General features: G+C 70.2%; 225 protein-coding genes, 2 tRNA genes and 2 pseudogenes (2 of these 229 running past the window's edge). 124 read left to right on the plus strand and 105 right to left on the minus strand.

The features are described 5' to 3' along the window. Both IE263_RS10995 and IE263_RS11000 read right to left on the minus strand, forming a co-directional pair. On the minus strand, positions 1–359 hold the 5' portion of the coding sequence (locus tag IE263_RS10995; RefSeq protein WP_189934867.1) for an alpha/beta fold hydrolase. The gene continues 331 nt to the left of window position 1, outside the view; 359 of the gene's 690 nt are visible here — the first part of the coding sequence; its start codon is at positions 357–359; the stop codon falls past the left edge of the window. A 333-nt stretch (positions 360–692) separates the two neighbouring features. After that, positions 693–1,595, minus strand: coding sequence for a helix-turn-helix transcriptional regulator (locus IE263_RS11000; protein ID WP_189935366.1), 903 nt, complete (start codon positions 1,593–1,595; stop codon positions 693–695). Between the two features lie 179 nt (positions 1,596–1,774). Here IE263_RS11000 and IE263_RS11005 point away from each other — a divergent pair, with 179 nt between their 5' ends. Continuing rightward, entirely contained in the window at positions 1,775–2,701 is a 927-nt protein-coding gene (locus tag IE263_RS11005; RefSeq protein WP_189934869.1) for an alpha/beta hydrolase, read from the plus strand. Positions 2,702–3,083: 382 nt separating this feature from the next. Here the strand turns inward: IE263_RS11005 and IE263_RS11010 are convergent, their stop codons facing one another. The 3 genes and pseudogenes from IE263_RS11010 to IE263_RS11020 form a co-directional block, all read right to left on the minus strand. Then, complete coding sequence (locus tag IE263_RS11010) at positions 3,084–4,145, minus strand: ABC-2 membrane transporter-related protein (protein WP_189934871.1); 1,062 nt, start codon at positions 4,143–4,145, stop codon at positions 3,084–3,086. A 425-nt stretch (positions 4,146–4,570) separates the two neighbouring features. Next, positions 4,571–5,119 (minus strand): annotated as a pseudogene (locus IE263_RS50320) (ATP-binding cassette domain-containing protein); the annotation flags it as partial. Then, positions 5,116–5,604 (minus strand): GntR family transcriptional regulator, encoded by a 489-nt coding sequence (locus tag IE263_RS11020; protein WP_189934875.1) that lies wholly within the window; start codon positions 5,602–5,604, stop codon positions 5,116–5,118. The gene IE263_RS11020 and the pseudogene IE263_RS50320, both read right to left, overlap by 4 nt. Positions 5,605–6,998: 1,394 nt before the next feature. Between IE263_RS11020 and IE263_RS11025 the strand changes: the two genes are divergently transcribed. After that, a tRNA-Arg gene (locus IE263_RS11025) sits at positions 6,999–7,071 on the plus strand. A 146-nt stretch (positions 7,072–7,217) separates the two neighbouring features. Here the strand turns inward: IE263_RS11025 and IE263_RS11030 are convergent. Further along, on the minus strand, positions 7,218–8,897 hold the full coding sequence (locus IE263_RS11030; RefSeq protein WP_189934877.1) for a site-specific integrase: 1,680 nt from the start codon (positions 8,895–8,897) through the stop codon (positions 7,218–7,220). A gap of 347 nt (positions 8,898–9,244) precedes the next feature. Between IE263_RS11030 and IE263_RS11035 the strand changes: the two genes are divergently transcribed. Together IE263_RS11035 and IE263_RS11040 are read left to right on the plus strand one after the other, a co-directional pair. Further along, entirely contained in the window at positions 9,245–9,442 is a 198-nt protein-coding gene (locus IE263_RS11035) for a helix-turn-helix transcriptional regulator (RefSeq protein WP_189934879.1), read from the plus strand. A gap of 248 nt (positions 9,443–9,690) precedes the next feature. After that, positions 9,691–10,611, plus strand: a complete 921-nt coding sequence (locus IE263_RS11040) for a recombinase family protein (protein WP_189934882.1) — start codon at positions 9,691–9,693, stop codon at positions 10,609–10,611. Between the two features lie 45 nt (positions 10,612–10,656). Here the strand turns inward: IE263_RS11040 and IE263_RS11045 are convergent, their stop codons facing one another. The 4 genes from IE263_RS11045 to IE263_RS11060 form a co-directional block, all read right to left on the minus strand. Then, on the minus strand, positions 10,657–11,265 hold the full coding sequence (locus IE263_RS11045) for a phosphatase PAP2 family protein (RefSeq protein ID WP_229910901.1): 609 nt from the start codon (positions 11,263–11,265) through the stop codon (positions 10,657–10,659). After that, entirely contained in the window at positions 11,262–12,515 is a 1,254-nt protein-coding gene (locus IE263_RS11050) for a DUF6545 domain-containing protein (protein WP_189934883.1), read from the minus strand. The genes IE263_RS11045 and IE263_RS11050 overlap by 4 nt, the downstream gene beginning before the upstream one ends. A 21-nt stretch (positions 12,516–12,536) precedes the next feature. Beyond that, on the minus strand, positions 12,537–13,091 hold the full coding sequence (locus tag IE263_RS11055; RefSeq protein ID WP_189934885.1) for a hypothetical protein: 555 nt from the start codon (positions 13,089–13,091) through the stop codon (positions 12,537–12,539). Positions 13,092–13,161: 70 nt separating this feature from the next. After that, positions 13,162–13,644, minus strand: a complete 483-nt coding sequence (locus IE263_RS11060) for a hypothetical protein (RefSeq protein WP_189934887.1) — start codon at positions 13,642–13,644, stop codon at positions 13,162–13,164. Between the two features lie 391 nt (positions 13,645–14,035). Between IE263_RS11060 and IE263_RS11065 the strand changes: the two genes are divergently transcribed. The 19 genes from IE263_RS11065 to IE263_RS11155 all read left to right on the plus strand — a co-directional run bounded on the left by IE263_RS11065 (position 14,036) and on the right by IE263_RS11155 (position 29,328). Next, positions 14,036–14,221, plus strand: coding sequence for a hypothetical protein (locus IE263_RS11065; RefSeq protein ID WP_189934889.1), 186 nt, complete (start codon positions 14,036–14,038; stop codon positions 14,219–14,221). 128 nt (positions 14,222–14,349) lie between these two features. Then, the gene (locus IE263_RS11070) at positions 14,350–15,393 is read left to right on the plus strand and encodes a ParB/RepB/Spo0J family partition protein (protein ID WP_189934891.1); all 1,044 of its coding nucleotides are present in this window, start codon (positions 14,350–14,352) and stop codon (positions 15,391–15,393) included. A 510-nt stretch (positions 15,394–15,903) separates the two neighbouring features. Further along, positions 15,904–16,509 carry a hypothetical protein gene (locus tag IE263_RS11075; RefSeq protein ID WP_189934894.1) on the plus strand — a complete coding sequence of 202 codons (606 nt, stop codon included), beginning with the start codon at positions 15,904–15,906 and terminating at the stop codon, positions 16,507–16,509. A 325-nt stretch (positions 16,510–16,834) separates the two neighbouring features. Then, positions 16,835–16,906 (plus strand) — tRNA-Gly (locus tag IE263_RS11080). A gap of 205 nt (positions 16,907–17,111) precedes the next feature. Then, a complete protein-coding gene (locus IE263_RS11085; RefSeq protein ID WP_189934896.1) occupies positions 17,112–18,464 on the plus strand; it encodes a putative antirestriction adenine methyltransferase in 1,353 nt (450 codons plus the stop codon). After that, positions 18,461–19,366 (plus strand): ParB/Srx family N-terminal domain-containing protein, encoded by a 906-nt coding sequence (locus IE263_RS11090; RefSeq protein ID WP_189934898.1) that lies wholly within the window; start codon positions 18,461–18,463, stop codon positions 19,364–19,366. The genes IE263_RS11085 and IE263_RS11090 overlap by 4 nt, the downstream gene beginning before the upstream one ends. After that, complete coding sequence (locus IE263_RS11095) at positions 19,363–19,596, plus strand: hypothetical protein (protein ID WP_189934900.1); 234 nt, start codon at positions 19,363–19,365, stop codon at positions 19,594–19,596. The genes IE263_RS11090 and IE263_RS11095 overlap by 4 nt, the downstream gene beginning before the upstream one ends. Then, positions 19,593–20,048 carry a VRR-NUC domain-containing protein gene (locus tag IE263_RS11100; protein ID WP_229910902.1) on the plus strand — a complete coding sequence of 152 codons (456 nt, stop codon included), beginning with the start codon at positions 19,593–19,595 and terminating at the stop codon, positions 20,046–20,048. The genes IE263_RS11095 and IE263_RS11100 overlap by 4 nt, the downstream gene beginning before the upstream one ends. Continuing rightward, positions 20,045–20,245, plus strand: coding sequence for a hypothetical protein (locus tag IE263_RS11105; protein WP_189934902.1), 201 nt, complete (start codon positions 20,045–20,047; stop codon positions 20,243–20,245). The genes IE263_RS11100 and IE263_RS11105 overlap by 4 nt, the downstream gene beginning before the upstream one ends. After that, a complete protein-coding gene (locus IE263_RS11110) occupies positions 20,245–20,445 on the plus strand; it encodes a hypothetical protein (protein WP_189934904.1) in 201 nt (66 codons plus the stop codon). Before IE263_RS11105 ends, IE263_RS11110 begins: the two co-directional genes overlap by 1 nt. A 74-nt stretch (positions 20,446–20,519) precedes the next feature. Continuing rightward, positions 20,520–21,065, plus strand: coding sequence for a hypothetical protein (locus tag IE263_RS11115; RefSeq protein WP_189934906.1), 546 nt, complete (start codon positions 20,520–20,522; stop codon positions 21,063–21,065). Beyond that, positions 21,062–22,519 carry a phage terminase large subunit family protein gene (locus IE263_RS11120; protein ID WP_189934908.1) on the plus strand — a complete coding sequence of 486 codons (1,458 nt, stop codon included), beginning with the start codon at positions 21,062–21,064 and terminating at the stop codon, positions 22,517–22,519. Before IE263_RS11115 ends, IE263_RS11120 begins: the two co-directional genes overlap by 4 nt. A gap of 144 nt (positions 22,520–22,663) precedes the next feature. Then, a complete protein-coding gene (locus tag IE263_RS11125) occupies positions 22,664–24,277 on the plus strand; it encodes a phage portal protein (RefSeq protein WP_189934910.1) in 1,614 nt (537 codons plus the stop codon). 82 nt (positions 24,278–24,359) lie between these two features. Continuing rightward, entirely contained in the window at positions 24,360–25,007 is a 648-nt protein-coding gene (locus IE263_RS11130; protein ID WP_189934912.1) for a hypothetical protein, read from the plus strand. Positions 25,008–25,113: 106 nt separating this feature from the next. Continuing rightward, entirely contained in the window at positions 25,114–25,524 is a 411-nt protein-coding gene (locus IE263_RS11135) for a head decoration protein (RefSeq protein WP_229910903.1), read from the plus strand. 29 nt (positions 25,525–25,553) lie between these two features. Then, a complete protein-coding gene (locus tag IE263_RS11140; RefSeq protein WP_189934914.1) occupies positions 25,554–26,600 on the plus strand; it encodes a major capsid protein in 1,047 nt (348 codons plus the stop codon). Next, positions 26,600–26,785: a hypothetical protein gene (locus tag IE263_RS11145; protein ID WP_189934916.1), complete on the plus strand. Its 186-nt coding sequence runs from the start codon at positions 26,600–26,602 to the stop codon at positions 26,783–26,785. The genes IE263_RS11140 and IE263_RS11145 overlap by 1 nt, the downstream gene beginning before the upstream one ends. Further along, entirely contained in the window at positions 26,782–27,084 is a 303-nt protein-coding gene (locus IE263_RS11150; protein ID WP_189934919.1) for a hypothetical protein, read from the plus strand. The genes IE263_RS11145 and IE263_RS11150 overlap by 4 nt, the downstream gene beginning before the upstream one ends. Positions 27,085–27,405: 321 nt before the next feature. Further along, the gene (locus IE263_RS11155; protein WP_268256011.1) at positions 27,406–29,328 is read left to right on the plus strand and encodes a DNA cytosine methyltransferase; all 1,923 of its coding nucleotides are present in this window, start codon (positions 27,406–27,408) and stop codon (positions 29,326–29,328) included. Here IE263_RS11155 and IE263_RS11160 read toward each other — a convergent pair. Beyond that, a complete protein-coding gene (locus IE263_RS11160; RefSeq protein WP_308430604.1) occupies positions 29,274–29,846 on the minus strand; it encodes a very short patch repair endonuclease in 573 nt (190 codons plus the stop codon). The two genes, IE263_RS11155 and IE263_RS11160, sit on opposite strands and share 55 nt — an antisense overlap. A 3-nt stretch (positions 29,847–29,849) precedes the next feature. Here IE263_RS11160 and IE263_RS11165 point away from each other — a divergent pair, with 3 nt between their 5' ends. Continuing rightward, complete coding sequence (locus IE263_RS11165; RefSeq protein ID WP_189934923.1) at positions 29,850–30,038, plus strand: hypothetical protein; 189 nt, start codon at positions 29,850–29,852, stop codon at positions 30,036–30,038. Positions 30,039–30,072: 34 nt separating this feature from the next. Here the strand turns inward: IE263_RS11165 and IE263_RS11170 are convergent, their stop codons facing one another. The 4 genes from IE263_RS11170 to IE263_RS11185 all read right to left on the minus strand — a co-directional run bounded on the left by IE263_RS11170 (position 30,073) and on the right by IE263_RS11185 (position 37,409). Next, positions 30,073–32,079, minus strand: a complete 2,007-nt coding sequence (locus IE263_RS11170; RefSeq protein ID WP_189934925.1) for an AIPR family protein — start codon at positions 32,077–32,079, stop codon at positions 30,073–30,075. After that, positions 32,072–33,082, minus strand: a complete 1,011-nt coding sequence (locus tag IE263_RS11175; protein ID WP_189934927.1) for a PD-(D/E)XK motif protein — start codon at positions 33,080–33,082, stop codon at positions 32,072–32,074. Before IE263_RS11175 ends, IE263_RS11170 begins: the two co-directional genes overlap by 8 nt. Continuing rightward, positions 33,079–35,865: a Z1 domain-containing protein gene (locus IE263_RS11180; protein WP_229910904.1), complete on the minus strand. Its 2,787-nt coding sequence runs from the start codon at positions 35,863–35,865 to the stop codon at positions 33,079–33,081. Before IE263_RS11180 ends, IE263_RS11175 begins: the two co-directional genes overlap by 4 nt. 68 nt (positions 35,866–35,933) lie before the next feature. Beyond that, positions 35,934–37,409: an ATP-binding protein gene (locus IE263_RS11185; RefSeq protein WP_189934929.1), complete on the minus strand. Its 1,476-nt coding sequence runs from the start codon at positions 37,407–37,409 to the stop codon at positions 35,934–35,936. Positions 37,410–37,878: 469 nt separating this feature from the next. Between IE263_RS11185 and haaT the strand changes: the two genes are divergently transcribed. The 4 genes from haaT to haaN all read left to right on the plus strand — a co-directional run bounded on the left by haaT (position 37,879) and on the right by haaN (position 42,733). Beyond that, positions 37,879–40,647: a cyclophane-containing RiPP biosynthesis TPR protein HaaT gene (gene haaT / locus IE263_RS11190; RefSeq protein ID WP_189934931.1), complete on the plus strand. Its 2,769-nt coding sequence runs from the start codon at positions 37,879–37,881 to the stop codon at positions 40,645–40,647. Between the two features lie 127 nt (positions 40,648–40,774). Next, a complete protein-coding gene (gene haaA, locus IE263_RS11195) occupies positions 40,775–40,978 on the plus strand; it encodes a HaaA family cyclophane-containing RiPP peptide (RefSeq protein ID WP_189934933.1) in 204 nt (67 codons plus the stop codon). A gap of 13 nt (positions 40,979–40,991) precedes the next feature. Then, positions 40,992–42,161: an FxsB family cyclophane-forming radical SAM/SPASM peptide maturase gene (locus IE263_RS11200; RefSeq protein ID WP_189934935.1), complete on the plus strand. Its 1,170-nt coding sequence runs from the start codon at positions 40,992–40,994 to the stop codon at positions 42,159–42,161. 92 nt (positions 42,162–42,253) lie between these two features. Further along, positions 42,254–42,733 (plus strand): cyclophane-containing RiPP N-acetyltransferase HaaN, encoded by a 480-nt coding sequence (haaN, locus tag IE263_RS11205; protein ID WP_189934936.1) that lies wholly within the window; start codon positions 42,254–42,256, stop codon positions 42,731–42,733. Between the two features lie 473 nt (positions 42,734–43,206). On the opposite strand, the gene fxlM is transcribed toward haaN, so the two are convergent. The 6 genes from fxlM to IE263_RS11235 all read right to left on the minus strand — a co-directional run bounded on the left by fxlM (position 43,207) and on the right by IE263_RS11235 (position 49,807). After that, on the minus strand, positions 43,207–44,430 hold the full coding sequence (fxlM, locus tag IE263_RS11210) for a methyltransferase, FxLD system (RefSeq protein ID WP_189934938.1): 1,224 nt from the start codon (positions 44,428–44,430) through the stop codon (positions 43,207–43,209). A gap of 83 nt (positions 44,431–44,513) precedes the next feature. After that, entirely contained in the window at positions 44,514–45,689 is a 1,176-nt protein-coding gene (locus IE263_RS11215) for a lanthionine synthetase C family protein (protein ID WP_229910905.1), read from the minus strand. After that, a complete protein-coding gene (locus tag IE263_RS11220; RefSeq protein WP_189934942.1) occupies positions 45,689–48,739 on the minus strand; it encodes a lantibiotic dehydratase in 3,051 nt (1,016 codons plus the stop codon). The genes IE263_RS11215 and IE263_RS11220 overlap by 1 nt, the downstream gene beginning before the upstream one ends. Before the next feature lie 79 nt (positions 48,740–48,818). Further along, positions 48,819–49,022: an FxLD family lanthipeptide gene (locus tag IE263_RS11225; RefSeq protein WP_189934944.1), complete on the minus strand. Its 204-nt coding sequence runs from the start codon at positions 49,020–49,022 to the stop codon at positions 48,819–48,821. Between the two features lie 201 nt (positions 49,023–49,223). After that, a complete protein-coding gene (locus IE263_RS11230; RefSeq protein ID WP_189934946.1) occupies positions 49,224–49,403 on the minus strand; it encodes a hypothetical protein in 180 nt (59 codons plus the stop codon). Beyond that, on the minus strand, positions 49,400–49,807 hold the full coding sequence (locus IE263_RS11235) for a hypothetical protein (RefSeq protein ID WP_229910906.1): 408 nt from the start codon (positions 49,805–49,807) through the stop codon (positions 49,400–49,402). The genes IE263_RS11230 and IE263_RS11235 overlap by 4 nt, the downstream gene beginning before the upstream one ends. 212 nt (positions 49,808–50,019) lie before the next feature. Between IE263_RS11235 and IE263_RS49935 the strand changes: the two genes are divergently transcribed. Then, positions 50,020–50,580, plus strand: a complete 561-nt coding sequence (locus tag IE263_RS49935; protein WP_373311941.1) for an ATP-binding protein — start codon at positions 50,020–50,022, stop codon at positions 50,578–50,580. Here the strand turns inward: IE263_RS49935 and IE263_RS11240 are convergent. Next, positions 50,461–51,165, minus strand: coding sequence for a 2'-5' RNA ligase family protein (locus IE263_RS11240; RefSeq protein ID WP_189934948.1), 705 nt, complete (start codon positions 51,163–51,165; stop codon positions 50,461–50,463). The genes IE263_RS49935 and IE263_RS11240 overlap by 120 nt on opposite strands. A 55-nt stretch (positions 51,166–51,220) precedes the next feature. Beyond that, a complete protein-coding gene (locus IE263_RS11245) occupies positions 51,221–52,564 on the minus strand; it encodes a tetratricopeptide repeat protein (protein WP_189934950.1) in 1,344 nt (447 codons plus the stop codon). Between the two features lie 223 nt (positions 52,565–52,787). Between IE263_RS11245 and IE263_RS11250 the strand changes: the two genes are divergently transcribed. Beyond that, positions 52,788–53,669, plus strand: coding sequence for a Scr1 family TA system antitoxin-like transcriptional regulator (locus IE263_RS11250; protein ID WP_189934952.1), 882 nt, complete (start codon positions 52,788–52,790; stop codon positions 53,667–53,669). Further along, positions 53,666–53,911: a DUF397 domain-containing protein gene (locus tag IE263_RS11255; RefSeq protein ID WP_308430607.1), complete on the plus strand. Its 246-nt coding sequence runs from the start codon at positions 53,666–53,668 to the stop codon at positions 53,909–53,911. The genes IE263_RS11250 and IE263_RS11255 overlap by 4 nt, the downstream gene beginning before the upstream one ends. Positions 53,912–53,992: 81 nt before the next feature. On the opposite strand, the gene IE263_RS49940 is transcribed toward IE263_RS11255, so the two are convergent. Together IE263_RS49940 and IE263_RS11265 are read right to left on the minus strand one after the other, a co-directional pair. After that, on the minus strand, positions 53,993–54,583 hold the full coding sequence (locus IE263_RS49940; RefSeq protein WP_373311942.1) for an HNH endonuclease: 591 nt from the start codon (positions 54,581–54,583) through the stop codon (positions 53,993–53,995). Positions 54,584–54,787: 204 nt separating this feature from the next. Next, positions 54,788–56,575 (minus strand): PspA/IM30 family protein, encoded by a 1,788-nt coding sequence (locus IE263_RS11265; RefSeq protein ID WP_189934956.1) that lies wholly within the window; start codon positions 56,573–56,575, stop codon positions 54,788–54,790. A gap of 224 nt (positions 56,576–56,799) precedes the next feature. On the opposite strand from IE263_RS11265, the gene IE263_RS11270 reads away from it, so the two are divergent. The 12 genes from IE263_RS11270 (at position 56,800) to IE263_RS11325 (ending at position 70,911) form a co-directional block, all read left to right on the plus strand. Next, a complete protein-coding gene (locus IE263_RS11270; protein ID WP_189934958.1) occupies positions 56,800–57,138 on the plus strand; it encodes a hypothetical protein in 339 nt (112 codons plus the stop codon). Further along, the gene (locus IE263_RS11275) at positions 57,128–57,544 is read left to right on the plus strand and encodes a DUF6093 family protein (protein ID WP_189934961.1); all 417 of its coding nucleotides are present in this window, start codon (positions 57,128–57,130) and stop codon (positions 57,542–57,544) included. The genes IE263_RS11270 and IE263_RS11275 overlap by 11 nt, the downstream gene beginning before the upstream one ends. Continuing rightward, the gene (locus IE263_RS11280; protein WP_189934963.1) at positions 57,541–57,972 is read left to right on the plus strand and encodes an HK97 gp10 family phage protein; all 432 of its coding nucleotides are present in this window, start codon (positions 57,541–57,543) and stop codon (positions 57,970–57,972) included. Before IE263_RS11275 ends, IE263_RS11280 begins: the two co-directional genes overlap by 4 nt. Further along, complete coding sequence (locus IE263_RS11285; protein WP_189934965.1) at positions 57,969–58,409, plus strand: hypothetical protein; 441 nt, start codon at positions 57,969–57,971, stop codon at positions 58,407–58,409. The genes IE263_RS11280 and IE263_RS11285 overlap by 4 nt, the downstream gene beginning before the upstream one ends. 85 nt (positions 58,410–58,494) lie before the next feature. Next, a complete protein-coding gene (locus IE263_RS11290) occupies positions 58,495–59,031 on the plus strand; it encodes a phage tail tube protein (RefSeq protein WP_189934967.1) in 537 nt (178 codons plus the stop codon). After that, on the plus strand, positions 59,031–59,567 hold the full coding sequence (locus tag IE263_RS11295; protein WP_189934969.1) for a hypothetical protein: 537 nt from the start codon (positions 59,031–59,033) through the stop codon (positions 59,565–59,567). The genes IE263_RS11290 and IE263_RS11295 overlap by 1 nt, the downstream gene beginning before the upstream one ends. Beyond that, the gene (locus IE263_RS11300) at positions 59,501–59,947 is read left to right on the plus strand and encodes a hypothetical protein (RefSeq protein ID WP_189934971.1); all 447 of its coding nucleotides are present in this window, start codon (positions 59,501–59,503) and stop codon (positions 59,945–59,947) included. Before IE263_RS11295 ends, IE263_RS11300 begins: the two co-directional genes overlap by 67 nt. A gap of 9 nt (positions 59,948–59,956) precedes the next feature. Continuing rightward, positions 59,957–65,011 carry a phage tail tape measure protein gene (locus IE263_RS11305; protein ID WP_189934974.1) on the plus strand — a complete coding sequence of 1,685 codons (5,055 nt, stop codon included), beginning with the start codon at positions 59,957–59,959 and terminating at the stop codon, positions 65,009–65,011. Then, positions 65,008–65,904, plus strand: coding sequence for a phage tail family protein (locus IE263_RS11310; protein ID WP_189934976.1), 897 nt, complete (start codon positions 65,008–65,010; stop codon positions 65,902–65,904). Before IE263_RS11305 ends, IE263_RS11310 begins: the two co-directional genes overlap by 4 nt. A gap of 20 nt (positions 65,905–65,924) precedes the next feature. Further along, positions 65,925–66,854 carry a hypothetical protein gene (locus tag IE263_RS11315; RefSeq protein ID WP_189934978.1) on the plus strand — a complete coding sequence of 310 codons (930 nt, stop codon included), beginning with the start codon at positions 65,925–65,927 and terminating at the stop codon, positions 66,852–66,854. Between the two features lie 10 nt (positions 66,855–66,864). Then, positions 66,865–67,959 (plus strand): hypothetical protein, encoded by a 1,095-nt coding sequence (locus IE263_RS11320; protein ID WP_189934980.1) that lies wholly within the window; start codon positions 66,865–66,867, stop codon positions 67,957–67,959. A gap of 9 nt (positions 67,960–67,968) precedes the next feature. Continuing rightward, positions 67,969–70,911, plus strand: a complete 2,943-nt coding sequence (locus tag IE263_RS11325) for a hypothetical protein (RefSeq protein WP_189934982.1) — start codon at positions 67,969–67,971, stop codon at positions 70,909–70,911. 72 nt (positions 70,912–70,983) lie between these two features. Here the strand turns inward: IE263_RS11325 and IE263_RS11330 are convergent, their stop codons facing one another. Next, on the minus strand, positions 70,984–72,537 hold the full coding sequence (locus IE263_RS11330; RefSeq protein ID WP_189934984.1) for a hypothetical protein: 1,554 nt from the start codon (positions 72,535–72,537) through the stop codon (positions 70,984–70,986). A 279-nt stretch (positions 72,538–72,816) separates the two neighbouring features. Between IE263_RS11330 and IE263_RS11335 the strand changes: the two genes are divergently transcribed. The 3 genes from IE263_RS11335 to IE263_RS11345 are packed head-to-tail and all read left to right on the plus strand — an operon-like array spanning position 72,817 to position 74,252. After that, positions 72,817–73,695 carry a peptidoglycan-binding protein gene (locus IE263_RS11335; RefSeq protein WP_189934986.1) on the plus strand — a complete coding sequence of 293 codons (879 nt, stop codon included), beginning with the start codon at positions 72,817–72,819 and terminating at the stop codon, positions 73,693–73,695. Between the two features lie 26 nt (positions 73,696–73,721). Then, on the plus strand, positions 73,722–73,988 hold the full coding sequence (locus tag IE263_RS11340; protein ID WP_189934988.1) for a hypothetical protein: 267 nt from the start codon (positions 73,722–73,724) through the stop codon (positions 73,986–73,988). 18 nt (positions 73,989–74,006) lie between these two features. Next, a complete protein-coding gene (locus IE263_RS11345) occupies positions 74,007–74,252 on the plus strand; it encodes a hypothetical protein (RefSeq protein WP_189934990.1) in 246 nt (81 codons plus the stop codon). Positions 74,253–74,348: 96 nt separating this feature from the next. Here the strand turns inward: IE263_RS11345 and IE263_RS11350 are convergent, their stop codons facing one another. Then, positions 74,349–75,623, minus strand: coding sequence for a hypothetical protein (locus IE263_RS11350; protein ID WP_189934992.1), 1,275 nt, complete (start codon positions 75,621–75,623; stop codon positions 74,349–74,351). Between the two features lie 219 nt (positions 75,624–75,842). On the opposite strand from IE263_RS11350, the gene IE263_RS11355 reads away from it, so the two are divergent. Together IE263_RS11355 and IE263_RS11360 are read left to right on the plus strand one after the other, a co-directional pair. Continuing rightward, positions 75,843–76,394 (plus strand): hypothetical protein, encoded by a 552-nt coding sequence (locus tag IE263_RS11355; protein ID WP_189934994.1) that lies wholly within the window; start codon positions 75,843–75,845, stop codon positions 76,392–76,394. Positions 76,395–76,470: 76 nt separating this feature from the next. Continuing rightward, entirely contained in the window at positions 76,471–77,121 is a 651-nt protein-coding gene (locus IE263_RS11360) for a hypothetical protein (protein ID WP_189934996.1), read from the plus strand. A gap of 81 nt (positions 77,122–77,202) precedes the next feature. Here IE263_RS11360 and IE263_RS11365 read toward each other — a convergent pair whose 3' ends face one another. Together IE263_RS11365 and IE263_RS48365 are read right to left on the minus strand one after the other, a co-directional pair. Further along, complete coding sequence (locus IE263_RS11365) at positions 77,203–77,649, minus strand: hypothetical protein (RefSeq protein WP_189934998.1); 447 nt, start codon at positions 77,647–77,649, stop codon at positions 77,203–77,205. A 36-nt stretch (positions 77,650–77,685) separates the two neighbouring features. Beyond that, positions 77,686–79,224 carry a restriction endonuclease fold toxin-2 domain-containing protein gene (locus IE263_RS48365; RefSeq protein ID WP_229910907.1) on the minus strand — a complete coding sequence of 513 codons (1,539 nt, stop codon included), beginning with the start codon at positions 79,222–79,224 and terminating at the stop codon, positions 77,686–77,688. A 237-nt stretch (positions 79,225–79,461) separates the two neighbouring features. Between IE263_RS48365 and IE263_RS11375 the strand changes: the two genes are divergently transcribed. From IE263_RS11375 to IE263_RS11465, 19 genes are all read left to right on the plus strand, one after another. Then, entirely contained in the window at positions 79,462–79,818 is a 357-nt protein-coding gene (locus IE263_RS11375; protein WP_229910908.1) for a hypothetical protein, read from the plus strand. A gap of 121 nt (positions 79,819–79,939) precedes the next feature. Then, entirely contained in the window at positions 79,940–81,109 is a 1,170-nt protein-coding gene (gene bet, locus IE263_RS11380; RefSeq protein ID WP_189935000.1) for a phage recombination protein Bet, read from the plus strand. Positions 81,110–81,169: 60 nt separating this feature from the next. After that, a complete protein-coding gene (locus IE263_RS11385) occupies positions 81,170–82,267 on the plus strand; it encodes a hypothetical protein (protein ID WP_189935002.1) in 1,098 nt (365 codons plus the stop codon). Positions 82,268–82,401: 134 nt separating this feature from the next. Continuing rightward, positions 82,402–83,007, plus strand: a complete 606-nt coding sequence (locus tag IE263_RS11390; RefSeq protein WP_189935004.1) for a hypothetical protein — start codon at positions 82,402–82,404, stop codon at positions 83,005–83,007. 43 nt (positions 83,008–83,050) lie between these two features. Further along, on the plus strand, positions 83,051–83,344 hold the full coding sequence (locus tag IE263_RS11395; RefSeq protein ID WP_189935006.1) for a helix-turn-helix domain-containing protein: 294 nt from the start codon (positions 83,051–83,053) through the stop codon (positions 83,342–83,344). Then, complete coding sequence (locus IE263_RS11400) at positions 83,341–84,126, plus strand: helix-turn-helix domain-containing protein (protein ID WP_189935008.1); 786 nt, start codon at positions 83,341–83,343, stop codon at positions 84,124–84,126. The genes IE263_RS11395 and IE263_RS11400 overlap by 4 nt, the downstream gene beginning before the upstream one ends. A 77-nt stretch (positions 84,127–84,203) precedes the next feature. After that, positions 84,204–84,473 carry a hypothetical protein gene (locus tag IE263_RS11405; RefSeq protein ID WP_189935010.1) on the plus strand — a complete coding sequence of 90 codons (270 nt, stop codon included), beginning with the start codon at positions 84,204–84,206 and terminating at the stop codon, positions 84,471–84,473. A gap of 94 nt (positions 84,474–84,567) precedes the next feature. Continuing rightward, a complete protein-coding gene (locus tag IE263_RS11410) occupies positions 84,568–84,876 on the plus strand; it encodes a hypothetical protein (protein ID WP_189935012.1) in 309 nt (102 codons plus the stop codon). A gap of 62 nt (positions 84,877–84,938) precedes the next feature. Further along, a complete protein-coding gene (locus IE263_RS11415) occupies positions 84,939–85,622 on the plus strand; it encodes a hypothetical protein (protein ID WP_189935014.1) in 684 nt (227 codons plus the stop codon). 95 nt (positions 85,623–85,717) lie between these two features. After that, on the plus strand, positions 85,718–86,401 hold the full coding sequence (locus tag IE263_RS11420) for a PP2C family protein-serine/threonine phosphatase (protein ID WP_189935016.1): 684 nt from the start codon (positions 85,718–85,720) through the stop codon (positions 86,399–86,401). Positions 86,402–86,433: 32 nt separating this feature from the next. Next, entirely contained in the window at positions 86,434–87,207 is a 774-nt protein-coding gene (locus tag IE263_RS11425) for a hypothetical protein (RefSeq protein ID WP_189935018.1), read from the plus strand. Positions 87,208–87,236: 29 nt separating this feature from the next. Further along, positions 87,237–87,962 carry a hypothetical protein gene (locus IE263_RS11430; protein ID WP_189935020.1) on the plus strand — a complete coding sequence of 242 codons (726 nt, stop codon included), beginning with the start codon at positions 87,237–87,239 and terminating at the stop codon, positions 87,960–87,962. Between the two features lie 6 nt (positions 87,963–87,968). Next, the gene (locus tag IE263_RS11435; RefSeq protein ID WP_189935022.1) at positions 87,969–88,511 is read left to right on the plus strand and encodes a hypothetical protein; all 543 of its coding nucleotides are present in this window, start codon (positions 87,969–87,971) and stop codon (positions 88,509–88,511) included. Positions 88,512–88,593: 82 nt separating this feature from the next. Continuing rightward, positions 88,594–88,968, plus strand: a complete 375-nt coding sequence (locus IE263_RS11440) for a hypothetical protein (RefSeq protein WP_189935024.1) — start codon at positions 88,594–88,596, stop codon at positions 88,966–88,968. Then, on the plus strand, positions 88,968–89,366 hold the full coding sequence (locus IE263_RS11445) for a hypothetical protein (RefSeq protein WP_189935026.1): 399 nt from the start codon (positions 88,968–88,970) through the stop codon (positions 89,364–89,366). Before IE263_RS11440 ends, IE263_RS11445 begins: the two co-directional genes overlap by 1 nt. Positions 89,367–89,460: 94 nt before the next feature. Beyond that, complete coding sequence (locus IE263_RS11450) at positions 89,461–90,102, plus strand: hypothetical protein (RefSeq protein WP_189935028.1); 642 nt, start codon at positions 89,461–89,463, stop codon at positions 90,100–90,102. 5 nt (positions 90,103–90,107) lie between these two features. Beyond that, on the plus strand, positions 90,108–91,094 hold the full coding sequence (locus tag IE263_RS11455; RefSeq protein WP_189935030.1) for an N-6 DNA methylase: 987 nt from the start codon (positions 90,108–90,110) through the stop codon (positions 91,092–91,094). A 44-nt stretch (positions 91,095–91,138) separates the two neighbouring features. Continuing rightward, complete coding sequence (locus IE263_RS11460; protein ID WP_189935032.1) at positions 91,139–91,891, plus strand: hypothetical protein; 753 nt, start codon at positions 91,139–91,141, stop codon at positions 91,889–91,891. A gap of 73 nt (positions 91,892–91,964) precedes the next feature. Then, entirely contained in the window at positions 91,965–92,492 is a 528-nt protein-coding gene (locus tag IE263_RS11465; RefSeq protein WP_189935034.1) for a hypothetical protein, read from the plus strand. Between the two features lie 3 nt (positions 92,493–92,495). Here the strand turns inward: IE263_RS11465 and IE263_RS11470 are convergent, their stop codons facing one another. Then, positions 92,496–93,194: an 8-oxoguanine DNA glycosylase OGG fold protein gene (locus IE263_RS11470; RefSeq protein WP_189935036.1), complete on the minus strand. Its 699-nt coding sequence runs from the start codon at positions 93,192–93,194 to the stop codon at positions 92,496–92,498. A 164-nt stretch (positions 93,195–93,358) separates the two neighbouring features. Then, on the minus strand, positions 93,359–93,907 hold the full coding sequence (locus IE263_RS11475; RefSeq protein ID WP_189935039.1) for a GIY-YIG nuclease family protein: 549 nt from the start codon (positions 93,905–93,907) through the stop codon (positions 93,359–93,361). A 449-nt stretch (positions 93,908–94,356) separates the two neighbouring features. On the opposite strand from IE263_RS11475, the gene IE263_RS11480 reads away from it, so the two are divergent. Next, on the plus strand, positions 94,357–94,713 hold the full coding sequence (locus tag IE263_RS11480; protein WP_189935041.1) for a hypothetical protein: 357 nt from the start codon (positions 94,357–94,359) through the stop codon (positions 94,711–94,713). Here the strand turns inward: IE263_RS11480 and IE263_RS11485 are convergent. Then, positions 94,703–95,523, minus strand: a protein-coding gene (locus IE263_RS11485; protein ID WP_189935043.1) for an IS5 family transposase whose coding sequence is annotated in 2 segments (ribosomal slippage) — positions 94,703–95,173 and positions 95,176–95,523 — 819 coding nt in all. Because the reading frame shifts where the segments join, the coding sequence is not laid out codon by codon here. The genes IE263_RS11480 and IE263_RS11485 overlap by 11 nt on opposite strands. A gap of 253 nt (positions 95,524–95,776) precedes the next feature. Then, complete coding sequence (locus IE263_RS11490) at positions 95,777–97,195, minus strand: ATP-binding protein (RefSeq protein WP_189935045.1); 1,419 nt, start codon at positions 97,193–97,195, stop codon at positions 95,777–95,779. Positions 97,196–97,985: 790 nt separating this feature from the next. Here IE263_RS11490 and IE263_RS11495 point away from each other — a divergent pair. Both IE263_RS11495 and IE263_RS49945 read left to right on the plus strand, forming a co-directional pair. After that, positions 97,986–98,252 (plus strand): alpha/beta hydrolase, encoded by a 267-nt coding sequence (locus IE263_RS11495; RefSeq protein WP_229910909.1) that lies wholly within the window; start codon positions 97,986–97,988, stop codon positions 98,250–98,252. Positions 98,253–98,265: 13 nt separating this feature from the next. After that, positions 98,266–98,859, plus strand: a complete 594-nt coding sequence (locus IE263_RS49945) for an acetyl-coenzyme A synthetase N-terminal domain-containing protein (RefSeq protein WP_229910910.1) — start codon at positions 98,266–98,268, stop codon at positions 98,857–98,859. A 71-nt stretch (positions 98,860–98,930) separates the two neighbouring features. Here the strand turns inward: IE263_RS49945 and IE263_RS11505 are convergent, their stop codons facing one another. Next, entirely contained in the window at positions 98,931–99,398 is a 468-nt protein-coding gene (locus tag IE263_RS11505) for a winged helix-turn-helix transcriptional regulator (RefSeq protein ID WP_189935047.1), read from the minus strand. Positions 99,399–99,491: 93 nt separating this feature from the next. Between IE263_RS11505 and IE263_RS11510 the strand changes: the two genes are divergently transcribed. Then, on the plus strand, positions 99,492–99,992 hold the full coding sequence (locus tag IE263_RS11510; RefSeq protein ID WP_189935049.1) for a PaaI family thioesterase: 501 nt from the start codon (positions 99,492–99,494) through the stop codon (positions 99,990–99,992). A gap of 525 nt (positions 99,993–100,517) precedes the next feature. On the opposite strand, the gene IE263_RS11515 is transcribed toward IE263_RS11510, so the two are convergent. The 6 genes from IE263_RS11515 to IE263_RS11540 form a co-directional block, all read right to left on the minus strand. After that, positions 100,518–101,204 carry a response regulator gene (locus IE263_RS11515; protein ID WP_189935051.1) on the minus strand — a complete coding sequence of 229 codons (687 nt, stop codon included), beginning with the start codon at positions 101,202–101,204 and terminating at the stop codon, positions 100,518–100,520. Continuing rightward, the gene (locus IE263_RS11520) at positions 101,201–102,361 is read right to left on the minus strand and encodes a sensor histidine kinase (RefSeq protein WP_189935053.1); all 1,161 of its coding nucleotides are present in this window, start codon (positions 102,359–102,361) and stop codon (positions 101,201–101,203) included. Before IE263_RS11520 ends, IE263_RS11515 begins: the two co-directional genes overlap by 4 nt. Before the next feature lie 27 nt (positions 102,362–102,388). Continuing rightward, a complete protein-coding gene (locus IE263_RS11525; RefSeq protein ID WP_229910911.1) occupies positions 102,389–103,177 on the minus strand; it encodes a hypothetical protein in 789 nt (262 codons plus the stop codon). Positions 103,178–103,332: 155 nt separating this feature from the next. After that, a complete protein-coding gene (locus tag IE263_RS11530) occupies positions 103,333–103,623 on the minus strand; it encodes a hypothetical protein (protein WP_189935055.1) in 291 nt (96 codons plus the stop codon). After that, positions 103,620–103,973 carry a YdhR family protein gene (locus IE263_RS11535; RefSeq protein WP_189935056.1) on the minus strand — a complete coding sequence of 118 codons (354 nt, stop codon included), beginning with the start codon at positions 103,971–103,973 and terminating at the stop codon, positions 103,620–103,622. The genes IE263_RS11530 and IE263_RS11535 overlap by 4 nt, the downstream gene beginning before the upstream one ends. Positions 103,974–104,111: 138 nt before the next feature. Then, positions 104,112–104,819 carry a maleylpyruvate isomerase family mycothiol-dependent enzyme gene (locus IE263_RS11540; protein ID WP_189935058.1) on the minus strand — a complete coding sequence of 236 codons (708 nt, stop codon included), beginning with the start codon at positions 104,817–104,819 and terminating at the stop codon, positions 104,112–104,114. A 76-nt stretch (positions 104,820–104,895) separates the two neighbouring features. Between IE263_RS11540 and IE263_RS11545 the strand changes: the two genes are divergently transcribed. Then, positions 104,896–105,672 (plus strand): LysR family transcriptional regulator, encoded by a 777-nt coding sequence (locus IE263_RS11545; protein ID WP_189935060.1) that lies wholly within the window; start codon positions 104,896–104,898, stop codon positions 105,670–105,672. 160 nt (positions 105,673–105,832) lie between these two features. Here the strand turns inward: IE263_RS11545 and IE263_RS11550 are convergent, their stop codons facing one another. Then, the gene (locus IE263_RS11550) at positions 105,833–106,492 is read right to left on the minus strand and encodes a LysE family translocator (protein WP_189935062.1); all 660 of its coding nucleotides are present in this window, start codon (positions 106,490–106,492) and stop codon (positions 105,833–105,835) included. A gap of 263 nt (positions 106,493–106,755) precedes the next feature. Then, positions 106,756–107,406: a TetR/AcrR family transcriptional regulator gene (locus IE263_RS11555; RefSeq protein ID WP_189935064.1), complete on the minus strand. Its 651-nt coding sequence runs from the start codon at positions 107,404–107,406 to the stop codon at positions 106,756–106,758. 79 nt (positions 107,407–107,485) lie between these two features. On the opposite strand from IE263_RS11555, the gene IE263_RS11560 reads away from it, so the two are divergent. From IE263_RS11560 to IE263_RS11570, 3 genes are all read left to right on the plus strand, one after another. Next, a complete protein-coding gene (locus IE263_RS11560) occupies positions 107,486–107,893 on the plus strand; it encodes a RidA family protein (RefSeq protein ID WP_189935066.1) in 408 nt (135 codons plus the stop codon). A gap of 36 nt (positions 107,894–107,929) precedes the next feature. After that, positions 107,930–108,481 carry a transposase gene (locus tag IE263_RS49950; RefSeq protein ID WP_189935068.1) on the plus strand — a complete coding sequence of 184 codons (552 nt, stop codon included), beginning with the start codon at positions 107,930–107,932 and terminating at the stop codon, positions 108,479–108,481. A gap of 490 nt (positions 108,482–108,971) precedes the next feature. Then, on the plus strand, positions 108,972–109,730 hold the full coding sequence (locus tag IE263_RS11570) for a DUF899 family protein (protein ID WP_189935070.1): 759 nt from the start codon (positions 108,972–108,974) through the stop codon (positions 109,728–109,730). A 192-nt stretch (positions 109,731–109,922) separates the two neighbouring features. Here the strand turns inward: IE263_RS11570 and IE263_RS11575 are convergent, their stop codons facing one another. Then, positions 109,923–110,486, minus strand: a complete 564-nt coding sequence (locus tag IE263_RS11575) for a dihydrofolate reductase family protein (protein ID WP_189935072.1) — start codon at positions 110,484–110,486, stop codon at positions 109,923–109,925. Positions 110,487–110,812: 326 nt separating this feature from the next. Between IE263_RS11575 and IE263_RS11580 the strand changes: the two genes are divergently transcribed. Continuing rightward, the gene (locus IE263_RS11580) at positions 110,813–111,226 is read left to right on the plus strand and encodes a hypothetical protein (protein ID WP_189935074.1); all 414 of its coding nucleotides are present in this window, start codon (positions 110,813–110,815) and stop codon (positions 111,224–111,226) included. Between the two features lie 92 nt (positions 111,227–111,318). Here the strand turns inward: IE263_RS11580 and IE263_RS11585 are convergent, their stop codons facing one another. Further along, positions 111,319–112,050, minus strand: coding sequence for a ferritin-like domain-containing protein (locus IE263_RS11585; RefSeq protein WP_189935076.1), 732 nt, complete (start codon positions 112,048–112,050; stop codon positions 111,319–111,321). Positions 112,051–112,315: 265 nt separating this feature from the next. Here IE263_RS11585 and IE263_RS48375 point away from each other — a divergent pair, with 265 nt between their 5' ends. Continuing rightward, positions 112,316–114,052 (plus strand): endo alpha-1,4 polygalactosaminidase, encoded by a 1,737-nt coding sequence (locus tag IE263_RS48375; RefSeq protein WP_229910912.1) that lies wholly within the window; start codon positions 112,316–112,318, stop codon positions 114,050–114,052. Here IE263_RS48375 and IE263_RS11600 read toward each other — a convergent pair. Continuing rightward, positions 114,031–114,381 (minus strand): VOC family protein, encoded by a 351-nt coding sequence (locus IE263_RS11600; RefSeq protein WP_229910913.1) that lies wholly within the window; start codon positions 114,379–114,381, stop codon positions 114,031–114,033. The two genes, IE263_RS48375 and IE263_RS11600, sit on opposite strands and share 22 nt — an antisense overlap. A 242-nt stretch (positions 114,382–114,623) precedes the next feature. Next, positions 114,624–115,220, minus strand: a complete 597-nt coding sequence (locus tag IE263_RS11605) for an NADPH-dependent FMN reductase (protein WP_189935378.1) — start codon at positions 115,218–115,220, stop codon at positions 114,624–114,626. Positions 115,221–115,332: 112 nt separating this feature from the next. Between IE263_RS11605 and IE263_RS11610 the strand changes: the two genes are divergently transcribed. Beyond that, positions 115,333–116,169: a helix-turn-helix domain-containing protein gene (locus tag IE263_RS11610; protein WP_189935078.1), complete on the plus strand. Its 837-nt coding sequence runs from the start codon at positions 115,333–115,335 to the stop codon at positions 116,167–116,169. 87 nt (positions 116,170–116,256) lie between these two features. On the opposite strand, the gene IE263_RS11615 is transcribed toward IE263_RS11610, so the two are convergent. Further along, complete coding sequence (locus IE263_RS11615) at positions 116,257–116,877, minus strand: hypothetical protein (protein WP_189935080.1); 621 nt, start codon at positions 116,875–116,877, stop codon at positions 116,257–116,259. A gap of 88 nt (positions 116,878–116,965) precedes the next feature. Continuing rightward, a complete protein-coding gene (locus IE263_RS11620; protein ID WP_189935082.1) occupies positions 116,966–117,667 on the minus strand; it encodes a hypothetical protein in 702 nt (233 codons plus the stop codon). Positions 117,668–118,070: 403 nt separating this feature from the next. On the opposite strand from IE263_RS11620, the gene IE263_RS11625 reads away from it, so the two are divergent. After that, on the plus strand, positions 118,071–118,511 hold the full coding sequence (locus tag IE263_RS11625) for a MarR family winged helix-turn-helix transcriptional regulator (protein ID WP_189935379.1): 441 nt from the start codon (positions 118,071–118,073) through the stop codon (positions 118,509–118,511). Between the two features lie 24 nt (positions 118,512–118,535). Here IE263_RS11625 and IE263_RS11630 read toward each other — a convergent pair whose 3' ends face one another. Genes IE263_RS11630 through IE263_RS11645 form a run of 4 tightly spaced genes read right to left on the minus strand, consistent with a single transcriptional unit; the run spans position 118,536 to position 124,401 of the window. Continuing rightward, a complete protein-coding gene (locus IE263_RS11630; protein WP_189935084.1) occupies positions 118,536–119,882 on the minus strand; it encodes a DUF4407 domain-containing protein in 1,347 nt (448 codons plus the stop codon). After that, complete coding sequence (locus IE263_RS11635) at positions 119,872–121,473, minus strand: coiled-coil domain-containing protein (RefSeq protein WP_229910914.1); 1,602 nt, start codon at positions 121,471–121,473, stop codon at positions 119,872–119,874. The genes IE263_RS11630 and IE263_RS11635 overlap by 11 nt, the downstream gene beginning before the upstream one ends. Positions 121,474–121,478: 5 nt before the next feature. Beyond that, the gene (locus IE263_RS11640; protein WP_189935086.1) at positions 121,479–123,632 is read right to left on the minus strand and encodes a hypothetical protein; all 2,154 of its coding nucleotides are present in this window, start codon (positions 123,630–123,632) and stop codon (positions 121,479–121,481) included. 19 nt (positions 123,633–123,651) lie between these two features. Next, positions 123,652–124,401, minus strand: a complete 750-nt coding sequence (locus tag IE263_RS11645) for a hypothetical protein (RefSeq protein ID WP_189935088.1) — start codon at positions 124,399–124,401, stop codon at positions 123,652–123,654. A 331-nt stretch (positions 124,402–124,732) separates the two neighbouring features. Here IE263_RS11645 and IE263_RS11650 point away from each other — a divergent pair, with 331 nt between their 5' ends. Further along, a complete protein-coding gene (locus tag IE263_RS11650; RefSeq protein WP_189935090.1) occupies positions 124,733–125,269 on the plus strand; it encodes a Pycsar system effector family protein in 537 nt (178 codons plus the stop codon). Between the two features lie 71 nt (positions 125,270–125,340). Here the strand turns inward: IE263_RS11650 and IE263_RS11655 are convergent, their stop codons facing one another. Together IE263_RS11655 and IE263_RS11660 are read right to left on the minus strand one after the other, a co-directional pair. Then, complete coding sequence (locus IE263_RS11655) at positions 125,341–126,039, minus strand: Crp/Fnr family transcriptional regulator (protein WP_189935092.1); 699 nt, start codon at positions 126,037–126,039, stop codon at positions 125,341–125,343. Between the two features lie 51 nt (positions 126,040–126,090). Beyond that, positions 126,091–127,311, minus strand: coding sequence for an MFS transporter (locus IE263_RS11660; RefSeq protein ID WP_189935094.1), 1,221 nt, complete (start codon positions 127,309–127,311; stop codon positions 126,091–126,093). A 96-nt stretch (positions 127,312–127,407) separates the two neighbouring features. Here IE263_RS11660 and IE263_RS11665 point away from each other — a divergent pair, with 96 nt between their 5' ends. The 3 genes from IE263_RS11665 to IE263_RS11675 all read left to right on the plus strand — a co-directional run bounded on the left by IE263_RS11665 (position 127,408) and on the right by IE263_RS11675 (position 129,947). Then, positions 127,408–128,385, plus strand: coding sequence for an ArsR/SmtB family transcription factor (locus IE263_RS11665; protein WP_189935096.1), 978 nt, complete (start codon positions 127,408–127,410; stop codon positions 128,383–128,385). A gap of 103 nt (positions 128,386–128,488) precedes the next feature. Beyond that, entirely contained in the window at positions 128,489–128,992 is a 504-nt protein-coding gene (locus IE263_RS11670; protein WP_229910915.1) for a glutathione peroxidase, read from the plus strand. Between the two features lie 85 nt (positions 128,993–129,077). Next, positions 129,078–129,947, plus strand: coding sequence for a MerR family transcriptional regulator (locus tag IE263_RS11675; RefSeq protein ID WP_189935098.1), 870 nt, complete (start codon positions 129,078–129,080; stop codon positions 129,945–129,947). 173 nt (positions 129,948–130,120) lie between these two features. On the opposite strand, the gene IE263_RS11680 is transcribed toward IE263_RS11675, so the two are convergent. The 3 genes from IE263_RS11680 to IE263_RS11690 all read right to left on the minus strand — a co-directional run bounded on the left by IE263_RS11680 (position 130,121) and on the right by IE263_RS11690 (position 132,562). Then, complete coding sequence (locus IE263_RS11680; protein WP_189935100.1) at positions 130,121–130,312, minus strand: DUF397 domain-containing protein; 192 nt, start codon at positions 130,310–130,312, stop codon at positions 130,121–130,123. A gap of 241 nt (positions 130,313–130,553) precedes the next feature. Beyond that, positions 130,554–131,411, minus strand: coding sequence for a helix-turn-helix domain-containing protein (locus IE263_RS11685; RefSeq protein WP_189935102.1), 858 nt, complete (start codon positions 131,409–131,411; stop codon positions 130,554–130,556). A gap of 395 nt (positions 131,412–131,806) precedes the next feature. Further along, entirely contained in the window at positions 131,807–132,562 is a 756-nt protein-coding gene (locus IE263_RS11690; RefSeq protein WP_189935104.1) for a GOLPH3/VPS74 family protein, read from the minus strand. A gap of 376 nt (positions 132,563–132,938) precedes the next feature. Here IE263_RS11690 and IE263_RS11695 point away from each other — a divergent pair, with 376 nt between their 5' ends. Both IE263_RS11695 and IE263_RS11700 read left to right on the plus strand, forming a co-directional pair. Beyond that, positions 132,939–135,617 (plus strand): D-alanyl-D-alanine carboxypeptidase, encoded by a 2,679-nt coding sequence (locus IE263_RS11695; protein WP_444545095.1) that lies wholly within the window; start codon positions 132,939–132,941, stop codon positions 135,615–135,617. Between the two features lie 172 nt (positions 135,618–135,789). Further along, positions 135,790–137,670, plus strand: a complete 1,881-nt coding sequence (locus IE263_RS11700) for a DUF8823 domain-containing protein (protein WP_189935106.1) — start codon at positions 135,790–135,792, stop codon at positions 137,668–137,670. Positions 137,671–137,739: 69 nt separating this feature from the next. On the opposite strand, the gene IE263_RS11705 is transcribed toward IE263_RS11700, so the two are convergent. Further along, positions 137,740–138,654 (minus strand): hypothetical protein, encoded by a 915-nt coding sequence (locus IE263_RS11705; RefSeq protein WP_189935108.1) that lies wholly within the window; start codon positions 138,652–138,654, stop codon positions 137,740–137,742. A gap of 95 nt (positions 138,655–138,749) precedes the next feature. On the opposite strand from IE263_RS11705, the gene IE263_RS11710 reads away from it, so the two are divergent. Then, entirely contained in the window at positions 138,750–139,535 is a 786-nt protein-coding gene (locus tag IE263_RS11710; RefSeq protein WP_189935110.1) for an SDR family oxidoreductase, read from the plus strand. A 172-nt stretch (positions 139,536–139,707) separates the two neighbouring features. Then, positions 139,708–141,279, plus strand: coding sequence for a sodium:solute symporter family protein (locus tag IE263_RS11715; RefSeq protein ID WP_189935112.1), 1,572 nt, complete (start codon positions 139,708–139,710; stop codon positions 141,277–141,279). A 3-nt stretch (positions 141,280–141,282) separates the two neighbouring features. Here the strand turns inward: IE263_RS11715 and IE263_RS11720 are convergent, their stop codons facing one another. Then, positions 141,283–142,401 carry an ADP-ribosylglycohydrolase family protein gene (locus tag IE263_RS11720; RefSeq protein ID WP_189935383.1) on the minus strand — a complete coding sequence of 373 codons (1,119 nt, stop codon included), beginning with the start codon at positions 142,399–142,401 and terminating at the stop codon, positions 141,283–141,285. Positions 142,402–142,787: 386 nt separating this feature from the next. On the opposite strand from IE263_RS11720, the gene IE263_RS11725 reads away from it, so the two are divergent. Then, positions 142,788–143,411 carry a DUF4352 domain-containing protein gene (locus IE263_RS11725; RefSeq protein ID WP_189935114.1) on the plus strand — a complete coding sequence of 208 codons (624 nt, stop codon included), beginning with the start codon at positions 142,788–142,790 and terminating at the stop codon, positions 143,409–143,411. 132 nt (positions 143,412–143,543) lie between these two features. Further along, entirely contained in the window at positions 143,544–144,065 is a 522-nt protein-coding gene (locus IE263_RS11730; protein ID WP_189935116.1) for a DUF2165 domain-containing protein, read from the plus strand. Here the strand turns inward: IE263_RS11730 and IE263_RS11735 are convergent, their stop codons facing one another. The 3 genes from IE263_RS11735 to IE263_RS11745 all read right to left on the minus strand — a co-directional run bounded on the left by IE263_RS11735 (position 144,066) and on the right by IE263_RS11745 (position 148,264). Then, a complete protein-coding gene (locus IE263_RS11735) occupies positions 144,066–144,644 on the minus strand; it encodes a hypothetical protein (protein ID WP_189935118.1) in 579 nt (192 codons plus the stop codon). Positions 144,645–144,716: 72 nt separating this feature from the next. Further along, positions 144,717–147,329: a bifunctional FO biosynthesis protein CofGH gene (locus IE263_RS11740; protein WP_189935120.1), complete on the minus strand. Its 2,613-nt coding sequence runs from the start codon at positions 147,327–147,329 to the stop codon at positions 144,717–144,719. A gap of 68 nt (positions 147,330–147,397) precedes the next feature. Next, positions 147,398–148,264: an LLM class F420-dependent oxidoreductase gene (locus IE263_RS11745; protein ID WP_189935122.1), complete on the minus strand. Its 867-nt coding sequence runs from the start codon at positions 148,262–148,264 to the stop codon at positions 147,398–147,400. A 411-nt stretch (positions 148,265–148,675) separates the two neighbouring features. Here IE263_RS11745 and IE263_RS11750 point away from each other — a divergent pair, with 411 nt between their 5' ends. Continuing rightward, positions 148,676–150,181 (plus strand): CehA/McbA family metallohydrolase, encoded by a 1,506-nt coding sequence (locus tag IE263_RS11750; protein WP_189935124.1) that lies wholly within the window; start codon positions 148,676–148,678, stop codon positions 150,179–150,181. Positions 150,182–150,196: 15 nt separating this feature from the next. Here the strand turns inward: IE263_RS11750 and IE263_RS11755 are convergent, their stop codons facing one another. The 5 genes from IE263_RS11755 to IE263_RS11770 form a co-directional block, all read right to left on the minus strand. Then, entirely contained in the window at positions 150,197–150,601 is a 405-nt protein-coding gene (locus IE263_RS11755) for a hypothetical protein (RefSeq protein WP_189935126.1), read from the minus strand. Positions 150,602–150,660: 59 nt separating this feature from the next. Then, a complete protein-coding gene (locus IE263_RS11760) occupies positions 150,661–151,557 on the minus strand; it encodes an RNA polymerase sigma-70 factor (RefSeq protein WP_189935128.1) in 897 nt (298 codons plus the stop codon). A 135-nt stretch (positions 151,558–151,692) separates the two neighbouring features. After that, positions 151,693–152,922 (minus strand): NAD(P)/FAD-dependent oxidoreductase, encoded by a 1,230-nt coding sequence (locus IE263_RS11765; protein ID WP_189935130.1) that lies wholly within the window; start codon positions 152,920–152,922, stop codon positions 151,693–151,695. Further along, positions 152,919–153,047 carry a hypothetical protein gene (locus IE263_RS49475; protein ID WP_268256013.1) on the minus strand — a complete coding sequence of 43 codons (129 nt, stop codon included), beginning with the start codon at positions 153,045–153,047 and terminating at the stop codon, positions 152,919–152,921. The genes IE263_RS11765 and IE263_RS49475 overlap by 4 nt, the downstream gene beginning before the upstream one ends. A 306-nt stretch (positions 153,048–153,353) precedes the next feature. Next, entirely contained in the window at positions 153,354–154,130 is a 777-nt protein-coding gene (locus IE263_RS11770) for a hypothetical protein (protein WP_229910917.1), read from the minus strand. A 1,004-nt stretch (positions 154,131–155,134) separates the two neighbouring features. On the opposite strand from IE263_RS11770, the gene IE263_RS11775 reads away from it, so the two are divergent. Continuing rightward, entirely contained in the window at positions 155,135–155,383 is a 249-nt protein-coding gene (locus tag IE263_RS11775; RefSeq protein ID WP_189935134.1) for a hypothetical protein, read from the plus strand. 79 nt (positions 155,384–155,462) lie between these two features. Here IE263_RS11775 and IE263_RS11780 read toward each other — a convergent pair whose 3' ends face one another. The 3 genes from IE263_RS11780 to IE263_RS11790 all read right to left on the minus strand — a co-directional run bounded on the left by IE263_RS11780 (position 155,463) and on the right by IE263_RS11790 (position 156,528). Further along, a complete protein-coding gene (locus tag IE263_RS11780; protein WP_189935136.1) occupies positions 155,463–155,744 on the minus strand; it encodes a hypothetical protein in 282 nt (93 codons plus the stop codon). Then, the gene (locus IE263_RS11785) at positions 155,741–156,016 is read right to left on the minus strand and encodes a hypothetical protein (protein ID WP_189935138.1); all 276 of its coding nucleotides are present in this window, start codon (positions 156,014–156,016) and stop codon (positions 155,741–155,743) included. Before IE263_RS11785 ends, IE263_RS11780 begins: the two co-directional genes overlap by 4 nt. Before the next feature lie 74 nt (positions 156,017–156,090). After that, on the minus strand, positions 156,091–156,528 hold the full coding sequence (locus IE263_RS11790; RefSeq protein ID WP_189935140.1) for an ATP-binding protein: 438 nt from the start codon (positions 156,526–156,528) through the stop codon (positions 156,091–156,093). Between the two features lie 200 nt (positions 156,529–156,728). Here IE263_RS11790 and IE263_RS11795 point away from each other — a divergent pair, with 200 nt between their 5' ends. Both IE263_RS11795 and IE263_RS11800 read left to right on the plus strand, forming a co-directional pair. After that, positions 156,729–157,580 (plus strand): helix-turn-helix domain-containing protein, encoded by an 852-nt coding sequence (locus IE263_RS11795; RefSeq protein WP_189935143.1) that lies wholly within the window; start codon positions 156,729–156,731, stop codon positions 157,578–157,580. A gap of 10 nt (positions 157,581–157,590) precedes the next feature. Continuing rightward, positions 157,591–157,830 carry a DUF397 domain-containing protein gene (locus IE263_RS11800; RefSeq protein WP_189935145.1) on the plus strand — a complete coding sequence of 80 codons (240 nt, stop codon included), beginning with the start codon at positions 157,591–157,593 and terminating at the stop codon, positions 157,828–157,830. Here IE263_RS11800 and IE263_RS11805 read toward each other — a convergent pair. Next, positions 157,817–158,647 carry an endonuclease/exonuclease/phosphatase family protein gene (locus IE263_RS11805; RefSeq protein WP_189935147.1) on the minus strand — a complete coding sequence of 277 codons (831 nt, stop codon included), beginning with the start codon at positions 158,645–158,647 and terminating at the stop codon, positions 157,817–157,819. The two genes, IE263_RS11800 and IE263_RS11805, sit on opposite strands and share 14 nt — an antisense overlap. Before the next feature lie 83 nt (positions 158,648–158,730). On the opposite strand from IE263_RS11805, the gene IE263_RS11810 reads away from it, so the two are divergent. Continuing rightward, on the plus strand, positions 158,731–159,123 hold the full coding sequence (locus IE263_RS11810; RefSeq protein ID WP_189935150.1) for a nitroreductase/quinone reductase family protein: 393 nt from the start codon (positions 158,731–158,733) through the stop codon (positions 159,121–159,123). Positions 159,124–159,153: 30 nt separating this feature from the next. Here IE263_RS11810 and IE263_RS11815 read toward each other — a convergent pair whose 3' ends face one another. The 4 genes from IE263_RS11815 to IE263_RS11830 all read right to left on the minus strand — a co-directional run bounded on the left by IE263_RS11815 (position 159,154) and on the right by IE263_RS11830 (position 164,482). Beyond that, positions 159,154–160,605, minus strand: coding sequence for an aldehyde dehydrogenase family protein (locus IE263_RS11815; protein ID WP_189935152.1), 1,452 nt, complete (start codon positions 160,603–160,605; stop codon positions 159,154–159,156). Further along, positions 160,602–162,332 (minus strand): N-acyl-D-amino-acid deacylase family protein, encoded by a 1,731-nt coding sequence (locus tag IE263_RS11820; RefSeq protein ID WP_189935154.1) that lies wholly within the window; start codon positions 162,330–162,332, stop codon positions 160,602–160,604. The genes IE263_RS11815 and IE263_RS11820 overlap by 4 nt, the downstream gene beginning before the upstream one ends. 135 nt (positions 162,333–162,467) lie before the next feature. Next, positions 162,468–163,586, minus strand: a complete 1,119-nt coding sequence (locus tag IE263_RS11825) for an LLM class flavin-dependent oxidoreductase (protein ID WP_189935156.1) — start codon at positions 163,584–163,586, stop codon at positions 162,468–162,470. Positions 163,587–163,711: 125 nt separating this feature from the next. After that, positions 163,712–164,482, minus strand: a complete 771-nt coding sequence (locus tag IE263_RS11830) for an SDR family NAD(P)-dependent oxidoreductase (protein WP_189935158.1) — start codon at positions 164,480–164,482, stop codon at positions 163,712–163,714. 197 nt (positions 164,483–164,679) lie between these two features. On the opposite strand from IE263_RS11830, the gene IE263_RS11835 reads away from it, so the two are divergent. Next, positions 164,680–165,417, plus strand: a complete 738-nt coding sequence (locus tag IE263_RS11835; protein ID WP_189935160.1) for a hypothetical protein — start codon at positions 164,680–164,682, stop codon at positions 165,415–165,417. Positions 165,418–165,467: 50 nt separating this feature from the next. Next, positions 165,468–166,259 carry a hypothetical protein gene (locus IE263_RS11840; protein WP_189935162.1) on the plus strand — a complete coding sequence of 264 codons (792 nt, stop codon included), beginning with the start codon at positions 165,468–165,470 and terminating at the stop codon, positions 166,257–166,259. Positions 166,260–166,291: 32 nt separating this feature from the next. On the opposite strand, the gene IE263_RS11845 is transcribed toward IE263_RS11840, so the two are convergent. The 3 genes from IE263_RS11845 to IE263_RS11855 all read right to left on the minus strand — a co-directional run bounded on the left by IE263_RS11845 (position 166,292) and on the right by IE263_RS11855 (position 169,300). Beyond that, the gene (locus IE263_RS11845; protein ID WP_373311950.1) at positions 166,292–167,023 is read right to left on the minus strand and encodes a helix-turn-helix transcriptional regulator; all 732 of its coding nucleotides are present in this window, start codon (positions 167,021–167,023) and stop codon (positions 166,292–166,294) included. Positions 167,024–167,132: 109 nt separating this feature from the next. Beyond that, positions 167,133–168,083, minus strand: coding sequence for a TIGR03619 family F420-dependent LLM class oxidoreductase (locus IE263_RS11850; RefSeq protein WP_229910919.1), 951 nt, complete (start codon positions 168,081–168,083; stop codon positions 167,133–167,135). Beyond that, complete coding sequence (locus tag IE263_RS11855) at positions 168,062–169,300, minus strand: amidohydrolase family protein (RefSeq protein ID WP_189935166.1); 1,239 nt, start codon at positions 169,298–169,300, stop codon at positions 168,062–168,064. The genes IE263_RS11850 and IE263_RS11855 overlap by 22 nt, the downstream gene beginning before the upstream one ends. Before the next feature lie 239 nt (positions 169,301–169,539). Between IE263_RS11855 and afsR the strand changes: the two genes are divergently transcribed. The 6 genes and pseudogenes from afsR to IE263_RS11885 all read left to right on the plus strand — a co-directional run bounded on the left by afsR (position 169,540) and on the right by IE263_RS11885 (position 175,546). Continuing rightward, entirely contained in the window at positions 169,540–172,524 is a 2,985-nt protein-coding gene (afsR, locus tag IE263_RS11860; protein WP_189935167.1) for an SARP-family global regulator AfsR, read from the plus strand. A gap of 212 nt (positions 172,525–172,736) precedes the next feature. After that, positions 172,737–172,916 carry a hypothetical protein gene (locus tag IE263_RS11865; protein ID WP_189935169.1) on the plus strand — a complete coding sequence of 60 codons (180 nt, stop codon included), beginning with the start codon at positions 172,737–172,739 and terminating at the stop codon, positions 172,914–172,916. A gap of 188 nt (positions 172,917–173,104) precedes the next feature. Further along, the gene (locus tag IE263_RS11870) at positions 173,105–173,251 is read left to right on the plus strand and encodes a hypothetical protein (RefSeq protein ID WP_189935171.1); all 147 of its coding nucleotides are present in this window, start codon (positions 173,105–173,107) and stop codon (positions 173,249–173,251) included. Positions 173,252–173,475: 224 nt separating this feature from the next. Beyond that, a pseudogene (locus tag IE263_RS11875) lies at positions 173,476–174,326 on the plus strand (helix-turn-helix domain-containing protein). After that, the gene (locus IE263_RS11880; RefSeq protein WP_189935173.1) at positions 174,307–174,516 is read left to right on the plus strand and encodes a DUF397 domain-containing protein; all 210 of its coding nucleotides are present in this window, start codon (positions 174,307–174,309) and stop codon (positions 174,514–174,516) included. Before IE263_RS11875 ends, IE263_RS11880 begins: the two are co-directional and overlap by 20 nt. Positions 174,517–174,808: 292 nt before the next feature. Next, positions 174,809–175,546, plus strand: a complete 738-nt coding sequence (locus IE263_RS11885; protein WP_308430608.1) for a putative endonuclease domain-containing protein — start codon at positions 174,809–174,811, stop codon at positions 175,544–175,546. A gap of 567 nt (positions 175,547–176,113) precedes the next feature. Here the strand turns inward: IE263_RS11885 and IE263_RS11890 are convergent. Together IE263_RS11890 and IE263_RS11895 are read right to left on the minus strand one after the other, a co-directional pair. Beyond that, the gene (locus IE263_RS11890) at positions 176,114–176,452 is read right to left on the minus strand and encodes a helix-turn-helix domain-containing protein (RefSeq protein ID WP_189935177.1); all 339 of its coding nucleotides are present in this window, start codon (positions 176,450–176,452) and stop codon (positions 176,114–176,116) included. Between the two features lie 88 nt (positions 176,453–176,540). Then, on the minus strand, positions 176,541–178,160 hold the full coding sequence (locus IE263_RS11895; RefSeq protein WP_189935178.1) for a FadD3 family acyl-CoA ligase: 1,620 nt from the start codon (positions 178,158–178,160) through the stop codon (positions 176,541–176,543). Positions 178,161–178,258: 98 nt separating this feature from the next. Between IE263_RS11895 and IE263_RS11900 the strand changes: the two genes are divergently transcribed. Genes IE263_RS11900 through IE263_RS11910 form a run of 3 tightly spaced genes read left to right on the plus strand, consistent with a single transcriptional unit; the run spans position 178,259 to position 180,604 of the window. Beyond that, entirely contained in the window at positions 178,259–179,416 is a 1,158-nt protein-coding gene (locus tag IE263_RS11900) for a lipid-transfer protein (protein WP_189935180.1), read from the plus strand. 1 nt (position 179,417) lies between these two features. Then, on the plus strand, positions 179,418–179,834 hold the full coding sequence (locus IE263_RS11905) for a Zn-ribbon domain-containing OB-fold protein (protein ID WP_189935182.1): 417 nt from the start codon (positions 179,418–179,420) through the stop codon (positions 179,832–179,834). Continuing rightward, positions 179,831–180,604, plus strand: coding sequence for an enoyl-CoA hydratase/isomerase family protein (locus IE263_RS11910; protein ID WP_189935184.1), 774 nt, complete (start codon positions 179,831–179,833; stop codon positions 180,602–180,604). Before IE263_RS11905 ends, IE263_RS11910 begins: the two co-directional genes overlap by 4 nt. A gap of 214 nt (positions 180,605–180,818) precedes the next feature. Here the strand turns inward: IE263_RS11910 and afsK are convergent, their stop codons facing one another. Both afsK and kbpA read right to left on the minus strand, forming a co-directional pair. Continuing rightward, positions 180,819–183,209: a protein serine/threonine kinase AfsK gene (gene afsK, locus IE263_RS11915; RefSeq protein WP_189935186.1), complete on the minus strand. Its 2,391-nt coding sequence runs from the start codon at positions 183,207–183,209 to the stop codon at positions 180,819–180,821. A 177-nt stretch (positions 183,210–183,386) separates the two neighbouring features. Next, positions 183,387–184,109, minus strand: a complete 723-nt coding sequence (gene kbpA / locus IE263_RS11920; RefSeq protein WP_189935188.1) for an AfsK-binding protein KbpA — start codon at positions 184,107–184,109, stop codon at positions 183,387–183,389. A gap of 134 nt (positions 184,110–184,243) precedes the next feature. On the opposite strand from kbpA, the gene IE263_RS11925 reads away from it, so the two are divergent. Then, positions 184,244–184,879, plus strand: coding sequence for a TetR family transcriptional regulator (locus tag IE263_RS11925; protein WP_189935387.1), 636 nt, complete (start codon positions 184,244–184,246; stop codon positions 184,877–184,879). A 139-nt stretch (positions 184,880–185,018) separates the two neighbouring features. Here the strand turns inward: IE263_RS11925 and IE263_RS11930 are convergent, their stop codons facing one another. The 3 genes from IE263_RS11930 to IE263_RS11940 are packed head-to-tail and all read right to left on the minus strand — an operon-like array spanning position 185,019 to position 187,179. Next, positions 185,019–185,471, minus strand: coding sequence for an Lrp/AsnC family transcriptional regulator (locus IE263_RS11930; protein WP_189935190.1), 453 nt, complete (start codon positions 185,469–185,471; stop codon positions 185,019–185,021). 38 nt (positions 185,472–185,509) lie between these two features. Continuing rightward, positions 185,510–185,983: a nitroreductase/quinone reductase family protein gene (locus IE263_RS11935; RefSeq protein WP_189935192.1), complete on the minus strand. Its 474-nt coding sequence runs from the start codon at positions 185,981–185,983 to the stop codon at positions 185,510–185,512. After that, complete coding sequence (locus IE263_RS11940; protein WP_189935194.1) at positions 185,980–187,179, minus strand: acyl-CoA dehydrogenase family protein; 1,200 nt, start codon at positions 187,177–187,179, stop codon at positions 185,980–185,982. Before IE263_RS11940 ends, IE263_RS11935 begins: the two co-directional genes overlap by 4 nt. A gap of 125 nt (positions 187,180–187,304) precedes the next feature. Between IE263_RS11940 and IE263_RS11945 the strand changes: the two genes are divergently transcribed. From IE263_RS11945 to IE263_RS11955, 3 genes are read left to right on the plus strand one after another with little or no spacing between them, the layout of a single operon-like run. Continuing rightward, positions 187,305–188,486 carry a thiolase C-terminal domain-containing protein gene (locus IE263_RS11945; protein WP_189935195.1) on the plus strand — a complete coding sequence of 394 codons (1,182 nt, stop codon included), beginning with the start codon at positions 187,305–187,307 and terminating at the stop codon, positions 188,484–188,486. A gap of 9 nt (positions 188,487–188,495) precedes the next feature. Beyond that, complete coding sequence (locus IE263_RS11950) at positions 188,496–188,771, plus strand: hypothetical protein (RefSeq protein ID WP_189935197.1); 276 nt, start codon at positions 188,496–188,498, stop codon at positions 188,769–188,771. 23 nt (positions 188,772–188,794) lie between these two features. Then, positions 188,795–189,460, plus strand: coding sequence for a pyridoxine/pyridoxamine 5'-phosphate oxidase (locus IE263_RS11955; RefSeq protein ID WP_189935199.1), 666 nt, complete (start codon positions 188,795–188,797; stop codon positions 189,458–189,460). 176 nt (positions 189,461–189,636) lie between these two features. Here IE263_RS11955 and IE263_RS11960 read toward each other — a convergent pair whose 3' ends face one another. The 5 genes from IE263_RS11960 to IE263_RS11980 all read right to left on the minus strand — a co-directional run bounded on the left by IE263_RS11960 (position 189,637) and on the right by IE263_RS11980 (position 192,412). Next, positions 189,637–189,954: a hypothetical protein gene (locus IE263_RS11960; protein ID WP_189935201.1), complete on the minus strand. Its 318-nt coding sequence runs from the start codon at positions 189,952–189,954 to the stop codon at positions 189,637–189,639. 8 nt (positions 189,955–189,962) lie between these two features. Continuing rightward, a complete protein-coding gene (locus IE263_RS11965) occupies positions 189,963–190,814 on the minus strand; it encodes a GNAT family N-acetyltransferase (protein ID WP_189935203.1) in 852 nt (283 codons plus the stop codon). Next, positions 190,811–191,425 carry a GNAT family N-acetyltransferase gene (locus IE263_RS11970; protein WP_189935206.1) on the minus strand — a complete coding sequence of 205 codons (615 nt, stop codon included), beginning with the start codon at positions 191,423–191,425 and terminating at the stop codon, positions 190,811–190,813. Before IE263_RS11970 ends, IE263_RS11965 begins: the two co-directional genes overlap by 4 nt. Positions 191,426–191,513: 88 nt before the next feature. Further along, positions 191,514–191,966: a Zn-ribbon domain-containing OB-fold protein gene (locus tag IE263_RS11975; RefSeq protein WP_189935208.1), complete on the minus strand. Its 453-nt coding sequence runs from the start codon at positions 191,964–191,966 to the stop codon at positions 191,514–191,516. Continuing rightward, positions 191,966–192,412 carry a DoxX family membrane protein gene (locus IE263_RS11980; RefSeq protein ID WP_189935210.1) on the minus strand — a complete coding sequence of 149 codons (447 nt, stop codon included), beginning with the start codon at positions 192,410–192,412 and terminating at the stop codon, positions 191,966–191,968. The genes IE263_RS11975 and IE263_RS11980 overlap by 1 nt, the downstream gene beginning before the upstream one ends. Positions 192,413–192,787: 375 nt before the next feature. Here IE263_RS11980 and IE263_RS11985 point away from each other — a divergent pair, with 375 nt between their 5' ends. The 5 genes from IE263_RS11985 (at position 192,788) to IE263_RS12005 (ending at position 199,285) form a co-directional block, all read left to right on the plus strand. Next, the gene (locus IE263_RS11985) at positions 192,788–193,975 is read left to right on the plus strand and encodes a flavin-containing monooxygenase (RefSeq protein WP_189935212.1); all 1,188 of its coding nucleotides are present in this window, start codon (positions 192,788–192,790) and stop codon (positions 193,973–193,975) included. 123 nt (positions 193,976–194,098) lie between these two features. After that, positions 194,099–195,613 (plus strand): flavin monoamine oxidase family protein, encoded by a 1,515-nt coding sequence (locus IE263_RS11990; protein WP_189935214.1) that lies wholly within the window; start codon positions 194,099–194,101, stop codon positions 195,611–195,613. Positions 195,614–195,738: 125 nt separating this feature from the next. Beyond that, positions 195,739–197,964, plus strand: a complete 2,226-nt coding sequence (locus IE263_RS11995) for an acetate--CoA ligase family protein (RefSeq protein WP_189935216.1) — start codon at positions 195,739–195,741, stop codon at positions 197,962–197,964. Between the two features lie 129 nt (positions 197,965–198,093). Next, positions 198,094–198,525 carry an ankyrin repeat domain-containing protein gene (locus IE263_RS12000; RefSeq protein ID WP_189935218.1) on the plus strand — a complete coding sequence of 144 codons (432 nt, stop codon included), beginning with the start codon at positions 198,094–198,096 and terminating at the stop codon, positions 198,523–198,525. Continuing rightward, positions 198,488–199,285 carry an enoyl-CoA hydratase/isomerase family protein gene (locus IE263_RS12005; RefSeq protein WP_189935220.1) on the plus strand — a complete coding sequence of 266 codons (798 nt, stop codon included), beginning with the start codon at positions 198,488–198,490 and terminating at the stop codon, positions 199,283–199,285. Before IE263_RS12000 ends, IE263_RS12005 begins: the two co-directional genes overlap by 38 nt. Before the next feature lie 3 nt (positions 199,286–199,288). On the opposite strand, the gene IE263_RS12010 is transcribed toward IE263_RS12005, so the two are convergent. Next, positions 199,289–199,972, minus strand: coding sequence for a hypothetical protein (locus IE263_RS12010; RefSeq protein ID WP_229910920.1), 684 nt, complete (start codon positions 199,970–199,972; stop codon positions 199,289–199,291). Positions 199,973–200,304: 332 nt separating this feature from the next. On the opposite strand from IE263_RS12010, the gene IE263_RS12015 reads away from it, so the two are divergent. After that, the gene (locus IE263_RS12015; RefSeq protein WP_189935389.1) at positions 200,305–200,889 is read left to right on the plus strand and encodes a flavin reductase family protein; all 585 of its coding nucleotides are present in this window, start codon (positions 200,305–200,307) and stop codon (positions 200,887–200,889) included. A gap of 3 nt (positions 200,890–200,892) precedes the next feature. Here IE263_RS12015 and IE263_RS12020 read toward each other — a convergent pair whose 3' ends face one another. Beyond that, on the minus strand, positions 200,893–202,209 hold the full coding sequence (locus IE263_RS12020) for an MFS transporter (protein ID WP_189935222.1): 1,317 nt from the start codon (positions 202,207–202,209) through the stop codon (positions 200,893–200,895). Between the two features lie 71 nt (positions 202,210–202,280). On the opposite strand from IE263_RS12020, the gene IE263_RS12025 reads away from it, so the two are divergent. Beyond that, on the plus strand, positions 202,281–203,309 hold the full coding sequence (locus tag IE263_RS12025; RefSeq protein ID WP_189935224.1) for a GlxA family transcriptional regulator: 1,029 nt from the start codon (positions 202,281–202,283) through the stop codon (positions 203,307–203,309). Positions 203,310–203,343: 34 nt separating this feature from the next. Here IE263_RS12025 and IE263_RS12030 read toward each other — a convergent pair whose 3' ends face one another. From IE263_RS12030 to IE263_RS12040, 3 genes are all read right to left on the minus strand, one after another. Next, positions 203,344–204,393 carry a Zn-dependent alcohol dehydrogenase gene (locus tag IE263_RS12030; protein ID WP_189935226.1) on the minus strand — a complete coding sequence of 350 codons (1,050 nt, stop codon included), beginning with the start codon at positions 204,391–204,393 and terminating at the stop codon, positions 203,344–203,346. 8 nt (positions 204,394–204,401) lie between these two features. Further along, a complete protein-coding gene (locus tag IE263_RS12035) occupies positions 204,402–205,550 on the minus strand; it encodes an acyl-CoA dehydrogenase family protein (RefSeq protein WP_189935228.1) in 1,149 nt (382 codons plus the stop codon). Between the two features lie 162 nt (positions 205,551–205,712). Then, positions 205,713–206,624 carry an SDR family oxidoreductase gene (locus IE263_RS12040; RefSeq protein WP_189935229.1) on the minus strand — a complete coding sequence of 304 codons (912 nt, stop codon included), beginning with the start codon at positions 206,622–206,624 and terminating at the stop codon, positions 205,713–205,715. Positions 206,625–206,709: 85 nt separating this feature from the next. Between IE263_RS12040 and IE263_RS12045 the strand changes: the two genes are divergently transcribed. Continuing rightward, positions 206,710–207,645: a cyclase family protein gene (locus tag IE263_RS12045; protein ID WP_189935232.1), complete on the plus strand. Its 936-nt coding sequence runs from the start codon at positions 206,710–206,712 to the stop codon at positions 207,643–207,645. Between the two features lie 17 nt (positions 207,646–207,662). On the opposite strand, the gene IE263_RS12050 is transcribed toward IE263_RS12045, so the two are convergent. Continuing rightward, on the minus strand, positions 207,663–208,751 hold the full coding sequence (locus IE263_RS12050; protein ID WP_229910921.1) for a right-handed parallel beta-helix repeat-containing protein: 1,089 nt from the start codon (positions 208,749–208,751) through the stop codon (positions 207,663–207,665). 1,182 nt (positions 208,752–209,933) lie between these two features. Between IE263_RS12050 and IE263_RS12055 the strand changes: the two genes are divergently transcribed. Next, positions 209,934–210,680, plus strand: a complete 747-nt coding sequence (locus IE263_RS12055) for an IPT/TIG domain-containing protein (RefSeq protein ID WP_189935234.1) — start codon at positions 209,934–209,936, stop codon at positions 210,678–210,680. 123 nt (positions 210,681–210,803) lie between these two features. Further along, entirely contained in the window at positions 210,804–212,075 is a 1,272-nt protein-coding gene (locus IE263_RS12060; protein WP_189935236.1) for an IPT/TIG domain-containing protein, read from the plus strand. A 414-nt stretch (positions 212,076–212,489) separates the two neighbouring features. Here IE263_RS12060 and IE263_RS12065 read toward each other — a convergent pair whose 3' ends face one another. The 4 genes from IE263_RS12065 to IE263_RS12080 form a co-directional block, all read right to left on the minus strand. Then, the gene (locus IE263_RS12065; RefSeq protein WP_229910922.1) at positions 212,490–212,975 is read right to left on the minus strand and encodes an ATP-binding protein; all 486 of its coding nucleotides are present in this window, start codon (positions 212,973–212,975) and stop codon (positions 212,490–212,492) included. A 501-nt stretch (positions 212,976–213,476) separates the two neighbouring features. Then, a complete protein-coding gene (locus IE263_RS12070) occupies positions 213,477–214,382 on the minus strand; it encodes an acyl-CoA dehydrogenase family protein (protein WP_189935238.1) in 906 nt (301 codons plus the stop codon). Positions 214,383–214,392: 10 nt separating this feature from the next. Further along, positions 214,393–215,526, minus strand: a complete 1,134-nt coding sequence (locus IE263_RS12075; RefSeq protein WP_189935395.1) for an acyl-CoA dehydrogenase family protein — start codon at positions 215,524–215,526, stop codon at positions 214,393–214,395. Next, positions 215,526–216,713 (minus strand): amidohydrolase family protein, encoded by a 1,188-nt coding sequence (locus IE263_RS12080; protein ID WP_189935240.1) that lies wholly within the window; start codon positions 216,711–216,713, stop codon positions 215,526–215,528. Before IE263_RS12080 ends, IE263_RS12075 begins: the two co-directional genes overlap by 1 nt. A 161-nt stretch (positions 216,714–216,874) precedes the next feature. Here IE263_RS12080 and IE263_RS12085 point away from each other — a divergent pair, with 161 nt between their 5' ends. Further along, complete coding sequence (locus tag IE263_RS12085; protein ID WP_189935242.1) at positions 216,875–218,431, plus strand: class I adenylate-forming enzyme family protein; 1,557 nt, start codon at positions 216,875–216,877, stop codon at positions 218,429–218,431. A gap of 18 nt (positions 218,432–218,449) precedes the next feature. Here IE263_RS12085 and IE263_RS12090 read toward each other — a convergent pair whose 3' ends face one another. After that, the gene (locus tag IE263_RS12090; RefSeq protein ID WP_189935244.1) at positions 218,450–218,962 is read right to left on the minus strand and encodes an EF-hand domain-containing protein; all 513 of its coding nucleotides are present in this window, start codon (positions 218,960–218,962) and stop codon (positions 218,450–218,452) included. A gap of 190 nt (positions 218,963–219,152) precedes the next feature. On the opposite strand from IE263_RS12090, the gene kilB reads away from it, so the two are divergent. Further along, a complete protein-coding gene (kilB, locus tag IE263_RS12095; RefSeq protein ID WP_229910923.1) occupies positions 219,153–219,620 on the plus strand; it encodes a plasmid transfer protein KilB in 468 nt (155 codons plus the stop codon). Here kilB and IE263_RS12100 read toward each other — a convergent pair. After that, positions 219,617–219,997 carry an STAS domain-containing protein gene (locus IE263_RS12100; protein WP_189935399.1) on the minus strand — a complete coding sequence of 127 codons (381 nt, stop codon included), beginning with the start codon at positions 219,995–219,997 and terminating at the stop codon, positions 219,617–219,619. The two genes, kilB and IE263_RS12100, sit on opposite strands and share 4 nt — an antisense overlap. A 348-nt stretch (positions 219,998–220,345) precedes the next feature. Between IE263_RS12100 and IE263_RS12105 the strand changes: the two genes are divergently transcribed. Both IE263_RS12105 and IE263_RS12110 read left to right on the plus strand, forming a co-directional pair. Beyond that, entirely contained in the window at positions 220,346–220,927 is a 582-nt protein-coding gene (locus tag IE263_RS12105) for a sigma-70 family RNA polymerase sigma factor (RefSeq protein WP_189935246.1), read from the plus strand. After that, positions 220,924–222,270 (plus strand): zf-HC2 domain-containing protein, encoded by a 1,347-nt coding sequence (locus tag IE263_RS12110; protein ID WP_189935249.1) that lies wholly within the window; start codon positions 220,924–220,926, stop codon positions 222,268–222,270. The genes IE263_RS12105 and IE263_RS12110 overlap by 4 nt, the downstream gene beginning before the upstream one ends. Positions 222,271–222,392: 122 nt before the next feature. Here IE263_RS12110 and purU read toward each other — a convergent pair whose 3' ends face one another. Then, positions 222,393–223,277, minus strand: a complete 885-nt coding sequence (gene purU, locus IE263_RS12115; RefSeq protein WP_189935251.1) for a formyltetrahydrofolate deformylase — start codon at positions 223,275–223,277, stop codon at positions 222,393–222,395. Positions 223,278–223,395: 118 nt separating this feature from the next. Continuing rightward, positions 223,396–223,899, minus strand: a complete 504-nt coding sequence (locus tag IE263_RS12120) for an SCO4402 family protein (RefSeq protein ID WP_189935253.1) — start codon at positions 223,897–223,899, stop codon at positions 223,396–223,398. Between the two features lie 117 nt (positions 223,900–224,016). Here IE263_RS12120 and IE263_RS12125 point away from each other — a divergent pair, with 117 nt between their 5' ends. Beyond that, complete coding sequence (locus IE263_RS12125) at positions 224,017–225,333, plus strand: ABC transporter substrate-binding protein (protein ID WP_189935255.1); 1,317 nt, start codon at positions 224,017–224,019, stop codon at positions 225,331–225,333. 21 nt (positions 225,334–225,354) lie between these two features. On the opposite strand, the gene IE263_RS12130 is transcribed toward IE263_RS12125, so the two are convergent. Next, positions 225,355–225,412 carry the final stretch of a hypothetical protein gene (locus tag IE263_RS12130; protein WP_189935257.1) on the minus strand. Its footprint extends 1,823 nt past the window's final position, so 58 of the gene's 1,881 nt are visible here — the last part of the coding sequence; the start codon falls outside the window, past its right edge; the stop codon is at positions 225,355–225,357.

Genomic DNA, 225,412 nt, shown 5'->3' on the forward strand with positions numbered 1-225,412 from the left:
TCCGGTGGAACGGGAGCGCCGTGGTACCCCAGGAGGCTCTCACCGACGTCGAGTTGATATGCCGTCAGGTAGACGAGATGTGACACGTTGTCGGCCTCGGCGACGGCCTCGCTGACCGGTATGCCGCCGTAGGAGTGGGCGACCACCACCGCCGGGCCGTCGATGCGCGCCAGCTCGTCGAGCACCGCTCGCGCGTCGTCCCGCACTCCGGCCTCCTGCCCGGCGCTCGGCAGGTCGACCGATCGAGTCGTCCAGCCGTCGGCGTCGAGCACCGCTCTCAGCCTGTCCCAGCACCAGGAACCGTGCCACGCCCCGTGCACCAGGAGCAGGGTCGGACGGGAAACGCCACCAGCAGCCACCGAAAATCCACTCTCACGATCAGTCAACTTAGGCGCTCACTAGCGCCGTTACAGAACCCTAAGGCAGATTGGACACACTGTCCAACGATCCGTCCAAAATCGCTTTCGCCGAGGGCCGGGGGTGAGAAACATCCGCGTCGATCGTGCGCCGAGCCCGCCTCGGCCATCCCCTGATGCGATCGCCGAGACCACCGGAATGCCGATTCCGGCTCGGTGGTGAGCTGCGACGGCTCGCCGTCGAACCCCCGGCCAGGCGTCACCGTGGCGTGCCGGTGACGGCGATCCCGTAGCGCGAGGTGCGGGTTGCCGGTGCGGCGCTGTCACGGGAGCGGTCTAGCGGTGGCCGCCCTGTTCCGTGGCGTGGTCGTCCTGCTGGTCGGTGGGGTGGGCGGCCCACTGGAGGAGGAAACGCAGTGCTTCCTGAGAGGGGGAGTCGGCTGGGGCGGTGTACGCAACCAGATGCTGGTCAGGCTGTGTATCGACGGAGAACTGCTGGACGTCGAGGGTGAGCGCGCCTACGACCGGGTGGAGGTAGGTCTTGGTGAGCTGCCTGGGTCCGCGGACCTGATGGCTTCCCCACCAGGCGCGGAAGTCCGGGTCGCGGACGCTGAGTTCGCCGACCAGGTTGGTCAGGGCGGAGTCGTTGGGGTGGCGGCCTGCCTCCATCCGTAGGACCGCGACGCATTCGCGTGCGGCGCGTGGCCAGTCCGCGTACAAGGACCGGAAGGCATCGTCGAGGAAGGTCAGCCGGATCAGGTTGCGCTCGTGTGCGGACAGCCCGGCGAAGTCGGTCAGCAGGGCGGATGCCCCACGGTTCCAGGCCAGCACATCCATGCGGCGGTTGAGGATCATGGCGGGTATGTCGTGCATGCCGTCGAGCAACTGCCGCAGCTGCCGGTGGACCTGCTGCTTGCCCGGCTGCCGCACGGGGGCGGCCTGCGTGAGGTCGGCCACGGTGAACAGGTACGCACGTTCGTCCGGGGCGAGTTGCAGCGCGTCCGCGAGCGCGTCGAGGACCGGGCGCGACACCCGGCGGGTCCGGCCCTGTTCCAGCCGTACGACGTAGTCGACGCTCACGTGCGCGAGCTGGGCCAGCTCCTCCCGGCGCAGGCCCGGCACCCGGCGCAGGCGGCCGTCGTCCGGCAGACCCGCCCGGCGCGGGTCGAGGCCGGCGCGGCGGGCGCGTAGGAAGTCGCCCAGTTCATTGGCGTCGGAAGTGTCATCAGGGTGTTCCATGGCCTCCAGTGTCCGCCCGGCCACCGCCGTGTGCCTGGTACTGGTCTGCATAGGCAGCACCCTCCCTGGCACCTCGTACCGGGTGGCACGACGGTGGGGACGTGGCCGGCGAACTGAGCCGACCGCCGGAACTCGCCCTCTCGCGAGGCCGCCCCTTTCTGCGTGACTGGAGCACCGCTATGAGGACAGACGTCACTTTTGTCAGCGCCGGCCTGAAGCTCGCCGGACACCTCTACACCCCCGACGATCAGGCCCGCGACCCGCACCCCGCCATCGTTGTCGGTCATCCCGGCAGCGGTGTGAAGGAGCAGGCCGCCGGCCTCTACGCGCAGCGCCTGGCCGCGCAGGGCTTCGTCACCCTCGCGTTCGACGCCGCCTACCAGGGCGAGAGCGAGGGCACGCCGCGCGGCCTCGAGGACCCGGCCCACCGGGTGGAGGACATCAAGGCCGCGGTGTCGTTCCTCGCCACCCGCGACGAGGTCGACCCCGATCGCATCGGGGCGCTGGGCATCTGCGCCTCCGGCGGATACGTGCTCCCCGCCGCCGCTACCGACCACCGCGTCAAGGCCATTGGCACCGTCAGCGCCGTTGACATCGCCCGCCAGTTCCGCCTGGGCGCCGACGGCACCCAGGACCCCGCCGTCATCCAGGGCATGCTCGCCGCGGCCGCGGCCGCGCGTACCGCCGAGGCCCGCGGAGAGGGCGTCCAGAGCTTCCAGCTCTTCCCCGACACCGCCGAACAGGCCCGCGCCCTGGGCGGCCAGCACGGTTTCGAGGGCTTCGAGTACTACCGCACCGACCGCGCCCAGCACCCGCGTTCGGCGAAGTTCCTCACCTGGTCCAGCGTCGACCACCTCGCCTTCTTCGACGCCTTCCGCTGCGTCGACCTGATCGCGCCGCGCCCGCTGCTCATGATCGCCGGACGTGAAGCGGTGACCTCCTGGATGAGCGTCGAGGCGTTCCAGAACGCTCACAGTCCCAACAAGGAACTGCACTGGATCGACGGCGCCAGCCACGTCGACCTCTACGACAAAGACGAGTACGTCACGCCCGCCATCGCCAAGCTGACCGACTTCTTCGGAACCCACCTGACCGCAACCAAGTAGACGACCAGCTCCCGCTCGGGGCGCCACGGGCCAAGTGCCGAGCAGGCCGGCCCGGGAGGATCCTGTCGGATCCGTCGGAGGGCATGCGGTACTCGTACCTGGAGCAGCTGCGCCCGGCCGTCGACGCGGACCGCGGGTCCCGCGATGAGGAACGCGTCCTCGCACCGCTGGTCCGATCCGCGACTCGCCTGCTTCAGGGCAAGGAGTGGGAGGCGGTCCGCGAGGACGTGCCCCATGGGCCGGAATCTGTGTCACCAGCCCTGCACGGATCCGCTGAACACCGCACGCGTTCACCCATGCGGGTAAACGCGTGCGGAAGGGCGCCGGTTTGCCCGCTCGGGCTGCGGGTTCTCGATACGTCGCCCGAGCGGAGCGCGTCGGTTCACGCGCGACGGCGTGCCCACCAGATGCTGAATGCGGTCACCGCCGTCGTCGCGGCGAGGAGCACCGCGGTCGTGGCCCACTGCATGGGCCAGAAATGGGAGGCGGGGTGGTACTGGGCCCACACGCCCACGACGTCGTGCGCCTTGAGGCAGTCGGCGGAGGCTTCGGTGAAGTCGCCGCAGGCACCGGAGGTGAAGTGGTCTCCCGAGGAGGTGAGGTAGCCGGAGTCGACGTTCCAGGAGCTGTAGGACTTGTTGGGCAGGTCCATGGGCCATGCGTGCGGGGTGTAGAGGCCCAGCGGAGTGGGCGAGCCGTAGAAGTCGGCGGTGAACTGGTGGGCGGTGGCCTCGCGGGCGGGCCACAGGTGAGGCCGCAGGAGGTTGAGGCCGACCCAGCCGACGACGCTGACCGTGCAGGTGATGGCCATGGCCGCCACGGTGCGGCGCAAGACCATCCCGATCGCCGCACCGGTGACCAGAGCGAGCACGGAGAGCGCAGCGGGAACCACGCCGACGTTGGTGAACGGCGGCGACTGGTACCAGTACATCCCTGTCAGCAGGGTGTCCGCCGGCCGCCACCACCAGGTGTAGAGCGCAGAGAGGAGACCGGTCCCGATGAGCGTGACCAGAGCGGGGACGCCGAGCTTGAACGCGATCCAGCGTGTGCGGCTGACCGACTGCGAGCGCGACAGGGCGTACGTGCCGTTCTCCAGTTCGCGGGAGAGCAGCGGGCCGCCGAGGAAGACGCCGATGACGAGGGGGACGAAGGAGATCAGCAGGCCGGTGTAGTGCATCAGGTTGTAGAAGTGGCCCCGGAAGGCGTTCACCCCCTCGCACCGGGACTCGGGGGACTGGTAGACGCAGCCGGCCAGGTGGTGGGCTTCGATGTAGGCGACCATGTCGGACCGCTGCGTGATGACGAAGGCAGCGAACGCGGCGAGCAGGAGGAGGCCGGTCCAGAAGGCGGACCGGTGCTGGCGCCAGGTCAGCCAGGCGAGCCCGGACAGGTGCGGGCCACCACGGCGTATGCCTGCTGCGGGGACGGCCTGGGTGGCGGTCATGCGGCGTCCTCACTCGCGCCGGTCCGCGCGCTGGGGGTGAGCAGGGGTTCGATGTCAGGGGCGCGCAGATAGGCGATCAGCAGCTCTTCCAGGCTCGGTTCGTGGTGGGCCCACTGGCCCGCCACCGGACCTCGTGGGCGGATCAGGGCGGTGAGCTGGTGTCCCGTCGTGTCCGTCGATACGACGGTGTGCGGTGCAAGTTCGGAGGGAAGGCCCTCACCCTGGTGACGGCCCATGAGCAGTGTGTGGGCGCCGAGGATGACGTCGACCTCACCGGCGAGCCGCACCCGGCCGCCGGTGACCGTGACGAGGTAGTCGCACACGTGGTCCATCTCGGAGACCAAGTGCGTTGACATCAGCACCGTGGTGCCGTGCTCGGCCACCTCGCTCATCAGTGCAGCGGTGATCTCGTGGCGGACGAGGGGATCCAGGTCCGACATCGGCTCGTCCAGCAACAGGAGCCGGGGTCTCTTGCCGAAGGCGAGGGCCAGTGCGACGCGCGTGCGCTGTCCGCCGGAGAGGGTGCCGACCTTGGCGTGGAGCGATATGTCGCCCTGGCGTACCAGCCGCTCCGCTTTCGCCTGGTCCCACCCGGGGTTCAGTTCCCGGCCCGCCCTCAGCATCTCCTCCACGGTGAAACCGGGGTAGAGCGGCTTCCTCTGCCCCACGAACGCCACGCGGCTGCGGCTGGCCGGCGTCTTCGGGGAGTCCCCGAAGACGCGGAGCCGTCCGCAGGTGGGTTCCAGCAGGTCGGCGGCCAAGGACAGCAGAGTCGTCTTGCCCGCGCCGTTCGGGCCCACCAGAGCGCAGATCCGTCCGGCGGGCAGCCGGAAGTCGCAGTCGCGCAGCGCCCAGTTCCGGCGGAACCGGCGTCCCAGCCCCCGAGCTTCGAGCGCCGGCGTCTCCTCGTTCTCCGCGGCGGTCCGGTGCGGTGCGGGATCTGTGCGGGAGCCTTGGTGTAGGGGGTTGTTCACCCTGCGTCCTCCGTACTCGTGTGCTGCATGTCGTTCGTTTCCCCGCTTGCCGGGATGTCCCGTGCCGACGGAGAAGCCTCCTGTTCCGGCGTCGGCGCCTGCGGAGAGGCGCCGTACTCCTCGATGAGGGCCGTGAACAGGGCTGTCACGTCGTCTCTGTCGAGGCCGGCCGCGTGAGCGTCCTGCAGCCACTCACGCAGTCCCCCGCTCAGGGAGGAACTGGAAGCTGTCTCCGGCCGTGAGAGCGACCGGACGACGAAGGTCCCCGCTCCCCGCCGTGACTCGACGAGCCCTTCGTGCTCCAGCTCCCGGTAGGCCTTGTGCACGGTGTTGGGATTGATCGCGGTGGTGGCCACCACCTCCCGCGCCGTGGGCAACCGGCTCCCCGGGACCAACACGCCCAACCGCATCGCCTGCTTGGTCTGCTGGACGATCTGCATGTAGGCCGTCACGCCGCTGCGTCGGTCGATGCGGTACCGCATCACAGAAAACACCTTCTACTAGTGAACTAGTAGAATGAGTCTGGCGACTGATCCGCACGGATGTCAAACCCCCCTGTTGCCAGGGGCAGCCATGCGTGACCAGTAGCAGCCGGCTCGTGCCTGCCTCTGCACTCGCGCGCACAACACCGCAGTCCCGCCACGATCAACGGCGCAGGAACGTGACCATGCGCGGGCCCCACAAGCTGACGCTCGGCGTCGATCCACGAGCAGCCCGGAGTCCCGTGCGACTCCCCCTCCAGCCTCCGGCCAGTTCACACCCGCCAGAGCGAAACCGACCAGGAGCGCCACTCTCACCCCTCGGACGCCACAAGTGATCTCAGCCAGGAGGACGCGTCGGACAACCCTTTTAAGGGTTCCCGAGGCGCCCCTCTCGCTATCGGCCAGCCCGGACTGCGCCCTATTCCCCGCCGGGTGTCCGAAATGCATCCGTCCGCCCCTATGGCTCGGACACGGAGGGCAATACCTGGCGCACATGCTCACGATTCCACCCACCCGAACGGCCAGAATTTGATCCAGATTCGACCCGGATTCACCCCCGCCAGTTTGTTTAGCTAGAACACAGAGGCTCTGACCTGCAGAAATGCGGGGCGACGGACGAGTTGAGCTATACGCCAGATTCTGTCACACCAATATCCCCAATCGGCCCCCGACGCGATGTTCCGACGCTCCCGAGCAATATTGGGGATCACGAGGATCAGGCAGGCAAGAGACTCGAATCAGTTCAGCAGTGGATGAATGGAAATCAGCCGGAGAGACGCTTGACCTTTGTTCGAACCCGATCACCGCTGATACGCCATCTCCATTCGGGTCGCTGGAGGCTGGCTAAACCGATCTTCACTCGACCGATTGAGAAAACGATGAGCCAGAACCGTCGGCTGATCTTCGCGCAGTCTGATGCTGGTGCGCCTTGCGGCCTTCCCGCCCTGCATTCCGGACCTGGCCTGGCTACCGCACCGGCGAACTGTGAGCTCCGGCCTGCGTGCATCGCAAGAGACCCCTACCGCCACGAACAAGGGGCAGCCCGTCATGCCAGGCGCCGCGAGACAGCGCCAAGTGGCCCCACAAGCTGACGCAGGGAGCAGAACGGTCCAACCACCCTCGGCCCCAGCCTCCTCAGCGTCCACCAATCATTCATTCACAGCCGCAGAAGCGGCAGGTCAGAAGCACCCTTGCCTGCCGTCCCGCTCTCCTGCCCCTATACAGAGGACCCTCGCTGGCGCACATCCGCTACGCTGTCCCTGGTTGCTCGTTGGTGCATCGCGTTGTCCGCTCAGGTGACCCTGCGGAGGGCGTCGCACCACGTCTGACCAGCGGGCTTGTGATCCTCGCCGAAGATCCACTTCCTGGATTTTCTCCAAGGTTTTCCACAAGCCCCCGCCTTCGTAGCTCAGGGGATAGAGCACCGCTCTCCTAAAGCGGGTGTCGCAGGTTCGAATCCTGCCGGGGGCACACTGCCTGACCAGGCAATATGTATCGAACAGGCCCCTCGGAGTGATCTCCGAGGGGCCTGTTTCGTGGCTGGTGGGGACAAGGTGGGGACACGGCGTGTGTGCCGTATGTGTGCTGCCTCCGGCCGCAGGCCGGCGACGGTCCGGCTATGCGGCGGGCGCCTCGTCTGCGGCTTCGGGTGCGGCCTCTGCTGGGCCGACCATGGGATGGACTTCCGCTCCCGACGCATCGCTGGAGTGAGGCGCTGCAGGAGCCGGGAACGCCGTGGGCTCGGCGGCCGGTACGAGCTGAGGGCCTTGCGGCGCGCCGTCCACGGCCTGCTCATCCTGCTGGGCTGCCTTGCGCGGGACGAGCGCCACGGGCGCGTCCGCAGCCTCCACCTCGAGCTGTGGGAGAACGCTGGTGTAGGTGTCGGCGGTGAGCTTGAACGAGGAGTGCCCGAGCAGGACCTGAATGGCCTTCATGTGGACGCCGGCCGCCAGGGACAGCGTCGCAGCGCAGTGGCGCAGGTCGTGAAGCCGGATCGGCGGCAGGCCCAGCTTCTGGACGAGCCGGTTGAAGACCTGGGAGAGGTACTCCGGGTGGTACGGGCGGCCGTCCTCCCAGGTGAAGACGCGACCGGAGTCGACATACGGCCCGTACTTCTTCGGCTCCTTGCGGTGCTTCTTCTCCCACTCCGCGCGTTCGGCCTGCTGACGTCGCCGCCAGAACTTCAGGAGCTCGTGGGTCTGGCTGTCGAGCCGGACGGTGCGGGCGCCGCTGTCGCTCTTCGGGGTGTCCTCCCAGACGTCGTAAGAGGCAGCGACGAGCTGCTCACTGATGTGGACGGTGCCGGCGGTCATGTCGGTCTCACGCCAGGGCAGGCCACAGGACTCACCGCGCCGGGTACCCCGGAAGACCATGAGATGGAACATCGGGTAGAGCCGGTGCTCGGCGACGCCGTCGAGGAAGGCGCCGGTCTGCTCGGCCGTCCAGACCATGACCGGTCCCGGCTTCTCCCCTGTCTCGCGCCAGCGCGCGACGCGCTCGTCGGTCCACACGAGTGGCTTGGGCGGGGTGTACTTCGGCAGGACGAGGTGCTGGGCCCAGTTCTCGCTGATGAGCTTCTCGGTGTTCTTGGCGTAGTCGAGCGCGGCGCTGAGCTCGTTCTTCATCTTGAGCTGCACGCCGGGGCCGGTGATGTACCGGGGCTTGCGGCGGGCCTCGCGGAGCCTCTCCTTGGCCGTGGTCCAGCGCTGCCGCAGTTCGGGCGGGCGCGGCTTCGCGGCCTGCTTCCAGGCGCGGTGGGCGGCCTCGCACTCCAGCCTGGCGACCTCGGCGGCGTCCGCGTTGGCGGCGTGCTGCTCGTTGTCGCGCCAGATCTGCTGAAACATTTCCTGGATGTGCCGGGTGCGCAGGTCGCGCATCTTGATGTGGCCGAGGTTCGGGATGAAGACCCGGTGGATGTGGTCTTCGTAGGTCTTCCAGGTGGACCGCTTGAGGTCGACGCGCTTGGCGAACCAGCGGAGCAGGAACTGCTCGACCGTCTCGTCCGAGAGCACGTCGACGCCGTCCTGGGCCTTGTCCCAGATCTCCTGGGCTGCCTCCTCGGCCTTCTTCTTGGTAAGGAACCCGCCCTTGCGTGGTCGACGCCGCTCTCCCTTGGGCCCCGGCGGAAGTTCGACGTAGTAGTACCAGCTGCCGTGGTCCCTCTTGCCGAGGTCGGGGCACTCTGCGCCGAGCTCTCTCGTCTTCGGTCTGTTCTTGGCGTCGAGGACGGGAGAGCCGTCCTCGCCTGTGACGAGTTCCTTGCAGCCACAGCGCCTGTAGACCGAGCCCTTGAACACATCCCCTCCTACATGTCGCGTGAGCAGCCACGATTCGGTGATCATATGTGGAGACATACGCAGGATCTCTCAACTAGCGGATGCCAGATGGATCCGCCCGCCCAGAATCCGATCCTGGAAATCACGACTGACCGTGCGGCCGCCGAACGAAGCCACACACCACATGTGTGGCAGCAGACACCGCATCGCCGCACTCAATGGCTTCGAGCACGATCTTGTTCGGCCGCCCGGAGAGAACATAGACTCCATCGGCACTTCCTGGGAGGCGCGGGGGCAGAACAGGAGAGTCTGAGCATGCGAGATCGAAACGATCCGGCCACCGAGAACACCGCGGTGGTGGTGCGTCCATGACGCGGGACGAGGTTCTGGCGCTACCCGTAACGGTCGACGTACTGACGGCCGGCAGGGCGTTCGGCTTCAGCCGGAACACCACATACGAGTTGATCAGGTCCGGCGAGTTCCCCGTACCGGTGCACCCGTACGGCAAGGGCAAGCGCAGGGTGCTGACCTCCGAGCTGTGGGAAGCGCTGGGGGTTCGGCCGTAGAGGGAGGCGGCACACCGCACGCCTCGTCCACCCTTTCGACATCCGGCACCGCACGGCCTCCGCCGCGCCGACCACCAATCGGCACATGCCAGAACGCTCGAACTTCCCAGTAGCCCGATCTCCCCGCTGTACAGTCCGCCGTGCGGCGGCTGAACCGGGTTCACAACCAGCACCACATGTCAGGGTGACAATGCTGCGTTTTGGCATACCCTGTCCGGGGAAGCAGGGGGACTCGGGCTGGAGAGAACATGAGGGCCTATGGCCACGAGACGGACGGTGTCACCGCCGTCCCGGATGAGGCCGCCTGGCTGGCGGCGGCCGCGAAGCGTCTTCTCGAAGAGAGGAGGACGCTCGCGGAGACCGCGGACTGGATGACGGAGAACGCGGGTCCGACGGTGTCGGGGCGCTCCTGGTCTCCGACGACACTGCGTCGCCGCCTCCTGAATCCGGCGATCGCCGGCCTCAGGGAGAACGCGGAGGGTGAGCTGGTCGCGGGTCCGGCCGAGCCGCTGGTCGACCGCGAGACGTTCGACGCCCTACGGGTTCTGTTCGAGGAGAACAGGAAGGGCCAGGGCACCAAGCCCAGGCACGTTCACTATCTCTCCGGCGGCACGGCGACGTGCGCCCTGTGCAAGCAACCGCTGACGCCCAGGTCCACGGCGAACGGCGGGCGGGGGTACGTCTGCGAGAGTGAAGGCTGCGGCAAGGTACGTATCTCCGCTGAGCCGCTGGACGAGTACGTGGGGGAACGTGTCGTCGCCCGGCTGGCCGGCCCGAAGCAGCTCAAGCGCCTCGCCGCGATCCGTGACCGGTTCGCGGCGGAGGCCCGTCAGGGTGAGGGCTTCCTGGAGGAACTTGGAGGTCACAAGGAGGAGTTGGCGAAGGCGTTCGGCGCCAGGGAGCTGAACCTCAGTGAGTTCAGGGCGGCGAAGGCCGCCCTCGAGAACCGCCGTGGAGAGGCGATGGCCGCCGTACGTCGAGGCAAGGCCCTCGATGAGCTGCCGGAGTTGACCCCCCAGGGCATCGAGACCTGGTGGAACGAGACAGCAGGCCGCCAGCAGCGCCGGAGCCTGGTCCAACTCACCGTACGGGAGGTGCGTGTGGGCCCGGCGACGGTGCGCGGTTCGCGGAAGTTCGACGAGACCCGGTTCGACATCTTCTGGCGGTGACGCCCGCTCCCGCGGGCGGCGTTCGGCCGGCCGCGGGAGACCTGCTCAGGTCAGCCAGGTGAAGACGCCGCCCGCCACGAGGCTGCCGAGTGCCGCACCGGCGACTACCTGGCCCAGGGTGTGGTCCCGCAGGGCGACCCGTGACCAGCCGATGAGCGCGACCAGTGGGAAGGCAGCCGTCCACCAGAGACCGACTCCCACGGTCAGGATCGCGACGGCCCCGGCCGAGACCGAGGTGTGCACGCTGATCTTCCAGAACGCCGTCACCGGCAGGATGGCTCCGAGCGTGGCCAGCATCGCCACGACCAGGGCGGTCATCTGCGCGGGCGCGTCGAGGACCACCATGGCGGCGATGGCGACGCCGACCGACGACATGATCACGGGTATGAGATGCAGGCGCCGCTCACGCTGGCCCACGTGACGGTCCTGCCAGCGTCCGACGCGGATCCCGTACTTGATGTACGCCATGGGAATCACTGCGGCGAACACGATGGCGTGGACGGCCCAGGCCAACCCGACGACTACGTCGTCCTGGGCCGCCCCGAGCACGAGGCACACGGCGAGGATGACGTTCTTCGGCTCCAGGCCGTCGGTGACGGTTCGGGCGGCACGGTTCTCAGCGGCGCGGTCTTCGGCTGTGGGCATCGTGGTCATGTGAGGTTCCTGATGGCGAGGCGGGCTTCGAGGGCATCCATGAGTGGGGAGTGGTAGTACTTGGCGACGCGTGTGAGCCAGGCCGCGTTGACGTCCAGGTCGTCGCCCACGGTCAGGAGCGGCGAGGTCGGGGAGCTGTCAGCGCGGGGCTCGTCGTCGGCGCGGCCGCGGCGGCCGGTCCGCAGGCACAGCGCCTGAGCCGCGGCCTCGGCGTCGCCGCCTTCCAACCCGTGGGCGAGGGCCGCTTCCAGGGCTCGCGAAGGCAGGTCCGCCGCGATCCAGGGAAGGACCTCGAGGGCGGAGTCATTGATGTCGAGCACCCGTTGGTCCAGCCGTTCCCACAGGCCACGCAGGCTGTACCGGTCGCGGGACGGGGACGGAGCCTCCGCGAGGACACGGGCGATGGCCTCGGCGGGCAGAACGGAGACCAGCTCCAGCCACAGGGATCGCAGTGCGATCAGCCAACGCCGACGCCGCACCACACGCGTGACGTTCTCCCAGCCTCGGACCGACACGCCGGCCAGGATCAGCCCGATGGCGACGACCTGGACGAGGCTCGCGACATCGTCGGCCGCCTCAGCGGACATGGGATAGGCGATGTCGGCCAGCCCGTAGAGCAGGTAGCTGCCCCGGAAGAGGGAGTAGCCGACCCCGGTCCAGCAGCCGAGGGACATCAGGTACATGCACGCGCTGAACATCCGCTGACCGGAACGCCGTGCCGCCCGGGCGGCGACCATGCACAGAGCGCCGGAGAAGGTCAGGGCCACGGCCATGGTGCCCAGGTAGGCGGCCAGGTACACGGTCCCGGCCAGATCGCCCGACTGCGCCACGACGAAGTTGCGGTCGCCGTCGGCCTCGACGACCGAGGGCCTGGCGAAGGGGAACGTCGCGACGGCACCGGCGACGGCGAGGATCGCGGTGATGGTGCGCGGCCACGCGGTCGTCAGTCTCCGCCACCATCGATGGCGCACGCCGTCGGCCGCGATGGAATCCACCCAGCGCCACAGCAGGACGGAACTGAGGATGACCGCCAGGTGTTTGACCAGGACCGAAATGTCGGTGATCCCCGACCACCGGGTGACGGCGCGTTCGACGTGGCTCAGGCGTAGTGTCGCCCCGAGCGCGAGCAGCGCCAGGACCGTCCACAGCTCCCGCTGCCCGCGAGCGCTTCTGAGATAGCCGACGCGCCACAGGCACCAGGCCCACAGGGGCACGATGGTGCACAGGGCCATGACGTCGTCTCTGATCATGTGAGGGTTTCCAGCTGTCGGTCAGAGGCTGCGGTGCAGCCGGTCCAGCAGGGGGTCGGCGTGCCGACGGGAGCTGTGCGTCGCGGCACGCTGCCGAAGAAGGACGGCGAAGGACTCGGCCTCGTCCTCGCGCTCGGTGTACAGCGGATCGCGGTGGCGACCCGGGGAGCGCGTACGGACTCCCAGGAGATCACCGTCGAGGAACGCCGGGGAGAGCCAGGTGAACGTCACCGACTCCGCGGACTCGACGACGGGCTCGGGCGGCTTCTCGCCGACGGGTACGAGAGGCAGCGGAGGATGGCCCAGAAGCTGGTGGCCCAGCTCGTGAGCGTACGTGTGCACGGCGTGAGCACCGGCCGCTTCGGGCGCCACCCAGATGTGGTCCGCGTCGTCCGTCGGCCACCACATACCGCACGGGCGCTGGAGGCCCGGCGGGAACGGTTCCCGGTGCAGGACCAGGGGCCGGCCGTGGTGATCGACGGCGGCCCGGTGCAGTGTGTCGATGGTCAACGGGTGCGGTACGGGGAAGCCGTCGAGTGCTTCCACACAGCGGCGGCGCAGGGCAGGTCTCAGCACGGCCGGGCGACACCGCCCGCGGTCGTCGGTAAGAGGGGGCTCATCACTGGAGGATTCCGGGGGTCGGCGTTCAGTCCTGGCGCTTCTGCATCTTCTGCAGGCTGGAGATGAACTCCATGGCGAGCTTCAGTCCACGGGAGTCGAGCCGTCGGGCGCTGCGCGCCAGCATCCGTATGTCGTCGGCTTCCTTCGCCACCTCGCGGTCCACCTTCTCCGTGTGTTTCCGGCGCGCTTCGAGCAACTTGACCGCCTCGGCGGCGACGGCCTCGTGAGTGTGGGTGCCGTCCTTGAAGGCGTCGAGCGGCACCTGGAAGAAGGCGGCGAGGTGCGCGACCCTGTCGAACGACGGCTGCGGGCCACCGGGTGTACGCAGCTTGCGGATCGTCTCGTCGGAGATCACGCGCCTGCCGGCACGTTGGTTGATGGCGGCCGCGACTTCGGAGTTGGTGTACTCCACGCCGTTGCGCGCCGCCGCCGCCGCTTCGAAAAGCAGGTTCAGCATCCGGGCGCTGAACGACCACTCGTCCACGGCCGTGCCGTCGGGCGGCGTCATGCGCATCTCCTCTGCCGACCAGTCCGCGGGCCACGCGGCAGCCGGTGACCACATATCTTTGGCCGATCAAGACTCAACAACCCAAAGATCCTTGACAGTTCGTGAAGGGCATGTGTTGGATCCGTAGCGTAATTGAGCGGTTGTGCTCATGCCAGGAACACCGGACGCCCACCCTCCACTTCCGGACACCCGGCACGACAGGCCGGCCGCCCCACCCCCACGACGTTTGCCACCAGAGGGGCCCTCGATGCGAGCCGCCGACAACTCGCCCACACGGCCAACCGGCCCACCCCGCGCCATCAACCCCACCCGAAGCATGCGCGAACCAGGCGGGCGCGGCAACACGAGCACCGGATCACAGAGGGACACCACAGGCGACCGAGAGGACGACATGGAGCGGCACGACCCGTTGGAGACGGCGGGGGCGCGCGGCGAGGCAGGGCCCAGCGAGGCGCCAGAAGTCGCCCCGGGGAGCGAGGGCTGGCGGGACATGGAGATCTGGAAGGTGCTCATCGGTGCCGACATCGAGTTGAACCCGGAACCCCTCCCTTCTACATATGTCGAGACGGAAGACTGATTCCCTCGCCCCACAGACACATACATTGATAGATTTAACTTGACGCTCACGATCGTTTGATAATAGTATTTAGCTATCACCTCACAGGAACCCATCCTGCGAGACCGGAAGTGCGAGGAGTCGACGAAATGAGCGTCACCGAGGCGAACATCGAGGTCATGGCGATCCCGCTCGCGGACATCGAGCCCAACCCGGACCAGCCCCGCAAGTTCTTCGACGAGGCCAAGCTGGAGGAGCTCGCGGCCCAGTTCCGCTCGGTTGGCCAGCTCCAGCCGATCGTGGTCCGGCCGGACGGCGACAAGTTCCAGATCGTGATGGGAGAGCGCCGCTGGCGCGCGATGCACCTCGTGGAGGGCGCCACCACCATCGAGGCCAAGGTCGTCAGCAGCGTCGACGACGAGCAGGCGTTCGTGATGGGCATCTCCGAGAACATCGGCCGGGCGGACATGACGCTGATGGAGGAGGCGCAGGCGTACGCGGACCTGGTCGGGTTCGGCTATCAGGCAGAGCGCATCGCGGAGATGTTCGGCAAGACCACCGACTACGTGCGGTGGCGGATGGACCTGCTGAACCTCACCACGGACATCGCGGAGCTGGTGGCCGAGGGGAAGATCAAGGCGGACTTCGCCTGGTACCTCTCCAAGCTCACGCCGGCGAACCAGAAGGTGGCGGTCACCCGGTACATGAAGGGCGACTTCAGGACGGAGACGGACGCCTCCACCTTCGCGCAGGCCCTGCGGATGAAGGAGAACCAGGAGGGCTTCTTCTCCGAGAGGGAACTGTCGGACAAGGAGAAGGAGGACAAGGCCAAGGAGCGCAAGCAGGCCAAGGGCAGGGTGGACCAGGTCGAGCGGGCCGGGACCCTGCTCGAGGAGCTGACGAAGATGACGCCGTCGGAACTGGCGGACCTGTTCGAGGGCGAGGTCGGCAAGCAGTTGGACGCGGTGGAGCGGGTGCGCAAGGCGGCGGCCGAGGCGGTGAAGAAGCTGCGGAAGGCGAAGGCGATGTCGGAGGCCAAGCAGCTGACGGTGCGGCCGGAGCTGGAGGTCGAGCCGGAGGCCGAGGAGGTTGAGGGCGACGAGGTCGAGGGCGAGGAGGAGCCGAGCGAGGCCGAGCTCGCCGAGGTGGCGACCGAGGAGCCCTCGGAGGCGGAGCTCGAGGCTGCCGCCTGAGCTGTCGCCCGAGCGCGTGCGTTACAGCCGGGACCCTGGGGCGGGTCCCGGCTGTTTCGTATCGGCGAGCACTGGAGGCGGCGCGTACGGGATGGGGCGGTCGTGGGGGGCGAGTGGGGCAGTAGGCGAAGCCCACGATGATAAATTAATATTGACACGCTGCTTCGCTTGACGATAGAATGATATTGCCGAAAGTCGGCACCGCGAGAACTGAACGAGCGCGTCGCGGGTGCGCGGAACGATCCGGCGGCCGGCCAGGGAGGCAGCTCCCCGGTCGGCCGCCGACTTGCAGTGACGCCCCTCGGGACGCGCGGAAAGGTGGGCGACATGGAAGTCGTCGTCAAGGAGGGCGGGTGCCTGGACCCGGATCAGGCGGCCGGCCTCCTGGCAAGAGGCGTGCTGACGCCAGGGTGCGGATGGTTGGTGGCCGCACTGGGCACGGTGATCCCCTGCCGGTCGTGCGGGCGGCACCTGCGGGTAGTCGCCGTGCCGGGACCCGGGAGAGACACCGTGGCGGTGGACAGCGAGGGGCGTCTCGTGTTCGGCTCCGGCAGCGTCGCCCGGGACTCGCTCGGTGTGCGGTTGTGTGACGCCTGCTTCGAGTCGGCCGGGTGGGAGAACACCCACAGCGACGAGGGTCATGAGGAGAAGCCGGACCCGGACTGCCCGCTGTGCGGTGCGCCGGAACCGGCGCGAAGGAGGAATGTGTTCGAGCTGTTCACTCACAGGTACCAGGACTTCGAGCCGTCGATGGGGGTGCCGGTGCGCGTCACACTGGGCGCGCCGCGTTGGACGCTGCCGTACACGCTGGAGCACCAGGTGCGGGAGGCGGCGCCGAGTCGGGAGTACTTCGGGTCGGCCCGGCCCGTGTACGAGGCGGCGTATCTGGCCCAACTCGATCGGTACGGCGTGGAGTTCTTCGCGTCACGGTTCCAGGAGATCGCGGTGGCGACCGGGGACCTGCGGCTGGTCCTCCTGTGCTTCGAGGACCTGTCGGAGCCGGAGCAGTGGTGTCACCGGCGGATGTTCGCCGCCTGGTGGCAGGAGAGGACCGGAGGCAAGGTGAGGGAACTGGGACCACTGGGACCCGAGTACGAGCAGGGGACGTTGCTGTGAGCGAGGAGCGCGGGCCCAACTGGGCCGAGATGAGGCGGGAGGACTTCGAGGCCGCGCATCGACCGAAGCCGGCGCCGCCGGGCCAGATGGAGTTGTTCGAGCCCGGGCCGGCCAGAGCGAAGGCAAAGCAGCGCTCTCCGGAGGGATGTTCGATGGGGACGTTGAGCCTGTTGGACCTCCTGACACCGGAGCCGTAATGCCAGCTGCCCGAGTCTGACGAACCATGTGATGGGTGCCGCACCGCACCCATCACATGTGTTGTGACAGTGTTCCGTCTGGTAGCGTTCGATGTGGCGGGGCGATCTTCCCGATCGGGCCTCGCCGCGCGCCGGTAGTGCATTTGGCAGCACGCCCCGCCCCCGGTGGGGAGGAGCTCGTTCGAGTCGGGCCCGGCGCTCGAGGACGCGTCCGCACAGGCACGTGGTGCGGAGCCGACCAGCCAAGGAACCATCCCCCTCCAGGCGTCCCCCGCGCCTCCTGGTTCCCAGGCGGTCCGGCACGGCAGGACCAGCCCCCTGCCCCTCCGGGCCCGCGTCCCACCCCTCATTGAGGGCGCTTGCCAGAGAGAAGGAAGACAGAAGTCAGCACAGCGGGGAGGCCCGGTGTTCCACGGCTCGATCCCCGCGGACCTCCGCGCGATCATCCACGAGCACGCCACCACGTGGCGTGGCCAGGCCGAGGACATCCACGTCGGCTGCTCGGGCAACTTCACCATCGAGCGCGTCCTGCACGACTCGGGCTTCCGACTCCACGGCTGCGACGTGCAGCTGTACTCCTCCGCGATCGGCTGGTACCTCGCCGGGCAGGAACTGCCCATCACCATCCGCCCCGAGTCGGCGTACGAACTCGACTGGCTGGCCCCGTACATGGACGGCCGGGCCGGGACACTCGCCGTGGTGCTGCTCGGCTCCCGGTTCTTCCAGTGGATCGGACGCTACGAGCACCCGTACTACGGACGGATGTTGGCGGCGTATCGCCGGCAGTTCCCGGAACTGCACGCGAAGACCGTCGCGAAGATCGAGGCGCTGCCGCTGCGCCTGGCGTCGTACGCGCCGATGGACGTGAACCAGTGGCTCGCCGAACAGGTCCCGGCGGACGCCCCGGTCGTCGCCTTCCCGCCGTTCTACGCCGGAGACTACGAGGGCCAGTTCGCGGCGCTGGACAAGCATCTGGACTGGCCATCACCGGAGTACCCGACGCTGGACGACGCGGCGAAGCAGACCCTGATCGAGCGCGTCACCGACCGCCCTCACTGGGTGCTCGGGCTGCACTACGACGTCGACGAACTGACGGGCCACCTGCGCGGTCAGGTGCAGACGGCCAACCGCGGCCTGCCGATCAACGTCTACTCGTCGGTGCCGCGATCCCGGATCGTACGACCCCACCAGCGCCTGGAGCCGGTGCGCGCCCCGCGCCTCGTGCCGGGCCAACGGCTCGGCGAGACCCTGACGCTGGCCCCGCTGTCCATGGGCCAGTTCGCGACGCTGCGCTCGCAGTACATGAACCACAACATCCGCCCGGGCACGCCGACGATGGCGCTCGCGGTGCTCGTCGGCGGGCTCGTGGTGGGCGCCTTCGCGTTCTCGACGCCGAAGTACGACCCGCACAACGTGTATCTGCTCTCGGACTTCCCGGTGGCGCCGACGTCGTACGGGCGGCTGGCGAAGCTCGTGCTGTACGCGGCGCTCTCGACGGAGGCCCAGTTCCTGACGCAGCGCACGATGAACACCCGTCTCACGAGGCTGAACACGACGGCGTTCACCCAGCGCCCGGTGTCCATGAAGTACCGCGGGCTGCTGCGCCTGAACTCCCGCAAGGACTCCACCGATCCCGCCTACCGGTACCAGCTCGACTACGGCGGCGAGCTGGGCCGCTGGTCGCTCGACGAAGGGTTCGCGCAGTGGAGGAGAAAGCACGGACAGGCCGAGGGACTGAAGGAGGACAGGAGCCCATGAGTGAGCCGCTCAAGCCCCGCTTGGTCGAGGGCGACCCACGGGAGCTGACACTGCTGGACGTCAACGCACGGTTCATGCGGCATGAGCAGTTCCAGCGCCTCGTGGCGAACATCCGTGCGGACGGGGCACTGACCTCGACCCCGCTGGTGTGGAACGACAGCGAGTCGGGGCGTCGGATCGTGCTGTCGGGCAACCACCGCACGAAGGCCGCCGTCGAGGCCGGCCTGGAGCGCATCTGGTGGATGGAGATCACCGAGCCGCTGCCCAGGCAGCGGCAGATCGCGTTGCAACTGGCTCACAACGCGATCGTGGGTGAGGACGACCCGGCCACCCTCAAGTCGCTGTACGAGGAGCTGGAGGACGTCTCCATGCGCCTGTACTCCGGCCTGGACGACAAGACGCTCGACCTGCTGGACGAGGTCAGCGTGCCGAGCCTCGCGGAGGCCAATCTCGACTTCGCGACGGTGCAGATCGTCTTCCTGCCGGACGAGAAGGAGGCCGCGGAGAAAGCCTTCGAGGCCGCGCGGAAGGCCGCCTCGGCAGACGCCCGCTGGCTCGCGCGCATCGAGCAGTACGACAGCGTGCTGGACACGCTCGACACGGTGAAGGGCGCGCACAACATCGGCAACGTCGCCGCCGTGTTCGCGATCATCCTCGCGCTGGTCGAACGCCACCTCGGTGAGCTGGCGGACGGCTGGTACGACCCGGACGAGCAGACCGCCACCCGCAAGGGCACCGCGCCGGTCGAGACGGTACTGGCCACCCGCACCATGCCCGCCGACGCCGCGGCCGTCGTGCAGCGGGCCATCGACCGCATGGAGCGGGACGGCGACATCGAGGCCGGCCAGCGGTGGCGAGCCCTGGAGCTGTGGGCCGCCGACTACCTGGCGGGTGCGGCGTGAAGCAACCCGGCGTACAGGTCGGCGTACAGGTCGGCCAGGTATGGGCCGACAACGACAAGCGGGGTGAGGGCCGCACCGTGCGCGTCGACGAGGTCGACGTCCGCTACGCGTACTGCACGGTGCTCACCGCGGCCACGCCCGGCGGTCGGACCGGGCACCGGACCCGGATCGCGCTGGAGCGGATGCGGCCGACGAGTACGGGCTACCGGCTCCTGGACGGTGCGCCGTGAACGGGGAGCTGTACCGCAGGCTGCTCACCGAACGGTACGGGCCGCTCGACCGACTGGAGGCCGAGCGCTTCCCGCCGGCCATCGACAGGGCGGGGTCGGCGGGGTCGGTCACCGGCACGAGCGAGGAGCAGTGGCGTCATCAGGTCCGCGACATCGCCACGCGCTACGGCTGGCGCCTGCAGTACCACACGGCGGACTCCCGGCGCTCCGACCCGGGCTGGCCCGACGAGGTCTTCGGCCACCTCGGCCAGCGCCGCACGCTGTTCGTCGAGTTCAAGACGGACACCGGGCGGATCCGCCCGGCCCAGCGCGAGTGGCTGGCCCACCTCGCCGACAGCGGGTTCGAAGTCGCCGTATGGCGCCCTCGCGATCTGCCCACCGTCCTGGGGGTGCTCGGCCCGGCACGGCAGCGGGCCGCTCTTCCCTCGGACTTCCGGAGGCCGACCTCGTGAGCGACCCGTACGCCGGCGAGCTGAACCGGCTCCACGCCGAGATCGACCACCTGACCACTGTCCACCGCACGGCCGCCGGCCTGGCCCGTGCTTTGAGAGAACACCTCTCGGACGAACCGTTCCGCCTCGCCGACCAGCTCGCTCGCCTCCTCGCGGGCGAGCTGGAGCCCGACGACATCCCCGAGGGAGAGACCTGATGAACCTTGCCAAGGACTCCGCGTCGTGGGAGCGCACCGTCTCCGTCACCCCGCTGCCCGACTCCGTACGCCGCAGGGCCGCCCTCCAGGTCGCCGCCCGCGCCGTCGGCAGGAAACGCGCACAGCGTCGCGCGGACTGCGCCGACCTCCTGGCGCACCTCGGCCTCCTCGACCCGGCTCTGCAAGGCCCGTCGAGCTGAGACAGGACGTCCGTCAGGAGGGGAGCGGGAGGAAGTGGAAGGAGAGACAGGCCAGTCGGGAGAGCACTGATCGGATGGCGGACAGCGCCGAGGCATGGGAGCGGCAGCCGAGCGAGTCGGCCGCCGCGTGGGAGGCGTTCGCCTGCTACCGCGACCTCGGCCTGTCCCGCAGCATCGGCAAGGTCGCCGAACGTCTGGCCAAGTCCCGCACGCTCATCGAGCGCTGGTCGACGACACACCGCTGGGTACTGCGCGCCGAGGCGTGGGACCGGGAGCAGGACCGGCTCTGGCGCGGCGAACAACAGCAGGCCGCCCGGGAGGTGGCCCGCCGGCACGCCCGCCTCGCCTCCGCAGCCCAATCGAAGATCATCGCCCAGCTTCAGCAGCTCGACCCCGCACGCCTCAGCCCGTCGGACGTGATCCGCTGGCTGGAGGTCACGATCCGCATCGAGCGCCAGGCGTACGGCATGGACCTGGCCGACGCCGCCGCGGCGGCCTCCAAGGGACCGGAGACGGCGGACGTGTCGGGTCTGACGGACGAGGAACGCCGGGCCCGTATGGAGCAGCTGCGCCGCGAACTCGAGTCCCGCATCGGCACGTTGGGCGGTGACCAGCCGTGACCGCCGATCCGCTGGCCGCGCTGCCGGACGCGGCCGCCATGTCCGACGCCGAACTACACGCCGAGATCACCGCGCTGATCGAGGCCGACGCGGTCTCGGCGCGCCGCTGGGCCTGCGACCGCCCCGCCTGCGACGGCCTGCCCCATTCCGGCTGGCTGCACCATCACGCCCGCGCCACGCAGCGTCCACCCGAGGGCGACTGGGCGGCCTGGATGATGCTGACCGGCCGAGGCTGGGGCAAGACGAAGTCCGCGGCAGAGGCCGTACGGGAGTGGGCGACGACGCCGGGAACGATGATCGCGGTCGTCGCGAAGAACGCCACCCTGGTCAAGGAGATCTGCTTCGAGTCTCCCAAGTCCGGCCTCTTGGCGGTCATCCCGCCCGAGGACGTCCGCCGCTACAGCCCCGGCAACGGCCTGACCACTCTCCGACTGAGGAACGGCTCGGCGATCTACGGCTTCGGGGCCGAGACCCCGGACAACCTGCGCGGCTTCGCCTTCGACAAGGGCTGGCTGGACGAGTACGCGGCCTGGAACCGCCACACGGCCCAGTCGGTGTACGACATGCTGTGGTTCTGCCTGCGCGAGGCACCAAGCCCTCAGGTCGTCATCTCCACCACGCCCAAGCCGCTCCCCCACGTCAAGCGCTTGGTGGAACGCGGCCGGCGCCCCGGCTCCACCGTCGTCCTGACGACCGGCCGCACCGAGGACAACCGCGCCAACCTCTCCCCCGCCGCGCTCGCCGAGCTCGACTCCGAGTACGGCGGCACCCGCCTGGGCCGCCAGGAGCTGGACGGCGTGCTCCTCGAAGACGTCGAAGGTGCCCTGTGGAAGCAGTGGATGTTCGAGGTGGAGGGCTTCCGCATCGCCCGCCCCGCGGTCCCGCCGCTCGACCGCCTGGTCGTTGCCGTCGACCCTGCCGTCACGACAACGGACTCCGCGGACCTGACCGCCTTCACCGTGGCCGGCCGCTCCTACCCGCTGGAGCAGATGTACGGCGACCGCCGCCCCCGCGGCTACGTCCTCCACGCCGAACAGGACCGCCACACCCCGACAGCCGCGATGCGCCGCGCCGCAGCCCTGTACCACGAACACCAAGCCGACTGCGTGGTCATCGAGGCCAACAACGGCGGCGACTACCTCCCCGCCCTCCTCGCCGAGATCGACCCGACGGTGCCGTGCCGCGTCGTACACGCCACCCGCGGCAAGCGGGCCAGGGCGGCGCCGGTGGCGATGCTGTACGAGCAGTCCCGCATCAGCCATGCGGGGCCGCCGCGTACGTTCGCGGCCCTCGAGGAGCAGATGACGACGTACGTGGGCGCGTCCGAGGCCGAGGAGAGGTCACCCGACCTTCTGGACTCCTGCGTCTGGGCGCTGACGGATCTCTTCCTCGACGGCACAGGATCGGGCATGCCGACCGGTGCCGCGGACCACCGGCTGGATGGTCGTCGATGACGGGCGGCAGACGCGTGAAGGCCCACAGCTTGCCAGGTCACGGGCGGTAGGGGTGGTCTAGTTGTGCCTGCAGTGCCCGTGCGCCTCACCGCCCATTAGGCTGCGCCGCCTTTCACGACGGAAATCCCCTGCAAGGAGTCACGGATGCGGCGATGGCGGAAGCTCCTCATCGACACGTGGGGACCGCTGGCGTACAAGCCGGCTTTCCAGGCGGCAGCCGAAGGCCGGCCGACGCGGCTCCCCGGCCCCATGGCTGCCTCGTGGCTGCCCAGTACGGACCGGCGGCGCCTGGCCGCGTACACGGTGCTCGCCGCGTACGACAGCAACCAGGCCGCAGCCCTGCTCGACGAGGACGGCGATGACCGACGCGAGTACGGCGACGCCGCCCTGATCGTCGACCAGACGCTGAGCCACCTGCTCGGCGAGACGCAGCAGATCGTCGTCGAAGGCGCCGAGGAGGACACGGCCGCGCAGGAGCGGGAGACCCTGCTGCGGCAGTGGGCGCAGTCCGAGCAGCTGCCGATGCGCATGCAGCACGCCGAGCGCACGGCCGTACTGCTCGGCGACTCCGTCTACCTTCTCGCCTGGTCCCGTGCGAAGAACCGCCCGGTGCTGAAGACCATCGACCCGGGCTTCTACTTTCCGGTGCTGCCGGACGGCTCCCTCGACACGGACGACTACCCGCAACGCGTCCACCTGGCATGGGAGGTACCGGAAGACCCGGCAACGGGTCGCAAAGGCACCCTGCGCCGCGTGACCTACGAGTTGGGTCCCATCGAGGACGGCGCCTCCGCACGGACGTACCCGTGGTCGAGTCGGCCGAGCACCACCACCTGCTACCTCACCGACGCCGAATGGGACCTGGACCAGTTGGACCGAACCGGCGACATCGACGTGCTCTCCCTGTCCCGCGCCCACTTCCGCACGAACGCCGACGGCGAGGTCCTCGACCACCTCGATCTCCAGCTGGACTTCATCCCGGTCATCCACGTACCGAACACAATCGACAGCGCCGAGCACTACGGAAAGTCCAGCCTGCTGTCCGCCGCCCAGCTCCTGGATGACCTCGCCGCCGCCGACACCGACAGCCAGCGCGCCTCAGCCACGACCGGATCACCGATCATCGGCCTGTCCGGGGCACGTCTCCCGGTCGACCGCAGGACCGGCAACCCGCTGCCCGTCCAGGTCGAACCGGGGATGGTCTGGCCGCTCGGCGACAGCGGCCAGCTCAGTACCGTCGACACCTCGACACAGCTGGCCGAGCTGCGCGCCTACGTGGAGACGTTGCGCGACCGCCTGTCGGTGGTGACCCGGCTGCCAGGCAGCGTGCTGGGCACGATCCGTCCCTCCGAGGTTCCGTCCGGGTACGCCCTGCAACTCAGCTTCGGTCCGCTCGACGCCATGGTCCGTTCCATGCGGCGCGCCCGCGAGGCGAAGTACCCGTTGCTCCTGAAGATGGTGCAGCGGCTGTACCAACTCGGCGGCGTGCTGCCTCCCGGCGACAACCCCAGCGCCACGATCGTCTTCGGCCCCTACCTGCCGACCGACCTGTCCGGCACCCTCGACCTGGTGACCCGCGGAGTACAGGCAGGTGTGCTTTCGTTGGAGACCGGCGTGCGCATGCTGGTCGACGCCGGCTTCCCGATCGAGGACGCTGCCCAAGAGGTGGAGCGCATCCGTGCAGCAGGCCGGTCTGCGCCGGCTGCACGGCAAGGCACTGACGACGAGACGGAATCCGTGACCGACGACGCGGCCTGAACCCGGAGATCCCGCACCACACAGGCCGGCCAGGAGTATTAGACTCCGCGCCGACGCGGGGGCGTCTGGGCGAGGAGTGCCCATGACCGAAGCCATGACCGACGAACCGACGAGGCCCGCCGCCGAGCCCGCCACCGAGAACACCGGCGTCGCCGTGGTCACGCTTCCCCAGGACGAACTCTCCCGCCGGTTCGCCCGGGAGAAGGACCAAGGCCGCCGCGCCGGCGTCCGCGACCTGCTCGGTCAACTCGGATTCGAGTCCGCGAAGGCCCTCACGGAGTTCGTGGAGAACCAACGCCAGGCCGAGCAGCAGCGCAGGGACGCCGAACAGGCACGTCTCTCCGAGGCCGAGCGCCGTGAGCAAGCCGCGGCAGAGCGCGAACGCCAGGCACAGGACCGGGAAGCGGAGGCCACCGCACGGGAGCGAGACGCCGCCCGCCGCGCCGTACTGGTCGGCCTGGGTGCCACCGGCGCGGAACTGGAAGACGCCGTCGCCCTGCTCGCCCGCCGCATCGAACCGGATGCCGACGACTCCACCCTGGTCCAGGCTGCCGAGGAGCTGAAGCAGCGCCGCCCGGAACTCTTCGGCGCCCGCTCCCCACAGCCGCCGACTGCCCCGCCCTCGGGCAGTCCCTCCAACATCCCGGGGCGCTCCGGCAGCACTCCGCCCCGCCCCGGCCAGTTCGGCCTGGACCTCGCCCGGCGCCGGGGCCACCTCAGGGAACCCTGACCCCCAGCCAGCCGCAGGGACCGCGCCCTCTGCACCTCCGCGGACGACGGCACCACCGGTGACCGTACGGCCTCACCGCCGACACGCCCTCGCGGAGGAACCCGGCGTGGATATCCAACCGATCACCTACTCCCAGTCCGCCACCGCCGACCGCCCCTGGCTGGCGTCCGTCCACGGACTCGACACCCCGGTGACCATCACCCTCGACACGACCCTGTTCACACAGGGCACTCACTACGCACCACCGAGCCCGGCCCAGCCCCACAACGTCATGCACTCCGGCATCCCCCTCGGCCGCATCACCGCCACCGGCCTGTACGGCCCCTGGGACAGGGATTCCACCGACGGCCGCGCCACCTTCACCGGCGTACTCCTCGCCGACGTGCCCTTCGCCCCCGGCAGCCCCCGCGCCGGCGCGGCCCTGCTCTGGCACGGCGTGATCGCCGCCGCCCACATCCCCGGCGGCCTGGACGTCTCCACCATCACCGCCTCGACCGCACAGATCCACTTCATCTGAGCTCTCCGACCCGCTGAGGATCCCGCCCCATGCTCGAAACCCTGCTGCGCGACATCGACGCGGCCGACCTGAACGCCTTCGCCCGCACCATGCAGACGCCGGCCGACTTCGAACTGACCCGCACGATCATGCCGGAACGCCGCCTGAACTCCGTCAAGTTCCGCATCAAGAGCAGCAAGCGACGCGTGAACGCCGCCAAGTTCCGCGCCTACGACGCCCAGACCGCCATCGCCCGCCGCCAGGCCGAGAAGATCATCACCGAGGGCATGCTGCCCCCGCTCGGCCAGAAACTGATCGTGGGTGAACTGGAGCAGATCCTCCTCGACACCTCCCGCGGCGCTGACTCGTCGGAGTTCGTCGAGCTCCTCTACGACGACATCGAGCGCCACGTCGAGTCCATCCACAACCGCATGGAACTGGCCGCCGGCGACCTCCTCCTCGACGGCAAGTTCACCCTCAACGGCGAGAACGGTCTCACCCTGGAAGCCGACTTCGGCGTCCCGGCCGCCAACATGCCCACGGCCGCGAAGCCCTGGTCGGACCCGGCCAGCGACCCGATCGCCGACGAACTGCGCTGGATCGAGTACCTGCGCTCCATCGGCGCTCCACTCCCGGCCCGGGTGCTCACGTCGTACAAGGCGAGGGCGACGCTGGCGGCGAACGACGCCTACCGTGCGGCGTACTACGGCAGCGTCAACGGCTCGACCACACCCACCGCGGTCCTCGCCCCCAACGAGGTGGAGGTCGTCCGCGCCCGCTACAACCTCCCTCCGATCACGGTCTACGACGTCCAGATCTCCGTGGACGACCAGTACCAGCGCGTCATCCCGGAGGATCGCTGGATCCTCCTTCCCCCCAACCCCGAGTCCTGGGCGGAGACGCAGTACGGCATCACGGCGGAGTCCCTGGTCCTGTCCTCCAGCACCAACCCGGCGATCACCCGCGAGGACGCCCCCGGCATCGTCATCACCGCCGACTACCAGGACGACCCGGTCCAGGTCTGGACGAAGGGGTCTGCGGTCGCGATGCCGGTGATGTACGTCCCCGACATCCACATCACCGCGAAGGTCCTTTGATGCCAACCACCCGAATCCTCGCCACGGCGGTCTTCGTCAGCGCCCCGAAGACGCGGGAGACGTTGCTGCTCGAACCCGGCACTGAGGTCAGCGACCCGGCGATTGCCGCGCAAATCACTCATCCCGACGCCTGGCTCTCGCAGACCCGGCGGCGCTCCCGTATCACGAGAGCCGAATCGTCATGAGTCTGACGGATGCTGAGTACGCCTACCTACACTCCGAACTCGGCGAAGCGGAGCGCAGTGACCTGGAAGCTCGTTACCAGCGCCTCGGCTCGCTCCGAGCCGTCGCCATGGAGGTACTGCGTGAGCGCCGAGCGGCGCTCGTGGCTGACCCGTTGTCCGTCTCCGTCCAGGGTATCGCCACCATGAGCAACGCCGAGAACGTGAGAGCCATCGAGAGACAGATCGCGACGCTCCGGGAGGCCGACGTTGACAGCACCTGCCAATCCCCGGTCCTGCTGATCCGAAGGCCCCTTCGCTGACATGAGCTCGCGCCACTCAGCTTTCGGAGCGCGCTGGTAGAGGAGGAGTTGCAGGTGGTTAATCCCACACCTGCGGATGAATCCGAAGGTCTCTGCATCTCCTGTCGGTCCGGTCCCATATGATTGGGCCGTCTCAGAATGCGCCAGACCGTTCCCAAGAAGACGGGCCCTTCCGTACACCTCCACCGCTTAAGTGAGCACTGGTCATCGGTCTGTTGGTCACAGGGCGAAATCGAGCTCAGCAGGCTCGGAATCTTGCTCTGGCCAGCCGTTCTGTGATCTCTTGGTGCTCATTCATTTCGTAGTGACGGAGGTTGGACTGTGAGTGGCCACTACGGTGTGCCCCTCGAGCGGAGTGACCAGCTCAGGCTCACCCCCCACCAGCACAGCTGTGAACCGGAGGGGTTCGAGGAGTGGCTGCGAACCTTCGGCAAGGACAAGCGGCTGGCGGTGGACCTGTTCTCCGGTGCGGGCGGCCTGAGCTTCGGCGTCCAGATGGCCGAATGGACACTGGCCGCAGCCGTCGACAGCGACGAACGCGCGCTTGAGACCCACAGGGCGAACTTCCCTGGCCTCAGTCTGAAGATGGACCTCGGCGACGCGGCAGAGCGCGACAGGCTTGAAAAGATCCTCCAACCGGCAACGATCGACCTCGTTGCCGGAGGGCCTCCCTGCCAGCCCTTCAGCCGGGCCGGCAGGAACAAGATCCGTGACCTGGTGGAGAACCACGGCCGTGATCCCGAGGACCGGCGCAAGGAGCTCTGGCGCGCCTACCTGGACATGGTCAAGCGACTTCGTCCGCGCGTCGTCCTCATGGAGAACGTGCCAGACATGGGCCTTCATGACGATTTCGCCGTCATAAGGATCATTGAGGACGAACTGGAAGAACTGGGATACGCCACCCAGGTGCGCCTCGTTGACGCCTGGAACTACGGGGTGCCGCAGCACCGCAAGCGTCTGATCTTCCTGGCAAGGAACGACGTCGACCGTTTCTCCTGGCAAGCACCCCAGTCCCAGCCCACAAGCCTGCGCGACGCCATCGGAGACCTGCCGGTTCTCGAGGTGGTCCCCACCGAGAGGGTCGGGCAGCGGCAGCTTCCGTACCGGACACCGCGCAACATCTCCGCCTTCGCCCGGAAGATGCGCGAAGGAGCACCCAAGGGCAAGGTCTGGGACCACATGACCCGGAGGGTCCGACGCGACGACTACCGGATCTTCGAGGTGATGGAGTCCGACACCCTCTACTCCAACGTCCACAAGAAGCTGGGCGAGGACGAGAAGACCTACCTGCGTTACAGCACGACGAACTTCACGGACAAGTACAAGAAGCTTGCCTACAACGAGCTGAGCCGGACGATCACGGCTCACATCGCCAAGGACGGCTACTGGTACATCCATCCTGAGCAGAACCGTACGCTCACGATCCGTGAGGCAGCGCGCGTCCAGACCTTCCCGGACTGGTTCAGGTTCGCCGGCACGCGGAGTGACGCCTTTCGGCAGATCGGAAACGCGGTTCCACCTCTGCTGGGTAGTGCCGCTGCCGAGGTACTGAAGCCGGTCGACGAAGCCGTCACCACCACAAGGCTCCGCCCGCACTGGCGGGAGGTCAGGGCCGTACTCACGGAGTGGGCCGTGCGGGAACGGGACGGCGGACAGTGGTACCAGTTTCCCGCCGAGGAACCGATCTCCCTGCACGCCGCGGTGGTCGCTCTCCTCTCCGGAGCAAGGGTCAAGCCAGCTGCCATGGCGGAGATCATGTCATCCGTCAGACGATCAAAGCGGCTCACGCCGACACTCTTCAAGAAGCTGGTCGACACGGCACCGACGGCCCCCGTCCGGTCCCGACTGGAACGGCTGGCACCGCTGGTGGACAAGCCCTCCGCCTGGCAGCAGGACAAGTTGCTCGAGGTACCGGAGAAGCTCGGCATGAAGCCGGCTGAGGCCGCCCTCTACCGGGTGCTCGTCGGAGACGCGAACATGCTGGTCGTGCAGGGTTCACTGCGGGTCGCTGCGCGGGTGAACGGCCTCGACCCCAACCACACGAACCGCATGAGCGACGGCCGCGTCAACCTGGTCAAGCTCTTGGGTGCAGGGCCGGAGGCGCCGCTCCGCATGGCAGCGGTCCGCCTCATCGGCAACAGCCTGTGTCGGGACTCCCAGCCGGTCTGTTCCGAGTGTCCACTGGCGGCCTACTGCCCTCGCCGTGAGTCCGACGATCTCCTGGCGCTGGCCGTCGAGGTGTGACCAGGGCTCTGGAGTGGCCGGCCCCGATCATGCTCGGTCGCCTTCGCCACTCTTCGAGCCGCGCTGTCGACGTCTCGGCGGACCTCGCACTCCCAGACGCGGACCACCGTCCAGCCGGCGGCGGTGGCCGCTGCCGTGTTCCGACGGTCTCGTTCCCGGTTGGTCTCGATCTTCTGCTGCCAGAGGGACGCGTTCGGCCCTCTGAACTCCTCCGGGGAATGGTCTGGGCAGCCATGCCAGAAGCAGCCGTCAACGAAGACGGCGACTCCGTAACGCGGCAGCACGACGTCGGCCGTACAGCGCGGTGCAACCCGGCGATGAAGGCGGAAACGGTACCCCATACCGTGCAGCGCGCGGCGCAGCGCGATCTCGGGAGCGGTGTCACGCACCCGCCGCCCCCGAAGGTGCTCCCCCTTCTCCGTGGGGATCCACCCGTCGCGGCCCGTGTTCTTCCTGTCGACCATGCCTTCTGACTCCAGCCCAGCTGTAGAGTTCGCGGTCGAGGGTGTCACACTCATGCCATGATCCGGGAACCTGCCGAGCTCAGCGTTGACCACGACGGCCGTGTCGAGTTGCCCTTGGGACTCCTGGCTGAAGCGGGAATCGCACCAGGTAGCGACGTGGTTGCCTTCAGTGACGGAGATGGTCGTATCGTCCTGCGCAGGGCTGAGGACGCGATGAAGGACCTGGTAGAGAAGGGCCTCCTCTGACTCTGGTCCCTCACCGCAGTGCAGCCCAAGGCGCTCAGGACGCCAGCCTGAATCCCAGACGGTGGGCTTCGTTCCGCACGTGGAGAGCCTGCGCCACCTGCGTGTCTGGCACTCCCTGTCCCAACTCCAGCTTCCGTCCGACCGAGTAGGCGAGCTGCCTCTGCCAGGGCTCGAGGTTCCGTGTCTCCTTGGCCCACCGCTCGATCGCGTACCACTCTTCAGGCGACACGAGGGTCACCTCACCGCGCGCCGCCGAGGACGCCTCGTCGTCCGCGGCGACCACCTCGTCCAATGGGTGGTCGAGCAGCTCCGCCTCCAGTGTCGGCGGGACTGCCCAGCGCACTCTGGACACGGCGTCCCAGCACGCCGCCTTCTTGGCCCACTCGCCCACGTGGGCCCCGTCCCTGGGGTGCGTCACCACGTGCATGACCCGAGGGCACAGATCGTCGATCGCGTCCTCAAGGGTGGTGGACACCGCCTGCTCACGCCAGATCCGATCAAGATCCACCCGCTTCTCGGTGGCCAGGGTGAGCCGGGCAACGGTGTACGTGGTGACCATGGACTTGTGGCTTCCGGCTCCATGGGACGCCGCGATCCTGTCCACGGCCTTGAACAGGATCGCCATCGCGATCACCCGCTGGCAGTACAGGACGTCCACCCTGGGCTGCGCCTCGTCGATGCGGGCCATGAACTCGTTAAAGTTCTTCTGGGCGCCACGGCTGACCCAGTACGGGAGCTGGTGCCACGAGTGCACGTACTTGGCCAGGTCCGACTTGGAGAACTTCTGGCTGGTCGGATTCAGATCCCGGAACCTGCGCTGCTGCGCCGGCGTTCGTGCGTTGGCGAGCCCGTCCGTGTACTGGCCGCGGGCACGCTCGTAGAACCAGTGCGTCTCCTTGCCGCTGCCGTCCTTCGCGGGCGCCCACAGCGATCTGGTGATCTGCTGGAACCTCACGTGGTACTCGTGGTTGGAGCTGAAGTCCACCAGCGTCACCCGGTTCTGGGTGTTGGAGTAGCGGGAGATCTTGGGAACGATCTCGGTCAGCTGGTCCGGTGAGACCTCAGTGAGCTTCATCTGGACACTGACCTGGGAGAGGTCCTTCCTGTCCCGAAACATCACGTAGTGCAGGGACGCCGTCGTCTGGCCGCCGTTCACGACCTGGATACCGTGCACGCGGGAGATGTGCGTGGGCTGCCCGTCGGCGTCCTTCAGAAACTCGACCTGTGACGCGGTCGCCGTGATGCCGTTGTTGTATGCAAGGAACTTGCCCGGGTGCTCCAGCGCCGTCTGACGGATGCCCTTGTTCACACCTCCGCGGACCTGCAGGAACGATCTCACGTTGAGTTCGAGGAGCCGCGTGTCGTACTCGGCGTACAACTCGGCAAGCACCCGTCCGGGAATGACCGCGAGAACGACGGAATGGTCGGGCTCGTTGCTCGGCGCGGAGACGCAGGGCAACGGAGGGTCGAACGACACCACGATCGGCTCGCCCAGCACACCGGAGGTGGCGTGCCGGTGCAGCCTTGCCAGGTCCCACACCTCGTGGGTCACGGGTATGCCGTCCAACTCGTTGGCCGACACGTCCGTCCAGGTCCCCACCCTGTTGCTGAGGAGGAACAGCCGGATCCTGTTCACCTCGGTGAGCGACTTCCCCACCGCCGCACACATGTCGTAGGCGTCGAAGGACTCGCCGACCTCCTGGCCGAAACCCTCCCCGCAACGGCGCACAAAGGTCAGGAGCCTTCTGAAGCGCGTCTCGGTGTCCGCCTTGCCGAGCTTGGAGTCCAGCGGGTTCAGGTGGAAGTCGGTGATGAAGAGGTCCAGCGTGTCGCCGGAGTCGCTGACGCCGTAGCCGTGTACCTCGTGGCCGTGCGTCTTGTGGTACGCAGTGAAGGTGTTGGCCACGACCCCGGCCTGTTCGAGGTCCTCGAGGACCCGGCGCGTGAACGCCTCAGGCGTGGTCGTGCCCTCGGCCTCCGCGTCCGCCTGCACCTCCAGCAGCAGGCTGTGCGAGTACTCCTGCAGGTCCAGCTCAGTCATCTTCCCCCCTGATCATGCCGACCACCTCGTCGGCCGTCACCCTGTAGTCACCCAGCCCCGAGATGCCGATGTTGTAGGAGCAGTCGCCCACCCCCTCGGGGAGGTCCTTCTCGACGATCCTTGGGAAGCCCTCCCGCACGTGCCAGAAGTGAAGGTCCCGGAGCGTATAGCGAGGCTCGTCGTACAGGTCGCGCTGCCCGGGGAGGTAGCCGACCTGAACGAGTCTGCCGTCGAATCGGGCGCGGGCGGAAGCACTGGTGAGCTGCTGTCGGATTCGGTCGACGCACCTGTTCAGGCTCTCGCCGGAGCCTCCGCGGCGTTCGTCCAGGACGGCGAGTGCCAGCAGGAGCGTCGGCGTTCCTGTGCCGTCGAGCTGCCTCTCGCTTGCGATGTGGACACTGCGGGGCCTCTTCGCGACGCTCGTCTTGGTCTCGATGGCCACCTCGGGAAGCTGGAAGTCCTGGTTCGCGCCGGTCGGTCCCGTCCAGGCGTCGACGGCGTCCGACTGGGATATGGAGGACAACAGGTGCCTGCCCAGCAGGTGCAGCTCCCCGTACAGACCGCGCCGTGCTTCGGGTCCGAGCCCGTCTCTGGCGACCGTGCGCAGCAGGTCCTGCCACCGTCCGAACCGGTCAACCGCCGCCGTGAGTGCCTCCGCGGCCCCGGAAGCCTCGCGTACCTTCTCGGCCACGTCCGTGACGAGGGGGTTGAAAACCTCCCGGAGGTCCTCGGCGGTCAGTATGACCTGGAGCTCGTACTCCACGCGGGAGACGGCGGTGAGGTTCATCTCGAGTCCGGCCGCCCGCGGCAGGCGTCCGACCGACCGGACGATGTGGTCCGCGGCCCGGGCGTCCGACCTCAGCACGAGCATGCGCTGCCGACTCGGGTGGGAGACCGAGAGGAAGATGTCGACCGGGGCCTGGGGATGGAGCCTCAGGACCGAGCGCCCCGGGCGTTGTTGCCCGCTCTCGAGCGTGTTCCACTCGGACTCGGTGACGGTCACTCGTCGTCCTCCTCCTCGTCCGTGGAGTAGATGTCCTCCTGGAACCAGATCTGGTTGACCACGTACTCCGTCTCGGACTGGTGCTCGGAGTTGGGGAAGCTGACCTGGAAGCCGACCAGCGGCTTGTCCGTGTCGACGCCCTGGGACTGCAGCTCGATCGGATAGATCAGCAGGAGCGCCTGGTCCGTGCGCCGCTGCCACCGGATGTGGTCGCCCGACGGGTTCCTGGGTGCAGGCTTCTCCAGCTTCTCGGCAGCACGCCGGGAAAGCTCCCGCGCAGCCTCCCTCTGCTCTGGGGCAAGGTCCAGCATCTCGTCCGGCGGGCTCAGTACACGACGGATCGTGTACCTACCGTCGGCCTTGTAGGTCTCCTTGTTCAGGGGGTTACGGGTGACGAGACCGACGGTGTGGCCGGCGATCTCCTGTGGGTAGTCAGAGCCGGACCTGCTGACCAGGCAGACGGTCCAGTTACCCAGCTCGCCCACCTTCCTGCACTGTTCGATGTACTTCGCAATGAACCGGGGCCTGACCCTTTGTGCCATGCGGTCGGTCTCGTATTCCGTCAGGAAGCTCGTGACCAGTTCGGGGGGCACACCCCGCCACAGAAGCCTGCCCCCGGCTGCCAGTTCCTCCGGCTCGGCCACTGCATCCAGCCTTCGGACGAGGTTCTCGAGGACCTTGAAGTTGCTGTTGATGCTGCCGCGGCTGAGGTTGAAGATCACGGACTCCGGGCCCTCACCGGAGTAGCTGAGCAGCACCTTGGTGCCCCGCCGCATCTTGTTCGCCGCTGTCACGGTCAGTCCCAGCGATGACGACCTGACCTTGAGACCGAACTCCTTGGGGGTGAGGTTGAGCGCCGCCATCTCCTCGATTTCCCGGATCAGTTCGTCCGTGGCGGCGGTGACCTCGACGTACGCGGCTTCGAGTGCGGGCGTCGTGTAAAGCCGGCAGACGTCCTCGTAGCCCGGCCTGTAGCCGAACCAACGCCCCATCTGGAGCAGCGTGTCGTACGTCTTGGACACGCGGAGGTAGTAGCTGACGGTGAGTCCCTCGAGCGTGAGACCCCGGGACAGCTTCTGGCCGCCGATCGCGATCACCGAGAGGCCGGACCTGCGGTTCTCGAAATAGTCCAGCGCGTCGCGGGAAGCGCCGTTGACCGTCTTGACCTGGATCTTCCTGATCGCGGGTAGCAGCTGCTTGGAGACCTGGTCCCAGCTCAGACGTTCCGCCTCGTCCTCAGTGAAGCACTCTGTCGTCGGAACGAAGTCCTTCTCCCACAGCTCTTGGAGCTCGCTCATGAGCTCGGGCCCCTTGCCGTACCGGTCACGGAGGGTGTCGATCACGAGGCGAAGGTGATCGTCGACCTGTTCCCTCACGAGTTCCTGCACTCCGGTGAACCGCGTGACGTGGACCAGCATGGAGTTGTGCACCTTCGTCTGACCGCGTGCCCGTCGAGCGGCACAGGCAAGGACGAAAGAGGCGATCGCCTCCCGCAGAGAGGCGGGAAGCTCGCTGGCAGGAACGTCCCGCGACCTGTGGTTGGCGGGCAACCAGGCGTCAGAGTCATCGACGGGACGGACGAGAGGCAGTGCGAGCACGTCCTCCTCGTCGTCTGCGTCCGTCGCGAGCCCGAAGGTGCGCTCGGGCCCGAGGTAGTTCGAAGGAGCCGGCAGGGTTCGGATGAAGCTCTCGGGAAAGAGGTCGGCTCCCAGCTCGGCGTGCTTGGTCTCCGGATCGATGTAGATGTTGGCGAACGGTGTCGCCGTGTACCCGACGTACGCTGCCTTGTCGAAGCTGTTGATGAGCTCGCGGATCGCCTTGTTCGTCTTGGTCGGATCCGCCTCCGGCTCACGTGCGGTGTTGATGGACGCGTTGTCCGCCTCGTCGTCGATTACGAACAGCGGCACATCCCGCACGATACTGCGGCCGTCCTCGTCCACGGTTCCGTGAACCTCCGTGACCCACTTACGGAGGTAGGACAGGATCTGGTAGTGCTTCTTGATCACAAGCACGACGGGAAAGCTTCCCAGGGGGAAGTTCACCGTGTTCGCAGCCTGCTTTCCGAAGTCGCCCTTCTCCGAGCTGTTCGTCGGGGAGGCGATGTCGAGCTTCTTGGCGAACGGCATCCTCCCGGCACCCATGAGCCGGGACTTGCCGCCCTCGGAGGAGCGCATCTGGAACTGGGTGTCGAACCCCAGGAGACCCTCGTCTATGCGCAGCTGCGTCTGGCTGCGAAGGTCGTTGTGGATGCCGGCGAGGACCACGATGAGCCGGTAGCCGGCATCAACGGCCTTGGCTGCCAGACCGATGTATTGCCCGGTCTTGCCGGACTGGACCTGCCCGATCACGAGACCGGTCCTCCGCCACCTGCCGGGACGCCGCGGGTCCTCCAACTGGCCCAGTACCTCGTCGGTGGTCTGGTCGAGTCGCCGGACCACCCATGGGGGCATCCCCCGCACGTCCTCCAAATACCTGCGGTACCGCTCCCAGAAGTCCCAGTCCCGGTCGTTCTTGGCCTCGGGCAGCCAGGGCAGGTGCCCGTCCGAGTCGTCGTCAAGCCCCGAGGACCGTCCCTGGAAGATCGCGGTCATGGCCTCGATCTCCTTGGCCAGAACGTCACGGTCGATCGACTTCCCCTGCACGCTGAGCAGGCCGTGGACAGCGTTCACGGCGCTGTCGACCTCCTGGTCGGTCGGCTGGCGGTCCGGGGACAGCATCGCGAGAACGAGGCGCTTCGCCGTGGCGAGGGAGTCGTCAGGGGACTCTTCGGGCGTGACGCTCACTGGTTGACCTCCAGCTGGGACGGAAACGTACGGAGCACATTAAGTGGGGGCACTGACACTCGGGCGGCCTAAGCGCTCCAGAAGCCGCGCAACTGGTCGAAGGGCGGCATCGTCCGAAGTCGCTCCCGAGCGGCAGCAGGTGACCGACCGTCGGACACGAGAGCCTCGTAGATTCTCTGGGCCACCTCGGTGGCCGCCTCGTCGGCCTGTCCAGCTCCTCCGAACGGTTCCGGGTCGTCGCTGGTGTCCGTCTCGTGAAGGACGCGCAGCGCGGCGACCGGCACGGTTTCCTCAAGTAGTCGAAGCACGGCACGGACGTCCTCGGCCCGGGGGCCCTCCGGCCTGAGGACCTCTCGGACAAGCGGATGGCTGCGGTTGATGCGACACACCACCTGATCGTCGGTACGACGGACGTGCCAGGCGTACTGCAGGGGGTCACCGTGGGTGCGTGCCGCAACCCGTCCACGGTGACGCAGGACGTCAGCGGCCTTGGAGCGTGCCTGCCGTGCGATGCGGTGCAGGTGCCTCCGCAGGACGACAGGAGGCACGACGCTGGACTTGCGTACGTCGACGCCCCACTCGACGTCGGCCTCCCCGGGAATGTCCACCGAGATTCGCGCCAGGTTGTACTTCTCCTCGCGCCTCAACCCCCGCAGTCCCAGCCAGTCACCCGCCAGAATGAGTCGGTTCCTGCGGTAGACGTAGAAGCCCTGTTGGTCGAGCCAGCCCCTGGGGCCCGCCGCCTTCTCGAAATCCTCTTGGGAAAGTCTCTGGGAACCCGGCAGAACGAACGCCTCTACCCGGACCGTGCCACCTCCGAGAGGTAGTTCCTCCACAGGCAGACGCTGCACGGACGGATGGTTCACCAGGAAGGGATCCCAGGGCTCCACCGGCGTGCCGGAGATTCTGAGAAGGCGACGCCTGCTCCCCGTGAGGAACCGGGCGAACACCATTCCCAGGTGTGCCTCTGCGCGCGTCGCCTCGGCGTAGAACTGCTTCTGCGTGCGCTCATCGTCCTCCGTCACCCCGGCGGAGTCGTATCCCCTGAGTCGGCGCCAGAGGACCACCGTTCCGCGGCCAGCGGGGGGCTGGATCCTTTTTACGACTGCCATCGTCTCATCGTCGGCTTCGTGGAGCAGGCGCCACTCACCGTACTTCTCGACAACATCCAGGTCCCATGTACGCGTATTCCATTGCTCACCCTTCGAGGTGGTCACGGTGACCTGTCTGGCCTGCGAGAACGAGGCGGACTTGAGCCCCACCCCGAAACGCCCCAGATCCGTGGCGGCCCGCGGGGTCGTCGGCCCACGGGCCGCCACCGTCATGGCCGTGACGAGCTCCTCGGCGCTCATGCCCCAGCCGTTGTCCACCACCGCGACCCAGGAGTCACGGCCCGCCCAGGTGAACTCCACGTCCACCGTGCTCGCTTCCGCGGAGACGCTGTTGTCCACGAGATCCGCGATCGCCGCCGGCAGCGAGTAGCCGAGGGAACTCAAAGAGGCGATCATCCCGGCAGGTTCAGGGGCTGCGATGTCGTACGTCACTTGTTGCCGAATGCCCCGTTCCCGCCCGCAGGTTCAACTGATCGGTACGCAGCTGATGAGGGACGGCTGAGTACCTGTCAGGCGAAGAATGCGCAGATGCGGTTCCGACGTGTCACGTTGTCAGAACCCGCATGGACCCCCACCCGCTTTAATCGTAGACCGGAGTTGGCGAAAGCGCTCCCAGAAGCGCGAACCATGGCGTGCGCACGCCACCCCCACCGACAGAGCGGTCACGGAATTCCCGACGTCCTGACGCGACGCCTTCGAACTGTTGTGTTGCATCCCTGTCTGGAGGTGGCCACTGGCAGAGAGGCGCCCTTGACCTCGGTCCGTGAGAACTGTTCCGTTGGGGAGTCGGGGCGTCGGACTCGGGGGTGGCCTTCGTGACCAGGTCGGTTGGCGTTACGTGGTGTCTCGTCAGCGGCACACGAGCGGAGCCGACCACTCCCCCGGCCTCTGGGGCCTCCGTATGACATTCCGGCGCGGATTCGCCATCGCTGTCGTCGCCGGAGGCGGCGCTGTGACCACGATGCTCGTCGGGCTCGTCACGAATGCCGTGTCCGATGAGTCGCGGTGGCCCGGATGGCTGGGGTGGTTACAGGAGCACGCCTGGTTCTCGTTCGTCGTGTTGGGTGTGACGATGGCGGGGCTGACGGCTCTGCTCGCCGGGCTCTCCGAGACGCGGCCTCCCACCCCGCCGGGGCGACCGGAGGATGGAGTGGGGCCACCGGGGGCCGCCCAGGTGCTGCGTTCGTTGCCGCGCGACACCGCCGCGTTTACCGACCGTGCCGCGGAGCTGGAGCGGCTGGTGGGCTCGGTGCGGGCATCGCAGGAGCGTGGTGAGGGGCTGCCCGTTCACGTGATCGACGGGATGCCAGGCGTCGGGAAGACCACCTTCGCCGTGCACGTCGGCCACCTGCTCTCGGAGCGGTTCCCCGACGGGCAGCTCTTCGTGAATCTCAACGGGCACACGCCGGGGCGTACTCCGGTAGAGGCCGGCGAGGCGCTCGCCTCGCTTCTCGCGGCCGCCGGCGTGCCGACGCAGCAGATTCCCGTCGGTGATGACGTCGGAGCGGTCACGGAGGCTCGGGCCGCCATGTGGCGGAGCAGGCTCGCGGATAAGAAGGCGCTGCTGATTCTCGACAACGCGGCCAGCTACCGGCAGCTGGAGCCGCTGCTCCCCGGCGGGAGTGGCTGCCTGGTGTTGGTGACCAGTCGCAAGCGGCTGGTGGCGAACGAGGAGGTGGTCATGTCGGTGGACGCGCTGCCGCCGGATCACGCGGTCGACCTCTTCGTGCGGCTCAGTGGGCGGCCGGCCGACGCTCTCGACCGGGATGTAGTGGAGGAGTTGGTGCGGCTGTGCGGGTGTCTGCCGTTGGGGGTGTCGTTGCTCGCGGCACGGTTGCGGCACCATCCGTCCTGGAGCGCCGAGGACGTGCGCGGGCGGCTGGTGGCGGCACGGGACCGCCTGGGAGAGCTGCGGGCCGGGGAACGTGCCGTCACCGCGACGTTCGATCTCTCCTATCGGGATCTCGCGCCGGAGCGGCAGCGCTTCTTCCGACAGCTCGGGTTCTTCCCCGGCACCGATCTCGACCCGCACGTGGGGGCGGCGCTTGGTGAGGTCTCGGTCGTGGTGGCCCGTCGGCATCTCGAGGCGCTCTACGACGACCACCTGATCGACGAGCAACCAGGGAGTCGCTACCGGCTGCACGATCTCCTGCGCGACTACGCTCGCGGTCTCGCCGCCGAGGGGGACAGCATGGACCATGTACAGGCCGTCCAGCGTGTGTGCGCCTACTACCTGGCCGCTCTCGCCGTCGCGAACGGGCACATCGTGCGCCGCGGAGCCGCGGTGCCGACGGCGCCGGATGACGCGTCGCGGGTGGAGACGCCAGCCCTGGAGTCGCGGACGGACGCCCTGAGCTGGCTGGAGACCGAGCGGGCCAACGTCTTGGCGTGCGTCCGGCGGGCGAACGGCCTCGCCCTGTACGACCTCGTGGTCCGGCTCGCCGCGGCCATGGCGCCCTTCCTGCGCCAGGCCGGCCCCTGGGACCAGGCCGTCGGGCTCCACCGGACCGCCGCCGAGGCCGCCCGCCACACCGGCGACCAGCGGGCGCGGGGCGACGCTCTCGCCGAGCTGGGTGTCGTACGCCGCTTCATGGCCGCCTACCCACAGGCGATCGAGGCCCTGAACGACGCCGTGACGGCGTACGAAGCGGTCGACGACCGGCGCGGCAAGGCGGACGCACTCAACCAGCTCGGCATCGTCTGGTACCTGACCGCGGACAACGAGGACGCGGCCCGCGCCCAGACTGAGGCCCTCGCCCTCTACCGTGAGCTGGGGTACCGGCTCGGACAGGCGAACGCGCTTGCGGATCTCGGCATGACACGCCGGCAGATGAGCCGGTTCGACGCCGCGGTGGAGGCGCAGAGCGAGGCCCTGACGATCTACCGAGAACTCGGTGACCGGTACGGGGAGGCGAACTCCCTGCGGGACCTGGGTGTCGCGCACTGCCTCATGGGCGCGTACGACCTGGCCGCGCGGCATCACCAGGAAGCGTTCGACATCTACCTGGAGCTGGACGATCGTGTTCACCAGGCTTACGCACTCAATGAGTTGGGCGTCGTCCGGCGGCTGACCGGAGACATCGAGGGGGCTCGGGCTGCGCACAGCCAGGCCCTGACGCACTTCACCGAGCTCGGTGAGCGGTTCGGCCGCGCGACCAGCGTGCGCCACCTTGGCGTCGTGGAGCGTGTGACCGGGGATGCGACAGAGGCGATCCGGCTTCTGGAGGAGGCCCTCGACGACTACCGCGAGCTCGGCAGTCGCGGGGGTGAGGCCGCCTCGCTGAGCGAGCTGGGCGTTGTGCGCGGCGTGCTCGGTGATCGGGACGGCGCGGCCGAGGCGTTCGAGCGCGGCCGGGAGATCCTGCGAGGCTTGGGCGACCGGTGCGGCGAGGCGGAGGTACTGAACCACTGGGGGATGCTGCTGTTCACCTCCGGTGAACCGACGGCCGCTCGCGCGCGCTTCGACCAGGCGCTCACGCTCGCACGGGACATCCGCTGCCCGCTGGAGGAGGCGCGGGCGCTGGAGGGCATCGGGCGCTGCGACTGGACGGTTGACGGGCCTGGTCACGGCGTGGGCTCGCTGCGAGCGGCCGTGACCGTGTACCGACGGTTGGGGGTGAGCGCGGCCGTGGACGACATCGAACGGTTGCTGGTGCCGCGGTCCGGCTGACGCCGACCATGTGGCCGGTTTCCCTGTGCCGGGCGGGTGGTTGAGGATGCTACGTTTCCGGCTGATCTGTCGCTTCAACCCCGTCGCACCGTGCCGCCTCCGGCATGTACCTCACGAGGAGCGATGAATGCCGTCACCCACGTCCGTCACCGAGCCACTCGCCATCACGCCCGCCGGCTCGGCGTCCGCGGAGCCGACGGCGGTCCGCACCGCCGTCCTGGACCGTGTGGCCGCCCGCGTCCGGCAGCGGCTGGAGGCCGAGGAGGGCGCGACGGGCCAAGTCGGTGACGGTGCTCACGCGGCCTCGCTCATCTGGCCCTGGCCGCTGTGAGCACGTCTGCTCGATGACAGAACCCGCAGAACCCGAAAACCCTGTTCCCTTCCGGACGTTCATCCTCAAGGTCGCCAACCGCTGCAACATCGACTGCGACTACTGCTTCGTCTTCAACTCCAGGGACCAGGCGGCGCGGCGACTCCCCGCCCGAATGGACCTCGCTGTGGCCCGGGCCGCGGCCCGGCGGATCGGTGAGCACGCCGCCGCACACCGCCTTCGGACCGTCCACGTCGTACTCCACGGCGGGGAACCGCTGCTCGTCGGTGTCGGTCACATGGCCGACCTGCTGGACGCCGTCCAAGGCGGCGTGCCGGCCGGTACCCGGGTCCTCTTCGAGCTCCAGACCAACGGGACCCTTCTCTCCGGTGCCTGGCTGGATCTCTTCGAGCGGTACGAGGTGACGGTCGGTGTCAGTCTCGACGGGCCGCCGAGGGCGAACGACCGGCACCGGCTGACCCACGCCGGGCGGTCGAGCGCCGCCACCGCCGTGCGCGGCATCGAACTCCTGCGGTCGCGGCCGCACCTGTTCGCGGGACTACTCGCCGTCGTGGACCTGGCCAACGACCCCGTGCAGGTCCACGACTACCTGGCGGCGTTCGAACCGCCCGTGATCGACTTCGGCCTTCCGCACGCGACCCACGACGACCCGCCGCACCGCTCCGACCCGAGCGTGCCCGAGTACGGGCTGTGGATGAGCAGGGTGTACGACGCCTGGCTCTCCCGGCCCGAGTTCGAGCACAGCGTCCGGATGCTGGAGGACATCGTGGCTCTCAGCTCCGGCGTGCGCGGCTCGGTGGAGACGCTCGGCCTGGCCCCACCAACGAGCGTCGTAGTCGAGTCCGACGGCTCCATCGAAGCCGTGGACACCCTGCGGTCGGTCGAGGAGGGTGCCTCCCAACTCGGTCTCGACGTCTTCCACCACTCCTTCGGCGACGCGCTGTCGCACCCGAAGCTGCTTCACCGACAGCACGGCAGGGACGCGCTCGCCGCGAAGTGCGGTGCCTGCCCACTCCTGGACGTGTGCGGCGGTGGCTACCTCCCGCACCGCTTCAGCGCGGCCAAGGGCTACCGGAACCCGTCTGTCTACTGCGCGGACCTGGAGTACCTCATCCGACACGTCCAGGGCTCCCTGCGGCAGCACGGCTGGAACCCGTACACGCGGGCCGCCTCGTCGCCGTAGGCGCGTGTGCCGTACCGCCAGGAGGGGATCACGCGTTGGAACGAACGAGTGCAGCAGCGACCGAAGCGGTCGAGGAACGACAGGAGGCGCCGATGACCGTGACGATCCGTCCCGCGGAGAAGCGGGACGTGCCGGCCGTGGCCGAGCTGATCGAGGAGATCGAACGGTTCTACGGGGCGAACGACACCGATATCCAGCCGCTCGAGGAGCGCCGCCTCCAGGTGGAGGAGGCCCTCTTCGGCGCGCCGCCGCTGGCCTCCGCCCTGCTCGTCGAGGACGAGAGCGAGGACATCGTCGGCCTCGCCGCCTATTCCTTCCTCTGGCCGGCCGCCGGCTCCTCGCACTCCCTGTTCCTCAAGGAGCTCTACGTCCGCGACACCCTGCGTCGGCAGGGCGTCGGTGCCCGCCTCATGGACGAACTCCGCGCCATCGCCGCGGCGCGCCCCGGGTGCAGCCGCGTGGAATGGATGACCGACAGTGACAACCCAGGGGCACGGGCCTTCTACAAGTCACTCGGGTTCGCCGAGTTCGGCGGGAAGATCGTCTACCGGGTCGACTCCGGCACGGCGTGAGGGTGGTACGAGGCCAGTGGAAGTAGAACGCTGCGACGAGTGCGGCAGCAAGATCGTTATCGGGCTCGGATGCGAGTGTCCGCCGGGCTCGTCCGCGTCGGCGTCGGCGACCCCGCGTTCGGTGGGTACGTTCGTGAGGACGGAGTGGCGTACTCACCCGGAGGACACGATCCTGATCTCCCCGGCCCAGTGCGCGCACAGGCCCGGATGGTGCGACCACATGACCGAGGACGACGTACAGCCGCCGCGCTGGGGGTGGATCCCGGATCCTCCGCCCGGGCTCTGGGAGCGGTTGAGCAGCGCTTCTCCGGCGACCGCCACTGCGGGCAATCCGAGGCGGCGGGCCGTGCGACGGTGCACCACCTGTGAGGCGAACCTCGCGCAGGGCTGACCACCGTGCTGCGACATCGCTCTCTTCTCCCTTCGGCGGGCGCGGCCTCACCCGTCAACGGCCGCGCCCGCCTGCGTCAGGCTCAGTAGGTGATGACGAGCCGCACGGAAGGCCGGTCGATCACGGCTCCGTCGGCGAGGTCGCTGTCCGGTGTGTCCGCGGGGTAGGCGGTGACCACGGGTTCGGCGGCCCGGGCCGTGCTCCAGGCGCGGATCTGGGCGCAGATCCGCTCGGCGAGATTGGCGCCGGCGGGGCCGTAGCCGACGGCTCCCAGCCGGAACCGGGGTTCGGCGCCCGGGGCTTCGACGGTCCGCTCCAGGGTGAGGTACGCGATGGAGTCGCCCTCGACGAGGGCGGGGCTCAGGGCGGGTGAGGCGGGGCGGTGGAGGCCGGCCTCCAGCGCCGCGGGCTTCGCGGTGATGCGGCAGGTCGCTCGCTCGGTGGCGCTCAGGCGCAGCCAGACGCCGTCGAACGACTCGACGGGGCCGACCGTCGCATCGGTCCAGGCGACCGACTTCGCTTGGGTGAGGGCGTCGCGCAGGAGTTCCGGGGCGATGGACTGGTCCTCGTCCCAGTAGAGCCTGACGAGCCGGTCATGGTCGATGTAGTCATTCCGCTCTCCGTCCTGGCCGATCACCGGGAGGAAGCCGCACATCTTCACGGAGTCGGACCGCATCCGGCCCTTCTCTCGCCGGAACGCCACGGCCCTGGACAGCCCGCGCCATCGCAGCGGGACCACGAGACGTCCACCGACGGCGAGCTGGTCCCACCAGGCACCGGGGAGGTCCCACATACCGACCGTGGCGATCATTCGGTCGTAGGGGCTGAACTCCGGGGCGCCCAGGGCGCCGTCCCTCGTGACCACGCGAACGTCTTCGTATCCGTTCGCGTCCAGCATCCGGCGGGCGTAGGCGGTCACGTCGGCGTCGATGTCGCATGTGGTGACCTGCCCGGACTTCCCTGTGAGGTGCTTGAGCAGGGCGGCGTTGTAGCCGGTGCCGGCCCCGATCTCGAAGACGTTGTCGTCTTCGCGGACCTCGAGCTGGACCAGCATGAAGTGCACGACGTCGGGCTGGGAGGCGCAGCTCAGCGGAAGTGCGTCCTCGTCGGGGTTCTCCTTGATCGTCACGCTCTTGTTGGCGTACGCCTCCTCGATGGGCACGTCGGGGAGGAAGGCGTGGCGGGGTACTGTCCGCATGGCGGTTTCGACGCGTGCGTCGCGGAGGCCGGAGAGGTCCTCTTTCAGGATGGCGTCGACCAGGCGGTTGCGCAGGTCCTCGGGGGAGGCGCCGGTGGTGGTGTTCATCGCGTCCTTCTGGAAGGTGCCCAGCCGTGCGTTCGGCAGGGGCAGATCGTACTCATTTGTTCTGGTGCGTGCGGGCCGCGGCTTCATCCCGCCAGGAGCAGGCAGCGGTCCCAGGGGGCTGTGATCGCGGTGTTGACGGGGCCAGTGAGACGGACCAGGTGGATGCCTGCCGTGCCGTCCATCAGGCCGGCGTCGTCCGGCAGTCCGTGGTGGTCCAAGTGCTCGTTGAGCCGGGCGTTCAGGCAGGGTAGACGCGCCGCGAGTTCGTCGTCGACGGCGTCGGCGGCGGCACGGGAGACGGTCCGTATGAGCCCCGCCCAGCCGTGGCAGAGGGATGCGTCGGTGAGCTGGGCGAGCTGCTGGTCATCGGCCAGACATCCGGCCAGGGCCTGCTCGGCCTGGTGTTGCCGGTCACCGTCGCCGAGGGCGAGGCCGGCGAGTTGCTGGGCGCGGGCGATGCCGGGGGTGCCGTAGCACCAGGACGGGCGTCTGGGGCCTGGGCGCTGGAGCTCGCCGCGTCGGTGTTCGGCTCGGGTGATCAGGTCCGGCCACCAGACGCGCGAGCCGGTACCGACGCGCCAGCGGTCGAGCCAGTCACAGATCCGGATGATGGCCCGCGTCTGTCCGGGCACCCGGTGGCCGTGGCGCCGTGCCACAGCCAGCAGCGCCAGCGGCCCAGCGATGCCGTGGGCGAGTCCGAAGTTGCCGTGTCCGCCGGGCCATCTCGGCGACGGCCGAAGATCGGGGCTGTCTCCCGTCCACCAGCCGGGCAGACGTTGCGCTTCGAAGGTGATCGGTTCCGTCAGCCGCACCAGGTAGGCGAGAACGTCCTGAAGTTCCGTCTTGTGGGCGCGGTGCAGGTGGTACACGCCCAGCCCGGTCAGTCCGCTGATGAGGTCGTACTCGCCCAGGGTGGGCAACGCACCGCGATCGATGCGGGCGTGTGCCCGCCTGAGGCGGTGGCGCGTGACGTCGGCGAGGTGTGTGTCCAGGGTCGCCAGGGCGCGTGCGGCGGTGCTCGTGTGCGTGAAGCTGAGGACGTACGCGACGGCCGGGGCGCCCTCGTACAGGCCGCATGCTTCGGCGGCGGCCTGGATAGGGCCCTTGAGCATGGCGGCGGCCCACGGCCGGAGTGCGTCCCTGTCGTCTTCGCCGGTGTGGGCCCTGACGGCGTGCAGCAGGGCGACTCCCGCCGCGCCGGAGTACAGCGACTGGCCCCAACCGGGCCTGGTGGGTGTGGGCGGCGCTTCGTGGTTCATCAGCGGCTCTCCCCGGGCCAGGCGACCCATGCGACGGCGGACTGACGGGCAAGGCGGCGGCAGATCCTCTCGTCCTCGCGGTCCAGGCCGCGCAGGCGGTTGTGATGCATGTGCAGCAACGATTCCAGGACGGAGTCGAGGTCCATGCTCTCGGCGAGGCGCTCGCGATACAGCACAAGGGCCACGGCGCGACGGTGCCACGCTTGGGCGAGCGCTTCGCCCCAGCCGCGGGCCCGCGGCGTGGTGTGGCGAACGAGTGCGATGGCCTGGTCGCTGACGCCTCGCTCGACGCGGGCCGAAGGCGCGGGGCGGTTCGCCAGCCACCGCATGCCCTCGTCAGGGCCTAGCAAGCCGCAGGCGATGTCCACCATGCCGACCGCGGCCAGCGCGCGTCCATCGATGCCGTTGGCTCCCAGGCTCCGCAGGGCGGCGTGGACATAAGCCGAGTCGGCCGTGAACACCCCCTCGGCACTGCGCAGGGCGGCGCCGGCGCCGTAGCGGCCGATCTCCGGGGTGTACGTATCGAACACGAGCCTGCTGCTGAGCCCCTCGCGGCGCAGCCCGGCGGCCCATCCAGCGACGAGCTCGGTGCCGGTGGCGTACTGTCCCGGGCTGCGCGTGCGGATGCGCAGGCGCAGGTGATCGAGATCGTGCGGGGTGCGGTAGCGGACGAACCACCACTCGGGTGTACCTGGGAGTTGGGCCACGAGCCGCGCGAGGTGGGTGCCGATCAGCTCATCGAACTGTTCGGGGTGGCTGTAGATCTTGGCGTTCAGCCAGGGTGCCTGCACCGCCCCCGGTACGGGCCCGAGGGTGCCGTTCGTGAGCACGGGGAGGAAGCCGGAAAGCGGGTCGGGTATCGGCGGGCGGGTGCTGGTCATCGGCAGGGCGATCTCGTGGACGTGGCCGCCGATCCAGCCGTAGGTCTCCTCGGCCGGCGTCTCCGTGAGCACGGCATGGCCTTCCCGGTCCAGGTGGGCGCGCAGGACGGTGGCGTGGGCTGGCACGTCGAGTTGGAGTCGACGTGTCCGGTCGTCCTCCCGCAGCTCGACGGCACCGTGGCAGTGCCACCGCTTCCGCCACCGGCCGAGGGCGTCGGCCCACTCCCGCATGTCCGCGCCACGGCTTGGAAGGTCATCGGTGGTCAGGCTCCAGCGGCTGGGTGAGAGGATCACGCGCCCGTAGCGGACGCGCGGCAGGAACGGCAGCCGTGCGCCCTGCGGCCCCCAGTCGAAGCCCGTCCAGGCAGGGCCGAAGGCGCGGGTCAGGTGCGCCAGGAACCGGGCGAGGGGCGGGGGTTGCTTGTCCAGGGCCATGGCGTGGAAGACCTGCGGGTCCACCAGGCGACGTCGGGAGATGCTGACCAGGTACAGGCGGGTGTGCGTGGCTGTGATCGCGAGGTCGTCTACGTCGATGAGCGTCGTCGAGGAGTCGTCGGGGCTGCGGTGCTCGCCCAACGGGATCACGTGTGGAAGATAAGCGGGGATGCGGGCGACGTTCTCTGTGTGCGGGTACAGCGGCGGGAAGGACAGCTGCGCGGTCAGCGCGTTCTCGACGCCCGCGGGAACTTGGCCGTAGATCTCGTCGAGTCCCGTGCCGGTGGCGACCGGAGTGAACCGGGAGGTGAGCGTGCCCGCGGCGCGGGCCGGGGTCACCGTGAGCGTGAAGTCCCCGCGTTCCAGGGCGGACAGACTGTCGGCGTGCAGGCGCGCGCACATCTCCACGTGCGGTGGTGTGTCCTGCCCGGTCGGCGCATCGCCGGCCAGGCGGTTGATCAGGTCATCGTTGAGGACGATCTCTCTGCTGCCGTCGGCGAGTGCCTGCCAGGCCAGGGCCAGCAGCCGCTCGTCACGCTCGGAGACTGTCGAGGGCGGTGCGGTCATGCGGCTGCCGGGATACTCGGCCGGGTAGCCGAGCCCGGACGCCGGGTCGACGACCTCCTTCACTGGCACGAGCGTGCCGGTTCCGTACCGTTCCCAGAAGGCGATCTGGTACTCCTTCCACACACCCTGGCCCGCCGGTCGGCGCGTGAGCCGCAGCAGGGCGTCGGCAGCCCTCTCCATTTCGAGAGCGACACTCTCGGGGATCCGCACCTCGGCGTCCATCCGCAGGTCGACGGCCAGCGGGCTTCGACCCGCGTCGGAGAGCCGACGCAGTCGAGCCGTGAGTTCCTCCCGAGCCGGCCCCTGCGCGCTCGCGGGGCGCTGGTTGTGCTCGTGTACGGCGCGTCGCACTGCTTCCAGCTCGTACAGAACCCGCGCTACCTCCGGCACCGTACCCGCGTCCGCGCCGTGCAGCTGCTCGATCAGGTGGGACAGGGGATCGGTGTCGGTCATCGGCGCGCGCAAACTGGTGATCAGGAACTTTTCCCGCACCAGTACGCCGAGCAGTGTGCGGATGTTCTGCGGCTCGGTTCGGCGGAAGGAGGCGGCCAACTGCTCTGCGAGGGCGGCGAAGTTGACCGGTCGGCGTGCCAGGTCCTCGATCACTCGTACCGCGCTGGTGCGCCGGATGGTGGCCCCCATCGGTCCGCCGTGTGGGACGTGCAGGCGTCCACCGCGGCGCGCCGCCAGGTTGTTCAGGACGACATCCAGGCGCTCCAGCAGCGCCGGGCACGCCTCCAAGCGGACGATGACGTCGTCCAGCCACTCGGTGTCCACCCGTGCCACGGCCCGGTGTGCGTCTCCCCACCTCACGTGCGGCGTCGAGCCCACGTTGGCCGCGGCGACTCCCGCGAAGAGGCCGAACGGGGTCGGTCGCCCGGTGGCGCGCAGCACGTAGCGGACGGTGGCCATGGCGGCGCGCCGGACCTGCTTGGAGCGTGCCGGCTGCCCGCCGCAGATCGTGTCGACCCGCGTGGCGAGATCATCGCTCGCCTGCCGTACGGCGTCGGCGAACCGCGCATCGGCCCACACCTGCTTCAGCCACCTGCCGCATGCCTCCGTGTCGGACGGATCAGGCCACCATGTCGGCAGACCCGTCAGCGGCATCGCGGCGGCCCGCAGCAGCGCCGCGCCCGTGTGCTGGTAGAGCTTTCCGTCGCTTCCCATCCCAATGCCTCCGCCATCAGTGCTGTGAACGGGCGGGGTCGGGAGCGGCAGCGCCCCCGACCCCGTGCACGAGCCGCTGTCAGACGGCGCTCGCGCAGGACGACGCACAGGTCGACGCGCACCCGTCACCGGTGCCGCACGCCTTGGGGAGCAGGTCGGCGCCGATCTCCGTGACGATGGTCAGGTCGATGTCGAACGGGTCGGCGGGCATTCCGGTGTCGACCGTCGCGACGGACGACTCGCTCTCGGTCGTCGCGATCGGATTGAGCATGACTGCGGTCATCGCGGTTCCTCCTGTCGGATGAATCTGAAGGACTGGATATGAGTTGGTTCGTGGTGCCGCCCGGCCCCTGCGCGGCATCGCCGCGCACAGGCCGGGGTTCTGCGTCCGCACCTGCGTGCGACCCCTCTCCGGTTGATCGAATTCCGTAGGGGACCTGGATTCGGAGCATCCGGAGAGGGGAGTCGAGGACACGGGCCGGAGCTACCGGATCTGGCCCGCGTAGAGCGTGGTCAACGTTGTGCCGGTCACCAGGACGGGCAGGAACAGCACCTGTAAGGCGCCGAAGCCGAACCGGCCGACGTACTTCGCCGGGCGGCGAAGCGCCCTTCCGACCTGGCCCAGCAGCTGCCGGAGAGACCCTTGCCGCATGGTGGTCATCACGCCGCCGGTCTACGTAAGGCCGTGGAGTCGGCAGCGTCGACGACCGCCCACAGCGTCGTGATCAGCGCCCCGGTCCGGGCTTGCCAGGCGGCGAGGTTGGTCCTGTCCTGCTCCAGATGACCCAGCATCACGAGCAGGGGGGTGACGATCCCGGCTGCTCTCCCCTGCTCGACCGCGGCCAGAGCGTTGTGCCAGCCCTCGCACAGGGCGCGACTCTCGAACGGTGCCGCCCGGTCGACGTACGTCTCGACCGTCTGCCAGCCGGCGTCGGCGACATACCGCCGTGTGCTGGCCACGCTGTGGTCGGCGGCCTCACCGAGCGACGCGGGCAGGCAGGCGTAGAGCACCAGGCGCGTGCCCGGGGGCACCTCGTGTGGTGCGGTTTGCCTCGCACTGCTGCTCATTCCGCGTTACCTCCAACCAGGTGTGCCGAGACGCCAAGGGCCGGCGTCTCGGAGAAGAGCCTCGCCGGGGGCGGTCGGCGGCGGTACGCCGTCAGCACGCCGTTCGTCCGCCGTCCGGCAGCGCGCTATGAGGCGGAGCCGCGGCGTACCGTCGCGGCTCGCGGGTGGCGAGGCTGATCGGTCCAGTGCCTAACCGGAAACGAGAAGCGGCGATGGACGCGGTAGACGAAGAGCGCCTCCGCAGGCGGACATCAGTGAGGCGTCATTGGGTGAAGCTGGCCGACTGCGCCGAGCCTTCGGGCCTCGCGCGCCGGCACGTACGCGAGGCCCTCGAGGGACGTGCCTCGCCAGAGCGTGTCGACGACGCCGTTCTGGTCGCCTCGGAACTGGTGGGCAACGCGGTCAGGCACACGGCCGGCGGCCCGGACTGCATGTGCGTGGAGATCTACCAGGACGTGGCGGTACTGCGGGTCCACGACGCAGCACGGGATGTCTCCAGAGTCCGGGCACGATCGGCGGCGGCGTCGCTGGGTGAGCTGACGGGCAGTGGGCTCGGGCTGCTGCTCGTCGAAGAGTTGGCTTCCGGATGGTCGGTCTGGCCGACCGCGATCGGCAAGGAAGTCGTCGTGGTTCTCCCTCTGGACGCCGACGGGCTATCCGAGCGGAACGTTCCTCCGTACGTCCCAGCGGTACGTCCGCCCCTCGCGGCGGAGCTCCACCAACTGGACGGCGGGCACGATGAGTTCGACGGCCGGGAGAGCGCGGAGCCCTGAGACCGCCTCCACGACGGGGGCGGCGGGACGCCGACGGTTGTTGTAGGCGAGGCTCAGGTGCGGTCGGAAGGCGGACGTCGGCTTCTTCGGGGCGAGACCGACGCTGCCCCCAGCCTTGGCCAGCGCGTGGTGCAGGCGAAGCAGGGGTTCCCAGGGGCCGAGGGACAGGCGGACGGCGCCTCGGGAGCCTGCCAGCGGCATGGCGCGCACGGAGAACGCGGAGGGCAGCAGAGCCTCGGCGTCGCGCACCAGAATGTCCAGCTGGTCGGGGGCGACGTCGTCCGGCCTGCCCACGCGGGCGAGGGTGATGTGCAGTCCATCCGCCGGCACCGGGTCGAGGCCGAGGGGCGCCAGCTCCTCCTGGCAGTGCCCGGCGAGAGCCGCGAGCCGTTGATCGTCCGGGAAGGTCAGCATCCAGTAGTACGCCCGGCTGCCGTCCGACCAGCCAGGGCGTGCCCAGTGGTCGGTCATCTCGTCGAGTGCGCTGAACGCCGCCCAGTCGTGGGCCGCGGTGACCGCCGGATCGTGAGTGTCGGCGGGAGGCTCGGCGGGGAACGCGGCGGGATCGCCGCTGAGCAGGGGCACCCGGCGTACTCCTTCGGCTTCACACTGCCCCGGAGCACGACGACACCAACGGCGCCTACGACGCGGATGACGCCATGGCCAGGGCCGCTGGCTGCGAGCTCCAGGTCCGGAACTCGTCGCCATAATCGCGTACCGCCGGCTGTTCACGCCACGGCCCCGCCTGCTCGTGCAGGTCGCGGGAGCGTTGGTAGACGGAGCTGATCGGGGTGTCTCCGCACAACCGCAGGGCCTCACGGCCAAGCGCCATCGCGTGGTCGACGTCGGGCGTGCGCTGCTGCAGCAGCGCGGTGGCGACGTCGAGGCGTACGAGCGAACGGCTCCAGGAGGAGGTCGAGTGCTCCACCAGATCGTCGATGTGCTCGGCGTCGCGCAGTACCTGGGCCGTGTCGCGCAGCGCCACGTGTGATGTGACGGCGTTGGCCAGCGTCCGGGCCCGTCCGTACGGCTCGAAGGAGATGCAGGAGGTCAGCCCGACGGGTACCTCGTGGAGGTCGGAGAGGCGGAGTGCCTGTCCGAGGGCCTGCTCGACGGCACGCCGGTCGCCGGTCTTGCCGAGAGCCCGGGCCCGGCCGTTGGCGAGCAGCCGGATGGACTGGGCGTGGCGCGGGGCTCGCTCGACGGCCGCGGCCGCGCAGGCGTCCGCCTCGTCGTACCGGCCGGCGTAGTAGAGGCCGAAGGAGAGGGTGCCGCACGCCCAGAGTTCTGTGTCCAGGTCGCCGATCTCGCGGCTGAGATCCCGGGCCTCGGTGCAGTACGCCTCCGAGAGCGCGAAGTCGCCCGTGTTGACCGCCATGTAGCCGAGCAGGCCGGAGGCCCGGGCGGCGAGGCGGAACAGCTCACGACGCGCGCGTGGCGGCTGGCGGCCGTCGAGGAGGGTGTGGGCGAGCTGCCGCGCTTGGCGGGCCTGGGGGCGGAGGACGTACGGCCCGTCCTGTTCGTACCGGCTGGTGATGCCCTCCAGGGAGGCGTCGAGGAAGGCGAGCGTCGCGTCGTCGGTGTTGCTGGCCGTGAGCTGCCGGGTCCGGGTGACGATGTCCAGCGGGTTCTCGTCGTCCTCGCGTGGAGGAGGGGCAGTCGGCGCCTGCCGCCGACTGCGCGGCTCCTCCTCGTCTTCGTCGGCCTCGGAGTCGCCGTCGTGTGCCGCGGCGAACAGCTCCGAGACGGGTCTGCCCAGCATGTGTTCCAGCACCCGGCAGGCGTCAGGACGGGGCAGAGTCAGTAACTCCCCGCCGTACCAGCGGTCGAACTGGCGTGGGGAGACCTGGAGGGACGCCAGGCGGGGGTCGCGGTCGAGTTCCGCCAGCCGGGCGGCGGCCCGCTCGTACTGGGCGGCGAAAGCCTCGTGCGTCGTCAGGTGCCGATGCTGGAGCAGCTGCCGGAACAGCGTTGTCCGTGGCATGGCCCACCCTCCTGGTACGGCGTGCGGGACCGACGCGGAGGCGCGTGCCGGTGACGGGGTGGTGGCGAGGCGTCGCCCATCGGTCTGCTGCGGCGCGCGCCCGTACGAACGCGCGACGTGACTCCTGACAGCATGCCGACGCGACTAGCAACTAGGCAATATGTCTTGAGAAGTTGACCCGCATGGGTTGTAGAGGAGTCGCCGATACGGAGAGACTTCCGGCATGGCCTTGAAGAGAAGCCTGGTCCCGCAGTCCGTGTACCGGCGACAGCTCGCGGCCCGACTGAAGGAGCTGCGCGACGCGACCGGGCTCACCCTCACCGAGGTCGCCGATCAACTGGAGGTCAACCAGGGGTCACTCAGCCGGATCGAGAACGGCGAGCGCGGTACGACGCCGGTCCTCGTCCGGGCCCTGCTGGACCTGTACGGCGTCGAGGACGAGGATCGGCGGGCCGACGTGCTCGACCTCGTACGGGCGGACAAGGAGCAGCAGAAGCCCTGGTGGCGGAAGTACTCGACGGTGCTGACCCCCACCCGCTACGACGGGTACCTCGCGCTGGAGGCCGGCGCGACGCACCTCGCCAACTACCAGCCGATGCTCGTGCCGGGGCTGCTCCAGACCGAGGACTACGCCCGCGCCGTCATCTCCCAGATGAGGAAGGACCTGTCCCCGCCGCAGGTCGAGGCCCTGGTCAGGGTCCGCATGGAGCGGCAGAACAGCCGCCTGGGTGGTGAGGCCCCCGCCAGGCTGTGGGCGATCCTCGACGAAGCCGTGCTGCGCAGGACGGTCGGCTCTGTCGAAGTGATGCGCGACCAGATGCGGAAGCTGGTGGAGGCCGGCGAGCGGCCGAACGTCACCGTGCAGCTGCTGCCGTTTTCGCTCGGCGCGCATCCCGGGCTGTACGGCCCGTTCGTCATCCTGACTTTCCCGCACCCCACGCCGGATCTGGTGTGGCTGGAGAATCCCAAGAACTCCGTGTACCTGGAGTCCGCCGAGGACCTGGACAACTACACGGAGATCTTCGACCAGTTGATGGCCTGTGCCCTCAGCCCGTCGGAAACCCGCACCCGCATCACCGAGATCAGCAAGGAGCTCGAAGAGTGAGCACGCCCAGCATGGCCGCCCCGCACGACGTCACGACAGCTACGCACGACGTCGATCTCACGCTGGCGCGGTGGCGGAAGAGCTCGTACAGCGGGGGTGCGAACGACTGCGTGGAGATCGCGGAACTGGGCGAACACGCCGCAGTACGCGACTCCAAAGACCCCGGCCGTCGGCCGTTGCTGTTCTCGAAGGCGGCGATGCGTGTATTGGTCAGCGGAATCGCCCACGGGGCAATTCAGTGAAGGTTGCGGCTGACAAGAAGGCTGGGGATGAGGAGGGAGCTCTCGCCGCAACTGCGTCCACTCTGGTCTGCGGGGCGCTGTCTAACAATCGTCAAGCCTGCCCGTGATCTCGTCGGCCAGGGCGACAGCATCCGCGTCAGGCACTCGGTCACGTCGCCCTGGCCCGTGCTTGCCGTAGAGCACGCGATCCGCCAGCCGTTGCCGGGCCTCAGCAGGTGTCTTCTGGCCCCAGGTGTAGGAGTCGCTGTTGCAGAACCGATGGGCAAGGGCGACGTTGTCCAGAGTGTCAGTGCCGCCTGCCATGACCTCTATGACGTGGTGGACAGTCGGAGAGCAAGGATGCGGCGAGGTGAACGCGCGGCTCACTGCACTGTGGCAGATCACGCACCGCCACCCGTCGCGGTCCCCGATCTGCACCGGTGTGTAGACGTCCCGTGGACCGTTCTCTCGAATGCGCTGTGCACGCCGACGATTCTGACGCCTCTTGACCGCCCTGTGCCGCTCCGCCTTCCGCTCCTCCTCCGTGAGGCTGGACCATCGGTCCTGGTCAAGGACATCGAACGTCCACTGGCCGGGGCGTCCCCCGCTGACCTCAACCACGTGGCGACGCCTTTCGCTTCTCCGACCGCCCTCTTGCGCCGTGCGGGTGCGCTGCTCACTCATGCATCTCATTCTGGCGTCTGGCCGACGGTCGCACACCGGCACCGTCGCCGATTCCGATCGGTGCGGCCACCGTGGAGATGGTGTCCCAGTGATCCACAACTACGGTCACAGGCGTCCGGGTGACGTTGCCATGGTGGTGCGGCCGGGAGTTGCACCGTTACTGACTGGGCGTCCTCAGGTGCGCCTGGCTCCGACTCAAACTCCGCAACCAGGTCAGTTCGTGCGAGTGTTTGACAAGTGGGGCCCTATGTAGCCGACGATCACCTTGCCCGTGGCGCCGGCTGTGTCGTCGTAGAAGTGGATGCGAGGCGCGATCCGCCCCTTGTTGTCGATCTTTATGTGGGCTTCCATGAACACCCTGCCCGACGTGTCAACTTCCGGCGGTACAGGGAGCATTCGCTGTTGCCGGAACCTCTTGTCGTTGCGCACGGAGTCGGACTCCACCATGGCCACACGCGTCAGCGGATAGGTACGCATGCCCTGAGGGGCCGCCTCGCAGAAATCCCGGAAGGTTCCGCCGAATCCCTCGTCGCTGGCGCTGGTCGCGCCGTAGGAATCCAGCGCCAGCAGCGCGTCCCACACCTTCGACGCCCAGGTGGAGCTCTTCATGTCATCGTCGAGATCCTCCGCCTTGCTCTTGTCATAGGTCAGAACAAGATGCTTCATCCGGTCGCGAACGCGTTCGTTCAGTTCGGCGAAGGACATCGGCGCCGACTCCTCGACGGGAGGCGTGTACGCGTCCTCGGCTCGGCCGGCCTTCACCAGCCGCTGCTGCAGTACCGCCACTTGGTGACGCAGGGCGGACAGCTCCGCCTGGGTGGCATCGTGGTCGGCGATTTCGTACTCGTAACGGTCGGTCGCCTCCCGAAGCTGCTCATCGAGTGCGCGCCTGCTGCGCTCCGCCAGGTCCCGGGCGCTGGCGGCCTCGCTCAGCTCTTCTAGCGCCTTGTCGATCGTCTCGTTCGCCGTGTTCAGCTGGGTTCGCAGGGAGCCGACGGTCTCGTTCCCCAGGGACTCAGCGGTCTGGGACCGTGCCGCGCGCAGATCCTTGAGAACCTCCTCGATCCCTGGAAACGCAGGCTCGGCAAGCAGGGCCGGCTGCGGTGTCGTAACGGCATGCTGGCGCGGGTACCTGGAGATCCGGATATCCGCGTTGCGGAACTTCGGATCGCTGAGCCGCCGGTACGTCAGCAAGCGGTGCCGACGACCATCCTCCGCGGAGCCGAGGGTGACGTCCGGAAGATACGTGCGTATCTGACCGGGGAACACGTCGTGCCGCTCTCCGGCCTCGTTCCGGAAAACGGGGACGGCCTCCCGCTCCAGCCGGAACACCGTGGCGATTCCGACCAGATTCCTGATGACCCCGGTCAACAGCCTTTCCCAGGCCGGATCGTCGTTGGACGGCTCCGCGGCGAGGACCAACGGCAACCCTCGGTCGGGATCAGTGAGGGCGGACACGAGGAGGCCGACAGAGTCGGCATCGATCAGGTGAGGTGCCGTCGAGAGTCGGATCGTCCCATCCGTCACGGTGAAGTGATCGAGAAGTTCCCGCACGAGCCGAGGCGGGATCGGGGTGAACTGCCGTCTGCCCGGGCTGGGGTAGTGCTCCAGGTCGACTCCAACGTACGCCGCGCCCGACTCTCGGTCGACAGCGGACGTGAGAGTCGTCTGCCAGGTCCCCTCCTGCTTGTCCTCCTTGTTCTCCCGCAGGCGGAGCCGCAGCGCGGTCTGGTGGCCATCGGTGTCGTAGGAGTCGGTCACGGTGAGGGTGTAGGTCTCCGTGAGCCGATGGACGCCCGAGGAAAGCTGAGTCGGCAACCCCTTGCTCTCCAGCCAGGACGTGAAGCACGAGCGGCCCCCGGCGAACATTTGCTCCTGCTCGTCCTCAGGGATCGGCAGCACCGCCCGGTAGACCAGCGGGTTCTCAGCACGCGGTTCCTCTCGGACGAACCCGCCCTGTCCCCTTGTCGGAGTCCGCGACGCAGGCTTGCGGCTGGGCATCGCCAACGGAGTGGGTCTCAAGCTGACCTCCTGCTTGATCGGCACATGGGAGGGATGGCTCCGCACACCGGCACCGCAAGGTCCCCCCGACCGTTACGTTCTGACTCCGATCCCCCTGACCGAAGTCGCGAAGTGGCTGCTGATGATGGTGGCAGCAGCCGAAGACTTGAGAGTACCCAGACGGGGCTTAGGCTCCGCCGGTGACGACACCAAACCGTTTCCGGATGACCTTCGACGGCCGTACTTACCGCGTCGTGGTGGACGGCCAAGACGTGACCGAGCGCGTCGCCGCCATCGACGTTCACACCGACGCGCATGATCTGCCGCGCGTCGTGCTGCACTTGCGTCCGACGGGCATCTGGCCCGCCGAGCTTGATCTCCTGGCGCGTGTGCAGGTTGGCGTGTCGCCCGAACCCGGGCCCTCGGCCGCCGCGTTCCTAGAGGCGCTCGACCCGCTGGAAGTCGAGCGGGCGGCGCTCGCGCGGGTGGACCTGGAGAACGTACCAGGTGGCGGAACGGCGGCGGTACTGCGGCAGTTGACGGAGTGGGCCCGTGGCGCTTGATCTGTCAGGCGTGCGCCGGATCGTGGAAGGGCTTCTCGATGACGAGCTCCAATTGTGGCGGGACGCGGACGGTGACTCGGGTGACGAGCTGGACGAGGAGACGGGCGACCTGAAGCCCGCCAGCGAGGGGTCTGTGCCGCTGTGGGAGGGGTCTGGGGCCGTCGTGCGTCCAGGGCAGCTCTCGGTCACCCCGCCCTTGGACGGGGCCGTCGCATCATTGTCCGCCCCGACCGCGTACCAGGGGCTGCTGCCGCTCTCCGCGCCGCAGGTGATGGTCAACGACGTGCTGAGCGTTTCGCGTTCCGTGCGCGACGAGCAACTGGTGGGCCGCCGGTTTCGGGTGGCGGATGTCGCGGTCGGCACCTACGCGGTGATGCGCGTGGTGCGCCTGGAGGTGATCGGATGATGGCGCTGAACTCCCATCCCAACGCCCACCCCGACGCGGCCGCGTTCCGGGACCCGATCGAGTTGGCCGCGGCGCTGTCGGGGATGGGTCCGGCCGTTCGGGCCCGTACGCGGGCGATCACCCGGCATCACGCCATGCTTCTGCGGGTCCGCATTCAGAAGAACGCCTCCGGGCGGCCAGGGCCGAACGTCATCACCGGCCAGTACCGGGCGTCGTGGGACGTGAAGGTGACTGTGGCCGGAGGGCAGGTGAGCGCCGTGGTGTTCACGGAAGCTCCGCAGTCGCGGCGGCTGGAGTACGGCTTCGTCGGTGTCGACCGGTTGGGGCGTCAGTACCGGCAGCCGCCGTACCCGCACATCGAGCCGGCCTTCCGACAGACCGAACCCGGCTTCCTGGAGGCCCTGCGCAGCGGGGTGCTGCCCCGATGAGCCCTCCTCGGCTGCCGCTGACCCGGGCGCTCGTCGACGTGCTCGCCGCCGGGACCGGACGGCCCTGTGGCCTCACCGTCCTGCCGCGCGCGACGGACGGCCGGCCCGCGGCCTACCCGTACCTGATCCTCGACAGCCTGCCCGGCGAGTTCTCCGGTCCGTCCTTCGCCGACTGGCACGCGGACGTCGCCTGGACGTACCAGGCGACCAGTGTCGGCGAGCGGGCGGATCAGGTGCAGTGGCTCGGCGACCGGGTCCGTGACGTGCTCTTCGACCGCGCGCCGGGCGGCTGGCGTACGGACATCCCCGTCGCCGGAATGCAGGTCATCGGCCGGGAGTTGAGCTACGACGCCGACGGAGAAGCGGTTGACGGTTCGCAGGGCAGTATCGTTACCTACGTGCAGCGGTTCACGATCACCGTGACGCCCGCCGCCTGACCTCCTTCGTTCTACGACACCTCACCGCGGAGCCACGCGGACGCCCGGCCGTCGAGCCCGGCGCAGCACCCGTCCAGGAGTGCCCGTGGCTCAGCAGCGCTTCATGCGGCGCGGCATCACCAAGATCCTCTGGTTGAGAAAAGTCGCCTCCGCCGACCTCATCCCCACCCGCGCGGAGATCTCGTCTCCGAACGCCACCGACCTGACCGAGGCGATCAGCGACGTCGACGGCTGGTCGCTGACGAACGAGGCGATCGAGACGCCCGACATGGCGTCGACCTTCTCGTCCTCGATCCCCGGCAACGACAAGGCGGACAACTCCTCGATCACCTTCTACGAGGACCAGCTCAGCGACACCATCGAGACGCTGCTGCCCAAGGGCGCGGTCGGCTACGTCGTCTTCCTCCGCAAGGGCGACATCCCAGGGTCGAAGTCGATGGACACCTTCCCGGTCCAGGTGGCCTCTCGCACCGCGCAGTACAACGCCGGCAACGAGGCCGCGAAGTTCCAGGCCGTCTTCTCCGTCACCTCTCCGCCGACGCTCGACGCCGCCGTCCCGACCGCCGCCTCCACCTCGTCCTCCTCCTCGTCCTCGTCCTCGTCCTCCTCCGGAGGCAGCTGATGGCCACCAACAAGGCTCAGGACACGGTGACCTGGGAGCAGAAGATGGAGCGGCTGCGTCGCCGCTCGCTGCCGGAGCGCGTTCTGCGGATCTGCGACGACGCGGCGCTGCGGGCGGAGTACGACGAGGCCAGGCGAGCCGCCGACCGGGCGCGGATCCTGGCAGAGAGCGACGCGGACAACAGCGTCCTCGCGGAGCGGGCGGCCGAGATGGGGCGGCGGTACGACGCCGCGGCCGGGGCTCTGCGCGCGGCCTCGATCCACCTCACCTTCCGCGCCCTTCCGCGCCCGGTCCTCGAGGAGCTGCTCCACGCGCATCCGCCCACCGACGAGCAGGCGGCCGACGGGGCGGCGTTCAATCCCGACACCTTCCCGGCCGCGCTCATCGCGGCGTCGTCCACCGACGGCATGACCGAGGCCGAGGCCCGCGAGCTGCTCGACGCGTGGTCGGCCCCGGATGCGAACGCCCTGTGGGAGACCGCCTGGGAGGTGCAGCAGGAGGCCCGTACCGGCCAGGCCGATCTGGGAAAAGGCTGAAGGCCGACCCGCGGCTGCGGGCCGAGCTGGAGCTGTGCGAGCAGTACGGCATCCCGCACTCGCGGTTCCTCGGCGGGGACGGCCGCTGGAGCGACCTGGACCGGGCCAAGGCCCTGGCCTGGCAGCAGTGGCAGCGCATCGTGTGCCCGGACTGCCGTACCCGGCTCGACGAGTGGGACCCGGCCGAGGGCGGGCACCGGCACGCGTACGTCACGGACACCGTGCGCTGCCCGGGCTGCGAGCTGATCGCCCAGGAGCGCGACCAGGTGCCCGCGGGGCGGGCTGGTTACGGCATCAAGATCACCCTCCTGCCCCGCCTCGCCTACGAGGCGCGGCGCGGCGCTCCGTCCGTACAGCCCGACCCGCCGAACGGACGGTGAGCCGTCAGGATGGCGACGTACAACCTCACCGTCCAGCTGACGGCACAGGCCAACAGCCTCATTTCCGGCCTGCGTTCGGCCGCCGACGCCGCCCAGGACCTCGGCCGCCGCACACGCGAACTCGACCGCCGCCTCGACACGCTGGACGCCTCCACCCGACGCACCGCCCGCCAGATCGACACCCTCGGCGCCCAGGCCCGTACCGCCGCCACCCGACTCGGCACCCTCAGCGCGCGTGGCAGTCAGACGGGCCGTGGCCTGCGTCGGGCGGGCGACGACGCCGGCACGCTCGAGCGCTCCCTCAGGAACGTCGGCCGCCAGGCCACCGCCCTCACCCGCCTCCTCGCCGGAGGCGCCCTCGTCCTCGGCACCGGGCAGCTTGTCGAAGAGGGCAACCGCTACCAGCGGCAGATGAACATCTTCCAGGCGGTGACCGGGGCCACCGCCGGTCAGATGCAGCGCGCCGCCTGGATGGCCAACCAGCTCGGCAACGACCTCACTCTCCCGACCACCACCGCGGCCGACGCCGCCGAGGCCATGGTCGAGCTGGCGAAGGCGGGCTTCCGCACCGACCAGGCCATCAGCGCCACCCGCGCCTCGCTCCAGCTCGCCTCCGCCGCCGGGGTGAACGCGGCCGACTCGGCCCGCTACCTCGGCGACATCATGGACCAGTTCGGTCTGGGCGCCGACCAGGCCGCCCGTGCCTCCGACATCCTCGCCGCCACCGCGAACAACGCCTCCGGCGGCATCATCGACATCTACTACGCGATGCGGTACGCCGGTCCGGTCGCCGCCGGTCTCGGCGTGAGCATGGAGGACGCGGCCAGCGCGGTCGGCATGCTCGGCAAGGCCGGCATCCTCGGTCAGACCGCCGGTACCGCGCTGCGCGGAATGATGGCCAACCTCGCGGCGCCCACCAAGGAGATGCGCGACGGGCTGGAGGCCCTGGGGATCGAGGCGTGGGACGCGCAGGGCCGGTTCAAGGGCCTGCGGTACGTCATCGAGGAGCTGAGCCACGCCCAGCACGAGATGTCCCAGCAGGACTTCACCGCCGCGGTGAAGAAGGCGATGGGCAAGCCCGCCATGTCGGGTGCCATCGCGCTGGCCCACCAGGGCACCGAGTCCTTCGACGCGCTCAACCTCGCCGTACGGGAGACCGGCGCGGCCGCGCAGATCACCGCCGCCCGTGGCCAGGGGCTCGCGGGCGCGATGACGCTGCTGCGGAAGCAGACCCGGCAGACCGGGCTCGCGCTGTACGACGCGATGGCCCCGGGCCTGGAGTACGTCACCCGGCTCCTGACGCGCGGCATGTCCGGCGCGACCCCGTACCTCGTCGCCGCGATCGAGTACGGGCGCGACCTGGCCACCCTGTACGGCCCGGAGCTCAAGGACAGCGCGCGCGGCGGTCTCGGCGAGTTGATCGGCGAGGCCGAGCAGCTCCTCGACCCGCTCCAGGCCCTCGGCGAGCACGGCTTGGCCGCCGGGTTGAACATCCTCGTCAACGCGGCCCGTGCCCTCGGCGAGGTCCTCGGCAACGCCGCCGAGGGCGCCGCGCCGGTCGCCTCCGCGCTCGGTCTGCTCGGCGACGAGGCCGGCGGGGTCGGCACCAGCCTCGACGTCCTCGTCACGACCGCGGACCTCGCCATGTCCGCGATCGCCGGACTGTCCGCCGTACTCGTACCGGTGGGTGAGGTGGTCGGGTCCCTGGTGCGGGCGTTCGGGTCGCTGCCCGGCCCCGTGCAGACGGCGATCGCCGCGATGTTCCTCGCCCGGCGCCTCACACGGGTCCTGGGAGGGCTCGCCTCGACGGTGAGCGGTCGGCTCACCGGCGCCTGGCAGGGCTTCGGCGCGCAGATGCGGGTGCAGCAGAACCTGGCCGCGCGGGCCGGGATGTCCCTGTCACGCTACGGAGCGGCCTTCGCGGTGATTCAGACGCGGATCCCCGTGGTGGGTCAGATGGCGGCCGCCTTCCGCAGCGCCCAGGGCCCGACGTCCGGCTTCGCCGGCACGCTCAGCGGCGTGGCCCGGGCGGCCGGGGCGGGGCTCCTCGGCGCCGGACGTGGGCTCGTGGCGTTCATGGGCGGGCCTTGGGGTGCCGCGATGGTCGCCGCGACCTTCGGTCTCGGGCTTCTCGCCAGTCACCAGCGGAAGGCCGCCCAGGCCGCGGCCGAACACGAGCAGCGGGTGAGCACGCTCACCGACGCCCTGCGCGAGTCCAACGGCGTCGTCGACGACAACGTGCGCCGGGCCGCGGCCCAGACCCTGCTCGACACCAAGGTCCGTGACGGCAAGGAGAAGCTCGTCGACGTCATGGAGAGCGCCGGCGTCTCCATGCGCGAGCTCACCGACGTCTACCTGGGACAGGGGCAGTCGCTGGAAGACCTGCAGGCGGAGCTGAACGCGACCGCCGAGGCGAACGTCAAGTGGATCGCCACGCAGGGCGGCGCCGCGAAGACGTACACCGACACCGGCCTCAAGGCCAAGATCGCCGCCGATGCCCTTGGTGAGGTCAAGGGCGAGATGGCCGAAAGCGTCGAGAACGCCGAGCGCCTCGCTGACGCCAGCGGCGACACGGAGGCCGGTACGAGCGCGTACGACCGCTTGAAGACCGCGGTCGGAGAACTCGCGGACACCACCGCGGACGCCGACACCCGTACCCGCGCTCTCAAGGACGCCCTCGACCTCCTCTCCGGCGGCAGCATCTCCCTCCAGGCCGCCGAGGCCCGCGTCAACAACGCCGTCCTCGACGTGAACGAGGCGCTGGCCGACGGGATCGACAAGGCCGACGGCTACGGCAAGGCCCTGCTGAACAACAACGGCACCCTGAACACCGCCACCCGCAACGGCCAACAGCTCTACCAGTCCCTCACCTCTCTCAGCGACGCCGCCGCCGACGCGTCCGTCTCCGCGTACGCCCTCGCCCAGCAGAACGGCCGGCCGCTCACCGAGTCCCTGTCCGCCGCCCGCGCGCAGATGACGAAGGCGAGGGCGGCCGCCGTCGAGGCGGCCCAGGGCTACGGGCTGACGCGCGCGCAGGCCGAGGCGGTGGCCGACAGCCTCGGTCTGCTGCCGTCGAAGGTCTCACTCCTGCTGGAGACCGAGGGCATGGACTCCACGCTGGCCGATCTGCTCGCCGTACAGGCCGAGTTCGACCGCGTCCCGAAGAAGACCACGATCCAGGTGGACTCCCTCAGCGCGGAGGCGCAGAAGGACCTCAGGGATCTCGGCTTCAAGGTCGAGACCATCCCGGGCACCCGCCAGATCCGGATCACGGCTCCGACGAAGGACGCCCGCGGTGCGCTCCAGGCGCTCATCGACCAGCTCAGCGCCACCCCCGGCCACAAGACGGTGAAGGTCGACGCCGCGACGGTCGGCGCGCTCGCCAGCCTGAAAGCGGTGGAAACCCAGCTGATCAGGACGCCGAACGCCAAGAGCGTGACCATCAGCGCGCCAACGGCCGTCGCGCTCAAGGCACTTGAGGACCTCGGCTTCAAGGTGCAGAACATGCCGAACGGCAAGGCCGAGGTCACCGTACCCGTCCAGCCGCCGCTGACCGCCCTCGGCACCATCCAGGGCGCGATCAACAACATCACCGGGACGAACGTCGGCGTGGGCGTCTTCCTCAAGGCGACGGCCTGGGACCGGGACGGCAACGGCGTACCCGACGCCATCCAGGCCCGCGCCGACGGCGCTGTCGTCGGCTACTTCGCCGACGGCGGCCTGCGGAGCACGCGACGCGAGAACCACGTCGCGCAGATCGCCCCGGCCGGCTCCTGGCGGGTGTGGGCCGAGCCGGAGACGCAGGGCGAGGCGTACGTGCCGCTCGCCGCGAGCAAGCGGCCCCGCAGCAAGGCCATCGTCGAGGAGGTCGTCCGGCGTTTCGGCGGTGACGTCACCTGGTACGCGAGCGGCGGTCTGTCCGACTGGTCGTACAGCGCCTCCGGCGGGAGTGAGCTGGTCTCGGTGTCGACGATCCGGTCGGACTCCGTGCGCACCGTGAAGAGGAAGGGCAAGGAGGTCGAGGTCTTCGACCTGTCGAGGTTCGAGAAGAACCTCGACAAGGCGGTGAAGAGGACCGAGCGGTGGCGCCGGGACCTGCGGACCGTCGCCCGCCGCGCGGGCCAGGACGTGGCCGACGCGCTCGAGGCCATGGGCGAGGACGGCGTCGAGCTGGCCCACAAGATGGCCACCGGCTCGTCGAAGTACCTCAGGGAGATGGCCTCCGACCTGGAGCGACTCGGCCTGGTCGCGAAGGTGTCCCTGGGCGACTTCACCGCCCAGCTCAAGCAGGCCGTGAAGGACCAGAGCGCCTTCGAGCAGAACCTGGCCAAGCTCGCCGCCCTCGGCTACGGGGACCTCGCCGCGAGGCTCGCCGAACAGGGTGACGAAGCCGCGGAGGACCTGGCCGCCGAGGCAGTGAAGGACAGGACGAAGGCGAAGAAGGCCGACGACGCGGCGAAGGCGGCCGACAGGACGCTCGCGGCCGAGGACCTCGCCGACCTGCTCGACATCATCAGTGCGATCAAGTCGAGCAGTACGGGCATCCACCAGGTCGCCGACACCACGGGTCTGGAGGAGGACCGGGTCATCGAGGTCGGCGACCTCGGCAGGTCCCGCATCCAGTCCGCCCTCGGCTCCCGCGCGACGAAGTTCCTCGACGACCTGGCCAAGGCGACCAAGGGCCTGGCCTACGCGAACGGTGGCGTCTGGGAGCCCGGCGTCTACTCCTCACCCACCGCCCTGATCAAGTTCGCGGAGGCGAGTACGGGTGGGGAGGCGTTCATCCCGCTCGCCTCCGCCAAGCGCCCCGCGGCGACGGCGGTACTCGCCGACGTCGCGCGGCGCTTCGGTCTCCAACTCAGCTCAGAGGCAGGGCCCTTCGGCCCCGTCCACACGGTTGACGCCCGCCCGGCCGGGTCCGTTCAGGTCGTCGTCGTACGGGAGCGGCAGCCGCTGATCGGCACCATGCCGGTCACCGTGTCCTCGGCTCAGGTCACTCCGCAGCAGGTCGGCGCCGAGGTCATGCGCCGCCTCCGCAACGCGCAGAGGGGAGCCCGGCTTTGACGGCGGAACTCGCCGAGTGGCAGATCGAGGTCGCCGGGGTCCTCATCGGCGCCGGAACCGACGTCCTGGTGGGCGAAGTCGAGGGTCTCGGCGTCCCCGAACTTCGTACACAGGATGTGGATAATCCCGTCGGGGATGGCGCGTTCCCCGGCGTCGACCTCTACAGCGTACGGACAATCCGTATCGAGGCGGGCATCCGCACCGCCGGCAACCCAGCGGCCGCTCTCGACGTGCTGGGCCGGCTCCAGCGCGCCGCCGACGATCCCGCCGTCCGGACGAGCGCCGGCGCGCAGTCCGTGCTGCGCCTGCGCTGGCCGGGCCGTACGACGCGCCGCCTCTACGGCCGTCTGCGCCGGGTGGAGGCCACCAGCACCGCGAGAACGCTGCACGGCTGGATTCCGCTCGACCTGGAGTTCGCGGCCCTCGACCCGCGTTTCCACGCCGACGACGCCTCCGCGCTCACCCTCGCCCTGTCCGCCGACGGCCTGGGCGGCTTCCGCGCCCCGCTCGTCGCCCCGCTGACAACCGGCGTCGCCATCCCCGACGAACGCCGCGGCTGGGTACGCAACGACGGCGACCTGCCCGCCTGGCCCTCACTTCGTATCACCGGCCCGTGCACCGACCCGCGCATCCGTCACGTCGAGTCGGGCGAGGTCATCGAACTGTCCGTCACGCTGCGGAGCGACGAACACGTCGACATCGAGACCCGGCCCGGCACCCGCTGGATCCTCCGCGACGGCACCGGCAACCTCGCCCCCGCGCTCTCCCCCGCCTCCCGGCTGGACACCTTCGTCATCCCGCCCGGCACCACGGAGATCTGGTGGACCGCCCGCGACCACACCAACGCCACCCGGCTGGCCGTGACCTGGCGCGCGGCCTACGCCGCCCTGTAGCCCACACGAGGAGTCCGTACGTGACCCTGATCAACCCGCCGTTGCTCACTCACGGCGGCACGCACGCCGCCCGCGCCTTCCGCATGATGGTCCGCGACCTCGCCCGCGGCTCCCAGGGCGTCACCGAGGGCGACGACCTGAAGGTGCGGCAGCTGACCACGCCCGGTGCCGGCGTGCGGGTGGTGGACGGCTCGGCGGTGATCCGCGGCGCGGCGTGGGGGCAGGGCTCGTACACGCAGTACAACGTCGGCGACGCCACGGTGCCCGTCGCGCCCACGGGAGCGAGCGCCCGCTCCGACCTGGTCTGCCTGCGGGTGGAGGACCCCGAGTACGAGGGCACCCGCGATCCGGAGACCGACGAGATCGGGTACTTCCACGTGGTCAGCAACGTGTCGGCCACGGCGACCACCGTGCCCTCCGGCATGACCGCCGTCCCGCTCGCCCGCGTCGACATCCCCGCCAACACCTCGGTCATCACCGACTCGATGATCAAGGATCTGCGGCAGATCGCGAACCCTCGCCGCGAACGGACGTTGTACACCGCCTACCCCGGCTCCCTGAGCCAGCTCACCGCGCAGAACGGCCAGTGGTACAACTGGCCGACCGCCGCCCGCTGGAAGGTGCCGGTCCCGACCTGGGCGGTGACCGTGAAGCTCGTGGTGACCCTCGCGGGCCTGCGACTGTCCCGGGCCGACGTGTTCGCCAACATGCAGACGGTCCTGGGAACCACCTACGGGCAGGCCGTCGCCATCGACGACGACCAGGGCGCGAACACCCGCCGCAACACCGTCGTGCTGGCCGACACGATCAGCGTCTCGGCGGCTCTCCGCGGCACCACCCAGGACCTCTACGTCCGTACCCAGCCGTCGAAGAGCGAGTCGGGCGATCTGGGCGTCGACGCTGCGACGTCCCTGATCGCGGACGTCGAGTTCACCGAGGGCGTGCGGTGAGGCCGGGGCGATGACGACGTCGTACCGCTACCGCACCTGGCACGCCCTGACCGGCGAGTCGCTGGCCACCGACCTGCCACTGTCCGAGGTGGAGTTCGGCCTGTCCCTCAATGCGACCGGCGACTTCTCCGGCCGCCTGGAACCGCGCTTCGCCCATCTGCTCCCGGCCCAGCTGGACCCCGGCAACACGCTGCTCACCGCCGAGCGGGACGGCACCCCGCTGTGGGGCGGCATCATCTGGCGGGCGGAGCCGGAGGGCGCCGCGTACCCCGTCGAGGCCGCGGGGTGGGGCAGCTACCTGCACCGCCGCCACGACGTCCACGGCAATCTGGGCGGCCGCGGCCCGTACACCCACGCCGACCCCTGCCAGGTCATTCGCGACGTCTGGACGTACGCGCGGTCCCAACCCGACGGCGACCTCGGCGTGACCGTGGACGGCACCACCAGCAAGGCCCAGGCCGGCACCCCCGCCGAGCCGTACAGCACCGAATGGTGGGAGGCCCCGGTGCTCGGCGAGGTCGTCGACGACATGACGCGGGTCGACGGCGGCCCCCAGTGGACCGAGGCCACCGAGTGGACCGCCACCGGCCGCCCCGGCGGCCGTATCCGCCTCGGCTGGCCGCGCCTGGGCACCCGCCGCACCGACATCTCCTTCGCCTCCGGTGTCAACGTCGCGGCCACCGTCCCGGTGGCCTACGACGCCGACGAGTACGCCCAGGTCGTCATCGCCCTCGGCGCCGGAGAGGGCCGCAGCCGCCGCCGAGCGGTCGACGCGATCCGCAACGGCCGCCTCCGCCTGGAACACGTCCTCGAAGTCCCCGACGAGAAGGCCAACGACCGCCTGGCCGCCCGCGCCCGCGCCGAACGCACCGCCCGCCAGATCCTCGGCGAGGTCACCGAGATCCAGGTCCTCGACCATCCAGCGGCCCCGATCGGCAGCTGGCAGATCGGCGACGACGTCCGCGTGACCCTCCACGACCAGTGGTCGGACTACGACGGCTGGTGCCGCATCACCGCATGGACCCTCCGCCCGCCCCAGGGCAGCGACCCAGAACGCGTCACCCTCACCCTCGCCCGTGCCGACCGCTTCACCTACGGGAGCTGACCGACCGCCATGGCCGACGACCTCGCGAAGCTGGCGGCCCGCATCGCCGCCCTCGAACGCCGCCTCACCCAGCAGACCCGCACCTCCCGCCTCGCCTACTCCTCGCTCGAGAACGGCGCGCTGGACGTGTACGACGCGGACGGCTCCCTGCGCGCCGTCATCGGCCGGCAGCCGGACGGGACCACGGCCGTCAACATCGTCAACGCCCCGCCTCCGCCCACCCCGAGCCGGCCCACCGCCGTGCCCGTGCTCGGCGGCATCGCCGCCACCTGGGACGGCACCTTCGCGAACGCCGTCGCCGTGCCCCTGGACTTCGCACGCGTCGAGATCCACGCCTCCGCCCTGGACGGGTTCACCCCCGGCCCGGCGACACTGCTCGGCACCCTGGAGTCCCCGCTCGGCGGCACCCTCACGATCCCCGCCAACCGGCCGCTCTACGTACGCCTGCTCGCCCGCAACACGTCCGGCACCTCCTCCGCCCCCTCCCTCCAGAGCGGCCCGGTCGGCCCGGCACCGGTCGTCGCCCAGTCGGTCCTCGACGGCGTCGTCACGGAGACCGCCCTGGCCGAGGGCGCGGTCTCCCGCGCGAAACTGCGGATCGGCGCGGTCGGCCACAACCAGCTCGCCATCGGCACCGGCAACCTCATGCCCGACCCGAGCTTCGAGGGTGCCTTCACCGAGCAGCTCATCGCCGCATCCCCCCTGTGGCGCCTGACCGAGGGCAACGGATCCCCTCGAGGTCTACGGGTCGACGGCACCAGCAGCGAGCCCGCCTCACCCAGCCTGCGCGTCACAGAGCTGGCCGTCTCCCCGGGAGACCGATTCCACCTGGGCTTCGACTATCGCGTCTCCGCCGACTGGGCCGGGGGCTCGGTCAGCCTCCACCTGCGCTGGCAGGACGCGGCCGGGACGGTGCTCGGCTACGGCACTGCGACCGCCACCCCCACCCCGGGCGCCGACTGGGCCCGTACGGGCCAGCAGGTCCAGGCTCCGGCCGGCACCGTGACCGCCACCGTGTGGCTGCAGAACTTCGAAGCCACCGCCGGTACGGCCGACTTCGACAACGCCGAGATCCGCACCGTCATCGGCGCGGGCATGGTGCTGGCCGAGTCCATCGGCACCCTGGAACTGGCCGCGGAGTCCGTGACAGGCGAGAAGGTCGTCGCGAAGACCCTCACGGCCCGCGAGATCAAAGCGCTGTCCCTGACCGGCGACGAGATCGCCACCAACACCCTCACCGCCCGCCACATCGCCGCGGGCTCGCTGTCGGCCTCCCGGCTGGCGATCGGCACCACCGGCAATCTGGTCGGCGACCCCTCGTACGAGAACGGCGTCATCGCCACCTACATCGCCGGCAAGGACGACTACGGCGTCGAGGACGGCGGCAACAACTCCGCCAAGTGCCTGCGCGTCACAACGGGAGCGAACACCTACCGATGGCTCCAGCACGCCACCTCGCCCGTCCTGCCCGGCGACCGGTACTGGATCGCCGCAGACTACAGAACGTCCACCGACTTCACCGGCGGCAAGGTCATGCTGTACCTCGGTTTCTACGACGAGGCCGGCACCCGCCTCGGCTCCGACGGCGTCACCGTGTCCGCCCCGGTCACCGACGGCACCTGGCAACGCGTCTCGAAGATCGTCACCATCCCAGCCGGCGCGTCCCAGGCAAACCTGCGCGTCGGCGTCGACGCCACCGGCAACACCACCGCCACCGGCCGGGTCTACTTCGACAACCTCGAGTGCCGCTCGCTCCTCACCACCCCGGGCCCCGGACCGCGCGCCGAGCTCTCACCCCAGGGGCTTCGCCTGTACGACGAGTCCGGGGACGAGGCCGTGTCCCTGACCACCGGCTCCCCCAACTACCTCACCCTGACGAACGACGGCACGGCCGTCGCCACCATCGACCAGGACGGCAACACCGGCGTCGCCGACCTCTCCGTCGCGGGACGGCTCACCATCGCCGGGGACCCCATCGAGACCTACCTGTCCGGCTTCGCCCGCGGCCTGGTCGCCGTCGACCACCAGACCACCTCCGTGTCGGCGGGCACGACCGACTACGGCTACGTCGAGCTCTCGTTCGACGCCGACACGAGCCGCATGTACCGCGTCGTCCTGGACTGCTACGCCGATCCCTCGGCCGCCGGCGGCGAACTCGTCCTGGCCCTGAAGGACGGCGGCGCGAGCACCCCGACGATCTCCTCCACACAGATCCAGTCCGCGATCTACCCCATGCCCACGGCCGGCTACAACCGCATCCACATGGAAACCATCCGTTCGGGAGCGGCCTTCGGCGCCGGCCTCCACCGCCTCCTGATCACCTTCCGCTGCCAGAACGGCCCCAGCGGCCAGACCGTCCGCCTGTTGGGCGGCTCCAACCACCCCGGCCTGATGTACGTGGAGGACGTGGGACCGTACGTCCCCGAAACGGGCCAGTACAACACCGGCGGCGGCACGACGACCCCGCCGAAGAAGACCTACACCAAGACCTACGCGGCCTCCTGGTCCGGCTCCTACGCCAACCGCGGCGCGTACAACTCCTACTACGGCAACAAGTGCATGCAGGGCTACTACAGCTCGACCAACGGCACGCAGGCGAGCCTGATCGGCTTCCCCTCCTCCCTCGCCACCGACCTCTCCGGCGCCACCATCCAGAAGGCCGAGGTCTACCTCTACTTCGACCACTGGTACTACAACAGCGGCGGCAAGGCGGTCATCAAGGCCCACAAGCACACCTCGCGCCCGTCGACGTTCAGCTCCGACAGCGAGGCGCAGACGATCACCTGGGGCAAGAACGTCGGCAAGTGGGTCGACATCACCGCGGTGTTCGACTCGACGAGCTGGCGCGGCATCGCCCTAGACCCGAACAACTCGGACAGGAACTACTACGGGCGAGCGCAGGGAGTGGGGCAGACGTACCCGCCGAAGCTGCGCGTCACGTACACCAAGTGACTACCCGCGAGGCGCCAGCGCTCGCTCTCCACACGCACGTGCCCGTTGTTCGGGTGACACGAAAAGTACATCTCATGTGAGGTCCGGAAATCTCGGGCGCCATCCAAACTGCCTGATTCCGATTGTGTCAACGACGACGGTATGATGCCCCACCCTCAAGGTGAACGTCTCCTCGGAAAAGTGCAGGCCCCGCTTCGGCAGGTCCGGACGCTTGAGCATCTCCACGACGCTGCGAAGCGACGGGGGGTCTCCGGCCTCGATGAGATAGCGCAACGAGGTCGGGTAGATGCCCTGCACGGAAACCGGCCGTAGACAGAGCTGCTGCGGTGTGCCCACGCCCCAGGTCATCTCGATCTCACTCAGCTGGGGCCATCCGTCCGGCAGCTCCGCCACGGCAGTCCCTGACTCCAGCTCGCCACGCACTCTTCCCAATTGGTCTGCGGCAGAGGTGACCCAGTTCTCCACCTTACCTACTTCCCGCCGCGTGACAGCGTCAATGGGCCACTTGATTTCGAGGCAGACTCCCAGCTTGTTCTCAGCGTCGACAGCGATGACGTCCAGGTCGCCCGCGCGTCTTCCATCAGCACGCAACACCTTCACGCCACTCCGTGCCACCACCCCCGGAATCGCGGCAAACCAGTCCTCCCACTCTTTTGCCCGTTTTCCCAGGTTGTGCCCCACCCGACCGAACCGACTCGCATCTTGAGCGGCCGTTCTCAGCGCTATGACATCAACCGCCCTCGAAGTGATGAGGGGAGGACACAGAATGATCTTTTCTCCGCTCTCGACGAGAGGCGCAGTCCGGGCCGAGCGGCCCACCCGATAGGTCAACCGCTCAAGCAGGTCGTCGATATGCGTAGTCGACACGTCGGGGCACAGCTGGCTCAAGGCATCGACCATTACCTGCCGATCCAAATGCGCAAGCGTGCTCTCCAGTCTCGCGGCAGAACGTGCCACAAGTTCACAGAGGTCGGCAAGCCCCATGATACCGGCCAGGAGAACCGTGGCTTCCCCCATGGTGAGTCCGTTGCCAAGGGCGAAGGAATCAGGCAAGTGCCCTTCCGGCGCTGACTTCCTCCAGGCGTCAATTGACACCATTGCCCGATCTGCGGACGCCTTCAGGACCTCGAACGGTGGCCCCTCACGCGACTCGACGGGGCGAGCCTGAGCCCACCTCCGTTCCGCCTCGGAGAACGGTGGTAGTTCTCTGGGGCGCGCTCGTGATTCCAGATACATGTCGGCTGCCTCAAGGGCTGCATCCCAGGCGTGGCGAACGCGAAGATCCCTCCCTCTGCGCTTCACCGAGTAACCACCCATGCGGACACCGTGCTCTATCTGCTCCCAGCGCGAGAACTCGAGAGCGAAGGTAAGCACTTCGAAAGCCGCCTCCTCATCACAGTCACCATCACCAAGCGGAAACTGATGATGCCACTCAATCACGAGCTCGAAGAGAGTCTCCCAGGGAACGTCAGTCTGTATCCCGGCGTCTATCTCCCTGGCTCTGAACTCGGCCGCCTTCCGCAGTAGCGCGTAGATGCGTCCCTCTCCTGCACTCCATGCACGGTGTCGCCGCAGTGCGGACCTCTTTCTGGAAATCTCCTCCAGAAGCTCTTCCGCCGGTTTCATGTCTCTCCCCCTCGATGTCCGCGACCCTCGGCATGGCATCGGTCAGATGCCTGGACCACCCGAGCGCAGACCACGGTCTTGGGTCTCCGTGTGATCCTCGTACACCAAGTAGTACGACACCACCAGATTGTCAGCGCTGGCACCCGATGCGTTAGGCTCCCCGCCCCAGGTGACCCTCCACCGACCATCGGCACCGGCCAGGCATTCAGGAAGAGGGACCGCCAGTTGGCTCCTGGCGTAGTGGAAGCCCATGGAGGCGCGGGGAGAAAGCGTCCCGACGTGGCCAAGCCACTGTCCGCAGACCAGTTCCTCGCCGTCCTGAAGAGGTCCGGCGTCCGCGTCGTCGAGCATGGCAACTGGCGTACCCACAACCGCAACCACAAGGGCGCCTGGGGGCCGGTCCATGGTGTGATGGTCCACCACACCGGCCCGCACGCCACCGAGTCCGCCATGGTGGAGCTCTGCCGCACCGGATACACCTCCCTGCCAGGCCCCCTCTGCCACGGCGTCATCGACCGCTCCGGCACTGTCCACCTCGTCGGCTACGGCCGCGCCAACCACGCCGGCTCCGGCGACGACGACGTCCTCGAGGCCGTCATTGCCGAGAAGCCCCTGACGCCGGACAACGAGGCCAACACCGACGGCAACTCCCACTTCTACGGCTTCGAGTGCATCAACACCGGGGGCGGTCAGACCTGGCCAGAGGTCCAGCTCGACGCGATGCACAAGGTCAGCGCGGCCCTGTGCCAGGCCCACGGCTGGAGCGAGCGGTCGGTGATCGGCCACAAGGAGTGGCAGCCCGGCAAGCCCGACCCGGCCGGCATCTCGATGGACGGCTTCCGCACGGCAGTCGCCAAGTACCTCGACGGAAAGCCTCCAAGCAGCACGCCGCCCACGGAGAACAAACCGGAGTACGCCCCGTTCCCCGGCTCCGACTACTTCCGTACCGGCCGTCGCTCCGCCCTGATCACCGCCATGGGCAAGCGGCTCGTCGCCGAGGGCTGCGGCAGGTACAGCAGGGGCCCCGGCCCGAGTTGGACCGAGGCCGACCGCCGCTCCTACGCCGCGTGGCAGCGCAAGCTCGGCTACTCCGGCGACGACGCCGACGGCATCCCGGGCCCGACGAGCTGGGCCAAGCTGCGCGTTCCCAGGCCCTGATCCCACGTCGAGAGGATTCCTCCCCCATGGCCACTCCCACCAGAACTCCCAAGCTCCTCGCCGACATCGCCGAGCGCGCCGTGCTGACGTACGTCGAGGCGTTCCTCGGCCTCCTCCTCGCGTCCGGAACGACCAACGTCGTCACCCTCTCCACGCTCGAGTCGGCGGCCATCGCCGCGATTCCCGCGGGCCTCGCCGTGGTCAAGGGCGCCGTCGGCTCCCTCCTGGGTCGCGCCGGTACGGCTTCGTGGCTCCCAGCGAAGAACGACCCGGCCTCCACCACCATCAACTGATCAGGAGCAGCAGGCGCTATGCCCGACGGAGAGATCGCCCTGGAGCTTGCCGAACTCCGCCGCGCCCTCGAAGTCGGGCTGGCGCGCATCGACGGCCAACTCGCGCTCTTGGTCCAGCGGTCCGATCAGATCGACAAGGCCATCGAGGAACTCGACACTCGCGTTACCAACCTCGAACGCACCCGGTGGCCGCTTCCCACCATCAGCACGCTAACCGGCCTCGCCGCCCTCGGCGTGGCTGTCTGGTCGGCAACAGGGCGCTGACCCCGTCGCGCTCCTGGGCAAGTTTGCCACGGCCACTTGGACGTTTTCCGTCACCGCCACGTCGTCAGGAGATAACGGAACACTCACGCACGATATCTAGATCCCGCGTTCGTGCTCCCGAACATAGGTGTAACCCCGGGGCAGCTCGTGGGGTCCAGCAAGACCAGCCCTCTGATGGTCGTATCGGTACGCGGCCCTCGCCTCCACGCTGGCTTCCTTGCCAAGATGGCCGATGCGCATCAGATGTCCTGCCACTCGATGGGCGCCGGCGTCCGTCCCGTGGCCACCTGCCCGAAGGCTCTCATGCTCCACCTCACGCAAAGTCGGGGTGTAGCAGAGCAGTTCGACAGGCGTCTCACCATCGCGAACGGGGAAGTGAAGCATGCCGCCCGCGCCCAGGCTGCCCCACTCCCACGTGAGCAACTTGCGTGCAAGTAGCCGCCGGACCGCGTTCTCGACCTCACTTGTCGACGTCTCCCCCGGCTCTGCACGTTCAGTGATGTTGCGGAGCAGTGCCGCTTGCGGAAGCAGTGCGCGTCCCTGCTCGTCGAGGTAGCCCAGTTCACGCAAAGTGATCAGGACGATTTCCTCCGAACGGTCCGCCCTCACGTCGATTGCGGCGAGGTCTCGGGTCATGATCCTCGGGTCGTAGACGTAGCGAACCATCGTGCCGGCAAAGACGACCGGCGTGCGCAGCCGGGTGTAGGCGAAGTGCAGCCTCGTCTTCGCCCGATGATCCCAACGCACGGCGACCCGGGTCCCAGGGAGGACGAAGCGATGCCATGACATGCCCGTCAGGAGCGGTCGATCACCGTCCGACCGGAGTTTGACTCCCGGTTGGTATTCGAGGATGGCGACACGTTTCGCACCCTGCACGAGAGCGAGTTTGCCGATCGGTACGAGGGCAACGTTGAGAGGAGTGCGCGGGAGCCTGTCGGCCATCTCAGCCGGGATGGGACAGGTACCAAGAAGCAAATGCTCAGCACGTACATGAAGCTTCCATGCCACCGCCTCGTCGGTGTGCACGACTGAGAAGGGTCGCCCCCAGTCGCGTTCTTCGACGACAACGCGAGAAGGGTTCCACGCTCCGGAAGCCGTCGGCTCGGCACGTGGCGCTGCCGATGGGAGTGCGGAAACCACAGAAGGCTGACCAGCCTCTCCTGCCCCGTCCCGCTCTGCTTCCATACGCCCATAACATCCGTTGCAGAGCAGGACATTGCCGCGCAGAGCAACAAGACGTGCCGCTTTCGCCTGCGCGCACCGCGAACAGGTGAAGGACGCCGCCGCGCTCAGCCGGACGAGCTGCAGGTCGCCCCGGCGGGGGTAGGTCTTCGTGATCTTTTTACCGAGCAGCGTCCCGCCGACGTTCATGACAGCCAACCCCCGGATGCCCTGTCCTCCCCCAGTCCTTCCCAGCCGTGGCAGCGCCCCAGGCAGAGTGCGAGTCAGATCCCGGAGCGCCGTTCCACAAAGGAAAGAGGAGGTCAGCCTAGGGCGTGGACCCGCGCCGGACAAGAACGGGCCTCCGACTCCGGGAGGCGCCGGCCATGGGAAACCCTGAGTGTCAGTGCCAGTGGATAGCGTCCCGCCATGGCTGACGCGTACACCACCCTGTGGACCAACGACCTCTGCCGGGCACTCGCCAGGGACGGCTTCGAGGGTGAGCGATTGAGCGTGCTCTTCGGAGGGCCGCACCAGTCGCTGCCCAGCTTCACGCGGGCCGGGGTAAAGCCGGGGGATCTCGTCTATCCGATAAGGGTTTTCCGCAAGCAGATGTGGGTCCTCGGAGCCTTGGAGGTAGGACGCCTCCTCGACTACGACACAGTCGGCGAGCATCTGCCCATGGAGGACTACGTCCGGCTGATCCACTGGAAGACGCTGAAGACCAGCTGCGTCAGCGAGGTTCTCGTCGGCCCTCCCGGCACGCAAGTCAGCTTCAGCCGACCGGTTCCCGGAGACCTTCTCAGCCGGCTCACCTACCGGTCGCGGCGAGGCGAACGGCAGATCAAGCACGTCGTGGACGGGGAGCTGCGCAGCTCCGTGAGTGTCCATGGGGTCTACCGCTTGGCCCCGGAGTCCGCCCGCGAGCTGGAAGCACTCGTCCGCCAGGTGCCGGGACCCATCGGTGAACCATCTCTGTGATCAAGCACCCGTCGTTCCAACTATGCTTGACGGCATCAAGTCAGTTTTATGGAGTCGAGCGGGTCCGGAGGGCACTGTGGCGAAGAAGCGGTTCCCCTATCTCCTGGGGCACGCCGAGATCGCGTCACTCTACGGCGTGGAGCGACAGACCTCGCAGCTGTGGAAGACCCGTGGCGTGCTGGGTGAGCCGGACGTTGTGATCTCCGGGAACCCGTACTGGCTGCTGCCGACCGTGCTCGGCCTCGCCGAGGACGGGACGCGGGACTACCTGCCGGAGCGACTGAAGGAGTACGAAGCCGGCATCGACGGCGGGTACGTGGTCGACGACGCGGCGGAGCTGCCGAACATCGTGGGCCTGAAAGAGATCCCCTGGATCTTCGGCAAGAAGTACATGGACGTCTACCAGTGGCGGGTCCGCAGGAGCTTCGCGCCCGAGGACGCCATGATCTCCGGCTCGCCACTGTGGTTGCTGGACAGCGTGCTCGAGGATGCCGAGCAGCGTGGACGGGCCACCGCCCAGGAGGGCATCGACCGCATCCGGGCGGGCGAGCGCGAGCAGATCAAGCCCCGGGGCCGGAAGCCGTCCGCGGAGCCGAAGCCGACACCCCCGCCGCTTCCGGAGGCACGCACCTTCACGCCAGGTGAGCACACCGTGGAGGACGTGACCGCGTTCGCCGCCGAGCTCCTGAACTCCGGGTTCTCCATGACCGTGCGGCCCAAGCGGTAGGGCGGCCTGCTGCCGCGCCGCCCGGTCACGTCGCGTTGCAGCGACGTGGTCGGCGGAGAGCGGCCTTGTCGATCATCGGGTTCAGTCGAGGTCCCCAGTTTCCACGAGGTGCGCCACGAAGGCGGCGGTGATGCGCGGGCGGGTGGCGTCCGGGACAAGGGTGTCAGGGAGGTCGGCTTCCGCGCCCCACTCCGTGTTGAACATGACGGCCATGCCCGCCGGCACCACGTTGTTCCTGAGCCAGAGGACGAACCTCGCCGCGGACTGGGCGGTGCAGTCCTTGACGGACACGCCTTCGGGAGACAGCAGGGCCATGCCTTCCAGTTGTTCGTCGTCCAGGGTGATCCCGAAGTGCATCGACGACCCGCCGACGGGTCCGTCGGTGCCGTCGTCGACACGGACGAACTCGTCGGGGTTCCGCTCACGCAGCACGGCTTCCAGGCCCTCGTAGGTCAGGCCCCAGCTCTGTCCGTCCGGCGGGGTGAAGATGTACATGGTGCGGAGTGCGGCGATCTCGTCCGGTTCCATCGTGGTGTGGTGCTTCCTCTGTGGCGGGTGGTGGTGTCAGGGGACGTAGCGGGCGGTTCCCTTGACGCCGTAGGCGGCCATCATGATGCGCCAGTACTGGACTGACTCCTGGTTGTTGGTGACGGTCTCGACCCCCCGCATCTCCGTGTTCCGCGGATCGTTGAGCGCGGCCGCGTACTTCTTGAGCTCGTCGCGGTCCGAGCGGTAGAGGAAGTCCTTCTTTCCCGACGCGTGGTTCTCGCGGAGTTCCTCGAGGGAGCGGTAGCAGCGCTGGTTCGGCTTGTTGACGTACTTCGCCTCGACGGCCATGCCGTCGAGGTTCCGGAACCCGTCCACCATCAGGGTGTTGTTCACGCTGTGCCCCTTTGGGATGTGGACCTCGTACTCGGGGTAGCCGGCCACGCGCAACTGGTAGGCGACCTCGGCCGGCTTGCCACCCGAGACGTCGCCTTGGCGCAGGGAGTTCAGCCAGGTCTGGAACTCCTGCTGCTGCCCGGCCGTGAGCGGCGGAAAGCGCGGGTCGGGTGGCGTGGCCGGCGGAATGGGCTGGACGCGGGGGCCGTTGGCGGGGCGGTAGGCGACCGGGACCAAGGTCGGGACACGGATCAGTGGAGCCAGGAACGGGGGGAGGCCCGGAAGGAAACCGTCGTTGTCCGGCTGCGGCATGGGGACGCGTGACTTGGAGCTGTCCAGGGCGGCCGGGATCTTGCCGAGAGACGCGATCCGCATGTCTCCCGCGATGAGCTCGTGCAGACCGCCGTCGTGACCGTCTCCTCCGAACCTCGGCTGCTCCCACGGCCAGAGGAACTCGCCGGTGGGTGAGGTCTCCTCGTAGGGCAGCCGTCGTTTGGCGGTCTCTATGTGATCGGCGTAGGCGTCACAGGCGTTGGCGATCATCTTGCACGCCACGGGAAGGTTGGCCATGAGGGTCTCGTCCTCGCCGACCTCGCCGGGGGGCGGGTTCTTTCCGACGAACTTCTTGAAGAAGCCCTCGACGGCGTCAGCGGTCTCGCCGACCTGGTCGAGGTTCGCGGTCTTCCAGGCGGTGTCGGAGTCCCAGTAGGCGTCCTCGGCAATCTTGGACGCCGCACGCCAAGCCTTGGCCACGGTGCGGAGTTTCTGCGGCTGACCGAGGAAGCGCTCGTTGAACAGGTACTGGTCGACGCCGCTGGTCTCACCGACGACCTCGGGCAGGTCCTCCGCGTTGTGGCTGGCGCGCGGATTGCAGTCTGGGCCGGTCGGCTGGGCACCGATCCCCGGCCCCTGCGGGCTCTGCCCGAGGAGTTCAGCCGCGATCTTGCTCTCCCGCTTCAGGAACTCCTCCGACGCCTTGAGCAGGGCGCCCGCGCCGTTGGCCATGACCTGGTGAGCGAAGCCGGCCTTGTCGAACACCGTCTTGGCGGCTTCCTCGTACACCTTGGCGAAGGCCCGGCCCGCCTCGCCGTCCCCGGCCATGCCGCCGTTCTCGCTGAGTTCCGTGAAGAGCAGGCCCAGCATCTCGTAGATCAGGTCACGCAGTCCCACCATCGACCAGGACGCGTTGACGAAGTTCGCCGTCTGATGCTGAAGATCCAACGTTCCCCCGCAGACCGTTACGGATGCCCATGGCACCGTACACGGTTGCGAACGGCGTTTACGCGGAGGGTGGTTGACGTCCGGCGCGCGGGCCGGCGCGGAACAGGACCGCGCCGCAGCCTCTCGCTGTGCATCCGGACAGTCGTCTCGTCGCACGCAGCACGCATCTACGCCGTCACGTTTAAGGTAGTGGCCAACATGTGTTGCGACACACCTTGGTCTTGTTGGGGGTAAGCGATGCACGCACACCACCAGGCGGAGCTACCGCTGGAGATAGCGGAGCCAGACAACGCCCACCTTCACGACGATCCCACCATCGACGAGCGCTTCGAGGACTTCCACGCCGCACACCCCTGGGTGCTCGAGGCCCTGGAAGACCTCACGATGCGCTGGATCGAGGCCGGCGGCGGACGCATCGGCGTCAAGGCGCTGTTCGAGCAGCTCCGCTGGTCGCGGCCAGAGATCTCGGACGACCGGCCGTTCCGACTGAACAACGACTTCACGTCGCGCTACGCGCGCCTTCTCCGCGCGCGCCATCCCGAGTGGGCGGGCGTGTTCCAGCTGCGCAGCCTGCGCACAACCGACGAGGATTGATAACTCAAACTTGACGGTCAGGAGTCGGTGAAATAGATTTTGATTAACTTCAACTGATCGCTACATGTGTTGTGGCAGTTGAAGGCCAAACGAGGGAACATCAGCAATGCATGGAGGGGATGTGGCCGACGCTCCGGTCACCTGGCTCGCGATCCGCGAGGACCAGAAGGCGTTCGAGGACCAGCAGTTGCGCGCGTTACGCGCGGCGTTCCCGGATCTGGCGGAGGCCAGTCCGGCACAGCTGGGGATCTTCTTCCACTACTGCAAGGCGTCGGGGCTCGACCCGTTCGGCCGGCAGATCTACATGATCAGACGCAAGTCGCGCGGGGAGACCCGCTGGACCATCCAGACCGGCATCGACGGCTACCGGCTCATCGCGCGCCGGGCCGCCGACCGTGCCGGACAGTCCATCGCGTACGAGGACTTCGTCTGGTACGACGCCGAGGGCGGCGAGCACACGGTGTGGCTGCGTGACGAACCGCCGGCCGCCTGCCGGGTCGTCGTCTGGCGCGGCGACTCCCGCTTCCCAGCCGTCGCCCACTGGCGGGAGTACGCGCCGAAGGTGTGGGACTACGAGGCGCAGGAGTACAAGCTGGGTGGCCTGTGGCCGCAGATGCCCGCCAGCCAGCTGAGCAAGGTCGCGGAGGCGTTGGCCCTGCGCCGGGCCTGTCCCGCGGACCTGTCCGGCCTGCACGTCGACGAGGAGATGCACGCGGCGGACGCGGCGGAGTCCCGCGAGCGCGTCCAGGCGGCCGCCGCACGACTGAAGCACGAGACGACAGGGCAGCCCGACAAGTCCCAGCCGGCCGGAGAAGCTTCCTCGCCCGGAGACACGGTCGAGGCCGAAGTCGTCGAAAACCGAAACGACGACGAGACGTCGAGCACCGCGTTGGCAGGGGAGAACGAGACCCCGTCACCTGCCGACCCGCACGCCGAACTGGACAGGGCCCGCAGGGAAGTTCAGCGACTGGCCGACCACGTCGGCATGGCCTTCGACACCGTCAACGAGCGGTGCTTCGACGACTTCGGCGTCTCCTACCAAGACGCCAGCGCCGAACAGCTGCGTACCCTCCTCGGCTCGCTGCGGCCGGACGGTGAAACCGGTGGCCACGCTTCCGCCGACGCCGATCCATCGGCCGAGGCCCCGCCCACGCGCCGTCGCGCCCCGGCCAAGAAGGCGACACCCCGCAAGGCCGCGGCGAAGAAGACGGCGTCGCGGAAGAACGCCGCGAAGAAGGCGTCACCCCGCGGCTCCTCCCCGAGCCAGGCCGACGCCACCACAGCCCAGTAGACCGACCGCTCCTGCCCGTCAGGCAGGGGAGCAGACTTCCCGACAGAGTGCGAGAACACCATGACCACCGACAGCGTCGTCGACAAACTCGGCATCCCCGTACCCGACCTGTGGAAGGGCGCGCACCGCGACGACCGCGCCAGACCCCGCTCCCGCCAGCGCCTTCTCGGCCCGTCGTCGGTCGGCCTGTGCCGACGCCGAGCCGCCTACGAGGTCCACGGCACCTGGCCGACCGACCTCGCCGACAACATGCACGCCGCGATCCTCGGCACCTGGCTGCACGAGGGCATCCTGCGCGTCCTGCGGGAGCAGTACGGCGCCCACACCGAGCTGGAGCTCACCGACGGCGTGATCCTCGGCCACGCCGACGCCTACTGGGCTCCGGGCGATTTCCGTCAGCGGGCCGCGAGTCGCGGGTCGACGGCGGGGCCGGCCGGTGACGTGGGCGTCGTGGAGGACGTGAAGACCAAGAGCACCCGGGCTCTCGACGTCGTCGTGCGCCAGGGGCCCAGCCAGGCCGAGTGGTTCCAGGTCCACCTGTACGCGCACTTACTCCGCGTCGGCGGCCTCAAGGACCACCCCAGTCTCCCGACCGGCGAACCGCTGCCGGTCGATGTCGTACGGCTGCGCTACGTCGGCCGTGAGTACGGGCAGGTCGTCGTCCACCAGCGCCCGTACGACGAGGACGTCACCAAGCAGGCCCTGGCGTGGGCCGAGGACGTCCTGGCCAGTCCCGAACCGGAGGCCATGCCGCGTGACCTCGACGGCCCTGGATTGTCCATCATCTGCGACAACTGTCCGTTCAAGACGGCCTGTTGGAACCTCGACCAGCTCTCCGACGACCGCGCCCCGCAGACCATTCTCGCCAAGGACACCGCGGCCATCACCGAGGCCCTGCACGCCTACGCCGACGCCGCCGAGGTGGAGAGCGCCGCAAAGAAACGCAAGGCCAAGGCCCGCAAGATGCTGGACGCCGCCGACGCCGGTGTCTACGGCGCCTTCAAACTGTCCTGGTCCGGCGGCAACCCACGGCCGCCCGAGCCCGACCCCGCGGCGATGATCCGCGTCCTCGAGGGCCTCGGCATCGACATCCCCATGCGGCCCGGTGGGCGGACCTCGCGCACGATCGGTGTCACGCGCCTGCCCGAGACCTCCTGATCACTTCGGGTGATCGGTTCGTTCGGTCCACGAGCCGTGGCCGGGGGAGGCCCGAAGTCTCGCGACCGGTGCGCCCCGGCCCGCACTCACTGTTCAGTCAACGCCCCTGGAGGGGGACCACCTTGTCCACAGCCATGCCCTTCGAACACCTGGCGAGCGTCCCGGCGCCCGACACGCGCGACGACGCGCGGTCCCGCGTCGACGACGCGCTGCACGCGCTCGCCACCTACGAGGGCGACGACGTCCTCGGCCTCATGCTCCACCTGACGGCCGTCCTCGACGGAGCCGAACCGCACACCGGCACGGCCCAGCCGCCTCGTCCGCTGCCCGACGACCACATCCGGCAGCGGCTCGCCGACAGGCTCACGGCGGACTGGCCCCGCATGGACTTCGCCGGCCACGCCCGGGATGTCGCCGACACCGTCCTGCAGGTGGTCCTACCGGTCATCACCCAGCTGCGTGCGGAGGCCGCCGCCTGGCGGAGCAGGGCCGAGCGGGCGATTCCGCAACGTGACAGGGCCCGCGCACTCGCGGTCACCCTGGAGCAGACGACCGCCGAGGCTGCCCGGCTCCTGCGCACCGGTCAGCCCGGCCCCGCTCTCGCCGTCCTGGAAGGCGACGGCCAGCCGCTCGGCCTCGGCGACACCCCGTGCGCCCGCGAACCGGCCCTGGAGGTGGGGCACGAGCCTGAGAACGCGTACGCCCCTCACGGCGGCCGCGACCTCGACGACGAGCGGTGAGCGGGTCGTGCCCACCACCCCTACACATCGACCACACGCCGCAGTGCCCGCGTTCCACGTCAAGGGCATCGACCCCGCCCGCGAGCCCGCACGCCGCGTCTACGTCAGCACCACCGCCACAGGCGTCCCCGGGGTCGACTACCTCGCGATCGAGCGGGTCGTCAACGGAGATCTCCCGCTTCCCAGCCTCAATGAGGCCGAGCAGAAACTCGCCGCACGTCTCATGACCCGCGAGGGCCTGGGCGCGGAGGAGATCGCCGAATGCCTCGGTGTGGAGCCCCGCACCGTCACGCGCTGGCGTGCTGCCTGGAAGAAGGAAGAGAGGGAGGGCAGTTGAGCATCGAGGCCATGGCGTGGGCCTTCCGGCAGGACATCCCGAAGCCGGGCGCGAAGCTGGTGCTGCTGGCCCTGTGCGACTTCGCCGACGAGTCGTGGTCCTGCTTCCCGGGGCAGGCCACCCTGGCGGAGAAGACGAGCCAGGGAGAGCGTACGGTCCGCCGGCACCTGGAGTGGCTGGAGGAGGAGGGGTTCATCGTCTCGCACGCCCGCTTCTCGGACGGGCGACGCACCAGCAACCGCTACACGATCCACGCCCCTCGTCCGCGGACGCCACCACCACCGTCGGGTTCGTCGGCGTCCGGTTCCGAGGCTCCCGCCGAGGAGGCGAAAAAGGGCGGGCGGAAGCGCGCCGGAAAGCGGACAAAGCAGGCGGCCAGAACGGCCACCGGCCAATCCGACCAGCGGCCAGATACGGCGGGGGAACCGGCCAATCTGGCCGGGGAACCGTCAGGGAACCACCAGAGGAACCCCCTACCCCCGGCACGTGGTGACAGCGGCCATGGGGCAGGCGGCTGTGCGGCACATCCCGACTCCCCTGCCGCCAACTGCCGCGGCTGCCGCACCAGTCCGCGGGCACGTCGCATCGCCGCCGAGGCTCAGGAGAAGCGCGAGAAGGACGAGCGTGCCCGCAGCCGGGACCGCCGTTGGTTCCAGGAAGACCGAGCGCGGCGCGTCCGTGCCGCGGAGCTCGAAGCCCAGGGCGCGCTGGACGGACCGCGCCAAGCAGCGCGCGAAGCGCTGAGACGCAGTCGCCCCCGGGGCGACAGGCGAACTAAATAAACAACACTTGACATCAATTGATCAGAATTGATAAAATGTTATCAATCGACACCAATCCACCCCGGAGGGCTTGACCGATGTTCCGACATCTCACCCCCAACGAACAGCAGGCACTCACCACCAGGCTCACCGCTCGCGGCGTCACGCCCGAGCAGTTCGAGCAGGCCAAGGATCGGGCTCGCGTGATCGGCGAAGCCCTGGCCCGCGCCTACGGTGAGGCGATCGGCCGCCCGGTGACGCCGGTGCGGTTCGTCACCGACGTTCTCGGCATCGAGGGCGCCGGCCGACTCCTCGTGTGCGCCCTGCGCGAGACGACCGGCCGTCCGGACCTGTACCGCGACGTCTGATGGAGCGGGTGCTGCCACACCTTCCACATGTGTGGTGACAGTCAATTGATGCCCTGCCTGGCTTCCAGGCCCTGACGAGAGCGCGAGGAAACCGATGAACATCTCTCTGTCCGACATCGCGGCGATAGTGGCCGCCGCCCACCTCCAGGGCCCGCCCACCGTCCGTGCCGACCTGGACGGCAAGCCCGTGCGCGTCCTGACGCTGCGCGGCTCCCGCCCCGGCGAGCTGTACGACTTCACGCTCGACGACGGCCACCGCCGCTGGCGCCTGGAGTCCGTCAGCCACGAGAGCGGCGTCGACACGCACGGCCGCACGCTCGGCCGGCGCCTGTCGGCCCGGCTGAACGTCCTGCACGGCACCGCCGCCGAGCACTTCGGCCAACGACCCCTGGCCCTCCCGTGACGCCCACCCCGACCACGGGCCCGGGATCACCGGAGCCCGGTATCCACGAAGGAGAGAGCGAAGTGGACCAGCCCACCCGCGAGCGGATACTGCACACCGAAGCCGCCAAGTACGGCATCGCCCCGGACGTGATCGACCGCGCGGTCGGCGTCATCGCCGCCGTCCAGCGCCGCGACCGCGCCGACTTCCGTAGGAACTTCGGCGGCGATCTGACACCCGACCGGTGGCTCGCCGCACACGGCGTCTCCGGCTTCGAGGAGCTGTGCGCCCACGCGGCCCGCACGGCCGGCCTCGGTGACGACGGCGACCTGATCATGCGCATCGTCTCCGCCATCGCACCGCCGCCCGAGCAGCGCGCCGACGACCGCCCCGTCCAGTTCTGGGCCCGCCCCCTCACCAACCCCGAGGAGGCCGCGTTCCCCGCGTACCGCGTCAGTTACGAGGACGCGCGGGTCGACATCAGCCCCGGCTTCGACTGGTCCGGAGCCCTCCTGCGCCGCGCCCTGCACGAGGCCACCGCGCGCGCCAGGGGCGCGGCGAGCCTCGAGGAGGCCACCGGGGTCGTCGTCTTCACGGACGGCGACCTGAGTGGCGCCTACGTGGCACGGCCCGCCCCGGGCCACATCCAGCCCGCCTGTGCCCGCTGCGGCCAGTGGGAGCGGGAGCACACGCTGCACGAACGTTTCGGCTCATGCCAGGAGTTCACCGCACCGACCACTCGCCTGGCCGCGGTTCCCGTGCCGTAGCGGCCACTCCCGCTCGGGGCCGCGCCGGTGCGAGCGGCCCGGTCCCGGGCGGACCTGCTGCATTCCCTCTCACCCGCAAAGGAGTCAGTCCAGTCATGTCCCCAACACCCTGGCGCGTGGGCGGCGCACAGCGGCAAGGCCGCCGCGAGGTCCAGGCGGACGCCTTCGCCGTCGGAGGCGACCAGGTCACCGGCCGTATCGCCGTCGCCGTCACCGACGGAATCGGCGACACCACGGCTGCGGCCGACGCGGCCGACCTGGCTGCGGAGGAGGCGGTCGGTGCGGCGCTCGTCGCCACGCCCGAGACCGGCTGTATCAGGGCGCGCAGCCAGCTCGCCGCCAGCGGCATCGCCGCGGACGCGTCGATCGTCACCGCGTTGTTCGACCCCGTCCACAGCCGTGTCCAGTTCGCCTGGGCAGGTCTGTGCCGCGCCTACGTCCTCACCGCTGAGGGACAGCTCCAGCGGGCCACATACGACCACTCGCTCGGCGAGCGCATCCGCCGTCACACCACGCGGCCCGGCCCGCTGCCGCTCTACGACCGCAAGGTGACACGCACCGTCGCACGCCACGAGTTCGTGACCACGTCCCTGCCCGCGCACAGCACCACCGCGGTCCTGCTGTGCACCGACGGCGTCAGCCAGGCCGTCGACGACCGGACCATCGCCGCGGCGCTCCTCCGCGACGACCCGAACGAGGCCGCCGAACTCCTCGCCGGCACCGCCGGCATCAACGGTCCGGACAACGCGACCGCCATCGTCCTGCGCCGCGCGCACTGACCACCCCACCCAACCGTGAGGAGCCAACTGTTATGAAAGAACAGCAACTTCGCCCCACCCAGATCCCACTCAACGACCTCGCGACGACCTACGTCCAGGCCGGCGAGACCCTCTTCCTCGCCATTCACGACGACATCGCCGCCCGCGTACGCCTGGCCCACCCCGACGCCGAGCACCTGGAAGTCAGCTTCGACGCCAACGGCGACGTCCGGCTGCACGGCGTCTGGAGCGCCCAGGACTCCGCGATCGGCAGCTGCCGACTCCTCTACGCCCCCCACGACGATCCGGAGCAGAGCTGGCGCGACGGTCCGCTGGACATCGACGAACTCGTCACCGACCTCGACCGCGTTCTGACCGGCGCGTTCCTCCACCGATGGGGCGTCGTCGAGCCGCATCCCGTCTACGAGCACCGCGACCGCCGCTGGATCACCCTCCCGCCCGCTGACCGGGCCGCCACCGTCGCCGCGATCGTCCGCCGCCACGTCCCCGACGCCGAGTCGCTGATCTGCCGCTTCGAAGCGACCCACCGAGGCGTCGCCGTCGGCTTCGAACAGATCACGCTCCACTGCGGCGAGAGGGTCAACATCCCGTGCCCCCGCTGCTCGCCGGAGTCCGACGACAACCCGTGGCCGCACGACGTCTCACACGAACTGGCCCGCCTCCTCGCCCAGCTCTACGCCCTGCCCCACCTGCGCAGCCGCCACCTGACCCCGTGCATGGACGTCGCCTCCGAGCACGAAGGCCAGCTGTGGCAGCTGGTCTTCCCGTACCGCGAGCCCGCCTCCGCCGGCGCCGCCCACCACTGACCGCAGTTCCCTGGGAGGACACACTTCTCATGACCGACACCGCAGCGCACCGGGTCGCCACGGCCCTGCGCCACCGCGGGCTCGCCGTCGACGCCTTCAACGAGGCCCAGGCCCAGTACGAGATCGCGGTCCTCGACCACGTCACCGCGCGCATCGTGGAGGCGTACCCGAAGACGACCCACCTCACCTTCGACCACTCCACGCACGACCGAACCGTCGAGCCGCACGGCCTGTGGACCACGCACCACGACGGAACGGAGGAACTGGTCCTCGACGTCCGCGGGGACGCCGACACCACCACGCTGGCCTTGGAGGAACTCGCCGGCGACCTGAGCGACGCGCTCGCCGGACTCCACTCGGCCGCCTGGAGCGCCGTACGCCCGGACCCGAGACCGGACCGACGCCGGACGCTCGACCTCCCGCCGGCCGACCGGATCGTCCGGGTCGCCGAGCTCGTACGCGCACGCCACCCCCACGCCCAACTGATCACGGTCGACTTCGCCGACGACACGTGCCGCGTACTCGACGTCATCTGTGCGGACACCTCCCAGGCCGACGGCGGCGTCATCAAACCGATCCGCGCCACCGACGAGCACCCCCTGTGGCCGGAGGACACCGAGCGGCGCATCACGGCGCTCGCCCGACAGATCCACGCCCTTCCGCACCTGCGCGCACGGCACCTGGCACGCGTCGGCGGCCCGGACGAGCACACGGCGTTCCTCCTGCTCCCGCAGACCCACACCCACGGAAAGTGAGATGACATGCCCATGCTCTCCGGGCGCTCGTCGGCGCCGTCCGTTCCCGCCACCCACGCACAGACCATCGCGGCGAACGTGCTGAAGACCTGGCCGACCACCATCGGACTGACCGTCGAGTACGTCTCCCACCACGACCAGGGCCCACACGGCGCCGTCACCTTCGCCATCGTGCGCGCCCGTGAGCCCTGGCCGGGCCCCGTCCTGATCCGCTGCGACGGCTACGGCCACATCACCCGAGGCTGCGACCACCCCCGCCCTGACGGACAGCCCTGCTGGCATCCCTCGGCCTCCCACCTCTCGCTGCGCGACCAAGGCCGCTGCCCGGAGCACCTGCCGCCGCTCACGGAGCGCGAGTGGGTCAAGCACCCCGAACAGCCGCTCTACGGCCGCGTCACCCGCGTCGACCCGGACGGGACCGTGCTCATCGACTTTGCGAGCGGCGAGCTCACCCTCCACGACACGCAGGTGCCCCGCGTTCCCCGGCACATCGCCGAGGAGCTCGACCGCGGCCCGATCAACGGCCCCCGGCACGTGATCAACGAGTAACCAGACCTCCGCCCGGTGCCGTGTGCGAGACGCCACCGAGCGGCCAACCACCCACACCCACAACGGAAAGAGATCCCTGAGTATGAGCAACCACGCCGTGGTCACCCTCAACTTCACCAGACCCGTGTACGCGCACGAACTGCGCCCCGGCGACGTGTTCGCCTTCCCCGACGCACCGCACACGCCCCTCACCGTGGGCGGGGTCAAAAAGACCGTCATCTCCCCCGAGCTCACTTTGCTCGCCTTGGCCCTCCACGGCCGCCGCGCCGAACCGGTCCACCTCCCGGCCAGCACCCCCGTCCGCCCTCTGCGCATGGTCCGCACCGTCTCCCTGACCTGCCTGCTCTGCCACAAGCCCCAGGACGTCGAACTGGACCTCCCGCACGACGGCGAACCCCTCTCCCTCGTCTGTGGCGACCACGCCCCCGACACGGCCCAGAACACGGAGGGCGAGTGATGGCCCTCCACTACCTCAGCGCCGTCCGGCTCCTCCACCGCGCCGACGAGGACAAGGCCCGCGCCCTGTACGCCGACGTCATCGAGGCCCTCGAACAGCACTGCACGGACGTGGGCGTGGACTGGTGCGGCAACGAGCTGAACATCACCGTCCTGCTCACGACCGACGGCGAGCAGTACGTCGCCATCGCGGGCCGCGAGTCGCTGCCCTGGCACGACGACCGCAGCGAGATCGGCGGCTGGAAGGCCGTGCACATCGACAACGCCCACGGCCAGTCCAAGGTCATCTACGACACCACCGCAGCCGAGGGCGAACCGCCCGGCGACATGTCCCTCGAACCCCTCGCCGAGGAGGTCGGGACGTACGTCAACGGCTGGCGCGCCGAACACGGCGGATAACCCCAGCCCACCCACACACCACCAGGGGGCCGAGCCCACGACATCGGCCGGCCCCCTACCCACCCATGCCTCGATCACGAGAGAGAGCACCCTTGTGCTGACCTTCACCGTCGGCGGCGGACCGGCCCTCGAGGTCGCTGAGTTCGCCGACTTCGACACCGGCCAGGCCGTCTACCGTGTCACCGGCATCGGCGCCTTCACGCTCGGCTGGGACCCCGACCACCATCCGGAAGCCGACCAGGACCCCATGGAGGAGGTCCTCCAGGTCGCCTACGGCACCGGCCCACGCGGCTTCCACATGGACGAGGCGCCGGTCCTCTTCGGCGTCACACTCGCCGGAACCGAGTCCTTCACCCGCACCGCCCTCGACGCCGGCGCCCTGCGCCTCCGCCCATACCGCCTCATCATCAGCGCCCCCGTGCGCGTCCCGAAGGGCACGGCCCGCCGTGCCTCCGACATCGTCTCCGCCCTGGCCCGACACTGGCTCATCCAGCCCTGGACCCCGGAGCTGCGTCGCGCCCACGAACACCACTGCGCACCTCACTCCCTGAACCGCTACGGCGGCCTCATCGCCCAGCACGAGGAACGGATGCGCCGCCTACGCGAGGCCCACGCCTACTACATCCAGCGCGCCGAGCGCGCCACGGCGATCCTCCAGGCGGGCCCAGTACCCGCCCCCGCGGGTGCCCCACCGCACCCGCGCTCGCACATCTCAGCCGAGACCGCGGGGAGGTGAGCGTCGTGGTCCAGTTCGACCTGTTCGGCGAGGTGGAGCAGAAACTCGAAGAGCGCGCCAAGCAGCGAGCGGAGGATGCCGCCAAACCCAAGGGACCACCGACCCCCGCATCGCGCCGAAGGCACCGCGCCTTCCCGAGCGACCCGCGCCGCCACGCCAGCGACGTCGCCGACAACGTCATCGCCGCATGGTTCAGCCACTACGGCGGCAGCCGCATGGACGTCCCCCTCGGCACCGTCGCAGCACTCTGCTTCTTCCGCGAGCCGCTCGTCGAAGACTGGCTCCTCACCCTCCAGCCCGCCCAGCTCCCGCAGCTGCTGAGGGAGATCTGGGGCGTCCAGTGGATGGCCCGACCCGACCTCATCGAGGTCGCCCGCCCCCTGCACGACTGGATCGAGGAGAAGCCCGACGAGTACCAGCTCAAGGCCGTACAGGCCGTCATGCACGCCGCGATCCACAAGGGACTGCTCGACCTCACCGCCCGGGACGACCCGTACGCACGCTCCGAGGCCGACGTCCTCAGCCCGCTCCTGACGGGCCTGCGCCACAAGAGCGACAAGAAATGGCGTGGCGAGTACCACACCCCGCCGTGCGTCACCGACCTGATGGCCGAGATCCTCGTCCACGACGACCACGGCCCCACCATCCGCGAACCGGCCCTCGGCAGCGGCGGCATGTTCCGCTCCGTCGCCCAGACGCTGCGCTTCCGCGACCTCAACCCGCACGACTACACCTGGTTCGGCAACGACATCGACCCGCTCGCCACCGCCTGCGCCGCCGTCAACGCGATCATCTGGGACCTCGGCCCCCGGACGGTCATCTGGTGCGCCGACTCCCTCGCCACCGAGGACGCCGGCCTCACCAAGGCACTGGCCGAACGCGAGGCGGTCATCAAACACCGCAACGCGGTAGTGGAACAGGCCCTGTTCGAGCGTCGGGCCCGCCGGATGCTCCACGCCTTCAACCAACTCCTCGACGGAGCAGCGGCGTGAACGTCGCCTCATCCCCACACCCGCACAGCCAGGAGGGACACCTCGTGAGCCCGAAGAAGCCCCAGACAACCGACGAGGATGCCGCGAAGAAGCAGCGCGTCTTCCCCGCGGACTTCGCCGAGTTCGTCACCACGACCGCGGCCGGCCTCGGCGACGGCTGGACCGCCGACGCCGACACCAAGCCCCACCCCGGCCCGTCCGCGTACCTCACCCACCCCGACGGCCGCCGCATCGGCATCAAGCACCTGTGGCGAGGCGAGGCCGTGCAGACCTGGGCGCTCGACGTCCCGCCCCGCGAGTTCGAGGAGGGTGACGCTGACGCCGAGACGTACGCCGACAGCCTCAAGCACCTCACCCCGGGCATCCGCTACAACGTCGGCGTCTGCTTCACGAACAACCCGCCCGCCGCGACCACCGCGCGAATCATCCGCACCCGGCTCCTGCCAGCCTTCGACGGCAGACGCCCACCGCTGCGCGCCTTCCCGAAGAAGCCCTCCCGCCGCACCGCAGCGGCGGAGAAGCCCCCGGCAGCCGCCGACGCGACGACGAGCAGCGAGTCCACACAAGCCGCGGACCAGCCCCAGCCGGAGAAGGCCACGGCGAAAACCGCGGTCCCGGCGAGGAGCCCACGCCGTACGGCCAAGAAGACCCAGCCCGCCGCGAAGAAGACCGAGCCGAAGAAGCAACTGGCGGCACCCCGGCCAAAGCGCACCACGGCAACGGCCACCAAGACGGCCAAGGCGAACGAGACCAAGGCGAAGAAGAAGTCGCAGCCGACCGAGACCACCAATAACTGATCAACACACCCGGTGTGGGGCGATCCACGCATCGCCCCACACCCACAACACATCGACTGATCCGAGCACTGCCATGACACAACTCGATCTCTTCGGGGAGAAGCAGGCCGCCATGGACCGCAGCTCCACCCGCAAGGCAGAACGCGACGCCCGAGCCGCCCGCCACTCCGCCTACCGCAAGTCCCTGAAGATCGACTGCTGCACCGGCGAACCCATCCTGCCCGACGAGCACGGCATCCAGCGGTACCGCTGCGGCCGCTGCGGCGCTCTCGCCTTCGCCGGCACCTTCCACTTCACCCACGACTGCGGCTGGGCTGGCTGCTACGCCGACACCGAACCCACCCGCGGCACCGCCAGGCCGGCCTCTCGGCCCACCGCCACGACAACCAACACCACCCCCGCTGCGCCCGCCCCGGCTGCAGCCACGCACGCGGCGTCCACCAGAGCGTCCCGCCCACCGCGCCCGAAGACTCCCGCTGCTACGAGCACTGCGGCTGCCGCGGCTACGTCGCTCCGCTTTCCTCTGACGCCCAGGCCATCGCCCAGCAAACTCCACCGACGAGACGGTGACCCGAGCCAGCTGCAAGCAGGCACCCCGTAGCATCTACGGGGTGCCGCCCCTGAGCTGCTTCCCCCGGTCGAAGAGCATCCGCTCCACTACGTCTGGCGCAGTACCCCACCGTTCGGCCCACGAGTGGGCCAGTTCCAGGTAGCTCGCATACTTCTTGGAATCCCATCGCTCGTCGGCTTCCCACTCCTGGGCCGACAGTTCGTTGAGGGCCAACGCGACGTTGCTGTCGAGGATCAGGGGCCAACGCTCCCCAGCAGGACGATCAGCAGTGGCAAAGTACAGGAGCTTGCTGAAGAACGCTGGGCCGAAGTGCTTCACCCGGGCGTCCCGGTCGTTCAATACCAGGTAGGCGGCGACAGGGTCTCCGCTATCAACCTCAGCTTTGGCCGCACAGATCCGCTCGTCCAGCCAGTCGAGATCGTTCTCGTGGAAGATCCGCGCACGGCGGACAACCTCCCGAGCCTTGGTACCGGTACCCCACGCAAGGGCGGCAATCAGAAGGTCTCTCCTGCCCTCCAACGTGTCGGCGTGCTCGGCAATCTGGAACACCGTCCGCCGGTCCACGGCCGGCCAGCGTCCCGCACGTGGCAGGTCGGCCAAGCTCTTGGGCCACCACTCATCGCTTGGCAGCCTGGTGATCCACTGGTCGGGGTTGAACGGAATGGCCTGCCCCAGGATGTACGAGTCACGATCCGGGGGCGGGTCACGGAACAACTCATCGAGCTTGGTCACCTTGGCTCCTCAGCTGCCTGCCATCGCGCTGCCCGAATACTGCACCAGAGGGCTGACAGCCAGCGCCGCACCGCCGCCGATGCGCCCTCGGAAAATGGCCGAATCAGCACTACATGCGTTTTCCGACCTTTCAGGCAAAGGGGATGCCGGAACTCGCATGTCCACTACTCAGCTGGTCGAGGACCAGCACTCTCGTAGTACCGAGCCCGCGCCTCCCTCACCCCGTCGAGCGCGGCGCCCTCTCCCGCACCGTCGACGTTGAGCGGCGGCCCCAACCGGGAGATCAACTCCCCCTCCACCGATAGCGGATCGGGGCGCTCGACCCAGGTGAGCGCGAGGTGCTCGTGCATCCACTCGGTGAGCCGCTCCTCGTCCTCCCGGACAAGGACCACCCGGTCGGTCCACACCGTCCGATAGCCCTCGGTGGGCATGAGCAGCCCCGCCAGCGTCCGTCGCAGCGTCGAACTACCGGAGCGCCTCAGGTGGTTCGAGGTGACACGGCTCCGCAGCCGGGTGGCCTTGCCGAGATACAGCAGTCGGCGCCCGGGGTCTGCAGAGTTGGCCGGCCCGGGAAACGACGGGAGAACGCTCGGCGGCGCCCACCAGGCATACAGCCCCGCGGTCCTCGGCAGCGCGACCGCCGCCTCGGACAGCAGCCGCGGTGCGGTGAACAGGGCTTCGGTGGTCCGTTGCACGGCCGTCTGCTCCGACATGGCCGCAGGATAGAGCCACAGACAGAGGGCGCTCCCCGAGTCCTCCAAGTCCACTCCACCGAGGTGATGCGTACTCGCCCGCGAAGGCCGAGCGGTGCTCACGAGTTCGCGAGACGCGACCCGACGTGCCCTTTGTACGTCCTTGGGCGGCTCGGCACACCAGGCGACCCCGATGGGGACCGGGTGGGGACAGCACGGGGACAGGCGGCCCTGATGGGGACAGATTGGGGACGTAGTGCTTGGTACAGCCAGGGACCGAGCGGGACTGCTTGGGACCGGCCGGGACCTCGTTCGTGCAGGTCAGAGGCAATGTGGATGCCCTTGAAGGCGCCTCTCTGGAGTTCTGCCTGGTGAGGCCGCTCCCGCCCCGCCCGCCCCAAACGCGATCTTGGCTTTCTCCTAAGACGTCGTTTCTTATGGCTGTCAGAGCGGCATGAGAGCCTCTGGGCATGAGCTACGACCTTGCTGTCTGGGAAGGCGAGAGGCCGGCGGACGACAAGACCGCCGGTCGGGTCTTCAGTGACCTGTACGACCGTTACATCGACGGCGAGGTGGAAGAGCCGCCGTCCGAACGCATAGCGGCCTACGTCGCCGCGCTGCTTGAGCGGTGGTGCGACCTCACCGAGGACGACGAGGACACTTCGCCCTGGTCGACCGGGCCGTTGATCGGCGAAGCCAGCGGTCCGTTGATCTACTTCCCCATGCGGTGGAGCATGGCCGAGGAGGCGTCGGCCTACGCAGCGGCCGTCGCCGAGTCGATGGGGCTGATCTGCTTCGACGTGCAGCAGGACCGGCTCAGACCGTGAGCGGGGTCGCCAGGCGGCGGTAACCGATCAGGGTCGCGGCTATGCCGACGAAGGCGAGGAAGTGCTCAGCCTTGCGTTCGTACCGCCGGTGCAGCCGACGGCAGCCGGCCAGCCAGGACACGGTTCTCTCCACCACCCAGCGATGTCGGCCCAGCCGCTGTGAGGATTCAATCCCTTTACGTGCGATGCGATGGCGTATCCCCCGCCGACTGAGCCACCGGCGCAGGTGGTCGTAGTCATATCCCTTGTCGGCGTGCAGTTTCGCCGGGCGCCGGCGGCGCGGGCCGCGGCGGGACCGGATGGGCGGGATGCCGCGCACGAGCGGCTCCAAGCCCTGGCTGTCGTGCAGGTTCGCGCCGGAGATGCCCAGGGACAGCGGCAGCCCGTTCCTGTCACAGATCAGGTGGATCTTCGATCCCGGCTTGCCGCGATCGGTCGGATTCGGTCCCGTCAATGGCCCCCTTTTGCCGCCCGCAGACTGACCGAGTCGATCGCACACCGCGACCAGTCCAGCTCGCCTCGCGCTCCGAGTTCGTCGAGGATCACTCGGTAGAGCTTCGCCCAGACCCGGTCCCGGCTCCACTGGGCGAATCGCCGGTAGACCGTGGGCCAGGCCGGGCCGAACACCGGCGGTAGCTGACGCCACGTGCAACCCGACGTCGCCACGAAGATGATGGCAGCCAGAGCCTCACGGTCACCCGCTCGACGCCGGCCACCGCCCTGCGGACGTATCACCACCGTCGGCGGCACCACCCGCCTGAACAGCACCCACAACTCGTCCGGTACCAACCGCTCAACCAGATCCGTCATGCACGGATCAACGAACGATCACGCCATAAGAAACGACGTCTAAAGCGGGTGTCGCAGGTTCGAATCCTGCCGGGGGCACAACGCATTGCCGCTCTGACCTGGGCTTTCTCCCCCAGGGAGGGCTCTACTCGGCCTCGGACTCCTCGTCCGGGGTCGTTTGCGTGAGCGGGAGGACGTCACCGTAGCAGTGGGCCGGAGGCTCGGCGGGACGACAGGCCATAGACACCTGGCACCCACTCGTGTCCCGGCGTGCTCAGGAGGACCACGCCGCGAGGAGTTCCGCCGGGCCGTACGCGGCGTCGAGCCCCGCGCAGTCGGTCCCGCTGCGCGAGATGGCGATCACAGGCACGGGAGCAGGCGTGAGCGCGGCGCGGTGCCGGTGCAGCGCCGCGAGATCGTGCCGGTCGAACGGGGAGCTCTCCAGCCACTTCACCGAGCCGACGAACAACAGCTCCTTGGCGATCGGCGCGCGGTCCGCTCCCACGACGTCGATCTCCACATCGTTGGTACGGGTCCAGTAACCGCCGATGGCGGGGGCGGCGGGGAGGTTCGCGTCGGGCAGCAGCCGTGCCAACGCCTCGCGCACCAAAGGTTCAATGGCCCTGCCACGCCAGCTGGTCCAGTTTTCACGGATGCGCTGCAGTGTCAGGTCACCCCGGCCCCGCTCGATCTCCTCCATCGCCGGACCCAGGAGCTTCAGCCAGAAGCGGAGGTAGGGATCCGCGACCCGGTAGCGACGATCCTTCGAAGGCCGCGTGGACACGGGAAGCTCCGCCGCGATCACCCGCTTGTCCGCAAGGATCCCCAGCGACCGCTGTAGCGGGGTCGCCCCGATCCCGCCGGCGGCGCGGGCAATATTGGAGAACGTCCGCTCACCGCTGCCGATCGCCGAGAGGACGGTGCGGGCTTGGACCTGCTGGGGGAACTCTGCAGCAAGCGAGCGCTCCGCCGATACCAGCAAGGCCGACACGGGATCGCTGAGCGCCGTCTGCAGGAACTCCCACATCCCGGCGCCGTGCGTCCACTCCGCACAGATCAGCGGCAGTCCACCGGTGATCAAGGCCGCATCGAAGGCCGAGGCAGGATCGAGGCCGAGCATCTCGCCCACCTCCGCCGGGTTGAGCGGACCCAGCACCATCTCCCGTCCGCGCTGGTGGAACGGGCGTCCATAGCTGTTCAGCGCCTCCATCATCGACAGGTCGGAACCGATGAGAACCAGCAGAACCGGCTTCTTCTCCAGCACTCGGTCCCAGGCCCGCTGAAGCATGCCCTCGAAGGCGCCCTCCGCATCCATCAAATAGGGCACCTCGTCCATGACCACCACGCTCGCCCGGTCGTGCGGAAGTGCCGCCGCCAGTACGTCGAAGGCCGCATCCCAACTCGCCGGGCGGGCCGCGGACAACAGATTCGCCAACGGAAGGCTGGACGACTGCGCATCCTGGCTGAGCCGCTCCAGGTCCGCCCCCGGCGACGCCCCTGTGGCGGCATAGAAGAGGAACGGCGCACCGGACCTCTCGGCGAACCGCTCCACCAACCGCGACTTACCCACCCGGCGGCGCCCTCGAAGCATCACGCAGCGCCCGGGCCGCTCCCCACCGACCCCGGCCGTCACCTTGCCGAGCTCGCGATCCAGCGTCTCGAGCTCGTGCCGCCTGCCCACGAAATCTGCCATGCCGCCGCCTCCCCAGTATCACCTAACGACACAAATACTAACATCACAGTTAGCAACATTGATGTTAGTTAGAGGAGAGGTTCGGGGAGATGCTACTCCCCCGGTGTACCCACCGGAGAAGATCAGCCTTCCGCGCCCCAGCATGGTCCGGTATTGGACGCCCGGCAGTCGCCGGATGCGTGAACAGCGCGTGAGGTGACTGCGCAAAAGGACCCGTCCTGAGCCGGATGGGCCGGCCGCGACGACCTGATCCGAGGGAGACGCAAGGGGGCGCACACCGCATCAGTGCGGCGGGGTACCCCCTTCGGTTACGGCGCCCCGGCACGGGTTGGGCACACATCACGCGGCGTCTTCCTCCAGGGCGGCCACCGTCTCGGCGGCCTCGCGAGCCTTCCTCTCGGCCTTCTCCAGCTTGGCCTTCGCTTGGCCAACTGCTTGGCACGGCGCAGAAACGTGTGCCCTGTGTGCCCTGCGCTTCCTCGACCGCAACCGCCGCTGGTGCTCCGTCCACCTGCGGCAACCGCACCAAGAAGTGCGCACGGAACGCATGCGCAAACGCGCTCAGCTCACTCGGCGCGCTTCATGCGAAAGGCAGGGCCGGGAACGCTCTCGATGTCTTCCGTCTGCACGGTGTGGCCTCGTTCGCAGCGGATCTGGACGTCGACGTGCGCTCCGTGGACCGACCTCACCCTCGGGAACGCGTCGGTGGACGAGAACGAGGACAACGACAAGATGCTCAGCAGGAGCACCCTCGAGCTCTTCCGGGCAATCCTCGCTACAGGAGCCCGGAGTGGACTTCGCCGCCCCCGAGATCAGCCTCGTGAACGCCGACCTGACCGGTCTGCCGCCCACCACCGTCCACTACGGCGAATACGAGACCCTCGCCGACGACGGCGCCCAGCTCGCCCGCCGCCTCGCGGACTTCAAGGTCACCTCCGAGCTCCACCCGCTGCCCGAGGGACAGCACTCGTTCGTCCTGGGCGCGGGACGCGTACCCGAGGTCGACCAGGCCATCCAACAGATGGGCCAGTGGCTGCGCCGGCACCTCGGCACCTGAGCAGGACCTGAATGTGACGACGGGGCCTGCCGAGCAGGCCCACTGCACCACCGCGATGCCGGGGACCAGGCCACTGGTCTCCGGCATCCTGCTCGACCATGGCGGCCGGCATGCGGTACTTGTGTCCGACACCGTCCTGCACGCCACCACACATCTGTCCCTCGATGCCACAAAGGAGTGCGCGCTGGAAACGTACGAGGATGTCTTCCGCGCCAGTACCGAAGACCCGGAGAGCTTCTGGCTGAAGGTGGCAGAGGGCATCGACTGGGATGTCACTCCACGACGCGCCCTGGACTCCTCGGGCGCACCCTTCTACCGCTGGTTTCCCGACGGGCGGCTCAACGTCTGCTTCAACGCCGTCGACCGACACGTCGAAGCCGGGCGCGGCGAACAGCCCGCGCTCATCTACGACTCACCCGTGACCGGTGCCCGGCGCCCCCCGCCGATGACAGGCGTAGGCACCCACGGCCACCGAAGAGCGGTGGACCGCCTGACTCGGCGAGCGGCTACCCGGCGACTGCAGCAGCTCCATCGGACAAGTCGGACACCAGGCCGAATGGCGCCAGGGACACTGTACGAGCGGGAGTACTCGCCGGCAGGCCCTTGAGCAGGGCTCGCGGAATCGGAGGGGTAGGTTCAGGGTGACGTCGAGCCCCGGCTGCGGTCTACGCCGATGGCTCACGACCCAAGCCGGGCACCGGGTCCCAGCCGGGCGGTGACTTGCCCAGGGGTGAGGGTGGAGTGCCCCTCGGAGCACTCGACGACGACGCGGACCGGAGCGTCGCAGTCGGTGTGGCGAACGTCCAGTACAGGGCCCTCGGGGCCGAGGGCGTACGCCTCACCCCACTGCCTCAGCGCCATCAGGACGGGCCACAGGTCCCAGCCCTTGCGGGTCAGGCGGTACTCGTTGCGGGAGCGGCTGCCCGGCTCCTGGTAGGGGACGGTCTTGAGGATGCCGGCCGCGATCAGCTTCCGGAGGCGGTCGCTGAGGACGGCCTCGGACAGGCCGATATGGCGGTGGAAGTCGTCGAAGCGGCGGACTCCGTTGACGGCGTCCCGCAGGATCAGCAACGTCCATTTCTCTCCGACCACGTCGAGCGTGCGCTGGACGGGGCAGTTCTCCGTGCTCGCCTCAAGCCACTCCATCCGGCCATCGTAGGGGCCTGGCTTCGTCATTGACAGTCAGGTGAGACGGAAGCTAGCTTCACTTGCAAAAGTCAGACGGGAAGGCGCTCGGTCGTGGGACGGACACGTACGTATCAATGGGAAGATCCCGCGATCCTGGCGGAGGCCGCCGGACGCATGGCCGGCATCGACTTCCTGCGCGAGTTGCAGGCGGGGCGACTGCCGGGGCCGCCCATCAACTACGCCATCGACTTCGCCCTGGAGGAGGTGGAACCCGGCAGGGCGGTCTTCTCCCTGACGCCGGGAGAGGAGCACTACAACCCGATCGGCAGCGTGCACGGCGGCATCTTCGCCACCCTGCTCGACTCGGCGGCGGGATGCGCCGTCCAGACCACCCTCCCGCAAGGCATGGCGTACACCTCACTCGACCTGACGGTGAAGTTCCTCCGGCGGATCACCGTGGAGACGGGCACGGTGCGCGCCATCGGCACGGTTGTCAGCAAGGGCCGTCAAACCGCCCTCGCCCAGGCGCAGTTGGTCGACGCGAAAGACCGTCTCCTCGCCCACGCCACCAGTAGCTGCCTGCTCTTCCCGGTTCCTCCCTCTCAAGGGTGAGCGTCGGCGGCGACCGGTGAATCGGACCTTGTCCCCCACTCACCGACGCCTCATCCCCGGACGGCCCAGACGGCGTTGAAGGAGGCGTGACCACGACGCTGCGGCTCACGCCCGTCATCGGCGTACAGCGCAGCGGTAGCGAAACGGTTCCCCACCCCGAACTGGAGCCGATCTTCACCGAGCTCGCCGGGCCCATCGCGCTCCGCAGACGTCTGGTCCGACAGGCCCTGCCAGGCCCTCTCGTCCGGCACCCCTCCCCGCGGCCCGCCCGGAGACGCCCACTCCGCAGCAGGTGAGAACGCCCCACACGCGTGAGCGATGCGTGAGCGGACGGTGCGGGACGAGCCGTCACATGCTGGTTCCTCCCCGTGTACCGCGTGGCGCTGATCAGGAAGAACAGCTCCACACGGCACAGCCATGCACCACCCGGCAAGGATTCGATCCCACTCCTAAAGCGGGTGTCGCAGGTTCGAATCCTGCCGGGGGCACAGCAACCTCGGGCCTCTGATGAGGGCCGTCCCAACGTCACACTCCACGTCGGCGGTCGCCCACGAGCCCGGTCTCGTAGGCGACGATCACGAGCTGGGCACGGTCGCGCGCACGCAGCTTGGTGAGCAAGCGTCCGATATGGGTCTTGACCGTGGCCAGGCTCAGATGGAGGTGCTCTGCGATCTCCGTGTTGGACAACCCCCGCGCGATCAGGCCGAGCACCTCCAACTCCCGGTCGGTGACTCCGTCCAGCGAGCGGCTGGGTGGGCGCGCAGGCTCCGGGCGGCGGGCGAACTCCGCGATCAGGCGGCGGGTCACCGAGGGAGCGAGCAGTGCCTCGCCCGCGGCTACGACGCCGACAGCGGTGAGGACCTCGGAGGGCGGAGTGTCCTTGAGCAGAAAGCCCGCGGCGCCGGCGCGCAGGGCGCCGTAGACGTACTCGTCCAGGTCGAAGGTGGTGAGGATGAGGACCCGGACGCCGGACAGCACCGGGTCCGAGCAGATCAGCCGGGTCGCCTCGATGCCGTCGAGGTCCGGCATGCGGATGTCCATGAGCACGACGTCCGGCCGTTCGCGGCGGGCGAGTTCGACGGCCTCCGCTCCGTTCGCGGCCTCGCCCACGGCTGTCATGCCGGGCGTGTGGTCGACGAGGACCCGGAAGCTGCCGCGCACCATCGCCTGGTCGTCGGCGATCAGTACCCGGACCGGGGGCACGTCGGTCATGGTTGCTGGTTCCCTTCGGTGGGCAGGCAGACGGACACCGCGAAGCCGCCCTCCGGCCGGGGGCCCGCCTCGAAGCTGCCGCCGTACATCATCACCCGTTCACGTATTCCCAAGAGTCCGTGCCCGCCCGGCAGTTCGCGGACGGGATGCCCGGGTGCGGACGGTGGTCCCTCGTCCGCGATGTCGATGCGGATCTCTCGTTCATCCGCCTCGACGGTGACCTGGCAGCGGGTCGGGGCGGCGTGCCGGACCGCGTTGGTGAGGGACTCCTGGACGATCCGGTAGACGGTCAGTTGTGTTCCCTCGGCCAGAGCCTCCGCGGCGCGCACCGTCAGGTCGACGTCCACCCCTGCCCGGTTCGCCTCGGCCGCGAGCGAGTCGAGGCGGTCGAGGCCCGGTGCAGGCCCCAGGGGTGCGCCCTCGGTGCGCAGTACGCCGAGCGTGCGCCGCATCTCGGCCAGCGCGGAACGGCTTGTCTCCTCGATGACCTTGAGGGCGGCCCGCGCCTCCTGCGGGTCGGCCTCCGCCACGTGCCCGGCGACACCCGCCTTGACAGCGATCAGGCTGAGGTTGTGCGAGACGATGTCGTGCAACTCCCGGGCGATCCGCAGGCGTTCCTCGGCCAGTGCGTGCTCCGACCGGCGCCGCTGTTCCCGGACGGCCCCGGCCCGGCGGCTGCGCACGGTGAACCCCGCGCCCCAGGCCCCGCCGATCACCAGGAGCACGAGACCGGCCACTCCAACGGCACCCCGCCCGTCTTCGGCGGGAGTGACCACCGCCTCGCCGAGATACACGGCACCGCCCGCCACCGGCAGCGTCATCGCGAGTGCGGGCACGGACCGGCGGGTGGGTTCGGCCAGTCCGACGAGGTAGCCGGCGAGCCCGGCGGCGGCGTACGGCTCGCGGGGGATGTCGAGCAGCGACGCCGTGGTCAGTGCGGCCAGCACGGTCACCAGGACTGCGAGCGGCCAACGGCGGCGTACGGCGATCGGCAGGCCGACAGCGGCGGCGATCAGACAGCCGAGCCAGAACGGTCCTGTGTAGACGGGCTGGCCGTCGTCGGCGGTCAGCCGGGCGAAGCCGATGTATACGGCGGTCAGGGCCAGGGCCGCGCAGAGGTCGAGGGCGTAGAGATGGCGCTGCCGCTTGGACTTCATGGTCCGACCGTACTTGGACGTGTGCACTCAACCGGCCTGTCCGAGCAGCACCATCAGTCCGAGCGTGACCAGGGTCAGCGGCACCCAGCGCAGCACCGCCGCCCGGCTGGGACGGGGCGCTTCACGCAGTAGCACCAGGCCCAGCGGCACCAGTGCGGCGCACAGTCCTGCCAGGGCCACCAGCGACAGGGGGGTGGTCCCCTTGAGTACGCCGAGGGGCAGCGCCGCTGTGAGGCCGAGTGCGGTAGCGCGGACCGGGCCGAGCACCCCGGTGCGCCAGGCGCCGAGGGCAAGGACGATCCACCCGGCGAGGATGGCGAGGTTCAGCGTGGCGAAGACGTGGAAGGCGCCGTAGCCGGCGGAGACCGCTTCGGTGGCGGGCCCAGCTCCCTCGGAACGCACGAGCTGAAAGGCCAGATGGTCCACTCCTGCGTGGAAGGCGCGGGCGAACAGTCCGAACATGACCAGCACCCCGCCCCACAGTCCCCAACCGGCACTGCGGGCCCCGATCCGTGCGGCCACCACGGCCACGGCGGGCCAGAGCAGCAGGCTGCCCGCGGCAAAGAGGCCGTATGCGGTGGCCATCAGGGTGGGGTGCCGCTCGTACGCGGCGAGTTGATCGGGGTAGAAGAAGTGGAAGCGGGCCCGCAACAACGCGCCGGTCAGCATCAGGAGTGGGCCGAGCACCATGGCAGACCCGCCCACCCAACGTCCGGGAAAGCCGGTGGCCTCCAACCGCTCCACAGGCAACGCGCCACGCAGTCGGACGCCGATCGTCGTGACCGGGATGGCCATGGATGTCTCCGGGTTCGTCATACCGACGACGATGCCTTCGCCGCCCCTGCGGGGCGTCGGACCAGGAGCTGAACCGCACGGTCAGACCTGGGTATGACCCACCAGGCTGCCTGAACGGTCACTGCCTCCAGCCCGCAGCAGACGCCTTGCCAGGAGGGCATCCCTGCGGAACGTATTCAGCACACATGAGGACGGGAAACCCCGCGAAAAGCGTCGGCGGGCTCTGGCTCCTCTGTGGGAGGGGTGTTCTCGGAGGTGGCGCGGGCGCGCGGTACGAGCCGGGCTGCGGCCTCGGCGATCGCCAGGTCCGCCTCGGGGAAGCGGCTCGTGTACGTGTCGGCCGTGATGGTGATCGAGAAGTGGTCGGGTCGCACCCCACGCCGCCCGCCGGGCTCGTGCAGATCACTGCTGACACTGCGGAACAGGCGGAGTGTCAGGTCCTGCCAGCCCTTCTCGTCGGCCCTCAACTCGACTCCCTCTCAGCGGTCTCGGTGAAGGCCAGCCCTTGCAGGGAGAGTCGTTGCGTTTCGTATCGGCCCTCGGTCGTGGCCTCCACATCGAAGCCGTGAGCGGCTACCGGTGGGTAGCCGATGAGTTCGAGCGCCCGGCTGGGCAGTGCCTGTCGGGATGCCTCTTCTGATTCCCACAGCAGCACGGCTCCCCACCGGTTGGTGGCGGGATCGGAGAGCCACATTTTGAAGCGGAGTCCGGGCACCTTGGAGAAGGCGGTGACGGATTCATCGCGCAGGTAGTCACGCATGGTCTCGATGGTCTGGCCGGAGGCGGACAGATCCCACCAGACGATGTCGGCGCGCATAGCCATCTTTCCTTTCATGAACGGGGTGCAGGCTGACGGCGGCTACCGGACGGAGAGACAGCGCGAGGCCGGCGGAGCCGGCCGTGCCCGCCGCTCGGCAAGATCGGCACGTCCCTCACGCCGTGCCTGGTGAAGACCTCAGGTGCGGTTCTGTCTCTGCGGCGGGTGGGGCGGCCAGGGCCCGAGGGCGGGTAGTCCGTGCGCCGCTACCGGTGAGACTGCGGGCGTGCGTCCGGCCAGCCAGGCCGCCAGGTCGCGCACCCGCCCGGTGACCACCGTGCCCGGCCGGCCGCCGACGGACCACTGGCGGCGCACGTCTTCGGCGTATACGCGCGTGCCTGCCGGCAGGCGGCCAAGGAGGAATGCGATGGCGTGAGTGGCCAGACCCTCGGGCCAGTCGTCCGGCCGTACGCCGAGGTCCAGGTCGACCATGTGGATCCATGCCTCGCGCCAGCGTGCCCAGACCGTCGCGGCCAGGTCGGCGTTGCGGAACGTGACCGAACGTTTCCAGTCCTCGTCGTCGGCGCGTGCCCAGGCTGCCTCCAGGCGGGCTGAGTGTGCGGCGAGTTCGGCCCGGTGCTCGGCGGCACTACGGCCGGCCGTGGCCTCGATGATCGCGTTGCGCTCGTCCACGCCACCGTCGTAGGCCGCCACCAGGTCCCCGCGCAGGGCATGCTCCGCGAGACGGGCGAACATCCTCGCGTTGTCGGTGAGATGCGCCAGTACGTGGCCACGGGACCAGCCCGGAAGGGCGGATGCTTCGGCGAGCTGCTGGTCGGTCACTCCGGCGACGAGCCGTTCCAGGGTGCCGTGGGCTTCGATCACGGCTGCGACAGGTGGTTGCATGGGCAGCCCTTCTACGAGGCGGAAAGCGGGTTCACGACGGCGGGCGCTACCGGCCCGTTCTGGGGATGAAGGCACCGTGTACAACCTGCGCCGGCTGCAGATCCTGCGGGAGCTGAAGCACCGCAGCACGCTGGCGGCCGTCGCGACGGCCCTGTCCTACAGCCCGTCCGCCGTCTCCCAGCAGCTCTCCCTGCTGGAGAACGAGGTCGGCGCACCACTGCTGCAGCCACACGGCCGCCGGGTGCGGCTGACCCCACAAGCCGAAATCCTGGTGGCCCACACCGAGGCGGTACTGCGCCAACTGGACCAGGCCGCGGCCGACATCGCCGCGTCCCTGGCGGAGGTGACCGGCACACTGCGGGTGACCGGGTTCCAAACGGCCGCACTGGCGCTCCTGCCCCGGGCGCCGGTCTGGCTGCGCGAGACCCACCCGGGGGTGCGGGTGACGTTCACCCAGGCCGAGCCGGACACCGCGCTGCCCGCCCTCCTTGCACGGGACTGCGACCTCGTCATCGACGAGGTCTTCCCCGGTCGGCCACAGGCCCGCGCAACCGAGGTCGAACACCAGTTGCTGGCGCGCGACCCCATGCGGCTGGCCACGCCCGGCCTGGCGGAGCTGGCGGAGCTGGCCGGGCGGCCGTGGGCGATGGAGCCAGTAGGCACGCCCGCCCGGGAGTGGACGACGGCGGTGTGTCAGGAGGCCGGATTCGAGCCGGACGTCGCGTTCGAGACCGCCGACATGCTGGTGCACGCCGAGCTGGTGGCGTTGTCCATGGCGGCGGACAACGCCCAGACTGCCGCGCACCGCCACCTCCCCGCACAACGCGGCCACCTCCCCGAACAACGCGCATAGGCGCGCACTCCACAGGACTGACCGGTCCGCAGTATGGAGGCACGTTGTGTGAGTCGGGGCCGGCTGCGGTGACAGGAGGCAGATCCGGACAGTCGGCGGGTACCACGTCAGGGTCGTTCGCGCTGCCGGTGGCCGTTGGTCCGGGCCGCGCAGAAGGAGTTCAGCGCGTGGTCGTGGCCAGGCGCAGCCCCAGGGCGACCAGCACGCCTCCGCTGACCGCTTCGACGCGACGCCGGATCCGTGGCCGGCGGAACCAGGCTCCGGTGCGGCCCACAACAGCGGCCAAGCTGAGGTAGAACGCCGTTTCGATGAGCACCTGCACCGCGGCCAGCAGCGCGGTGGTGGCGAACAGTGGACGACTTGCCGGAACGAACTGCGGATAGAACGCAATCATGAAGAAAGCGGCCTTGGGGTTGGCAAGCATCACCACTGTTCCTTCGCCGAAGGCCGTCCACCATCCCCCTCGGCTCGCGGGCGGCGTGATCGACGCTTCTGCGTCTGCCGGTGCATCCCCCGGGCGGGTGCGGCTGCGCCACACCGTGCGCCATGCCTTGATGCCGAGGTAGACCAGGAACACCGCACCGACCATGCGAAGCACGACGAACGCCACCTCGGAGGCCGCCACGAGAGCGGCCAGACCGGCACCGGCGGCCAGCGCCCACAAGTACAGACCCGCTTCGAGTCCCAGGACGGTGGGTACCGCCGCCCGCCACCCGCGCAACGCCGCCTGCCGAAAGATCAATATCATTGCCGGCCCCGGCGACGCCGAGATGAGGAGCACGGCAACCACGAACGGGGGTAACCACGCAAGCAGATCCATGAGCTGATCGTGCCAGCGCCCAGTAGCCCGTTCAACGGCTTGCCCACCGAGGGCCGGACCCCGGACTGGAGCGACAAGGACCATGCTCGGGCTGGTCAGACCATGATTGGTGGAGTCGAAGGGGACGATCGGGCCAAGCTGCTTCTTGCCTACCGACCTTCGACCTGGGTTCGCGTGGTCATTCCTTTCCCCTGGCCGATAGTGCGAATCTGCAGCCCGTTCGAACTCAGGCACGACAGCCGTCGCACCGATCGTTGATCCAGTCAGGGCCTGTCGCTCCGCTCACGAGAGCCGGGCCCGGCTGGGGGCATCAGTCCCCAGCCACGCTCGACCGACTGACGGCATCGGTCGGGTTCGTCTCCTGCGCTGGTGAACAGTGCGGTCAGCATGGGCACGCCGTGAGCGAGTGCCTGGTGCGGCAGAGGGCCTGTGGCGACAAGTGAGGCGAGTCCGTGGCCGATGGTCCAGCTCTGTGTTGCCAGTTCCAGCGGGTCGATCTCGTCACGGAAGCGGCCGTTCGCCTTGGCCCGGTCGATGGCGTGGACGAGGCGGTGCAGGGTTTCGTCCGCGGCGCCGGTGTCTTCGAGGTCGAAGCCCTCATCGAACATGACGCGGTAGAGATCGGGGTTCTCCAAGGCATTGGCCAGGTAGGCGGCCCCCAGTGCGGCGAGGTCGCGTACCGGGTCCGCGGACGTTGTGACGGCCGCGAGTTTGGCGGCCAGGCGCGTGAAGCCTTCTTGCCGCAAGGCCTTCCACAGGCCGTCCATGCCGCCGAAGTAGGTGTAGACGGCCATTGTTGACACGCCGGTTCCAGCGACCAGGGCGCGGAGCGTGACCGGTTGCCGCATCCGCAGCATCTGTGCGGCTCGGTTGAGCAGCAGGGTGCGGACCGCTGGGTCTTTCGTCCTCGCCATGGCCCCACAATACATAGCATCGCTATGCTTTCAGGGGGCTGATCTTGCTGTCCCTGACGCCAAGAGGAAGAGGCCGTCCATGTCCGTGACGCTGGTCAATCCCGAGGGGTTGCCGAAGCCCGATGTCTACCGGCAACTGTCGGTAGCCACCGGATCGAAGCTGGTGTTCCTTGCGGGGCAGGTCGCCCGTGATGCCGACGGCCGGCCCGTGGGCGAGGGTGACTTCGCCGCTCAGGTCGAACAGTGCTATCTCAATGTCGCCACTGCTCTGGCCGGGGTCGGTGGTTCCTTCGATGACGTGGCGAAGCTGACCATCTATGTCGTCGACTGGAGTCCCGAGAAGATGCCGCTGCTGGGTGAGGGCGTGGGCCGGGCGGCAGCCAAGCTGGGCATCGATCCGGTCAAGCCGATCACCCTGCTGGGCGTTGCGGCGCTGGGGGAAGCGGATCTCCTGGTCGAGGTCGAAGCCACCGCGGTCATCGAGTAGCCGGATCGCTGCGAGCAGCGAGACCGTGGTCTGGTCATGCTGAGCCGGGGGGATCTGACGGACCGCGAGTGGGCGGTGCTGGAGCGGCTGCTGCCGGTGAGTAACAACCGGTGCGGCCGATGGCGCGATCACCGGCAGGTTATCGACGGGATCATTCACCGGCTGAGCACCGGGGCGCAGTGGCGGAAGTGCCCGAACGCTTCGCCCCGTGGAAGACCGTCCACAACCGGCACTTGCTGTGGTCGGCCGACGGCACCTGGGAGAGGCTCCTGCCGCACGTCCAGTCCGCTGCCGACACCGAAGGCGGCACTGCCTGGAACATCAACGTCGATTCGACCATCACGCGCGCTCACCAGCACGCCGCAGGAGCACCTCGAACCCCCCTACCAGCGCCGAGCCCTTCAAAAGAGGTCGTCATTCCAGCCGCACGGCCATCTTCTTCCCATGATTGGCGGTGAAAGCAGCCGAGCCCGACAACGTCCCAGCCCCGCCATTCACCCAGGCCAGCGACCTAGTGGGCCACAAGTGCTCGCAGCTTCCCAATGCCGATGGCCCACCGTCGGCCTTGACCTCATCGGCCCGCCCTGATCGGCTGAGTCCATGGCCACGGACCCCAGAGAGTACGAGAAGGCGATGCCGATCGTGGCAGCCCACATGGCGAAGATCGAGCGGGCGGTCGACCGGACCCGAGCCTCACACGCCGGGCAACCCTGTGCGGCAGTCCATCAAGCGCTTGTCGAAGCGCTGCAGGACGAGGCCGCTCAGCGTGTCGTCCCGCAGGTGATCGAGGAGTTGGCGCGACAGATCTCTGAGACCCCCGCGAGCCCCCCGTCCTGACATCCACGCCTGACATCAACGGCAGCAGACAGCAGGAGCCCTGGGCACCCCGTAGCGGCCTCCCCCCCGGGGGGGGCCACACATCATGGTCATGTAGTGAGCATGGCTCCCTGGACGGCCTTGGACAAGGTCGCAAGCGCGGCCTGCCTCCCTCCACGGCTTTACAAGGCGTCCGCATGTCGTTCGGAGGTCTTGATCAGTCGAACGATGAGTTCTTGCGGGCTGCCGGGTCAGTACGGGCATGACTGCTGTGAACACACCGCCGGTCGTCTCCCGCTCGGAGTGGCTGGCCGAAATCGACACCCTGCGCGCCCGGGAGAAGGCGCACACCCGAGAGGGCGACGCGATCGCCGCCGCCCGGCGACGCCTGCCGATGACCGAGGTGGACCCATCGACTCCGATCGTCGGAGGCAACGGAGAAGTCCCCCTGATCGACGTCTTCGAGGGCCGCACCCAGCTGTTCGTGTCGTATCACATGTGGCACGACGGCCGCCCCGCCGCGGACCAGTGTGAGGGCTGCACCTTCTTCACCGGCCAGGTCCGCGAACTGTCCTATCTGCACCAGCGTGACGTCACCTTCGCCGTCTTCTGCCAGGGCCCCTACGAGGAGTCCGACCGCTACCGCCGCTTCATGGGCTGGGACATGCCCTGGTACTCCGTCCCCGCCGAGTCGCACGAACGGCTCCTCGCCGGCCGCCACTTCGGGATGAAAGCGAGCTACCTCCGCGACCGGAACCGCGTCTACGAGACGTACTGGACCACCGGCCGCGGCGTCGAACCCATGGCGCCGTCCTACGGCATCCTCGACATGACCGTCCACGGACGGCAGGAGACCTGGGAGGACTCCCCGCCAGGCTGGCCACAGCCCTACGAGACCCTCGGCCAGCAGTTCCGCAAGGACGGACGGCCGACCGCGCAATGGGCACGGATCACCGCCGGCCACGACGACGACCTCCACAGCGGACAGCCCGGCACGGGCGGCTCAGGCTGCTGCTCCTGACCCACCGCACCCGCTCGGCCTCTTCCCGGGACTTCTGCGAGTACGAACGGACGAACTTCCCCATCTCTCCCGTCGTCGACCGCCGTTCATGCCCGTCAAGCCTCAACCAAACGATCACTTTCGGAAAGCGGAAGCCTTTGGGAGAACGTCACTGGCCGGCCCGTTCTCCTCAGGGCTCGGCGGACGAGCCGGCTAACGAGCCACGCGGTAGCGGAGGTAGACGACTCTCGAGCTGAAGGTGCGGGTCTCGACGAGTTCGAGATCCACCCGGCGCTCGCGTTGGGGAAAGAACGGAATGCCACCGCCCACAAGCACCGGGTAGACCATGGCCCGGTACTCGTCGATCAGACCCAACGCGGCCGCCTCGGCGGCGAGAGTCGCGCCGCCGATCGCGATGTCGCCCTCCCCCGGCTCGGCTCGCAACCGCTCGATCTCCTCCGCCAGGCCGCCGGAGGCCAGGCGGGCATTGCCCTGCACCTCCGACAGCGTGGTGGAGAACACCACCTTGGGCAGCGGATTCCAGAGCGCGGCCCACTCGAGCTGGGAGTCGTCGAGCGACGGATCCTGGTCGGCGGTCTCCCAGTACAGCATCGTCTCGTACAGCCGTCGTCCCAACAGGTGGACGCCGACCTCCCGGATCTCGTCGATCCAGAAGCGAAAGACCTCCTCGTCGGGCACCGTCCAGTCGAAGTCGCCGTCCGGCCCGACGATGTAGCCGTCAAGTGAGACGCTCATCGAATAGGTCACGCTGCGCATCAGAGTCCTCCTGGTAACGGGTTCGACAGTACGACCGCCGGACGCCGCAGGACTCATCGCGGCTCGCGGGATCCCCTGGGCCGAGTCGTCTCACGAGATCATTTCGTTGAGAAAACCTCAGTGTGCCGCCCCCTGCGTGCCCGATCGGACGGCCATGGGCGGGGAACAGCGGGGAAGGCCGGCGAGTCGCCCGGGAACGCGCAGGTCGGCGCCTTGCCGGGTCAGACCCCACCCGGCTACGCGATCCTCCAAACTGGTGCTCTTGTCACCGTACGGGCCGCCGACTGTACGCTCACCGGCAGCCGCCGACGCGGACGAGGAGGCTCATGGAACTATCGCCATCGGCGCTGAACCGTCTTGCGAACAGCAGCCTCGGAGCCACTCCGGCAGTCGTGGGAATCGCCTACGCCGCACAAGCCAGTACAGGCATTGAACGGCTCGCGGCTTGTTTCGCGGTGAGCGGGTTCGCGATCCTTGCCGTGCGGGGCTACCGACTCGGAGTGACGTGTGAGCACTCGAGGATGGTGGTGCGCGGCCTCGTGCGCACTCGGGTGATCGCCCGGGAGCGCATCACCGAGATCACGGACTTCCCGGCAGTCAGGTGGACTACTCAGGCGGGGAAGACTCAATGGACACCCATCACCGCGCTCGTGACGAGCTCAGGCGAGATGTCCGCTACCCGGCTCCACAAGGAACGTGCCATCGGGAAGCTGCGGCGCTGGGCAAGGGGCAAGCAGTAGGTCGGGGACGGACGAAAGGAAGACGTCACCGATCAACCGCCGATGTGGGGCTGCCCGCTCGGACTGGGACCACCCCTGGCGGCTGTCCGTTGTCAGCCCGCGCTCGTCCATGCATCTGGGCGGGGCACCAGCACTGCGGAGACCACCGTGTGGGACGAGGTCATGACATCGACCACGAATCGCAGGCGCCCGACGTCGAGTCGGCGCAGTGCCGGACCGTGGTCGGCGGCGACGACGAGAGAGACCGCGAGCAGAAGGAGTCGCCAGAGGGCCATCACCGGGCGGCGCATTGCGCGGGGCAGTTCCGCCAGGGAGGCGTGCAGTCGCTCGCAGTGGAACGGGACGTGGCGCTGCTCGTCGGACAGGATCCGCCCCGCCACATCCGCAGTGAGCGAGTCGTCGGTGCCATCGCGCAGGGCCCGGTAATAACGCAGCGCCACCACTTCCGCGATCATCAGCACCAGCAGTTCCATGCGCAGGCCCATGAGACGCCGCAGCCGTACGAAGACCATGTCGCTCCAGTGCCCGGTCAACGTCGGTATGCCCCCTGCGGCCAGCAGCCGAGCAAGGAGACGGGCGTGGTTCTGTTCCTCGGCGATGAAGAGCCGGACCGCCTGCCCGTAGTCGGCGTCGCCGGCCTGGTCCGCTTTGCCGACAAGGTTGGCGCCGTCGCCGTCCTCGCCCACCTGGAAGCGCTGGATGCTGGCCCACACCGCCGGATGCAGCGTCGCGCTTTGCCCCCAGTCCGGATCACCCTGGGCGCGCCTGCGCTCGCGCTCGTCCTCGAACCGCCTTGTCCACTTGGCGAAGCCGCCCGTCTGCACCCGGTCTCCCCTCTCCGGGACACAGCCACCGTGCCCCGGAGAGGGACGACGCAGGCGGACCCCAAACCGTTCCACTGCCGCCAGGCGCACCCCCATCCCTTTCTCGCCCCAGCCGCGAGGTGCGCCTCCAGCCCGGCCCGCCCGATGATCGCCCTCACCGAGGTCATCTCGTCCAGAAGACCTTGGTACTAATCTGATCAGCCTCAACGGCTTTTCGAAGCAGGGCCCCATGCGAAGCAGGGCCCCATGGGAAAGGTGACCGGTGATGTCGCTGAGCCCCGGCGATGCGGAGTCCATAGGCGGCTACACGCTGGTCGACCGGCTCGGTAGCGGCGGCATGGGCGTCGTCTATCTGGGCCACTCGGACTCGGGACGGCGGGTCGCGGTCAAGGTCGTGCACGCGCAGTACGCGCAGGACGAGGAGTTCCGGACGCGTTTCCGGCAGGAGGTCGCGGCGGTCCGCCGGGTGAGCGGGGCCTTCACGGCCCCGGTGGTGGACGCCGATCCGGACGCCGAACGGCCGTGGATGGCGACGGTGTATGTGCCGGGCCGCACGCTGTCGGACATCGTGGCCAAGGACGGCCCGCTGCGCGGACGTGAGGTGCGCACGCTCGCGCTGGGCCTTGTCGAGGCGCTGCGGGACATCCACCGGGTGGGTGTGGTCCACCGTGACCTGAAGCCGAGCAACGTCCTGATGGCCGAGGACGGACCCCGCGTCATCGACTTCGGCATCTCGCACGCCGTCGACAATGAGGCCCTCACGGTGACCGGGCGGCTGATCGGCACCCCGCCCTTCATGTCCCCGGAGCAGTTCGCCGCGCCGCGGGACGTCACCGCGGCCTCGGACATCTTCTCGCTGGGGTCGCTCCTGGTGTACGCGGCCACCGGCAACCGTCCGTTCGACGGCAGCAGCCCGTATCTGACGGGTTATCAGGTGATGTACGAGGCACCGGCCCTGGACGGAGTCGCCGAACCGCTCCGGAGCATCGCCGAACGCTGCCTGGACAAGGATCCGGCCGCCCGGCCCGACCTCGCCGAACTGCAGCGGATGTTCCGGACGCTGCCGGATTCCGCCGCGCCGGTCGTGCCGGGAGTGGCCGACTCAGCGGAGACCAGCCCCCCGGTTTCCCTTACGCTCCCCGTTCCGGACAGACGTCGGGGGCGGCGCATCCTCGTCGGCCTCGCCGCAGCCGTGGCCGTCACCGGGCTGAGCATCGCGGCGGTGAACATGGGGGCGCATGAGACCAACACGTCCCAGTCGCCCACTGACCCCGCCCCCGCGCCCGCCGCCGCGGTGACACTGCCGCCGAAGCACGTGCTGTGGGACTACCAGATCGGAGGCGCGTACGCCCCGCCGACCGGTGTGCGGGTGGTCAGTCGCGACCACGAGGACGCGCCCGCGCCGGGTGTGTACAACATCTGCAATCTCAACGCCTTCCAGGCACAGGAGCACGCGGAAGGTGACTGGGACTCCGACCTGCTGCTGCGCGACGCCGACAAGGACGTCGTCTACGACAAGGACTGGGGCGAGGCGGTCCTGGACATCCGCACGGACGCCAAGCGGCAGCGCATCGCCGCCAAGCTGAACACCTGGATCGACGAGTGCGCGGCCAAGGGGTACAAGGCCGTCGAGCCCGACAACTACGACACCTTCACCCGCTTCCCGAAGTACCTCACGGCCGACCAGGCCAAGGCCCTGATGAAGCTGCTGTCGGCGCACGCCCACGAGAAGGGCCTGGCCATCGCCCAGAAAGGCACCGCGGAGCTCCTGTCCGACCGTGCGGCGGTGGGCCTGGACTTCGCCGTGGTGGAGGAGTGCGGCGAGTGGGACGAGTGCGGTGAGTTCGCCGAGGCGTTCGCCAACAACGTGTTCGTGGTCGAGTACACGGCGAAGGGCAAGTCGAAAGCATGCTCCGGCTGGAGCAGCGAACTGAGTATCGTCCGCCGCGACCAGGATGCTGTGCCCAAGGGCGCGAGCGGCTACCTCCGCCAGACCTGCTGACGCCGAGCCACTGCGGCGTCCTGCGGGTACCAGCGGAGTTCCACGGTGTTGCCGTCCGGGTCCTGGACGTAGACCGACGTGGCGGTTCCGCGTGCGCCGAAGCGCTCGACGGGGCCTTCGAGGACGGTGAGGGTTTCCGACTTGATGAACTCGTCCCAGTCCAGCGGTTCTACGGTGAGACAGATGTGGTCGACGTTGGACTCCCCTCGGGGGCGGCTGACCAGATCGATAATGGTCTCAGGGGTGATGCGCACCGACGGGAACGGGATTTCGCCGGCCCGCCATGCGGCGACGCGTACAGAAGCGGCGTCCTTCCGGTCGGGGAGCATTCCCGGCGTTATTACCCTCGGCCGGACGTCGCCTACGTGCCCCTCCACGACGCACCGCCGATCGAACGGGGGCCGGTGTGGCTCGAGGGGAACACCACGGAACGCGTCCGCGAGTTCGTACGAGCGGCGACAGACGTTGCCGAGACGCCGCCGATCGCTCGAGCGTGCTGTGAGCAGCTGCGGAGGCCGTGATCACAGAAGTGCGGTGCGCCCGAGCGGGAGCTGCTCCATCGTCGCCACGCTCACGCCGGGTAGGGAGCGGCGTCGCGTGCCGACCGGAGCGCGCCCGCCCACCAGGCCAACTGGTCGAGCAGCGTCTTGGCGTACCCGGGGGCCTCGGGGTCGAGGGGTCGGCCGTCCTGCCACGCCGTGAAGTAGTTCGGGAAGGCGAGACCGTCGCGGATCGTCACGGCGTGCAACTCGGTCAGCACGTTCTCCAGGTGCAGCACCGCGTGCCGGCCACCTGCCGCACCGCCGTAGCTGACGAAGGCGACGGGCTTGGCCGTCCACTGGGTGAAGTGCCAGTCGATGGCCGCCTTCAACGACGCGGGATAGCTGTGGTTGTACTCCGGCGTGACCACGATGAACGCGTCAGCGCTCTCCAGAGCCGACGTCAGTGCCGCCATCCCGGCCGGACGGGGGTAACCGTCGCCGGCGAACTTCGGCGATGCCGCGGGAAGCGCCAACGGGATGTCGATCTCGGCCAGATCGACGACTTCTGCATCGAAACCACCGTGCGTGCCGGCCTGTTCGGCGACCCACGAGGCCACCACCGGGCCGAACCGTCCGTCCCGGACGCTTCCGACGATGATCACCAGCTTGTGCTTGTTCTTCTCCATGCCCACCACGATCAGGCCGCGCCGTGGCTGCAGCCAGACCGTGCTCAGGCTGGCCCCCACAGGGCCATCCTGAGCACTCCGCAGTCCGCGGGCAGCACCGTATGCTCGCGGCATGGGTACGCCGTTAGGGGACTTCGTTCGCTCCAAGCGCGACAGCATCCAGCCGGAGTCGCTGGGACTGCCGGATCGCGGCCGTCGCCGATCACCGGGTCTACGGCGGCTGGATCTCGCCACGCGGGCCGGCATCAGCGTCGAATACCTGACCCGCATCGAACAGGGCCGAGACCGCAATCCGTCGGTGGCGGTGGTGAACGCGCTTGCCGATGCGCTCAGCCTCGACCCTTCGGAGCGCAACCACCTGCGCTACCTCGCGAAGATCACTGGCGGCGAATGTTCCGCTCACTGCCGGCCCGCACCACCGCCCCGCGACGTCCGCCCGCCGGTCCTGGAGACCCTCCGCCTCCTTGAACCGGGGATCGCCATGGTGACCAACCGGCTGGGCGACATCCTCGCCCGGACCAGCGGCTACGAGTCGGTGACGAGCGGAACCGGACTGCTCGACACCGACGCCCCGAACCTCACCCGCTACCTCTTCACCGACCCTCGCGCCCGGACGTTCTTCGCCGACTGGGACGACGTCGCGGACGAGCAGGTCTTCGACCTGTGGCTCGCACCGTCCGTCGAGAACTCCGAGTGGTTCACCGCGGAGCTCGCCCCCGTCGCCGGCCCCGACTTCACGCGCCGCCTGAACCGTCACGAGGTTCCGCGACGGGGAGCGCTCCGCCTCAAGCACCCGTCCGGGCACGAACTCCGGCTGCTCCGCGAGACGCTCGAACTCTCCTCGGACGCCCAGCAACTGGTCGTGTTCCTCCCCGCGGACGAGGGGACGGCCCAGGCCGTCGACCAACTCCGCCGCCTGCCCCACAGCCGGCTCCGGGCCATCTCCTGACCGCGGCCGTCAACCACGTCCTGACTCGCGCGCATGGCCAAGGACGTCACCTGCTGGACGTGCACAGCACCCGCGGGCACGGGCCGGTCAGCCCTCCTGCAGGCGCACCAGCCGGGTCGGCAGCCCCGCGATCGGCTCCTGGGCGAGCGGGGTTCCGCTCTCCGCCTTGAGCGCGCGTTCCACGACGGCGTACCCGATGCCTGCGGCTTCTCCGCAGCCGGCCAGGGAGGCGCGCACCCGCACCGCGTCGGGGCGGTCGGGGCGGGCGACGGCGATGTCGGCCGTCTCCGTTCCGTCCGTGCGGATCTCCAGGAGTGCGACGGGGGCGGGTACGTACGCGTACCAGGCGTCGCTGGCGGTGCCGAGCTGGTCCAGGAGCCAGGCGTACCGCAGCAGGGGTGGCGCGTCGGGGCCCGGGGCCCAGTGCATGTCGTCGTGGTCGAGGGGAGGGGGCGCCGCGGGTCCGGCCGCGCCCAGAGTGTCCAGGAGGGCGGGTACGCCGGCCTCCGGATCGGGGCGCAGGGTGATGTAGCCCCCGTCCGGCCAGTCCACCTCCACGGACGGCGTCGTCTCCGTGAGCGAGATCCGGCGTACGACGAGGCCCAGTGACGCGCTTCCCCGCTGGATCGCCGCGAGGTCGGTGACCAGGGGCGCCCACCATTCGGCCGCGGGCCACCGCCGTGCCGGTCGGGTCGGCCGAGTGCTCATGGAGGATCTCCCTGAGGTCGCCGGTGGGCCGGCCTTCGGGCAGTCGGCCGGCCCATCGGGTGACTGTACGCGGACGTGGCCCGTCCGGTCAGAGGTTGATGGCGTTGCGGACCCAGTCGGGGCAGCGGCCGGGCACGCCCTCGCAGAAGGCGGTCACGGCCCCGAAGGCCTTGCCGTCTCCCAGTTTGCGGTAGTCGATGCCCGCGAGCACCGTCTTGACCTCGGTGACCCGGCAGGTGCGGAAGATCCACCAGCCGCTGCACTCCACGTGCAGGACCTCGGTCCGGTAGTTGTAGGTGGACGGGCCGATCTGTTCCTTGCCCGTCGGTCCGGGCCGCGGGTACATGGTGGTCGCCTTGACGGCGTCGAGGCTGAGGTTGTGCTTCTGGTCGATCTTGGTCAGGCCGAAGCCGCCTCCGCCGCCGTTCCACCAGCCCTTGCGCATGGTCGCGTCCCAGCCGTCCCGGTCCTTCCATTCGGCCACGACGTCGAAACGGTCCGCCGGAGGGGCGTCGGCCGCGGCGGGTGCCTCTTCGGCGGCCGTTCCTTCGCCGGCGGCGAGTTTCTCCGTGGTCTGCCGCGGGATGCCGTAGTCGGTGAGGTCCTTCAGCTGGAACGAGTGGTCGCGTGGGATGCCGGCTCCGGTGTCGACGACGGAGAACTCCACGAGCCCCCTGTCGTCCGGCCCGGCGGGGGCGGCCTGCGCCGACGCCGGCATCACCAGCGCCGTACCCATTGCGGTCGCCAAGGCGGTCACGGCGATCCCGGCACGTTTCCGTACGGTGTTCATGATCCTCCCCGTTGCCTGTCGGCGGTTCCCCCGAGGCGTGCGCCGCAGGGGCCCCGTCCTGTCGGCGAGGAACCATAGGGGCCGGTCTTCGCAGGAGTAAACGGGCCACCGGAAGCAACAGGTCGATTATGAGGGCCGGTTGAGCCACACCTGTGGCGGACTGTCCGATCCGTCACCGCAGTTCGGCGCCCTGAGGCCCTCTCGCGCCAACGCCCCCGGCCGTGCCCGGAGTTCGGCTCGTTCCTCACGCTCCCGTGACCACACGGTGGAAGCGGCGTACAGCTTTCCCCACAAAGACACCCGAAGCCTGCACCGGCCGCAGCGGACGTACGGCCGACGCGCCGACTTCGGCTCCCTCCCCCGCCGTTACCCTTCCCGTATGGGGAAAGCCGCAGGTGAACAGATGGGGGTCGGGCCCGCGTTGGTGCGGTCGGCGTTTCTGGTGAACGCCGTGTACGCCGAGTCGAGCCGGGCGTACGGCATCACTCCCCAGCAGGGGCAGTTGCTGTGCGTCCTGAGGCCGCAGCCGTACGGGATGAGTGAGCTCGGGGAGATGCTGGGGCTCGCCAAGTCGAGTCTGACGGGGCTGGTGGACCGGACGGTGCAGCGCGGGCTGGTGCGGCGGGAGGCCGATCCGCGGGACGGGCGGGCGGTGCGGGTCGCGCTCACCGACGAGGGGGCCCGGCTGGCCCACGAGTTCCACGAGGCGACCTGCCGGCGGATCGACGAGCTGCCGTCGGGGCTCAACGGGGCAGAGCGCGACCGGCTGGCCGCGCTCCTCGCCCGCGTCGTCCTCGACAACAAGGTGCCCGAGGTGTTCACGGACCCCGAGGTCACTCCGTAGAGCCCGGTCAGGCGCTCACCCGGATCAGGCCCTGCGCGCCGCCAGGATGCGCCGCATCCTGGCCTCCAGTTCGGAGCGCTCCTCGGCGGCGCGCTCCGCCTGGGCCCGGTGGTACTCGAGCTCCAGGCGCCGCATGCGATCCGCGGTGTCCTGCTCCACCTGGTGGCGCTGCACCTCGTGCTCCAGCCGCGCGCACGCCTGCTGCACCTGGAGCTCCTCGGAGTACAGCCGCCGGCTCGTCTCGAAGCGCTTGCCGAGCAACTCGTCGTACACCGTCGCACCGCTCATCAGCTTGGCGAGGACGGGCATGGCGTCGAAGCCCAGGAGCAGCAGGTGCAGGACGACGGTGAGGAAGAGCGCGAAACCGTCCGCCCCGGCGACCTTCGTGAGCCCGTGGGCTCGCGTGAGGATGCCGTCGGTGTCGAGGGCGGCGGCGCGCCGGCTGGTCTTGTCGTCGATGGCCCGCTGCAGCAGCGGCTGGTAGTCGTTGGCGGCCCTTTCCTTCTGGGCGGTCAGGGTCTGGACCTTGGCGGTCAGGTCCTTGAGCTGCTTCTCGTACGGCTCGAGCTCGGTTGCGGCGTCCGAGGTGGCCGTGCGGGCCCGTTTGCAGGTGATGGTGACGTCCCGGCCTCTCCCCGTCCAGATGTAGTACTTCGGTCCGCACAGGCGCTGTTCGGTGGCCAGCTTGTCGTCGTGTTTCTTGCCGAGGCCGTCGACCTGGGTCCTGAGGGTCGCGGCGCGGGCGGTGTTGTTCTCGATCTGGCGGTCCAGTTCGGCGGGCGAACCCGCGACCTTCAGCTGGTAACGGCCGCATTCGGGACGGCCGGTGGTGGAGGTGCCGTCGGTGGGGTTGCAGGAGACGAGCATGCCGCGGTAGTCCGCCACCTTCTGCTCGTTGCCCACGGCTATCTCCTGGCGGATCTCCTTGTCGAAGATCTGGAAGAGGATGGGCTCGGCGATGAACAGGCCGAGGAGCACCGACAGGAAGAAGCGCAGCATCAAGGTCCACTTCTTGACCTGTGTGCCGTGCGTGCTGGACACCAGCCAGCTGTCCAGCGTGAGGACCACCCAGAACCAGATCAGGGACACGCACGCCACCGCGGGCCACGGCAGGTCGGAGCGGAAGCTGCCGAGCGCCAGGGCCATCGAGGCCGCGCCCACCACGGCCGTGTTGAACACCAGCGCCCCGTACAGGGTGTAGCGGGTGCGCATTTCCGGGACCCAGGTCAGCAGGCCCTCGTCCACGCCGATCAGCTTGCGCAGCCGGACCGCCGGCCCGTGGGCGGGCGCCACCGGGCGGCGCGCCGACGTGCCGTCGCCGTCGTCGAGGGAGGCCGTGTCGGCGGGGCGCAGCGGGATGTCAGTCGCCAAGGCTGGCCTCCTGGTCGGTGCCGCCGAAGTCGAGGAGGGCGTCGTCCGTCTCGCCGTCCGTCGCGCTGCTGTCCGGGGCGGGCCGGGAGGCACGGTGCGGCTCGCCCTTGGCGTCCGCCGTGAGCTCGGCCGGCGCGTCGCCGGCCAGTTCGCCGCCGCGGGTCCGCCGGCCTTCGCTGCGGCCGCCCGGCGTCCGGCCCTGGCCCTGGCCCTGGCCCTGCGGGACGTCGCCGACGCTGTTGATGAAGGCGCCCGCGTCGTACATCGTGCTGTCGAACAGCCCCCGGTCGATGGCCTGTTTGCCGAGGGTGGCACGGACCGCCAGCTGTTCCTTCGCCCACTCGCGCTCGTCGCGGTCCCACCGCTCGGCGTCCGCGCGCTCCTCCTGGCGCCGGCGCAGCCGGTCCTCGTGCTCCAGGTCCCAGCGCCGGGACTGCTCGCGCCGCCGGGCGGCCATCTCCTCCCGCTCCTCCTTGCGGGTCAGTTCCCGCTGCTGGTCGGCGCGTTGGAGGCGCCAGCGCTCGTCGTCGCGCTGCACGGAGTGCCGCTGCAGCTCGTACTCGCGGTCGACGCGGGTCCACTCGTCCTGGCGCGCGTACCCGTCCTTCTCGGCGTCGTGCAGGCGCCGGGAGAGCTCGTCGGCGCTGATCTCGCCGCTGCGGAAGGCCAGGAAGGCCGCGCCGAGCGGGTCGTTGCCGATCAGGTTCACGTCCTTGGCGAGCTCGGCGCGGACGGTGTCGTTGCGCCGGACACCGAGGTCGAGCTCGTGGTCCTGCTGGTCGGACTCCGCGAGGCGCGTGTACTTGGTGCGCAGCGTGTCGTGCTCCTGCCTGTTGTACTCCTTGTCCAGTTCCTCCTTGTGCCGGTTGCGCTCCTTGCGCTGGGCCTGGAGGCTGCGGATCTCCTCCTCCTTGAGGGCCAGTTCGGCCTCGCGGATGGCCCTGTCGAGGGCGGCCTTCTGCTGCCGTTCCGCGAGGACGAGGTCGCGCTCCTGCTCGCGGCGGACCCGCTCGAGCTCCGCGAGGTGCGCGGCCTGCTCCTGCGGGGTGCGCACCTCGACCTGCCCGCACCTCACCCGCAGGCCCGACACGTCGGACGGCCGCATCTCGTGGTACGCGGTCAGCCGGGCGTCGATGCGGTTGCGCACGGTCGAGGAGTCCGCGACCGGCAGGTCGCTGCCGTCCTCGGTGAGCCCGGGCACCGCGAGCAGCTGGGCGAGCAGCAGTGCCTCCACGTCGGTGATGCCGTCGCGCACGACCGCGCAGGGGTCGATCACCCTGCTGAAGTACGTCACCCGCACGGTGAACTCGCCCGCGTCGGCCGAGGGGATGCGTGTCTCCACGACCACCGGCACCTCGGCCCGCCGGTCGACGACGGTGACCGAACTGGCCGCGAGGACGACCGGGTCGTCGGCGCGCAGCTCCCCGTGGTCCTCGACGTACTCCTCGCCGACCCGGAAGACCCGCACCTGGTGCGCGGCGACCCGGGGCAGATCCCCCTCCTCCCGCGTCGTGCGCCTGCGCAGGATGCCACCGCGCCTCTCCGGCCGCCCGTACTCCCGCTGCTCGACGAGCGGGTATGTCTCAGCCATGTCTGTCAGTCCTCCGTGCTCAGTACGGCGGTCATGAAGATCTCGATCAGTTCGGCGGTCGCCTCGTCGGGGTGGGCGGCGACCTGCCGGAGGGGGGCCGTCAGCCGCAGCCTCTCGTCCGGGGCCAGGGCCGCGCCCACGGCCCGGCCGAAGCGCTCGGCCACCGGCTGCGGGCGGGCGGTCACGACGGGCAGGTCGCGCAGGGCGGCGTACAGACCGCGCAGGGCCAGGCCCCGGCGCGGACGGTTCTCCAGCACGCCCGCCCAGAGTGCGCCGATCCGTTCGCTCAGCCGGGCGTCACGCTCCAGCAGCCCGGTGCACACCAGCCGGCCGGTGCGCGCGTCCCGCGCCCGCAGAACGGTCAGGACGGTGTCGAGGACGGTCTCCTTGTGCGGGCCGGTGCGCGTCTCGCGCTGGGCGCGCATCTGGTAGGCGAGCGGCCGGAACACCGCGCCCGTGTCCTGGTCGCACTCCGCCAGCACCGCGACCAGCCCGGCCAGCGCGTACGCCGCCTCCACGGGCCGGCCGTCCCTGCGGAGTATCAGCCGCAGCAGTGTGTGCACGGCGTCCGTCGGGAAGCGCACCCCGAGCGCACCGCTGAACGCCGACGTCGCCGTGGACCGCAGCATCGGGTCGGAGGAGCGGGCCCAGCCGCGGGCGACGCCGAGCGCGGTCGCGGCGAGCGACTCGTCCAGGCACATGCACTGCAGCACCAGCGTGGCCGTGGACTGCCCGGCGGGGCCCGCGCGGCCGGCCGCCCACGGGTGCAGATAACTCTCGACGACCTCGTCGAAGGCCGGCAGGGCGAGCAGCGCCAGCCCCTGCGCGACGGACAGCTGCAGTCCCAGCCCCGGCCGCCCGGCGACGAGCCGGGTCAGCCAGTCCCGCACCCCGTCCCAGTACGGCGTCGAACGCTTCGCCCACAGCTCCTCCAGCACCCACTGCCGGTACTGGGGCTGCGGGAAGACCAGCGCGGTACGGGTGAGCGCGCCGTGCTTGCGCTCCTGTACGGCGACGAGCGCGTTGCGGCTGAGCGACAGCCGGATGTCGACGACCCGCTGAGCCTCCAGGGCGGCCTGCTCCGGGGTGGGCGGTTCGGGGAAGACCGGGGTCACCCTCTCCGCCAGCTGCTCCTGCCAGGTCTCGAACTCGCGGTAGCCGGCGCCGGTGACGAAGGCGAGCGTGGTCACCTGGACCCATTCCTGCGGCGAACGCTCTTCGGCGAACCACTCGCGCACGGGCTGCGCGGCGCTGCTGCCGTACTCCCGCCAGACCTCGGCCGGGTCGGCGCCCCGCGCGATCCGCTCGGCGGCCGCGGCGACCTCGGTGACCGTGCAGCCGGACGGCATCAGGGCGACGGCCCGCTCGACGGTGTCCCCGGCGCACGCGGCGCGCCGCAGGCGCACCCGCAGCACGGCCGCGAGATCGGGCAGCCGCCAGGGGACGTGCCGTACGGACTCGACCTGGGCGCCGACCGGGTGGACCGTGGTGACCACCAGGTACGCGCCGTGTTCGCGGACGGTGTCCCGCACCCGCCGCCAGTCGAAGTCGGCGGTCGCGGACGTCTCCTCGTTCATCCGGTCGAGCAGCACGTAGCCGACGCCCTTCTCGAACGCGACCCGTCCGCCGGCGAGGTCGTCCAGGCTGCGGCCCGGGGAGAGCACGACGTGGTCGGAGCCCGTGGCGACGGCGTCGACGAGCGCCACCGCCCCGGACCGCTTGCCTGTGCCGGGCGGGCCGACGAGCACGACGACCCCGTCCTCGTCGAGGGCGCGCGCCGCCTCCTCGAAGCAGGCGGGCCTGACGTACGGCGCGAGAAGGGCATCCGCCTCGCCCGCGTCGAGGCGGCCGACGGCGCGGCGGCGGGCGCCGTTGCCGGAGTCGGCGGTGCCTATGCCGAAGAGGGACCCGGAGGCGTCGAGGGCTCCGTAGAAGTACTGGTTGACGTTGTTGTGGTGGACCTGGGCCGGTGTGGTGGGCGGCTCCTTCTCCTCCTTCTTGTCGTTCTCGGTGTTCTTTGCCGGCTCCTCGGAATCGTCCGGCCGCTTCGGGTCCTGCGTGGGTTCGGGGGTTCTCGGTTCCGCTTCGTCGGGGGCCGACGGTTGCGTCGTCGGCTCCAGGGTGTCCTGGGCCGTGCGCTCGCTCTGTTCCTCGTTCATCTTCGGCCGTCGCTAGAGATCACTTGGAGATCCCGAAGACGGATCCCGGTGCGTGAACGGTTCCGTTGATGACCTGAACCACCGTGTCTCCAGGGGCAGTTGGGGCACTCGGGGGGCGCACGTCCGGCACTTCACCGCCCCCGGTGGCGCCTTCACGCCCCGCGCCGGACGGCACCCCCAGGTCCAGCGCCCGCGCGTCGTACCCCGGCACCCGGATCCACGCACGCCCCGTGTGCTCCTTCTCCGCGACGACCACCTCGCGGAACTCCTGGGCGCGGATGGTGGTGTACGCGTCACTGATCACGTCGTTGAAGACGGTCGGGGACACGGCCAGGGCGAGACAGGCGTCCGGCGCCGCGGCCAGGGCCGCCTTCAGGGCCGCGCTGTCCAGCATCCGTCCGACCTCGACCGGGGCCCGGCCGACGAAGCCGATCGCGCCGGGCGAGGCGGAACCGAAGTGCACCACCGCCCGCAGCCGCAGCCACGCCGCGCGCACCCGGCCGTGGTTGAAGGCCCGCAGGCCGGCGTCCAGGTGCCGCATGAACGTGTCGACGAGGTCGGGCTCGGAGGCCCCCTCGGGCAGGACCGCGAACACCGAGTCGCCACCCACCTGGGTCTCCCAGCGCTCCCACTCCAGCCCGGACGCGGCGGCGGCCTCGCTCAGCAATCTCCGGATGGCCTCCTGCAGCTGCCGCTGCGTCACCGCGTCGGCGCCGCCGTATCCCTTCGCGTCGACCGCCAGCAGCAGTCTGCGACCGAACGTTCCCATGCTCGAACTCCCCGCTCAATGGATGAAGCGCACCCCCGGGCCTCGGGGCCGGGGGGCGCGCTCCGGAACACGCCGGCGTCCGCTCCCCCACAGGCGGACGCCGGTAGGCCAGTGGTACACGCCCCGTGCGCCGCGGACCCCGTCGAAGTACGGGATGCGGAAAGGTGCGGGAACATACAGCGGTCATCGCAAGTTACGGGTGGGTTCGAGCCGTTGGAGCGGAAAACGGCAGGCCGACGGCCCGAATCCCGCAGAAATCCCAGGTTCCACGACCTGTTTCCGGGCTCACTGGAAACAACCAGCCCTTCGCAGGCCGCCCAGAAGGAGCCCCATGCAGCCCCCCGTCGATCACTCCGACAGCCGTCCGGCGCAGTTCATGTTCACCGCCCTGCAGACCACCCACCAGCACGCCGACGCCAAGGCCGGAATCCTGGCCGCCGCTCAGGCCGCCCTGGTCGGTACGGCCGGGTTCTGGAGCGCTCCGGCCCTGCGCGCCGCGCAGGCGGGCGGCCCGGCGGGGGTGTTCGCCGCCGGGCTGCTCGCCCTCTTCCTGTGCGGGCTGTTCGGTGGCGCCGGGTTCCTGGCCGCGACCGTGCGTCCGCGGGTGCTGCATCCGTCCGGCGCCAATCGCTACAGCTTCGTCCACCTCGCCTCGGGCCCCGACATCCTGCCGGCCGAGGACTCCGGTGGATCCGGCGAATCCGGCGACCCGGCCGCCCGGGAGCGCCGGGAGCTGTCCGAGACCGTCCGGTTCCTGTCCCGGGTCGCGGTGCGCAAGTACCGGTGCCTGACGGCCGCCGTGGCCTGCACCGCGCTCATGGGCGTCAGCGCCGGGCTGCTGGTGGTGCTGCGGCCGGCCCTGTCCTGACCGGCACCGCGCCCATCTCTCGGGGCTGCTCCTCCCTCGGAGCCCATCCCTTGGCGCTCATCCCTCGGCGCTCATCCCTCGAGCAAGAGGTCTCCCAGCCGCCTGAGCCGGGGCAGGTCCCGAATGACCGTCGAGCCGTACCCGGTCTCCAGCAGCCCCTCCTCGCGCAGCTCTCGCAGCCCCTTGTGGACCGTCGTCTCGGCGGCCCCGGTGAGAGCGGCGAGTTCGGGCTGGGTCAGCCGGCAGCCGAGGACCATGCCGTCCTCGCCGGGTTGGCCGTAGGTGCCGACGAGCTCCACCAGGAGCCGGGCCAGGCGCACCTTGACCGGGTAGCCCCGGAAGTCGAGGCGTCTGCGGTTGGCCCAGCGCAGCCGGTCGGCGACGATCCCGGTGAGCACCAGGTGCACGTCGGGGCGGCGGGCCAGGAGGGTGTGCAGCGTGGCCGCCGGCACCAGCCGGGCGACCACTTCGCCGCAGGCCGTCACCGTGGCCGAGCGCGGCGCTCCGTCCATGGCCGCCATCTCCCCGACGCTGTCGCCGCCGACCCGGACCGCGAGCAGCGTCTCCTCGCCGTTCTCCACGCGCGCGGTCACCTTGGCGAACCCGGACAGCAGCAACAGCACGTGCCGGTCGTCCGCCCCTTCGCTCAGCAGCACCTCTCCCACCTCGAAACGTGTACGCACGCCCAGGTCGAGCAGTTCCCGACGGGCGTCCGGCGACACCGCCCCGAGCAGACTGCGCGCGGGCCACTTCTGCGAGCCGTACGTCATGAGCGGGCTCCCCCCGGCCGGTCGACGAAACCCTTGAATCCTGCCCGCTCCTCAGGCACCCGCGAGGGGAATTCGCCCCACGTCGTCCGGGCCGGCCGCCGCCGCGGGGGATGTCCCACCCCTCCGGTCCGCCCACGCCAGTGCCAGGGTCACCGCGACCGACGCCAGCGCCATCACCGTCATCGCCGTCGCGGGCGAGGTGAGTTGGGCCATCGCGCCCGCGAGGGCCGCGCTCACGCCCTGCAGGGTGAGCATCCCCGCCGAGTGCAACCCCAGGGCGTGGCCGCTGAGTTCGGGCGGTGTGAGCGCCATCAGGCGCTCCTGCTGGACCAGGCTCGCACCGAAGCCGACGGAGGCCACGGTGGCGCAGAGCGCGGCGAGCGGCAGGGCCGGGCGCAGGACGAAGAAGACGTACGGGGTGGCCAGGAGCAGCAGGAGCGGGGTGGCCATGCGGGTGCGTACGGCGGGCGGGAGCAGCCGGCCGACCGCGAGGTCACCGACCAGCATGCCCAGCGCCGCGCACGCGAACAGGGCGCCCGCGGCGGCGGGGTCGTACGGCACGAAGAGGGCCTCGCAGCCGACGACCAGGCCGTTGGGGAGCCAGAGGCCGAGGTAGACCAGGCGGCGGGGGCGGGAGGACCACAGGAGGGCGTTGGTGCGCCAGGTCGCCGTGACCGAGGGGCGGCCGCCGGTGCGGGGTGGGCGCGCGGTCAGGCCCAGGCGGGCGAGGGCACCGGCCGTGATGTGGAGGAGGGCGGCCAGGAGGAGGACGCGGTGCGGGGAGAGGGCGGTGACGAGGGCGCCTCCGGTGGCGTAGCCGGTGATCTGCATCAGGCCGCTCATCATGTTGAAGACCGAACGGCCGGGCAGGTAGCCGTCCTGGGGAAGGATCTCGTTCAGCAGGCCCCAGCGGACTCCGCCGCCGAGCGCCGCGACCAGGCCCTGGACGAGGACGACCGCGAGGACGGCGGCGACCGGGAGGCCGGGCACGGCGAGGACGGCCGTGGCGGCGGCGAAGGCGAGGGAGAGGCCGGCGAGGGCCGTTCTCGGGGGGAGCCGGTCGGCGCCCGAGAGGAAGAAGGTCGCGCCGAGCACCTGGGCGAGGGAGGCGCCGAACATGCTGACCGCCGAGAGGAGCGGGGAGTCCGTCGCGCGGTACACCAGGGTGCCGAGGGCGAGGCCCGCGGCCGTCTGGGCGGCGGTGTGGGCCGCGGAGGAGAGGAGAAGGGGAGTGAACTCCCGGGTGCGGAAGAGCTGTCGGTAGCCGGTCATGCGGCGGAGTCTCGGGCGGGTGTGGGCGGGGTCGTTATTGTTTCGCGCGAGCGCGAAAGGTCGTACGGGTCGTACGGGTCGTAGGGGGTGCCGCGGATGGGGTGGTGGCAGGTGAACGCCGACACCCTGGCGGGAAGCCGGTTCGTGATCTCACCGTTCGCCGAGACCTTCGCGAGTCTGAAGCTGCTCCACGCGGGGGTGGGCGCGCATCCCGGGGAGGGGGCGTGGCTGCGGGCGCATCTGCCCGGGTACCGGGAGCGGATCGCCGGCGACCCGGTGACCGCGCTGCTCGTACGGGCCGGGCTCGGGCGGCACTGGATCGCGGACTTCCTCACGCCCACGCCCCGGGAGGGGGAGAGCCTCGAGGACGGCGTCGCCCGGGTCCGGGCGGCCGCTCCCGCCGACGCCCGCGCGCACCTGCGGATCTCCCTCGCCGGGGAGTTGCCCGCGGCCCTGGAGCGCGACGATCTGCCCGAGCGGGCGGCGGCGCTGCTGGAGTACGTGTGGGAGGCCGCCGTACGGCCGTACTGGGAGCGGCGACGGCGGGTCCTGGAGGCGGATGTCGTCGCGCGGACCGCGCAGGTGAGCCGGGGTGGCTGGGCGGCGGTTCTGGACTCGTTGCGGCCCGGGACGCGGTGGCTGGGCGAGAGTCGGTTTCAGGTCAACCTGCATGAGTATCCGCCGCGGGAGATCTCCGGGGCGGAGTTGCTGTTCGTACCGGTGACGCCGAGGACGGGGTGGGTGTCGTGGGAGGGGCGGGAGCGGTACGCCGTCGTCTACCCGTGTACAGGGGCTCTCGCCGAGGACCACCGGGAACGGGCCGTACCGGCCGCCCTGCACGCCCTGCTGGGCCCCGCCCGGGCGGCGGTCCTGGTGCTGCTCGGTGGGGGCCCGCTGAGTACGACACAGCTGGTCGCTCTGACCGGGCAGGGGCTCGGGTCGGTGGGGCGGCATCTGCGGGTGCTGCTGGACGCGGGGCTGGTGGAGCGGCGGCGGGCGGGGCGGTCGGTGCTGTACTCGCGGACGGGGGCGGGTGAGGTGCTGGTGGAGGCGAGTGGGGGTGCGGCGGGGTGAGCCGTACGGGGGCCGCGCCGTGACGGCCGGGGTCTGTCCGCCGGACAGGTCCTGGGCGCCCCCGGAACCGCCGCGCGTCACCCACCGGAGCTAGCATCCCCGCATGACTACAGATGCCGGTATTTCCCCCCTCCATGTCGAGATCGGTGCCCTCAAGGGCGGTTCCGCGGAGCTCTCGCAGTACGTGGGCCAGGCCGTCCTGATCGTGAACGTGGCCTCCAAGTGTGGGCTGACCCCGCAGTACACGGGGCTGGAGCGGCTCCAGGAGCGGTATGGCGCGCAGGGCTTCACCGTGGTCGGCGTGCCCTGCAACCAGTTCCTCGGGCAGGAGCCGGGAACCGCCGAGGAGATCGCCGAGTTCTGCTCGGCGACGTACGGCGTGACCTTCCCGCTGACCGAGAAGGTCGAGGTCAACGGGGAGGGGCGGCACCCGCTGTACGAGCGGCTCGTGGGGTTCGCGGACGCGGAGGGCCACGACGGCGACATCCGGTGGAACTTCGAGAAGTTCCTGATCGGGCGCGACGGGAGCGTCGTCGCGCGGTTCTCGCCGCAGACCGAGCCGGAGTCCGCGGAGGTCGTCGCCGCCGTCGAGGGGCAGTTGGGCTGACCCTCGCTTGACCTTGCCCCTGGGGCAGGGCGGAGTGTCCTCGTCGCCGGGCGGAGAAGGCCGCCCGGCGACGGAGGATGACGGGGTGGACGTGGGGGACGACGAACTGCTCACCATCGGCGCGTTCGCGGCACGGGCCCGGCTGTCGGCGAAGGCGCTGCGGCTGTACGACCGGCTGGGGCTGCTGGCCCCGGCGCACGTCGACGAGGCCAGCGGTTACCGCTACTACCGCGCCGGGCAGGTGGAACGGGCACGGCTCGTGGCCATGCTGCGCCGGCTCGACATGCCGCTCGCGCGGGTCGCCGAGGTGGTCGGCGCGGCGGACGGCTCCGAGGCCGCCGACCGGCTCGCCGCCTACTGGGCGCACGTCGAGTCCCGGGTCGCCGCCCAGCGCACGCTGGCCGAGTACCTCCGTGGACGACTGTCGGGGAGGAGCTCCGAGATGTACGGAACGTTCGAGGTCGAGACGGTGGACGTACCCGCGCAGGTGGTGATCACCGAGAAGCGGCACACGCTGGCGGGCGAACTGCCCGCCTGGATCGACGCGTCCCTGGGCCGGCTGGAGGAGGGCGCGGCGGCCTGCGGAGGCATCACCGGGGCGCCGTTCGTCGTCTACTACTCCGAGGTGTCGACGGAGAGCGACGGCCCCGCCGAGTCCTGTGTGCCCGTCGCCGACGAGGTGGCGGCGCGGGCGTGGGTGGAAGCTCAGGGGCGCGGCCGGGACGTCTCGGTCCGGGTGGAGCCCGCCATGCGGCTCGCCTACACGCGGATCGTCAAGGCACAGGTCGCCCATCCCCAGATCCTGGCCGCGTACGAGGCGGTGGAGGCGTGGATGAAGCGGGAGGGCCTGGAGTACGACGGCCCGTGCCGGGAGGTCTACTTCGCCGAATGGGAGGCTGCGGGCCCTCAGGACCCGGTGTGCGACGTGGCGTTCCCGGTACGGGTGACCGAGTAGCGCCGAGGACCGTGTAGCTCCCCGGGAGACCGCGTGGCCCCGAGAGACCGCGTGGCGCCGGGGAACAAGCCGAGCCCCCTCGGCAAGGACGGCGAGCTCGTCGAGAGGGCTCTTCGGTAGTGCTTGTGAAGTTGTCAGACGTGAGGGGACGGGGATCGAGGGAGATCCCCGCCCTACGCCTTGACCGAGGCGACGAAGAGGTTCCACGCGTCGGCGGGGAAGTCCAGCACGGGCCCGTCCTCGACCTTGGAGTCCCGTACGGCCATGGCCGCCACGATCGGCGACTTGACCTCGACGCACGCGCCGTTGCCGGTGGAGTAGGAGGACTTGGTCCACGTGTCCGTGATTCCCTGACGGATTGCCATTTTTGCTCCGGATTGCCTGTGTGATGAGTTGCTGTCGCCGTACACAGGGCACGCCTGCGGGCCCACGGCACGGTTTCCGCCAACGGTGTTGCTCGATGGCGTGATCGACGCTACTCGCCAACATCGGCTTACGAAGCGACTATTCACTCGACCGGATGGCATATTCCAGATGGGTCTTCCATCCGGACCGGTGAAGGTGTACTGTGCGGCACCCTCCCGGCCGGACAGCCCGCCGGGACACCTAACGCGCGTAATCCTTCGCGATGTCCGCGATGAACTGGCGGGACTGATCCACGTTCAGGGCCTGCGCCCGCAGGTGCTCGTACATCACGCTGTACTTCTGGACGTCGTTCGGCTTCTCCAGGTAGAGGTCGCTGGTGACGCCCTCGATGTAGACGACGCTGGAGTCGGACGCGTCGGGGAACTCCAGGATCGCGTACTGGCCGTTCAGACCCGGGTGCGCGCCCATGTCGAAGGGGATCACCTGCACGGTGACGTGCGGCAGTTGGGACTGCTCGACGAGATGTTCCAGCTGGTCGCGCATGAGGGAGCGGTTGCCCACCACCCGGCGCAGGGCCGCCTCGTCCATCACCGTCCACAGGCGCAGAGGGTTCTCCTCGGCGCTGATTCGTTCCTGCCGGCGCATCCGGACCTGCACGCGCTTCTCGATCTCGGTGGCCGCGGTCTCCGGCAGCGCCCCCGAGATCAGCGTCTCGGCGTACTGACGGGTCTGCAACAGGCCGGGCACGACCTGCGGGTCGTACACGCGCAGGCTCGCCGCGTCCGTCTCCAGGCCGATGTAGACGCTGTAGGGGACATCCCCGAAGGCGTGCCACCAGCCCTGCTGGCGGGAGTCCTTGGCCATCTGCATCAGCGACTCGACGATCCGCTGGTCCTCGACCTCGTAGACCCCGCACAGATCGCGGACGTCGCGCTGGCTGATGCTGCGCCGGCCGTTCTCCAGACGGCTGATCTTCGACTGGGACACGAGCAGGCGGTCGGCGACCTGTTCGGCCGTCATGCCTTTGTCCTCGCGGAGCTTGCGCAACTCCTGGCCCAGCCGGCGCCGCCGGACGGTGGGATTGACATTGGACGCCACGGGACGTGCACCTCCGGCTGCATGCCTGTAACTGACACTTTGCGTATCTGCTGTTGAGCAGACTGCCACCAAGGCGCTTACTACCGCTGGAAAACGGTGGATATGCGGCCGGTACACGCCACTCAGGCGTTTCCGCACCCCCTTCTCACCCCTGCCCTGGTAATGCGCCGAGCCCTGACGCCGTGCCAGACCGGCCACCGCTCGGTCCGGCTCCGGACATGCGTCCGCGCGGGGCGGTGACGCCGGGTGTCCCGAGGGACGTACGGCATCACCACCCCGCGCGGGCCGCGGCGGCTCCCGAACGGGTCTCGCGGGTCTTACGGGACGCAAGGGGCCTACGGATCACACCCCTTACGGGTCATACGGGTCGTGCGGGTGCGTCGTGGGACTGCGGCTCAGTGGGCCACGACACGTGCCATGGAGCCTCGGCGCGGCTGCGCCGGAACGCCACGGGCGGGTTCCGGTGCGGTCCTGACTCCCGGTCCGGCCTGGCGGCCGGCCTGTGCCGGGCTGCGACGCGGCTGTGCCGCCGCGCCGTTCTGGACGTCCATGACGGCGTGCGCCACGAGTCCGCCCATGGGGTCGTGCCGGATGAGATCCCGCAACCGGGAACGGGACGAGCGTCCTTCGTTCCCCGGGTACAGGTGCTTGCCGAGGCCGACCGCGTGCGCGAGCGCGGCGAGCGCCGCGGTCCGCGGGTCCGGCGGTACGCCGGTGCGGATCGCGGAGTCCAGCCGGGCCCTGATCTCCCGGCTGATCGCCGTGTCCGTCGCCTGGTAGCGAGTCGTCGGCAGCACTCCGCACATCTGGCCCGCCACGGCATGCACCATGCCGCACCGCTCCAGATGCGAGAGGTAGGTCTGGCGGAGCCCGAGACGCGGCCCGCCGATCCAGTGGACGGCCCGTACGGGAGCGCCACGCCTTCGCAGCAACTCCAACGCGCAGTCCAGAGTTGGATCTCCAGTCGGCCGTGGGGACACCACGGCGATACGATCCCCGTCTGGGGCTATCCGTCCGGCCAGCGCCAGCTCCACTAGCTGTGCTCCGGCCAGACCAAGGTCGAGCGACTGCGGCTGCGCAGTGGTACCCGTGGCCGGGTCCAGTGCCAGCAGCAGAAGCTCCTCCGGAAGTGTTCTGCGGCTCCTGCCCATCCATGCCTCCCCGCGTGGATGAATGACAGGGTGACCCCTCTCACATTCATCTGTCGAGGGTGCGTGACCGGTTCGTAGTGGAACCAGTAGGTATGTCGTTCTCGTCTACCGCAGGAGCCAAGCCCACTACACAGGACACTGGTACATGGTTCGGACAGTGCCGTGGAGCGGGTCCCGGGTGGGCGGTTCATGGTTCGACAGGCGCGCGGTGGGCGTGCGGCACATGGAGGAGGCATCGGTGGCGGGCGAGTCCCCCGACAGGTCGAAGCAGCGCGAGTCGTCGGCAGAACCGACGTCGGGGAGCGCGGGAGCGGTTCCCGAAGCGCGGGATCCGCGGGCCGCGGTGACGCGCGGTGGGGTGGATACGGCGACTCGGGTGTTCTCCGTGCGGGAGCTGAAGACGGACGGCTCCCCCGAGGACTCCGACTCCGCGGAGCCCGCCGGGGGCGAGGAGCCCGAGGAGGCCGCCCAGGACGCCGCTGAGGGCGACGAGGCCTCCGCGGGCCGCGAGAAGCGCGCCGGCGCCTCAGAGAGCCGCGACGAGCGGTTGCGGGCGGCTGTGGCCCAGTGGGTGGCTTCGGCGGACGAGACGGCGTCCGGCGAGACCGGCGAGGACTCAGGGAAGGGTTCCGGGACGTCCCGGGACTCCCAGGAGGAGTCCGCGCAGGACGCGGCCGAGGAAACAGCCGGGTCCGCCGCCGACGACGGCGCCGACGACGGCGCCGAGCCGGAGGCCGGCCAGGAGCCCGCCGCGAAGGCCGAGGCGACTCGCGAGCCCAAGCCCGCGAAGACCACGCCCAAGTGGGCGACGAGCGCCTCCGCCGGCGCGGAGGCCGAGCCCGGCCCGGGCGCTACGGCCACCCAGGACGCCAAGGGCGACGACGCCGAGCCCGACAAGGCCGACGCGACCGGCAAGCGCGAACAGGCCCGTCAGCCGCGTGAGTCCAAGGACGAGGTGGCCGACAAGGCCGTCGCGGCCCACACGGATGACGAGCCGAAGGCCGACAAGGGCGACGCCGGGGCCGATGGGTCCAAGGGCGCCGCGGACGGCAAGGCCGGGGCAGCCGACGGCCCCAAGGGCGCCCCTGCCTCCGCCGAGAGCGCCAGGGACGCCGAGGGCGACGACGCCGCCGAGGCCGAGGCGGTCGGCAAGGCGGGCTCCGCCGACAAGAGCGACAACAGCGACGAGGGCGGCAAGACCGTCACGGCCGACGAAGGCGGCGCCCCGAAGGCCGAACGGCGTGACCAGCCGAAGGCCGACCAGGCCGACGCAGGCGACAGCGGCGCCAAGGCCGACGCGGACGACAAGCCCGGCACGGCCGACGCGGACGCCGAGTTCGCCGCGGCCGACGCGCCCTCCGACACCCCCGTCGACCAGCCCACCGCTGTCTTCAAGGCTCCCCGGCCCGCCAAGCCCGCCGTCGATCAGCCGACGACCATGCTGAAGCTGGGCGGCGCCGCCAAGGCGGACGACAAGGACAAGAGGGACGCCGAGGACGAGAAGCCGCAGTCCGGCGGCAAGGCGCAGCCGGACACGAAGGCGCAGCCGGACACGAAGGCGCAGCCCGGCGACAGGGGCAAGGCCGAGGGTGACAAGGCCGAGCCCGGGGCAGCAGCGGAGCGGACCAGCAAGTTCGTCGCGCTCAAGCCTCTTGACGATCCCTCCACCCGTCAGCCGAAGCCCCCCGTGGAACCGGCGAAGCCCGTCGTGCCGGCGGAATCCACCGCCGTGATTCCCCAGGTCGGCCCCGAGCGGACCACGCAGCAGCCGTTGCCGCCAAAGCCGCCGCTGGATCTGCTGGCCGAGCTGACGAACACGCCGCCGCCTCCGCCGACGCCGCTGCGGACGCTGGCCCGGCGGGTGAAGATCTGGACGCCGTTGGTCCTGTTGCTCGTGATCGTGTTTGCGATCGTGCAGGCCGTGCGGCCGTTGCCGGCGACCGCGCTGACGCTCACCGCGAAGGACTCGTACACCTTCGAGGGCGGCAAGCTCTCCCTGCCCTGGCCGGGCGAGGGCCAGGGCTGGATGGACGTCGACGGCGTCGGCAAGATGGGCAGCTTCGGCAAGCAGACGCCCGTCGCCATCGGCTCGGTGGCCAAGACGATGACCGCGTACGTCGTCCTCAAGGACCACCCGCTCAAGACGGGCGAGGAGGGTCCGAGCATCACCGTCGACGCCACCGCCGAGAAGGAGGGCGGCTACAACCAGACCGGTGAGTCCACGCTCGACAGCGTCAAGGAGGGCGACAAGCTCACGCTGCATCAGGCCCTCTCGGCGGTCATGATCCCGTCGGCGAACAACATCGCCCGGCTGCTGGCCCGCTGGGACGCGGGCACCGAGGCGGCGTTCATCGAGAAGATGAACGCGGCCGCCAAGGAGCTCGGGATGACGAACACGACGTACACCGACGCCTCCGGACTGAAGGAGACCACCGTCTCCACGGCCGAGGACCAGGTGAAGCTGGGCAACGCGGTCGTGAAGATCCCGGCTCTCGTCGCGATCACCAGCGCGGCCAGCTGGACGGACCCCTCCGGACGCTACTACTCGAACTTCAACACGCTCCCCTACCTCATGGGCGCGATCGGCATCAAGACCGGCTCCACCACCGCGGCCGGCGGCAACCTCCTCTTCGCCGCCCGCAAGGAGGTCGGCGGCGAGACGGTCACCGTCGTCGGCGCGATCCTCGGACAGCACAAGCCGAAGATCCTCGAGACGGCCAACAAGGTCAGCAGGACGGCACTGACCGCCGCCCAGGACGCGCTGACCTCCGCGAAGATCCTGAAGAAGGGCGACGTCGTCGGATACGTGGACGACAAGCTCGGCGGCCGCACCCCGGTCGTCATCACCAAGGACGTCACGGCGGTCGGCTGGGCCGGGCTGACGGTGAAGCTGAAGTTCGCCTCCGGCGAGGTCCCGCACACGGCGAAGGCCGGCACCCAGGTGGGCACGCTCACCGTCGGGGACGGCTCGGGCAATGCGGTCAAGGTACCGGTCGCCCTTCAGGGGGAGTTGGTCGAGCCGGGCTTCTCGGACAAGCTGACGCGCGTCGGCTGAGCCGCGCGCCGCGTACGCCCCCGTCCCGCACCCCGTCAGGGCAGCCGCCCGGCGGGGTGCGTGCTAGCGTCACGAAACGGGACAGGTCGGCGGCCGCGACGACGCGGCCGTGAAGCGGGCGCGAACGGGACGCGACCGAGAGCAGAAGACGGGACACGGGGAGTGCCTTCAGGTGGCCACTGCGGAGCCGACACGCACCGACGACACCGGTCCGGGCCCGGACACCGGCCCGCGGGTACACGTGCCCGCGCCGCAGTCCGGTGACCACGACCGCGACCCCGCCCCTCCGACGGGTGGGCGGGAAGCCGTCGCCGAGGCGTCCCGCGTGAGAGCCGTCGCCCGCCGGGCGGGTGAGTGGCTCCGGCGGCATCTCGTACTCTCCATGACGGCCCTGTCCGGCGTACTGCACCTCATCTGGTTCTTCGCGTTCGCGAACAGCGGCGGGGATCTGGCGGCACAGGACGCGTGGGCCGAGTTCGTCGGCCGGCACCCCGACTCCGCGTACAACCTCGCCTGGTACGGCGGTATGCATCCGGTGTCGTACAGCGTGGTGTCGCCGTATCTGATGTCCGTCCTCGGTGTCCGTACGACGATGATGATCGCCGGAACGCTGTCGGCGGGGCTGCTGACGCTGACCCTGCTGCGCTGCCGGCCGGTGCGGAACCCGGTGTGGCCGGCGCTGGCGGGGGTCTTCGCGCTGCTGTGCAACGCGGCTTCGGGGCGGGTGACGTTCGGGCTGGGCAACATGTTCGCGCTGGCCGCGGTCGCCGTCGTGTTCTGCTGGCCGCACCGCTGGCGCTACAAGCGGTGGGCGAAGGCGCTGTGCGCGGCGCCGCTCGCCGCGCTCGCCACCATGGGGTCACCGGTCGCGGGACTCTTCGTGGGGCTGGTGGCCGTCGCGATGTTCCTGCAGAAGCGGCGGCCGGGCGCCTGGGCGCTGGGGCTCGCCCCGAGCGCCGTCGTCGCCGTCTCCGCCTGGCTGTTCCCCTTCTCCGGCACCCAGCCGATGTCGTTCGGCTCGGCGTCCCTGCCGCTGCTGTTCTCGGCGGTCGTCTACGCCGTCGTGCCGCGCGACTGGAAGACGGTACGGATCACGGCGGCCGTGTACGGGCTCGCGGTGCTGCTGGTGTGGATCGTCAGCTCGCAGATCGGGTCCAACATCACGCGGCTGGCCATGCTGTTCGCGGGTGTGGTGCTGATGGCCGCGCTGCCGTTCGCGGTGCCGCGCAGCCGCAAGTGGTACGTGATCGTCGTGTCCTCGCTCGTCTTCGTCGGCTGGATCGGCTTCAAGTCGGTCGACGACATCGTCCGTACGACGCCGGCGGCGTCCTGGGCGCGGGAGTTGGCGCCGCTGGTGAACGAGTTGCAGGAGGTCGGCGCCGAGAAGGGCCGGGTGGAGGTCGTCCCGGCCCGCTCGCACCGCGAGGCCTCCGCGCTCGCGCCCTACGTCAACCTGGCCCGCGGCTGGAACCGGCAGGCCGACATGAAGCGCAACCCCCTCTTCTACGACGACACCCTCAACTCCGCGAACTACCACGAGTGGCTTCAGCGGTGGGCCGTGCACTTCGTGGTCGTGCCCAAGGACGAGCCCGACGGGGACGGCGGGCAGCGGGAGCGGGAGCTGGTGCAGCGGGGGCTGCCGTACCTGAAGCAGATCTGGGGCGACGCCAACTGGCAGCTGTTCAGGGTGACGGATCCGGCCTCGCTCGCCGAGCCGAACGCGGTGGTGCAGCGGGCGGCGCAGGGCGAGATGACGATCGACGTGAAGAAGGCCGGGCGGGTCCTCATCCGGATCCCGTACTCGCCGTGGCTGAGCATCGTCGACGCGGACGGCAAGAGCCTGAAGCCGCCGCAGGAGACGCAGGCCTCCAAGGACCGGGCGGAGGGCGAGCCGAAGACGTACGAGAACGTCAACGGCTGCCTGTTCGAGACGGAGGAGGACGCGGAGGGCGACCAGTGGACGATGCTGGTCGCTCCGCGGGCGGGGACGTACCGGCTTGCCGCGCCCTATCAGTTCCCGCGGGGCACGCCGTGTCCCGATGAGTTGCAGTGAGCCGAGGCGGGCGTTGCCTGGGGGCTGCCGCCCCCAGACCCCCGCTTCGGCCCTGAACGGGCCTCGTCCTCAAACTCCCCCGGAGGGGGCACCCCCGGACGGGCTGGTGGTCCGCAGCTCGGCGACATAGGTGTCCGTTCCCGGAACGGTCGGGATGAACGGCGCCACCAGCTCCACCCTCCCCAGCCCCGACTCCCCCACCGCCTCCCCGAGGCCCGCGAAGCGGTCCTCCCAGCACTCCCTCGGGTCGGTCTCCAGGAACCACAGCAGGGTCAGGCGGGTGTCGACGCCCTCGACCTGCTTGACGTACGTCATGCGGTCGCCGGGGAGGGGGGTGGGGCGGAAGACGGTCACCATCGCCGTCGGGGAGCCCGCGAGGCGCCTGGGGAGGTGGCGGGTGCGGAGCCACTCGAGGAGGCCGGCGCGTTGCTGCGGGGACTCCGAGTCGACGACCTGGAGGACCAGGCCCCGGTAGGGGTGGTCCAGGGCGTGGAAGTCGCGAGGGCCCGCCGCGCCGTCCCGGTACACCGTCGTCTCGTGGTCCTGGAACGCCGTGAAGACGTGGGTGCGGTCGCGGTAGACGCGGGCGTCGCGGTTGAGGCGCTTGTTGATGGCGACCGTCCAGCGCATGTGGTCGTCGTAGCGGCCGGCGGTGATCCAGTAGGTGGAGAGGTAGCAGCCGGCGGTGACGGGCTCGGCGACGGCCGACTTCTCCGGCCGGCGGAGGAGTTGGAGGTCGCGGGTCGCCACCCAGCGGCGGCCGGCGTACATCCAGGGCATGGCCATCGCGCCGGCGTAGTAGTGGTCGTCCTCGTACCAGCGGTTGTAGGCGTACTCGTGGCCAGGGTGCGGTTCGACCATGGTGATCAGGGCGTGTCCGGGGTGGACCCCGTAGGGGCCGACGGCGGCCAGTTCGGCGTACGTCTCACTGCGGGTCTCCCCGTGGTTCTCCCCGTGGGTCGCCGCCCGGGTCTCCTCGCTCATGGCCTTCCCCTTCCTCTTCCTCTTCCTCTTCTTCGGCGGGTCGCCCATACTCTGACGCTCCGTCAGATAATGCGCCAGGGTCAAGGAGAGCCGTCATGTCACTGCTCACCGGCAGGACCGTCGTCGTCTCGGGAGTCGGCGCCGGGCTCGGTCACCAGGTCGCCGCTGCGGTCGTACGGGACGGCGGGAACGCGGTACTGGGGGCGCGGACGGAGGCGAACCTCGCCAAGAGCGCGGCCGAGATCGATCCGGACGGCAGGCACACGGCGTACCGGGCGACGGACATCACCGACGAGGGGCAGTGCGCGGCGCTGGCGGGGCTGGCGCGGGAGCGGTTCGGGGGGATCGACGCGGTGGTGCATGTGGCGGCGTGGGACTCCCACTTCGGCGGGCTGGAGGACGCGGACTTCGCGACCTGGCAGTCGGTGCTCGACGTGAACCTGCTGGGGTCGCTGCGGATGACACGGGCCTGCCTGGACGGGCTGAAGGCGCGGGGCGGGTCGGTGGTGTTCATCGGGACGCAGTCGGCGGTGGCGGCCCCCTCACAGGTGCGGCAGGCGGCGTACGCGGCCTCGAAGGGGGCGTTGACCAGCGCGATGTACTCGCTGGCGCGCGAGCTCGGGCCGTACCGGATCCGGGTGAACACCGTGCTGCCGGGGTGGATGTGGGGGCCGCCGGTGCGGGCGTACGTGCAGTTCACGGCGGCGACGGAGGGGGTGTCGGAGGAGGTCGTCCTGGGCCGGCTGGCCGAGCGGATGGCGCTGCCCGAGCTGGCCACGGACGGGGACGTGGCCGATGCGGCCGTGTTTCTCGCCTCGGACCGGGCGCGGGCGATCACCGGGCAGTCGTTGCTGGTCAATGCCGGGGAGTTGATGCGATGAGGGGCTGATTCCAGCCAACTTCCACTCCGGGTAGCTGTTCAGATTCATGAACTCAGGTCACCACGGAGAACTTTTTTGCGTGCTCTTGACCTTCCGCTTGCTTGCCGCGGGCATGCCACCGAACTCAGAGTTCACATGCCTGACCCTGGCGGCGGACCCTGGAAGGGGGCACATGAACGGTCTCGACTGGGCCGTGCTCATCGGCTACTTCGGCGTGATGGTCGCCATCGGCGTCTGGTCCCACAAACGGGTCGACAACGTCAGCGACTTCTTCACCGCGGGCGGCAAAATGCCGTGGTGGCTGTCCGGCATCTCGCACCACATGTCGGGCTACAGCGCGGTGATGTTCACCGGGTACGCCGGCATCGCCTACACCTACGGCGTCACCTCCTTCGTCACCTGGTCCTTCCCCATCGCCCTCGGTATCGCCATCGGCTCCAAACTGTTCGCGCCCCGCATCAACCGGCTCCGCTCACGTCTCCATGTCGCTTCCCCGCTGGAGTACCTGAAGAACCGGTACGACCTGAAGACGCAGCAGGCGCTGGCCTGGTCCGGGATGCTGCTGAAGATCGTGGACGTGGGCGCCAAGTGGGCCGCCATCGCGACCCTGTTGTCGGTGTTCACCGGCATCTCGCTGAACCAGGGCATCCTCATCACCGGCACCATCACCGCCGTCTACTGCACGATCGGCGGCCTGTGGGCCGACGCGCTCACGGAGCTGGGCCAGTTCGTCATCCAACTTCTCGCCGGCATCGCGATGTTCGTCGCGGTCCTGATGGAACTCGGTGACAAGGGCCTCGGACCCGTCAGCGCGTGGGACGAACCGGCGCTGCAGGGCCACGAGAAGCCGCTGGTCGCCGACTACGGCGTGGTCTTCCTCATGGCGTTCCTGTTCATCAAGCTCTTCGAGTACAACGGCGGCATGCTCAACCAGGCCCAGCGCTACATGGCCACGCCCACCCCGCAGGAGGCCGAGCGGTCCGCGCGGCTGTCGGCGGCGCTGTGGCTGGTATGGCCGCTGGTCCTGTTCTTCCCGATGTGGATGTCGCCGCTGCTGGTGGAGTCCCAGAAGCCGGACGGCTCCGACTCCTACGCCCTGATGACCGAACAGCTGCTGCCGCACGGCCTGTTGGGCCTGGTCATCGTCGGCTTCTTCTCCCACACGATGGCCATGTGCTCCTCCGACGCCAACGCCATCGCCGCCGTCTTCACCCGGGACTGCGCGCCGGTGGTGTGGCCCAGGGCACGGACGTGGAGCCAGGGCCAGGGCCTGCGGGTGGCCCGGATCGCGACGGTCGTCTTCCTCGGCCTGTCCATGGCGGCGGCCACGCAGGTCAACTCGCCCGCGTTCAAGGACATCATCACCGTCGTGATCAAGTGGGTGGCCGGCCTGATGGGCCCGATGGCCATCCCGATGATGCTCGGCCTGCTGCGCCCGTTCCGCCGCTCCGGCCCGACGGCCGCCCTGGTGAGCTGGTCGATGGGCCTGCTGGCCTTCTGGCTGGTCAACTACCCGATCAACTGGAACGTCGAGGGCGGGGTGCCGCTGCAGTACCAGGTGTCGGTGCCGCTGGCGGTGTCCCTGGTCCTGTACATCCTGGTCGGCTTCGTGAAGCCGGAGGACACCCCGGAGCGGCTGGCGATCATCGACCGGATCAACTCGGACGGGGACGGCGACTCCTCGGGTGCGGCGGCCGCGGCACCGGAACCTCGGGACGCGATGCCCGCACCGGTCAAGGACTAGGACCTAGGCACCCCGCGGATAGCGGGCCATCCATCCCGGTGACGCCCCCGCGGGGCCGTGCAGGGCCGGGCCCTGGGTCATCTCCATCGCGAAGTCGTCGGCCAGTTCCAGGATCGTGGGGCGGCCCTCCAGCTCGGCCAGCCAGGCCGGCGGGAGGGCCGTCTCGCCGTGCAGGGCACCGAGCAGACCGCCGGCCAGGGCGCCGGTGGAGGCGGAGGGCGCGCCGTGGTTCACGGCGAGGCGCAGACCGTGGCGGACGTCCTCCGCGACGAGCGCGCAGTAGACGGCGGCAGCCAGCACACCCTCCGCGGTCCCCCGCCCCGCCAGTTCCTCCACCCTCGTCGGCCCGGGCAGCCCCTGCCGTACGGCGCCCAGCGCGTGCTGCAGCGCCTCCGACACCGGTTCGTGCCCCGGTCGCGCGGCCAGCAGGGCGAGCGCCCGCTGCACCGCGCCGTCGAGACTCTCGCCACGGGCCAGCGCGTGCACGGTCACCGCGTACGCGCCCGCCGAGAGGTACGCCGTCGGGTGGCCGTGGGTCTGGGCCGCGCACTCGACGGCGAGCTGGGCGACGAGTTGCGGCTCCCAGCCGACGAGCAGCCCGAAGGGCGCCGAACGGGCGGTGGCCTCCGGCCCGGTCTCGCCCGGGCTCTTGGGCGCCTCCAGCGTGCCCATCATGTCGTCGCCGAGCCCGAGCAGCAGGGCGCGGGCCGGGTCCCGGCGGGCGTACAGCCACTCCTCGCGGGCCAGCCAGCCGTCGTCCTTGCGACGCAGGTCGGGGCCCCAGTCGCGCTGGGTGGCCGCCCATCTCAGATACGCCCGGTGCAGATCGGTCGGCGGATGCCAGGCGCCGGTGTCCCGGCGGACCTGGGCGCGGATGAGGCCGTCCACGGTGAAGAGGGTGAGCTGGGTGAGATGCGTGACGGCGCCCCGGCGGCCGTAGGCGGGGGCGAGGTCGACGAGCCCCTCGGGCCCGTGCGCCTGCCGGATCTCCTCCAGTCCCAGCCCGTCGACGGGAGCCCCGAGCACGTCTCCCACCGCCGCGCCCAGCAACGTGCCCCGCACCCGGCTACGGAAGTCCTGCTGTTCGGTACGGCCCCAGACGGCGCCGGCTGTCGCACCCACCATGTCCTCCCGGGCACCGTCCGTACGTACGACGATCGCCACTGTAATCGACGGAGGCCGGGGCGTTGAGGGGCGAGCGACGCGGGTGTCTCCGCGGCGGCCACTATGCCCCCTCTGGGCCCGCTCTGTGCCGGGACTGCGGGGTGGAGGCCTGGTGGAGGGCCGGTGGAGACGGACGAACGGACGACGAGTGCGGCGGGCCGGGCCAGGCCGGGTGGGCTGGGCTGGCCGGGCTTCTGGCCGGGCTTCTGGCCGGGCTGGGCCGGGTTCCAGGAGTACCTCTGCCCAGAACCTCACGTTCGGGTGAATCTCCCCAATCGCCGCAACCGCACGACTTCATCCCGGGTCGTACACCCACACATCGTCATTCATGCCTCGGGGAGACCATGAGCCAGCAGTACCCACAGCACCAGCCCGGATTCGGAGCACCCCAGCAGCCCGGATGGGGTCCGCCGCCCCCGCCGGAGAAGAGCCCCGCCGGGAAGATCATCGGTCTCGGCTGCCTCGGCGTCGTCGCCCTGTTCGTCGTCATCGGCATCATCGCCGCCCTCGTCGGCGGGGGCGGCGACAGCGAGGACGCCGGCACCACCGGCGCCGGGAGCAGCGCCCCCGCCGCCGCCCAGGAGAAGGACACGGCGCCGCAGAAGGACGAGCCGCCGGCCGAGGAGGAACCGGAGGAGAAGTCTCCCGTCGCCGTCACGGCGAAGAAGACGTCGTTCGCGAAGAGCATCCTCGCCGACGGCGGCGACTACACCAGCGTCCTCGTCACGATCACCAACAACGGTGACGAGCAGATCGACGTGAACCCGCTGTACTTCACGATCACCGACACGGACGGCACCAAGCACACCGCCGAACTCGCCGTCGACGAGAACCAGATCGACACCGTCACCCTCGCCCGTGGCGAGAACGTCTCCGGCACCGTCACCGGCAAGGGCACCTTCACCCCGAAGTACGTGACCTACACCGACGGCCTCCTGGGCGACTCCGTACGCACCGAGGTCTCCTGATCCCGGTACGAACAGTGCCCGGTGACCCCGGCTCCGCCGCGGATACCGCCCGCGGCGGGGCTTCCGCCATTTCTGGCGCGATGTGTGCGGGAGGGGACGGCCGTCGCGGGCAGACCTTCCACCATGACTGCCATGAACTCAACAGCCTCAACTGCCCCAACTGCCCGCGCCGTCACGCTGACGGCCACCCTCCTCACCGCCGCCGTCGCCCTCTACACCGCTCTCGTCGCCTTCGGGAACATCACCGACTTCGGGACCAACCAGCAGTTCGTGAGACATGTCCTCGCCATGGACACGACGTTCAAGGACGACGACCTGATGTGGCGGGCGATCACGAGCAAGGGCCTTCAGGACGCGGCATACGTCGCGATCATCGTCTGGGAGACCGTCGCCGCGCTGGTGCTGATCGCCGGGACGTGGTTCTGGATACGGCGGGACCTGGGACGCGCCCGGCGCGTGTCCACGTACGGGCTGCTCATGCTGATGCTGCTGTTCGGGGGCGGGTTCATCGCGATCGGCGGGGAGTGGTTCGCGATGTGGCAGTCCGGGGACTGGAACGGACTGGACGCGGCGACGCGGGTGTTCGTCTTCAGCGGGATCGTGCTGATCGTGCAGTATCTGCCGCTCGGCCGGTCGGCCGAGGACAGCGACTGACTACTCGACCACCCGTACGTTCGTCCCCGTCGCCCCGAACGCCCACAGCGCCGAGCCGTCGGCCTTGGCCATGCGGATACCGCCGGTCCGGGCACCCGAGGCCGGCGGCGGGGACGAGCCGTCGACCGCGTTGGAGAAGGCTATGTTGACGCCCGACTTGGCCGAGAAGTAGATGATGTGCTCGATCTGGACTCCGTCCGAGCCCGTGGTGGCGTCCTTGCGCAGGGACACCGTGTAGCGGCCCGGGTCGGGGTTCACGGTGCCCGGCCAGACGACGAAGGTGCGACGGGCCTCGTCGTCCGCGTCGACCAGCCAGACCCGCTTCTGCTCCAGCGAGTAGACGATACGGCGGCCCGTGCCCGAGCCGTCCGGGACGGGCGCCGCCGGAGCCGCGGAGGGGGACGGCGAGGGCTTCGAACCCGCACCCGCCGTGGCTGACGCGGTCGGCCTGGCGGCCGTCGCCGTCGGATGCGGGCCCTTGTCGGCCTGCACCGTCAGTACGGCGACCGCCGCGATCGCGCCGGTCGTCAGACCGGTGACCCAGGCCCACGAGGGAAGCCGTCGGGCAGCCACGGGCACGCATCTCCTCAGTCTCCAGCCCCGATACCGGGGGTCGGATCATCGTACTGTGAGGCGCCTGTTGCCCGGCCCTCAGTCCAGCACCGGCAACAGCTCCGGCAGATGCCCGTCCGAGGCCGCCGCCGCCTTCCGCCGTTCCTCCGGGACCTCGCCGTACAGGGTCGTGCGGGGCTTCGCCGGGCGGCCCGCCGCCTCCGCCACCTCGATCAGGTCCTTGACGGACTTGTAGGAGCCGTAGGAGGAGCCCGCCATACGGGAGATGGTCTCCTCCATGAGGGTGCCGCCGAGGTCGTTCGCGCCGGAGCGGAGCATTTCCGCCGCGCCCTCCGTGCCCAGCTTCACCCAGCTGGTCTGGATGTTCGGGATCCAGGGGTGGAGCAGCAGACGGGCCATCGCCGTGACCGCCCGGTTGTCCCTGGTCGTCGGGCCGGGGCGCGCGATGCCCGCCAGGTACACCGGCGCGTTCGTGTGGATGAAGGGAAGCGTCACGAACTCCGTGAAGCCGCCCGTGCGTTGCTGGATCCCGGCCAAGGTGCGCAGGTGGGCCAGCCAGTGCCTCGGCTGGTCCACATGGCCGTACATCATCGTCGACGACGAGCGGATGCCCAGTTCGTGCGCCGTCGTGACGACCTCGATCCAGGTGGCCGTCGGCAGCTTGCCCTTGGTGAGGATCCACCGCACCTCGTCGTCGAGGATCTCCGCCGCCGTGCCGGGGATGGAGTCGAGGCCGGCCTCCTTCGCGGCCGTCAGCCACTCGCGGACGGACATACCGGTGCGGGTGGCGCCGTTCACGACCTCCATGGGCGAGAACGCGTGGACGTGCATGCCGGGGACGCGCTCCTTCACCGCCTTCACGATGTCGAAGTACGCCGTGCCCGGCAGGTCGGGGTGGATGCCACCCTGCATGCAGACCTCCACCGCGCCCACGTCCCAGGCCTGTTGGGCGCGGTCGGCGACCTGGTCCAGGGAGAGGGTGTAGGCGTCGGCGTCCGTGCGGCGCTGGGCGAAGGCGCAGAACCGGCAGCCCGTGTAGCAGACGTTGGTGAAGTTGATGTTGCGGGTGACGATGTAGGTGACGTCGTCGCCGACCGCCGACTTCCGGACATCGTCCGCGACACGGGTGAGGGCGTCCAGGGCGGGGCCGTCCGCGTGGAGGAGGGCCAGGGCCTCGGCGTCGGTGAGCCGCGTCGGGTCGTCGGCCGCCGTGCGCAGGGCCTCGCGTACGTCGGTGTCGATGCGCTCCGGCCGCATGCCGGGGGCGGCGGCCTCGCGCAGGGCGCCCCAGTCGCCGTACACCTCGTCGAAGTCGTCACGGCGGTCGGTCGTACGGCCCTCGGTGTCGATGGTGCGGTGCAGGTCCGTACGGCCGGAGGCCTCGAACGCCTCCTCCGGTTCCTGCCACGGACGGCCTTCGACCACGGCGTCGGGCCGCGCCAGGCCCGTCCGCGGGTCGGCGAGGGCGCGGACGTGGGGCAGGAGGCGCGGGTCGAGCCAGGGTTCGCCGCGCGTGACGAACTCCGGGTACACACACAGACGTTCCCGCAGCGCGAAGCCGGCCGCCTCCGAGCGCGCGGCCAGCTCCTCGATCTGCGGCCAGGGGCGCTCGGGGTTGACGTGGTCGATGGTGAGGGGGGAGACACCGCCCCAGTCGTCGATACCGGCGCCGATGAGGCGTTCGTACTCGCTGTCGACGAGGTTCGGCGGGGCCTGGAGGCAGGCGCTCGGGCCCATGATGTGGCGGGCCACCGCCACCGTGGCGACCAGTTCGTCGAGTTCCGCGTCGGGCATGCCGCGCATCGCGGTGTCCGGCTTGGCGCGGAAGTTCTGGATGATCAGTTCCTGGACGCCGTGGTAGGCACGGGAGATTTTGCGGAGCGCGAACAGGGACTCCGCGCGCTCCTCGTACGTCTCGCCGATGCCGATGAGGATCCCGGAGGTGAAGGGGACGGAGGAGCGGCCGGCGTCCTCCAGGACCCGCAGGCGTACGGCGGGTTCCTTGTCCGGGGAGCCGTGGTGCGGGCCGCCGGGCTCGGACCACAGGCGGGTGGCGGTGGTCTCCAGCATCATGCCCATGCTGGGCGCGACGGGCTTGAGGCGCTGGAAGTCGGTCCAGGTCATCACACCCGGGTTGAGGTGAGGGAGGAGGCCCGTCTCCTCGAGGATGCGGATCGAGATGGCGCGGACGTAGGCGATCGTGTCGTCGTAGCCGTGCGCGTCGAGCCACTCGCGCGCCTCGGGCCACCGCTCCTCGGGCTTGTCGCCGAGGGTGATCAGGGCTTCCTTGCAGCCGAGGGCCGCGCCCTTGCGGGCGATGTCGAGGACCTCGTCGGGGGACATGAACATCCCGTGCCCGGCGCGCCGCAGCTTGCCCGGCACGGTGACGAACGTGCAGTAGTGGCACTTGTCCCGGCACAGCCGGGTGAGGGGGATGAAGACGCTCTTCGAGTAGGTGATGACGCCGGGGCGGCCGGCCGCCTCCAGGCCCGCGTCCCGCACCCGGGCGGCGGACGCGGCCAGGTCCTCCAGATGCGCGCCGCGCGCCTGGAGCAGGACCGCCGCCTCGGAGACGTCGAGGGCGACGCCGTCCCGGGCACGTTTGAGGGCGCGACGCAGGGAGCTCTCGGTGGGGCCGGTGCCGCCGGGGCGGTCGGCGGGGCCGGTTCCGGAGGTCGCGGAAGTCGTCATCCTTTGAGGATACGTTCGAGCTGATCAGGGCCGACCAGGGTGCCCGATTCGTCCGTCACCAGCAGTCATCACACGGTGTCACTGGTACCGGCGAGATACCCGCCGTACTCGTCCAGCAGCCGCAGCACCTCCGTCTCCCCCGCCGGCGGCAGCTGCACCACGGCCTCCTCGATGCCCAGTTCGGCGTAGTACGCGAGCTTGCCCGGGGACGGGTGGACGGCGTACGGGACGACCTGGAGCGCGCCCGGGTCGCGGCCGGCGTCGGCCCAGGCCGCGCGCAGGGCGGGCAGGGACTCGGACAGACCGCGCCCGCCGATGGGCAGCCAGCCGTCGGCGTACTCGCAGATGTGGGAGAACAGCTTGGGGCCGGCCGCCCCGCCGATCAGGGTGCGGGGGCCGACGACCGGGCCGCGCGGCTTCTGTACGGGCTTGGGGTGGGCCTCGCTGGCGCGGACGGAGCCGAACTCCCCCGCGTACGCCGTCGGCTCCTCCGACCACAGGGCGCGCATCAACGCCATCCGGTCCCGGACGAGTTCACGGCGCGTACGCCACTCGACGCCGTGGTCGGCGGCCTCCTCGACGTTCCAGCCGTAGCCGAGGCCGAGCGTGAGCCGCCCGCCGGAGAGGTGGTCGACGGTCGCGATCTGCTTCGCCAGGTCGATCGGGTCGTGCTGGGCGACGAGCGTGATGCCGGTGCCGAGGCCGAGCTGCTCCGTCACGGCCGCCGCCTGGCCGAGGGCGACGAAGGGGTCGAGGGTACGGCCGTACTCGCGCGGCAGGTCGCCGCCCGCGGGGTAGGGCGTGGTCCGCTCCACCGGGATGTGCGTGTGCTCGGGCAGGTAGAGCCCGGCGAACCCGCGCTCCTCCAGCTCACGGGCGAGGCGGGTCGGGGTGATCGTCTCGTCGGTGAGGAAGATCGTGACGGCGATGCGCATGGAGGGCCTTTCGTCCGACGCGGCGACGCGGGTGTCGTCGCCCTCATCTGTACCTTCGGAACGGCCGCCTGTCCATACCGACCGGTCGGCATCAATGAGGGGCGGCGGTGAGCGCGCTCACGGGCGGCGGCGGGCGCGCACGGCCTCGAGGGCTCGCTCGGCCGGGTGCGGCGGGAGACGGCGGCAGTGGGCCGCGAACCGGTCCCGGCGCCCCGGCCACCAGCGCACCGTCGCCCAGCCCAGCGGCACCGCGCACCTCACCCACAGCACCAGGCACCCGAACAGGGCGCTCGCGAGCGGCCCGACGCCGCTGGTGGGGTACGTCTCGCCACTGTGCCTCCCCTCCTTCCGACGCCCGTCGATTTCCTTCCCTTCGTTGGGAGTTCACATCCGCGGGGAACGGTTGCGGGCATGTGTGACGACGACGCAAGGATCGGAAGACGCGCGCTGTTCGTGACGGGTGCCGCCGCCGCGCTTACGCTCTCCAGCGTGAGCTTCGCGTCGGCCGCGGGCCAGGAGCAGCAGACGAAGACCGTACGGGGCACCCTGCCCACCGGGTCGCCCGACTTCGTGTACGTACCCGTCGAAGTCCCCTCAGGAGTACGGGAGTTGCGGGTCGCGTACACCTACGACCGCCCCTCAGTCCCCGCCGGCACACCCGGCAACGCGCTCGACATCGGCATCTTCGACGAACGGGGCACCGAGCTGGGCGGGAAGGGCTTCCGGGGCTGGTCCGGGGGCGCCCGCACGGAGTTCTTCATCCGGGCGGACGAGGCGACGCCGGGGTACCTCGCCGGTCCGGTGCGCCAGGGCACGTGGCATGTGGTGCTGGGCCCCTACACGGTGGCACCGCAGGGCCTGACGTACGAGCTGACGATCACGCTGACGTACGGCGAGCCGGGCGAGACCGCCCGGCCGGCGTACCCGCCGGAGCGGGCGAAGGGCCGGGGCCGGGCCTGGTACCGGGGCGACTGCCACCTCCACTCCTGGTACTCGGACGGCCGCCGCACACCGGCGGAGATCGGCGCGCTGGCGCGGGCGGCGGGCCTGGACTTCATCAACACGTCGGAGCACAACACGCACGCGGGTCACGCTCATTGGGCGGAGGTGGCCGGCGACGACCTCCTGGTCCTGCTCGGCGAGGAGGTCACGACCAGGACCGGCCACGTCGTGGCCCTGGGCACGGACCCCGGCACCTTCGTCGACTGGCGCTACCGGGCCCGTGACAACCGCTTCGCCCGCTTCGCCCGCCAGATCCGCCGCGCGGGCGGCCTGGTCGTCCCCGCCCACCCGCACGCCACCTGCATCGGCTGCGGCTGGAAGTTCGGCTTCGGCGAGGCGGACGCGGTCGAGGTGTGGAACGGCCCCTACACCCCCGACGACGAGGTCGCCCTCGCGGACTGGGACGCGATGCTGGTGACGGGCGTACGGGAGGGACGACGGGACTGGATCCCGGCGATGGGCAACAGCGACGCGCACCGGGACCCGGACATGGTCGGCCTCCCCCAGACGGTCGTCCTGGCCGACGACCTGACCCGGGACGCGATTCAGGAAGGCATCCGGGCAGGCCGCTCGTACGTCGCCGAGTCCAGCAAGGTGTCGCTGACCTTCACGGCGACCGGCGGACGCGGCGAGCAGGCGGGGATCGGGGAACGGCTGGCGGTCGAACAGGACACCCCGGTGACCGTCCGCCTGGAGGTGAAGGGCGCACCCCGCTGCACGGTCCGCTTCGTGACCGACCAGGGCGTGCTGCTCACGAGCGGCCCGTTGCCGGTGTCGGGCGAGGGGGTCGTGGAGTGGCGTACGACGCCGTCGTACGCGGCGTACGTCCGGGCCGAGGTACGGCACGAGGTGGCGGCGGGGCCACTGCCGGGGGCGTTGGCGGCGTTCACGAATCCGGTGTTCCTGGGCCGCTAGCGGTTCACCAGGCGGCTACGACCTGGCAGCGGGGCGCAGCCGCAAGCGCGGGGACAGCGTCTGGACCAGGGCCAGGGTGCTGAGGGCGAACATCACCACGCCCAGGGGGACGTGGAACGAGGGCACGTGGGCGATGCCCAGCGCGACCTGCGCCGAGGCGAGAAGGAGGAAGCCGGTGGCGTACAGGGCGGGGCGGGGGGATCCGCCGCCCGGGCGCCAGGCCAGGACCGCGGCGAGCAGGTACAGCATGGTGGCGGCGTACATGACCTTCGATCCGACGTCGTGCATCAGATAGCCGTGGGACGAGGTCAGCAGCATGCCCGCGGTGACCGCCTGGAAGAAGAGGGTCAGGGTCTGCAGGGCTATCGCGGTCCTGAGGAAGGTGAGGCCGCGCGGCGCGACGGCTATCCGGGTGGTCATGGTGTGGTCCCCCTCTTGTGGTGTGCGGCGATGAACGGGTGCTGTCCGAGCCGTTGGCGTCAACGCAGGGTGAGCGGGGTCTCGGAGGTGACGTGGGTCAGCTTCTGGGGGTTGCGGACGAAGTAGAGGCCGGTGATGCGGGCGTCCTCGACACGGACGGCCATGACGCCGTCGAGCTCACCGTCGCGGTGTACGGCGAGTGCTGGGCTGCCGTTGACCACGGTGGGCTCCCAGGTGATCGTGGCCTCGACCTTGGCGGAGCCGCCGAGGTAGAAGCGGACGATCTTCTCGGCGCCGATGACGGGCCTGAGCGCGGCGCGCTTGACGCCGCCGCCGTCGCTGAGCAGAACGACATCGGGGGCGAGTACGTCGAGGAGGTCCTGCGGGTTCCCGGTCTCGATGGCGCGCTGGAACGACTCCAGCGCCGCCCGTGTCTCACTCGGAGAGGCCGTCCGGCGGGGCCGGCGGGCGTCGACGTGCCCACGGGCGCGGTGCGCGATCTGCCGTACGGCCGCCGGGGTCTTGCCGACGGCCTCGGCGATCTCGTCGTAGTCGGCCTCGAAGACCTCGCGCAGCAGGAACACCGCCCGCTCGGTCGGGGAAAGGCTTTCCAGGACGAGCATCATCGCCATCGACATGCTCTCGGCGAGTTCGATGTCCTCGGCCACGTCCGGCGTCGTGAGCAGCGGCTCGGGCAGCCACTGGCCGACGTACGCCTCGCGGCGGCGCTTCATGGTGCGCAGCCGGTTGAGCGCCTGCCGGGTCGTGATCCGCACCAGGTACGCCCGTTGGTCGCTCACCTGTCCCAGGTCGGCCTTGACCCAGCGTAACCAGGTCTCCTGGAGGACGTCCTCGGCGTCGGCCGCCGATCCGAGCATCTCGTAGGCGACGGTGAACAGCAGGTTGCGGTGGGCGACGAACGCTTCGGTCGCCAGGTCGGTGGTGTGGTCGGTCATCCCTCGGTCTCTCTCCCTCGATCGCCTGGTCAGGCTGCCCGCCCCGCGATGACCGACGCCCCGCCGTGCTTGGCCTGTGGCAGTTGCCGGCGGTGGTCGCCCTGGGGTCAGGTGTGCACGACGACATCGGTGTTCTCAGCCGTGGGTGGCTCCTCCGTTTTCCAGGGGTCGGACCGTGTTCTCGACGGACAGATCCGGCGCGGCGGCCAGGCGGTGCTTGCGCTTGGGCAGGCCGAAGGTCGGGTGCGAGGTGGCCCACAGCGACATCCTGACGATGCCCGCCTTGATCCGCGCGGCCTTCCGGCCACCCACGTGCTTCGGCTTTGCCTGCGCTTCGTCGTCGACCATCTGCAGGATCCCGTCCCGCCGCCCGAGGCTGATGTGGTTGCCCAGGTACTCCAGCCTGGTGTTCGGGATCTTGCGGCCGGTCAGGCGTCCCACGATCGCGTCCGTGGCCTGCCGGCCGGTGTAGCCGGCCGAAGCGCAGGACATCGGCAGCGGGCGGCCGTTGTCGCCGATGGCGTGGGCGCTGTCACCGGCTGCGTAGACGTTCGGGTGCGAGACGGACCGCATGGTGCGGTCGACGACGATCCGGCCGTTCTCGGTGACCTCCAGCCCGCCGGCGGCGGCGATGGGGCCGGCCGCGAACCCGGCCGTCCACACGGTCGCGTCGGACGCCAGGGCGGTGCCGTCGGCGCACAGCACCCGCGTCGCTTCGACAACTTCGACGCTGGTGCGCTCCCGGACGGTGATGCCCAGCCGGTCGCAGGCCTGGCGCAGGTGACCGCGGGCTCCGGCGGAGAGCCGGGCGCCCAACTCGCCGCGGGCGACCAATGTCACCGACAGGCCGGGCCGGGACTCGGCGATCTCGGTGGCGGTCTCGATGCCGGTCAACCCGTCGCCGACGACCAGCACACTCCCGCCTTCGGCCCGCCTGCCCAGGCTGTCCAGGCGCTCGCGCAGGCGCAGCGCCGACGGCCGGCCGGTGACGTCGAAGGCGTGCTCGGCCACGCCGGGGACGCCGCCGTCGGCAACGTGGCTGCCGAGCGCGTGGAGAAGCGTGTCGTAGCCGAGTTCGCCGCCGCCGTCGGCGTCGGTCACGGCGACGACCTGGCGCTCGGGGTCGACGGCGGTGACACGGGCCAGGCGCAGCCGTATCCCCGTGCCCGCGAAGACGTCGGCGAGCTGTGGAGCCTCGATCTCCTGGCCGGCCGCGAGCTGGTGCAGCCGCAGCCGCTGGACGAAGTCCGGCTCGGCGTTGACCACGGTGATCTCGGTGTCCGCCGGGGACAGCCGGCGGGCCAGGGTCCCGGCCACGTAGGCCCCGGCATAGCCGGCGCCGAGGACGACGATGCGGTGCTTCACGAGTTGCTCCTGTCGGCTCGGTTGCTCCCGGTGAACTGAGCGGAACAGCACCCCGATCGCTGACGGGAACCGACACCCGCGTATCCGCCGCCGATCACGACCGCCGCCTCGATCTCCTCGGTCATGCTGTCTCCTCTGTCTCAAGGGGTCGGCCTCAAGACACCGCGCGACTGATCGCTGTGACAGCATGTGAGGCAGATCACTCCACAGGTTCCGGCCGAAGCTCACCGCGGACCGGACCGCACTCGCCCAACGGCTCTACGACGAGCGGGAGAAGACCGTCCAACAGATCGCGCCATGTTCGGCGTGCCGAGGTCGACGGCGCGGTGCGCGGTGCGCGGTGCGCGGTGCGCGGTGCGCGGTGCGCGGTGCGCGGTGCGCGGTGCGCGGTGGCGAGGATGCCCGGCCGATCGTGGCGTTGAAGGCGGACCCTAGCCGTGCACGGCGGTGCAGCGGGCCTCGTGCTTCGTCTCGCCGAGGGGAATCTCGACATTGGTGCCGGGAGTGCCGCAGGTCTGGTTCTGGCGGCCGTTCTGCGCGGTGTTGGTCTCGGGCCCGACGACGTCTCCGGCAGCGGCGGTGGCCCGTCCGCGATGCGTGTTCCCGGATCCGGGGTACGCCTGGTCGGCGGCGGTGCACGTCGTGAACTTACGGATGGTGCCGAGCGCATTGACGGTGACGGTGTCGTTGTTGTTGCCGCAGTAGAGGTTCTGCCGTCCGGTCTGGGCGGTGTTGATCTGGGGTCCTACCGAGGTGCCGCCCTGCGTGCGGGCGCCGGCCGTGTAGGCGCCGTCGTCGCCGCCCGGAGCGCCGTGGCCGGAGGCCACGCAGGTCGTGTCCCAGTTCATCTCACCCAGCACGTTCACGGTCATCAGGTCCGCGGAGTTGCCGCAGTTCAGGTTCTGCTTGCCGGTCTGGGCGGTGTTGACCTGGGGCCCCAGGGTGGTGTTTCCGGCGGCCTGGGCGCCGGCGTCACCACTGTGGCGGCGGGTGTGGCCGTCGTCGTCGACGCAGACCCGCTGTCGTTGCATCCGCTCCGCCACGTTGAGCCGCACCAGACGGGCGGAGTTGCCGCAGTCCAGGTTCTGCTCCCCGTCCTGGTCGGTGTTCTCGTCACCGCTCAGCGGGATGTCCTCCAGGACGTCGGCGAAGGCGTCGGCGCCCCCGAGGGAGACCAGCACGCCGGTGGTGAGCATCACGGCCGCCACCCTGCGGATCCTCTGCACACCAGCACTGGCCCTCGCGTGCCGTCCACGCTGCCCCATACGCCCAGATCCCCTGTCCATTCGCTGCGAGGACCGCTCCGCCGCATCCGGTGGGTGCCTGCACGGTTGCAGCCCTTGTCAACAACCAAGAACGCACAATGGATTGAAACGTTACTTTATGCACCAATTACGGTGGCCCCGCCCGAGGGCACACGGCGTATCGATCCTTCTGCGCCCTCCTCAACGACTCCCGTCTTTCACTGGGCATGGCACGAGCGGTGGTTCTCCCCGTTTGGCCTACCGTGCGCCGCAGCTCCCCGACCGGACGCAGAACCAGCTCGACAGCTGCCGTCGTCCTGCTGACCCTTGCGCCGTTCGTGTACACCGCGTGTTGACACAGCTGCCGTGAGCTGGGGGAATACGACGTTCGCTCTGAAGGGCCTATGTCGTCGACCGCCTCGTGGTGAAGGCTCCCGTGAGCCAAGCCAAAGCCCACGAGAGGCAGGAAAAACGTGGCACACCCGCGCAGAATCCGACGAGCCAGAGCGGTGATCGGCACCGCAGTGGTTGCCGGAGCCGTGCTCTGCGGTGCTCCCGCGGCACACGCTCAACCGCCCGTCCCCGGGGTCCCGAACGTCCCGTTCATCCTGGGGCCGGACGTCCCCCGCGAGTTCCGCCCGGTCATCGTCATCCCGAACGTCCCGTTCGTCACGGGTCCGGAGACCAGCCCGGGATTCCGCCCGGTCATCGTCATCCCGGACACGGGCGGAAACGGCGGCAATGGTGGCGGAGGCGGCGGTGGCGGTGGCGGCGGCCCTGCGTAAAGGTACGGACGGCAGTTCGATCTCGGCGACCTGACCGCCGCACGATGACCGGGAGCACGGGGCGCTCCCGGCCCCCGGTCATCGGACCACGACTGCCGCGTGGTCCGATCCCCGGCATCCGGTGCCGTACTTCACGCGATGAGGCCGGGCTGCGGTTGACCATGCCGTGAAACGATCGCGACCATGACCTCTGTGCCGCTCCCTCGGGCCGATACCCACGTCACACTCCTGGCCGGACACACCAGCAGCGGCAAGCCCGCCCATGAGGTGCTTCCCGCACGCACGCTGGACGGGGATCTCTTCGAGCTGGCCGGCAGTCCGGGTCTGGTGCTGGGATGCGCGGCCGGGGATGTTCTACGGGTCTCGGACGACGGGACCTTCGAGGTGACGCGTCAGGGCGGGAACCTCCGGAACGGAGATGCCGCCGGGTAGGCGGCCAGGAGGCGGGGCGGTCGGCCACGTGCACCACACGCGCCCGCCTGCGGGCACCCCGCATCCTGCCGCTGACGGCTCAGTCCACCACCTGTGGATCACGGAAGTAGTAGACGACCGTCACCCCCATACCGGGGGTGTGCGTGTACACGACCGTGATCGCCTCGGCCGAGTCGCGTGCGAGGAGCGTGGTGTACGTGTACTCCACGGACGGTGGCCGCCAGCCTGGGATCTCGCGGCCCGTCGCCGGGTCGCGGGCGATCACCCCGAGCGCCTCCCGGACAACCTCCCGCTCCCCCTCCGTCAGGTCGCCGAACGCCTTCCTGGCCGGCTCGGCCTCTTCCAACGGGACTTCGTTCACGCGCGGCCGCCTCCGCCACGCGCGTCTTCCAAGGCCGCCATGATCTCCGGTGAGTTCCTGATCAGGATCCGGTGACGGTAGGCCCTCACCACAGCCGCCGCACCCTCGAAGTCGTTGGTCGGGGAGGCTCCTATGGCAGCGGCCAACTCCTCCTCGAACCGTTCCCGGTCACCCGGGAAGCCGTAGCGGCTGAGCGCGCTGCGCAGGTCGTCCACGGTCCGGATCTCCGGGAGGGGCATCGTTCCCCAGCCGTGCTCAGGCTGTGCGCTCATGGTCTGCTCCTGCTGGACGGGCGTCGCTCCACTTCCCAGTATGGTGCCGCCCAGCCGGGACGGGCATCGCATGCTCACCACGCAACCCCGCCCCCGCAGTCGGCCCACAGCAGCTTTCCGCCCCGCGACGCACCCAGGTGTCTGAGCACCGACACGCCCACCTCGTCCGCACACGCCCGTACGAGGTGCAGTCCTCGGCCGTGCTCGGCGTCGAGCGGGGGCGGGGCCGCCCTGTCGTCCGAGAAGCCGGGCGGGACCCTCGGGTCCGTGTCCCAGACGGCGACGCGGACCCGGCCGGGCTGCGGCGACAGGACCCGGAGGGCGTAGAGGCCGGTCGTGTGGCGATGGGAGTTCGCCAGCAGTTCCGCCGCGAGGAGCTCCGCGGTGGGGGTCAGCTCGGGCAGCTCGTGGGCGGCCAGGATCAGGCGGAGGGCGCCCCGTGCGATACCCGGTGCGCGTGGATCGCGGGGAAGGTGCAGGGTGTAGTTCCAGGACGGGGATACGGTGGCCATCGGAAGTCTCCGGTCACTGAGGGGAGTTGAACAGGTGCCTGGTGTCTCTGCCGTGGCGTCCCACGGTGCGCTTCCAGGCGGGGCGCCTGCTGATTAAGCTAGCGACTCGTCACGTAATACATTTCCCATTCCGGCAATCACATGAGGTTTTCCCTCGTGTGGGTGACGCCAACGCGTGGCTTCGCAAGGAGAGTTGACCCATGGCGCCGAAGACCGCCACGACCGCCCGCCGACTCCGTCTCGGCACGGAGCTGCGCAGGCTTCGCGAACGCGCGGGTCTGTCCGTCACGGAAGGTGCCCGTCAACTCGGCGTCAGCCAGGCCCAGCTCAGCAACATCGAGGCCAGCCGGTTCGGCGTGAGCCCGGACCGCTTGCGCGCCCTGGCCCGCATCTATCGCTGTTCCGACGCCGCCTACATCGACGGCCTCATCGAATTGGCCACCGACCGGAAGGGCGGTTGGTGGGAGACGTTTCGGGAAGTGCTTCCGGCAGGCCTGCTCGACCTGGCGGAGATCGAGCACCACGCGGTCCGGCTTCAGGCAGCCAACACGGCGCACATCCCTGGCCTGCTCCAGCTAGCTGATCATGCTCGAGCCATCTATGAGCAGGCCGTGCCCGAGTTCAGCCGCCGCGACATCGAGCACCGCGTGAACCACCGGCTCCAGCGCCAGGCGCTACTGGACCTGGACGAGCCCGTGCCGTACCAGGCGATCATTCACGAGGCGGCGCTCCGGGTGCCCGTGGGCGGCCCATCGATCGCCAAGAGGCAACTGAAGCACTTGCTGGCCCAGAGCGAGCGCGGCAGCATCACGATCCAGGTCATTCCGTTCGCTATCGGCGCCTACCCGGGGTCCGGACAGACGTTCCTGTACATCCACGGGCCTGTCCACCGGCTCGACACGGTGTCTCTGGACCAGTCGCACGGACCCGCGCTGCTCGACGCCGAGTCCGCGCTGGACACGTACCGGAATCTGCTCCAGCGCATGGAGGCCGTAGCGCTGCCACCCGAGAAGACCCGGGACTTCATCCACGACCTGACCACCGAGCTCTGAGAGGACCCACATGACCGCTTACACATGGCAGAAGTCGTCCTACTGCGCCCAGGGCGAATCCTGCGTCCATGTAGCCGCCAAAGCGCAGAAGTCGTCCTACTGCGGGCAAGGCGAATCCTGCGTCCACATATCCGCCACCCCTGCCCCCACAACCATCCACCTCACCGAATCCGCCGACCCCACCCAAGCCATCCTCACCACCACCCCCACCGCCTTCGCCGCCCTCCTCGCATCCGTCAAGGACCGCTGACCTCACCCCCGCCCGCATCCACATCCACCACCACCGCCGCATGATCCGACGGCCACACCCCGTCCACCGGCCCGTCCCCCGCTCGCCGCACAGCCCGTACGCGGACCGGGCCGCCCGCACCGATGTGGACGTAGTCGATCCGTGCGCTCGGCAGGCCGCCGACCGCGACGTACGGGTTCGCCGCGTCCCAGGTGGCCCACGGGGCCGCCGGGTCGGCGTACTCCCAGGCGTCGAGGAAGACCTGGCGGGGGACGGGCGGGGCGGTCCGGTAGCCGCCGAACAGGCGGATCTCGTCGGAGTCGGGCCAGGCGTTGAAGTCGCCGGTGACGATCGGGGGGAACGGGGTGTCGCCGCGGTGGTGGGCGACGAACTCGGCGAGGGCGGTGACCTGGCGGCAGCGGACGGACGAGGCGTGGAGCTGGGAGGTGAGGTGGGTGGTGAAGAAGGGGATGTCGTACGTGGGGGTCGCCAGGCGGGTGTGGAGGGCGACGCGGCCGTCGTTCACGTCCGAGGGGGCCGGAAGCGGGAGGACCTGCTGTTCCGCCACCGGCCATCGGCTCAGGACGGCGTTGCCGATGTGCACCGACGCGTCCCCGATCCGCCGCTGCCAGCGCTCGGGGGCGTGGGACGGTGCCCAGGCCCAGTGCAGGCCCAGCTCGCCGGCGAGCCACTCCGCGAGGTTCTCACCGCCGGCGGCCCACACCTCCTGCAGGCCCACGGCATCCGGGCGCAGTTCCCGCAGCACGGTGAGGATCGCCTTCTGCCGTGCCTCCCACGGTCCGAAGCGCCACCACAGGTTCCAGGTCACGACCCGCATCCGCAGCCACCCGCTCTCATACGCGCGTCGGCCACCATTGAAGCAACAGTTCCAGCCTGTGGTGTGAAGGAGTTGCACAGACGATGTCCCGCCTCGACGACCTCCGCTTCCGCGCTGCCACCGCCTTCCAGCGGCGCGCCAACCCCCTGCTGCGCCGTCTCCCCCTCCAGACCGTCCTGGAGACCACCGGCCGTGTCTCCGGTCTGCCCCGGCAGACGCCGGTGGGCGGCCGGCGCGTCGGTGACTCCTTCTGGCTGGTGTCGGAGTTCGGGGTGCGGTCGCAGTATGTCCGCAACATTCAGGCCGATCCGCGGGTACGGGTGCGGATCGGAGGCCGGTGGCACGCGGGCACCGCGCATCTCCTGCCCGACGACGACGCCGTCGCCCGGCTGCGCTCCCTCCCGCGGTTGAACAGCACGGCGGTGCGGGCGTTGGGGACGGATCTGCTGACGGTGCGGGTGGATCTGGGGAACTGATCCGGATGGCCCGGATGGTCCGGATGGCCCTCACCCCGGCCAGACGATCGCCTGCACCTCGCTGTAGGCGTGCAGCGCGTACGACCCCACGTCCCGTCCCACCCCGCTCCTCTTGAACCCCCCGAACGGCGCTTCCATGTTGCGGCCGACGGTGTTGATGCCGACGCCGCCCGCCCGCAACCGCCTCGCCACGCGGAAGGCCCTCGCGACATCGCCCGACCAGACGTAGTCGATCAGGCCGTAGTCGGAGTCGTTCGCCAGGGCGACTCCCTCGTCCTCCTCCTCGAAGGGGATCACCACGACCACCGGGCCGAAGATCTCCTCCCGGGCCACCCGCATGTCGTTCGTGCAGTCGGCGAGGAGGGTCGGGCAGAGGTAGAAGCCCCGGTCCAGGGGCGGGCGTCCGCCGCCCGTCACCAGCGCCGCGCCCTCCTTGCGGCCCAGTTCGACGTACGACTCCACCCGGTCGCGGTGGGCGGCCGAGATCAGTGGGCCGACCACCGTGTCCGGGTCCCTCGGATCGCCCACCGTCAGGCGGGCCGCGTAGGCCGCCAGACCCTGCACCACCCGGTCGTACACACCCCGCTGCGCCAGCACCCGCGTCGGTGCCGTGCAGATCTGGCCGCTGTAGAAGGAGAAGGTCGTGCCGATGCCGGCGATCGCGGAGGCGATGTCCGCGTCGTCGAAGACGACGGCCGCGCCCTTTCCGCCCAGCTCCATCAGCTGCCGTTTCATGCCCCGCCCGCACTCCTCGGCGATGCGCTGCCCCACCGCCGTCGAGCCGGTGAAGCTCACCATGTCGACGTCCGGGGAGGACACCGCCGTCTCGCCGGTCTCGGCCCCGCGGCCGGAGACGACGTTCACCACGCCCCGCGGCACACCCGCCGCCTCCAGTGCCTCCGCCAGCCGGTAGACCGACAGGGGGTCCTGCGGGGCCGGCTTCACCACCACCGTGTTGCCCATCGCGAGCGCCGGGGCGACCTTGCCGGCCGTGTTCGCCCACGGGTTGTTGTAGGAGGTGACGCAGGTGACGACCCCTACGGGCTGGCGGACGGCCAGCGCGCCGAACACGCCCGCCCTCCCCATCGGCCCGGCCTCGTTGATCTGCGGCGGGATCGCCCACTCGGCGGGCTCCACGCGCGCGTACCGCCGGAAGCGGGCAGCGGCCACCCCGACCTGCATCCCGCGCGCCGTCACGGTCGTCGCCCCCGTCTCCGCCCCGGCGAGTTCGGCGTACGGCACCAGCCGGCCGCGGATGATGTCCGCCGCCCGCGCCAGCACCGCCGCCCGCTCCTCCGGGGCCGTACGCGACCACGGCCCGAAGGCCTCGCGGGCCGCGGCGCAGGCCGCGAGCACCTGATCCCGCGAGGCCTCCGGCGCCCACCCGACGGTCTCCTCGGTCGCCGGGTCGGTCACCTCGTAGTGGCCGCCGTCCGGATCGACCCACCGGCCGCCGATGAACAGACGCTGTTCCCCGCTCACTTCGTCGCCACCGTCCGCGTGTCCCGCCCCGAGCGCAGCACCCGGCCCGGGACCGCCCCCGTCACCACGTCGTCCCGGATCGCCGCCACCCCGTTGACCCAGACGGCACGCACACCGAGCGCCCGGGAGTCCAGGCGGGGGCTGTCGCCGGGAAGGTCGTGCACGAGGGTCGCCGGGCCGGCGTCGATCCGCTCCGGGTCGAAGAGGACCAGGTCCGCATGGAAGCCCTCCTGCACCCTCCCCCGCTCGCGCAGGCCGAACAGCCGCGCCGGGTCGTCCGTCAGCATCTTCACCGCCTGCTCCAGCCCCACCAGCTTCCGGCCGCGCAGACAGTCGCCGAGGAAGCGGGTGGTGTAGGGGGCGCCGCACATGCGGTCCAGGTGGGCGCCGGCGTCCGAGCCGCCGAGCAGCACGTCCTCGTGCTGCCAGGTCTCCGCCCGCAGCGCCCAGGACGCCGGGTCGTTGTCCGTCGGCATGGGCCACAGGACCGTACGCAGCTCGTCGGCCGCGCAGATCTCCACCAGACAGGTGAAGGGGTCCTGGCCGCGTTCCGCCGCGATGTCGTTCACCACCCGGCCGGTCAGGCCCCGGTTCGCCTCGCTGTACGTGTCGCCGATGACGTACCGCCCGAAGTTCACCAGCCGCCGGAAGACGCCCGCCTCCTTGGACTCGGCGCGGCGCAGCATCTCCGCGCGCACGGCGGGGTCACGGAGCCTGGCGATCCGCTCGGGAACCGGCAGGCCCAGGATCGGGCCCCAGCCGGGGATGAGGTTGAGCGCGCAGAAGGTGCCCAGGGACATGTTCATCGGGGTCAGGATCGGCATGGTCAGGGCGACCACCCTCCCGCCCGCCTTCCTCGCCCGCTCGCTCGCCGAGAGCTGCCTCGGCACCCGCTCGGGAACCGCCGCGTCGATGGTCAGCACGTTCCAGTTCAGGGGGCGCCCGGCCGTCGCGCTCATCTCCACGAACAGGTCGATCTCGGCGTCGCTGAACTGGTCCAGGCAGCCCGCGACGATCGCCTCGATCTGGGTGCCCTCGTGCTCGCCGACGGCCTGCGAGAGGGCCAGCAGTTCGTGCGGCGTGGCGTGCCGGGAGGCGACCGGCTGTCCCTCGCCGTCGGAGTGGGAGGTCGACTGGGTGGTGGAGAAGCCCCACGCCCCCGCGTCCATCGCCTCGTGCAGCAGCCGCACGATCTCCGCCAGCTGCTCCTCACTCGGCTGACCGCCGACCGCCTCCGCCCCCATCACATACCGCCGCAGCGCACAATGCCCCACCATGAAGCCCGCGTTGACGGCGATCCGCCCCTCCAACGCGTCCAGGTACTCCCCGAAGGAGCGCCAACTCCAGGGCGCCCCCTCCTCCAGCGCGACCAGGGACATGCCCTCCACCTTGGACATCATCCGCCGGGTGTAGTCGGCGTCCTCGGGGCGGTCCGGATTCAGGGGCGCGAGCGTGAACCCACAGTTCCCGGCGGCGACCGTCGTCACCCCGTGGTTGAGGGAGGGGGTCGCGTACGGGTCCCAGAAGAGCTGGGCGTCGTAGTGGGTGTGGGGGTCGACGAATCCGGGGGCGAGGACGAGGCCGGAGGCGTCCTCGACCGACCTGGCCTCCTCGGTGATGTTCCCGACCGCTGCTGTACGGCCGTCCCGTATACCGACGTCGGCGGTGTATGCGGGCGCGCCGGTCCCGTCGACGACGGTCGCGCCTTTGATGAGGTGATCGAGCATGAGGGCTCCTCTCGAGTCCGTGCGCTGGACGTCCCTGAAGGGGCGCGGGGCTGTATCGATATGCGGCTCCGCCGCGTGGGCGCGACCAGCCACGAACGACCCGCACCCCGCAAGGCCCGCAGCCGCCGACGGCGATCAAGCGCCCTGCCGGAACCGCGTAGTCCGATGCACCGGATCCGTGTCGATCTTCGGAATGACGTGCTCCCCGATCAGCCGGATCGTCTGCAGCGTCTCCTCCTTGGGCACCCCGACCGGCAGTCCGAAGGACAGCTGGTCGGCCCCCGCCTGCTCCCACCGCTTGCACTGCCGCAGCACCTCGTCGGGATCCCCGCAGATCAACAGCTCCTCCTCGATGAGAAGCTCCACGAAATCGGCGGTGTACTCGGGCAGCGTCTCCGGCCAGACGGGAAAGCCCTCGGGACGCGGGAAGGTGTCGTGGTACCGGAAGACCAGCGACGGCAGATAGTGCAGCCCGCCGTTGACGGCGATCCGAATCGCCTCGTCGTGTGTCGGCGCGCAGATCGCGGTCGTCGTCACCATCACGTTGTCGTTGACGAAGTCCCCGATCGGCTCGGCGTTCACCACCGCCGTCTTGTACTGCTCCAGCACCCACTCCATGTCGGAGACCTTCTGCACGCTGAAGCCCAGGACCCCGAGCCCCTTCCGCGCGGCCATCGCGTACGACGGCGGCGACCCGGCCGCGTACCACATCGCGGGGTGCGACCTGCCGTACGGCTTGGGCAGCACCTTCCTCGGCGGAAGCTGCCAGTGCTTGCCCTGGAAGCCGGCGTACTCGTCCTGGAGCCACATCTTGGGGAACTCCGCGATGGTCTCCTCCCAGATCTCCTTCGTGTGGTTCATGTCGGTGATGCCGGGGAGGAAGCCGAGGATCTCGTGCGAGCCGGCGCCGCGTCCGGAGCCGAACTCGAAGCGGTTGCCGGAGAGGTGGTCCAGCATGGCGACCTTCTCTGCGACCTTCACCGGGTGGTTGACCTGGGCCAACGGGTTGAAGATGCCGGAGCCGAGATGGATGCGCTCGGTGGCGTGGGCGAGGTAGCCGAGGAAGACGTCGTTGGCGGAGAGGTGGGAGTACTCCTCCAGGAAGTGGTGCTCGGACGCCCAGGCGTACTTGAAGCCGGACCGGTCCGCCTGGATGACGTACTCGGTCTCCTCCATCAGCGCCTTGTGCTCGGCCAGCGGGTCGGTCTCGGCGCGCTTGCCCACATATCCCTGTACAAAGAGCCCGAATTCCAAGGAGGTTCACCGTCCCCGAGTCTTCGCGGATACCTGACCGGACCGGGAGTAGCTGACGATCCGTCAGATTCGACTGCCGCCGACTGTGGCACCGAGGGCATGCACCGTCAATAGCTGACTGAGCGTCAGACGACGGCGACCCCCGCCAGCCAGCCCCCGTCGATCACGAACGGCTGCCCGGTGATGTAGGAGGAGTCGTCCGAGGTGAGGAAGAGGGCGAGCCGCGCCACCTCCTCCGGCCTGCCGATGCGGCCGAGCGGTACGAGCTTGCGGTACAGCCCGTCGAGGGCCTTCGACGCCTCCTCGGCGTCCGCCGCGGGGTCCAGCTGGGCCGGATTGGACATGGCGGTGTCGATCGCGCCCGGACACATCGCGTTGACCCGGATCCTCCGGCCGGCCAGCTCCAGCGCGGCGACCCGGGTGAGCCCGAGGATGGCGTGCTTGGTCGCGGCGTACGCGCCGACGGCCGCCATGCCGGTCAGCGCGGTGTAGGAGGCGGTGTTGACGATCGTGCCGCCGCCCGTCATCTCGGGCGCGACGGCCTTCACGCCGAGGAAGCAGCCGACCTGGTTGACCTGGACGACGCGCATGAACTCGTCGAGGGGGGTGTCCAGGAGGGCGTTGAAGCGCAGGATGCCGGCGTTGTTGACGAGCCCGTCGATCCGGCCGTACGCGTCCCGCGCGGCGGTGACGGCGGCCTGCCAGTCGACCTCCCGGCTCACGTCGAGGTGGACGTACAGCGCGCCGATCTCCTTGGCGAGGGCCTCGCCCTGTTCGTCGAGGACGTCGGCGACCACGACCTCGGCGCCTTCCTGCCGGAACAGGCGGGCCTCCTGCTCGCCCTGGCCGCGCGCGGCGCCCGTGACGAGGACGACACGTCCGTCGAGCTTGCCCATGGGGACTCCCTTCGCGGTGCGTTGGTCGAGGTCAGCGTACCGCCCTAACTGACGATGCGTCAGATAGGAGGGAGGTGCTTGCAAGTGCAATCTCAAGTGACCGGCGAGTAGGGACATTTGACTCTGTCGACGCCGTCCTGCGGAGCCCAATAATCACCTGTCGGAAGGTAAAGGCCTCCCCAAGGAGAGAAGACGGTATGGGCAACAGACGCTTCAGGAACAAGAAAGTCCGGTACGTGGCGATCGGGGCGTCGCTCGTGACCGGTGCGGCGGTCGCCACCGTTCTGCTTCCGTCGGCGAACGCGGCCGACGAGAAGACGCCCGAGCAGATCACGACCATGTGCCAGAGGTCCGCGGTGCTCAACGGGAAACAGCAGTCGGTGAGTGATTTCGGGGGTGGCTTCGCGGACGGCTTCATGGCCGACAACTGCGATTTCGTCGAGACGAAGTTCGAGACCTTCGACGGCCCCACCGAGAAGGCGTCCATCGACTTCCCGAACTGCGAGCCGAACGCCACCACACCGGCGAAGGTGTCCGTCACCTGGTCCTCGACGGCGGCTCAGGGCCAGGGCAAGTACACCGTGACCCAGCAGGGCGGCGGAGGCGGCCTTTTCGGGCTGCTGAGCGGATCCTGGCTCAAGCACAAGGGAACCCTGGACATGACCGTGAAGTCGGCGACCGCCGGCGCCACGGAACAGCATGAAGTGCCGGTCGGCAAGGTGCTCCACATGGAGTTCACGCCGAAGATGCAGCGCATGACCGGCGAATGGCGGGTGCGGATCGACGCCCGCGAGGCGACGACCGTCACCAATGCCACCCCCGAGCAGAACTTCGTGGCGCCGGAGGTCGTCGAGGGCCCCGTCGTACTGCCGGGCGCCGCGGGCGCCCCCGGTGTCGTGGACGGCACCTCCAAGCCGGTCCTCGAGGACTGCTGATCCCTGACTTCACCCCCTTCCACCAGCCATTACCCCCACAGGAGACACGCATGACCCGCACCGACCGTCCGAGAAGCCACCGCAGCAGGAAGAAGCGCATCACCCTCGCCCTGGCCCCGGTGGCCGCCCTCGCGGTGGTCGTCCCGCTGATGAACCAGGCGGGCGCCGCCACCCCCTCCGAAGTGACCGCCGACTGCGCCGCGGACTCCGACAAACTGGAGAACTGCGAGTTCGTCGACGTCCAGTTCAAGGCCAACAGCCTCGGTCCCAACCAACGCGTCTCGGCGGTGACCGACAACTGCGGGCGGACGACCGCGGCGACGAACACCTTCAGCGTGAGCACGTCCGTCACCAGAACCATCCAGCTGGAGGACGGATTCACCGCGGCCGCCGACACCAAACTGGGAAACTCGTTCTTCGAGATCGGCGTGAAGTTCAACACCACGGAAATCAACATCACGCGTGACGACAAGACGACCGGCCTGCAGTTCAGCAGGTCGGACACCGTGCAGCCGGACAGCCTCGGTTTCTTCATGTGGTCCGCCAAGCGCACCGACGTGAGCGGATTCCTGAGGGCCACCTACAAGGAGGCGCAGAACGGCCAGAAGGTGTTCTTCGCGCCGAGCGAGGGCGCTGCCACCGTCCACGTCTTCTATCCACAGATCCTGAAGAACGGAACTCCCGACGGCCGACTGTGGCTGCGCAACGTGAAATGTGGGACACCCGAGGCGAACGGGATCCAGAACTCCGCGAACAGTCTGCGGGCGGAACCGGGATTCGGTGAGGCAGGTTCCAATGTCACCGACGTGGAAATCCCGCTGACCGAGATCCCGGCTCCCTGACGTACTGCTCTCCGTAAAGTTCCGCACTGTTCTCAGGTGCGAAGCACGGGCGCGGCGCCCAGCCATCGCAGGACCGCGTCCGTGCTTCCCCGGGCGTCCAGCTTGGCGTAGATGTTGCTGAGGTTGTTGCGGACGGTCTTCTCGCTCAGCCGTAAGCGCAGACCGATCTCCTGGGCGCCCAGGCCGGTCGACAGCAGCTCCATGATCTGCCGCTCGCGCGGCGAGAGCAGGGAGCGCAGCCGTTCCAGGGCGTCGCCGGCCGTGGGCATCCGGCGGGCCGCCTCCCGCAGGACGGCGCACGCGGAGGGCGACAGGTAGGTGTGGCCGACGGTGGCGGCCATGACCGCCGAGGAGAGCATGCAGGCGCAGTAGTCCCCCTCGGCCAGATAGCCCGCTCCCGTGCGGAACACCTGCAGGACCGCCTCGCTGTCCCGCCGGGGGCTGATGACGATCAGCGGGACGTTCGCGTCGCCCATCGCGCCGAGCAGCTCCGGGAGGGCGACCGACGGGTCGTCGCAGCGCAGGACCGCCACGTCCAGCGCCTCGGGCACGTCGTAGGGCGGGGACAGGTGCACGGCCCGGATCACGTACGGGTCGTCCGGGGCCGGCCAGTCCTCGTGCGGCCACTCGCCCTGGGCGCAGGCGAGAGCGACGGTCAGGCTGCGCACGGCCGCTGGGTCCGCCGTGCCGACGCGCTGGGAAGTTCGGACCCACTGGGAAGTTCGGACGTGCTGGGAAGTTCGGACGTGCTGGGGGGATCGCACTTCGCGTGTCCTTCCGCCGAAGTCGTGACGTCCGTACATACGCGGTCCGGCGCGGACATGTTCAAAACTTCAATGAAGGTGTCAGGCTGTCTGACAGGTTGGCCGAACTTCACCCCTGCCGCAGCAACGGACCCACTGCGGCGCCGAACTCCCCCATCTGGTCGACGAGTTCACTCCGGCTGCGGCTCCGGAACCGCACCTGCACCTGGTGCACCCCCATCGTCCGGTACGCCCGCAGGGACTCGGCGAGGGCCTCCGGCGTGCCGCTGAGGGTGCGGCGCCCCACGTCCCACGCGGGTGCGCCGACGTACAGCGGCTCGGCGATGGCGCCCACGGTGAACTCACCCTGGACACCGGCCCGTTCGCGCAGTTCCCGCAGCCGGGCGAGCTGTGCGGGCAGGCGGTCCCTCGGATCCCCCTGCGGCAGCCAGCCGTCGCCCTTGAGGGCGGCCCGGCGGACGGCGGCGGGGGACGAGCCGCCGACCCAGAGCGGGACGCGGGGCTGGGCGGGCCGGGGCCGCTGGCCCAGGTCCTCGTAGTCGTACGACTTCCCGTGGTGGGACGGGAACTCGTCCGGCCCGAGGGCGGCGCGGAGGGCGTCGACGGTCTCGTCGAGGACGCTGCCGCGGTGCCGGAAGTCGACGCCGAGCGCCTCGAACTCCTCCCGTACGTGTCCGGCGCCGACGCCGAGGATCAGCCGGCCGCCGCTGAGGTGGTCGAGGGTGGCGTACTGCTTGGCGGTGAGGAGGGGGTGGCGCAGGCCCACGACGGCCACGTGACTGAGGAGGCGGACTCGTTCGGTCACGGCGGCGAGGTGGGCGAGGGTGGCGACGGGGTCGTACCAGACCGTGCCCATGGCGTCGGCCAGGCGGCGCGGGATGGCGACGTGGTCGCAGCAGGCGACGTAGGCGAAGCCGGCGCGGTCGGCGGCGCGGGCGACGGCGACGAGGTCGGCGGGGCCGGCGTCGGCCTCCCAGGGTTCGGCGTACAGGGCGGACTGGGACTGGACGGGGAGCTGGATGCCGTAGTCGAGGCCGGTCACCTCGTCCCACCGGCCCACAGGCCGTCCTCCGTGAGCCCCAGCAGGTCGATCGCGTTGCGGCGGACGATCCGCTCCACGACGTCGGCGTCCAGGTGCCCCATCTGGGCCTCGCCGACCTCCCGCGACTTGGGCCAGGTGGAGTCGGAGTGGGGGTAGTCGGTCTCGTAGAGGACGTTGCCGAGGCCTATGGCGTCGAGGTTGCGCAGGCCGAAGGCGTCGTCGAAGAAGCAGCCGTAGACGTGGTCGGCGAAGAGCTCGGACGGCGGGCGGTGGACCTTGTCGGCGACGCCGCCCCAGCCGCGGTTCTCCTCCCAGACGACGTCGGCGCGCTCGAGGATGTACGGGATCCAGCCGATCTGCCCCTCCGCGTACATCACCTTGAGGTTCGGGAAGCGTTCGAACTTGCCGCTCATCAGCCAGTCGACCATCGAGAAGCAGCAGTTGGCGAAGGTGATGGTGGAGCCGACGGCGGGCGGGGCGTCCTCGGAGGTGGAGGGCATACGGCTGGAGGAGCCGATGTGCATGGCGATGACGGTGCCGGTCTCGTCGCAGGCGGCGAGGAAGGGGTCCCAGGCGTCGGTGTGGACGGAGGGGAGGCCCAGGTACGGGGGGATCTCGGAGAAGGCGACGGCCCGGACCCCGCGGGCCGCGTTGCGGCGGACTTCCTCGGCGGCCAGCTCGGCGTCCCAGAGCGGGATGAGAGTGAGCGGGATGAGGCGGCCCTGGGCCTCGGGGCCGCACCACTCCTCCACCATCCAGTCGTTGTAGGCGCGCACGCAGAGGAGGCCGAGCTCGTGGTCGGCGGCCTCGGTGAAGGTCTGGCCGCAGAAGCGGGGGAAGGTGGGGAAGCAGACGGCGGACTGGACGTGGTTGACGTCCATGTCGGCGAGGCGGGCGGGGACGTCGTAGGAACCGACGCGCATCTGCTCGTAGGTGATGACCTCCAGCTTGATCTCGTCCCGGTCGAAGCCGACGGCGGTGTCGAGGCGGGTGAGGGGGCGGTGCAGGTCCTCGTAGACCCACCAGTCGCCGACGGGGCCGTCGTCACTGCCCGGGGTGCCCATGACGGGCTTGAAGCGGCCGCCGAGGAAGGTCATCTCCTTCAGCGGGGCGCGGACGATGCGGGGTCCGATGTCGAGGTACTTCTTCGGCAGGCGGTCCTGCCAGACGGCGGGCGGTTCGACGGTGTGGTCGTCGACGGAGATGATCCGCGGGAAGGTCTCGTTGGTCTCCATGAAGGCACGGTAGCGCCGATCTGACGGTCCGTCAGCTAGGACGGCAACGGTCGGCGGCCGGTGCCGATGTCGGACTCTGTGTGAACGCGTGCGGGGAGCATGTGAGGGTCGTGTGCAGTCTCGTGTGCCGCCCTGTGATCCCGGTGTGCCGCCCTGTGATCGGCGTCTCCCACGGCTGACGGTTCCGGCATGGACAGGGCAAACTGACCTGGTTGGTCATGATGCCTAGGGGGACCCCGATGCACGACCGTGTAGGACACGGCGGCCCGCGCGTGCCGGAGCAGAGGCGTCCCGGCTCCTCGGGGGAGCCGGCGGCGCTGCGCTTCGACGTGCTCGGCCCGGTGCGCGCCTGGCGCGGCGAGGAGTCACTGGCGACCGGATCCCCTCAGCAACGCGCCCTGCTCGCCGCCCTGTTGCTGCGCGAGGGCCGTACGGCGACGGCCGCCGAGCTGATCGACGCGCTGTGGGGCGAGGAGCCGCCGTCGCAGGCGCTGGCGGCGGTGCGGACGTACGCCTCACGGCTGCGGAAGGCGCTGGACCCGGGCGTCCTGGTGAGCGAGTCGGGCGGGTACGCGGTGCGCGGGCTGGGGGAAGGCGCCCTCGACCTGGTGGTGGCGCAGGAGTGGGCGACGGAGGCGGAGAAGGCGCGCGGGGCCGGGGATCTGGGCCATGCGCGGGAGGTGCTGAACCGGGCGCTGGGCCTGTGGGACGGGGAGGCGCTGGCCGGCGTACCCGGCCCGTACGCGGAGGCGCAACGCGTCCGCCTGGAGGAGTGGCGGCTCCAACTCCTCGAATCCCGCCTGGACATGGACCTGGAACAGGGCTGTCACGCGGAGGCGGTCTCGGAACTGACGGCGCTCACGGCGGCGCATCCGCTGCGCGAACGCTTCCGTGAACTGCTGATGCTCGCCCTGTACCGCAGCGGGCGCCAGGCGGAGGCCCTCGCGGTGTACGCCGACACACGGCGGCTGCTGGCGGAGGAGCTGGGCGTGGACCCCCGCCCGGGCCTGCGCGAGCTCCAGCGCCGGATCCTCCAGGCCGACCCGGACCTGGCGGAGCCGTCCGCCCCGGCGGCCGAACCGCCGTCGGCGCCGGTACGACCGGCGCAACTCCCCGCCACCGTCCCCGACTTCACGGGCCGCAAGTCCTTCGTGACCGAGCTGAGCGAGGTGCTGGCGGGGGCGTCGGGCGGCGACGCGGGCACCGGCCGGGTGATGGCGGTGTCGGCGCTGGCGGGCATCGGCGGCGTCGGCAAGACGACGCTGGCGGTGCATGTGGCCCACCAGGCGCGGGGCGCCTTCCCGGACGGTCAGCTGTATGTCGACCTCCAGGGCGCCGGCGCGCGGGCGGCCGAGCCGGAGACGGTCCTCGGCTCCTTCCTGCGGGCCCTGGGCACGGCCGACTCGGCGATCCCGGACTCGCTGGAGGAGCGGGCGGCGCTGTACCGCTCGGTGCTGGACGGCCGCCGTGTCCTGGTCCTGCTGGACAACGCGAAGGACGCGGCGCAGGTACGTCCGCTGCTGCCCGGGACGGAGGGCTGCGCCGCCCTGGTGACCTCCCGGGTGCGGATGGTGGACCTGGCCGGGGCCCACCTGGTCGACCTGGACGTCATGTCGCCCGACGAGGCACTGGCCCTGTTCACGAGGATCGTGGGTGAGGAGCGGGTGGCGTCGGAGCGCGAGGCGGCTCTGGACGTGGTGGCGGCGTGCGGCTTCCTGCCGCTGGCGATCCGGATCGCGGCGTCCCGTCTGGCGGCCCGCCGCACCTGGACGGTGTCCGTCCTCGCGGCCAAGCTCGCGGACGAGCGCCGCCGACTGGACGAACTCCAGGCCGGCGACCTCGCGGTCAAGGCGACCTTCGAGCTGGGGTACGGCGCACTGGAGCCCGCCCAGGCCCGGGCGTTCCGGCTGCTGGGGCTGGCCGACGGGCCGGACATCTCCCTGACGGCGGCCGCGGCGGTGCTGGATCTGCCGGTGGAGGAGACGGAGGACCTGCTGGAGTCCCTGGTGGACACGTCGCTGCTGGAGTCGGCGGCTCCGGGGCGATACCGGTTCCACGATCTGGTCCGGCTCTACGCGCGTGCGTGCGCGGAAAGGGACGAACAGCCCCCCGGGGAGAGGGACGCGGCGATGTCCCGGCTGCTGGACTTCTACCTGGCCACGGCGGCGGGCGTGTACGCGATCGAACGTCCCGGGGACCGGCTGGTGGACCATCTGGAGGAGACCGGTGCCGCGGGCTTGGTCTTCCCGGACCGTCATGCCGCCCAGGACTGGCTCTACGCCGAGGCTGTACCGCTCCTCGCCTGTGTCCGGCAGTCGTCCGGCGGCGCGACGCTTCGACGGGCGGTCGATCTGCTCTGGGCCGCAGTCGATCTCGCGGAGTCCGGCGCGAACTTCAGGGAGTACGAGGCGGCGGCAGCCGCCCTGCGGGATGCCGCGCGGGCCGCTGCGGACAGCCGCGCCGAAGGGCGGGCGAACCTCATCCTGGCCAACGCCCGCCACTGGTCGGGGCAGTTCGACCAGGCCGACCAGGAGGCCCGGGAAGCCCTCAAGCTCTCGGAGGCGGCAGGCGACCCGTTGCCATGCTGCTGGGCCGCGAACATCCTGGGCGCCTTCGCCTACTACCAGAACCGGTACGCGGAGGCCGAGGAGTACCTCGAGCGTGCCATCAATGACTTCCGCGCCTGTGGCGACCTGCCCGGCGCGGCAGCCGCGTTGTGCAACCTCTCCCGCCTGCACCTGGAGACGCAGCGCCCGGAGAGCGCCGTCCACCTGGCGCGGCAGGGTACGGAGACGTACGAGCAACTCGGGCATTCGCTCAAGGCCGCGAATGGGCACTACGCGCTTGGGATGGCCCTCGGCAAGAACGGCCAGCTCGTCGACGCGGCCGCGCACCTCGCCAAGGCCCTGGAGGTCTTCCGGGAGAGCCGTCAGAGGCTGTGGGAAGGGATGACCCTCTTCCGCCTGGCCGAAGTGGACCTGCTTGCACAGCGCCCCGCTCCGGCCGCCACCAACGCCGAAATGGCCCTGGCCTCGCTGAGGGGCATCGGCGGCGAGTGGCGGCGAGGGAACGTCTTGACAGTTCTCGGCAAGGCGCTGAACGGGATCGGCCACTCGGGACGGGCCCAGGTGTGCTGGCGCGAGGCACTCGAGATCTACGAGGAACTGCAGTCCCCCGAGGCCGCTGAGGTGCAGGTACTGCTCGCGCCCGCCACGGCCGCCTGAAGCCGGCAGGCGACGTTCATCGTTCGTTTATCGCCTCCCGGCACCCTCCTCTTGTCGGATCCGTCGCGTCGGGGGGCAGACGGACGGCCGGTGAGGGTCGCCTTACTCGCGATCTAGAGTGGGCGGCTCGAGGGCCCTTCCGGTCACCCTCGGGGGAGTGACCGGAAGGGCCCTCGACAGCTTGAAGGCAACCAGCAAGGGGAGACACCAGCATGAGCGACACCAGCAGCAAGGACGAGCCGGTCATCAAGCCGCTCAACACGCACATCACCGACGCTGAGGCCGGCACGGTGGTGAAGCCGCTGAACACGCACATCACCGACGTCGACGACGAGAGCGACGGCGGCGAGGCGACCCCGGACAACACGCACATCACGTCCGACCCGAAGTAAGTGCTCAGCTCAGACGAGTGACGACTTCGGCCGCGACGGCGCGGAGGGGAGCCGTCGCGGCCGATGCATGGCTGATGAGACGTTCAGGTCATTCTGCGGCCAGATTCGATCACTTCTCTCGAAAGATCGTTCCCTTTGACTCCAGGGCCATCGGCGCCGGAAGTCCCCGCGCTCTTAAGGGAGTTGGAATGACCCGCACCAAGAAGATCATCACCACCATCGCCCTGGTTCTCAGTGCCACTGCCGCTGCCGCAAGCCCGGCCCTGGCCGAGAACCATGCCACGACCTCGCCGCAGGACACTGTCGTGGCGCCGCTGGAGAACCACGCCACCTGATATCAGGTCGGCAACTAACGGTGATGTGGCCGGGCTTGGGCTCGGCCACATCACCATGCCACAGCGGCGCTGAGGGGGAGCCGCCGCGGCCGAGGTTGTGTCACCGATCAGGCGGCGCCTTCCTGTGCGCTCTGTGACGAATCACTCACACACTGGCGTGGCGTTGCGTACCGTAAAAGAGGTTTACGTTGCGCAACGCAACTGGAAAGAGACGGTGGTGAGTTGTGCCCCCGCGCAAGGATCCCGACGCCTCGGCGAACGTTCCGTCCTTCTACGGCGCCGAGTTGCGCTACCAGAGGGAGCTGGCGGGTCTGACGCTCGAACGGTTGGCGGAAGGGAGCTTCCACGGCATCCCCTTTCTGAGCCAGATCGAGCGCGGTGAGCGTCGGATGCCCCTGGATCTCGCCCAGCACGTCGACAAGGTGCTGAAAACGGACGGGTTTTTCGAGCGGCGTTGTGAAGACGCCCGAAGGGCCCGGCAGTCGGGGCACGCGGAGTATTTCGCGGACGTGGCGGAGATGGAGCGTCACGCGGAGACGATCGAGGAGTGGGCGCCGATGCTCGTCCCCGGTCTGTTGCAGACGGCGCCCTACACGCGGGCGATCGTACGAGCGGCCATGCCGCGAACCTCGGACGGGGAGGTCGAAGAGAAGGTGGACGCCCGGATGGGGCGGGCCAAGCTCTTCACCTCGGAGAACCCGCCCAAGTTCTGGGCCATCCTCGACGAGTCCCTGATCCGCCGAGCCGCTCTTCCCCCTGGGGAGATGGCGGAACTGCTGAATCACATCGCGGGAGTGATCAGGAGCACGCAGTCCATTCTGCAGATCGTCCCGGAAACATCCGCCGCTCATCCCTTCATGATGGGCATGACCAAGTTCATGACCTTCGCGGACGCCCCTCCTGTCGTGTACACCGAGAGCCTGCACAGCGGTCAACTCATCGACTATCCGGCGCTCGTGAAGCAGTACCGGGAGTCGTACGTCTGCTCAGGGCCGTCGCAATGCCGCCTGAGGCGTCCCTGGCGATGATCGAGGCTGCGGCAGAGGACTATCGACATGGCAAGCCACGAGATTGATCTGAGCGCCGCCCGCTGGCGCAAAAGCAGCTACAGCAACGGCACTGGCGGTGATTGCGTCGAGGTCGCCGACAGCCGCCCCGGCGTCGTCCCCGTCCGCGACTCGAAGCGTGCCCGGGACGGCGACCCCGTACTGCTCTTCCGGACCTCCGCCTGGGCCGCTTTCCTCACCTCCCTGCAGAGCTACTAGCGCGCATCCCGCCTCACCCACCCACGGGCGGTTATCCACAGGGCAAGCGGAGAACTGGCCGGACTGCGATCTTGGGTGGGTGGAGCGGAGGGCGTTGCGGGAGTTGGCGGAGGGGAGAGTCCTCCTTACTTCGCGTGCCCTTGACGCCGGGTGGCCCAAGCGGAGCCTCGCACGGGCGCTCCGGGCGGACGGTTGGACTCTCCTGAGAAACGGCGCCTGGGCCGAGCCGGGACGGAAGCCGGACCTCGTCACACGACTCCGGGCAGAGCAACTCCTCAACCCCCGGCTCGTCGTGAGCCACCGTTCGGCAGCCCCCCTGTGGCGGATCGAGACCCTGACCCGAGCCTCTCGTACGCCCCTGGAGTTCACCGACCCCGAGCTCAGTCACCGGCCGGAAGGGCGAGACGTACGCGTGTACCGCACGCGCCTGGAGCCGGCGGACGTGTTCGAACGGCGGGGCCTGCGGGTCACCGGCCCGGTGCGGACACTCACCGACCTGCTGCTGACCGGCCCCAGGGACGACGCCCTCGTCGCCGTCGAGTCGGGACTCGCCCGCCGCACAGTCGACGGCGTCCGCCGCGCACCGCTCACCGACCTCGACACGATCAGCTCAGCTCTCGGGGCACGGGTACAGGCACGGGCACGGGGCGCGGCCAGGGCATGCACCTGGCTCCGCCTGTGCGACCCGCTCGCCGGATCCCCGGCTGAGACGATCGCCCGCCTGCGCATGTACGGCGCAGGCCTCCGCCCCGAGTCGCAGGTCGCCCTCCGTGCACCGGACGGGCGCAGGACCGTGCTGGACTTCTTCTTCCGTGCCGAGGGCCTGGCAGTGGAAATCGAGGGCTATGCCTACCACGGCGCCCGCGATGCTCACCGGCGTGACGTGATCCGCTTCAACTCACTCCAGCAGTGCCCGGAAGTCAGACGCGTCCTGCGCTTCACCGCCGAGGACGTCTTCCACCACCCCGGGCGGATGATCCAGGAGATCCGCGCTCTCCTGGCGGCCGAAACTGGAAGGGGCGTCGTGTGAGAGGGCGTCGCGAGAGGGGCTTGGACAGGTGCCGGACTACCACATGTGACCGTCGGGGCCGCCCGCTTCTTGGCCAGTGTCGTGCTTCCGCGACCCCAGTAAAGGGCGCTACGCGTCGGCTACGCCGATCGGCCTGCGGCCGACCCTTGACTCGGCCCGCTCCAGCACGGGTGAGAAGCGAGCGGGCGGCCGGGGGAGGAACGGTGGCCCAGGCACGCCGGCCCTTGGGTTGGCTGCGTACTGAGCCGGGGTGGAGGTGCGCGCTCGCGCCTCACCTGCACGCCGGGTGAGCTGGCGGCTTGCGGCCGGTGGATGGTGGGGGCGCACCAGCGCGGTGAGGGCACGCCGGGCCGGCTCAGCGGCCTGCGGGCCAGTCGGAGGGCGGCGCATCAGCGATGAGGGATGGCGGGCGGGCCCTCACACAGTTGGCTGATTGGCGGGTTGGTGCCACGTCCGAGGCCCGCCCCCACCTCAGCCGCCCCGCACCTGGCGCAAACCCACCGATTGCCGTCCGACGGCCATGAGCGTGGTCGACGGCGTCCACCGGGTCGTCGCGGCTTCGCCCGGCTACCCGACCGTGTACTGCGTGCCCCCGAAGTCCGCCACCAGCCGCAGCTCTCCGCCGAGGGCTCGCACATAGGAGCGCAGGGTGGCGAGATCCGTGCGGTCGATCTCGCCGTGCTCGAGCGCCGAGATGCGGGGCGTGGAGACACCCATGGAGTCCGCGATGTCACGCTGGGTGAATCCCTGTTCGCGGCGGATCTCGGCCAGCGCGTAGGCCCGGACCTCGGCGAGGAGGCGTTCCATGTCGGCCCGCTTCTCCTCGGGGGTCCTCACGGGCAGTCCGGCGGCCCTCCGCTGCTCGGCAGCCCGGCGCTTGACTTCCTCCCAGCCGACGGTGCTCATTCGCACTCCCTCATATCAGCTCGGCGGTGTGTTCCCCGCGACGGAAATTAACGCGAGCGATAACCGCACAGCTGACATTCCCGATCTATCACCCCAATGGGTGAAAACCGCCACGGACACGCAACTCCCCCTTCACCACCTTCCCACTGGCATTCCGCGGCAACTCCCCCACGAACTCCACCACCCGCGGCACCTTGTAGTTCGCCATCTCCCGCCGCGCCCAGGCGATCAGGTCCTCCCCGGTCACCAGGGCCCCGGCCCGCCGCACCACGTACGCCTTCCCGACCTCGCCCAGCCGGGCGTCCGGGACGCCGATCACCGCCACGTCGGCCACGTCGGGGTGCAGGCCCAGGAGTTGCTCTATCTCCGCCGGGTACGCGTTGAAGCCGCCGACGATGAACATGTCCTTGATGCGGTCGGTGATGCGGAGGTTGCCCGTCTCGTCCAGGACGCCCACGTCGCCGGTCCGCAGCCAGCCGTCCTCCGTCAGGACCTCGGCCGTGGCGGCCTCGTCCTCGTAGTAGCCGCGCATGACGTTGAAGCCGCGGACCAGGACCTCGCCGGGGGAGCCGGGGCCGAGCGCGGTTCCCTCGCCGGAGACCACCTTCACCTCCGTGCCGGGTATCGCCCGGCCGGACGTCGACGCGATCACCGACGGCTCGTCTCCCCGGCGGCACATCGTCACGATGCCGCTCGCCTCCGAGAGGCCGTACGCCGTCAGGACCGTGCCCACGCCCAGTTCGCCCCGCAGCCGCTCCACCAGCCGCAGCGGCACGACCGCCGCGCCCGTCACCACCAGCCGCAGCGCCGAGAGGTCGTAGGCGTCCCGGGACGGGTGGTCCAGGAGGGACTGGTGGAGGGTGGGCGGGCCCGGCAGTACCGACACCCGTTCCTTCGCCACGTTCGCCAGGACCGTGTCCACGTTGAACACCGGCTGGGGGATCATCGTCGCGCCCCGCATCAGACAGGCGATGACGCCCGCCTTGTAGCCGAAGGTGTGGAAGAAGGGGTTCACGATCAGATAGCGGTCGCCCCGGCGCAGGCCGGCCAGGTCGGACCAGATCTCGTACGCCCGCAGCGTCTGGGTGTGCGTGATCACCGCGCCCTTCGGGCGGCCCGTGGTGCCCGAGGTGAAGATGATGTCCGACGGCCAGAAGCCGTCCACCGTCTCCGCCCTCGCCCGCACCTCGCCCGCCCCGAGCCCCTCCCCGCTCGCCAGGAAGTCCTTCCAGGTGCGGAAGCCCACCGGCGCGTCCTCCGACAGGACCACCACCTGCTCCAGCTCCGGCAGGCCCGGCAACGGACCCTCCCCCGGCCCCTCCCCCGCCGCCCGCCTCAGCGACGCCACGTACGACGTCCCAAGGAACGTGCCCGTCACGAACAGCAGCCTCGCGCCACTGCGCTTCAGCACGTCCGCCGCCTCCGCGCCCTTGAAGCGGGTGTTCAGGGGGACCAGGACCGCGCCCGCCGACACCGCCCCCAGCGCCGCCACCATCCAGTCCAGCGAGTTCGGCGCCCAGACCGCCACCCGGTCGCCCGGCTCCACGCCGTTCGCCATGCACGCGGCCGCCGCCCGTTCCACCCGCGCGCCCAGCTCGCCGTACGAGATCCGGGTACGGCCCTCCACCACCGCCTCGACGTCCGTGTACCGTCCGGCCGCCCATCGGACCAGCCCCGGGATCGTCCCCCACTGCCCGTCACCGCGCACGACGACCTCCCCACACTGCTTGCTGACTGGTCGTCAGATTAGCTGTAATCTGACGGACTGTCAGCTCCCACCATCCCCTCCGCGGAGGTGCGCGCGCCATGCCAGGAGCAGCAGGACTCAAGGACGCCACCGCCATCGCCGGCATCGGACAGACCCCCTTCGCCAAGCACCTCCCCGAGGACGAGAAGACCCTCGCCTGCCGTGCCGTCCTCGCCGCGCTCGACGACGCCGGGATCGCGCCCGGCGAGGTCGACGCGCTCGCCTCCTACACCATGGAGGAGACCGACGAGGTGGAGCTGGCGAAGGCCGTCGGCTTCGGGGACCTCACCTTCTTCAGCCGCGTCCCCTACGGGGGCGGCGGCTCCTGTGCCACCGTCGCCCATCTCGCCGCCGCCATCGCCGCCGGGCAGGCGTCCGTCGGGGTGGCGTGGCGGTCGCGGAAGCGGGGCAGCGGGCCCCGGCCGTGGACGAACACCGTCGTCCAGCTCCCCACCCCGGCCCAGTGGACCCGGCCCTCCGGCCTCCTCCGGCCCGTCGACGAGATCGCCATGCTCGCCCGCCGCTACATGTACGAGTACGGCGCCACCCGGGACCATCTGTTCAACGTCGCCCTCGCCTGCCGGAACCGGGCCAACCAGAACCCCGCCGCCGTGATGTACGAACGGCCCCTCACCCGCGAGTCGTACATGACCTCCCGCTGGATCAGCGAACCCCTCTGCCTCTACGACAACTGCCTGGAGACGGATGGCGCGCTGGCCTGTGTGGTCGTCTCACGCGAACGCGCCCTCGACTGCCGGCACCGGCCCGTCCTCGTCCACTCCGCCGCCCAGGGGCTGCCCGCCCAGCACCACGGCATGGTCAACTACTGGAACGACGACCCGCTCACGGGCCCCGCCTGGACCGCCGCCCGACACCTGTGGAAACACGCCGACTTCACCCCCCAGGACGTCGATGTCGCCCAGATCTACGACGCGTTCACGCCCCTCGTCCCCCTCTCCCTGGAGGGCTACGGCTTCTGCGGCCGGGGCGAGGGAGGCGCCTTCACGGAGGGCGGCGCCCTGGAGATCGGCGGGCGGCTGCCCCTCAACACCGGCGGGGGCGGCCTCTCCGAGGCGTACGTCCATGGCTTCAACCTCATCAACGAGGGCGTGAAGCAGTTACGGGGGACCAGTACGGCCCAGGTCCCGGGCGCCGCCACCTGTCTCGTCACCGCCGGCGAGGGAGTCCCCACCTCCGCACTGCTTCTGAGGAGTTGAGATGCTCGAGCCCCTCGTCGACCCCGACGGCGCCCCCTTCTGGGAGTACGCCGCCCGGGGCGAACTCCGCGTCCAGACCTGCGCCGACTGCGGCGAACCCCGCTTCCCGCCCCGACCCTGCTGCCCGCACTGCCAGTCCTTCGTGAGCGCATGGGCCCTCACCTCCGGACGCGGACGCATCTGGTCCTACGTCGTCCCGCATCCGCCCCTCCTGCCCGACTACGCCGAGCACGCGCCGTACAACGTCGTCCTCGTGGAGCTGGCCGAGGCGCCCCGGATACGGCTGGTCGGGAACCTGGTGCGCGAGGCCGGAGCGCCGCTCGGCTCCTTCCCTCCCGACCGTGTCCGCATCGGCGCCCGCGTGCAGGCCGTGTTCGACGGGAACCGTCCTCCCCAGTGGATCCTGGAGCGCCCGTGAGCCTGCGGACCGCCCTCGACAAGGACACCGGCGTCGCCGTCGTCACCCTCGACCGGCCGGACCGGCTCAACGCCATCGACCTCGACATGGCCCGGCAACTCATCCGGACCTGGCGGGAGTTGCGGTTCGACGACTCCGTACGGGCCGTCGTCCTCACCGGTGCCGGGCAGCGCGCCTTCTCCACCGGGCTCGACCGGGACGCCGTCGTACCGCAGCCGTCCTCCCCGTACATGCTGGACGATCCGCTCCTGACCATCGGGCCGAAGGCGAACGACCTGTGGAAGCCGGTCGTCGCCGCCGTCGAGGGGATGGCCTGCGGGGGCGCCTTCTATCTGCTCGGGGAGTGCGAGTTCCTCGTCGCCGGCGCCGACGCCGTCTTCTTCGACCCGCACACCACCTACGGGATGGTCAGCGCGTACGAGTCGGTGCTCATGGCGCAGCGGATGCCCTACGGGGAGGTCGCGCGGATGATGCTCATGGGGACCGCCGAGCGGATCTCGGCCCGGCGGGCGTACGAGACCGGGCTGGTGTCGGAGGTCACCGACACCGGTGGGGCGTTGGAGGCCGCTCTGGCCTGTGCCGGGGTCATCGCCGGGTATCCGGCCGCCGGTGTCCAGGGCACCGTACGCGCCCTGTGGACGGCGAAGGAGGCGGCCCGGGCGGCCGGGTTCGCCCAGGCGCCGTATCTCATCTCGCTGGGGAACCTGCCCGCCGAGCGGCAGGCGGAGTTGTTCGCCGGCCGGCGGGCGGGCGGGTTCCGCACGCGCTGAGGGGCGCGGGCCGGCGGAGGTCCGCCGGTCCACGGCCGTCACCGCAGGCCAGCGCCTGTCGCGATCATGTCATCGCCTGGCGACCGGCGCGTACTCGGCGTAGCGTCTGGGGTGAGAGCGGCGAACGGGCCGCTCCCCGCAGCGACGGCCGCCGTCCGGCCCCCTTTCCGTGTAACTCGGTACGACGGCCGTCCCGGACGGCACAGAGGCGGCGCTACGCCGTTCTCGCCGTCCCGGTCCCCTTCTCCGCGTCCAGCGCGTACACGCACCGGTCCTTGCTGCACGCGTACACCACGCCGTCGCGGACCACCGGGGAGCCGGTGATCTCGCCGCCGGTCGCCAGCTTCCAGCGCAGCCGGCCGTCGTCGGCCTTCAGGGTGTAAAGCAGGTGGTCCGTGGAGCCGAAGTGGATCCGGCCCTCGGCGACCGCGGGGGCGCCCACGATGTCGCCGCCCGCCTGGAAGCGCCACTTGGGGGTGCCCGTGACCGCGTCCAGGGTGTAGAGGCCCTTGCCGCTGCCGACGTGGACGTGGCCGGCGGCCACCAGCACCGGGTCGACGGAGGAGCGGGCCTCGGTGGCGATGCGCCAGCGGTCGCGGCCGTCGGTGGCGTCGAGGGCGTAGACCGTGCCGAGGTAGTCCGCCAGATACACCCCGCCGCCCGTCACCGCGGGTCCGGGGACGAAGGCGGGCGGGGAGAGGAAGACCGCCGGGGCCTCGAAGTGCCAGCGCACCCTGCCGCTCGCCACGTCCACGGCGAGGACCCGGGTGCCGGCGCAGATGTAGGCGTAGCCGTCGGGGGCGGGGGTGACACGGACCGGGACGCCGCCGCAGGAGGCCATGTCGCCGATGGGGTACGACCAGCGCTCGTCGCCGGTGCGGGCGTCCAGGGCCCGCAGGCGGGCGTCCTGCCAGATGTAGACCGTGCCCTCGTGGAGCGCCGGTCCGGCCTCCGGGGACTCGAAGTCGGTCTGGCAGCCGGTGACCTCCCACAGCTTCTGGCCGGTGGAGGCCTCCCAGGCCTGGACGCCGCCGCCGCGGGTGCCGGTGACGACCGTGCCCCGCTCGGCCTTGAGGCAGTACACCCAGGCGTCCGTCGGCAGCCGCCACAGGTCGGTGCCCTCCCGGGCGTCCAGGGCGAACAGGGTGGGGCCGTCGGAGGCGTGGACACGGCCGTCCGCGACCGCCATCGACCAGGCCACGTCCCGCGTCTTGAAGCGGCGGCGGCCGGTGGCCACGTCCAGGGCGTGCACCTCGAAGGAGGTGACGTAGACGAGGTCGCCGTCGACCGCCGGGGTGCCCCAGACGTCGTTGGACATGCGGAAGCGCCAGGGGCGCCAGCCCGCCGGGGTGTCCGGGGCCGCCGTGGGGGCCGCCGGTGCCGTGGTCGGCTCGGCGCCGTTGACGCCGGGGCGGACCCGGGTCCAGTGGGCGGAGAGGGCGGGCTCGGGACCGGTGGCCCGGACGGCGGTGGCGCGGACGTCGGCGACGCGCGGGCCGGGGCCGATCGGCACGGCCGCGCCGGCCAGGCGCACCGGGCCGGTGTCGGGGGCACCGACCGCGACGGGTGCGGGCGGGGACTCCGGAGGAACCGGGACGACGGGGTCGTGCGAGGGCGGGGGCGGTACGGCGGGCCGTGCCAGGCCCACGCCGCCGCCTGCGCCGCCTCCGCCGCGGCCCGAGGCGGACGTGGCCGGCTTGCCGACCGGGCGGCCGCCGCGGCGGGTCTCGATGAGCGCGACGGCCTTCTCGGGCAGCCACGCCGACGCCGTACCGCTGTCGTCGGAGCCGGAGCCGAAGAGGTGAGGGGCGAGCTGGGCCTGGAGGTCGGCCGGGTTGGGGCGGGCCGTGGCCTCCATCTGCATGCAGGACTCGATGAGCGGGCGCAGCTCGTCCGGGAGGCCTTCGAGGTCGGGGCCCTCGCGCAGCAGCATGAAGACCGTCTCGACCGGGTTGGCGCCGTGGAAGGGCGGGTGTCCCGTGGCGGCGAACACCAGCATGGAGCCGAGCGAGAAGACGTCGCTGGCGCCGGTGACGCTGCGGGAGTCCTTGGCCTGCTCCGGGGACATGTAGGCGGGCGTGCCGACGGCGACGTTCGTCATCGTCAGACGCGTGTTCGAGACGCCGGACGCGATGCCGAAGTCGATCACGCGGGGGCCGTCCTCGACAACGAGCACGTTCGAGGGCTTCAGGTCGCGGTGGACGAGCCCGGCGCCGTGGATGGACTGCAGGGCCTCCGCGACGCCCGCGGCCAGCCAGCGCACCGCCTGGGCCGGGAGCGGCCCGCACTCGTTCACTATCTCCTCGAGCGACGGCGCGGGCACGTACGCGGTGGCGAGCCACGGCACGGCGGCGCGCGGGTCGGCGTCGACGACCGCGGCCGTGTAGAAGCCGGAGACCGCCCGGGCCGCCTCCACCTCACGCGTGAAGCGCACGCGGAAGAGCTGGTCCTCGGCGAGCTCGGTCCGGACCGTCTTGATCGCCACGCGCCGGCCCGAGGCCGAGCGTGCCAGATAGACCAGCCCCATGCCCCCGGCCCCCAGCCGTCCCAGCACCTCGAACGGCCCGATCCGCCGCGGATCGTGCTGTGTCAGCTGATCCACCACTTGCCTGCCACCTCCCCGTACGAGCCCCGTCACCCATATGTGTACGCGACCCCGTGCAGCGTCTCACCACCGCACCGCCATGGCGGCACGCACCCTGATTCTTCCTGGCCGGGCCACCGGTTGCGAACCCGGGAACAATCAGGGTGTCCAATACCATTTACCGCAAAAAGTTACAGCTCATCGCTCCAGAACCGCGAACGACGCCCCCTGATTGTCCGTGACGACGGCCACCGTGCCGTACGAGGCGGTGAACGGGCCCGCCGTGACGCGTCCGCCGAGCCGGCTCACCGCACCGATCGCCGCCTCGCAGTCCTCGACGCCGAAGTGGACGAGGAAGTGCGGCGGCATGACCTCCGGGAAGACGTCGGTGACCGGCACCCGGCCGAAGTCGGGCTCGGCGCCGGGGCCGAAGAGGGCCTCGTGGAAGAGGTGGCCGTAGAAGGTGTTGGCGGTCTCGGTGTCACGGGCGTACAGCTGCGCCCAGGCGAAGGCGCCGGGCCGGTGCCGGATGCCGAAGCCCTGGTGGCTGCCCGCCTGCCAGAGGCCGAAGACGGCGCCCTCGGGGTCGGCGGCGAGAGCGGCGGTGCCCAGCCCGTCGACCGGGAACGGCGCCATCACGACCTGCCCGCCGGCCACCTGGATACGGCGGGCGGTCGCCTCCGCGTCCGGCGTCGCGAAGTACACCGTCCAGACGGTGGGCATACGGCCGTCCGTCTTGTGGGCGAGCGCGGCGACCGGCCGGCCGTCGAGCCGCGCCCACACGGAGGCGCCGTACGCCGTCTCGAAGGTCCATCCGAAGAGCTCACCGTAGAACCGCTTGCCCGCGTCCACGTCGGGAAGCTGCGCGTCCACCCAGCAGGGGACGCCCTCTGCGTACACCGATGCCCTGTTTTCGGCCATGCAGCCAACCTAGCGGCGCTTGACGCACGCCGCAGACCAGGCACACCAACCCCCGTATCACCTCACACCCCATTTGCAGTCGGCCGAATAGCGCTCCGATCACCCCTCGGTAAGCTGACGGCATGACAGGACAAGTGCGTACCGTCGACGGCCGCGTTGCCGGTCGACGCGGGCAGGCGACGCGGCAGAAGTTGCTCGACTGCCTCAGTGAGATGCTCAGCTCCTCTCCTTACCGGGACGTCAAGGTCATCGATGTCGCCCGGAAGGCGGGGACTTCGCCCGCGACCTTCTACCAGTACTTCCCGGACGTCGAGGGCGCCGTCCTGGAGATCGCCGAGCAAATGGCCACCGAGGGCGCCGGGTTGACCGAGCTGCTCGAGGGGCGGTCCTGGGTCGGCAAGGCCGGCTGGCAGACCGCGCAGGAACTCGTCGACGGTTTCCTGGAGTTCTGGAAGAAGAACGACGCGATCCTCCGCGTGGTCGACCTCGGTGCCGCCGAGGGCGACAAGCGTTTCTACAAACTCCGCATGAAGATCCTGAACTCGGTGAACAACTCCCTCGTGGACACCGTCACCGAGTTGCAGTCCAAGGGGCGGGTCGACAAGGACGTGAACCCGGCCGCGGTCGCCGGTTCCCTCGTCGCGATGCTCGCGGCGGTCGCCTCGCACCAGAAGGGTTTCCAGACGTGGGGCGTCAAGCAGGCTGAACTGAAGCCGAACCTGGCGCTGTTGGTGCACCTGGGCATCACCGGCAGGAAGCCGACGAAGTAGCCCGCGGCGGCAGCGCGCCTTTCTTTTTTCAGACCCCAAGTCCTGTCTGGCAGGCGGTGGTTCACCCGGACACCCGGGATGGACCACCGCCTGCCGCGCTCTGGGGGCGCTTGCCCCACGCCTGCTGCCCCCACAGCCCTCATGCCGGCAGTGGCCGGTCCTTCACCACGTGCTTCATCACCAGCGTGGACGTCAGCCGCTGCACCCCCGGCAGTGTCGCCAGCCGCTCGTCGTACAGACGCTGGAAGGCCGCGAGGTCGACGGTGGCCACCCGCAGCAGATAGTCCGGGTCCCCGAAGAGCCGCTGGGCGTCCAGGACGTGCTCGACCTCACCGAGCGCCCGCTCGAACTCCGCGACCGTGTCCCGGTCCTCCTGCCGCATCGAGACGAAGACCAGCGCCTCGAAGGTCAGCCCCATGGCGGTCGGCTCCACCACCGCCCGGTAACCGCTGATCGCCCCGGACCGCTCCAGCTCCCGCAGCCGCCGATGACACGGCGAGACACTCAGGCGCACCCGCGCGGCCAGCTCGGTCACGGTCAGCCGCCCGTCCTGCTGCAGCTCGGCAAGAATCTTCCGGTCCACGTCGTCCATGGGGTGGATCATTCCCCGTTTCCACCGTTACGGGAAATCTAAGACCTCGAAACGATCCGGAACAGCCGTATCTCCCGCTCCACCCGCGCCTGGTACGTCGCATACGGCGGCCAGAACGCCAGCGCCGCCCGCCACACCCCCGCCCGCTCCTCACCCTCCAGCAGCCGGGCGGTGACCGGGATGTCCTCACCCTTCCAGCTGATCTCGGCGTCGGGGTGGGCGAGGAGGTTGGCGGTCCAGGCGGGGTGGCCGGGGCGGCCGAAGTTGGAGCCGATCAGGATCCAGCTGCGGCCTTCCTTCTCGGGCATACAGGCGAGGGGCGTGCGGCGGGGCCGTCCGCTGCGGGCGCCGGTGGAGGTGAGGACGACCCCGGGCAGGAGCTGGGCGCTGAGCAGCACCTTTCCCCGGGTGAGCCGATGGATGGCCCGGTCCAGGGCCGGGATGACGTGCGGGGCGGCCTTGGCGAAGGCCGGGGCCGAGGAGATCTTCTGCACGAGACGGACGCCGATCACACCGCCACCTCCGTCCGGGGCCGCCGGAACAGCCGGGCCTCGTCGGCCGCGTGGGCGCGCAGCCGGTGCGCCGGCCCGAACAGCAGCTCGTCGCCGGCGGCCCGCTTGAAGTACAGGTGGGCCTCGTGCTCCCAGGTGAAACCAATGCCTCCGTGCAGCTGGATCGCCTCCCCGGCGGCGGTACGGAGGGCCTGGAGGGCCTGGGCGAGGACGAGCCCGCCCACCTTCTCGCCGAGGTCCCGGCCGGTCGCCCACGCGGCGTAGTAGGCGGCGGAGCGGGCCGCCTGGAGCTGCACGTAGACGTCGGCCAGCCGGTGCTGGACGGCCTGGAAGGAGCCGATCACCCGCCCGAACTGCTCCCGCTGCCCGACGTACTCGACGGTGCGCTCCAGTGCGCGGTCGGCGGCGCCGACCGCCTCACAGGCGAGGACGGCGGCGGCGCGGTCGCCGACCCGGGACAGGGCGGCGGGGACGTCCTGGCCCTCGTCGTGACCGAGCAACTCTGCTTTCACGTGCCGGAGTTGGATACGGGCCTGCGGCCGGGTCGCGTCCAGGGCGGTCTGCCGCACCCGGACGAGTCCCTCGGCATCCCCAGGAACGAGGAAGAGGAGGGTCCGGGAGCGGACGAAGCCGCCGGTGTGGGCGGCGACGAGGAGCAGCCCGGCGCTGTGCCCGTCGAGGACCTGGGCGGCCTCCCCGTACAGCGTCCACGCGCCGTGGAGGCGCCGGGCCTGGACGCCGCCCGCCCGGCCGCCCCCGGCCCAGTCGCCGTCGTTGCCGCCGGTCAGCGCGAGGGCGGTGGCCAGGGCGGGGGCGGGGACGGCGAGGGTGGCGGTGAGGTCGCCGGAGGCGATACGCGGGAGGAGGGAGGCGCGCTGGGCGTCGGTGCCGAGGGCGAGGAGGAGCGGGGCGGCGAGGACACAGGTGGCGAGGAGGGGCGAGGGGGTGAGGGCGCGGCCGGTCTCCTCGCAGGCGAGGGCGAGGTCGGTGACCGGGCAGCCGACACCGCCGTACGCCTCCGGGAGGGCGAGGCCGGGAAGGCCGAGGTGGTCGGCGAGAGTCACCCAGAGGGCGGGGTCATGGCCGGCCGGGGTGTCGAGGGCGGCCCGGAGGTCGTGCGGGCCGGAGCGTTTGTGGAGCAGTTCCCGCAGCGTGCGGCGGATCTCGTCCTGCTCGGCGGTGAGGCTGGGGTCCATGGAGGGCACTCCCCTTCCCGATCTGACGGGCCGTCATGTTAGGGCGGGGGACCGGGAATGCCCAGAGAGCCGACGGAGGGACGACACCTGCCACGGGGCACCGTATCTGATGTACCGTCAGATTCATGTCACGCCTCTCGCCGGGGAACCGCAGGGTCGCCGTGGTCGGTGTCGCCCTGTCCGACTGCGGCCGCGTCGACGACGCGACCCCGTACGCCCTGCACGCCCAGGCCGCCCGCCGCGCGCTGGCGGACGCCGGGCTGGACCGGTCGCAGGTCGACGGCTTCGCGTCGGCGGGTCTGGGCACCCTGGCCCCCGTCGAGGTGGCCGACTACCTGGGCCTGCGCCCCACCTGGGTCGACTCCACCTCGGTGGGCGGTTCGACCTGGGAGGTCATGGCGGCGCACGCGGCGGACGCGATCGCGGCCGGCCACGCGAACGCCGTCCTGCTGGCCTACGGCTCCACGGCCCGCGCGGACGTCAGGGCGGGCCGCCGCACGGGCACCTTCGCCTTCGGCGCGCGCGGCCCGCTGCAGTTCGAGGTCCCCTACGGCCACACCCTGATCGCCAAGTACGCGATGGCGGCCCGCCGCCACATGATCGAACACGGCACGACGATCGAGCAGTTGGCGGAGGTCGCGGTCCAGGCGAGGGCGAACGCGGCCCTGAACCCGGAGGCGATGTTCCGCGAGCCGATATCCCTCGACGACGTCCTGTCCGGCCCGATGATCGCCGACCCCTTCACGAAGCTGCACTGCTGTCTGCGCTCCGACGGCGGCGCGGCGATCCTGCTGGCGGCCGAGGAGTACGTACAGGACTGCCGTACGGCCCCGGTGTGGATCCTCGGCACCGGAGAGCACGTCTCGCACGCGAGCCTGACGGAGTGGGACGACTTCACGGTGTCCCCGGCGACGGTGAGCGGACGGCTGGCCTTCGCACGCGCCGGGGTACGGCCGGACGAGATCGACTTCGCGGAGATCTACGACGCCTTCACCTACATGACGTTGGTGACGCTGGAGGATCTCGGCTTCTGCGGGAAGGGCGAGGGCGGGGCGTTCGTGGAGAAGGGGCGGCTGAGGGTGGAGGGCGGGGAACTGCCGGTGAACACCGACGGGGGCGGGCTGTCGGCCCAGCATCCCGGGATGCGGGGGCTGTTCCTGCTGGTGGAGGCGGTGCGGCAGTTGCGGGGAGAGGCAGGGGCACGGCAGGTGCGGGCGCGGGACGGGGACCTGCCTCGCCTGGGGGTGGCCTCGGGGACCGGGGGGTGGTTCTGTTCGTCGGGGACGGTGGTGCTGGGGCGCGATTAGGGTCGCCGTATGACGTGGAGCGAGGCGGAGTACGCCGAGTGCCTGGAGGGGGAGCGACGTCGCTACGCGTGGGTGATGCGGCGGTACGGCGGCCTGTCGCCGACGGAGTCCTGGACGGCGGCCCTGCGGTGTTACCCGTACGAGCCGCCCGACAAGCCGTACCGTGGCCTCGTCTTCCACGACGAGGCGTGGCACTGGGCGATGCGGGCGGTCCATGGGGACCGGTACGTTCTGGACCGCCCCGAGCTGGTCGATCCGCCGGCCGAGTACCGGGCCCTGGACTGAGCGGCCCGAGTGATACTCGGGGCATGGGAACGGATCTTCACGAGCTGCTGAGGTCGCTGCGGGTGTGGGACCCGGAGGTGACGGAACTGCCGGCCTTCGATCCGGGTTCGGCGCCGGACGACCCGGTGACGCTGTTCGCCCGGTGGTTCACCGAGGTGGTGGCGGCGGGCGAGCGGGAGCCGCACACGATGACGCTGGCGACGTCGGACGAGGACGGACTGCCGGACGCCCGCATCGTGATGCTGCACGGCGCGGACGGGGAGGGCTGGTCCTTCGCGACGCACGCGACGAGCCGCAAGGGGCGCCAGCTGGCCGCCCGCCCCTACGCGGCCCTCACCTTCTACTGGCCCGTGCTGGGCCGGCAGGTCCGCGTCCGGGGCCCGGTGTCCGTCGCCCCGCCGTCGGAGGCGCAGAGGGACCTGCGGGTGCGGTCGACGGGGGCGCTGGCCGCCGCGCTGACCGGGCGGCAGAGTGAGGTACTGGGGTCGCTGGAGGAGCTGGCGCGGGCTTCCGAGGCGGCCTGGGAGCAGGCTCGGCAGGAACCGGCCGCCGAGTCGCCGACATGGACGCTGTACCGGCTCCGTCCGGATGCTGTGGAGTTCTTCCAGGGGGACGAGCGGCGTCGGCATGTGCGGCTCAGCTACCGGTGGGCGGCCGGGGCCTGGGGCAGAGAACTGCTGTGGCCGTGAGGGCTGACGCTGCGGTGCTGTGCGGGGCGGGGTCACGCCGCGCGTTCGTCGAACACCACCGTGTTGGACCCGTCGGAGACCACACGCAGGTCCACCGTCACATCCAGGAGTCGTGCCGACATGAGATGTCGCCCTGCCGTCGCCATGCGGTGGGGCGGCGCCCTGCCGGCAGCTCGTCAGATCGCGCTGGGCATGTAGCGAGCGGCCACGATTCCGGCCATCATCCGCAGCCTCGCGTAGTAGGACGTGCAGTAGTCGTCGCCGATCAGAGGCAGGATCTTGTCGAGACGCGCGATGCACGCCCAGAGGATCGCGACACCCTCATCGCCGAGCCCGCCGTCGAGCTCCCTTTGGACGAGGGCGGCAACATCCGCATCGAGAAGGATCAGGTCCACCCCTTCGAAGTCGACCCCGCGGAACCCTGCGGGGAACAGCGCGCGCATGTGCTCCTCCCACAGCTGGGAGAGCCGGCCGTCATGGGGGCGCTCGCTCATGTCCGTGATCATCCGAAGTCGTACACCGCGAAGTCCGCCACCGGCCGATACCCGATGCGCTGGTACAGCCCGTTGCTCGTCGGGTTGGCCAGGTCGGTGAAGAGGAGGATCTCCTTCACGCCGGAGTCCCGGGCCGCCCGGCTGACCTCGGCCGTGGCCGCGCCCGCGTAGCCTCGGCCGCGCAACTCCGCCGGGGTGTAGACGGGGGCGACCCGTACCTGGCCTGCCACCTCCGGGGTGGCGCCGGCCATGGAGACGGGGGTGCCGTCGGGGGCCTCCCAGAAGGTGATGCCGCCGTACGCGATGCGGAAGTCGGCCAGGGCTCCGCTGTCCTGGCCGTTGTGTTCGCCGATCTGTTCCGCGAAGTCCTCGAACCAGGCCACCAGTTGGGCCCGGTCGGACGCGGTGGCGATGCGGGGGCGGCCGGATGGGGCGGGCTTCGGAGGTGTCAACTCCTCCAGGCGGTACAGGCGTTGGCGTTCCCTCAGGCTCGTCTCCGCTCCCGTGCGGCGGCGCCAGGCCTCCGCGAAGGCTCCCGCCGTGTCGTCGGACGCCGAGACGCCGGGGAGGCGCTGTCCGGCCAGGCGGGCGGCGAGCGCTTCGGCGTCGGCCTCCGCGAGGGGTGTGACGTTGATCCAGTACGGGGGTGTGCGGACGAAGACCGCGCGGACCTCGCCGTTCCGCTCCAGGGAGCCGAAGAGGGGGGCCTCGGGGCCGAAGGCGTGCAGGCCCCTGCGGCGGAGGGCGTCCGTCACCGTCAACGGGACGGTGTGCAGCGCGGGTTCGGAGCGCAGGAAGGCGTCGGCGCGGGTGAGGAAGGCGTCGAGGTCGTGGGTGAGGTGCCAGTCGGCGGGGCTCATCGCGGCGCTCCGATCTCCGGTTCCGGGTCCGTCGCCAGGCGTCCGTGGCGGTGCACGTCCCGCCAGGCGTCCCTGCGGCCCGCCTCCCACATCGCGCCGCGCAGAGTCCCCTCGTACAGGAAGCCGCACCGCTCGGCGATCCTGCAAGAGGCCTCGTGGCCGAGGGCGTGGCCCAACTCCAGCCGGTGGAGGCCGACTTCGGCGTAGGCCCAGCGGGTTGCCAGGAGGAGCGCGCGGGTCGCCACCTGGTGGCCTCGGGCCTCGGGGAGGACCCAGTAGCCGATGTTGCCGAAGCTCTGGACCCGGTCGATCACGTTGAGGCCCACCTGGCCGAGGATCGTCCCGTCGTCGGCGTCCGTGACACAGAAGATCGCGGACGTCCCGGCCGCCACGTCCGCGGTCTTCGCCCGCAGCGACTCCCGGGCGGTGGCTGTGTCCGTGATCGTCCGCAGCGGGGTGTTCCAGCGCTGGAACTCGGGATCGACGTGGCCGCGCAGCCACGCGTCGACATCGGCGGCGGACTCGGGGTCCCACGGACGCAGACGGAGGCCGAGACCTTCGAGACCCGGGGCGGGCGGGGCGGCGGCGTACGGCTCGTGGGTGTCGGTCATCCGATTATTGAACACCCGCCCGAGCGGGGACGGCTGTCGAATTTCCTCCCGGCCTTTCCTCCCGGCCTTTCCTCCCGGCCGGACGGGCTCACCCGGTCGAAGCTTCAGTCGCCGGCCCGAACACCGGCACCCCCTCCGGAAAGGCCACCCTCAGCCCCATCCCGGCCTGCAACTCCCCCTCCGACACCCCCACCAGCTCCGTCGCCATCCGCACCCCCTCCGCCAGATCCACCACCGCCGCGACATACGGCACCCGCTCCCCGAACGGCGGCAGGTCGTTCCGGTGGACGACGGACCAGGTGTACAGCGTCGCCCGCCCGCTCGCCGCCTCCCACCTCACGTCCTCGCTCCAGCAGTACGGGCAGAACTCCCGCGGATAGTGGTGGGGCCGCCCGCACGCCCCACACCTCCGGATCAGCAACCGCCCCTCCGCCGCCGCGTCCCAGTACGTGCGCGTGAAGGCGTCGGCCTCGGGGACGTCGTACCGGGAAGCCACCGCCGGAACCGGCACCGGAGCCGCCGTCGAATCCGCCGCCCCCATCAGAACCACCCCAGCGCGCTGTCCAGCGACCACGTCTGCCAGGACATCCCGAACAGCCCCACGACCGAGATCAGTGCCATCATCCCGTTCTGCCCCTGCTCGGCCCAGTCGTGGATCATGAGGGTGAGGTAGAGGAGGTTCAGGAGCAGGCCGCCCACCAGGGCGATCGGGGTCAGGAAGCCGAGGATCAGCCCGAGGCCGAGTGCCAGCTCCGCGTACAGGACGACGTACGCCATCACGCGCGGCCTCGGCGCGACCACCACCTCGAAGCCGGACCGTACGGCGTTCCAGCGGTGCTTCGAGGCGACGTCCGCCGCCCACGCGATCCCGGACCCCTCGAACCAGCTCTTCTTCTCCTTGTGCCGCCAGCTCTCCAGCCACCACAGGCCGAGTCCGATCCGCAGCACGGCCAGCCATTGCGCCCCGGTGAGCCAGATCGCATCCATGAAACTGACGGTACGTCAGATTGGGGTGTCCGGGAAGCCCGCGCATTCCGAGGGGTTCATGCATTTCCGATCCCCCAGCAGGCCCCCGAACGCAGCGCCCGTTTCCCGTCATGGCTTCGGTCGCCGTCAACCCGCGACGCCGAGCCCAGCGCACCTGGGCCCGGCGTCGCGGCGTATCCACAACCACGGATGCACCACCACGGATCCACGGACGAAGGACCCACGACAACGTCTTTACAACCGGCGGCCATATGCCACAACCAGGTGGCGTACGCCACACGCCCCACCCAGGACTCCTCCAAGCGTGATCAATCCGCAACCAATTCCGGTCTTGACCGAGACCCATCAACCGCCCGCGTGATTACGCTCGCGCTCATGGCCGACTCCACACCGTCCGCGAACCCCTCCGCGATCACCACCGCGAACCCCGCCGACCGCCCGGTCTACGTCATCGGCGGCGGCCCGGGCGGCCTCGCCACCGCGTACGCGCTGCGGGCCCAGGGGATACGTGCCGTCGTGGTGGAGCGGTCCGACGGGGTCGGCGCGTCCTGGCGGCGCCACTACGACCGGCTGCATCTGCACACCACCCGGCGTCTGTCGGCCCTCCCCGGGCTCGCGATGCCGCGCCGCTTCGGGCGGTGGGTGGCCCGGGACGACATGGTGCGGTACCTGGAGAAGTACGCCGAGCACCACGAGCTGGAGCTCGTCACCGGCGTCGAGGTCTCCCGGGTCGAGCGCACCGCCGACGGCACCGGCTGGCTGCTGCACGCTTCCGGCGGGCGCGAGCTGACGGGCTCCGCGGTCGTCGTCGCGACGGGGTACAACCACACCCCGTACCTGCCGGACTGGCCCGGCCGCGAGGCGTACACCGGTGAACTCACGCACGCCTCCGCCTACCGCGACGGCACGCCCTACGCCGGCCGGGACGTCCTGGTCGTCGGCGTCGGCAACACCGGCGCGGAGATCGCCGTCGACCTGGTGGAGAGCGGGGCCGCGCGGGTGCGGCTGGCCGTGCGGACCGTGCCGCACATCGTGCGCCGTTCGACCGCCGGCTGGGCCGCCCAGTACAGCGGCATCCTCGTACGCCGTCTGCCTGTGGGCCTCGTCGACCGGCTCTGCCGGGTGATGGCCAAGGTGAGCGTGCCGGACCTGTCGGCACGCGGGCTGCCGCGCCCTGACACCGGGCTCTACACCCGGGCCAGGCAGGGGGCGATCCCGGTGCAGGACGTCGGTCTGATCGACGCCGTGCGCAGGGGGAAGGTGGAGATCGTGGCCGCCGTCGAGGGCTTCGAGGACGGCAAGGTCGTCCTGGCCGACGGCACCCGTCTCGAGACGGACGCCGTCGTCGCCGCCACCGGATACGTCCGTGCCCTGGAGGGCCTGGTCGGCCACCTGGACGTGCTCGACGAGCGCGGCAGGCCGGTCGCCCATGGTGCCCGCTCCCCCAAGGACGCGCCCGGCCTGTACTTCACCGGCTTCACCACTCCCATCAGCGGCACGCTGCGCGAGCTGGCGCTCGACGCGGAGCGGATCGCGAAGGCCGTACGCCGTCAACTCGCCTGACATCCCTGCCCGTTACACGTGTGTCAGATGTGACGGGAGCGTTGTCCGGGCCTCCGTGCGGAGCCAGAATGTGAGCCCTGTTCACCTTTTCCGGCTCCACCCCCCTCTCGACGGAGGACGCACGTGGCACGTGAACGACAGCTCTCCCGCCGCTCCCCTGACGGCCTCTCCCGCCGCTCCCTGCTCGGCGGCACCGCCGCCCTCGCCGGCGCGGCCACCCTCACCACGACCACCGCCGGCACGGCGTCCGCGGCGACCACCGGCGACGTGGACGTCGCCGTCGTCGGCGCCGGCCTCGCCGGCCTCACCGCGGCCCGCGACCTGGTCGCCGCCGGCCGGACGGTCGCCGTCCTGGAAGCCCGCGACCGCGTCGGCGGCCGGGTGATGGGCCTGCCCCTCGCAGGCGGTGGAGTCACCGAGGGCGGCGGCGAGTTCATCGGCCCCACCCAGCACCGCATCAAGGCGCTCGCCGACTCCCTCGGCGTGGAGACCTTCGCCACCTACAACACCGGCAAGAACCTGCTCTACAAGGACGGCAAGAAGACCCCGTACGCCACCGACGGCCTCCTCGGCTCGGTCCCGCCGATCGACGCGGCCGGGCTCGCCAACGCGGCGATCGTGCAGGCCACGCTCGACGACATGGCGAAGCAGATTCCGGTCGACGCGCCCTGGACCGCCGCGAAGGCCGCCGAGTGGGACCGGCAGACCTTCGAGACCTGGCTGCGCGCCAACGCCGTCGTCCCGTCCGCCAAGTTCCTTCTCGACGTGGCCTGTACGTCGATCTTCTCGGCCGAACCCCGTGAACTCTCCCTGCTGTTCGTCCTCTTCTACATCGCCGCCGCCGGCGACGCGTCGAACCCCGGCACCCTGGAACGCCTCACCGAGACCGCGAACGGCGCCCAGGAACTGCGCTTCGTCGGCGGCTCCCAACTGGTGCCGATCAAACTGGCCGCCACCCTCGGCGACCGGGTGGTGCTGAACGCCCCGGTGCGCACGATCACCCGGTCCGGCAGCAAGTACGTCGTGACGGCCGACGGCGCCACGGTCACCGCCAGGAAGGTCGTCGTCGCCGTACCCCCGCCGATCGCCGCCCGCATCACGTACGACCCGCTGCTGCCCGCCGCCCGCGACCAGCTCACCCAGCGCCTGCCGATGGCCTCGGTCGGCAAGGCCATCGCGATCTACGACACCCCCTTCTGGCGTGCCGACGGCCTCAACGGCCAGGTCGTCAGCGACACCGGAGTGATCAGCTCCACCTTCGACAACTCCCCGCCCGACGCCTCGTACGGCGCGCTGATGGGCTTCATCGAGGCCGACAAGGCGCGGGCGCTGGACGCGGCGAGCGAGGCGGAGGTCAGGGCGGCCGTCCTGAAGGACTACGTGACGTACTTCGGCGAGAAAGCCGCCTCCCCCACCTCGTTCGTCCTGCAACGCTGGAACAACGAGGGCTACACCCGTGGCGGGCCCGTCTCCATCGCCGCGCCCGGTGTCCTGACCCAGTACGGCCCGGCCCTGCGCCGGCCCGTCGGCGGCATCCACTGGGCCGGAACGGAGACCTCCACCTACTGGATGGGCTTCATGGACGGTGCCGTGCGCTCGGGCGAGCGGGTGGCGCAGGAGGTGCTGGCGGTGCTGTAGGCCCGCTCTCCGGCTCCGTCCTGGTCCATGCCTTTCTGTGTGCACACCCATTCCTGACATCCCGTCAGTTATGTAATCTGACACTGCGTCAGTTACTTGGCAGTCACACAGGAGCGGGCGGACCGATGCTTGGATCAACCCACGGCACCCTCACCACCGACTCCCGCCGGGCCCGGGTCCTCGCGTGCGACGAGCGGCCCGGGCCCGCCGTCCACGGCCGGTCCGCCGACGCGGACGACCTGGACGTCAGCGGGCGCCCGCTGTACGCCGACGTCCCCGATCTGGACCGCTTCTTCCGGCCCGAGTCCGTCGCGGTGATCGGCGCCTCGGACGCCGAGGGCCGGCCGAGCACCGGGGTCACCCGGCAGCTGGTCGGCTGGGCGGAGCGGGTGGGGGCGCGGCTGCACCCGGTGCACCCCACCCGTGAGTCCGTCTTCGGCATCCCCTGCTGCCCCTCCGTCGCCGACCTGCCCGAACAGGTCGACCTGGCCGTGCTGCTGGTCGCGGATCCGCTGCCGGTGATCGAGCAACTGGGCGAGGCGAAGGTGAAGTTCGCGGTCGTCTTCGCCTCCGGCTTCGCGGAGACCGGCGAGCGGGGCGCGGCGGCTCAGGACCGGCTCGCGGCGGCCGTGGCCCGCTCGGGGACACGACTGCTCGGCCCCAACACCAATCTCAACGCCTTCGAGCACTTCCGCGACGACCTCGACGGACCGGCCATCGCGCTGATCACCCAGTCCGGCCACCAGGGCCGCCCGGTCTTCGCCCTGCAGGAACTCGGCATCCGCCTCTCCCACTGGGCCCCCACCGGCAACGAGGCCGACCTGGAGACCGCCGACTTCCTCTCCTACTTCGCCGAGCAGCCGGAGGTCGGCGCGATCGCCTGCTACGTCGAGGGCCTCAAGGACGGCCGTGCGTTCCTGCTCGCCGCCGACCGGGCCGCCCGGCGCGGGGTCCCGGTCGTCGCCGTCAAGGTCGGCCGCACCGAGACCGGCGCCCGCACCGCCGCCACCCACACCGGCAAGCTGACCGGCGCGGACGAGGTGGTCGACGCGGCGATGCGCCAGTACGGCGTGATCCGCGTCGACGGGCTCGACGAGCTCCAGGACACGGCGACCCTGCTGGCCCGCGCGAAGCCGCCGCTCGCCGACGGGGTGGTGGTGTACGCGATCTCGGGCGGCACCGGCGCCCACGTCGCCGACCTGGCGACGGCGGCCGGACTGCGCCTGCCGGAGCTGTCGGCGGCCCGGCAGGCCGAGCTGCACCAGTGGATACCCGAGTACCTGAACGTGGCCAACCCGGTCGACAACGGGGGTCACCCCGTGGGGGACTGGCGGGGCCGGAAGATCATCGACGCGATCCTGGACGATCCGGAGGTCGGTGTCCTGATCTGCCCGATCACCGGGCCCTTCCCGCCGCTCAGCGACCGGCTCGTCCAGGACCTGGTGGACGCGGCCGAGCGGACGGACAAGCTGGTGTGCGTGGTGTGGGGCTCACCGGTCGGCACCGAGCCCGCGTACCGCGAGGTCCTGCTGGGCTCCTCCCGGGTGGCGACCTTCCGTACGGTCTCGGGCTGTCTGACGGCCGTCCGCGCCCACCTCGACCACCACCGCTTCGTCCGGGGCTACCGCTCCCCCTTCGACGAGGCCCCGCGCACCGCGTCCCCCTCCTTCCGCAAGGCACGGATGCTGATGCGGCCGAGCCAGCAGCTGAGCGAGCACGCGGCGAAGCAGCTGTTGCGGGCGTACGGCATCCGGGTCCCGCGCGAGCAACTGGTGACCAGCGCCGCGGCGGCCGTACGGGCGGCCGGGCTGGTCGGCTACCCCGTGGTGATGAAGGCGTCCGGCGCGCAGATCGCCCACAAGACCGAGCTGGGCCTGGTGAAGATCGGCCTGACCTCGGCGAGCCAGGTGCGCGACGCCTACCGCGAACTCACCGACATCGCCCGCTACGAGGGTGTCTCGCTGGACGGTGTCCTGGTGTGCCAGATGGTCGAGCGGGGCGTGGAGATGGTCGTCGGTGTCACCCACGACGACCTGTTCGGCCCGACCGTGACCGTCGGGCTCGGCGGCGTCCTCGTGGAGGTGCTGCGCGACACGGCCGTACGCGTGCCCCCCTTCGGCGAGGACCAGGCGCACGACATGGTCGCGGAACTGCGCGGCCGGGCCCTCCTCGACGGGGTCCGGGGTCGCCCCCCGGCCGACCTGGACGCCCTCGTGGAAGTCGTCCTGCGCGTCCAGCGCATGGCACTGGAGCTGGGGGACGAGCTCGCCGAGCTCGACATCAACCCGCTGATGGTGCTGCCCCGGGGGCAGGGGGCGGTGGCGTTGGACGCGTTGGCGGTGTGCCGGTGAGGGGTGCGGCGTGCGTCCGTGCGGGTTGTGCGGGCGCGCCGTACCGGCGAAGATCACGCCGTGGAGGAGACGAGCGGGACCGGCAGCACCGGCGGGGGAGCCAAGAGGCCCCCGCGCGTCGGAAAGGGCTTGAGCGACGAGCCGATCGAGGCGTGGCGGGCCCGGCGGCCGACGGCCGAGGCGCTCTACGCGGCGGTGCGGCAGGGCGACGTCGACGGGACACGCGCGCTCATCGAGGCGGGGGCGGATCCGGACCAGATCATCGGCGAGTACGACGAGTACACGCCGCTGACCCTGGCGGCGGACATGGGACACCTGGCCGTCGTGGAGTTGCTGCTCGACGCCGGAGTCCACCCCGACTCCCAGAACCGGTTCGGCTACCTGCCCGTCGTGATGGCGGCGAAGAGCGCCGCACCCCACTCGGAGATCGTCGACCTGCTGGTGCGGCGCGGAGCGGACCTCGACGCGGAGATGAAGGGCAGGTCCGCCCGCGCATGGCTGGCCCTTCCTCCCGGAACGGAGCATGACAGTGCCGGAGCCGTGGATACGTCACACGACTGACCACCACGTCACCCACCTCACCCTCGACCGCCCCGAGGCACTCAACGCCCTCACGCCCGACCAGCGCGACCACCTGATCGACCTGCTGGCCGCAGCGTCCGCCGACGCGGAGGTCCGGGCCGTCGTCCTGACCGGGACGGGCCGGGGCTTCTGCGCGGGTGCGGACCTGCGAGGCGGGTCGGCGGCCGGGGACCGGGTCCCCGGTGACGTCGCCCGCACCCTCCGCCTCGGCGCCCAACGCCTCATCTCGGCCGTCCTCGACTGCGAGAAGCCGGTCATCGCCGCGGTGAACGGCACGGCGGCCGGCCTGGGCGCCCACCTCGCGTTCGCCTGCGACCTGGTGCTGGCCGCCGAATCGGCCCGCTTCATCGAGGTGTTCGTACGCCGGGGCCTGGTCCCCGACGCGGGCGGCGCCTACCTCCTCCCCCGCCTGATCGGCCCCCAGCGCGCCAAGGAGCTGATGTTCTTCGGCGACGCCCTCACCGCGGCCGACGCCGAACGCCTCGGCCTGGTCAACCGGGTCGTCCCGGAAGGCGAGCTGGCGAAGACGGCCCACGCCTGGGCCGAACGCCTCGCCGCCGGCCCGACCCGCGCCCTCGCCCTGACCAAGCAGCTCGTCAACGCCTCCCTCGACACCGACCGCGCCACCGCCTTCGCCGCCGAGGCGGCCGCCCAGGAGATCAACATGGGCACGGCGGACGCCCGGGAGGGCGTGGCGAGCTTCGTGGAGCGGCGGGAGGCGCGGTTCCGGGGCCGGTGACGCTCAGGACCGCTGCTTGAGCACCCGCAGCTCTCCTGCGTCCAGGTCGGGCCCGAGAATCGCGAACAACTCGGGCGCACGGTCCGTTCCGGCGACCGTCCAGGCCGTCTCGTCCCCACAGCCGCTGCCGGTGCCCCTGCCCGTGTCGAGGCGTACGAGGACATCGGCCCGGTCGTGGTACTCGCCGTCCGGGTCGAGGGACCAGGTCCCGGTACCGTCGCACACCTCGAAGCCGGCGCTCGCCTCGGCCCCGGGCTGGGCCGGCATCCGGGTCAGCTCGGCCCGCCCGCCCGGCAGCAGTTCCAGCACGGCCCCTTCCTCATCGCGCCAGACGCCGGAGAGCTGCTCGGCGGACAGCTTCGGGGGGTCGTACTCCTCGATCAGACCCGTGACGGTGGCGAGCAGACCGCCCGTCACGGCGAGGACGAACAAGCCGACGGTGGCGCCTGCCGCGCGGCCCCAGGAGACCCCGACCCGCCCGGCCGTGCGCGGCCGCCCGCGCTCGTACGCCACCCCCAGGACAGGCAGCACACCGAGCTCCGCGAAGAGCGGAGCGGTCGTGGAGAACGACCAGCCCCACCACGCCGAGCACACGGCGGCCCACACCACGCCCACCAGGCCGGTGCACACCAGATGCCGCACCCACCGGGGCCCCGGAACCCGGCGCAGCACGACGTCGGTGAGCACGGCCCCCCGGCACGGTCTGCACGCACGCGTGCAGAAGCCCCAGCACCGGCAGATACACAGGCGCGAGGAAGAGTACGCAGAACAACCCGATGGTCTGGCCGCCGACCCCGTACTGGCTGGTGGCCACCCCATGGATCCACCACAGCACGAACACCGCCGGAAGCTGCGCCGCGCCCGCCGCAGCGGCCGCGTTCACATCGGTGACAGCCCAGTTCAGAGCGGCTTTTCGCCGCACGCCCTCCCACCCCATGACCGCAGCGTACGTCCCACCGTCCCTCCCGCCTCCCCACCCCTTCCTATCTGACGCTCCGTCAGCTTCAATGGGGAACGTGATGGGACACGCAGGCGCGGCGGCCGCGGCCGTCCGTCATCTCCGGGCCGGCCCGGTCGAGCCGCTGCCCCGCCCCGAACTGCGCTGCGTCCGTGCGGACGAGCGGGCGCCGGTCGACCAGGGCGAGTTCCGGCGGGTGCTGGGGACCTTCGCGACGGGTGTGACCGTGGTCACGGCACCGGCCGCCGATGACGGCGGTGCCCCCGCCGGCTTCGCCTGCCAGTCCTTCTCCTCCCTCTCCCTGGACCCACCCCTCGTCGTCTTCATGGTCGGCCGCACCTCGACGACCTGGCCCCGGATCGCCCGCGCGGGCGTCTTCTGTGTGAACGTCCTGGGAGCGGGCCAGGCCGGCCTGTGCCGCGCCTTCGCCGTCTCCGGCGCGGACAAGTTCGCGGGAGTCCCCTACGACGCCGCCCCCGTCACCGGCTCCCCGCGCCTCGCGGGCGCCCCGGCCTGGATCGACTGCACGATCCACGCGGTGCACACCGGAGGGGACCACCTGATCGTGGTGGGACGGGTGGAGGCGCTGGGGACGGGCGACGGGGACGAACCGCCGCTGCTGTTCCACAAGGGGCGGTTCCTCTGACGGTCAGCCCGCCACCGCGAGCCGACCCACCGCCCTGTCCGGCCGCCGCCGGATCACCAGCGCCATCAACGCCGCCGCCGCGCACAGCGCCCCCGACGCGTACCAGACCACGTCGTACGAGCCGAAGACGTCGCGGGCGACGCCGCCGAGGAAGGCGACCAGGGCGGCGCCGACCTGGTGGGAGGCGAGGACCCAGCCGAAGACGATGGCGCTGTCGTCGCCGTACTGCTCGCGGCACAGGGCCAGGGTGGGCGGGACGGTGGCGACCCAGTCGAGGCCGTAGAAGACGATGAAGAAGATCATCGGGGGGTGGACCGTGGGGGCCAGCAGCATCGGGAGGAACAGGAGGGAGATGCCCCTGAGCGCGTAGTACACGGCCAGCAGGCGGCGCGGTTCGAAGCGGTCGGTGAACCAGCCGGAGGCGATCGTGCCGACCACGTCGAAGACTCCGATGACCGCGAGCAGGGAGGCCGCCGCGGTGACGGGCATGCCGTGGTCGTGGGCGGCGGGCACGAAGTGGGTCTGGATCAGGCCGTTCGTGGAGGCGCCGCAGATGGCGAAGGTGCCGGCCAGCAGCCAGAACGGGCCCGTGCGCATCGCCGAGAAGAGGACCGTGACCGCCCGACGCGCGGCGCCCGGCACCGGGGCCGGCTTGGGGACGAACTCCTTCGCGCCGTACGGCTTCAGGCCCACGTCCGCCGGGTGGTCGCGCAGCAGCAGCCAGACGAAGGGGACGACCGCGAGGGCGGCGAGGGCGACCGTCACCGCGGCCGGGCGCCAGTCGTAGCGCGTGATCATCCAGGACAGCAGCGGCAGGAAGATCAGCTGGCCGGAGGCGGAGGCCGCGGTGAGGATGCCGCTGACCAGGCCCCGGCGCTCGGTGAACCAGCGGTTGGTGACCGTCGCCGCGAAGGCCAGCGCCATCGAACCGGAGCCGAGGCCGACCAGCAGGCCCCAGCACAGCAACAGTTGCCAGGCCGCCGTCATCCACACCGTCAGGCCCGAGCCGATCGCGATCACGGTCAGGGCGACGGCGACGACCCGGCGGATGCCGAAACGGTCCATCAGCGCCGCCGCGAAGGGTGCGGTGAGCCCGTAGAGGGCCAGGTTGATCGAGACGGCCGCGCCGATCGTGCCCCGCGACCAGTCGAACTCCTCGTGCAGCGGGTCGATGAGCAGGCCGGGCAGCGAGCGGAACGCCGCCGCGCCGATGATCGTGACGAAGGTGACGGCGGCGACGAACCAGGCGCGGTGGAGGCGGATACGGGAAGGGGGCTTCTGCTCCTCTATGGCTGCGGGAGCCTCGCTTGTCTGGATCACGCCCCAAAGGTTCGGCTGTCCGCCTCTCCCCAGCGAGTGGCCCGAAGGACAGCATTCGCTAGGATCGGGCCATGAGTCCGGAGAGCGACCACCCTCCTCACCGCGTCGTCGTGCTCGCCCTCGACGGTCTGCTCCCCTTCGAGCTGGGCATCCCGCACCGCATCTTCGGCCGCCCCAAAGGGCCCGACGGACGGCGCCTGTACGAGGTCGTGACCTGCTCGATCCGCCCGCCCGGCCCCGTCGAGACGGACGCCGACTTCGCCATCCACGTCGAGCACGGCCCGGAGGCGCTCGCCACCGCCGACACCCTGATCGTCCCCGCCTCCTACGAGCTGGGCCCGGTCTTCGAGGAGGGCGTGCTCACCGAGGAACTGGCCGCCGCCCTCACCCATCTGCGCCCCGGCACCCGCCTCGCCTCCATCTGCACCGGCATCTACGTCCTCGCCGCCGCCGGCTTCCTCGACGGCCGTCCCGCGACCACGCACTGGGCCGACGCCGAGCACTTCCAACGCCTCTTCCCGCAGATCAAGGTCGACCCGGACGTGCTGTTCATCGACGACGGCGACGTGCTGACCTCGGCGGGCGTCGCCGCCGGCATCGACCTGTGCCTGCACATGGTGCGCCGCGACCACGGCACCGCCGTCGCCAACGACGTCGCCCGCCGGACCGTCGTACCGCCGCATCGCGACGGCGGGCAGGCGCAGTACATCGAGCGCCCGGTCCCGCATCCGCAGCAGGCCGGCACGACCTCCGCGCGCGCGTGGGCGCTCGGCCGCCTCCACGAGCCGATCCAGCTGCGGGACATGGCCGCACAGGAGTCCATGTCGGTACGGACCTTCACCCGCCGCTTCCGCGAGGAGGTCGGCGTCAGCCCGGGCCAGTGGCTCACCCAGCAGCGCGTCGAACGGGCCCGGCACCTCCTGGAGTCCACCGACCTGTCCGTCGACCAGGTCGCCCGGGACGCCGGTTTCGGCACGGCCCAGTCGATGCGCCAGCACCTCCAGGCGGCGCTGGGAGTGACACCGACGGCGTACCGCCGCACCTTCCGGACCAGCCCCCCGCCCGTCCGGAACGTGCGGACGCCGGCCGTCAGAAGGTGAGCACGCCGACCGTCAGAAGGTGGGCACGCCGATGTCAGAAGGTGAGCACGCCCCGCGCCACCCGCCCCGCCTCCGCGTCCGCCACCGCCTTCGCGAAGTCCTCCACCGGGTAGGTCTGTGTGACGAGTTCGTCGAGGAGGAGCCGCCCCGCGCGGTACAGCTCGGCGTACAGGGCGATGTCCCGTTGCGGGCGGGAGGAGCCGTAGCGGCATCCCAGGATCGACTTGTCCAGGTACAGGGACGAGACGAGGAAGGACGCCTCGGCGGTCGCGGGCGGCACACCCAGCAGGACGGCCTGCCCGTGCCGGTCGAGCAGATCGATCGCCTGCCGGATCAACTCCACCCGCCCGACGCACTCGAAGACGTGGTCCGCGCCCGTCGGCAGCAGCTCCCGCACCCCCTCCGTCGACGTGAGGAAGTCGGTGGCCCCGAACCGCCGCGCCACCGCCTCCTTCGCCGGATTCGCGTCGACGGCCACGATCCGCAGCGCGCCCGCGATCCGCGCGCCCTGGAGGACGTTGAGCCCGATCCCGCCCGTCCCGATGACGACCACGCTCTCCCCACGGTCCACACGCGCGCGGTTGAGCACGGCGCCCACCCCGGTCAGCACCCCGCACCCGATCAGCGCGGCGGACGGCAGCGGAATGTCCTTCGGGATCCGCACCGCCTGCACGGCCTTCACCACGGTCCGCTCGGCGAAGGCCGAGTTGGACGCGAACTGGAACACCGCCCGCCCCGCGCGCGTGAACGGCTTCCGCGGCCGCCCGATGGCCTGCCGGCACATCGTCGGCCGCCCCCGGTCGCACTCCGCGCAGGTGCCGCAGTTGGCGAGCGTGGACAGCGCGACATGATCCCCGGGTACGACATGGCTGACTCCGTCACCGACGGCCTCCACCACCCCGGCCCCCTCGTGCCCGAGCACCACCGGCGCCGGGAAGGGAATCGTCCCGTCGACCACCGACAGGTCGCTGTGGCAGAGCCCGGCCGCCGAGATCGCCACGAGCACCTCCCCCGGCCCCGGCTCCCGCACCGCCAGATCGTCCACGACCTCGGCCCGCTTCCCGTCGAACACCACGCCACGCATCGCGCTCCCTATCCCTTGGGCTGTCTGGGCAGGCCGAGCACCCGCTCGGCGATGATCGTCCGCTGGATCTGGTCCGAGCCGCCGTAGATCGTGTCGGCCCGCGAGAACAGGAAAAGCTGCTGTGCCTCGTCGAGTTCGTACGGCGCCGAAGGCGACCAGTCGGCCGGCCCCGCGCCCGCCGCCGCCCCCCGCACCTCCACCGCCAGCTCCCCGAGCCGCTGGTGCCACCCCGCCCACAGCAGCTTGGCCACACTGGGTGCCCCCGGCCCGCCCGAACCCCCCAGCGTCCGCAGCGCGTTCCAGCGCATGGCGCGCAGCTCGGCCCACAGCCGCACCAGCCGGTCCCGTACGACGGGGTCGTCGGCCGCGCCCGTCTCCACGGCCGTACGGATCACCCGCCCCAACTCCTCCGCGAACCCGATCTGCTGGGCGAGCGTCGACACCCCGCGTTCGAAGCCGAGCAGGCTCATCGCGACCCGCCAGCCGTCACCCACCGCGCCGACCACGTGCTCCACGCGCGCGTGCGCCCCGTCGAAGAAGACCTCGTTGAAGTCGCTGGTCCCGGTCATCTGCCGGATGGGCCGCACCTCGATCCGGCCCGGCTGGTCCATGGGGACGAGGAAGAAGGTCAGCCCGCGGTGACGTGTGGAGCCGGGGTCGGTGCGGGCGAGGACGAAACACCAGTCGGCCTCGTGGGCGAGGGAGGTCCAGATCTTCTGGCCGGTGATGCGGTACGTCCTTCCGTCGTCGTCCGGTTCGGCCTTCGTACGCACTCCGGCGAGGTCGGACCCGGCGCCGGGTTCGCTGTAGCCCTGACACCAGAGCTCGGTGCCGGCGGCGACCGGGGGCAGGAAGCGGGCCTTCTGCCCGGCCGTGCCGTGGGCGAGGAGGGTGGGCGCGAGGAGGTTCTCCCCGATGTGCCCGGAGCGGGGCGGGGCACCCGAGCGCGCGTACTCCTCGGCCCAGGCGACCTGTTGGGTGAGGGTGGCGGTGCGATTGCCGTACCCGGCCTCCGACCAGCCGAGACCGATCCAGCCGGCGGCACCGAGGGTGCGTTCCCAGGCACGGCGATCAATGGCGTGCGGGGCGTGCGCGGCCAGCCACTCCCGAGCTGAGGCGCGAAACGCCTCGTCCTCGGGACCGAATCCGAACTCCACGGGTACCGCCTTGGGTTGGCGCGAATACAACTGACCAAAAGGGGCGCGGGGCTGTATCGACAGGCGGCTCCTCTTCCACTCTCGGCTGCGCTCGAGCGGGGGGACCCCCACCGTGGGCGCGATCAACCGCAACGGCCCCGCACCCGCCGACGAAACACCAGCTCACCCGTTGGGCCGGGCCCCTTCCGCCGCAGCACGCCTCATCTCCTCCAACCGCGCCAGCATCGGCATCGGATCCACCCCCACCGACCCCGGCAGAAACTCCGCGATCGTTTCCGGCGTCCACCCGCCGGAGGCATACGCCGAACGCAGTTCCCTCGGCTGTGCCCACACCGCGATCTTCGGCCCGGCGACCGTGTACACCTGCCCGGTGACTCCCTGCTCGCGCGCGCGGTCGGACAGCAGGTACACGACCAGCGGAGCGACATCCTCCGGCTCCCCGATCTCCGCCAGCTCCATCGGCACCCCCGCCGACATCCGCGTACGGGCCACCGGGGCAACGGCGTTGGCGGTCACCCCGTACTTGTTCAGGCCCAGCGCGGCGCTCCGCACGAGCGAGATGACCCCGCCCTTGGCCGCGCTGTAGTTGGCCTGCGACACCGACCCCTGATGGTTGCCGCTGGTGAAGCCGATCAGCGTGCCCGAGCGCTGGACGCGCATCACGGCCGACGCGGCCCGGAACACCGTGAACGTGCCCTTCAGATGCGTGGCGACGACCGGGTCCCACTCCTCCTCGGTCATGTTGAACAGCATCCGCTCCCGCAGGATCCCGGCCACGCACACGACCCCGTCGAGCCGCCCGTACGCCTCCACGGCCGTGTCGACGACCCGTTGCCCGCCCGCCATCGTGGAGATGTCGTCGGCGACCGCGACGGCCTCCCCGCCGACCGCCTCGATCTCCTTGACGACGGCCTCGGCGACCTCGCTGGTGGGTGAGGCGCCGTCCACGGAGACGCCGTGGTCGTTGACGACGACCCGCGCCCCCTCCGCCGCCGCGGCGAGCGCCACCGCACGCCCGATGCCTCGTCCCGCGCCCGTGACGGCGACGGCCTTGCCGGTCAAGAAGTTCCCCACGCCGGGCCCCTTCCCGCGGTTTCTGACGGACCGTTAGATTTTATGGCCCGTCAGTCAGTCGGGGACAAGCCCCGGGAGGCACCGAATGGCACTGCCCACGCTGCATCCGGCGTTCCAGGACATCGCCGGGCGCGTCAACAACTGGGGACGCTGGGGCACCGACGACGAGATCGGCACCCTCAACCTGATCACCGACGAGGTCGTGCGCGCGGCGGCCGCGGAGGTGCGCACCGGCCGCCGCGTCCCGCTCGCGCTCCCGTTGCGCGAGGACGGCGTGCAGACCGGGATGATCCCGGGGCGGGTGAACCCGCTGCACGCGATGGTGCAGATCAACCAGGAGATCTTCGGCCCGGGGACGGTGGCGTGCAGCGACGACGCCGTGACGATGGGGCTGCAGGCGGCCACCCATTGGGACGCGCTGACCCACGTCTCGCACTCGGGCCGGCTCTACAACGGCCGCCCGGCCGGCACGATCACCCCGCACGGCGGCGCCGAGTTCAGCGGCATCGACAAGGCGCGGCGCGTCGTCTCGCGCGGAGTCCTGCTGGACGTGGCACGCGCGCGTGGCGTCGACCGGCTGGAGGGCGGGCACGCGGTCACCCCGGAGGACCTGGAGACCGCCGAGGAACTGGCCGGCACGCGCGTACGGGCCGGCGACGTCGTGCTCGTACGGACCGGGCAGATGCGGCTCTATCTCGCCGGGGACAAGCACGGGTACGCGCATCCGTCGCCGGGCCTGTCGGTGCGCACGCCGGAGTGGTTCCACGCGCGTGATGTGGCGGCGGTCGCCAACGACACCCTCACCTTCGAGATCTTCCCGCCCGAGATCGACGATCTGTGGCTGCCCGTGCACGCGCTCGACCTGGTGGAGATGGGGATGCTGCAGGGCCAGAACTGGAATCTCGAAGAGTTGTCCACAGCCTGTGGAGAAGAGGGCCGCTACGCGTTCCTGCTGTCGGCGACGCCCGAGCCCTTCGTCGGCGCCACGGGCGCCCCGGTGGCACCCGTGGCCCTCCTCTGACGGACGGTTGCCAGGGCTCAGGAGCAGCCGGAGACACTGCCGGCCGGGGCGCACTGGTCGGGATCGTTGCCGGCGACGAGGGCGGCCGTCAGGCTGACCGAGCCGCCCGCGAGGTAGACGCCGCCTCCCTGGCCGTTCTGGGCCGTGTTGTCGGTGACACGACTGCTGATCAGGCGGGTCGTGCCGGTGTTGTTGTACAGGCCACCGCCGTCGTCCGTGGCGGTGTTCTCGTCCACCACGGTGCTTCGCAGGTGCACGGTGCTGCCCCAGTTCGCGATGCCACCGCCGTACGAGCCGGCCGTGTTGTCCTCGATACGGCCGGCGTTGACGGTCAGGGTCCCGGTCGCCGTGTAGATGCCGCCGCCCTCGAAGCCGACGGTTGTGTTCTCGCGGACTTTCGTACTGCTGAGCACGGTGGTTCCGAAGGTGGCCAGTCCCCCGCCGGTGGAGGCCGCGGTGTTGTCGACGACGGATGTGGTGGCGACGGTCAGCCGGCCGGAGGCGCCGACGTGGAGACCGCCACCGTCGGAGCCGGTGTTCTCCGACACGGTGCTGTTGGCCAGTTGTGCGCGGGCACCGGACGCCACCGCGATCCCGCCTCCCGCACCCGAAGCGGTGTTGTCGGTGATGCGGGAGTTGACCACCGTGAGGGTTCCCTGGTTCAGGATTCCGCCGCCGGGCGTGCCGGCGGCCGCCGTGGCACTGCCGCCCGAGATGGTGACCCCGGCGAGAACGAGGGACCCTTGGGCAGCGACTTCGGCGATGCGGAACGGGGTGACCGAGCCGCGGGTGATGGTGGCACCGGGGCCGATGATGACCAGCCTCCCGGTGATGGTCGGAAGTCCGTTGGCACCGTTGAGGCCGACGGGCTCGTCGGCCGGAGCCGTGAGCGTGTACGTGCAGCCGGGCGCGAGCACGATCGCCCCGGCACCGAGGGCGTTGGCCCGGTCGATCCGCTCGGTCAACTCGGCGACGTCTCCGCACGGGACCACCGCCGCTCCGCCCGAGGGCAGGTTCCCGGCAGCGGCCGGCGTGGCGGTGCCCGACACGGACGTGCCCAACAGTGCGGCCAAGGCCAGGCCGCGCATGTACTTCACGGTCAGCACTGGTTCTTCCTCGTTTCTCTGGTCGGGCGACGGTCTTCCGGACCGGATGCCCTCCGCGGCGGTGTCCGTGGCGTGCGCCCTCGGCAGTCCACTGTGATCATGGCCGTCGACCGTGCGCACCCAGTGGGATCCGGACGGGTGAGGACAGGACTTCGTCCGCTCTCCGGGGGCGGCAGCTCCTGAAGCAGTCCGGACGTCCGGACTCGCCGACCGACCTTCCAACCGGCCTTTGTCACCCCGGAATTGGTGTCGCCCGACGCAAGGGGCGCGAAAAGTGCGCTGGGCCGTTCGTGTGAGTTGCCCAGGAGCCGCTTGCCGCTGGCATAGCCGCGATGAATAACTGGAACGGATCCGACCGGTGGGCCGCCCGTCCTCGCCGGGGGATGCGGCAGTCGGACCCATCCGAGGCTCTTTCCGGAAGAGAGTCCGGGTGACCATTCCGGCATACCGCGATGGGCACCCCCGGTGGGGAACTGGATCCCGTTCAGCCGGTGTCGTTCGCGGCACCGGCTGAACGGCCGCCCAGGTCACGCCCCCCTTCGCTGCCGCCGAAAGGACCGGAACAGAAAGACCGGGAACAGAAGGAGCGGGAGCAGAAAGACCGGGAGCGGAAAGACCGGGGCAGAAGGGCGAGGCCACAGCTCGCTTCAGCAGGGAAATGAATCGCAAAGCCGCTCACGCCGACGACATTTCCGCAGAAACGAATCCCTCGCATGACACCGCGGCATGGAATGTGAATTCCCCCCGCCACACCTCTTTCAGGCCGGCCGGGCCCGGTCGGCGACCTCGCCCCCACAACCCCAAGAACACATGCTCGACTCATAATCCTTACGAGTGATGCGAGTTGACGACCCCTTGTCACTCGATCGGACGTGTGGGTCACTGAGAGTACGAACCGGCGGGCTGCCCATCCCCGTGCCGGGGGATCGTCGAGACAGGCAGCGTCTGCCGGTTTTCTCTTTGCCCGAAGGGATGCGAAAGCCGCTGTGCCTCGCGCCCTGTGCGCGGAAGCAGATGTCTCCTCGTTCACCCCGTGCCCGGTGGCACCGACTGCGTCTGAACGGGCCCGGACGAGAGCAGACCTGCCTGTGGCAGGGCTGGTTCCCCATGGGCGCGGCAGCCGGTGGCGGGTGCCCCTTGCCGGTTCCTCGCATGTCCCCCTCAAGCAGCGAGGAGTGTTTCATGCCCATTTCTCCGAATCAGGGTTCCACCGGCGGCGGCACGCTGGTGACCATCACGGGAACGAACCTGTCCAACACCAGCGCCGTGAAGTTCGGCTCCAAGTCGGCCACGAACGTCACGCAGGTCTCGCCGACCCAGGTGACCGCTGTCTCCCCGTCGGGAACCGGCACGGTCGGGGTCACCGTGACCACGCCGGGCGGGACCAGCAACCCGGTGTCGTTCTTCTACGTCGGCGCCCCCTTCAAGGGCTCCCTGGGGGTCACGTCCGGGCCGTTGGCCGGCGGCAACACCGTCGCCATCAACGGCACCGGTCTGCAGACGGCCACCAGTGTGTCGTTCGGCGGGGTGACCGCCACCCCCACCGTGGTGAGCGACAGCCAGCTCACCGTCACGGTTCCGGCGGGCCTCGCGGCCGGGCCGGTGGGGGTCAGCGTGACCACCGCCGGCGGGACCAACAACGGCCTGTCGTACACCTACGTCGACAACCCGACGATCGGGACCATCAGCCCCAACTCGGGCTCGACCTCGGGCGGGACCGCGGTGACCATCACCGGCACCAACCTCGACAGCACCGAGTCGGTCACCTTCGACGGCGCCCCGGCGCCGTTCTCGGTGATCAACAGCACGACGCTGTCGGCGGTCACCCCACCCGGCACCGCGGGCGCGGTCGACGTGGTGGTGACCAACCCCTCGGGATCGGACACCGAGGTCGGCGGCTTCACCTACGTCACCGGCCCCGGCATCTGAGCCGTCCGGCAGCCTTCGCTCGACGGAGGCGATGAGTACCCGTCCGGGCGGCAGACACCCCCCTCCGCCCGGACGGGCCCCCGACCCGCGTCCACGGGCGTGTCCCATCGAAGGAGTACAGCCATGGCTGCCCCTGTGGTCTCATCGGTCAGTCCCCAGCAGGGACCGGCCTCCGGCGGCACCACCGTCATCGTGACCGGCACCAGTTTCACCGGCGCGACCACCGTCCGGTTCGGTTCCAAACCCGCGACCTCGTTCACCGTCAACAGCAGCACTCACATCACGGCGGTCAGCCCGTCCGGCACCGGGACCGTGAACGTCACCGTCACCACCAGTCAGGGCACCAGCACCCAGCAGGTGCCCTTCACCTATGGCACCGCTCCGTCCCTCACCGCCCTGACGCCGACTCAGGGGCCGGTCTCCGGCGGTACCAGCGTCACCCTGACGGGCACGAGCCTCTCCGGGGTGACCGGGGTGAGCTTCGGCGGCACCCCGGCCTCGTTCACCGTCACCTCGTCCACCCAGATCACCGCAGTGGCCCCGCCGCACGCGGCCGGTGGCGTGCCGGTCACCGTGACCGCTCCCGGCGGCACCAGCAACGCTCTCACCTTCACGTACGTCGCGGCCCCTTCCGTCACCGGCCTGTCCCCCCTTCAGGGTCCGAGTACCGGCGGCACCACCGTCACCCTGACCGGCACGGGCTTCACCGGCGCGACGGCGGTGAGCTTCGGCGGAGTGCCCGCGACGTCGTTCACCGTCATCTCGGCCACGCAGATCACCGCGGTCGCCCCGCCCCATGCGGCCGGCACCGCGGCAGTCACCGTGACCACCCCCGCCGGCACCAGCAACCCCGACAATCCCAGCGCGTACTTCTTCTACGCCGCGCTGCCCTCGCTGACCGCTGTCACACCCGGATCCGGAAGCACGGCGGGCGGCACCACGGTGATCCTGACCGGCAACGACCTGCTCGGTGCGACGGCGGTGAGCTTCGACGGGGTCCCCGCGACGTCGTTCACCGTCGACTCGGCCACGCAGATCACCGCGGTCGCCCCGCCCCATGCGGCCGGCACCGCGGCAGTCACCGTGACCACTCCCGGCGGCACCGGCAACCCCGTCGGTTACGTGTATGTCGCGGCCCCCACGCTGGTCTCCCTCGTCCCGGGCCAGGGACCGACGCACGCCGGCACCGTCGTCACCCTGACCGGCACCGGCCTCACCACCACGACCGAGGTCCGGTTCGGTTCCACCCCAGCGGCGTTCACGGTCGTCTCCCCGACCCAGGTGACCGCGGTGGCCCCGGCGGGCAGCGCCGGGCCGGTCGGCGTCACGGTCACCACTGCCGCCGGTACCAGCAATGCCCTCACCTACACGCGGGTTCCGAGTCCCGGCATCTGATCAGCGGCTCCCGGGGCCGGGCGGTGGGTTCACCCCTCCGCCCGGCCCGGCCGTCGTGACGGCGGCACGATCGCGCGCGCCGCCGTCCGACTCCGGCGTTCCCGCCCCGGTTCCCTTTCTCCCCCTGACGGAACCGACGCCGCACCACGACTCACACTCGCCGAGGGCTCACATCACCGAAGCCCTCGACGTCCCCTCGCGGCGAATCGCTGACCTCAAGCGTGATCAATCGCTCACGAGGCGTCAACAGCCCTGAGGCGATTCATCACTTAAGCCCTTTTTGCTCCGGGTGCGCACGGAAGCACGGACCGGCGCACCGCCGCACACCTCAGCAAACTTCGGCACGCGCGAGCGGATCACCACGCACCCATGCACCGCTCACGCCGCGTCAGACGGCCGGGCGACCCCGGCCCCCTATACCGCCTCGTACGCCAGCCCCTCGTACGCCACCACGCCGCCCCCGCACGCCGCGGCGGTCGTCCTGGGCTCCGCGTCCCGGTCCAGTTCGCACCAGATGCGCTTGCCGGGACCCTCGACGGTCCAGCCCCAGCGGTCCGCGAGACCGTCGACGAGGGCCAGGCCGCGGCCGCCGGTGGCGTCGTCGTCCGGACAGCGCGGCACGGGCGCCCGGGTGCTGCTGTCGGTCACCTCCAGGCGGACAGGGGCCTCTCCTGACTCCCCGGCCGCGACGCCCGGCAGCGAGAGTCGCAGCACGGCCGGACCGCCGGTGTGCACCACGGCGTTGGTGACCAGTTCGGAGACGAGCAGGATCAGTGTCTCGGCGAGCGCCTCGTCGACCCCTATCCCGGACCCGGCGAGGCGCGAACGGGCCCACCTCCGGGCCCGACCCACCTCAGCGGGGTCGGGCCGGATCTCCAGCTGCACTTGAAGCACCTGCACCGCTCACACCATCCGAACCGGCGGACACATGGCCGCGCGCCACGTGAGCCACGCAAGCCACGCGAGCACCATGACGACGAGGGCCACGATCGTAGCCATTTTCTGCATGGCCAGAACAACAGCCAGAGGCAGGGTGACGGAACGTGATTCCCTTACGAGACAGCTTGATTGACGTACAGTCACCCCAACAAGCGCTTCGGGCATATTCCAGCGCGAAGGAGTACTCGTGCGGCATACTGTGCGACGCCCACTGCGGGGAGCCGAACGAACGGGCCTCTGACGCCCGTCCGTCCTGCGAGCAGGGGCGCGCACCGTCGTATCCGGCACCGCCCCAGGGGCACCACCGACACGGATCGCGCTCGGAACCACTCGCATTGCACAGAAGGTACCGGAGCGACCCTCCGACTCCGGGCTGTGACGGGTCACGCATCGGACACAACCACATATCACGCTCCGTGATCGCGATATGCCACGATCCGCGACAAACGACCTGCCAGAGTGCTATCGCCGCAGGCAGGAGCCCTGTCCACCCGCCTCCGACAGCAGGTCCTCCGCGAGTATTTGCTCACTCTCCGTGCTGCCTCCCGCACGTCGCGTGCGCACCCAGGCACGCTTCAGCAGCAGGTGCACCTCCGCCTCCCAGGTGAACCCCATGCCACCGTGGACCTGAAGACAGTCGCGCGCGCCGCGTACGGCGGCCTCGTCGGCGAGGAGCCGGGCGGCCGCGATGTCGGCCGGGTCGGCGGTGACGGCCGCCGCGTAGACGGCCACGCGCGCCATCTCCACCCGCACCAGCAGCTCCGCGCACAGATGCTTGACGGCCTGGAAGGCACCGATCGGCTGCCCGAACTGCTCCCGTGTCCGCGCGTGTTGCACGGCGAGCTCGCACGCGCGCGTGGCCGTGCCGAGCTGCTCGGCGGCGGTGAGGAGGGCGGCGACGGGATCCGGCACGCCGGCCCCGGGCACTCCGGCGACCTGATGCAGCGGCGTCAGCGGATCCACCGACCGCAGCGGTACGGCGCCGGAGGCGTCCCCCCGCACGACGTCCGCCTCGGCCAGCCACTCCACCAGTCCGCCGTCGACGGCCGCCACGACCGTCTCCCCGCTCGCCGCGCCCGGCACGCTCCCCGCCGCGAGATGGGTGGCCACCAGCGGCCCCGGCAGCAGCACCCGGCCCGCCTCCTCGAACGCCAACACCGCCTCGGGCAGCCCGAGTCCGACTCCGCCGTCCGCCTCCGGCAGCCGCAACGCGAAGAAGCCCGCGTCCCCGAGCTCCCGCCACAGCGCACGGTCCAGCGCGGGCCGGCTCACGGCCGCGCGCAGCCGCTCGGAGCCGAAGCGCCGTGCCAGCATGCCCCGCACCCCGTCCCGCAGTGCCCGCTGGTCCTCCGTCAGTCGAAAGCGCATCTCGACGCGTTCACCGCCCCTTCGGCAGCCCCAGGATCCGCTCGCCCACGATGTTCCGCTGGATCTGCGAGGTCCCCGCGGCGATGGTGTACGACAGCGAGGACAGCCGGTCGAGCACCCAGGGCCGGTCGAGGTCGAGGGCGCCGTCGCCCAGGACGTCGGCGGCGGTGTCGTACAGCTCCTGGCGCATGTGCGAGTACCTCAGTTTGAAAACCGAACTCCCGACCCCGGGCACCCCGCCGGAGGCCTCCGCCTCGCTCACGTTCCACTGTGTGAGCCGCCACAGCGCCCGGAACTCGGCGTTCAGCCGGCCGAGGCGCCGGGGCACGCCCGGATCGTCCCAGCGGCCGTTCCGGCGTGCCTCACGGGCGAGTTCGACGAGGACGCGCCGACAGGCGACCACCTCGCCCACGAAGGCCGTGCCGCGCTCGAAGGACAGGGTCACCATCGTCACCCGCCAGCCGTCGTTCTCCTCGCCGACCCGGTGGGCGACGGGCACCCGCACCTCGTCGAGGAACACCTCGGCGAACTCGGCGGACCCGGCGAGCGTCCGCAGCGGCCGTACGGTGACGCCGGGTGCGTCCATCGGCATCGCGAGCCAGGTGATGCCCCGGTGCCGGGGCGCCTCGGCGTCGGTGCGCACCAACAGCTCGCACCAGTCGGCGACTTCGGCGTGCGAGGTCCAGATCTTGGAGCCGCTCACCACATAGTGGTCTCCGTCGCGCCACGCGCGCGTGCGCAGCGCCGCGAGGTCGGAGCCGGCGTCGGGCTCGCTGAAGCCCTGGCACCAGACCTCCTCGCCGCGCAGGATCGGCGGCAGCCAGCGGGCGCGCTGGGCGGGCGTCCCCTCGGCGGCGATCGTCGGCCCGGCGTGCAGCAGCCCGACGAAGTTGGCGCCCACGTAGGGCGCGCCCGCCTTCTCCGTCTCCTCCAGGAAGATCAGCCGTTCGGTCGGCGACGCGTCCCAGTGCACCTGCGCCCACCCCGCGTCGTACAGCATCCGCTGCCAGCCGAGGTCGTAGGCCCTGCGGGCGGGCCAGTCGTCGGGGGGCGGCTTCGGCGGGAGCGTGGGGAGCGCCTTGGCCAGCCACTCCTTCAGGCGGGCCCGGAACTCCTCGTCCTGCGGGCTGTCCGAGAAGTCCATCACAGGTCGAGGCCGAGCATGCGGATGGCGTTGCCCCGCATCAGCTTGTGGACGGTCTCGTCGTCGAGGCCCTTGACGTGGTCGAGGGCGACCTCCTTGGTGTGCGGGAAGGTCGAGTCGACGTGCGGGTAGTCCGTCTCGAACGTCGCGTTGTCCCGGCCGACCACGTCCAGGGACGCCACCCCGTGCTTGTCGCGGAAGAAGCAGCAGAAGATCTGCCGGTAGTAGTACGTCGACGGCGGTTCGGGGATCAGGTCGCGCACCCCGCCCCAGGCGCGGTGCTCCTCCCAGACGTCGTCGGCGCGTTCCAGGGCGTAGGGGATCCAGCCCATCTGGCCCTCGGAGTAGGCGAGTTTGAGGTCGGGGAACTTCACCAGGACCCCGCTGAAGAGGAAGTCCATCATCGAGGCCATGGCGTTGTTGAAGCTGAGCGACGCCTGGACGGCGGGCGGCGCGTCGGGCGAGGCGGCCGGCATCTGCGAGCTGCTGCCGATGTGCATGTTGACGACCGTCCCGGTCTCCTGGCAGACCGCGAAGAACGGGTCCCAGTAGCCGGAGTGGATCGACGGCAGGCCCAGGTGGGTGGGGATCTCGGAGAAGGTCACCGCGCGCACCCCGCGGGCCGCGTTGCGCCGGATCTCGGCGACCGCGAGGTCGATGTCCCACAGCGGGATCAGGCACAGCGGGATGAGCCGCCCGCCGCTGTCCCCGCACCACTCCTCGACCATCCAGTCGTTGTAGGCGCGCACACAGGCCAGCGCGACCTCCTTGTCGTGCGCCTCGGCGAAGGTCTGCCCGCAGAAGCGCGGGAAGGTCGGGAAGCAGAGGCTGGCCTCGACGTGGTTGAGGTCCATGTCCGCCAGGCGCGCCTTCGGGTCCCAGCAGCCGCGCCGCATCTCCGCGCGCGTGATGCCCTCCAGCGTCATCTCGTCCCGGTCGAAGCCGACGGCGGCGATGTTGCGCTTGTACGGGAACTTCAGGTCCTCGTAGATCCACCAGTCGGTGAGCTGGCCGTCCGGGTCCATCGTGATCTGGTACTTGCCGCCGATGTAGGCCAGCTCGCCGATCCCGGCGGTGAGCGGCTGGGGGCCACGGTCGCGGTACTTCTGCGGCAGCCAGGTCTCGAAGAGGTGCGCGGGCTCGATGACGTGGTCGTCGACGCTGATGATGCGGGGCAGTTCGGTCATGGTCCCCTCCGCCTGGCGGACGCCTCTGCGACGGCCGTATCTGATGGACCGTCAGATTTACTCTGCCCAGCAGGCTAGTCCGCGACCCCTGGACCGACAAGGCGGCCGGCCCTACGCTCTGCCCACTATCTGACTGTCCGTCAGCTCTCGAGGGGGTCGCCGTGACCGACACCGCCCACGCCCTGAGCACGTCCCGCACCCTCTGGGACCTGCTCGCCCGCCGCGCCGCCCTCACCCCCGACCGCCCGGTCCTCCTCCAGGGCGACCGCGTCCTGACCTTCGGCGGACTGCGCGAGCGGGCCGAGCGCACCGCGGCCGGCCTGTACGACATGGGCGTACGCCCCGGCACGGTCGTCGCCTGGCAGCTCCCCACCCGCCTGGAGACGGCCGTCCTCACCTTCGCGCTGGCCCGCCTGGGCGCCGTCCAGAGCCCGGTCATCCCCTTCTACCGCGACCGTGAGGTCGGCTTCGCCCTGCGCGAGTCCAAGGCGGAGTTCTTCGCCGTACCGGGCGTCCTGCGCGGCTTCGACCACGGCGAGATGGCCCGACGGCTCGGCGCGAAGGGCGTCTTCGAGGCGTACGACGACCTCCCGGCCGGCGACCCGTCCGTCCTGCCCGCCCCGCCCACCGACGGCACCTCCGTCCGCTGGATCTACTGGACCTCGGGCACCACCTCCGACCCCAAGGGCGTCCTGCACACCGACCGCTCACTGATCGCGGGCGGCTCCTGCCTCGCCCACGCGCTGCGTCTGTCGGAGGACGACGTCGGCTCGATGGCCTTCCCCTACGCCCACATCGCCGGCCCCGACTACACGGTGATGCTGCTGCTGTACGGCTTCCCGGCGGTGATGTTCGAGCAGTTCGCGCTGCCGGACGCGCTGACGGAGTACCGCCGTCACGGGGTCACGGTGGCGGGCGGGTCCACGGCGTTCTACTCGATGTTCCTCGCCGAGCAGCGCAAGCAGCCGGACTCCCCGGTGATTCCGAGCCTGAGGCTGCTCGCCGGCGGCGGGGCGCCCAAGCCGCCGGAGCTGTACCACGCCGTCGTCCGCGAGATGGGGGTGCAGCTCACCCACGGATACGGGATGACCGAGGTGCCGATGATCACCATGGGGTCGCCGGACGACACGGCGGACAACCTGGCGACGACCGAGGGGCGGCCGCCGGAGGGGATGGAGATACGGATCGTGGACGGGGAGGTGCGGCTGCGCGGCGAGGCGGTCTGCCAGGGCTATCTGGACCCGGCGCAGACGGCGGAGGCCATCGACGAGGAGGGCTTCCTGCGCACCGGTGACCTGGGGCGTGTGACGGACGGCGGCCATCTGGTGCTCACGGGGCGGCTGAAGGACGTGATCATCCGCAAGGGCGAGAACGTGTCGGCGAAGGAGATCGAGGACCTGCTGCACACGCATCCGGGGGTGGGCGACGTGGCGGTGATCGGGCTGCCGGATCCCGAGCGCGGGGAGCGGGTGTGCGCCGTGATCGAGCCGGCCGAACAGCCGCCGGGCACCCGGGAGTTGACCCTGGAGGCGGTGACCTCGTATCTGCGCGCGGAGGGACTGTCGCCGCACAAGCTGCCGGAGCAGCTGGAGGTCGTGGACGCCCTTCCGCGCAACGAGACGCTGCGGAAGGTGCTGAAGTACAAGCTGCGGGAGCGGTACTCGGGGACGGCAGGCGCCTCGGGGAAGGCAGGCGCCTCGGGGACGGGAGGCGCCTGACGGACAAGCGGGCAGCGGCTACTCGGGGACGGTGAAGTAGCGGGCGAACGCGGGCACGATCTCCGCCTCGCCGACCTTGCCGTCCGCGTCGGTGTCGAGGGCGCGGGCGGCCGCGGCGGCCGCGGACTCGGGCACACCCAGGCATGCGAGCACGCGCGCGGTGTCCTCGACGGTGGCGTAGCCGTCGCCGTCGGTGTCGGCGACGTCCAGAGCGGCGTGCAGGAAGGGGCGGGCGATCTCGGCGAACCGGTCCGGATTGTCGCGCAGCCGCTTGACCGCGCCGTTGACGAACTCGTCCCGGCTGATGCGCTGGTCGCCGTCCCGGTCCGCGATCCCCGCCATGCCCTGCCAGAACGCCTCGGCGCCGACGTACAGGGCCTGTCCCTTGTCCGACCGGGCCGGAGTGCCGAACTCGGCGAGCAGCGCCTTGGCGGCGCCGCCGAAGTCCTCGCGGTCGATGTAGCCGTTGCCGTCCTGGTCGAAGGTGGCGAACCGGCCGGCGATCCTGCGCTCGTACTCGCTGCTGACCATGTCTCCTCGGGCCGCCTTACGTCGTTGCGTGGGGGTGCTTCCGGCAGGGAGCGTACGACGCCGACGACGCTCCGGCAGCGGGAAGGTGACGGTTGTGCCAAGACCGGGGGAATTTCGGGACAGGCGTGTGGCCGAGCCGTGATGTGATCAACTGTCAGACGGGGAAGCGGTGGCGGCGAGTGTCACAGCGGTGCTGGGGACCCTGCTGGGTGCCGGACTCACCCACCGGTTCCCGTTGCGGTCGGTGGAGCGTACGGAGCGGTTCACGCGTGACGAGCGGCTCCGGCAGGAACGCATGGACGCCTGCAGCGCGTACGCGGGGGCGCTGGTCAACTACCGGCGGATCCTGGTGCACCGGTGGTTCCGGGAGCACGAGGACGGCACCCCGGAGGAGTGCCATCAGATCCGCATGGACGGGTACGAGCTGCGGTCCGTGGCCCAGGAGGCGCTGTTCCGGGTGCAGATGCCGGCGGCGGACGACGCCCTCGTCGAGCGCGGACGCCAGGCGCCGGCGCGGATCGACCAGCTGCACAAGGCCGAGAACCGCCCCGAGCTGGACCGGCGCCGGGACGACACCCGGACACAGGTGAGGGAGTTCGTGTCCGCGGCCAAGGGACGCTCGAGGTGTCCTGGCAAGGGCACGCTGGAGGCGTCCTAGGCCGACAGCGGCTCGGTTCCGTCGTCCACGGCGTCCGTGACGTCCCCGTACACGTCGAAGAGCCGGCGGACGCCCAGGGCGCCGAGGACACGGTTGACGTGGGAGTCCTCGACCGCTCCCCGCGCCGGGAGGATCAGGCGCAGGCGGCCCCGGCAGGAGCGGATGAGGCGGCGGGCGGCGATGAGGACGCCGACGCCGCTGGAGTCGCAGAAACGCACCTCGGAGAGGTCGAGGACGAGACTGTGGCGGCCTTCGGCCACCTCGTCGTGGATCCGCTGACGCAGCACGGGCGACGTCACCAGATCCAACTCGCCCGATACATGGAGCACGGCCCATCCGCTCCGCTCGCCGCCGGTCACTTTGAACGCCACCACCACGCCCTTCATTCGCCGGAACGGAAGCTTTCCCTTCGCTTCCTCGCAGCGCGGCTGCCCACCGGCCGTTCCCCGAAACGCCGAACATAAAGCCGAAGGAAAGAGAAAGAGGCTTGTTTCAGTCGGTTTCAGTCCTGTTCGATCTGTCTTGATGCTCTTCCAGTCCGATGCGATCGAGCCTGATCTTGGGAGGGCGGGCAGACACGGCTCGGGAAAGGTCCTTTACCACCTCGCGCTCGGCAGGGGGCGCACATTGCACCAAAGGAGCGTGCGCTGCCGGACGTGCCGACTACATTCGAGGTGACGGTGGACGCACGCTGGACGCAGAGACGCACAGGGCGAGGGGGCCGCATGGCGAAGAAGGACGCATCGCCCCGCTGGGACCGCAGGATGCAACAGCGGCTCGCGCGCGGGGAGGCGGCCGCCCTCGGTGAGCTCTATGACCGGTTCGCTTCGCTCGTGCACGGTCTTGCTCACCGCGTGCTCGAAGACGAGCGGGCCGCCGACGGCATCACCCGCGAGGTCTTCGCCCACGTCTGGGAACACCCCGACTCCTACGACCCCAAGCAGGGCCCCCTGCGCACCTGGGTCGCCACCCTGACCCACCGCCTCGCCGTGCAGCGGCTGCGCGCCACCGAGACCGCGGCCCTCGCGCGCGGCGGCCCCGGCACCACCGAGGAACTGGAGAGCAAGGTCCGCCACGCCGCCGTCGCCGCCCGCGCCGACTACATCGTCCAGTCGATGCCCACCCCGCTGCGCGCCGCCCTGGAGCTCGCCTACTTCCAGCGCCGCGACTACCGCCAGACCGCCGCCGACCTCGGCGTCACCGAGGACGAGGCCCGCCGCCGCCTCCGCCTCGGCCTCCAACTCCTGTCCACGGCCCACGACACCGCCGCCCCGGGCGCACCGCCCGGCTACGGAGGTGCGGCGTGAGCGGCGGCGGGCCCTTCGAGGCGTACGACGGACCCTCCGGGGACGACCAGGGCGAGGAGGCGAAGAACGGCCTCGGAAGCCCTCGTGACGGCGACGGCGACCGCACACACCCGGCCCCAGCACCGGCCCCCGGCGAACCGCCCCGCATCCCCCTCCCCCGCGCCTCCGTCGAGGACGGCGAACTGCCGCTGCCCGACCTCGCCGGCCTCGCGCCCCCGCACCTGGAGCATCGGGTGCTCAAGTCGCTGCTGGGCGCGTGGGCGCTGGCGGCCTGCTCGGCCGAGGAGACCGCGGCCGTCGAGGAGCACCTCGGCACCTGCGGCTCCTGCGCCGACGAGGCACGGCGGCTGCGCGAGGCCGTCGGCCTGCTTCAGCGGCCCGAGAGCCTCGACCTCGACCCCGGCCTGCGCACCCGCGTCCTGGACGGCTGCCTGGACCGGCGCCCGCCCCGTATCCCGGTCCCCGACTGGGCGACGCCGTACGACGCCGAGACCGCCCGCCTGGACGCCCTGCTGCAGGACTTCGGGGACGCCGAGTGGCACGCGCCCGTGCGGCTGCGCTGGTTCCGCGGCGAGGGCCCGACGAGCCGCCGTACGACCGTCGCCGGGGTCATCGCCCATCTGCTCGCGGTGGACGGGCTGGTCGCCCTCGCCCTGGGCCTCGACGACCCGCTGGCCGGCGCCAAGCCGGCCGGGACGCCCGCCGAGCGGACGGAGGCCTTCTGGGAGGCCTCGCACTTCCCGCCGACGCGCTCCGTACGGGCACCGTGGCGGGAGCAGACCCACGCCCTCGTCCGCACGGTCTCCTTCACCGGGGGCGCCTCCCGCGCCGACGAGGCCCCCGGCACCCTTCCGGTGTCGTACGGCGACTTCGAGCTGCCGCTGCGGGACGCGCTCGTCGACCGCGCCTTCGAGTGCTGGGTGCACGCCGAGGACATCGCGGAGGCGGTCGACTATCCCTACGCGGCTCCCGCGCCGCGCCACCTCCACGGCATGATCGACCTCGCCGCCCGCATGCTCCCCGGCGCCCTCGCCGAACGCCGCCGCGCAGGCCTCGCCTCCCCGGCGGCGACCCGTCATCTCGTGACCGCCGGGCAGCCCGGCCGCAGCCTGCGGCTGGAGATCGAGGGCCGCGGCGGCGGTGACTGGCTCATCCCGCTCGACGCACCGGGCGCGGTGGGCTCGGCCGACCACCAGGTGGCCCACATCGCCTTGGACGACGTGGAGTTCTGCAGGCTGGCGGCGGGTCATGTGTCGCCCGAGGAGGCGGCGGCGGGCCAGGTGGGGGACAGGGAGGCGATCAGGGACGTGCTGTTCGCGGCCGCGTCCCTGAGCCGGATGTAAGGGGTGAGTGCAGCTACCTGAGGGGCGCGGGGCTGTCTCAGGATGCGGCTCCGCCGCGTGGGCCCGACCAGCCACCCACAACCCGCAGACGGCGACGATCCGCACCCGCGGACGGCAACGAGCTACGCGAAAACGACCGTCCGCCGCCCGTTCAGCAGAATCCTGCGCTCGGCATGCCACTTGACGGCCCGGGCCAACGCCTGGCACTCCACATCGCGCCCGATGGCGACCAGTTGGTCAGGCGTGACGTCATGCCCCACCCGCTCGACCTCCTGCTCGATGATCGGCCCCTCGTCAAGATCGGCGGTCACGTAGTGCGCGGTCGCCCCGATCAGCTTCACACCCCGGGCGTGCGCCTGGTGATACGGCTTCGCCCCCTTGAAGCTGGGCAGGAACGAGTGGTGGATGTTGATGATCCGCCCGCTGAGCTGCTTGCACAGGTCGTCGGAGAGGACCTGCATGTACCGGGCGAGGACGACCAGCTCGACGTCCTCCTCGCGGACGATCTCCAGCAGCCGGGCCTCGGCCTCCGCCTTGGTGTCCTTCGTCACCGGGATGTGGTGGAAGGGAATGTCGTAGGAGCCCACGAGCTCGGCGAAGTCGGTGTGGTTGGAGACCACCGCCGCGATCTCCACCGGCAGCGCGCCGATCCGGGCGCGGAACAGCAGGTCGTTCAGGCAGTGGCCGAACTTGCTGACCATCAGGATGATCCGCATCCTCTCGTCGGCCCGGTGGATCTGCCAGTCCATGTGGAAGGAGTCACCGATGGCCGCGAAGCTCGCCCGCAGCTTGTCCACGGTCACCGGCGCCTCCGCCGAGAAGTGGACGCGCATGAAGAACAGTCCCGTGTCGTGGTCGCCGAACTGCTGGCTGTCCTCGATGTTGCAGCCGGTCATGAAGAGGTAGCTCGACACGGCGTGCACGATGCCCTGCTTGTCGGGGCAGGACAGGATGAGGACGTACTGGTCGGCGGGGGCCGCCGCGGCTCGGGTGGACTGCTCACTCATGCAGGACAGGGTCTCATGACGGCCCGGGCCCGGCGGAACTCCGTCCGCAGGCCGGACCTGGCGGACCGGGCTTGCGCGGACCGGACCTGCGCGGACCGGGCCTTACGCGGACCGGGCCTTACGCGGACCTCGTCAGGATCCGCAGCACCTCGAGCGTGCGCGGGGGCGCATCCGGGTCCTCCCCGTCGGCCGCGGCCATGCGGACGTGCGCGTCGCGCGCCGCCCGTACCGCCTCCGGCCAGCCTGCGTGGTCGACGTACGCGGAGACCGGGGCGTCCGGCCCGACCTGGTGCATGATCCGCAGCACGCGCAGCACCGCGGTGTCGACGAGGGCCGCCTCCTGCGAGTCCCGGAAGATCGTGCCGACGTACTTCTCGGCGGACCAGTTGTCCAGCCAGGTGTCCTCGACCAGGCGGTACACGGCGTCGGTGACGTCCCCGTACCCGTCGACGCCGGCCAGCCAGACGTCCCGCTGGAACACAGGGTCGGAGAGCATGTGCAGCGCGGAGCGCACATTGCTGCGCCAGCGCCACCACGGCATGTCGTTGAGTGGCATGCCGCCCATGGTGGAGGAGCGACGGCCGCGACGGGAAGAGTTCTCCGAACCTTGTTGCACGGTCATCGATCGTACGTTCTCGGTCACGCGAGCCTCACAGACCCCCGCTATTCACCCGTACGTCACCTTTCGTTGACCGAGGAGCACTCTCAGGTTAGCGATGTGGCGGAATGGTGCGGAACCATGACCGGCAAGCGACGTTCGCGAGGAGCCTTCCTCCCCAGGTCCATCCGCTTCCCCAGGTCCGTCAGCGCAACCGTCCTGTCGGCGGCGGCCCTGGCGGCCTGTGCGTCGCTCACCGCCGGCTGTGGGGTCATCCCCGGAACCACGGGGGGTTCCGGGGACGATCCGATCGTCGTCATGACCTGGGCCCCCGAGGGAACGGCCGCCACGAACAAGCCCGGCATGCCCGCCTTCGCCCGCGCCTACGCCCGCTGGGTCAACGCCAACGGAGGCATCAACGGCCGCAAGCTGACGGTGCTGACCTGCAACGACCGCAACGAAACCGTGGACGCCGCGAAGTGCGCCCGGCGTGCGGTCAAGGAGGACGCGGTCGCCGTCGTCGGCTCCTACAGCCAGCACTCCGAGTCCTTCTTCCCGCAGCTGGAAGGCGCCGGCATCCCCTACATCGGCGGCTACGGCGTCACCAAGGCCGAGTTCACCAGCCCGCTGTCCTACCCCGTCAACGGCGGCCAGTCCACCCTGCTGGCCGGCCTCGGCAAGGAGCTCGCCACGGCCTGCGGTCCCGTCGCCCTCGTCCGCCCCGACACCATCGCCGGGGACACGCTGCCCCCCATGCTCAACGCCGGGCTCACGGCGGGCGGCCACAACGCCGCCAAGGACCAGCGGGCGGCCGAGGACGCCACCGAGTACTCGGCGCAGGCCGAGGCGGCCCTGGACCAGGCCACCGCCGACCCCGGCGAGAAGGGGTGCGTGGTCCCGGCGCTCGGCGACCGCACCAGCACCTTCATGGACTCCTTCCGCCGCACCCGCGACGACTACACCTCCGTCCGGACCGCCACCGTCCTCGGCAGCGTCGACCAGACGGTCATCAACTCCACCGGCGGCGCGTCCAGCCCGTACGAGGGGGCGTACGTCACCGGCTGGTACCCGGCGGCGAACGACTCGCGCTGGGCCGCGATGAAGAAGGTCATCAGCGAGCAGGCGTTCTCCGACACCCGGATCGACGCGACGGACCCGGGGGTGCAGACCACCTGGATCGCGTACAGCGTGTTCCGCCAGGCCGTGGAGTCGCTGGAGGACGGCGAGGTGACCGCCGACACCGTACGGGGCGCGCTGGACGACGGGCTGAAGGTCAGTACGGGCGGGCTCACGCCGAACCTGCGCTGGGAGTTCACCGACAAGCTCGCCTCCATCGGCCTGCCGCGCCTGGTCAACGCCAATGTGACCCTGCAGACCGTGAAGCAGGGCCGGCTCGTCGCCGCCAAGGAGGCGTTCGTCGACGTGACGAAGACCCTGGAGAACGCGGACGTCGACTGAGCCGCCCGCGCCCGCCGGCACCTACAACTGGGTCGGCTGCCGCTGCGTCAGCCCGTACGTCTTCGCGATCTCGTTCCAC

Origin of the sequence: Streptomyces aurantiogriseus (genome assembly GCF_014649375.1) — a bacterium.
GTDB lineage: Bacteria > Actinomycetota > Actinomycetes > Streptomycetales > Streptomycetaceae > Streptomyces > Streptomyces aurantiogriseus.

Excerpts from the sequence above, each read along its gene's own strand:
- IE263_RS11000 (WP_189935366.1), bottom strand. The coding sequence starts at position 1,595 with ATGGAACACCCTGATGACACTTCCGACGCCAATGAACTGGGCGACTTC.
- IE263_RS11005 (WP_189934869.1), top strand. The coding sequence starts at position 1,775 with ATGAGGACAGACGTCACTTTTGTCAGCGCCGGCCTGAAGCTCGCCGGA.
- IE263_RS11010 (WP_189934871.1), bottom strand. The coding sequence starts at position 4,145 with ATGACCGCCACCCAGGCCGTCCCCGCAGCAGGCATACGCCGTGGTGGC.
- IE263_RS11035 (WP_189934879.1), top strand. The coding sequence starts at position 9,245 with ATGACGCGGGACGAGGTTCTGGCGCTACCCGTAACGGTCGACGTACTG.
- IE263_RS11040 (WP_189934882.1), top strand. The coding sequence starts at position 9,691 with ATGAGGGCCTATGGCCACGAGACGGACGGTGTCACCGCCGTCCCGGAT.
- IE263_RS11045 (WP_229910901.1), bottom strand. The coding sequence starts at position 11,265 with ATGACCACGATGCCCACAGCCGAAGACCGCGCCGCTGAGAACCGTGCC.
- IE263_RS11050 (WP_189934883.1), bottom strand. The coding sequence starts at position 12,515 with ATGATCAGAGACGACGTCATGGCCCTGTGCACCATCGTGCCCCTGTGG.
- IE263_RS11060 (WP_189934887.1), bottom strand. The coding sequence starts at position 13,644 with ATGACGCCGCCCGACGGCACGGCCGTGGACGAGTGGTCGTTCAGCGCC.
- IE263_RS11065 (WP_189934889.1), top strand. The coding sequence starts at position 14,036 with ATGGAGCGGCACGACCCGTTGGAGACGGCGGGGGCGCGCGGCGAGGCA.
- IE263_RS11070 (WP_189934891.1), top strand. The coding sequence starts at position 14,350 with ATGAGCGTCACCGAGGCGAACATCGAGGTCATGGCGATCCCGCTCGCG.
- IE263_RS11090 (WP_189934898.1), top strand. The coding sequence starts at position 18,461 with ATGAGTGAGCCGCTCAAGCCCCGCTTGGTCGAGGGCGACCCACGGGAG.
- IE263_RS11110 (WP_189934904.1), top strand. The coding sequence starts at position 20,245 with ATGAACCTTGCCAAGGACTCCGCGTCGTGGGAGCGCACCGTCTCCGTC.
- IE263_RS11115 (WP_189934906.1), top strand. The coding sequence starts at position 20,520 with ATGGCGGACAGCGCCGAGGCATGGGAGCGGCAGCCGAGCGAGTCGGCC.
- IE263_RS11125 (WP_189934910.1), top strand. The coding sequence starts at position 22,664 with ATGCGGCGATGGCGGAAGCTCCTCATCGACACGTGGGGACCGCTGGCG.
- IE263_RS11130 (WP_189934912.1), top strand. The coding sequence starts at position 24,360 with ATGACCGAAGCCATGACCGACGAACCGACGAGGCCCGCCGCCGAGCCC.
- IE263_RS11140 (WP_189934914.1), top strand. The coding sequence starts at position 25,554 with ATGCTCGAAACCCTGCTGCGCGACATCGACGCGGCCGACCTGAACGCC.
- IE263_RS11145 (WP_189934916.1), top strand. The coding sequence starts at position 26,600 with ATGCCAACCACCCGAATCCTCGCCACGGCGGTCTTCGTCAGCGCCCCG.
- IE263_RS11150 (WP_189934919.1), top strand. The coding sequence starts at position 26,782 with ATGAGTCTGACGGATGCTGAGTACGCCTACCTACACTCCGAACTCGGC.
- IE263_RS11160 (WP_308430604.1), bottom strand. The coding sequence starts at position 29,846 with ATGAGTGTGACACCCTCGACCGCGAACTCTACAGCTGGGCTGGAGTCA.
- IE263_RS11165 (WP_189934923.1), top strand. The coding sequence starts at position 29,850 with ATGATCCGGGAACCTGCCGAGCTCAGCGTTGACCACGACGGCCGTGTC.
- IE263_RS11170 (WP_189934925.1), bottom strand. The coding sequence starts at position 32,079 with ATGACTGAGCTGGACCTGCAGGAGTACTCGCACAGCCTGCTGCTGGAG.
- haaT (WP_189934931.1), top strand. The coding sequence starts at position 37,879 with ATGACATTCCGGCGCGGATTCGCCATCGCTGTCGTCGCCGGAGGCGGC.
- haaA (WP_189934933.1), top strand. The coding sequence starts at position 40,775 with ATGCCGTCACCCACGTCCGTCACCGAGCCACTCGCCATCACGCCCGCC.
- IE263_RS11200 (WP_189934935.1), top strand. The coding sequence starts at position 40,992 with ATGACAGAACCCGCAGAACCCGAAAACCCTGTTCCCTTCCGGACGTTC.
- haaN (WP_189934936.1), top strand. The coding sequence starts at position 42,254 with ATGACCGTGACGATCCGTCCCGCGGAGAAGCGGGACGTGCCGGCCGTG.
- fxlM (WP_189934938.1), bottom strand. The coding sequence starts at position 44,430 with ATGAACACCACCACCGGCGCCTCCCCCGAGGACCTGCGCAACCGCCTG.
- IE263_RS11215 (WP_229910905.1), bottom strand. The coding sequence starts at position 45,689 with ATGAACCACGAAGCGCCGCCCACACCCACCAGGCCCGGTTGGGGCCAG.
- IE263_RS11220 (WP_189934942.1), bottom strand. The coding sequence starts at position 48,739 with ATGGGAAGCGACGGAAAGCTCTACCAGCACACGGGCGCGGCGCTGCTG.
- IE263_RS11225 (WP_189934944.1), bottom strand. The coding sequence starts at position 49,022 with ATGACCGCAGTCATGCTCAATCCGATCGCGACGACCGAGAGCGAGTCG.
- IE263_RS11235 (WP_229910906.1), bottom strand. The coding sequence starts at position 49,807 with ATGAGCAGCAGTGCGAGGCAAACCGCACCACACGAGGTGCCCCCGGGC.
- IE263_RS49935 (WP_373311941.1), top strand. The coding sequence starts at position 50,020 with ATGGACGCGGTAGACGAAGAGCGCCTCCGCAGGCGGACATCAGTGAGG.
- IE263_RS11245 (WP_189934950.1), bottom strand. The coding sequence starts at position 52,564 with ATGCCACGGACAACGCTGTTCCGGCAGCTGCTCCAGCATCGGCACCTG.
- IE263_RS11250 (WP_189934952.1), top strand. The coding sequence starts at position 52,788 with ATGGCCTTGAAGAGAAGCCTGGTCCCGCAGTCCGTGTACCGGCGACAG.
- IE263_RS49940 (WP_373311942.1), bottom strand. The coding sequence starts at position 54,583 with ATGAGATGCATGAGTGAGCAGCGCACCCGCACGGCGCAAGAGGGCGGT.
- IE263_RS11265 (WP_189934956.1), bottom strand. The coding sequence starts at position 56,575 with ATGCCCAGCCGCAAGCCTGCGTCGCGGACTCCGACAAGGGGACAGGGC.
- IE263_RS11270 (WP_189934958.1), top strand. The coding sequence starts at position 56,800 with ATGACCTTCGACGGCCGTACTTACCGCGTCGTGGTGGACGGCCAAGAC.
- IE263_RS11280 (WP_189934963.1), top strand. The coding sequence starts at position 57,541 with ATGATGGCGCTGAACTCCCATCCCAACGCCCACCCCGACGCGGCCGCG.
- IE263_RS11285 (WP_189934965.1), top strand. The coding sequence starts at position 57,969 with ATGAGCCCTCCTCGGCTGCCGCTGACCCGGGCGCTCGTCGACGTGCTC.
- IE263_RS11295 (WP_189934969.1), top strand. The coding sequence starts at position 59,031 with ATGGCCACCAACAAGGCTCAGGACACGGTGACCTGGGAGCAGAAGATG.
- IE263_RS11305 (WP_189934974.1), top strand. The coding sequence starts at position 59,957 with ATGGCGACGTACAACCTCACCGTCCAGCTGACGGCACAGGCCAACAGC.
- IE263_RS11320 (WP_189934980.1), top strand. The coding sequence starts at position 66,865 with ATGACGACGTCGTACCGCTACCGCACCTGGCACGCCCTGACCGGCGAG.
- IE263_RS11325 (WP_189934982.1), top strand. The coding sequence starts at position 67,969 with ATGGCCGACGACCTCGCGAAGCTGGCGGCCCGCATCGCCGCCCTCGAA.
- IE263_RS11330 (WP_189934984.1), bottom strand. The coding sequence starts at position 72,537 with ATGAAACCGGCGGAAGAGCTTCTGGAGGAGATTTCCAGAAAGAGGTCC.
- IE263_RS11340 (WP_189934988.1), top strand. The coding sequence starts at position 73,722 with ATGGCCACTCCCACCAGAACTCCCAAGCTCCTCGCCGACATCGCCGAG.
- IE263_RS11345 (WP_189934990.1), top strand. The coding sequence starts at position 74,007 with ATGCCCGACGGAGAGATCGCCCTGGAGCTTGCCGAACTCCGCCGCGCC.
- IE263_RS11350 (WP_189934992.1), bottom strand. The coding sequence starts at position 75,623 with ATGAACGTCGGCGGGACGCTGCTCGGTAAAAAGATCACGAAGACCTAC.
- IE263_RS11355 (WP_189934994.1), top strand. The coding sequence starts at position 75,843 with ATGGCTGACGCGTACACCACCCTGTGGACCAACGACCTCTGCCGGGCA.
- IE263_RS11365 (WP_189934998.1), bottom strand. The coding sequence starts at position 77,649 with ATGGAACCGGACGAGATCGCCGCACTCCGCACCATGTACATCTTCACC.
- IE263_RS11375 (WP_229910908.1), top strand. The coding sequence starts at position 79,462 with ATGCACGCACACCACCAGGCGGAGCTACCGCTGGAGATAGCGGAGCCA.
- IE263_RS11385 (WP_189935002.1), top strand. The coding sequence starts at position 81,170 with ATGACCACCGACAGCGTCGTCGACAAACTCGGCATCCCCGTACCCGAC.
- IE263_RS11390 (WP_189935004.1), top strand. The coding sequence starts at position 82,402 with ATGCCCTTCGAACACCTGGCGAGCGTCCCGGCGCCCGACACGCGCGAC.
- IE263_RS11405 (WP_189935010.1), top strand. The coding sequence starts at position 84,204 with ATGTTCCGACATCTCACCCCCAACGAACAGCAGGCACTCACCACCAGG.
- IE263_RS11410 (WP_189935012.1), top strand. The coding sequence starts at position 84,568 with ATGAACATCTCTCTGTCCGACATCGCGGCGATAGTGGCCGCCGCCCAC.
- IE263_RS11420 (WP_189935016.1), top strand. The coding sequence starts at position 85,718 with ATGTCCCCAACACCCTGGCGCGTGGGCGGCGCACAGCGGCAAGGCCGC.
- IE263_RS11425 (WP_189935018.1), top strand. The coding sequence starts at position 86,434 with ATGAAAGAACAGCAACTTCGCCCCACCCAGATCCCACTCAACGACCTC.
- IE263_RS11430 (WP_189935020.1), top strand. The coding sequence starts at position 87,237 with ATGACCGACACCGCAGCGCACCGGGTCGCCACGGCCCTGCGCCACCGC.
- IE263_RS11435 (WP_189935022.1), top strand. The coding sequence starts at position 87,969 with ATGCCCATGCTCTCCGGGCGCTCGTCGGCGCCGTCCGTTCCCGCCACC.
- IE263_RS11440 (WP_189935024.1), top strand. The coding sequence starts at position 88,594 with ATGAGCAACCACGCCGTGGTCACCCTCAACTTCACCAGACCCGTGTAC.
- IE263_RS11445 (WP_189935026.1), top strand. The coding sequence starts at position 88,968 with ATGGCCCTCCACTACCTCAGCGCCGTCCGGCTCCTCCACCGCGCCGAC.
- IE263_RS11465 (WP_189935034.1), top strand. The coding sequence starts at position 91,965 with ATGACACAACTCGATCTCTTCGGGGAGAAGCAGGCCGCCATGGACCGC.
- IE263_RS11475 (WP_189935039.1), bottom strand. The coding sequence starts at position 93,907 with ATGTCGGAGCAGACGGCCGTGCAACGGACCACCGAAGCCCTGTTCACC.
- IE263_RS11480 (WP_189935041.1), top strand. The coding sequence starts at position 94,357 with ATGAGCTACGACCTTGCTGTCTGGGAAGGCGAGAGGCCGGCGGACGAC.
- IE263_RS11490 (WP_189935045.1), bottom strand. The coding sequence starts at position 97,195 with ATGGCAGATTTCGTGGGCAGGCGGCACGAGCTCGAGACGCTGGATCGC.
- IE263_RS11505 (WP_189935047.1), bottom strand. The coding sequence starts at position 99,398 with ATGGAGTGGCTTGAGGCGAGCACGGAGAACTGCCCCGTCCAGCGCACG.
- IE263_RS11515 (WP_189935051.1), bottom strand. The coding sequence starts at position 101,204 with ATGACCGACGTGCCCCCGGTCCGGGTACTGATCGCCGACGACCAGGCG.
- IE263_RS11520 (WP_189935053.1), bottom strand. The coding sequence starts at position 102,361 with ATGAAGTCCAAGCGGCAGCGCCATCTCTACGCCCTCGACCTCTGCGCG.
- IE263_RS11525 (WP_229910911.1), bottom strand. The coding sequence starts at position 103,177 with ATGACGAACCCGGAGACATCCATGGCCATCCCGGTCACGACGATCGGC.
- IE263_RS11535 (WP_189935056.1), bottom strand. The coding sequence starts at position 103,973 with ATGCGCGCCGACATCGTCTGGTGGGATCTGTCCGCCTCCGGCCAGACC.
- IE263_RS11540 (WP_189935058.1), bottom strand. The coding sequence starts at position 104,819 with ATGCAACCACCTGTCGCAGCCGTGATCGAAGCCCACGGCACCCTGGAA.
- IE263_RS11550 (WP_189935062.1), bottom strand. The coding sequence starts at position 106,492 with ATGGATCTGCTTGCGTGGTTACCCCCGTTCGTGGTTGCCGTGCTCCTC.
- IE263_RS11555 (WP_189935064.1), bottom strand. The coding sequence starts at position 107,406 with ATGGCGAGGACGAAAGACCCAGCGGTCCGCACCCTGCTGCTCAACCGA.
- IE263_RS11560 (WP_189935066.1), top strand. The coding sequence starts at position 107,486 with ATGTCCGTGACGCTGGTCAATCCCGAGGGGTTGCCGAAGCCCGATGTC.
- IE263_RS49950 (WP_189935068.1), top strand. The coding sequence starts at position 107,930 with ATGCTGAGCCGGGGGGATCTGACGGACCGCGAGTGGGCGGTGCTGGAG.
- IE263_RS11570 (WP_189935070.1), top strand. The coding sequence starts at position 108,972 with ATGACTGCTGTGAACACACCGCCGGTCGTCTCCCGCTCGGAGTGGCTG.
- IE263_RS11575 (WP_189935072.1), bottom strand. The coding sequence starts at position 110,486 with ATGCGCAGCGTGACCTATTCGATGAGCGTCTCACTTGACGGCTACATC.
- IE263_RS11580 (WP_189935074.1), top strand. The coding sequence starts at position 110,813 with ATGGAACTATCGCCATCGGCGCTGAACCGTCTTGCGAACAGCAGCCTC.
- IE263_RS48375 (WP_229910912.1), top strand. The coding sequence starts at position 112,316 with ATGTCGCTGAGCCCCGGCGATGCGGAGTCCATAGGCGGCTACACGCTG.
- IE263_RS11600 (WP_229910913.1), bottom strand. The coding sequence starts at position 114,381 with ATGCTCCCCGACCGGAAGGACGCCGCTTCTGTACGCGTCGCCGCATGG.
- IE263_RS11605 (WP_189935378.1), bottom strand. The coding sequence starts at position 115,220 with ATGGAGAAGAACAAGCACAAGCTGGTGATCATCGTCGGAAGCGTCCGG.
- IE263_RS11610 (WP_189935078.1), top strand. The coding sequence starts at position 115,333 with ATGGGTACGCCGTTAGGGGACTTCGTTCGCTCCAAGCGCGACAGCATC.
- IE263_RS11615 (WP_189935080.1), bottom strand. The coding sequence starts at position 116,877 with ATGAGCACTCGGCCGACCCGACCGGCACGGCGGTGGCCCGCGGCCGAA.
- IE263_RS11620 (WP_189935082.1), bottom strand. The coding sequence starts at position 117,667 with ATGAACACCGTACGGAAACGTGCCGGGATCGCCGTGACCGCCTTGGCG.
- IE263_RS11625 (WP_189935379.1), top strand. The coding sequence starts at position 118,071 with ATGGGGGTCGGGCCCGCGTTGGTGCGGTCGGCGTTTCTGGTGAACGCC.
- IE263_RS11635 (WP_229910914.1), bottom strand. The coding sequence starts at position 121,473 with ATGGCTGAGACATACCCGCTCGTCGAGCAGCGGGAGTACGGGCGGCCG.
- IE263_RS11640 (WP_189935086.1), bottom strand. The coding sequence starts at position 123,632 with ATGAACGAGGAACAGAGCGAGCGCACGGCCCAGGACACCCTGGAGCCG.
- IE263_RS11645 (WP_189935088.1), bottom strand. The coding sequence starts at position 124,401 with ATGGGAACGTTCGGTCGCAGACTGCTGCTGGCGGTCGACGCGAAGGGA.
- IE263_RS11650 (WP_189935090.1), top strand. The coding sequence starts at position 124,733 with ATGCAGCCCCCCGTCGATCACTCCGACAGCCGTCCGGCGCAGTTCATG.
- IE263_RS11655 (WP_189935092.1), bottom strand. The coding sequence starts at position 126,039 with ATGACGTACGGCTCGCAGAAGTGGCCCGCGCGCAGTCTGCTCGGGGCG.
- IE263_RS11660 (WP_189935094.1), bottom strand. The coding sequence starts at position 127,311 with ATGACCGGCTACCGACAGCTCTTCCGCACCCGGGAGTTCACTCCCCTT.
- IE263_RS11665 (WP_189935096.1), top strand. The coding sequence starts at position 127,408 with ATGGGGTGGTGGCAGGTGAACGCCGACACCCTGGCGGGAAGCCGGTTC.
- IE263_RS11670 (WP_229910915.1), top strand. The coding sequence starts at position 128,489 with ATGACTACAGATGCCGGTATTTCCCCCCTCCATGTCGAGATCGGTGCC.
- IE263_RS11680 (WP_189935100.1), bottom strand. The coding sequence starts at position 130,312 with ATGGCAATCCGTCAGGGAATCACGGACACGTGGACCAAGTCCTCCTAC.
- IE263_RS11690 (WP_189935104.1), bottom strand. The coding sequence starts at position 132,562 with ATGGGCAGGAGCCGCAGAACACTTCCGGAGGAGCTTCTGCTGCTGGCA.
- IE263_RS11705 (WP_189935108.1), bottom strand. The coding sequence starts at position 138,654 with ATGAGCGAGGAGACCCGGGCGGCGACCCACGGGGAGAACCACGGGGAG.
- IE263_RS11710 (WP_189935110.1), top strand. The coding sequence starts at position 138,750 with ATGTCACTGCTCACCGGCAGGACCGTCGTCGTCTCGGGAGTCGGCGCC.
- IE263_RS11715 (WP_189935112.1), top strand. The coding sequence starts at position 139,708 with ATGAACGGTCTCGACTGGGCCGTGCTCATCGGCTACTTCGGCGTGATG.
- IE263_RS11725 (WP_189935114.1), top strand. The coding sequence starts at position 142,788 with ATGAGCCAGCAGTACCCACAGCACCAGCCCGGATTCGGAGCACCCCAG.
- IE263_RS11730 (WP_189935116.1), top strand. The coding sequence starts at position 143,544 with ATGAACTCAACAGCCTCAACTGCCCCAACTGCCCGCGCCGTCACGCTG.
- IE263_RS11740 (WP_189935120.1), bottom strand. The coding sequence starts at position 147,329 with ATGACGACTTCCGCGACCTCCGGAACCGGCCCCGCCGACCGCCCCGGC.
- IE263_RS11745 (WP_189935122.1), bottom strand. The coding sequence starts at position 148,264 with ATGCGCATCGCCGTCACGATCTTCCTCACCGACGAGACGATCACCCCG.
- IE263_RS11750 (WP_189935124.1), top strand. The coding sequence starts at position 148,676 with ATGTGTGACGACGACGCAAGGATCGGAAGACGCGCGCTGTTCGTGACG.
- IE263_RS11755 (WP_189935126.1), bottom strand. The coding sequence starts at position 150,601 with ATGACCACCCGGATAGCCGTCGCGCCGCGCGGCCTCACCTTCCTCAGG.
- IE263_RS11760 (WP_189935128.1), bottom strand. The coding sequence starts at position 151,557 with ATGACCGACCACACCACCGACCTGGCGACCGAAGCGTTCGTCGCCCAC.
- IE263_RS49475 (WP_268256013.1), bottom strand. The coding sequence starts at position 153,047 with ATGACCGAGGAGATCGAGGCGGCGGTCGTGATCGGCGGCGGATACGCG.
- IE263_RS11775 (WP_189935134.1), top strand. The coding sequence starts at position 155,135 with ATGACCTCTGTGCCGCTCCCTCGGGCCGATACCCACGTCACACTCCTG.
- IE263_RS11785 (WP_189935138.1), bottom strand. The coding sequence starts at position 156,016 with ATGAGCGCACAGCCTGAGCACGGCTGGGGAACGATGCCCCTCCCGGAG.
- IE263_RS11790 (WP_189935140.1), bottom strand. The coding sequence starts at position 156,528 with ATGGCCACCGTATCCCCGTCCTGGAACTACACCCTGCACCTTCCCCGC.
- IE263_RS11795 (WP_189935143.1), top strand. The coding sequence starts at position 156,729 with ATGGCGCCGAAGACCGCCACGACCGCCCGCCGACTCCGTCTCGGCACG.
- IE263_RS11800 (WP_189935145.1), top strand. The coding sequence starts at position 157,591 with ATGACCGCTTACACATGGCAGAAGTCGTCCTACTGCGCCCAGGGCGAA.
- IE263_RS11805 (WP_189935147.1), bottom strand. The coding sequence starts at position 158,647 with ATGCGGGTCGTGACCTGGAACCTGTGGTGGCGCTTCGGACCGTGGGAG.
- IE263_RS11810 (WP_189935150.1), top strand. The coding sequence starts at position 158,731 with ATGTCCCGCCTCGACGACCTCCGCTTCCGCGCTGCCACCGCCTTCCAG.
- IE263_RS11820 (WP_189935154.1), bottom strand. The coding sequence starts at position 162,332 with ATGCTCGATCACCTCATCAAAGGCGCGACCGTCGTCGACGGGACCGGC.
- IE263_RS11830 (WP_189935158.1), bottom strand. The coding sequence starts at position 164,482 with ATGGGCAAGCTCGACGGACGTGTCGTCCTCGTCACGGGCGCCGCGCGC.
- IE263_RS11835 (WP_189935160.1), top strand. The coding sequence starts at position 164,680 with ATGGGCAACAGACGCTTCAGGAACAAGAAAGTCCGGTACGTGGCGATC.
- IE263_RS11840 (WP_189935162.1), top strand. The coding sequence starts at position 165,468 with ATGACCCGCACCGACCGTCCGAGAAGCCACCGCAGCAGGAAGAAGCGC.
- IE263_RS11855 (WP_189935166.1), bottom strand. The coding sequence starts at position 169,300 with ATGGAGACCAACGAGACCTTCCCGCGGATCATCTCCGTCGACGACCAC.
- afsR (WP_189935167.1), top strand. The coding sequence starts at position 169,540 with ATGCACGACCGTGTAGGACACGGCGGCCCGCGCGTGCCGGAGCAGAGG.
- IE263_RS11865 (WP_189935169.1), top strand. The coding sequence starts at position 172,737 with ATGAGCGACACCAGCAGCAAGGACGAGCCGGTCATCAAGCCGCTCAAC.
- IE263_RS11870 (WP_189935171.1), top strand. The coding sequence starts at position 173,105 with ATGACCCGCACCAAGAAGATCATCACCACCATCGCCCTGGTTCTCAGT.
- IE263_RS11880 (WP_189935173.1), top strand. The coding sequence starts at position 174,307 with ATGGCAAGCCACGAGATTGATCTGAGCGCCGCCCGCTGGCGCAAAAGC.
- IE263_RS11890 (WP_189935177.1), bottom strand. The coding sequence starts at position 176,452 with ATGAGCACCGTCGGCTGGGAGGAAGTCAAGCGCCGGGCTGCCGAGCAG.
- IE263_RS11900 (WP_189935180.1), top strand. The coding sequence starts at position 178,259 with ATGCCAGGAGCAGCAGGACTCAAGGACGCCACCGCCATCGCCGGCATC.
- IE263_RS11905 (WP_189935182.1), top strand. The coding sequence starts at position 179,418 with ATGCTCGAGCCCCTCGTCGACCCCGACGGCGCCCCCTTCTGGGAGTAC.
- kbpA (WP_189935188.1), bottom strand. The coding sequence starts at position 184,109 with ATGGCCGAAAACAGGGCATCGGTGTACGCAGAGGGCGTCCCCTGCTGG.
- IE263_RS11930 (WP_189935190.1), bottom strand. The coding sequence starts at position 185,471 with ATGGACGACGTGGACCGGAAGATTCTTGCCGAGCTGCAGCAGGACGGG.
- IE263_RS11940 (WP_189935194.1), bottom strand. The coding sequence starts at position 187,179 with ATGGACCCCAGCCTCACCGCCGAGCAGGACGAGATCCGCCGCACGCTG.
- IE263_RS11945 (WP_189935195.1), top strand. The coding sequence starts at position 187,305 with ATGTCACGCCTCTCGCCGGGGAACCGCAGGGTCGCCGTGGTCGGTGTC.
- IE263_RS11950 (WP_189935197.1), top strand. The coding sequence starts at position 188,496 with ATGACGTGGAGCGAGGCGGAGTACGCCGAGTGCCTGGAGGGGGAGCGA.
- IE263_RS11955 (WP_189935199.1), top strand. The coding sequence starts at position 188,795 with ATGGGAACGGATCTTCACGAGCTGCTGAGGTCGCTGCGGGTGTGGGAC.
- IE263_RS11960 (WP_189935201.1), bottom strand. The coding sequence starts at position 189,954 with ATGAGCGAGCGCCCCCATGACGGCCGGCTCTCCCAGCTGTGGGAGGAG.
- IE263_RS11965 (WP_189935203.1), bottom strand. The coding sequence starts at position 190,814 with ATGAGCCCCGCCGACTGGCACCTCACCCACGACCTCGACGCCTTCCTC.
- IE263_RS11970 (WP_189935206.1), bottom strand. The coding sequence starts at position 191,425 with ATGACCGACACCCACGAGCCGTACGCCGCCGCCCCGCCCGCCCCGGGT.
- IE263_RS11975 (WP_189935208.1), bottom strand. The coding sequence starts at position 191,966 with ATGGGGGCGGCGGATTCGACGGCGGCTCCGGTGCCGGTTCCGGCGGTG.
- IE263_RS11980 (WP_189935210.1), bottom strand. The coding sequence starts at position 192,412 with ATGGATGCGATCTGGCTCACCGGGGCGCAATGGCTGGCCGTGCTGCGG.
- IE263_RS11985 (WP_189935212.1), top strand. The coding sequence starts at position 192,788 with ATGGCCGACTCCACACCGTCCGCGAACCCCTCCGCGATCACCACCGCG.
- IE263_RS11995 (WP_189935216.1), top strand. The coding sequence starts at position 195,739 with ATGCTTGGATCAACCCACGGCACCCTCACCACCGACTCCCGCCGGGCC.
- IE263_RS12005 (WP_189935220.1), top strand. The coding sequence starts at position 198,488 with ATGACAGTGCCGGAGCCGTGGATACGTCACACGACTGACCACCACGTC.
- IE263_RS12015 (WP_189935389.1), top strand. The coding sequence starts at position 200,305 with ATGGGACACGCAGGCGCGGCGGCCGCGGCCGTCCGTCATCTCCGGGCC.
- IE263_RS12025 (WP_189935224.1), top strand. The coding sequence starts at position 202,281 with ATGAGTCCGGAGAGCGACCACCCTCCTCACCGCGTCGTCGTGCTCGCC.
- IE263_RS12030 (WP_189935226.1), bottom strand. The coding sequence starts at position 204,393 with ATGCGTGGCGTGGTGTTCGACGGGAAGCGGGCCGAGGTCGTGGACGAT.
- IE263_RS12045 (WP_189935232.1), top strand. The coding sequence starts at position 206,710 with ATGGCACTGCCCACGCTGCATCCGGCGTTCCAGGACATCGCCGGGCGC.
- IE263_RS12055 (WP_189935234.1), top strand. The coding sequence starts at position 209,934 with ATGCCCATTTCTCCGAATCAGGGTTCCACCGGCGGCGGCACGCTGGTG.
- IE263_RS12060 (WP_189935236.1), top strand. The coding sequence starts at position 210,804 with ATGGCTGCCCCTGTGGTCTCATCGGTCAGTCCCCAGCAGGGACCGGCC.
- IE263_RS12070 (WP_189935238.1), bottom strand. The coding sequence starts at position 214,382 with ATGCGCTTTCGACTGACGGAGGACCAGCGGGCACTGCGGGACGGGGTG.
- IE263_RS12075 (WP_189935395.1), bottom strand. The coding sequence starts at position 215,526 with ATGGACTTCTCGGACAGCCCGCAGGACGAGGAGTTCCGGGCCCGCCTG.
- IE263_RS12080 (WP_189935240.1), bottom strand. The coding sequence starts at position 216,713 with ATGACCGAACTGCCCCGCATCATCAGCGTCGACGACCACGTCATCGAG.
- IE263_RS12090 (WP_189935244.1), bottom strand. The coding sequence starts at position 218,962 with ATGGTCAGCAGCGAGTACGAGCGCAGGATCGCCGGCCGGTTCGCCACC.
- IE263_RS12105 (WP_189935246.1), top strand. The coding sequence starts at position 220,346 with ATGGCGAAGAAGGACGCATCGCCCCGCTGGGACCGCAGGATGCAACAG.
- purU (WP_189935251.1), bottom strand. The coding sequence starts at position 223,277 with ATGAGTGAGCAGTCCACCCGAGCCGCGGCGGCCCCCGCCGACCAGTAC.
- IE263_RS12120 (WP_189935253.1), bottom strand. The coding sequence starts at position 223,899 with ATGACCGTGCAACAAGGTTCGGAGAACTCTTCCCGTCGCGGCCGTCGC.
- IE263_RS12125 (WP_189935255.1), top strand. The coding sequence starts at position 224,017 with ATGACCGGCAAGCGACGTTCGCGAGGAGCCTTCCTCCCCAGGTCCATC.